Annotated in this window: 189 protein-coding genes and 2 tRNA genes (2 of these 191 running past the window's edge); 97 read left to right on the top strand and 94 right to left on the bottom strand. The window is 67.4% G+C overall.

The window, feature by feature from the left end; translation table 11 throughout:
- A protein-coding gene (locus PG878_RS01495) for a helix-turn-helix domain-containing protein (RefSeq protein WP_209030463.1) crosses the window boundary here: on the bottom strand, nt 1–37 show its 5' end (the start). Its footprint begins 863 nt before the window's first position; 37 of the gene's 900 nt are visible here — the first part of the coding sequence; it begins with the start codon at nt 35–37; the stop codon falls past the left edge of the window.
- Nucleotides 38–130: 93 nt separating this feature from the next.
- On the opposite strand from PG878_RS01495, the gene pobA reads away from it, so the two are divergent.
- On the top strand, nt 131–1,309 hold the full coding sequence (gene pobA / locus PG878_RS01500) for a 4-hydroxybenzoate 3-monooxygenase (RefSeq protein ID WP_209030464.1): 1,179 nt from the start codon (nt 131–133) through the stop codon (nt 1,307–1,309).
- 455 nt (nt 1,310–1,764) lie between these two features.
- Entirely contained in the window at nt 1,765–2,253 is a 489-nt protein-coding gene (locus PG878_RS01505; protein WP_043094152.1) for a nuclear transport factor 2 family protein, read from the top strand.
- An 87-nt stretch (nt 2,254–2,340) separates the two neighbouring features.
- On the opposite strand, the gene PG878_RS01510 is transcribed toward PG878_RS01505, so the two are convergent.
- From PG878_RS01510 to PG878_RS01520, 3 genes are read right to left on the bottom strand one after another with little or no spacing between them, the layout of a single operon-like run.
- Nucleotides 2,341–3,324 (bottom strand): PDR/VanB family oxidoreductase, encoded by a 984-nt coding sequence (locus PG878_RS01510; protein WP_209030465.1) that lies wholly within the window; start codon nt 3,322–3,324, stop codon nt 2,341–2,343.
- A gap of 49 nt (nt 3,325–3,373) precedes the next feature.
- A complete protein-coding gene (locus PG878_RS01515) occupies nt 3,374–4,123 on the bottom strand; it encodes a GntR family transcriptional regulator (RefSeq protein WP_209030466.1) in 750 nt (249 codons plus the stop codon).
- Between the two features lie 25 nt (nt 4,124–4,148).
- The gene (locus tag PG878_RS01520) at nt 4,149–5,225 is read right to left on the bottom strand and encodes an aromatic ring-hydroxylating dioxygenase subunit alpha (protein ID WP_209030467.1); all 1,077 of its coding nucleotides are present in this window, start codon (nt 5,223–5,225) and stop codon (nt 4,149–4,151) included.
- 327 nt (nt 5,226–5,552) lie between these two features.
- On the opposite strand from PG878_RS01520, the gene PG878_RS01525 reads away from it, so the two are divergent.
- From PG878_RS01525 to pcaC, 8 genes are all read left to right on the top strand, one after another.
- Nucleotides 5,553–6,242, top strand: coding sequence for a 3-oxoacid CoA-transferase subunit A (locus tag PG878_RS01525; protein WP_209030468.1), 690 nt, complete (start codon nt 5,553–5,555; stop codon nt 6,240–6,242).
- The gene (locus PG878_RS01530; RefSeq protein ID WP_017908145.1) at nt 6,230–6,901 is read left to right on the top strand and encodes a 3-oxoacid CoA-transferase subunit B; all 672 of its coding nucleotides are present in this window, start codon (nt 6,230–6,232) and stop codon (nt 6,899–6,901) included. The genes PG878_RS01525 and PG878_RS01530 overlap by 13 nt, the downstream gene beginning before the upstream one ends.
- Nucleotides 6,898–8,106 carry a 3-oxoadipyl-CoA thiolase gene (gene pcaF / locus PG878_RS01535; protein WP_209030469.1) on the top strand — a complete coding sequence of 403 codons (1,209 nt, stop codon included), beginning with the start codon at nt 6,898–6,900 and terminating at the stop codon, nt 8,104–8,106. The genes PG878_RS01530 and pcaF overlap by 4 nt, the downstream gene beginning before the upstream one ends.
- Nucleotides 8,107–8,193: 87 nt before the next feature.
- Entirely contained in the window at nt 8,194–8,913 is a 720-nt protein-coding gene (pcaH, locus tag PG878_RS01540) for a protocatechuate 3,4-dioxygenase subunit beta (protein WP_209030470.1), read from the top strand.
- 4 nt (nt 8,914–8,917) lie between these two features.
- Nucleotides 8,918–9,475, top strand: coding sequence for a protocatechuate 3,4-dioxygenase subunit alpha (pcaG, locus tag PG878_RS01545; protein ID WP_209030471.1), 558 nt, complete (start codon nt 8,918–8,920; stop codon nt 9,473–9,475).
- 63 nt (nt 9,476–9,538) lie between these two features.
- A complete protein-coding gene (locus tag PG878_RS01550) occupies nt 9,539–10,891 on the top strand; it encodes a 3-carboxy-cis,cis-muconate cycloisomerase (protein WP_209030472.1) in 1,353 nt (450 codons plus the stop codon).
- A gap of 110 nt (nt 10,892–11,001) precedes the next feature.
- Nucleotides 11,002–11,781, top strand: a complete 780-nt coding sequence (pcaD, locus tag PG878_RS01555; protein ID WP_209030473.1) for a 3-oxoadipate enol-lactonase — start codon at nt 11,002–11,004, stop codon at nt 11,779–11,781.
- Between the two features lie 39 nt (nt 11,782–11,820).
- Nucleotides 11,821–12,213: a 4-carboxymuconolactone decarboxylase gene (pcaC, locus tag PG878_RS01560; protein ID WP_152182363.1), complete on the top strand. Its 393-nt coding sequence runs from the start codon at nt 11,821–11,823 to the stop codon at nt 12,211–12,213.
- A 17-nt stretch (nt 12,214–12,230) separates the two neighbouring features.
- Here the strand turns inward: pcaC and PG878_RS01565 are convergent, their stop codons facing one another.
- Complete coding sequence (locus PG878_RS01565) at nt 12,231–12,677, bottom strand: winged helix-turn-helix transcriptional regulator (protein ID WP_209030474.1); 447 nt, start codon at nt 12,675–12,677, stop codon at nt 12,231–12,233.
- A gap of 104 nt (nt 12,678–12,781) precedes the next feature.
- Between PG878_RS01565 and PG878_RS01570 the strand changes: the two genes are divergently transcribed.
- A complete protein-coding gene (locus PG878_RS01570; protein WP_244672538.1) occupies nt 12,782–14,086 on the top strand; it encodes an MFS transporter in 1,305 nt (434 codons plus the stop codon).
- Here PG878_RS01570 and PG878_RS01575 read toward each other — a convergent pair.
- The 3 genes from PG878_RS01575 to PG878_RS01585 all read right to left on the bottom strand — a co-directional run bounded on the left by PG878_RS01575 (nt 13,980) and on the right by PG878_RS01585 (nt 17,053).
- Nucleotides 13,980–14,849 (bottom strand): IclR family transcriptional regulator domain-containing protein, encoded by an 870-nt coding sequence (locus tag PG878_RS01575; RefSeq protein ID WP_209030475.1) that lies wholly within the window; start codon nt 14,847–14,849, stop codon nt 13,980–13,982. The two genes, PG878_RS01570 and PG878_RS01575, sit on opposite strands and share 107 nt — an antisense overlap.
- 210 nt (nt 14,850–15,059) lie before the next feature.
- On the bottom strand, nt 15,060–16,097 hold the full coding sequence (locus PG878_RS01580; RefSeq protein WP_209030476.1) for an NADP-dependent oxidoreductase: 1,038 nt from the start codon (nt 16,095–16,097) through the stop codon (nt 15,060–15,062).
- A complete protein-coding gene (locus PG878_RS01585) occupies nt 16,094–17,053 on the bottom strand; it encodes an aldo/keto reductase (RefSeq protein WP_209030477.1) in 960 nt (319 codons plus the stop codon). Before PG878_RS01585 ends, PG878_RS01580 begins: the two co-directional genes overlap by 4 nt.
- A 174-nt stretch (nt 17,054–17,227) precedes the next feature.
- Between PG878_RS01585 and PG878_RS01590 the strand changes: the two genes are divergently transcribed.
- Nucleotides 17,228–18,085, top strand: coding sequence for a class I SAM-dependent methyltransferase (locus PG878_RS01590; RefSeq protein WP_209030478.1), 858 nt, complete (start codon nt 17,228–17,230; stop codon nt 18,083–18,085).
- Between the two features lie 85 nt (nt 18,086–18,170).
- Nucleotides 18,171–18,707, top strand: a complete 537-nt coding sequence (locus tag PG878_RS01595; RefSeq protein WP_209030479.1) for a pseudouridine synthase — start codon at nt 18,171–18,173, stop codon at nt 18,705–18,707.
- Nucleotides 18,708–18,904: 197 nt separating this feature from the next.
- Here PG878_RS01595 and PG878_RS01600 read toward each other — a convergent pair whose 3' ends face one another.
- Both PG878_RS01600 and hrpB read right to left on the bottom strand, forming a co-directional pair.
- A complete protein-coding gene (locus PG878_RS01600; RefSeq protein ID WP_010343704.1) occupies nt 18,905–19,315 on the bottom strand; it encodes a hypothetical protein in 411 nt (136 codons plus the stop codon).
- A gap of 113 nt (nt 19,316–19,428) precedes the next feature.
- Entirely contained in the window at nt 19,429–22,050 is a 2,622-nt protein-coding gene (gene hrpB, locus PG878_RS01605; RefSeq protein WP_244672539.1) for an ATP-dependent helicase HrpB, read from the bottom strand.
- A gap of 97 nt (nt 22,051–22,147) precedes the next feature.
- Here hrpB and PG878_RS01610 point away from each other — a divergent pair, with 97 nt between their 5' ends.
- Nucleotides 22,148–22,945 (top strand): TatD family hydrolase, encoded by a 798-nt coding sequence (locus PG878_RS01610; RefSeq protein WP_209030480.1) that lies wholly within the window; start codon nt 22,148–22,150, stop codon nt 22,943–22,945.
- Nucleotides 22,946–23,258: 313 nt separating this feature from the next.
- Here the strand turns inward: PG878_RS01610 and PG878_RS01615 are convergent, their stop codons facing one another.
- The 19 genes from PG878_RS01615 to PG878_RS01705 form a co-directional block, all read right to left on the bottom strand.
- The gene (locus tag PG878_RS01615; RefSeq protein WP_010340560.1) at nt 23,259–23,762 is read right to left on the bottom strand and encodes a hypothetical protein; all 504 of its coding nucleotides are present in this window, start codon (nt 23,760–23,762) and stop codon (nt 23,259–23,261) included.
- 177 nt (nt 23,763–23,939) lie between these two features.
- Nucleotides 23,940–24,884 (bottom strand): 2-dehydropantoate 2-reductase, encoded by a 945-nt coding sequence (gene panE / locus PG878_RS01620; RefSeq protein ID WP_209030481.1) that lies wholly within the window; start codon nt 24,882–24,884, stop codon nt 23,940–23,942.
- 169 nt (nt 24,885–25,053) lie between these two features.
- Nucleotides 25,054–26,085, bottom strand: coding sequence for an OmpA family protein (locus PG878_RS01625; RefSeq protein ID WP_311186008.1), 1,032 nt, complete (start codon nt 26,083–26,085; stop codon nt 25,054–25,056).
- A gap of 129 nt (nt 26,086–26,214) precedes the next feature.
- Nucleotides 26,215–26,823 (bottom strand): hypothetical protein, encoded by a 609-nt coding sequence (locus PG878_RS01630; protein WP_209030482.1) that lies wholly within the window; start codon nt 26,821–26,823, stop codon nt 26,215–26,217.
- Complete coding sequence (locus tag PG878_RS01635; RefSeq protein ID WP_209030483.1) at nt 26,823–27,491, bottom strand: TadE family protein; 669 nt, start codon at nt 27,489–27,491, stop codon at nt 26,823–26,825. The genes PG878_RS01630 and PG878_RS01635 overlap by 1 nt, the downstream gene beginning before the upstream one ends.
- Nucleotides 27,488–27,874 (bottom strand): DUF192 domain-containing protein, encoded by a 387-nt coding sequence (locus PG878_RS01640; protein ID WP_209030484.1) that lies wholly within the window; start codon nt 27,872–27,874, stop codon nt 27,488–27,490. Before PG878_RS01640 ends, PG878_RS01635 begins: the two co-directional genes overlap by 4 nt.
- Nucleotides 27,871–28,761 carry a type II secretion system F family protein gene (locus tag PG878_RS01645; protein WP_209030485.1) on the bottom strand — a complete coding sequence of 297 codons (891 nt, stop codon included), beginning with the start codon at nt 28,759–28,761 and terminating at the stop codon, nt 27,871–27,873. The genes PG878_RS01640 and PG878_RS01645 overlap by 4 nt, the downstream gene beginning before the upstream one ends.
- Nucleotides 28,758–29,606, bottom strand: a complete 849-nt coding sequence (locus tag PG878_RS01650; protein ID WP_209030486.1) for a type II secretion system F family protein — start codon at nt 29,604–29,606, stop codon at nt 28,758–28,760. Before PG878_RS01650 ends, PG878_RS01645 begins: the two co-directional genes overlap by 4 nt.
- The gene (locus tag PG878_RS01655; RefSeq protein ID WP_209030487.1) at nt 29,606–31,324 is read right to left on the bottom strand and encodes a TadA family conjugal transfer-associated ATPase; all 1,719 of its coding nucleotides are present in this window, start codon (nt 31,322–31,324) and stop codon (nt 29,606–29,608) included. The genes PG878_RS01650 and PG878_RS01655 overlap by 1 nt, the downstream gene beginning before the upstream one ends.
- A gap of 30 nt (nt 31,325–31,354) precedes the next feature.
- Complete coding sequence (locus PG878_RS01660; RefSeq protein ID WP_244672541.1) at nt 31,355–32,959, bottom strand: type II and III secretion system protein family protein; 1,605 nt, start codon at nt 32,957–32,959, stop codon at nt 31,355–31,357.
- 2 nt (nt 32,960–32,961) lie between these two features.
- On the bottom strand, nt 32,962–33,804 hold the full coding sequence (gene cpaB, locus PG878_RS01665) for a Flp pilus assembly protein CpaB (RefSeq protein WP_209030488.1): 843 nt from the start codon (nt 33,802–33,804) through the stop codon (nt 32,962–32,964).
- Between the two features lie 37 nt (nt 33,805–33,841).
- Nucleotides 33,842–34,036: a hypothetical protein gene (locus tag PG878_RS01670; RefSeq protein WP_209030489.1), complete on the bottom strand. Its 195-nt coding sequence runs from the start codon at nt 34,034–34,036 to the stop codon at nt 33,842–33,844.
- Entirely contained in the window at nt 34,033–34,686 is a 654-nt protein-coding gene (locus PG878_RS01675; RefSeq protein WP_209030608.1) for a hypothetical protein, read from the bottom strand. Before PG878_RS01675 ends, PG878_RS01670 begins: the two co-directional genes overlap by 4 nt.
- Nucleotides 34,687–34,721: 35 nt before the next feature.
- Nucleotides 34,722–35,552 (bottom strand): pilus assembly protein, encoded by an 831-nt coding sequence (locus tag PG878_RS01680; RefSeq protein WP_244672542.1) that lies wholly within the window; start codon nt 35,550–35,552, stop codon nt 34,722–34,724.
- An 11-nt stretch (nt 35,553–35,563) separates the two neighbouring features.
- The gene (locus PG878_RS01685) at nt 35,564–36,367 is read right to left on the bottom strand and encodes a hypothetical protein (protein ID WP_209030490.1); all 804 of its coding nucleotides are present in this window, start codon (nt 36,365–36,367) and stop codon (nt 35,564–35,566) included.
- The gene (locus PG878_RS01690) at nt 36,364–37,878 is read right to left on the bottom strand and encodes a Tad domain-containing protein (protein WP_209030491.1); all 1,515 of its coding nucleotides are present in this window, start codon (nt 37,876–37,878) and stop codon (nt 36,364–36,366) included. The genes PG878_RS01685 and PG878_RS01690 overlap by 4 nt, the downstream gene beginning before the upstream one ends.
- A gap of 171 nt (nt 37,879–38,049) precedes the next feature.
- Nucleotides 38,050–38,328, bottom strand: coding sequence for a hypothetical protein (locus PG878_RS01695; protein WP_019799149.1), 279 nt, complete (start codon nt 38,326–38,328; stop codon nt 38,050–38,052).
- Nucleotides 38,329–39,011: 683 nt separating this feature from the next.
- Nucleotides 39,012–39,827 (bottom strand): ABC transporter permease, encoded by an 816-nt coding sequence (locus PG878_RS01700; RefSeq protein WP_017907701.1) that lies wholly within the window; start codon nt 39,825–39,827, stop codon nt 39,012–39,014.
- Between the two features lie 19 nt (nt 39,828–39,846).
- Nucleotides 39,847–40,848, bottom strand: coding sequence for an ABC transporter ATP-binding protein (locus PG878_RS01705; RefSeq protein WP_209030492.1), 1,002 nt, complete (start codon nt 40,846–40,848; stop codon nt 39,847–39,849).
- 137 nt (nt 40,849–40,985) lie between these two features.
- On the opposite strand from PG878_RS01705, the gene PG878_RS01710 reads away from it, so the two are divergent.
- The 7 genes from PG878_RS01710 to PG878_RS01740 all read left to right on the top strand — a co-directional run bounded on the left by PG878_RS01710 (nt 40,986) and on the right by PG878_RS01740 (nt 47,425).
- Nucleotides 40,986–41,696 carry an FAD-binding oxidoreductase gene (locus PG878_RS01710; RefSeq protein ID WP_244663792.1) on the top strand — a complete coding sequence of 237 codons (711 nt, stop codon included), beginning with the start codon at nt 40,986–40,988 and terminating at the stop codon, nt 41,694–41,696.
- A 330-nt stretch (nt 41,697–42,026) separates the two neighbouring features.
- Nucleotides 42,027–42,605, top strand: a complete 579-nt coding sequence (locus PG878_RS01715) for a hypothetical protein (protein WP_209030493.1) — start codon at nt 42,027–42,029, stop codon at nt 42,603–42,605.
- Nucleotides 42,602–42,802, top strand: a complete 201-nt coding sequence (locus PG878_RS01720; protein WP_010340539.1) for a helix-turn-helix transcriptional regulator — start codon at nt 42,602–42,604, stop codon at nt 42,800–42,802. Before PG878_RS01715 ends, PG878_RS01720 begins: the two co-directional genes overlap by 4 nt.
- A gap of 90 nt (nt 42,803–42,892) precedes the next feature.
- Nucleotides 42,893–44,407 carry an alpha/beta hydrolase gene (locus PG878_RS01725; protein WP_209030494.1) on the top strand — a complete coding sequence of 505 codons (1,515 nt, stop codon included), beginning with the start codon at nt 42,893–42,895 and terminating at the stop codon, nt 44,405–44,407.
- Nucleotides 44,408–44,438: 31 nt separating this feature from the next.
- Nucleotides 44,439–45,185, top strand: a complete 747-nt coding sequence (locus PG878_RS01730) for an ABC transporter ATP-binding protein (protein ID WP_010340635.1) — start codon at nt 44,439–44,441, stop codon at nt 45,183–45,185.
- Nucleotides 45,182–46,363, top strand: coding sequence for an ABC transporter permease (locus tag PG878_RS01735; protein ID WP_209030495.1), 1,182 nt, complete (start codon nt 45,182–45,184; stop codon nt 46,361–46,363). Before PG878_RS01730 ends, PG878_RS01735 begins: the two co-directional genes overlap by 4 nt.
- Before the next feature lie 123 nt (nt 46,364–46,486).
- A complete protein-coding gene (locus tag PG878_RS01740) occupies nt 46,487–47,425 on the top strand; it encodes a CPBP family intramembrane glutamic endopeptidase (protein WP_209030496.1) in 939 nt (312 codons plus the stop codon).
- Nucleotides 47,426–47,497: 72 nt separating this feature from the next.
- Here the strand turns inward: PG878_RS01740 and PG878_RS01745 are convergent, their stop codons facing one another.
- Nucleotides 47,498–48,508 (bottom strand): energy transducer TonB, encoded by a 1,011-nt coding sequence (locus tag PG878_RS01745; protein WP_209030497.1) that lies wholly within the window; start codon nt 48,506–48,508, stop codon nt 47,498–47,500.
- Nucleotides 48,509–48,680: 172 nt separating this feature from the next.
- Nucleotides 48,681–49,289, bottom strand: coding sequence for a TIGR00645 family protein (locus tag PG878_RS01750; protein ID WP_209030498.1), 609 nt, complete (start codon nt 49,287–49,289; stop codon nt 48,681–48,683).
- A gap of 113 nt (nt 49,290–49,402) precedes the next feature.
- On the opposite strand from PG878_RS01750, the gene PG878_RS01755 reads away from it, so the two are divergent.
- From PG878_RS01755 to PG878_RS01770, 4 genes are all read left to right on the top strand, one after another.
- Complete coding sequence (locus tag PG878_RS01755; RefSeq protein ID WP_043094212.1) at nt 49,403–50,092, top strand: glutathione binding-like protein; 690 nt, start codon at nt 49,403–49,405, stop codon at nt 50,090–50,092.
- 70 nt (nt 50,093–50,162) lie between these two features.
- Nucleotides 50,163–52,394, top strand: a complete 2,232-nt coding sequence (locus tag PG878_RS01760; RefSeq protein ID WP_209030499.1) for a S9 family peptidase — start codon at nt 50,163–50,165, stop codon at nt 52,392–52,394.
- 52 nt (nt 52,395–52,446) lie between these two features.
- A complete protein-coding gene (locus tag PG878_RS01765; RefSeq protein WP_209030500.1) occupies nt 52,447–53,034 on the top strand; it encodes a cytochrome c oxidase assembly factor Coa1 family protein in 588 nt (195 codons plus the stop codon).
- 246 nt (nt 53,035–53,280) lie between these two features.
- Complete coding sequence (locus PG878_RS01770) at nt 53,281–55,092, top strand: DUF885 domain-containing protein (protein WP_209030501.1); 1,812 nt, start codon at nt 53,281–53,283, stop codon at nt 55,090–55,092.
- An 11-nt stretch (nt 55,093–55,103) separates the two neighbouring features.
- On the opposite strand, the gene PG878_RS01775 is transcribed toward PG878_RS01770, so the two are convergent.
- Both PG878_RS01775 and PG878_RS01780 read right to left on the bottom strand, forming a co-directional pair.
- Nucleotides 55,104–55,469 (bottom strand): hypothetical protein, encoded by a 366-nt coding sequence (locus PG878_RS01775; protein WP_209030502.1) that lies wholly within the window; start codon nt 55,467–55,469, stop codon nt 55,104–55,106.
- Between the two features lie 227 nt (nt 55,470–55,696).
- Nucleotides 55,697–56,146: a hypothetical protein gene (locus tag PG878_RS01780; protein WP_209030503.1), complete on the bottom strand. Its 450-nt coding sequence runs from the start codon at nt 56,144–56,146 to the stop codon at nt 55,697–55,699.
- A gap of 172 nt (nt 56,147–56,318) precedes the next feature.
- Between PG878_RS01780 and PG878_RS01785 the strand changes: the two genes are divergently transcribed.
- Nucleotides 56,319–56,567, top strand: coding sequence for a hypothetical protein (locus tag PG878_RS01785; protein WP_010340624.1), 249 nt, complete (start codon nt 56,319–56,321; stop codon nt 56,565–56,567).
- Between the two features lie 207 nt (nt 56,568–56,774).
- Nucleotides 56,775–57,767 (top strand): porphobilinogen synthase, encoded by a 993-nt coding sequence (hemB, locus tag PG878_RS01790; RefSeq protein WP_209030504.1) that lies wholly within the window; start codon nt 56,775–56,777, stop codon nt 57,765–57,767.
- A gap of 139 nt (nt 57,768–57,906) precedes the next feature.
- Here hemB and PG878_RS01795 read toward each other — a convergent pair whose 3' ends face one another.
- Complete coding sequence (locus PG878_RS01795; RefSeq protein ID WP_209030505.1) at nt 57,907–58,896, bottom strand: NAD-dependent epimerase/dehydratase family protein; 990 nt, start codon at nt 58,894–58,896, stop codon at nt 57,907–57,909.
- 91 nt (nt 58,897–58,987) lie between these two features.
- Between PG878_RS01795 and PG878_RS01800 the strand changes: the two genes are divergently transcribed.
- Nucleotides 58,988–59,875 (top strand): LysR family transcriptional regulator, encoded by an 888-nt coding sequence (locus PG878_RS01800; protein WP_209030506.1) that lies wholly within the window; start codon nt 58,988–58,990, stop codon nt 59,873–59,875.
- A gap of 118 nt (nt 59,876–59,993) precedes the next feature.
- Here the strand turns inward: PG878_RS01800 and PG878_RS01805 are convergent, their stop codons facing one another.
- Complete coding sequence (locus tag PG878_RS01805) at nt 59,994–60,749, bottom strand: DNA/RNA non-specific endonuclease (protein ID WP_209030507.1); 756 nt, start codon at nt 60,747–60,749, stop codon at nt 59,994–59,996.
- A 203-nt stretch (nt 60,750–60,952) separates the two neighbouring features.
- Between PG878_RS01805 and PG878_RS01810 the strand changes: the two genes are divergently transcribed.
- Nucleotides 60,953–63,460, top strand: coding sequence for a PepSY domain-containing protein (locus PG878_RS01810; RefSeq protein WP_209030508.1), 2,508 nt, complete (start codon nt 60,953–60,955; stop codon nt 63,458–63,460).
- A 414-nt stretch (nt 63,461–63,874) separates the two neighbouring features.
- On the opposite strand, the gene PG878_RS01815 is transcribed toward PG878_RS01810, so the two are convergent.
- The gene (locus PG878_RS01815) at nt 63,875–64,765 is read right to left on the bottom strand and encodes a TolB family protein (protein WP_209030509.1); all 891 of its coding nucleotides are present in this window, start codon (nt 64,763–64,765) and stop codon (nt 63,875–63,877) included.
- A gap of 52 nt (nt 64,766–64,817) precedes the next feature.
- Between PG878_RS01815 and aroE the strand changes: the two genes are divergently transcribed.
- The 8 genes from aroE to PG878_RS01855 all read left to right on the top strand — a co-directional run bounded on the left by aroE (nt 64,818) and on the right by PG878_RS01855 (nt 73,523).
- A complete protein-coding gene (aroE, locus tag PG878_RS01820) occupies nt 64,818–65,666 on the top strand; it encodes a shikimate dehydrogenase (RefSeq protein ID WP_209030510.1) in 849 nt (282 codons plus the stop codon).
- A 49-nt stretch (nt 65,667–65,715) separates the two neighbouring features.
- Entirely contained in the window at nt 65,716–66,042 is a 327-nt protein-coding gene (locus PG878_RS01825) for a hypothetical protein (protein WP_209030511.1), read from the top strand.
- Between the two features lie 33 nt (nt 66,043–66,075).
- Nucleotides 66,076–66,441 (top strand): hypothetical protein, encoded by a 366-nt coding sequence (locus PG878_RS01830; RefSeq protein ID WP_209030512.1) that lies wholly within the window; start codon nt 66,076–66,078, stop codon nt 66,439–66,441.
- A 67-nt stretch (nt 66,442–66,508) separates the two neighbouring features.
- Nucleotides 66,509–68,647, top strand: a complete 2,139-nt coding sequence (gene dinG / locus PG878_RS01835) for an ATP-dependent DNA helicase DinG (RefSeq protein ID WP_209030513.1) — start codon at nt 66,509–66,511, stop codon at nt 68,645–68,647.
- A gap of 125 nt (nt 68,648–68,772) precedes the next feature.
- Nucleotides 68,773–69,270, top strand: a complete 498-nt coding sequence (locus tag PG878_RS01840; protein WP_244663778.1) for a hypothetical protein — start codon at nt 68,773–68,775, stop codon at nt 69,268–69,270.
- A 303-nt stretch (nt 69,271–69,573) separates the two neighbouring features.
- Nucleotides 69,574–71,097 carry a catalase KatB gene (gene katB / locus PG878_RS01845; protein ID WP_209030514.1) on the top strand — a complete coding sequence of 508 codons (1,524 nt, stop codon included), beginning with the start codon at nt 69,574–69,576 and terminating at the stop codon, nt 71,095–71,097.
- A gap of 64 nt (nt 71,098–71,161) precedes the next feature.
- Nucleotides 71,162–71,719, top strand: coding sequence for an ankyrin repeat domain-containing protein (locus PG878_RS01850; protein ID WP_209030515.1), 558 nt, complete (start codon nt 71,162–71,164; stop codon nt 71,717–71,719).
- 232 nt (nt 71,720–71,951) lie between these two features.
- Complete coding sequence (locus PG878_RS01855; protein ID WP_209030516.1) at nt 71,952–73,523, top strand: SDR family NAD(P)-dependent oxidoreductase; 1,572 nt, start codon at nt 71,952–71,954, stop codon at nt 73,521–73,523.
- A gap of 94 nt (nt 73,524–73,617) precedes the next feature.
- On the opposite strand, the gene PG878_RS01860 is transcribed toward PG878_RS01855, so the two are convergent.
- The 3 genes from PG878_RS01860 to PG878_RS01870 form a co-directional block, all read right to left on the bottom strand.
- Nucleotides 73,618–74,148, bottom strand: coding sequence for a hypothetical protein (locus PG878_RS01860; protein WP_244672544.1), 531 nt, complete (start codon nt 74,146–74,148; stop codon nt 73,618–73,620).
- 115 nt (nt 74,149–74,263) lie between these two features.
- Complete coding sequence (locus tag PG878_RS01865) at nt 74,264–74,686, bottom strand: hypothetical protein (protein WP_209030517.1); 423 nt, start codon at nt 74,684–74,686, stop codon at nt 74,264–74,266.
- A gap of 160 nt (nt 74,687–74,846) precedes the next feature.
- Nucleotides 74,847–75,314, bottom strand: coding sequence for a metallophosphoesterase family protein (locus PG878_RS01870; RefSeq protein WP_209030518.1), 468 nt, complete (start codon nt 75,312–75,314; stop codon nt 74,847–74,849).
- Between the two features lie 337 nt (nt 75,315–75,651).
- Between PG878_RS01870 and tcuC the strand changes: the two genes are divergently transcribed.
- Nucleotides 75,652–76,959 carry an MFS transporter gene (tcuC, locus tag PG878_RS01875; RefSeq protein ID WP_209030519.1) on the top strand — a complete coding sequence of 436 codons (1,308 nt, stop codon included), beginning with the start codon at nt 75,652–75,654 and terminating at the stop codon, nt 76,957–76,959.
- A 68-nt stretch (nt 76,960–77,027) separates the two neighbouring features.
- Here tcuC and acpA read toward each other — a convergent pair whose 3' ends face one another.
- The 19 genes from acpA to ilvD all read right to left on the bottom strand — a co-directional run bounded on the left by acpA (nt 77,028) and on the right by ilvD (nt 92,113).
- Nucleotides 77,028–78,740, bottom strand: a complete 1,713-nt coding sequence (acpA, locus tag PG878_RS01880) for an acid phosphatase (protein WP_209030520.1) — start codon at nt 78,738–78,740, stop codon at nt 77,028–77,030.
- A 4-nt stretch (nt 78,741–78,744) separates the two neighbouring features.
- Entirely contained in the window at nt 78,745–79,197 is a 453-nt protein-coding gene (locus PG878_RS01885; RefSeq protein ID WP_244672545.1) for a hypothetical protein, read from the bottom strand.
- Nucleotides 79,198–79,233: 36 nt separating this feature from the next.
- The gene (locus PG878_RS01890) at nt 79,234–80,232 is read right to left on the bottom strand and encodes an AI-2E family transporter (protein WP_017907681.1); all 999 of its coding nucleotides are present in this window, start codon (nt 80,230–80,232) and stop codon (nt 79,234–79,236) included.
- 267 nt (nt 80,233–80,499) lie between these two features.
- Nucleotides 80,500–80,889: a VOC family protein gene (locus tag PG878_RS01895; RefSeq protein WP_017907682.1), complete on the bottom strand. Its 390-nt coding sequence runs from the start codon at nt 80,887–80,889 to the stop codon at nt 80,500–80,502.
- Between the two features lie 14 nt (nt 80,890–80,903).
- Entirely contained in the window at nt 80,904–81,224 is a 321-nt protein-coding gene (locus tag PG878_RS01900; protein ID WP_209030521.1) for a hypothetical protein, read from the bottom strand.
- A 168-nt stretch (nt 81,225–81,392) separates the two neighbouring features.
- A complete protein-coding gene (locus tag PG878_RS01905) occupies nt 81,393–82,001 on the bottom strand; it encodes a hypothetical protein (RefSeq protein ID WP_209030522.1) in 609 nt (202 codons plus the stop codon).
- A 500-nt stretch (nt 82,002–82,501) separates the two neighbouring features.
- Nucleotides 82,502–82,798 (bottom strand): DUF2695 domain-containing protein, encoded by a 297-nt coding sequence (locus PG878_RS01910; RefSeq protein ID WP_244663780.1) that lies wholly within the window; start codon nt 82,796–82,798, stop codon nt 82,502–82,504.
- A gap of 91 nt (nt 82,799–82,889) precedes the next feature.
- On the bottom strand, nt 82,890–83,213 hold the full coding sequence (locus PG878_RS01915; protein ID WP_209030523.1) for a cyclic-phosphate processing receiver domain-containing protein: 324 nt from the start codon (nt 83,211–83,213) through the stop codon (nt 82,890–82,892).
- 264 nt (nt 83,214–83,477) lie between these two features.
- Nucleotides 83,478–83,804, bottom strand: coding sequence for a hypothetical protein (locus tag PG878_RS01920; protein ID WP_209231292.1), 327 nt, complete (start codon nt 83,802–83,804; stop codon nt 83,478–83,480).
- Nucleotides 83,805–83,993: 189 nt separating this feature from the next.
- Nucleotides 83,994–84,296, bottom strand: coding sequence for a hypothetical protein (locus PG878_RS01925; RefSeq protein ID WP_209030525.1), 303 nt, complete (start codon nt 84,294–84,296; stop codon nt 83,994–83,996).
- 82 nt (nt 84,297–84,378) lie between these two features.
- On the bottom strand, nt 84,379–84,618 hold the full coding sequence (locus PG878_RS01930; protein ID WP_209030526.1) for a DUF1161 domain-containing protein: 240 nt from the start codon (nt 84,616–84,618) through the stop codon (nt 84,379–84,381).
- A 210-nt stretch (nt 84,619–84,828) separates the two neighbouring features.
- Nucleotides 84,829–85,365, bottom strand: a complete 537-nt coding sequence (locus PG878_RS01935; RefSeq protein ID WP_244672546.1) for a hypothetical protein — start codon at nt 85,363–85,365, stop codon at nt 84,829–84,831.
- Nucleotides 85,366–85,456: 91 nt separating this feature from the next.
- Nucleotides 85,457–85,996, bottom strand: a complete 540-nt coding sequence (locus tag PG878_RS01940; protein WP_209030527.1) for a transglycosylase domain-containing protein — start codon at nt 85,994–85,996, stop codon at nt 85,457–85,459.
- 114 nt (nt 85,997–86,110) lie between these two features.
- On the bottom strand, nt 86,111–86,362 hold the full coding sequence (locus tag PG878_RS01945; protein WP_209030528.1) for a hypothetical protein: 252 nt from the start codon (nt 86,360–86,362) through the stop codon (nt 86,111–86,113).
- A gap of 66 nt (nt 86,363–86,428) precedes the next feature.
- Nucleotides 86,429–86,791: a hypothetical protein gene (locus PG878_RS01950; protein ID WP_209030529.1), complete on the bottom strand. Its 363-nt coding sequence runs from the start codon at nt 86,789–86,791 to the stop codon at nt 86,429–86,431.
- 530 nt (nt 86,792–87,321) lie between these two features.
- Nucleotides 87,322–87,699: a hypothetical protein gene (locus tag PG878_RS01955; RefSeq protein WP_209030530.1), complete on the bottom strand. Its 378-nt coding sequence runs from the start codon at nt 87,697–87,699 to the stop codon at nt 87,322–87,324.
- 598 nt (nt 87,700–88,297) lie between these two features.
- Nucleotides 88,298–88,966, bottom strand: coding sequence for a phytanoyl-CoA dioxygenase family protein (locus PG878_RS20805; RefSeq protein WP_209030531.1), 669 nt, complete (start codon nt 88,964–88,966; stop codon nt 88,298–88,300).
- Nucleotides 88,967–89,097: 131 nt separating this feature from the next.
- Entirely contained in the window at nt 89,098–89,313 is a 216-nt protein-coding gene (locus PG878_RS01960; protein ID WP_209030532.1) for a hypothetical protein, read from the bottom strand.
- A gap of 961 nt (nt 89,314–90,274) precedes the next feature.
- Nucleotides 90,275–92,113 (bottom strand): dihydroxy-acid dehydratase, encoded by a 1,839-nt coding sequence (gene ilvD / locus PG878_RS01965; RefSeq protein ID WP_209030533.1) that lies wholly within the window; start codon nt 92,111–92,113, stop codon nt 90,275–90,277.
- 243 nt (nt 92,114–92,356) lie between these two features.
- On the opposite strand from ilvD, the gene PG878_RS01970 reads away from it, so the two are divergent.
- The 4 genes from PG878_RS01970 to PG878_RS01985 all read left to right on the top strand — a co-directional run bounded on the left by PG878_RS01970 (nt 92,357) and on the right by PG878_RS01985 (nt 96,258).
- A complete protein-coding gene (locus PG878_RS01970; protein ID WP_244672547.1) occupies nt 92,357–93,718 on the top strand; it encodes a glycoside hydrolase family 5 protein in 1,362 nt (453 codons plus the stop codon).
- 102 nt (nt 93,719–93,820) lie between these two features.
- Complete coding sequence (locus tag PG878_RS01975; protein ID WP_209030534.1) at nt 93,821–94,375, top strand: DUF1190 domain-containing protein; 555 nt, start codon at nt 93,821–93,823, stop codon at nt 94,373–94,375.
- A 34-nt stretch (nt 94,376–94,409) separates the two neighbouring features.
- Nucleotides 94,410–95,591: a glutathionylspermidine synthase family protein gene (locus tag PG878_RS01980; RefSeq protein WP_209030535.1), complete on the top strand. Its 1,182-nt coding sequence runs from the start codon at nt 94,410–94,412 to the stop codon at nt 95,589–95,591.
- 298 nt (nt 95,592–95,889) lie between these two features.
- Nucleotides 95,890–96,258: a hypothetical protein gene (locus PG878_RS01985; protein ID WP_311186009.1), complete on the top strand. Its 369-nt coding sequence runs from the start codon at nt 95,890–95,892 to the stop codon at nt 96,256–96,258.
- A 519-nt stretch (nt 96,259–96,777) separates the two neighbouring features.
- Here PG878_RS01985 and PG878_RS01990 read toward each other — a convergent pair.
- From PG878_RS01990 to PG878_RS02025, 8 genes are all read right to left on the bottom strand, one after another.
- On the bottom strand, nt 96,778–98,076 hold the full coding sequence (locus PG878_RS01990; RefSeq protein WP_209030536.1) for a DUF58 domain-containing protein: 1,299 nt from the start codon (nt 98,074–98,076) through the stop codon (nt 96,778–96,780).
- Nucleotides 98,077–98,242: 166 nt separating this feature from the next.
- Complete coding sequence (locus tag PG878_RS01995) at nt 98,243–99,235, bottom strand: AAA family ATPase (protein WP_010340348.1); 993 nt, start codon at nt 99,233–99,235, stop codon at nt 98,243–98,245.
- Nucleotides 99,232–100,419 (bottom strand): DUF4350 domain-containing protein, encoded by a 1,188-nt coding sequence (locus PG878_RS02000; protein ID WP_209030537.1) that lies wholly within the window; start codon nt 100,417–100,419, stop codon nt 99,232–99,234. The genes PG878_RS01995 and PG878_RS02000 overlap by 4 nt, the downstream gene beginning before the upstream one ends.
- Entirely contained in the window at nt 100,416–102,113 is a 1,698-nt protein-coding gene (locus PG878_RS02005) for a DUF4129 domain-containing protein (RefSeq protein ID WP_209030538.1), read from the bottom strand. Before PG878_RS02005 ends, PG878_RS02000 begins: the two co-directional genes overlap by 4 nt.
- The gene (locus PG878_RS02010) at nt 102,103–103,158 is read right to left on the bottom strand and encodes a stage II sporulation protein M (protein ID WP_209030539.1); all 1,056 of its coding nucleotides are present in this window, start codon (nt 103,156–103,158) and stop codon (nt 102,103–102,105) included. Before PG878_RS02010 ends, PG878_RS02005 begins: the two co-directional genes overlap by 11 nt.
- On the bottom strand, nt 103,155–103,832 hold the full coding sequence (locus PG878_RS02015; protein WP_209030540.1) for an RDD family protein: 678 nt from the start codon (nt 103,830–103,832) through the stop codon (nt 103,155–103,157). Before PG878_RS02015 ends, PG878_RS02010 begins: the two co-directional genes overlap by 4 nt.
- Nucleotides 103,833–104,005: 173 nt before the next feature.
- A complete protein-coding gene (locus PG878_RS02020; RefSeq protein WP_209030541.1) occupies nt 104,006–104,929 on the bottom strand; it encodes a DUF2167 domain-containing protein in 924 nt (307 codons plus the stop codon).
- A 128-nt stretch (nt 104,930–105,057) separates the two neighbouring features.
- A complete protein-coding gene (locus tag PG878_RS02025; RefSeq protein WP_209030542.1) occupies nt 105,058–105,618 on the bottom strand; it encodes an RBBP9/YdeN family alpha/beta hydrolase in 561 nt (186 codons plus the stop codon).
- Between the two features lie 125 nt (nt 105,619–105,743).
- Between PG878_RS02025 and PG878_RS02030 the strand changes: the two genes are divergently transcribed.
- Nucleotides 105,744–106,217, top strand: coding sequence for an Lrp/AsnC family transcriptional regulator (locus tag PG878_RS02030; protein WP_160968722.1), 474 nt, complete (start codon nt 105,744–105,746; stop codon nt 106,215–106,217).
- 9 nt (nt 106,218–106,226) lie between these two features.
- Here PG878_RS02030 and PG878_RS02035 read toward each other — a convergent pair whose 3' ends face one another.
- Nucleotides 106,227–106,778 carry a gamma carbonic anhydrase family protein gene (locus PG878_RS02035; RefSeq protein ID WP_209030543.1) on the bottom strand — a complete coding sequence of 184 codons (552 nt, stop codon included), beginning with the start codon at nt 106,776–106,778 and terminating at the stop codon, nt 106,227–106,229.
- Nucleotides 106,779–107,056: 278 nt separating this feature from the next.
- Here PG878_RS02035 and PG878_RS02040 point away from each other — a divergent pair, with 278 nt between their 5' ends.
- Genes PG878_RS02040 through PG878_RS02055 form a run of 4 tightly spaced genes read left to right on the top strand, consistent with a single transcriptional unit; the run spans nt 107,057 to nt 112,191 of the window.
- A complete protein-coding gene (locus PG878_RS02040; RefSeq protein WP_209030544.1) occupies nt 107,057–108,568 on the top strand; it encodes a right-handed parallel beta-helix repeat-containing protein in 1,512 nt (503 codons plus the stop codon).
- Between the two features lie 29 nt (nt 108,569–108,597).
- The gene (locus PG878_RS02045; protein ID WP_209030617.1) at nt 108,598–109,893 is read left to right on the top strand and encodes a carbohydrate porin; all 1,296 of its coding nucleotides are present in this window, start codon (nt 108,598–108,600) and stop codon (nt 109,891–109,893) included.
- A 36-nt stretch (nt 109,894–109,929) separates the two neighbouring features.
- Nucleotides 109,930–110,835 carry a type I 3-dehydroquinate dehydratase gene (aroD, locus tag PG878_RS02050; RefSeq protein ID WP_244672548.1) on the top strand — a complete coding sequence of 302 codons (906 nt, stop codon included), beginning with the start codon at nt 109,930–109,932 and terminating at the stop codon, nt 110,833–110,835.
- A 48-nt stretch (nt 110,836–110,883) separates the two neighbouring features.
- Nucleotides 110,884–112,191, top strand: a complete 1,308-nt coding sequence (locus PG878_RS02055; protein WP_209030545.1) for an MFS transporter — start codon at nt 110,884–110,886, stop codon at nt 112,189–112,191.
- Nucleotides 112,192–112,405: 214 nt separating this feature from the next.
- On the opposite strand, the gene PG878_RS02060 is transcribed toward PG878_RS02055, so the two are convergent.
- The gene (locus tag PG878_RS02060) at nt 112,406–114,835 is read right to left on the bottom strand and encodes a membrane-bound PQQ-dependent dehydrogenase, glucose/quinate/shikimate family (protein WP_311186010.1); all 2,430 of its coding nucleotides are present in this window, start codon (nt 114,833–114,835) and stop codon (nt 112,406–112,408) included.
- A 296-nt stretch (nt 114,836–115,131) separates the two neighbouring features.
- Here PG878_RS02060 and PG878_RS02065 point away from each other — a divergent pair, with 296 nt between their 5' ends.
- The 5 genes from PG878_RS02065 to PG878_RS02085 all read left to right on the top strand — a co-directional run bounded on the left by PG878_RS02065 (nt 115,132) and on the right by PG878_RS02085 (nt 123,395).
- The gene (locus tag PG878_RS02065) at nt 115,132–116,322 is read left to right on the top strand and encodes an efflux RND transporter periplasmic adaptor subunit (protein WP_209030546.1); all 1,191 of its coding nucleotides are present in this window, start codon (nt 115,132–115,134) and stop codon (nt 116,320–116,322) included.
- Nucleotides 116,323–116,332: 10 nt separating this feature from the next.
- Nucleotides 116,333–119,461, top strand: coding sequence for an efflux RND transporter permease subunit (locus tag PG878_RS02070; protein ID WP_209030547.1), 3,129 nt, complete (start codon nt 116,333–116,335; stop codon nt 119,459–119,461).
- Nucleotides 119,458–120,906: an efflux transporter outer membrane subunit gene (locus PG878_RS02075; RefSeq protein WP_209030548.1), complete on the top strand. Its 1,449-nt coding sequence runs from the start codon at nt 119,458–119,460 to the stop codon at nt 120,904–120,906. The genes PG878_RS02070 and PG878_RS02075 overlap by 4 nt, the downstream gene beginning before the upstream one ends.
- Nucleotides 120,907–121,312: 406 nt before the next feature.
- Nucleotides 121,313–122,170 (top strand): PA4780 family RIO1-like protein kinase, encoded by an 858-nt coding sequence (locus PG878_RS02080; RefSeq protein WP_209030549.1) that lies wholly within the window; start codon nt 121,313–121,315, stop codon nt 122,168–122,170.
- A gap of 265 nt (nt 122,171–122,435) precedes the next feature.
- Complete coding sequence (locus PG878_RS02085) at nt 122,436–123,395, top strand: alpha/beta hydrolase (protein WP_209030550.1); 960 nt, start codon at nt 122,436–122,438, stop codon at nt 123,393–123,395.
- Between the two features lie 187 nt (nt 123,396–123,582).
- Here the strand turns inward: PG878_RS02085 and PG878_RS02090 are convergent, their stop codons facing one another.
- The 3 genes from PG878_RS02090 to PG878_RS02100 all read right to left on the bottom strand — a co-directional run bounded on the left by PG878_RS02090 (nt 123,583) and on the right by PG878_RS02100 (nt 127,366).
- Entirely contained in the window at nt 123,583–124,449 is an 867-nt protein-coding gene (locus PG878_RS02090) for a nucleotidyltransferase domain-containing protein (protein ID WP_244663784.1), read from the bottom strand.
- A complete protein-coding gene (gene mnmG / locus PG878_RS02095; RefSeq protein ID WP_209030552.1) occupies nt 124,449–126,338 on the bottom strand; it encodes a tRNA uridine-5-carboxymethylaminomethyl(34) synthesis enzyme MnmG in 1,890 nt (629 codons plus the stop codon). Before mnmG ends, PG878_RS02090 begins: the two co-directional genes overlap by 1 nt.
- A gap of 509 nt (nt 126,339–126,847) precedes the next feature.
- On the bottom strand, nt 126,848–127,366 hold the full coding sequence (locus PG878_RS02100) for a hypothetical protein (protein ID WP_209030553.1): 519 nt from the start codon (nt 127,364–127,366) through the stop codon (nt 126,848–126,850).
- 164 nt (nt 127,367–127,530) lie between these two features.
- On the opposite strand from PG878_RS02100, the gene PG878_RS02105 reads away from it, so the two are divergent.
- The 4 genes from PG878_RS02105 to PG878_RS02120 all read left to right on the top strand — a co-directional run bounded on the left by PG878_RS02105 (nt 127,531) and on the right by PG878_RS02120 (nt 131,201).
- Nucleotides 127,531–128,490, top strand: a complete 960-nt coding sequence (locus PG878_RS02105; protein WP_209030554.1) for a pyridoxal-phosphate dependent enzyme — start codon at nt 127,531–127,533, stop codon at nt 128,488–128,490.
- Nucleotides 128,475–129,110 carry a YdcF family protein gene (locus tag PG878_RS02110; protein ID WP_209030555.1) on the top strand — a complete coding sequence of 212 codons (636 nt, stop codon included), beginning with the start codon at nt 128,475–128,477 and terminating at the stop codon, nt 129,108–129,110. Before PG878_RS02105 ends, PG878_RS02110 begins: the two co-directional genes overlap by 16 nt.
- A gap of 31 nt (nt 129,111–129,141) precedes the next feature.
- Nucleotides 129,142–129,570: a ketosteroid isomerase-related protein gene (locus tag PG878_RS02115; RefSeq protein WP_209030556.1), complete on the top strand. Its 429-nt coding sequence runs from the start codon at nt 129,142–129,144 to the stop codon at nt 129,568–129,570.
- Between the two features lie 116 nt (nt 129,571–129,686).
- Complete coding sequence (locus PG878_RS02120) at nt 129,687–131,201, top strand: ArnT family glycosyltransferase (RefSeq protein WP_209030557.1); 1,515 nt, start codon at nt 129,687–129,689, stop codon at nt 131,199–131,201.
- Here the strand turns inward: PG878_RS02120 and bioC are convergent.
- The 7 genes from bioC to PG878_RS02155 form a co-directional block, all read right to left on the bottom strand.
- Nucleotides 131,169–132,059: a malonyl-ACP O-methyltransferase BioC gene (gene bioC / locus PG878_RS02125; RefSeq protein ID WP_209030558.1), complete on the bottom strand. Its 891-nt coding sequence runs from the start codon at nt 132,057–132,059 to the stop codon at nt 131,169–131,171. The two genes, PG878_RS02120 and bioC, sit on opposite strands and share 33 nt — an antisense overlap.
- A 251-nt stretch (nt 132,060–132,310) precedes the next feature.
- Nucleotides 132,311–133,093: an SDR family oxidoreductase gene (locus PG878_RS02130; RefSeq protein ID WP_209030559.1), complete on the bottom strand. Its 783-nt coding sequence runs from the start codon at nt 133,091–133,093 to the stop codon at nt 132,311–132,313.
- Between the two features lie 532 nt (nt 133,094–133,625).
- Nucleotides 133,626–134,387, bottom strand: a complete 762-nt coding sequence (bioH, locus tag PG878_RS02135) for a pimeloyl-ACP methyl ester esterase BioH (RefSeq protein ID WP_209030560.1) — start codon at nt 134,385–134,387, stop codon at nt 133,626–133,628.
- 49 nt (nt 134,388–134,436) lie between these two features.
- Complete coding sequence (locus PG878_RS02140) at nt 134,437–134,790, bottom strand: DUF7079 family protein (protein ID WP_209030561.1); 354 nt, start codon at nt 134,788–134,790, stop codon at nt 134,437–134,439.
- Nucleotides 134,787–135,992: an 8-amino-7-oxononanoate synthase gene (bioF, locus tag PG878_RS02145; RefSeq protein WP_209030562.1), complete on the bottom strand. Its 1,206-nt coding sequence runs from the start codon at nt 135,990–135,992 to the stop codon at nt 134,787–134,789. Before bioF ends, PG878_RS02140 begins: the two co-directional genes overlap by 4 nt.
- 117 nt (nt 135,993–136,109) lie before the next feature.
- Nucleotides 136,110–137,153 (bottom strand): biotin synthase BioB, encoded by a 1,044-nt coding sequence (gene bioB / locus PG878_RS02150; protein WP_209030563.1) that lies wholly within the window; start codon nt 137,151–137,153, stop codon nt 136,110–136,112.
- 432 nt (nt 137,154–137,585) lie between these two features.
- A complete protein-coding gene (locus PG878_RS02155) occupies nt 137,586–137,921 on the bottom strand; it encodes a hypothetical protein (protein WP_209030564.1) in 336 nt (111 codons plus the stop codon).
- A 334-nt stretch (nt 137,922–138,255) separates the two neighbouring features.
- On the opposite strand from PG878_RS02155, the gene PG878_RS02160 reads away from it, so the two are divergent.
- From PG878_RS02160 to PG878_RS02190, 6 genes are all read left to right on the top strand, one after another.
- The gene (locus tag PG878_RS02160) at nt 138,256–139,194 is read left to right on the top strand and encodes a hypothetical protein (RefSeq protein WP_311186012.1); all 939 of its coding nucleotides are present in this window, start codon (nt 138,256–138,258) and stop codon (nt 139,192–139,194) included.
- Nucleotides 139,185–141,230: a DDE-type integrase/transposase/recombinase gene (locus tag PG878_RS02165; RefSeq protein WP_209030566.1), complete on the top strand. Its 2,046-nt coding sequence runs from the start codon at nt 139,185–139,187 to the stop codon at nt 141,228–141,230. The genes PG878_RS02160 and PG878_RS02165 overlap by 10 nt, the downstream gene beginning before the upstream one ends.
- 7 nt (nt 141,231–141,237) lie before the next feature.
- Nucleotides 141,238–142,320, top strand: a complete 1,083-nt coding sequence (locus PG878_RS02170; protein WP_209030567.1) for a TniB family NTP-binding protein — start codon at nt 141,238–141,240, stop codon at nt 142,318–142,320.
- Nucleotides 142,317–143,837: a TniQ family protein gene (locus PG878_RS02175; protein WP_209030568.1), complete on the top strand. Its 1,521-nt coding sequence runs from the start codon at nt 142,317–142,319 to the stop codon at nt 143,835–143,837. The genes PG878_RS02170 and PG878_RS02175 overlap by 4 nt, the downstream gene beginning before the upstream one ends.
- Before the next feature lie 620 nt (nt 143,838–144,457).
- Nucleotides 144,458–144,862, top strand: coding sequence for an H-NS histone family protein (locus tag PG878_RS02180; RefSeq protein ID WP_209030569.1), 405 nt, complete (start codon nt 144,458–144,460; stop codon nt 144,860–144,862).
- Between the two features lie 348 nt (nt 144,863–145,210).
- Nucleotides 145,211–146,890, top strand: coding sequence for a serine/threonine protein kinase (locus PG878_RS02190; RefSeq protein ID WP_209030570.1), 1,680 nt, complete (start codon nt 145,211–145,213; stop codon nt 146,888–146,890).
- Nucleotides 146,891–147,077: 187 nt separating this feature from the next.
- Here the strand turns inward: PG878_RS02190 and PG878_RS02195 are convergent, their stop codons facing one another.
- Nucleotides 147,078–151,085 carry an nSTAND3 domain-containing NTPase gene (locus PG878_RS02195; protein WP_209030571.1) on the bottom strand — a complete coding sequence of 1,336 codons (4,008 nt, stop codon included), beginning with the start codon at nt 151,083–151,085 and terminating at the stop codon, nt 147,078–147,080.
- Nucleotides 151,086–151,424: 339 nt separating this feature from the next.
- Here PG878_RS02195 and PG878_RS02200 point away from each other — a divergent pair, with 339 nt between their 5' ends.
- The 15 genes from PG878_RS02200 to PG878_RS02275 all read left to right on the top strand — a co-directional run bounded on the left by PG878_RS02200 (nt 151,425) and on the right by PG878_RS02275 (nt 166,933).
- Complete coding sequence (locus PG878_RS02200; protein WP_209030572.1) at nt 151,425–153,353, top strand: ATP-dependent nuclease; 1,929 nt, start codon at nt 151,425–151,427, stop codon at nt 153,351–153,353.
- A complete protein-coding gene (locus tag PG878_RS02205) occupies nt 153,350–155,086 on the top strand; it encodes an ATP-dependent helicase (protein WP_209030573.1) in 1,737 nt (578 codons plus the stop codon). Before PG878_RS02200 ends, PG878_RS02205 begins: the two co-directional genes overlap by 4 nt.
- 637 nt (nt 155,087–155,723) lie before the next feature.
- The gene (locus PG878_RS02210; protein WP_244672549.1) at nt 155,724–156,068 is read left to right on the top strand and encodes a hypothetical protein; all 345 of its coding nucleotides are present in this window, start codon (nt 155,724–155,726) and stop codon (nt 156,066–156,068) included.
- 532 nt (nt 156,069–156,600) lie between these two features.
- Complete coding sequence (locus tag PG878_RS02220; RefSeq protein ID WP_209030574.1) at nt 156,601–157,893, top strand: ATP-binding protein; 1,293 nt, start codon at nt 156,601–156,603, stop codon at nt 157,891–157,893.
- Nucleotides 157,886–158,473 carry an HNH endonuclease family protein gene (locus tag PG878_RS02225; protein ID WP_209030575.1) on the top strand — a complete coding sequence of 196 codons (588 nt, stop codon included), beginning with the start codon at nt 157,886–157,888 and terminating at the stop codon, nt 158,471–158,473. Before PG878_RS02220 ends, PG878_RS02225 begins: the two co-directional genes overlap by 8 nt.
- A gap of 180 nt (nt 158,474–158,653) precedes the next feature.
- Nucleotides 158,654–159,586: a hypothetical protein gene (locus tag PG878_RS02230; protein WP_209030576.1), complete on the top strand. Its 933-nt coding sequence runs from the start codon at nt 158,654–158,656 to the stop codon at nt 159,584–159,586.
- 10 nt (nt 159,587–159,596) lie between these two features.
- Nucleotides 159,597–160,967: a hypothetical protein gene (locus PG878_RS02235; RefSeq protein WP_209030577.1), complete on the top strand. Its 1,371-nt coding sequence runs from the start codon at nt 159,597–159,599 to the stop codon at nt 160,965–160,967.
- A 20-nt stretch (nt 160,968–160,987) separates the two neighbouring features.
- A complete protein-coding gene (locus tag PG878_RS02240) occupies nt 160,988–161,761 on the top strand; it encodes a hypothetical protein (protein WP_209030578.1) in 774 nt (257 codons plus the stop codon).
- A gap of 422 nt (nt 161,762–162,183) precedes the next feature.
- Nucleotides 162,184–162,273, top strand: a tRNA-Ile gene (locus PG878_RS02245).
- Between the two features lie 133 nt (nt 162,274–162,406).
- A complete protein-coding gene (locus PG878_RS02250; RefSeq protein ID WP_343237370.1) occupies nt 162,407–162,895 on the top strand; it encodes a hypothetical protein in 489 nt (162 codons plus the stop codon).
- Between the two features lie 36 nt (nt 162,896–162,931).
- Complete coding sequence (locus PG878_RS02255; RefSeq protein WP_209030579.1) at nt 162,932–163,291, top strand: hypothetical protein; 360 nt, start codon at nt 162,932–162,934, stop codon at nt 163,289–163,291.
- 14 nt (nt 163,292–163,305) lie between these two features.
- Nucleotides 163,306–163,485 (top strand): type II toxin-antitoxin system RelB family antitoxin, encoded by a 180-nt coding sequence (gene relB, locus PG878_RS02260; RefSeq protein WP_209030580.1) that lies wholly within the window; start codon nt 163,306–163,308, stop codon nt 163,483–163,485.
- Nucleotides 163,486–164,249: 764 nt separating this feature from the next.
- Nucleotides 164,250–165,155: an Abi family protein gene (locus tag PG878_RS02265; RefSeq protein ID WP_209030581.1), complete on the top strand. Its 906-nt coding sequence runs from the start codon at nt 164,250–164,252 to the stop codon at nt 165,153–165,155.
- Nucleotides 165,156–165,541: 386 nt separating this feature from the next.
- Nucleotides 165,542–166,231, top strand: a complete 690-nt coding sequence (locus PG878_RS02270) for a ComFC family protein (RefSeq protein WP_209030582.1) — start codon at nt 165,542–165,544, stop codon at nt 166,229–166,231.
- 195 nt (nt 166,232–166,426) lie between these two features.
- Complete coding sequence (locus PG878_RS02275) at nt 166,427–166,933, top strand: SecDF P1 head subdomain-containing protein (RefSeq protein WP_209030583.1); 507 nt, start codon at nt 166,427–166,429, stop codon at nt 166,931–166,933.
- A 170-nt stretch (nt 166,934–167,103) separates the two neighbouring features.
- Here PG878_RS02275 and ubiA read toward each other — a convergent pair whose 3' ends face one another.
- Nucleotides 167,104–168,006: a 4-hydroxybenzoate octaprenyltransferase gene (ubiA, locus tag PG878_RS02280; RefSeq protein ID WP_209030584.1), complete on the bottom strand. Its 903-nt coding sequence runs from the start codon at nt 168,004–168,006 to the stop codon at nt 167,104–167,106.
- A gap of 332 nt (nt 168,007–168,338) precedes the next feature.
- Between ubiA and PG878_RS02285 the strand changes: the two genes are divergently transcribed.
- Nucleotides 168,339–168,415: transfer RNA gene (locus PG878_RS02285), tRNA-Arg, on the top strand.
- Between the two features lie 240 nt (nt 168,416–168,655).
- Nucleotides 168,656–169,501, top strand: a complete 846-nt coding sequence (locus PG878_RS02290; RefSeq protein ID WP_209030585.1) for an alpha/beta fold hydrolase — start codon at nt 168,656–168,658, stop codon at nt 169,499–169,501.
- A gap of 80 nt (nt 169,502–169,581) precedes the next feature.
- On the opposite strand, the gene PG878_RS02295 is transcribed toward PG878_RS02290, so the two are convergent.
- Together PG878_RS02295 and ubiK are read right to left on the bottom strand one after the other, a co-directional pair.
- The gene (locus PG878_RS02295) at nt 169,582–171,135 is read right to left on the bottom strand and encodes a YifB family Mg chelatase-like AAA ATPase (RefSeq protein ID WP_209030586.1); all 1,554 of its coding nucleotides are present in this window, start codon (nt 171,133–171,135) and stop codon (nt 169,582–169,584) included.
- Nucleotides 171,136–171,148: 13 nt separating this feature from the next.
- On the bottom strand, nt 171,149–171,418 hold the full coding sequence (ubiK, locus tag PG878_RS02300; protein WP_209030587.1) for a ubiquinone biosynthesis accessory factor UbiK: 270 nt from the start codon (nt 171,416–171,418) through the stop codon (nt 171,149–171,151).
- Between the two features lie 176 nt (nt 171,419–171,594).
- Here ubiK and PG878_RS02305 point away from each other — a divergent pair, with 176 nt between their 5' ends.
- Together PG878_RS02305 and PG878_RS02310 are read left to right on the top strand one after the other, a co-directional pair.
- Complete coding sequence (locus PG878_RS02305; protein WP_010341856.1) at nt 171,595–171,933, top strand: P-II family nitrogen regulator; 339 nt, start codon at nt 171,595–171,597, stop codon at nt 171,931–171,933.
- Nucleotides 171,934–172,241: 308 nt separating this feature from the next.
- Nucleotides 172,242–173,165, top strand: a complete 924-nt coding sequence (locus PG878_RS02310) for an IS110 family transposase (RefSeq protein ID WP_311185984.1) — start codon at nt 172,242–172,244, stop codon at nt 173,163–173,165.
- A 63-nt stretch (nt 173,166–173,228) separates the two neighbouring features.
- Here PG878_RS02310 and PG878_RS02315 read toward each other — a convergent pair whose 3' ends face one another.
- The gene (locus PG878_RS02315) at nt 173,229–173,966 is read right to left on the bottom strand and encodes a hypothetical protein (RefSeq protein ID WP_209032647.1); all 738 of its coding nucleotides are present in this window, start codon (nt 173,964–173,966) and stop codon (nt 173,229–173,231) included.
- Nucleotides 173,967–174,222: 256 nt separating this feature from the next.
- A complete protein-coding gene (gene speE, locus PG878_RS02320; RefSeq protein ID WP_209032646.1) occupies nt 174,223–175,074 on the bottom strand; it encodes a polyamine aminopropyltransferase in 852 nt (283 codons plus the stop codon).
- A 301-nt stretch (nt 175,075–175,375) separates the two neighbouring features.
- Here speE and speA point away from each other — a divergent pair, with 301 nt between their 5' ends.
- The 6 genes from speA to PG878_RS02350 all read left to right on the top strand — a co-directional run bounded on the left by speA (nt 175,376) and on the right by PG878_RS02350 (nt 181,744).
- Nucleotides 175,376–177,265 (top strand): arginine decarboxylase, encoded by a 1,890-nt coding sequence (gene speA, locus PG878_RS02325; RefSeq protein ID WP_209032645.1) that lies wholly within the window; start codon nt 175,376–175,378, stop codon nt 177,263–177,265.
- Between the two features lie 9 nt (nt 177,266–177,274).
- Nucleotides 177,275–177,922, top strand: coding sequence for a Cif family virulence factor (locus PG878_RS02330; RefSeq protein ID WP_209032644.1), 648 nt, complete (start codon nt 177,275–177,277; stop codon nt 177,920–177,922).
- Nucleotides 177,919–178,998, top strand: a complete 1,080-nt coding sequence (locus PG878_RS02335) for a sensor histidine kinase (protein WP_209032643.1) — start codon at nt 177,919–177,921, stop codon at nt 178,996–178,998. The genes PG878_RS02330 and PG878_RS02335 overlap by 4 nt, the downstream gene beginning before the upstream one ends.
- Nucleotides 178,995–179,744, top strand: coding sequence for a LytR/AlgR family response regulator transcription factor (locus PG878_RS02340; protein ID WP_209032642.1), 750 nt, complete (start codon nt 178,995–178,997; stop codon nt 179,742–179,744). Before PG878_RS02335 ends, PG878_RS02340 begins: the two co-directional genes overlap by 4 nt.
- Nucleotides 179,745–179,855: 111 nt before the next feature.
- Nucleotides 179,856–180,971 (top strand): acyltransferase family protein, encoded by a 1,116-nt coding sequence (locus PG878_RS02345; RefSeq protein ID WP_209032641.1) that lies wholly within the window; start codon nt 179,856–179,858, stop codon nt 180,969–180,971.
- A 92-nt stretch (nt 180,972–181,063) separates the two neighbouring features.
- The gene (locus PG878_RS02350) at nt 181,064–181,744 is read left to right on the top strand and encodes a carboxypeptidase-like regulatory domain-containing protein (protein ID WP_209032640.1); all 681 of its coding nucleotides are present in this window, start codon (nt 181,064–181,066) and stop codon (nt 181,742–181,744) included.
- Between the two features lie 340 nt (nt 181,745–182,084).
- Here the strand turns inward: PG878_RS02350 and PG878_RS02355 are convergent, their stop codons facing one another.
- Entirely contained in the window at nt 182,085–182,996 is a 912-nt protein-coding gene (locus tag PG878_RS02355; protein ID WP_209032639.1) for a LysR substrate-binding domain-containing protein, read from the bottom strand.
- A gap of 102 nt (nt 182,997–183,098) precedes the next feature.
- On the opposite strand from PG878_RS02355, the gene PG878_RS02360 reads away from it, so the two are divergent.
- From PG878_RS02360 to PG878_RS02370, 3 genes are read left to right on the top strand one after another with little or no spacing between them, the layout of a single operon-like run.
- Nucleotides 183,099–183,449: a carboxymuconolactone decarboxylase family protein gene (locus PG878_RS02360; protein ID WP_209032638.1), complete on the top strand. Its 351-nt coding sequence runs from the start codon at nt 183,099–183,101 to the stop codon at nt 183,447–183,449.
- Nucleotides 183,449–183,847: a tautomerase family protein gene (locus tag PG878_RS02365; RefSeq protein ID WP_209032637.1), complete on the top strand. Its 399-nt coding sequence runs from the start codon at nt 183,449–183,451 to the stop codon at nt 183,845–183,847. The genes PG878_RS02360 and PG878_RS02365 overlap by 1 nt, the downstream gene beginning before the upstream one ends.
- Entirely contained in the window at nt 183,844–184,398 is a 555-nt protein-coding gene (locus PG878_RS02370; protein ID WP_209032636.1) for a DUF4865 family protein, read from the top strand. Before PG878_RS02365 ends, PG878_RS02370 begins: the two co-directional genes overlap by 4 nt.
- Before the next feature lie 18 nt (nt 184,399–184,416).
- On the opposite strand, the gene PG878_RS02375 is transcribed toward PG878_RS02370, so the two are convergent.
- The 5 genes from PG878_RS02375 to radC form a co-directional block, all read right to left on the bottom strand.
- Nucleotides 184,417–185,424, bottom strand: coding sequence for a pyridoxamine 5'-phosphate oxidase family protein (locus tag PG878_RS02375; RefSeq protein WP_209032635.1), 1,008 nt, complete (start codon nt 185,422–185,424; stop codon nt 184,417–184,419).
- A gap of 401 nt (nt 185,425–185,825) precedes the next feature.
- Nucleotides 185,826–186,581, bottom strand: a complete 756-nt coding sequence (locus PG878_RS02380) for an SDR family NAD(P)-dependent oxidoreductase (protein WP_209032634.1) — start codon at nt 186,579–186,581, stop codon at nt 185,826–185,828.
- A 398-nt stretch (nt 186,582–186,979) separates the two neighbouring features.
- Nucleotides 186,980–187,816, bottom strand: a complete 837-nt coding sequence (locus PG878_RS02385; protein ID WP_209032633.1) for an SPOR domain-containing protein — start codon at nt 187,814–187,816, stop codon at nt 186,980–186,982.
- Nucleotides 187,817–187,831: 15 nt separating this feature from the next.
- The gene (gene argS / locus PG878_RS02390; protein WP_209032632.1) at nt 187,832–189,520 is read right to left on the bottom strand and encodes an arginine--tRNA ligase; all 1,689 of its coding nucleotides are present in this window, start codon (nt 189,518–189,520) and stop codon (nt 187,832–187,834) included.
- Nucleotides 189,521–189,720: 200 nt separating this feature from the next.
- A complete protein-coding gene (gene radC, locus PG878_RS02395) occupies nt 189,721–190,395 on the bottom strand; it encodes a RadC family protein (RefSeq protein WP_209032631.1) in 675 nt (224 codons plus the stop codon).
- A gap of 96 nt (nt 190,396–190,491) precedes the next feature.
- Between radC and coaBC the strand changes: the two genes are divergently transcribed.
- From coaBC to PG878_RS02410, 3 genes are read left to right on the top strand one after another with little or no spacing between them, the layout of a single operon-like run.
- Nucleotides 190,492–191,766 (top strand): bifunctional phosphopantothenoylcysteine decarboxylase/phosphopantothenate--cysteine ligase CoaBC, encoded by a 1,275-nt coding sequence (gene coaBC / locus PG878_RS02400; RefSeq protein WP_209032630.1) that lies wholly within the window; start codon nt 190,492–190,494, stop codon nt 191,764–191,766.
- Nucleotides 191,763–192,233 (top strand): dUTP diphosphatase, encoded by a 471-nt coding sequence (gene dut / locus PG878_RS02405; protein ID WP_010342059.1) that lies wholly within the window; start codon nt 191,763–191,765, stop codon nt 192,231–192,233. Before coaBC ends, dut begins: the two co-directional genes overlap by 4 nt.
- A gap of 15 nt (nt 192,234–192,248) precedes the next feature.
- A complete protein-coding gene (locus PG878_RS02410) occupies nt 192,249–194,582 on the top strand; it encodes a phosphomannomutase/phosphoglucomutase (protein WP_209032629.1) in 2,334 nt (777 codons plus the stop codon).
- Between the two features lie 49 nt (nt 194,583–194,631).
- Here PG878_RS02410 and PG878_RS02415 read toward each other — a convergent pair whose 3' ends face one another.
- Both PG878_RS02415 and pyrE read right to left on the bottom strand, forming a co-directional pair.
- Nucleotides 194,632–195,303 carry a hypothetical protein gene (locus PG878_RS02415; RefSeq protein WP_209032628.1) on the bottom strand — a complete coding sequence of 224 codons (672 nt, stop codon included), beginning with the start codon at nt 195,301–195,303 and terminating at the stop codon, nt 194,632–194,634.
- 18 nt (nt 195,304–195,321) lie between these two features.
- The gene (gene pyrE / locus PG878_RS02420; protein ID WP_019802407.1) at nt 195,322–195,981 is read right to left on the bottom strand and encodes an orotate phosphoribosyltransferase; all 660 of its coding nucleotides are present in this window, start codon (nt 195,979–195,981) and stop codon (nt 195,322–195,324) included.
- A gap of 129 nt (nt 195,982–196,110) precedes the next feature.
- Between pyrE and PG878_RS02425 the strand changes: the two genes are divergently transcribed.
- From PG878_RS02425 to PG878_RS02435, 3 genes are all read left to right on the top strand, one after another.
- Entirely contained in the window at nt 196,111–196,911 is an 801-nt protein-coding gene (locus tag PG878_RS02425) for an exodeoxyribonuclease III (RefSeq protein ID WP_209032627.1), read from the top strand.
- Entirely contained in the window at nt 196,908–198,227 is a 1,320-nt protein-coding gene (locus PG878_RS02430; RefSeq protein ID WP_209032626.1) for an AmpG family muropeptide MFS transporter, read from the top strand. Before PG878_RS02425 ends, PG878_RS02430 begins: the two co-directional genes overlap by 4 nt.
- A gap of 65 nt (nt 198,228–198,292) precedes the next feature.
- Entirely contained in the window at nt 198,293–198,520 is a 228-nt protein-coding gene (locus PG878_RS02435; protein ID WP_010342053.1) for a hypothetical protein, read from the top strand.
- 15 nt (nt 198,521–198,535) lie between these two features.
- Here PG878_RS02435 and PG878_RS02440 read toward each other — a convergent pair whose 3' ends face one another.
- Together PG878_RS02440 and PG878_RS02445 are read right to left on the bottom strand one after the other, a co-directional pair.
- A complete protein-coding gene (locus PG878_RS02440; protein WP_209032625.1) occupies nt 198,536–199,666 on the bottom strand; it encodes an anhydro-N-acetylmuramic acid kinase in 1,131 nt (376 codons plus the stop codon).
- 89 nt (nt 199,667–199,755) lie between these two features.
- Nucleotides 199,756–201,210: a peptidoglycan DD-metalloendopeptidase family protein gene (locus PG878_RS02445; protein WP_209032624.1), complete on the bottom strand. Its 1,455-nt coding sequence runs from the start codon at nt 201,208–201,210 to the stop codon at nt 199,756–199,758.
- Between the two features lie 168 nt (nt 201,211–201,378).
- Between PG878_RS02445 and tyrS the strand changes: the two genes are divergently transcribed.
- Nucleotides 201,379–202,361: the 5' portion of a tyrosine--tRNA ligase gene (tyrS, locus tag PG878_RS02450; RefSeq protein WP_209032623.1), read on the top strand. Its footprint extends 229 nt past the window's final position; 983 of the gene's 1,212 nt are visible here — the first part of the coding sequence; it begins with the start codon at nt 201,379–201,381; its stop codon lies beyond the right edge, outside the window.

The following is a 202,361-nucleotide window of genomic DNA, read 5'->3' on the forward strand; positions in this document are numbered from 1 at the left end:
CGGGCGACGCAGCGGCAGCTGAAGCGGTGCGAGGCATCGGCGAAAAGTACCGGAATCGGTCGCAATGATCCATGTCATCGGCGCGTCGCAGCCGGAACACTGTGCGTCGGTCCCATCCTTAGGAGGACGCATGCGTACCCAGGTCGCCATCGTCGGCGCCGGCCCGGCCGGGCTGCTGCTCGGGCAGCTGCTGCACGGCCACGGCATCGACACCGTCATCGTCGAGCGGCAGACGCCCGAGCACGTGCTGTCGCGCATCCGCGCCGGCGTGCTGGAGCAGGGTACCGCCGACCTGCTGTGCGCCGCCGGCGCCGGCGCGCGCATGCAACGCGAAGGCATCGTCCATCATGGCTTCGAGCTGGCGCTGGAGCAGCGCCGCGAACGCATCGAACTGAGCGCGGCGACCGGCGGCCGTGCGGTCACCGTCTACGGCCAGACCGAAGTGACCCGCGACCTGATGGACGCGCGCCGTGCCGTCGGCGCCGCCACCCTCTATTCCGTCGAGGACGTGCAGCTGCACGACCTCGACGGGCCGCAGCCGTGGCTGAGTTTCGCGCAGGACGGGGCCACGCAACGCCTGGACTGCGACTACGTGGTCGGCTGCGACGGTTTCCACGGGGTCAGCCGCCGCGCGATCCCGGCCGAGGTGCTGCGCGTGTACGAACGGGTCTATCCGTTCGGCTGGCTGGGCGTGCTGGCCGACACCCCGCCGGTGGCCGACGAACTGATCTATGCGCGCACTGCGCGCGGCTTCGCCCTGTGCAGCATGCGCTCGCCCACCCGCACCCGCTACTACGTGCAGGTGCCGGCGGACGAGCGGGTGGAGGACTGGTCGGACGATCGCTTCTGGGACGAACTGCGCCGACGCCTGCCCGACGACGTGGCACAGGCGCTGGTGACCGGCCCCTCGCTGGAGAAGAGCATCGCGCCGCTGCGCAGCTACGTCGCCGAGCCCATGCAGTACGGCCGCCTGTTCCTGGCCGGCGATGCCGCGCACATCGTGCCGCCGACCGGCGCCAAGGGGCTGAACCTGGCTGCCGGCGACGTCGGCCTGCTCGCGCATCTGTTCGCGCAGGCGCAGCAGGAGCGCAGCGACGCACCCTTGCAGCGCTATTCGGAACTTGCGCTGCAACGCGTGTGGAAGGCCGAGCGCTTCTCCTGGTGGATGACCACGATGCTGCACCGCTTCCCGGACGAGGACGCGTTCAGCCGCCGCCTGCACGATGCGGAGCTGGACTATCTGCTCGGCAGCGCCGCCGGACGCGCGACCATTGCCGAGAACTACGCGGGATTGCCGTTGGCGCTGTAAAGCTGGGAATGGGGAATGGGGAATGGGGAATGGGGGAATCGGGGAACCGCGTCCTCTGTTCTCCCGTGCGTCGTGGTGATCGCTGGTTCTGCTTTGGCCAATCCCGAATCCCGACTTTTCAATCCGGATTGAAGCGCCATCGATCGTCGCTGCCGATGACACCGATGGGAGGCATCGATGGATGTTCATGCAGACCGCCAATGCATCGCTGCGCCATGCCCTGCATACAAACATTTAGGTGCGTGGTGCCACGCCATTTCTGAGGTCGAGGTAACTGTGGCGATTCTCCCAGACCAGGAAAAAAGCCGATAAATCCGCGCGCTTTCCGCGGTTTCCTGCGTCGCGCAGGCACGGCGCGTTGCTACGCTGCAGCCGCGCCGGTGCCCTCGTTGACGCGCATCGCGGCATCGCGGCGTCATCGCGCATTCCCCTGTTCCCCCATCGGAGCGTCTTCCATGAAGATCCGTTTTCAGGCCTGTCTGCTGGCGCTGCTGCTTGCGCTTCCCGCCGCTTCCGCGTTCGCGCAGACCGCGGTCACCGCCAATCCCAATCACGAACAGTTGCTGCATGGCGAGGACTGGCGCACCACCGCCAACAAGCGCCTGGTCTACGACTTCTGGCGCATCGTGTTCGAAGCCGGGCACACCGAATATGCGCCGCTGTACATGGCCAAGGACTACATCCAGCACAACCCGAACGTGGCCAATGGCCGCGATGCGTTCCTGGCGTTCCTGACCTCCTTCGTCAAGCCGACGCCGATCCAGCCGCGGGTGCAGTTGCCGCTGGTGGCGATCCTGGCCGAGGGCGACTACGTCACCCTGGTGTCGGTGCGCACGCTGCCCGACCCCAAGGACGCCAGCAAGACCTACACCACCACCTGGTTCGACATGTTCCGCATCCAGAACGGCAAGATCCAGGAGCACTGGGACGCGGCGACCAAGTGAGATCGCGTCGCGCGCGTTGATCGCTGGCAGGCGCCGTTCCATCCGCGTGGACGGCGCCTGCATGCTGCGAAGGAATGCGCGCAGGCGTCAGAACGCGTCGGCGCGGTAGCCCGTGTCGATGCTGACGCTGCCGCCGAGCGCACGCGAGACGCAGGCGCACAGCTTGCGGTTGCTGTGGCGCTGTTCGTCGCTGAGGAACACGTCGCGATGGTCCAGCGGCGCGGCCGCCTCCAGCACCTCGACCACGCACAGGCCGCATTCGCCGCGGCGGCAGTCGGCCATGACTTCCACGCCGGCCGCGCTCAGCGCATCCAGCAGCGACTCGTTCTCGGCCACCTGCACGGTCTTGCCCAGCGCCGGCACCTGCACCACGAACGGCTGCGCCGGTGCGTTGCCGCTGTTGCCGAAGGTCTCGAAATGCAGGCGCGCGCGGGCGCGGCCGTCGTCGCGCCAGCGTTGCCGCAGTTCGTCCAGCAGCGGCAGCGGGCCGCAGGCGTAGACGTCCGCGTTGCGCGGCCACTGCGCGATCTGCGCGGCCAGCTCGAGCTGGCCCAGGTGTTCCGGGCAGAACAGTTGCAGGCGCTCGCCGAGCAGGTCCTGCAGGTGCTCCAGGTAGGCCATGCTGGCGCGGCTGCGGCCGGCGTAGAGCAGCTGGAACGGGATGCGCCCGCGCGCCAGCCGTTGCGCCATCCCCAGGATCGGGGTGATGCCGATGCCGCCGGCGACCAGCACGATGTGCTCGGCGGTCTCATCCAGCGCGAAGTGGTTGTTGGGCGAGGAAATGTCCAGTTGGTCGCCCGGTGCCAGCGCCCACATCGCACGCGAACCGCCGCGGCTGTCCGGCACCGCGCGCACCGCGATGCGGTAGTGGCCGTCGGCGGCCGGCTCGCCGACCAGCGAGTAGGAGCGCTCGTGCCAGGCATCGCCGATGCGCACGCGCACGTCGAGATGACTGCCGACGGTGAATGGGCGGCTGGCGCGGCCAGGATCGAGCACGATCTCGCGCACATCCTGGCACGGCGTGGCGACGGCGACGACGCGGGCGGTGGTCCACTGGGTGTCTTTGCGCATGGCGGGGTCCGGCAGGCGGGAAGGTGGGGCAGGCGTGTGTGTGCCGCGATCAGGCGGGCGGACGCCGCCGCAGCAGGCGGCTGCCGGGAATCTGTCCCAGCGCGTTCTGGTCGTGCAGGGCGTGGTGGGCGTTGCGTTGCGCCAGCCGCGCGTGTTCGCGCATCAGGGCTTCGGCGCGCGCACCTTCGCGACGCACGATCGCGTCCAGCACCTGGCGGTGCTGGTCCTGCGCGATCGACAGTACGGTGGCGGCCTGGCCGCGCTCGAGCACGAAGCTGCTGGGCGAGGCGAACGGCAGTTGCGCGACCCGCGCGAACTCGCGCGAGAGCAGCGCACTGCCTGCCATCTCGAACAGCAAGGCGTGCCACTGCGCGTTGCAGTCGACATAGCGGGCGAAGGCATCCTCGCTCAGCGGTCGTGTCGTCAGGACGGCGTCGATCTGCGCCAGCAGCGCCTGCGCCCGCGCCAGCAACGCCGGCTCGGCACCGCGCTCGGCGGCGCGGCGCGCGGCCAGGCCTTCCAGGGTGCCGCGCAGTTCGATGGCGTCGTCCACGTCCGCCTCGTCGAAGGCCTGCACCGCATAGCCGCCGCCACGCAGCGGCTGCACCAGGCCTTCTTCGGCCAGCCGCTGCAGGGCGGCGCGCACCGGCGTACGCGATGCACCGAGGCGTTCCACCAGCGCGACCTCGGACAGGCGCTCGCCGGCGGCAAGCTCGCCGGCCAGGATCAGTTCGCGCAGTTCCAGTAGTGCGCGGGTGGTCTGTGCGGCGCTGGAGCGGAACGGGTGCGCAGCGGGCATGGCAGGCTCCTGTGCGTGCGGCGGCTCAGCCGACCATGCGCAGCTGCAGGTCCTGGCTGCGCTGCTCGGCGGCGATCATGCGCTCGATCAGGCGCCGCGCCCACATGCCGCCGGCATCGACGTTGAGGTTGTAGAACACGTGGTCCGGATGCGCGTCGATGGCGCGCTGCTGCGCCTCCAGCACCAGCTCGTCCTCGCCGAACACGCCGGTGACGCCGTCGCGCAGGCGCGTGGTGATCGATTGCTCGTGCAGCGAGTGGTTGCGCACGAACGCCCAGAAGTAGTGACAGGTGCGGTCGGTTTCCGGGGTGATGGTGTTGAGCACGTAGCCGTTGACCCCGCGCGAGCGGTCGCCCTGCGGCGCGCCACTGCCGGCCACCGCCACGCCGACATCGATGACGATGGTGCAGGGCGCCTCGAAGCGGATGATCTGCCAGCGGTCGACCTTGCCGCGGTAGCCGTGCGCGTGCTCGATCTGCCAGGCCCAGAACGGCGGCGGGTCGATGTCCAGCATCCAGCGCGAGACGACCGTGCTGCGTTCGCCGTGGACCACGTCGAACGGCGCCTCGGCGACCTCGTCCTGGCCGATGCTGGAGCCGTGCACGAAGGTCTCGTGGGTCAGGTCCATCAGGTTGTCCAGCACCAGCCGGTAATCGCACTTGACGTGGATGGTGCGGCCGTCGCCGGCCCAAGCCGGGTCGTCGTTCCAGTGCAGGTCCGGCACCAGCGCGGGGTCGGCCAGCGCCGCATCGCCCGGCCACACCCAGACGTAGCGGTGCCGCTCCACGGTGGGGAAGCGGCGCACGCAGGCGGACGGATTGATCGTGTCCTGCGAGGGCATGTGCACGCAGCGCCCGTTCGCGTCGTAGACCAAGCCGTGGTAGCCGCAGACCACATCGTCGCCGTGCAGCCGACCCATCGACAGCGGCACCAGCCGGTGCCAGCAGGCGTCCTCGAGCGCGGCGACGCGGCCGTTGCTGGTGCGGTACAGCACGATGTCCAGATTGCACACCTTGCGCGGCAGCAGCGCGTGCTTGACCTCGTGATCCCAGGCGATGGCGTACCAGGCATTGAGCGGAAATGCCGGAGCGGACGACTGCATGGCGGCGACCTCGATTGTGTATACAACAGGCTGGGGGACGATCCTTGCGTGTTGCGGCGCACAACGGTTTGGCGGTGCCGTCGCGCCATCGCCCGATACGTGGCGATGGGCGAATGTATACAACAGGGCAGGTCCGGCACACCGTTGCCGGATCGTTAAATTGTTCGTTTATCGAACTGTGCATCCGATAATCGGATTGACCGCCCGCCGGAGCGGGCCTAACGTGGCCTCCCGAAGCGACCTGGAGGAGGATGTCGTGGCAGACCCCGTAATGCGCCTGCGCCGCCGTGCGCTGCGCCCCCGGCCGGCGACGGCGGGGCGGCGCCGATGATCGACAAGACCCTGGCCTCGTGCGCCGACGCAGTGGCCGATATCCACGATGGCGCCACGGTGATGATCGGTGGCTTCGGCACCGCGGGCATGCCCGATGCGCTGATCGATGCGTTGATCGCGCAGGGCGCGCGCGAGCTGACCATCGTCAACAACAACGCCGGCAACGGCGAGACCGGGCTGGCCGCGCTGATCAAGCACAAGCGCGTGCGCAAGATCGTGTGCTCGTTCCCGCGGCAGAGCGATTCGCAGCACTTCGACGCGGCCTACCGCGCCGGCGAACTGGAACTGGAACTGGTGCCGCAGGGCAACCTGGCCGCGCGCATCCACGCCGCCGGCAACGGCCTGGGCGCGATCTTCACCCCCACCGGCTACGGCACCGAGCTGGCCGCCGGCAAGGAAACCCGCGAGATCGACGGCCGTCATTACGTGCTGGAGTATCCGATCCGCGCCGACTTCGCGCTGATCAAGGCGCACCACGGCGACCGCTGGGGCAACCTGGTGTACCGCAAGACCGCGCGCAACTTCGGCCCGCTGATGGCGATGGCCGCGACCTGCGCGATCGTGCAGGTGGAGAAAGTGGTGGAACTCGGCGCACTGGATCCGGAAGCGGTGGTGACCCCGGGCATCTTCGTGCAACGCGTAGTGGCGGTGACCACCGCGCAGGAGGGCGCATGCACGCATTGAACGGGCGCGGCATCGACCGCAACGCGCTGGCCGCACGGGTGGCGCGCGACATCCCCGAGGGCGCCTACGTCAACCTGGGCATCGGCCTGCCGACCGCGGTGGCCAACTTCCTGCCGGCGGACAAGGAGATCTTCCTGCATAGCGAGAACGGTCTGCTCGGCATGGGGCCGGCGCCGCCGCCGGGGCAGGAGGACCTGGACCTGATCAACGCCGGCAAGCAGCCGGTGACGTTGCTGACCGGCGGCTGCTATTTCCACCACGCCGACTCGTTCGCGATGATGCGCAGCGGACGCCTGGACGTGTGCGTGCTCGGTGCGTTCCAGGTGTCGGTGCATGGCGACCTGGCCAACTGGAGCACCGGCGCGGCCGACGCCATTCCCGCGGTCGGCGGCGCGATGGACCTGGCGATCGGCGCCAAGCAGGTCTACGTGATGATGGAACTGCTGACCAAGCGCGGCGAGCCCAAGCTGGTGAACGCGTGCAGCTATCCGCTGACCGGACTGCGCTGCGTGTCGCGGGTGTACACCGACCTGGGCGTGTTCGCGCTGGGGCCGGACGGCGCGCGCGTGCTCGAACTGGTCGAGGGCGTGAGCCTGGACGACCTGCGCCAGGCCACCGGGCTGGCGCTGACCCTGGCCGATTCCACGGAGGCGGCATGAACGAGGCCTACATCATCGACGGCATTCGCACGCCGATCGGCCGCTACGGCGGCGCCCTGGCCGGGGTACGCGCGGACGATCTCGGCGCGGTGCCGCTGCAGGCGCTGTTGGCGCGTCAGCCCCAACTGGATCCGGCGCAGCTCGACGACGTCTACCTGGGCTGCGCCAACCAGGCCGGCGAGGACAACCGCAACGTCGCGCGCATGAGCCTGCTGCTGGCCGGCCTGCCGTTCGGCGTGCCGGGCAGCACGGTCAACCGATTGTGCGGTTCGGGCCTGGATGCCATCGGCACCGTCGCGCGCGGCATCCGCGCCGGCGAGCTGGGCCTGGCCATCGCCGGCGGCGTCGAGTCGATGTCGCGCGCGCCGTGGGTGATGGGCAAGGCGGAGAGCGCCTTCGCCCGCAACCAGCAACTCGAAGACACCACCATGGGCTGGCGCTTCGTCAATCCGAAGCTGCAGCAACTGTATGGCGTGGACCTGATGGGCGAGACCGCCGAGAACGTGGCCGAACGCTACGGCATCTCGCGCGAGGACCAGGATGCCTTCGCGCTGCGCAGCCAGCAGCGCACCGCCGCCGCGCAGGCCGCCGGCTTCTTCGACGGCGAGATCGTGCCGGTGACCGCGCCGGGCAGGAAGCGTGGCGAGACCGTCGAAGTCAGCGTCGACGAGCATCCGCGCGCCGACACCACGCCCGAGGCGCTGGCCAGGCTCAAGCCGATCTTCCGTCAGCCCGGCACGGTCACCGCCGGCAATGCCTCGGGCATCAACGACGGTGCCGCCGCGCTGCTGCTGGCCAGCGCCGCGCAGGTGCAGGCGCTGGGCCTGACCCCACGTGCGCGCGTACTGGGCTTCGCCAGCGCCGGCGTGGAGCCGGCCTACATGGGCATCGGCCCGGTGCCGGCCACGCGCAAGCTGCTGGCGCGGCTGGGGCTGTCGATCGGCGACTTCGATGCGATCGAACTCAACGAGGCCTTCGCCGCGCAGGGCCTGGCCTGCCTGCGCGAACTCGGCGTCGCCGACGATGCCGCGCACGTCAATGCCAACGGCGGCGCGATCGCGCTCGGTCATCCGCTGGGCATGAGCGGTGCGCGCCTCGCCCTGACCCTGCTGCGCCAGCTCGAGGCCAGCGGTGGCCGCCGCGGCCTGGCGACCATGTGCATCGGCGTCGGCCAGGGCGTGGCGCTGGCGATCGAGCGGCTGTAGCCGCGCGCCCCATCGACGCTGCGCCCCGCACGCCTGCATCATCCTTCCAGCCAACCGGCTCCGCGCGGAGCCAGCGAGACCCGCACGATGCGCGACGACACCCCCATCGATCCCCTGCTCGGCTATCGGCGCCCGTACCCCGGGACGCAGCCGGCCTACCTGCACCCGCCCTATGCCTCCACCGGCGCACGCGGCCCGACCCGCGATCCGATCGCGATCCCGCTGACGTTGTCCGAAGCGACCGGTCCGACCCTGGACCGCACCACCCTGGGCGAACACGCCGCCGATCTCACCGCCGGCTTCCCCGGTGCGCCGCTGGGCGAGCGCATCATCGTCAGCGGGCGCCTGCTCGACGAGAACGGCACGCCGGTGCGCAACAGCGTGGTCGAGGTATGGCAGTGCAACGCCGCCGGCCGCTACCTGCACGCCGGCGACCAGCACGACGCGCCGCTGGATCCCAACTTCACCGGCACCGGCCAGGTGCTGACCGACGACCACGGCCGCTACCGCTTCACCACCATCAAGCCCGGCGCGTATCCGTGGCGCAACCACTACAACGCCTGGCGCCCGGCGCACATCCATTTCTCGCTGCACGGCGACGGCATCGGCCAGCGCCTGGTCACGCAGATGTATTTCCCCGGCGATCCGTTGCTGGCGTTCGACCCGATCTTCAACTGCGTGGACGACCCCAAGGCGCGCGAGCGCATGGTCTCCGCGTTCGACTGGGAGACCACCGCCAACGAGTTCGCGCTGGGCTACCGTTTCGACATCGTCCTGCGTGGACGCAAGCAGACCCCATGGGAGTGAGGCGATGAGTTTCCAGGCAACCCCCTCGCAGACGGTCGGCCCCTACTACCGGATCGGGCTGGAACCGCTGTACCGCACCGAGATCGCGCCGGCGCAGGCGCAGGGCACCCACGTGGAGATCGCCGGCAGCGTGTTCGACGGCAACGGCGTGCCGGTCGGCGATGCGCTGCTGGAGATCTGGCAGGCCGATGCCGCCGGCATCTACGACCATGCCGCCGACCCGCGCCGCGGCGACCACGATCCGGCCTTCCATGGCTGGGGCCGGGTGCCGACCGACGCGCAGGGCCGCTTCGCCTTCCGCACGGTCAAGCCCGGCCGCGTCGCCGGGCCCAAGGGCCCGCAGGCGCCGCACCTGGTGGTGCTGGTGTTCATGCGCGGCCTGCTGCGCGCCGCGCCGACCCGGCTGTACTTCGGCGACGACGACCTGGACGGCGACACGATCCTGGCGCAGGTGCCGGCCGAGCGCCGCGCCACCCTGATCGCGCAGCCGCTGGCGCCCAACCGCTACCAGTGGGACGTGCGCATGCAGGGCGAGCACGAGACCGTGTTCTTCCGCTACTGAGCGCGACATCCCGCACAGGCCGCAGCGGTTACGCTGCGCGATCCCTCCACCGCATACGAACCGATGAGCGTCTCCGAGTCCCTGTTGCGTCCGCTGTTCGGCGATCCGGCCGTCGATGCGCTGTTCGACGACCGCGCCCGCCTGCAGGCCATGCTCGACGTGGAAGCGGCGTTGGCGCGCGCGCAGGCGCGCTGCGGCGTGATCCCGGCCGACGCCGCGGTGCCGATCGCCGCCGCCTGCGATGCCGCGCGCTACGACCTGCCGGCGCTCGCCGCCGCCACCGCATTGGCCGGCAATCCGGCGATCCCCTTGGTCAAGGCGCTCACCGCCCAGGTCGCCGCCACCGACGAAGCGGCCGCGCGCTGGGTGCACTGGGGCGCGACCAGCCAGGACATCATCGACAGCGGCGCGGTGCTGCAGTTGCGCGCCGCGCTCGACCATGTGGAAACGCAACTGGACGCGCTGTGCGCAGCACTGGCGGCGCTGGCGCAGCGTGAGCGCGACACCGGCCTGCCCGGGCGCACCCTGCTGCAGCAGGCGGTACCGGTGACCTTCGGGCTGAAGGCCGCGGGCTGGCTGGATGCGCTGCAGCGCAGCCGCCGGCGCCTGCAGGCGCTGCGCGAGGATGCCCTGGTGCTGCAGTTCGGCGGCGCCGCCGGCACCCTGGCCGCGCTGCAGTCGCAGGGCCTGGCCGTGGCCGAGGCGCTGGCGGCAGAGCTGCGCCTGCCGTTGCCGGCGCTGCCCTGGCATGCGGCGCGCGACCGCATCGGCGAGATCGGCGCGGCGTTCGCGTTGCTCGCCGGCAGCCTCGGCAAGATCGGCCGCGACGTCGCGTTGCTGATGCAGTCGGAAGTGGCCGAGGCGTTCGAGCCGGCGGCGGCGGGCAAGGGCGGCTCCTCGGCGATGCCGCACAAGCGCAATCCGGTCGGCTGCGTGGTCGCGATCGCCGCCGCCACGCGCGCCCCCGGCCTGCTGGCGACGCTGTTCGCGGCGCTGCCGCAGGAACACGAGCGCGCGGTCGGCGGTTGGCATGCCGAATGGGAGACCCTGCCGGAACTGGTGCGTCTGAGCGCCGGCAGCCTGGCGCAGGTGCGGGTGCTGGTCGAGGGCGTGGAACTGGACCGCACGCGCATGGCCGCGCATCTGGACAGCCACGGCGGCCTGCTCTACGCCGAGGCCGTGGCGGTTACCCTGGCCACGCACCTGGGCAAGGCCGCTGCGCACGCGTTGGTGGAAACCGCGGTGCGTCGTGCGCTGGCCACGCAGCAGCACCTGCGCGCAGTGCTGGCCGAGGAGCCGCAGGTGACCGCGGTCCTGCCACCGGCGAAACTGGATGCGCTGTTCGCCAGCGACAGTTGGCGCGGCATGGCCACGGTGTGGATCGAGCGCGTGCTCGCCGCGCAGGCGCGCGGGTGAGGCGCAGCACCGTGCCGGTCTGCCGCAGCGTCGGCGACACGTTCTAGACTTGCCGGTGCCGCACGTTTCGTACCGCGGCGCCCATTCCATCTTCCAAGCGAGCGCCGCCCATGCCGATCCTCGACCTGCCCACGCATCGTCTGCACTACCGCATCGACGGCAGCGAAGGCCGTCCGTGGCTGACCCTGTGCAACTCGCTCGGCACCGACCTGCACATGTGGGACGCGCAGATCGCCGCGCTGTCGCCGCATTTTCGCGTGCTGCGCTACGACCGCCGCGGCCACGGCGCGTCCACCACCCCGCCGGCGCCCTATGCCATGGCCGACCTCGGCGGCGACGTGGTGGCGCTCTGGGACGCGCTGTCGATCGAGCGCAGCCATTTCTGCGGCCTGTCGATCGGTGGGCTGACCGGGCAGTGGCTGGGCCTGCACGCGGGCGAGCGCCTGCTCAGCCTCACCCTGTGCGCCACCGCGGCCAGGATCGGCAGCGCCGAGAGCTGGCAGGCGCGCATCGACCAGGTGCGCGCCGAGGGCCTGGCGCCGCTGTGCGAAGGCACGCGTACGCGCTGGTTCACCCCGGCCTTCGCCGAGGCGCAGCCGGCCACGGTCGAGGCGATCCTGGACAGCTTCCGTGCCACCGACGCACAGGCCTACATCGGTTGCTGCCAGGCGCTGGCCGAGGCCGACTTCCGCGAGCGTCTGGGCGAGATCGGCGTACCGGTGCTGGCCGTGGCCGGGCACGACGATCCGGTGTGCCCGCCGGCCGATCTGCAGGCCATCGCTGCGCAGGTGGCGCAGGGCGAGGATGCCGAGGTGCATGGCCGCCACCTGTGCAACGTCGAGTCGCCGCACGCCTTCAACGACGCGGTGCTGCGCTTCCTGCTGCAGTAGCCAGCGCCCGCTTTTCCCCACGTTTCAGGAGTTGCCCCGATGGACGAGAACGAACGTTACGCCGCCGGCCTGCAGGTGCGCCGTGCGGTGCTCGGCGATGCCCACGTCGACCGCTCGCTGGCCGCGCGCACGCCGTTCACCGAGGAATTCCAGGAGTTCATCACCCGCACCGCCTGGGGCACTGTGTGGACCCGCGAGGGACTGCCGCGGCACACGCGCTCGCTGCTGACCCTGGCGATGATGGTCGCGCGCGGCCACGACGAGGAGTTCAAGCTGCACGTGCGCGCCGCGCGCAACAACGGCGTCAGCGCCGACGAGATCAAGGAAGTGCTGCTGCAGGCGGCGATCTACTGCGGCGTGCCCGCAGCCAACCACGCCTTCGCCCTGGCTGCGCCGATCCTGGCCGAGCAGGCGGCCGAAGGCGCCGCCTAGAAAGTTCGGCGCTCCGCTCAGCGCACCTTGCGCACTTCGGTGACTGCCGGGCTCAGCCGCGTGCCATCGGCGGCGCGCGGCTGCATGCGTGCGACCGGCTTGCCGCTGCGCGTGTCGATCAGTACCGAATGGCGCTCGCCATGGTCGAACAGATGCCGTTCGCCCCATTGCCGCAGCGCCAGCACCACCGCGAACAGGTCCTCGCCCTTGGCGCTCAGCGCGTACTCGCGGTAGGCGCTGCCGTCGGAGGCCTCGCGCGTCTCCAGGATGCCGGCCTCGACCAGCTTGCGCAGCCGGTCGGCGAGGATGTTGCGGGCTATGCCCAGGCTGCGCTGGAAGTCGCCGAAGCGGCGTACCCCATCGAAGGCATCGCGCACGATCAGCAGCGACCAGCGGTCGCCGATCAGGTCGGCGCTGCGCGCCACCGGGCAGGGCGACGCGGGCAGGGCAGGGCGGGACGGCATCGGCGTTCCTGGAGGCGCTCGGCGGCAGTGGTTGCATTTTAAAACCTATCGACCTAGCCTGAGACAAGTTTCGTTTTGAAACTTGAATGGGCGAGTCTCCGATCATGCAATCCGTCACCGCTGCGTCCTCCATGCCGCGCCGCCTGGTCTGGCTGTTCGCCATCGCCAGCGGCCTGAGCGTGGCCAACGTCTATTACGCGCAGCCGCTGCTGGATGCGCTGGCAGCGGATTTCCGCATCGGCCCGGCCGCGGTGGGCGGCGTGGTCAGCGCCGCCCAGGTCGGCTGCGCGCTGGCCCTGCTGTTGCTGGTGCCGCTGGGCGACCTGGTGGAGCGTCGGCGTCTGATGGCAGTGCAGGCGCTGGGACTGGTCGCGGCGCTGGTCGCGGTGAGCGTGGCGCGGTCGGCGCCGGTGTTGCTGGCCGGCATGCTCGCCGTCGGTATGCTGGGCACGGCGATGACCCAGGGGCTGATCGCCTATGCCGCCAGCGCCGCGGCGCCGCAGGAGCAGGGGCGGGTGGTCGGTGCGGCGCAGGGCGGTGTGTTCATCGGCCTGTTGCTGGCGCGGGTGTTCGCCGGCGGGGTCAGCGATCTGGCCGGCTGGCGCGCGGTCTATGCCGGCGCCGCGGCGCTGATGCTGGCGCTCGCGCTGCCGTTGTGGCGCTGGTTGCCGGCGCTCCCGGTGCCGTCGCAGCCACTGCGCTATCTGCGGCTGATCGCGTCCATGCTGACGCTGCTGCGCCAGGAGCGTGTGTTGCAGGTGCGCGGCGTGCTGGCGCTGTTGATGTTCGCGGCGTTCAACATCTTCTGGAGCGCGCTGGTGCTGCCGTTGCGCGCACCGCCGTACGCGTTCTCGCACACCGCCATCGGCGCCTTCGGTCTGGTCGGCGCGGTCGGTGCGCTGGCGGCAGCGCGCGCCGGACACTGGGCCGACCGCGGCCATGCCCAGCGCACCAGCGCCGCGGCACTGGTGGTGCTGGTGCTGGCCTGGTGGCCGCTGTCGTGGCTGCCGCACTCGCTGGCCGCGCTGCTGCTCGGCATCGTCCTGCTCGACCTGGCCGGGCAGGCGTTGCACGTCACCAGCCAGAGCATGATCCTGCGTGGCCGGCCGCAGGCGCACGGCCGGCTGATCGGCCTGTACATGCTGTTCTACGCGGTGGGCAGCGGACTGGGCGCGATCGGCACGACCGCGACCTACGCGCAGGCCGGCTGGGCGGGCGTGTGTCGTCTGGGGGCGGCGGTCAGTCTGCTGGCGTTGCTGTTCTGGTGGGCGACGCGGCGGGTCGGCGCGGCGTCGGTTGCGCTCAGTCCAGCACCCGACTCAACTGCTGCGCCGCATGCCGCAGCGCCGGCAGCACCGTGCTCTGCAGGCTGCCCAGGGTCATCCGCGCCACCGAGCTGCCGACGTTGAGCGCGGCGACCACGCGGTCCTGGCGGTTGCGCACCGGCACCGCCACCGAGCGCAGGCCGATCTCCAGTTCCTGGTCCACCACCGCATAGCCGTCGCGCTGCACGCGCTCGAGCAGGGCCTGGAACTGCGCGCGGTCGGTGACGGTACGCTCGGTGCGCGGGCGCAGCGGATTGCGTTCCAGATAGCTGTTCAAGGTGTCGCCCGGCTGCGCCGCCAGCAGCACCCGGCCCATCGAAGTGCAGTACGCCGGCAGGCGGCTGCCGGCGCGCAGGCCGATCGACATGATCCGCACGGTTTCCGCACGCGCCACGTACAGCAGGTCGTCGCCGTCGAGCACGCCCAGCGAGCAGGACTCGTGCAGATCGTCGCGCAACGCATCGAGCACCGGTTGCGCCGCCACCGACAGTGCGGCGGTGGACAGGTAGCCGCTGCCGATGCCCAGCGCGCGCGGCAGCAGCACGTAGCCGCGGCCGTGGGTGCCGGCGTAGCCGAGCTTTTCCAGCGTGTACAGCACGCGCCGCACCGCCGCGCGCGGGATGCCGGTGTCGGCGCTGAGCTGGGCCATGCTGACGTCGCGGCTGTGCTGGCCGAAGGCGCTGAGCACGGCCAGGCCGCGCGCCAGCGAGGTCATGAAGTTCGGGTCGCCTTCGCATTCGCCGATGCGCCGCATCAGCTCCGCGGCCAGGCCGCGCTCGGGCGGGGTGGGGGCGGTGGCGGCACGCGCGGCGCGGCGTGCGCGAGGGGGACGCGGGGACTCGGACATGGAAGCGGCGGCGGCGGCGATGCGTCCGATGGTAGTGGCTGTATCCGCGGGCGTCGATGCTGGGGCGTGCATGCGCACCACACCCTAGCGTGCCGCGCCATCTGTCGCGCTGTCCGTAGGAGCGGCTTCAGCCGCGACCGCACGTTTCCGGGAACGCCCGGTCGCGGCTGAAGCCGCTCCTACGAGGGGTTCGAGTTTCGGTCCCCGGCCTCAGTCGCCCAGCCGCACCACCAGCTTGCCGAAGTTGCCGCCGCTCAGCATGTCGATGAAGGCCTGCGGCGCGTTCTCCAGGCCGTCCACCACGTGTTCGCGGTAGCGCACGCGGCCGTCGGTCAGCCAGGCGCCCATTTCGCGCAGGAATTCCGGATACAGCTTGACGAAGTCGCCGACGATGAAGCCGCGCAGGGTCAGGCGCTGGCGCAGTACCTGGCCCATCAGCGCCGGCAGCCGGTCCGGCCCCGGCGGCAAGGCGCCGTTGGCGTTGTAGGTGGCGATGGTGCCGCACACCGGCACGCGGGCGAAGTCGTTGAGCAGCGGCAGCACCGCGTCGAACACGTGGCCGCCGACGTTCTCGAAGTACACGTCGATGCCGTCGGTCGCGGCGGCGCGCAACTGCGCGGCGAAGTCCTTGGCGCGGTGGTCCAGGGCCACGTCCACGCCCAGTTCCTCGCGCAGGTAGCGGCACTTCTCTGCGCCGCCGGCGATGGCGATCACCTTGGCCCCGCGCAGTCTGGCGATCTGCGCCACGGTGGCGCCGACCGGGCCGGTGGCAGCGGCCACCGCCACGGTCTCGCCCGGCTGCGGCTTGCCGATCTCGTGCAGGCCGGCGTAGGCGGTGAAGCCGGGCATGCCGTACACGCCGAGCGCGGTGCTCGGCGGCAGCGGCGAGTTGGGGTCGAGCTTGCGCCGCAGGCTGGCGCCGTCGACCACCAGATGGGTCTGCCAGCCGCCGTTCTGCACCAGCACCAGATCGCCCGGCGCATGGTCGGGGGAATTGGAGTGCAGCACCTCGGCCACGGTGCTGCCGACCATGGTCTCGCCCAGTTGCACCGGCGGCGCATAGGACGGCGCATCGCTCATGCGCCCGCGCATGTACGGGTCCAGCGACAGCCAGCGGTTGCGCAGCAGCACCTGGCCGGGGCCGGGCGCCTCGAGCGGGGCCTGTTCGGTACGGAAGTTGTCGGTGCCCGGCGCGCCCTGCGGGCGCGAGGCGAGCACGATGCGGGTGGTCTGGGTGGGGGCGGTCATGCTGTTTCCTCACTTGCGGTATTCAACTGCGCGATGTCCTCGGCCGACAGCTGCAGGCGTGCGGCGGCGAGCAGATCCTGCAATTGGTCCAGGCTGGTCGCGCTGGCGATCGGCGCGACGATGCCCGGCCGCGCCATCAGCCAGGCCAGCGCCACCTGCGTGGGCGTGGCGGCATGCTTGCCGGCGATGTCGTCGAGCGCGGCAAGAATGCGCAGGCCGCGCGCATTGAGATACCGCGCGACCACGCTGGCGCCGCGTGCCTGACTCTTGCCGGCGTCTTCCGCACGCCGGTACTTGCCGCTGAGGAAGCCGCTGGCCAGGGCGTAGTAGCACAGCACGCCCAGGCCCTGTTCGCGCACCAGCGGTTCCAGCTCGGCCTCGTAGCCGGCACGGTCGTACAGGTTGTACTCCGGCTGCAGCGTCTCGTAGCGCGGCAGGCCGTACTGCGCAGAGACGTTCAGGGCTTCGCGCAGGCGCGCGGCGCTGTAGTTGGAGGCGCCGATCGCGCGGACCTTGCCCTGCTCGATCAAGCGCCCGAACGCGGCCAGCGTCGCTTCCAGCGGCACCGAATCGTCGTCCTCATGCGCCTGGTACAGATCGATGACGTCGGTCTGCAGGCGCCTCAGCGAGTCCTCTGCGGCAGCGGCGATGTTGTCGGCCGACAGGCCCGGGCGTTCGGCCCACTTGCCGACCTTGGTCGCGATCAGCACCTTGTCGCGCTTGCCGCTGTGCTTGAGCCACTGCCCGATCAGCGTTTCCGATTCGCCGCCGTGGTTGCCGGGCACCCAGGCCGAGTAGATGTCGGCCGTGTCGATGAGATTGCAGCCGGCCTCGACGAAGGCATCGAGCAAGGCAACGGAGGTCTTGGCGTCGGCGCTCCAGCCGAACACGTTGCCGCCGAACGCCAGCGGTGCCGCATGCAGGCCGGAGCGGCCGAGTTCGCGCGTGTGCAGCATGGAAAACGTTCCACTGTGGGGGGAGGCGACAGGATAGTCGCCAGGGGTTGGGCGGTCGTCAAATGCTCGCGAAAACATCGTTCTGTAGACGTGATTCGCGCTAACGGAAGCGCAACATTCGTCGGTATCGGGCCGCGTGCTAGGCTCGCGGCACCTCTCTTGCGGATGCCTGCCATGACGCTTCGAACCTCGCTCGCCTGCGCCTGCACCCTGGCGGTCGCCACTGCCTTGCTCGCTCCCGCGGCGCAGGCGATCAAGCCCGCCGACACCGCCACGCTGCCAGCGCCGGACGCGGCGCTGCAGACGGCGATCGACGGCAGCTGGCGCGACCGCGCCAACGTCGCCCGCGACGCCTACCGTCATCCCGGCCAGACCCTGGCGTTCTTCGGCATCAAGCCGACGCAGACGGTGATCGAGATCACCCCGGGCAGCGGCTGGTACTCCGAGATCCTGGCGCCGTACCTGCGCGAGCGCGGCCAGTACATCGCCGCGGTGGTCGATCCGGCGGCCGTGCCGGAAGGCCGCGGCCGCGATTACCAGCAGAAGGCGCGCGCCGGCCTGGAGCAGAAGTTCGCCGCGGCGCCGGCGCAGTACGACCGCGCGCGCATCGTGGCGTATGCGCCGAACGCGCCGGTGTTCGGCCCGCCCGGCTCGGCGGACCTGGTGCTGACCTTCCGCAACGTGCACAACTGGCGCATGGCCGGCCAGGCCGAGGGCATGTTCAAGGGCTTCTACAACGTGCTCAAGCCCGGCGGCGTGCTTGGTGTGGTCGAGCACCGTGCCAAGGCCGACGTGCCGGCCGACGACAAGAGCGGCTATGTCGGCCAGGCGCAGGTGATCGCCATGGCCGAGGCGGCCGGCTTCAAGCTCGCCGGCAAGAGCGAGGTCAACGCCAATCCGCGCGACACGAAGGATTATCCGGGTGGCGTGTGGACGTTGCCGCCGAGCAACCAGCACGAGGCCGCCGACGATGCCAAGTACCAGGCGATCGGCGAGAGCGACCGGATGACCCTGAAGTTCGTCAAGCGCTGAGCCGGCGCACCGGCGACGCGGCGCGGACGCATGGGACAATACCTGCGCCGCGCCGTGCGGCGCAGGCCTGCCGCCGTTCCCGCCGATGCTGATCGCCTTCAACAAGCCCTTCAACGTGCTGTGCCAGTTCACCGACCGCAGCACGCCGCCGCGGCGCACCCTGGCCGAGTTCGGCCTGCCCGCGGACGTGTACGCGGCCGGACGCCTGGACTACGACAGCGAGGGCCTGCTGCTGCTGACCGATGACGGCGCGCTGGCGCACCGTCTTACCGATCCGCGGCACAAGCAGCCCAAGACCTACTGGGTGCAGGTGGAAGGCGCGCCGCAACCGGAGCAGGTGCAGCGCCTGCGCGACGGCGTGCTGTTGAACGACGGCCCGACCGCACGGGCCGAGGTGACGTTGCTGGACGCGCCGCCACCGCTGTGGCCGCGCGACCCGCCGGTGCGTTTCCGCAAGAGCGTGCCCGATGCCTGGTTGCAGGTGGTGCTGCGCGAAGGACGCAATCGCCAGGTGCGGCGGATGACCGCAGCGGTCGGCCTGCCGACGCTGCGCCTGGTACGCGCGGCGATGGGCGCACACCGCTTGGACGGACTGGCACCGGGCGCCTGGCGCGCGCTGTGATGCGTGCGGTGCCTGGCGACGCGTAGGAGCGGCCTCAGCCGCGACCGAGGCGTTACCGATGTGTTCCGGTCGCGGCTGAAGCCGCTCCTACGTTAGAAAGCAGCGCAGAGTCGCAGCGAATCCATAAAAAAAGCGACCGGGATCTCTCCCGGTCGCTGCGGATGGCACTGCGGCGACCGTCAGGCCGCGCGCGCAACTCACTCTTCGGTAGCGTCCTGCGCGGCCGCGGCACGGCGCGTACCACGGGTGCTGGCGGCGCTGCGGCGCGCACCGACATTGCCGCGCTTGTTGGCCGCTTCGATGCGCTGGGCATTGCCCTCGATCGGCGCGCCCTTGTCGCGCTGGCGCTTGCGGTAGATGGCGTAACCCAGCAGGCCCACGCCCACCGCGGCAGCGGCGATGGCCACGGCCGGATTGCGGCGCACCGCGGTGCGCGCGACCTTGGTGCCGGTCTTCACCGCACCCAGCGCAGCGCCCGCCTTGAGCGCGCCCACCGCCTTGCCCGACTGCAGCCACTTGTTCGCCTGCGGGCCGAAGTGCTTGAGGCTGTCGCCGGCGTGGCTGGCGAGATCCAGGGCGCGATCGGTGATGATGGTCAGCTTGCTCATGGGCGTCCCCTACTGGCAGGAATGAAGGGCTGCAGTGTCGCCCTCGTACCGTATACGGGGTGTTAGCGCAGCGCCGCGGATTCGTCTGCCCGCTGAATGCGGCGCGAGTGGCCCTAGGTGCCGCGCGGCTTGGCGCGGTGGCTGGCGGTGGCGGTCCAGGGATCGTCCGGCCACGGGTGGCGCGGGTAGCGACCCTTCATTTCCTTCTTCACTTCCGGATAGGTGCTGGACCAGAAATTGCGCAGGTCCTGCGTGACCTGCAGCGGCCGTCCGCCGGGCGAGAGCAGGTGCAGCAGCAGCGGCACGCGGCCGTCGGCGACGCGCGGGGTGTCGGCCAGGCCGAACAGTTCCTGCAGCTTGACCGCCAGCACCGGAGGCTGCGGTTGCCCGGCATGGTCCAGGCTGTAGTCGATGCGCCGTTCCATGCCCGACGGCACCGCGATGCGCACCGGCGCGTGGCGGTCGATGGCCTGGCGGCGGTCCCACGGCAGCCGCGCCTTCAGTGCCTCGCCCAGTTCGTCCTCGCTCAGCGCATCGAGCCGGGTCTTGCCGGCGAAGGCCGGGCGCAGCCAGTCGTCGAGGCTGGCCAGCAGCGCGGCATCGCCCAGGTGCGGCAGGTCCAGTTCCGGCATCCACTGGCGCAGCCCGGCCACCCGCGCGCGCCACTGCGTCAGACCCTCGCTCCAGGGCAACGCCTGCAGTCCCAGTTCGCGCACCGCCTCGGTCAATGCCGCGGCCGCCTGCGCCGGTTCGACGCGGCCGGCGGGGCGGCTGTCGAGCACGATGCGATCGAAGCGGGTCTCGCGCAACGCGCTCAGCGCGCGCCGCTCGGGATCCCAGCGCACCGTGTCCTCTTGCGAGAAGCGCTGCGGAAACTGCGCTCGCAGGTAGCGCTCGTCCACCGGCGCGGCGCGCAGCAACAGCGCGTCCTTGGCCTCGTGGCGCAACTCGGTGGCGACCAGCCAGGGCTCGCCGCGCAGGTCGCTGTTGTCGAACAGACGCACGCTGCGGCCGTTGGCCAGCAGGTAGCGCAGCGGATCGCTGGGATGGCGGGTGCCGATGCGGTCGGGAAAGGCGTGGGCCAGCAGATCGCCGAGTTCATGCGCCTCCACGCTGTCCGGCGCTGCGGCGTCGCTGCGCAGGCGCCGCCGCCACTGCTTGGCCGCCGCGTCGATCGCCGCCAGCGCGCCGCGGTTGGCGTCGTGCGGCACGCGGCCGCGGCGGAACGCGGCCAGGGCACGCCAGCGCGCGGCCAGTGCGTCGCCGCCCTGGCGCAGCGGATCGCGCGCTTCGATCAGGGCGGCGAGGTCGCAGGCCAGCGCCTGCGCGCGCGCATCGTTCGCCGCCAGCAGCATCGCCGCTAGACGCGGATGCGTGCCCAGCGCGAGCATGCGCCGGCCGCTGGCGGTGATGGCGCCACCGTCGGCGAGCGCGCCGAGCCGCTGCAGCAGCTCGCGTGCGGCGGCCAATGCGCCGGGCGGCGGTGGATCGACGAAACGCAGCCCATCGCTGCCCCAGGCGGCCAGTTCCAGCGCCAGCCCGGCCAGTTCCACCTGCAGGATCTCGGCGCGGCGTTGCGCTTCCAGGCGTTGCGACTGCGGCCACAGGCGGTAGGCCCAGCCGCTGGCGACGCGGCCGGCACGGCCGGCGCGCTGGTCGGCCGAGGCCTGGGCGATGGCGGTCACGTCCAGCCGCGAGAAGCCGCTGTTGGGATCGTAGTGCGGCTCGCGCGCCAGCCCGGCGTCGATCACCACGCGCACCCCGGGCAGCGTCACCGAGGATTCGGCGACGTTGGTCGCCAGCACCACGCGCCGCCGCCCCTGCGGATCGGGCTGCAGCACCTTGCTCTGCTGTTCCACCGGCAACTCGCCATGCAACGGCAGGACCTCGACGCCTCCTCCTTCTCCCCCCGGGAGAAGGTGGCGCGCAGCGCCGGATGAGGGTACGGCCGAGGCGGTGCCGGCTGGGATAGCGCCGGACGCGGCACCTGCTGGAGCAACACCCGCCGCTCCACCCCCAACCCCCGCCGCCTCCAGCGCCGCCTGCACCCGCCCGATCTCGCGCTGCCCGGGCAGGAACACCAGCACGTCGCCCGGGTGCTGCTGCAGCGCGTGCTCGACCGCGCGCCGCGCCTGCGCCTCCAGCGACTCCTCGCGTCGCGCCGGGAAATGCGCGATCTCCACCGGGAAACTACGGCCGGCGCTGGACAGCCGCGGCGCGTCGAGGAACTGCGCCAGGCGCTCGCCGTCCAGTGTGGCCGACATCACCACGATGCGCAGGTCCTCGCGCACCTGCGCCTGCACGTCCAGGGCCAGCGCCAGGCCCAGGTCCGCTGCCAGGTGGCGCTCGTGGAATTCGTCGAACAGCAGCGCGCCGACCCCATCGAGCATCGGGTCGTCCTGCAGCATGCGGGTCAGGATGCCCTCGGTGACCACCTCGATGCGGGTGCGCGCGGACACCTTGTTCTCGAAGCGGATGCGGTAGCCGACCGTCTCGCCCGGCGCTTCGCCGCGCTGCCGGGCCATGAAGGTGGCGGCACTGCGCGCGGCGACCCGGCGCGGCTCCAGCATCACGATGCGCCGGCCCTGCAGCCACGGCGCGTCGAGCAGCGCCGGCGGCACCTGGGTGGTCTTGCCGGCGCCGGGCGGGGCTTCCAGCACCAGGCGCGGATGGGCGGCGAGGCTGTCGCGGATCTGCGGCAGCAGCGGATCGATCGGAAACACGGAGGACGTCATCGGCAAAGGATACGGGGCCGCCGCGCCGCCGTGGAGCGGCGGCGGCCACGTGGCCCGTACAATCAGCCGCTTTCCCGGCAGATTCCCGCGCAACCGCATGACCCTGATCGACATCGGCGCCAACCTCACCCACGAGTCCTTCGACCGCGACCGCGACGCGGTATTGGAGCGCGCCCGCGCCGCCGGCGTCGCGCAACTGGTGGTCACCGGCGCCAGCCGCGAGCACTCGCCGCTGGCGCTGCAACTGGCGCAGCAGCATCCGGGTCTGCTGTACGCCACTGCCGGCGTGCATCCGCACCACGCGGTGGAATACACCGCCGAATGCGACGCCGAACTGCGCGCGCTGCATGCGCACGCCGAGGTGGTGGCGGTGGGCGAGTGCGGCCTGGACTACTTCCGCGACTTCTCGCCGCGGCCGGCGCAGCACCGCGCCTTCGAGCGGCAGCTGCAGCTGGCGGTGGACACCGGCAAGCCGCTGTTCCTGCACCAGCGCGAGGCCCATGCCGACTTCATGGCGCTGATGCGCCAGTTCGACGGCAAGCTCGGCCCGGCGGTGGTGCATTGCTTCACCGGCAGCCGCGAGGAACTGTTCGACTACCTGGACCGCGACTGGTACATCGGCATCACCGGTTGGCTGTGCGACGAGCGCCGCGGCGCGCACTTGCGCGAGCTGGTGAAGCACATCCCTGCCGGCCGGCTGATGATCGAGACCGACGCGCCGTACCTGCTGCCGCGCACGCTCAAGCCGACGCCGAAGGACCGCCGCAACGAACCGGCGTTCCTCGCGCACATCGTCGAGGAGCTGGCACGCGACCGTGGCGAAGACGTGGCGACGGTCGCTGCTTCCAGCACTGCTGCCGCGCGGACCTTCTTCCGGCTGCCGACGCCGGCCTGAGCGAGCTGGTGCCTGGGATCGTGATTGGGGATTGGGGATTCGTGGAACCGCGCGCTGCACGCGTCTTTTGTAGGAGCGGCTTCAGCCGCGACCGGGCAACCGTCACGGCTGACAGCCCGGCGGCCATGCCGATCCTCTGCGCGAACGTGCCGGCCGATGCGCCGGTGGAGATCCTGGACGGAGGGCGTTGGGATTTTCTTGTGGGAGGGACTTCAGTCCCGACGCATGATGGTGTCAGCCGGCTTTGGTCTGCATCGGTCGCCGATGAAGCCGCTCCTGCGCGGGTAGCGCGATCGGCGGCACTACCGCCCCCTCAATCGACTTGCGCGTCCTCGCGCTTGGCCTCGGCCATCGCTTCTGGCTCCAGCTCTTCGGCGCTGCGGTTGAGCTTGACGAACACGCCCCAGGCGACCAGCAGCAGCGCCGCGCACAGGCCCACAGCAGACGCGTAGGGCAGCTTGGACGGATCGTCGTGCATCAGTTCGAAGATCGACACCAGGGTCTCGATCGCCAGGGCGATGACGATGACCACGAAGAACCGCGACAGGTAGCGACGCACCCGGGTCGGTCCGCTGACCTTGACGTCGCGCTGCACTTCTTCCTCGTAGATGGTCTGGCCCAGTTCCAGGGTCACCAGCGCCACGGTGAGCAGCCCGATCGCTTCCAGCACCACGTTGAAGCGGTCGCGCACCACCAGTTCGCCGCCCGGCGTCAGGCCGTGCCATAGCTCCAGCACGGCCATGCAGATCAGTCCGGCCGCGCACAGCAGGAACAGCAGGATGATGAGGAAATGCCCGCCGCGGAACAGTTTTTCCATGTGCGTGCCCGCTCGCCCCTGTGTGGTGGGCGAGCATAGGCGCCAGAGGCGTCAGCGGCGCGCGAAGACGCAGGGCCGCCCTCGGGGCGGCTTGAGTACGACATTGCCTGGAAGACCGTGGCTGGCCTGCGCAGGGCAGGGACGGCCGCGCGCGGCACCGGCTTCCCGCGGCAAACCTCAGCGCGCGGGCAGACCGGCCTGGTAGGCCTGCAGGTGGCAGTACGCGGCCATCAGCAGCGGTGCCTCGTGCCCGGCGGTACGGGCGCGGGCCAACATGTCGCCGACGATCTGCTGTGCCTCCACCTGCTGCCCGGCTTCCAGGTCGCGCAGCATCGACGCCTTCATCGGCGAGCCTGGCTGTGTCAGCAGGTGCAATGCGCTGGCTTGCGCCGCCTCCGGCACCGGTTCGCCGGCCGCCGCGGCCACCGCCGTGCATTCGGCATACAGGCCGCGCACCAGCGTCACGCCATCGTCGCTGGCGACGATACGCCCGATCGGCGCACGCATCAGGCAGGTGGCGGAGGCCAGCGCGGTGAGGAAGGTGTACTTGATCCATTGCTCCTGCGCGATCCGCGGCGTCGCCAGATGGTCCACGTCGGCCTGCGTGCAGGCCTCGGCCAGGGCACGCACACGCGCGCTGTCGGCGCCGCGGCCGTCGCGCTCGCCGAAGGTGAGCGAGGCCGGCTTGGCCAGGTGCTGGATCGCGCCGTCGGCATCCAGCACCGCGCTGATGAAGCACAGCCCGCCGACGACCCGCTCCGCACCGAAGCGCGCATCCAGCGCCGGGTAGTGGCGCAGGCCATTGAGGATCGGCAGCACGCTGGTGCCCGCGTGGACCGCAGGCGCCACCGCGTCCAGCGCGCTCTGCAGGTCGTAGGCCTTGCAACTGAGCAACACCAGATCGAACGGCCGCGCCTGCGCGGCGCCGGGCAGCGTTTCGGCGGTGAGCGTGCTCACCGCGATCGCCGCATCGCCGCGCGGGCTGCGGATGCGCAGGCCGTCGCGCTGGAGGCGTGCGGCCCGCGGCGGCCGCACCAGGAAGCTGACATCGACGCCGGCCTGGGCCAGGCGTCCACCGAAGTAACCGCCGGTCGCGCCGGCACCGAGAATCAGGATACGCATGAGACGTGGATCGCCATGGAGTGGGAGGCGTCCGACTGCGGGAACGCATGCCGGCAAACGAGCGCACGTGCGGTCCTGCCGACGATGCGGCGCCATCGGCCATGCCGATGCGCCGCATCGCGACCCGCACGCAGCGGGGGAACCGCATGCAGCGGTGCCCCCGTGTGGGTCAGCTCTTCTTGACCAGCTCGACGCGGCGGTTCTGCGACTTGCCTTGCTCGGTGGCATTGTCGGCCACCGGATCGGCATCGCCGAAGCCGGCCGCGGTCAGTCGCGACGCCTCGATACCCTGCGCGACGAGCGCGGCGACCACCGCCTTGGCGCGTCCCTCGGACAGCGTCTTGTTGTGCGCGGCATCGCCGGTGCCGTCGGTGTAGCCGTTGACGGCCAGCTTCAACGCGGCGTCCTGCTTGAGCAATTGCACGACCTGCGCGATCTGCGGCTGCGAATCGGGCAGGATGTCGGTCTTGTCGGTGGCGAAGTTGACGTGCAGGGCCACCTTGCCGGTCTTGTCGATCTGCGTCTTCAGTTCGCTGGCCGGCAGCAGGCTGGCGGTGACCTGCAGCGGCTTGGTCTCGGCGATCAGCAGGCCGGCGCCGAACTGGTCGGTGCACAAGTGGATCCAGATGATGCGATCGGCGCGATGTACGACATATACCTGCGTGACACCATTCCAGACGTCGCCCAAGCCACTGTTGTACTTGGTGGCGAAGTCGCGTGGCCATTCATTGATTTTCTTCCCTGCTGTTTCCGGAAGCTTGCCGTCGAAGATCTTCTTGCCGCCCATGGCGGACACGACGGCTTCGATATTGCGTTCAAGTTCCAGATCCGAGAACGTCTTCCCTGCCTCGGATCGGATATGCGCGGACCACACCCTGCCTTCCACCGGCTCCAGACGATCACCTGTCCAGAAAGGCACTTGATCGAAGTCAGCAATGTCTGGTTTCGTTCCGGCTACGTATCCGCTGGGGAGGGCGATGTAAGGAAAGTCTCCCAATGGGACGTCGGACACCGGCAGGCTGGCCGGATCGAATGCCGTGCTGGCGGCAGCGTGCTGCGTGGACGCGTCCTGCGTCGCGCTGGCGGTCGCCGCGGGGGGCGTCGCCTGATCGTCGGGATGCGCGGACTGCTCGTGCTTCTTGCAGGCGCTCAGACTTGCGATGACGGCCAGGGCCAACGTCGCCGCTACTGCTTTTTTCACGGAGATACTCCTTGTCGGGGGACGAACCCATCTAGTGTAACGGCGCGATCGACCGATCTTGCTGCAGAACCGTGAACCCGCGTCGACCAGGTGCGGGCGACGTGCGCATGGATTGCAGGGGACGCGGGATCAGTGCGCGAGGTCGGGCGGCTGGAACAAGGCGTCCGGCTGCGGGCCGTAGTCGACGCGCTGGATGTCCCAGTGCTGTTGCTGTTCCAGCCCGGTCTTGCCGCGATAGGCGAGCACCAGGCCGGTCTCACGGTCCAGCCACATCGTGCCTTGCCGGGTTCTACCGGGTCCGTCCGGATTGGCCAGGCGGTACCGCCATTGCACCGCGTCGCGGCCCGCGCGCAGGCCGCTGTCGCCACGCTGGCAGTCGGCGAACATCCCGAGTCCCGCGCAGGGTTGCTCCGGATCGAAGCGTAGCGGCCAGCGCATGCCGGGAACGGGCATCGCGCCGCCCTGCTGGCCGACGATCCAGCCGGTGGGCGCACCCTTTGCCAGGATCAGCGCATACGACCGACCGCTGGCATCCTGGAACTGGATGCGCAACGCGTCGTCGCGAAAGAACACCGTCGCCGGCTGCGCCGCGCCGCGCGGCTGGATCCGGCTCAGGCCGCCAAGCTCGTTGGTGCTGACCTGGGCGACGCCGGAGAATGCGGCGTCCTCGGCGCATGCCGAGCCGGCAATGATCTGGCACAGCAGTGCTATGCAGGCCAGCAGCGCGAGGCGGGGCATCACTTGTCCAGGTTGCCTTGCGTGTAGATCGGCGACTGCATGCGCACGATCGCATAGCTCTCGATGGGCAGGCGTCGGGTGAACGTTTGGAGAGGGGAGGACTCAAACGTGCCCGGCTTCAGATACTGAGACTTTCCCCCCAACACCCAATCGACGAACGGAACGTCAAGCTTTGCGTTGTAGACCACCTTGATCTTGAGGATATTGGCGTCCTGGACATTGACGCCGCTGCTGCCGATCGCCGTGCTGCGGTAAGCGAGCGTGTCGTTGGGCAGCGCATAGCTGCCGTCGTACTGGCGCTCCTTGAAATTGTTCCATGCGGCGCGGGTGGGACTGATGACGGTGATCTGGCTGTTTACCCTGAGATCGTAGTACGCAGCCCAGAACCCTTGTTCGACCGCCGCCTGGCCAGTTTCGTGGACATGTAGCGGCATCATGCCCTTGGCCAAACCTTTGCGCATTTCCTCCCGGTCCACCCCGCTGACCGCGCCGGCCCTAGCGGCCATCAGCGTGGCGTAATCGAGCGTGGACTTCATGCGGTACAGCAGCACCGCCTGGATGACGGCGAGCAGCAGGAACAGCAGCACCGGCGTGATGATCACCAGTTCCACCATGGATTGGCCGCGCATCGACGTGCGACTGCGGAGGGTGCGGACGCGTGCATTCATGACCGGGCTCCCGGAGAGGAAGGCGCCGGCGCGGTGGCGCGCCAGTGCCAGTGTTCGCCGCGCTGCGGCTGCAGGCGGTCCAGCGCACCGCCATGGAACTCGATGGTGGTCGCGGCGCGCCGGCACATCGCCGTGCGATACGGCCTGACGTTCTCGCGCCACTCCAGCACCACATCGTCGCGGCCCAGGAACACCAGATCCAGCGGGTAGCCCATGCCGATGGTATGCACGCTGGCGCAGGGGCGGATCAGCAGGGCTTCCGAGCCGTCCGTGGCCAGTGCCGGGCGCGCCAGCAGGCCACGCGCACGCGACCACCAGGTATCCGCCGCCCACACCCGCGGGATCGGGGCGCCGGCGCTGCGCTCGATGCATCCACGTTTCACAGGATGCCCTCCTGCAGCATCTTCAAGTAGATGAAGTAAGCGAGGAACAGGAAGATCAGCGGGAAGAAGAACATCACCAGCGGCAGCATCATCTTCACCGGTGCCTCCAGCGCCAGCTTCTCGGCGCGCAGGAAGCGTTCCTCGCGGCGCTGGTTGGCCTGTGCGCGCAGCGTGTCGCTGAGGTTGGCGCCGACCTTGTCGGCCTGGATCAGCGCGCTGGTGAAGCTGGTAATCTGCTGGATGTCCATGCGCTCGGCCATGCGCCGCAGCGCCTCGGCGCGGGGCAGGCCGGCGCGCAGGTCGCGCAGCATGCGCGAGAACTCCTGCGACAGCGCGCCGGACGGTCCCTTGGCCACCGCCTGTTCGATGCCGCCGGTGACGTTCAGGCCGGCCTCGACCGACATGGTGATGAAATCCAGGTAGACCGGCAGGTCGCGCACCACGGTCTTCTGCCGCGCCTTGCGCCGCTCGCCCAGCCACAGTGCGGGATACAGCCAGCCCAGCACGCCGCCGAACAGCAGGCACATCAGGCCCGAGCCGATGCCCAGGTGGCCGAGCATACCGGTGCACAGCAGGAAGAAGGCGATCACCACCAGCGCGCTGGCCATGCGCAAGCCGTAGAACTCTTCCGGCGTCAGCGTGTAGTCCTGGCCGGCGGCCTGCAACTGGCGGTGGGTCTGCTCCAGTTGCGCCACGCTCAGGCGCGGCGCGATACGCCGGGTCAGCACCGTGACCAGCGGCCACATCAGCTGCATCAGTCGCGGCAGCGGATCGTAGTAGGTGCGGTCTTCCAGTTCGACTTCGCGGATCACGCCGCGCGTGCCGATGACCACCAGGGCGACGGCGCCGGCGGCAAGAAGCGCGACGAGGGCGAGCATCCAGGTCATACGTCGATCGTCATGATCTTCTTGCAGAGACGGTAGCCCAGGTATTCCATGACCAGGCAGATGGTGATCACCACCCAGCCGTGCCAGCTGTGGAACATCGGCTGCATGGTTTCGCTGTACATCACGCTGAGGTAGCCGATCAGGAACACCGGGAGCATCGCCATGACGATGCCCTGCAGGCGGCCCTGCGCCGTCAGCGACTTCACCTTCTTCTCCATGGTCAGGCGGCGGCGCAGCGTTTCGGCCAGGGTCGCCAGGGTCTCGGCCAGGTTGCCGCCGACCTCGCGCGAAATATTGACTGCCGAAACGAACAGTTCGGCATCGGTGATGGGCACGCGCTTGCTGAAGTTCTCCATCGCTTCTTCGGCGCGGATGCCCATGTGCTGCTCGCGCAGCACCAGCGCCAGTTCCTGGGCCAGAGGCGGTTGACCGTCGTGAACCAGCACTTCCATCGCCGGCGCGAAGCCGACGCCGGCGCGCAGGCTGCTGGCAAGCATCTGCAGTGCGTCCGGGAGCTGCTCCTGGATCTGCTCCAGTCGACGCTTGCGCAGAAACGCGTAGATCTTGCGCGGCGCGAAGATCAGGAAGATGCCGATCAGCACCGCGATGACCAGGCTGCCGGTCAGCATCCAGACCAGCAGCGGCACGATCACCATCACCACGGCGCTGATCATGTAGACCTGGGCCGGATCCAGGAACAGGAACATATCCGTCAGGTTCATGCGGGCCTGGTCCATGAAGCTTTCGCGGTAGCGCTTCAGGAACTGCTCGCTGGAGCGCGCGATCAGCAGGATGGCCATCGCGGTTCCGGCAAACACCAGCAGGGCGATCAGCCACAGGCCCATCAGCGCGCGCCTCCCTGGTTGCGGAAGATGCCAAGATCCACCGACACGCCGCGCTCGGCGAGCTCTTCGTAGAACTCGGGTACCGCACCGGTCGCCACGAAGTTGCCGGCGACCTTGCCGTCGGGACCGTGGTAAGTGGTGGGCTTGAACAGGAACAGGTCCTGCATCTGGATGGTGCCGCTTTCGATGCCGGTGATTTCGGTGATGTGGCTGACCTTGCGCGAGCCGCAGGGATAGCGGCGCTGGTGCACGATCAGGTTGACCGCCGACGCGATCTGCTCGCGCACCACCGTCATTGGCAGCTCCATGCCGGCCATCATCACCATCACCTCCAGGCGCGAGAGCGTCTCGCGCGGATTGTTGGCATGCGCGGTGGTCAGCGAGCCTTCGTGGCCGGTGTTCATCGCCTGCAGCATGTCCAGACACTCGCCGCCGCGGCACTCGCCGACGACGATACGGTCCGGGCGCATGCGCAGCGCGTTCTTGACCAGGTCGCGGATGGTGATCTGGCCCTTGCCCTCCATGTTGGGCGGGCGCGCTTCCAGCGCCACCAGGTTGGGCTGGACCAGTTTCAGTTCCGCCGCATCTTCGATGGTGACCACGCGGTCCCCGTCCGGGATGAAGTTGGACAGGATGTTCAGCAGGGTGGTCTTGCCCGAGCCGGTACCGCCGGACACCACGATGTTGCGGCGCTCGCGCACGGCCATGATCAGGAAGTCCAGCATCGGCTGGTTCAGCGAGCCGAACTTGAGCAGGTCCTCGCCCATCAGCCGGCGCGTGGCGAACTTGCGGATGCTGATGCTGGGACCGCGCAGCGCGACCGGCGGGATCACCGCATTGACGCGCGAACCGTCCTTCAGGCGCGCGTCGACCAGCGGAGAACTTTCGTCGATACGCCGCCCCAGTGGCGTAACGATGCGCTCGATCGCGGCCAGGCAGGCACGTTCGTTGGAAAACACCACCTCGGACTTCTGGATGCGCCCGGCGCGCTCGATGAAGATGTCATCGTGCGAATTGACCATGATTTCGGTGACGGTCGGATCGTCGATCAGGTCTTCCAGTGGCCCCAGTCCGATCGCCTCGTCCAGCACCTGCTTGGCCAGTCTGCGCGGGCTGATGTCCGCCGGCAGATCGCTGAACTCGCGTTTGAGGATGTCGTCGATCAGGTTGATGGTGCTGTCGCGCAGTGCGCTGTCGTCCATGCTGCGCACGTCCATGCGCCGCAGGTCCATCTGCCGCACCAGCGCCATGTGCAGCTTGGTGCGCCAGGTGGCGATATCGGAAGGCGGCGCCCCGGCCACCACCATGTCCGTCGCGGCGGGCGCCGTTTGGTCGGGCGCGGCGTCGGTGGCTGCCGCAGGCGCTTCCGTGGCCCTGACCGCCGCGCCGTCATTGGCGGCGGGCGTCTGCCTGACGATGCGTGCATCGTCGCCGCTGACCTTCAGCATGTACTGGCCGATGCGGATCTCGTCCTTGCCGTCGATCGGCCCCTGCTTGGCCAGCACCACCTTGCCGTTGAGCGTGATCGGCTCGCGCCCGCCCAGGGGCAGGATGAAGACGCCCTCGTCCTCGCGCAGCAGGGTGGCGTGCTTGCCGGCGATGTTCCAGCCCTGCAGCATCACCAGATTGGCATCGGCGCGGCCGATGCCGCACTCGCGGTGCATGCACTTGACCTGACGCGTGTCGCCTCCTGGCGTATTGATCAGCACTGTGAACATGGTGGTGAACCTTGCGCTCCGTGGGGTGGATTACTTGATCAACTTGTCTTGGCGGGGGCTGATTTCGTCCTGCAACTCCTTCTCGATCCCCTGGGCGCGCTGCAGATCCTGCAGGTTCTCCGGCGAGGTCGGGCTGACGATGCGCGGGGTCACGAAGATCACCAGTTCGGTCTTGTTGCCGCGGAAGCCATCGGAGCGGAACAGCTTGCCCAGGATCGGGATGTCGCCCAGCAGTGGCAGCTTGTCCACGGCCTTGGAGGCTTCCCGATCGAGCAGCCCGGAAATGACGATGGTCTGACCGGCATCAACGTTGATCTCGGTCTCGACGCGCCGCGTCAGGAAGCCGGGCACACCCTGCACCGACACCGACGGATCGATCCGGCTGACCTCGGCCATGATCGAGGTATTCACCTGATTGGACGAGTTGACCGACGGGTTGATGTTCAGGCGGATGCCGTATTCCTTGTACTCGATCTGGGTCTGGCCGAGGATCGACGGCACCACGATCGGCACTTCGCCACCGACCAGGAAGGTCGCGTTGCTGCCGCTCTTGGCGCTCAGCTTGGGCTGCGCCAGCACCCAGGCCTTGCCGCGGCTCATCAGCAGGTTGATCTTCGAGGCGATCGTGGTGGCGATGCCGAAGTAGCCCTGCGGCCCGGATAGCCGGGTCGGAAGACGGTCCTTGACATCATTGAACGTCTCATTGTCCTTCGGAAGAACGCGGAAGTAGTTGTTGGTAGTGACATCACGAATCAAACCTCCGATGGGACCGTCAATCGTGCTGTCCCAGCGAATGCCAAGATCCTCGACCGCGTTTTTGTTGAACTCCATGATGGAGACATCCATTTGCACCATCGGACGCATACCCACCGGATCCGGTCCCGCAAAGTTCAGAATCTGCGGATAGACATTACGCAATGCTTGGATCTTGGCGGTGGTTGCGGCATCGACGTCGTTGCCGGAGATCACCACGTTGGCACCGATGGCTCTGACCGTGATTCCGGGAGTATCGCCAAGCAATTCGCGTACGGTCTCTGCCACCCCGTCGGACTTGCTCCCTGTAACAGTGACGCTGACATCGCGCTGACTGCCGTCGGCCATCCACAGGTGCACATTGGTATTGCCGGGCTTGGTGCCGATCATGACCAGTTCGGATTTGCCGACCGAGAAGACGCTCAAGACCTCGCCGTCGCCGACCGCGATGCGCCGCAGCGCCCCGGGAACCCGCCGCACCACGGCCTCGCCGGCATAGATGCTTTGCGACGGCTGGATCAATGGGGCGACAGACGGCTTCTTGTCGCCGGCCAGGGCGACGCCACCACCGCCCGACGAGGATCCGCTGCTGCCCAGTTCCTGGATCTGGGATTCCATCGTCTGCTTGAGCTGGTCGACCTGGCGTCCCTGCGCCATCAGTCGCGCCTGCTCAGCCGACGGCGTGTCCGCTGCCTGGCCAGCCGCCGGTGCTGCCTGCGCTGCAGGCATCGCTGCAGCCCGCGCAGCGGGCCGTGCCGCCGGTGCAGAGCTTGCGGCCTGTTGTGCCGATGCATTCCATCCCCCGATGCCCGCCAGCAACACGCCAGCCAACCATGGCGCCGATGCTCCGGCCTTGCTCCTGCGACGTGTTGCCTGCGTCATGCTTAACCCTTTCCGCCAATGATGAACTCAACGCGGCTGCTTCCGCTGCCCGTGTTTGCCGGATCGCCCGATCCGAGCGATCGCAACAACTGACTCTCGCTCATGCCCGTTGCCGCGCCGGGCGAGGTGTCCTGCACTTCGCGCAGCAGCACGCGCACCGCGCCCACCTTGGAGGCGACGGCCAGCTGCTTGGCCTGGTACTGATCCAACTCCAGGGTGACGCTGGAGAAACCAGTGGATGTGTTGGATTCCTCGCCTTCCTTCGGCGCCGGCGTTTCGCCGATGCGGCTGCCGGTGGCCAGGACCTTGATCTTCTGCAGCAGCGGGAACACCTGCGCACCCGATGCCTGGCTGCCAGCGGCGCCATTGCTGTCGGTGGAGGCGTCCTTGACGAAGAAGATGTCGATCAGGTCGCCCGGTGCGATCATGCCCGAGATCGAATTGTTCTCGTCCACGCTCATCGTGTAGGCGACCTTTCCCTTGGGAATCAGCCGCGAGAACTGGTCGTAGAGCGGAACAAGGGCGCTGGCACTCAACGGCGCACCGCCACGTGCCGGTGCACGCAGCATCCTGCCTTCGAACTGGGTGTGGTTGTCAGGAGTGACCGCGTCGGCGGGCGCGAATTCGGCCGGGATGGTGCGCAGGGCCAGATCGCTGCCTTGCAGGATCGCCCCCTGCGGTAGATCGTTCACCGGGACCGCGACGTCGACCATCGGTCGATTGTCCTGGGTGCGTTCGGCGACGGTGGCGCGGATGTAGCTGACCGCAATGAAGGCGGCAAGGCCAGCCATGACCACCGCGATCAGGATGAAAAATACGTTCTTGCTGAGTTTGGGTTTCTGCATTGAAGAGGCGCCGTCGGCGAATTAGCTCGAGAGGGATTCAGGCCGACAGCACGTCGGAGACCGAAATGGCATAGACGAAGGCGGAATAGAGCTCTTTCAGGGCCGTGACCACTTCTGTGATCAAATCGGGCTTGGCGATCAGCACGATCACCAGCGCCATCACCACCACCGTGTACTCGATCGTGGACTGGCCACGCTGCCGGCGCCGGCAGGACAGCGCGCGCGCGTTCACTCGATCACCGCCACGATCACGGTGCCGGTCTGCCCGCGGCTCGAGGTCACGGTGACGCGATCGTCCTGCCGGGTGAAGCGGGAGACGCAGTGCGGACTGCTTGTGGTGCAGACCGAGGAAGAGCCATCGCGCGCATAGCCCTGCCCGGCGAAATACCGTGTGTAGTACTGCTGGTTCTGCAGCGGCGTGTAGCGGTTGAGCATGCTCAATGTCCTGACGTGACGCGGCGTGTCCATGTAGACGATGTCCTCGGCGACCTGCGTGTCCGGTAGCCGACCGAAGCCTTTGCCGACGCCGTCGGCCGGTAGATCCTTCTTCGGAAGTTCCATGACGCCGATCTGCCCTTGCGTGTAGGTGGCGTCGCCGCTCAGTTCCACCGTAATGTAGTAGCCATCCTTCGTCATATGCCCGAGAACGGTCTTGCTACCCATCGGCGTAGTCACGACAGTGCTTCCCCACTCCTTGCGATAGAACTGCTCGACCTGCTGCGGCGATTGCGCAAGACGGAAACGGCTGGCGCGCATTGCAATGCCGTTATAGAGCATGTGCTCCGAGACGATCTCGCCCGAAGCCTGGTCGGGGACAGGAACCTCTGGCCAGTCCAATGCGAGGGCGGGCTGCGCTGCCAAGGCGGAAAGGAGCAAGACCATTCCGCTTGCGAACAAGTGGTGGGGGACGTGCGGAGTCACGGCTTACCCGGCTTGATCGGATAATTGGCGAGCTTGTCGGCAGGAACGATATCCGGCTCGATCGTACCCAACTCCAGATCGCCAAGAGAGCCCACCATCGGCAAGATTGGCTTCAATGGCTTCATCAAATCGAAGACACCATCAAGTCCCTCGAAGTACGAGACAGGAGCCAATGGCCGCACGGTAGCGATGACGCTACGCGCACCAGTTCGCGGGCCGGAGGCGTTCCATGCATCGGTGAGCAGAGTTTGATGCCGCTTTTCGACCAAGTTGAGATTGTCCAGCGGTTCGAGAAAACGGGCGGGCCGGCCATCTGCGGTCTTCAAGTCGCGATAGTTCAGCATCACTTCTGCAGTGACGTAGCCGCTCTTGTTAGGGGGGAATGCCTTGTCGAAGTAGTTCTTCGGTAGCAGTGTGGCCGCTTCATCGACATAACCCGGCGAGCCAGTGTTGGAGGTGCGGGTGATCGACAGGTCGCGCTTCTCCAGCAGCTTCCGATTCGAAAAGGTATTGAGCATCTGATCGGAGAACACGCCACTGTTGCTGTTGGAAGCGCGACTGGTGATGGGCGCATCGGCATCGGCGAAATTGCGATCCAATGCTTTGCTCTGTAGCACGGCGCGGCCTGGTGGCTGATAGTTTCCGGCCACACTGGCTTCCCACGCGGCATTACGTGCCGCCTGCATCGCCATCTGCTTGCTGTGCCCGAACTTGGCGATGACTGGAATCAACAGGAACAGCGGCACCAGCACGGCGGCGCACACCGCCAACTCCACCATCCCCTGTCCGCGCATCCTACGCGCGCTCGAAAAGAACGTCGTCTTCATCCTGCGTCCTCCTAGTTTTCTTCCTTCTCACCCGCCACGTTGGAAGGAATCAGGCCGTTGCCAAGGCTGAACGAACGCACCTGCAATACGCAGCCGTTGCCGCCCTGTAACGGCTTGGCGTCAAGCGGAATTGCCTGCAGGTACGCGCCGGCTCCATCGATTGTGCAGCTGGCGACGTCAGCGGGCGATTCAGAGAAGCCCCACCTAGTGCCGCCCGACCACATGCAGACCTCTTGCCTGCCGTTCTGCCAGCGTGTGCAGGGTTGGCCCTTGATCTGACCGTCGCCGGCCAGCGTCCATCCCGTCGCTTGGACGGTTTGGCGATCCTGTGCGCGTGTGTCGCTGTCGATTGCCATATACATTCCGTCGGCGTTATCGATCGCGTCCTTGTCGATGTGTTCTTCAAGCTTGATTAGGCACGCTGTCTGGCCGGTATCGCCGTCGGCGCCCAGGGTCCAGCTGACCTGGTGAGCAAACTGGCGGTGTGCGTCGATCATGATCTCGACCTCGCCGGTTCCCAGCTTTGCCTCTTCTGCTACCGAGAGCGCGCGTGTGGGCATTCCGGAACCACGGCACGCGTCGAGCTTGGCCTGATAGTTCTTGCGTTCGAGATTCTCGCCGTTCCTGCGGGACTCCCAGGTCAGGACAACATGGAGAGCAGGCAGCGATTTGACGCCGCTCCCGGAAGACTCGGAGGACGTGTTCCCTTCGCTGCCGTGTTCGCTCGCATCATGTGACTGGCAGCCAGCAGTGAATGCCAGCGACGCCATGCAGGCAAGTGATAGGGCACGGAATGGGTTGGTCGATAACATCATGGAGCGGCCACCAGGAGTCTTCGGTCGGAATCGGGTGTTTTCACCAAGCGCGCCTGCCAGTACGGACTGAACAGGCTACCTTTTTCGAACTTGCTGTCGCCTCTGCCCCACACCGATCGCCGGAAGGCGGAGAGTTCGTAGGGACGATTGAAGTAGACCTGTGCGCTTGCCATTGCACGCAGTTGGTCACTATGGGCCTGATCCTTAAGTTGCATACGCCCGCTTCCGATTTTCAGCGAGGAACTGGTGCGCGCCTTGTCGATCTGCGTGCCGACTTCGACGGTATAGATCGGTCCTGCTTTGTCGCCATCAGGTTGTTGCGAATAGATGTCCTTGACGTCGCGATAGCGTGGGCTGATGCCGTACTGATAAGTGTCGAGGAATGCCTTGTCGCGCTTGAAATCGGGGAGGACGGCAGGATCGCCTTCGATAAAGGCGCCGGCGATGTCGCTACGTTTCGTGCCGTTGTAGGCCCGGTAGACGCGATTGTTCTCATAGGGGGATTTCCATCCCCGGCCATTATTCATGCCAGCGAAGAAGCTCGGCTTGCGTCCTTGCACCGCCTGGGTTCCTGCCCAACCGATAGGAATCTTGATGCTGGTGAAGAGGAGAGGAATCTTCAGCTGGAAGGTATCGACGGCCGACCAGCGGTCGTACTCGACCATGTCGGTGCCGCCGTTGTTATTGAATACGCCGAAAGCCGTGCCGTCGCGGGCACGAGTAAATGTGTCCCGTGAAGCCATCACGACGTTCCTGTAGCGCTCGCCGCCAGTGTTCGTGCCGTTCAGGCCTTTGCGCCTGCCGGGATTGTAGCTTTCCAGTTGATTGCTCGCGGAAACGACGTTCTTCGCCAATACACCCTTTCCCACAAGCGTCAGTTCTGCGTCGGGAACGTTGTCCTTGACGACTTTGTTGGCCATGGCAAATACATTTGCTCCGGATGCGTACTCTCCAACTGCAGCATCGGCAGCAAGCGCATAGGGATGATCTAGCACTTGATCCAGCATGAAGATGCCGGGCTTCGCCATGGTGTCGATGAATACTCGGCGAAATGACTTGAGTGCGGTATTGATTGCGGTCATCGCACGGTCGATGGCTGCCAACACTCCATTGAGGCCTGGAACCCAGAACAGCAGGACTTCTCCAACCTCAATGACATCTTCAAAGTGCACTGACGATGAGTGCACCATGGTCAACCAGGAGTTGAGGCTGACGATCTGCGCGATCGCCACTTCGTTGGCGACGCGTCCGCGATTCAGATAGGCGGAAAAATTGCGCGCCCGTGCCTGTTCGACGGCGATGCTGTACGCCGCCGAATCGGCGGCATTGGTGAGTTCGACCTTTTTACCAACAACCTGACCAGTATTGAAAGTCACCAGCAGGCCTACACACAGCACCATCAGGAACACCAGCACCATGGGCATGGCCTGCCCCGCCATTCGGGAGCGGACGCAAGCTGGCCCAGACGCGACCGTTGCGGTCGAGGGATCGGCGGCGGCGATGGTGACCATGCGGCTTCCTTCGGGCAACACCACGCCTAGGGCACGACGCACGCGTCGGACCCGGCTGGTTCCATTGAATTGGGTTGCTGGAGTTCGTAGAAGCCTGCATTCGGCTCCTACTGCTATGACCAATAGCGGGGCCACCATCTGCCCGCTGCGGGGCAGATGGTGGCAAGGACATTACTTGTTGCCGTTATAAGCGGCCATGCCCTTGTCACTCTTGGCCTGTTCCTTGGCGTGACCGGCGTTGGTGCCGGCGCGGCCGATCATCTCACTGGCGTCTTCCTTGCCCGACAGTTCCTGCGCCATACCGGCGACCTGGCTGCGGACGGTGCCGCCGAAGAACGTGAACACGCCGATCGCCGCGATCGCGATCAGGGCCACGATGATGATGTACTCGGTCATGCCTTGGCCCTGCTGCTTGCGGCCGAAGCGGATGGGCTTGCGTTGGATCTTCATCTGATTCCTCTCCTTGGCTCGATCGCCCAATTACCGGCAACACACAAGCGTGCCAGCGGCAACGTGTGGCGACATTGGTTCATTAAGTGAAGTCGTTCACGGAGACGAAGCTGGTCTCCGGCCCGCGCTTTACGTCCAGTAAAGAGATGGTGTGTAGCGGACGTGTGCACTGTAGCGTCGGCTTATTGCCGTTACAAGAAAACTTGCGTTAATAAATTGGCGCTTGACTAGGTTTGCATCACATTATCGAGTCAAACTTTGGACGCGTGCGATCCCGTATGGAATATACAATTGTGAATTCGGTGCACTCGCGCCGTGCGCGCCGTCGGATTCGGATGTGACGCGTAGCGGATATGCCGGTGGATGACACCGACTGCAATCCGGGACACGGCGTGTATCCACCGCGACGCGGCGACCGGGGCACGGTGCACTCAGATCCCGGCACGCCGGGGGCGTCGGTTCTCGGCGCTTGCTGACGCGGTGCAAGGGCGGGATGCGCCCGGCGTCGCTTCGCCCACCAGGCACTGGCGCCGACGGCGGGAGGCGCTGTGCGCCGTCCTCGCCGTGCCGTATTGGCGCAGCCCTTGGGCGACGCAAGATGTTCTCTGTGGCGACGACGCCTGGCGTCGTGCCTCGGGTGGCGTCAGCCGCCTGGAGGGTGGGGCGCTAAGGACGCTGGCGCGTCAGCTCCGCAACCCCACCCCGCGTCGCAGCAGCCACAGCGCCAGCGCCGCCAGCACCGCGACGAAGCCCAGCATCAGGCTGTAGGCCACCCACACCGGCACGTCGCTGCTGCCGAGCAGGCCGTAGCGGAAGGCGTTGACCATGTAGAAGATCGGGTTGGCGTGGGTGGCGGCCTCGGCCCAGCCGGGCAGCAGCTTGACCGAGTAGAACACGCCGCCCAGGTAGGTCAGCGGGGTCAGGATGAAGGTCGGCACGATCGCCACGTCGTCGAACTTCTTCGCGTAGACCGCGTTGATGAAGCCGGCCAGGGAGAAGATGGTCGCGCCCAGCAGCACCGTGGTCAGGGTCACCAGCGGGTGCGGGATGCGCACCGGGGTGAAGAACATGGCGATGATCAGCACGATCACGCCGACCATCAGCCCGCGCAGCACCGCGCCGGCGACGTAGCCCCACAGGATCACCCAGTTGGGCATGGGGCTGACCAGCAGTTCCTCGACGTGGCGGCCGAACTTGGCGCCGAAGAAGCTGGAACTGATGTTGCCGTAGCTGTTCTGGATCACGCTCATCATCACCAGGCCGGGAACGATGAACTGCATGTAGCTGTAGCCGCCCATGTCGCCTACGCGCGAGCCGATCAGGCCGCCGAAAATCAGGAAGTACAGGGTCATGGTGATCGCCGGCGGCACCAGGGTCTGGCCCCAGATGCGCAGGATGCGCTTGACCTCGCGGCGCACGATGGTGCCCAGCGCGACCCAGTTGCGCTGGGCGGGGGTGGCGTCGGATACGGGGAGGGTGGAATCGGTCTGGGTGGTCATGGTCGTCGCCGTGGGGGCATCAGGGAGTGGCGGACGGCGTGGCCGTGCCGGTCGTGGCCGCCGCGGCATCGCGGTGTTCGCCGGTGAGGCGCACGAACAGTTCCTCCAGGCGATTGCTCTTGGTGCGCATGGAGCGCACGCGGATGCCGGCGTCGCCCAGCGCGGCGAACACGCGGTTGAGGTCCATCGCCCGCGGCATGTCCAGGTCCAGGGTGTGCGCGTCCTGGGCGATCAGGGTGGTGCCCTCGATCGCCGGCAACTGCGCCGGCAACTCGCCGTCGATGTCCAGCAGGAAGCCTTCCACGTCCAGCTTGGCCAGCAGGGCGCGCATCGGGCCCTGCTCGACGATGCGGCCACGGTCGATGATCGCCAGGTTGCGGCACAGGCTCTCCGCTTCCTCCAGGTAGTGGGTGGTGAGGATGATGGTGGTGCCGGCGGCGTTGATCTCACGCAGCACGCGCCACATATCGCGGCGGATCTCGATGTCCACGCCGGCGGTGGGCTCGTCCAGGATCAGCAGGCGCGGCCGGGTCATCATCGCGCGGGCGATCATCAGCCGCCGCTTCATGCCGCCGGACAGGGTGCGGCTCATCACCTGGGCCTTCTCCCACAGGTGCGCGCGCTTGAGTTCGGCTTCGGCCAGGCGCTCGGCCTCGGCGCGCGGCATGCCGTAGAAGCCGGCGTAGTTGACCAGGATGTCGAAGGGCTTCTCGAACAGGTTGAAGTTGATTTCCTGCGGCACCAGGCCGATCAGGCGCATCGCCGCGCTGCGCTGGCTGCTCAGGTCGGTGCCGAACACCTCGACCTGGCCGGCGCTGAGGTTGACCAGCGAGCTGATGATGCCGATCAGGGTGGACTTGCCGGCGCCGTTGGGGCCGAGCAGGGCGAAGAAGTCGCCGGGCAGCACGTCCAGCGACACGCCATGCAGGGCCTGCACGCCGTTGTCGTAGGTCTTGCGCAGGTCGCGCACGCGCAGCGCAGGCGCAGGGGTCTGTGAAGAAAGAGCGGATGCGGGAGTCAAGGCGGGCCTTCGCGCCGCATCGACGGCGCAGGAGAAGTGCAGCCGCTATTATAGAAGACCTCGCGGGGTCGCCCCCGGCCACAGACTGTTGCATCTCCGTGCCTGCCCAATTCCCGTTGAAACTGGTCGACCGCCACATGCTGGCCCCGGCCGTCGGCCACTACCGCTTCGTCCGCGACGACGGCCAGCCGCTGCCGTTCGTGCCGGGACAGTTCGTGCAGGTGCACTTCCACTATGCCGATGGCACGGCGACCAAGCGCAGCTATTCGCTGGCCACCCGCCACGATCCGGCGCAGCCGGCCGATGCCACGGTCGAGATCGCGGTCAGCTTCGTCGCTGGCGGTGCGGCCACCGCGCTGTTCGAAGGCCTGGAGATCGGCGGGCAGGTCTGCGCCAGCGGTCCGTACGGACGTTTCTGCCTGCAGCCGGGCGACACGAACCGTCGCTATCTGCTGATCGCCACCGGCACCGGCGTCACTCCCTATCGCTCGATGCTGCCGCTGCTGGAAGCGGCGATGGCCGAGCGCGGCGTGGAGGTGGTATTGCTGCTGGGCGCACGCACGCCAGGCGAGTTGCTGTACGGCGACGAGTTCCGCGCTTTCGCCGATGCGCATCCCGGTTTCCGTTTCGTGCCGTGCTTCTCGCGCGAGCTGCCGGAGGCGCCGCATGCCGACGTGCGGCATGGCTACGTGCAGCAGTTCCTCGCCGAGTTCGCGCCGCAGGCCGAGGGCGACATCGCCTACCTGTGCGGCAATCCGAACATGGTCGACGCCTGTTTCGACGCGCTGAAGGAGGCCGGCCTGCCGGTGCCGCACATCCGCCGCGAGAAGTACGTCAGCAGCAAGTAGCGGCGGCTGTCGGCGCCGGACATCTCGCGTAGGAGCGGCTTCAGCCGCGACCGCGACACCTGCGGTCCGTCCAGGGCGAAGCTGGGTGTTTCCGAAGCGTCGAGCGCGCTTCGCGCCCGTACCCTCACCCCAACCCCTCTCCCGGCGGGAGAGGGGCTAGTTGCGCCGGCTTGTCGGTGATTTGGTTTTGTCTGTAAAGGACGCTTGACAGCCGATCTTGGTGCGCGCATTCTCCTGTCAAGCGTGCTTGACAGGGGAAAGGTCGGCACGGCATGCGCGGCAGCCGCGAGGCTGCCGGATCGGGGATCGGCTGAGTATCGGGGACAGGTGATGGGCAACTGCAGGCGCAACGCGATCGTGGTGCTGTGCGTGAGTCTGGCGTTGCTGGCGGCCGCCGCCTGGCTGCCGCTCGGCGGCAGCGACTATCTGCGCGGGGTCTGCATGGGCGTCGGCATCGGCGGCCTGTTCATGGCGCTGCTGCTGTGGTGGTCGCGCGGCAGCCTGGCCGACAGCGCGCCGCGGGCGCTGGCACGGCGTTACTACCGCGAGTTCTTCCCGCCGATGGGCGCCTACGTGGTGGTGATGCTGTTCTGGAAGCGCCTGCTCGACAGCGTGGACGTGCTGTGGCTGCGCGTGGTGGTCGCCCTGCTGCCGGCGCTGATGCTGGCGCTGGTGATCCGGGCGGTGGCGCGCTTCGTGCGTGACTCCGACGAATTGCAGCGACGCATCGAGCTGGAATCCATCGCCATCGCCGCCGGGCTGACCTGCGGCGTCTACATGGCGGCCGGGTTCCTGCAGGCGGCGCAGGTCATCGCGCTGTCGGCCTCGAGCGCGATGCTGTGGGTGTTTCCCGCGCTGTGCATGACCTATGGGGTGGTCAAGGTCGCGAACGCGCGCCGCTACCAATGAACAGCCGCATCCGCGAACTGCGCGAGGCGCACGGCTGGTCGCAGGGCGAACTGGGCGAGCGGCTGGGCGTGTCGCGGCAGACCATCAATGCGCTGGAGACCGGCAAGTACGATCCGAGCCTGCCGCTGGCGTTCCGTATCGCGCGGCTGTTCGCGCACAGCATCGAGCAGGTGTTCCTGTTCGATGAGGCCGAGTAAGCGCGCACTCCGTTCCATGCCCCACCGGGCACCGACGACGCCATGTTCCGGCATGGCATTCTGCAAGCCATGAACTCAAGGATGCGAACCATGCGACACCCCTCCCGGCCGTTCGCCATCGCGGCGGCCACCCTCTTGCTCGCCGCCTGCCAGGCGGCCCAGGCACCGGCGCCGCAGACGTCCGAGCGCAGCTACGGCGCGCTGCGCTTCCACCCGTGCACGCTGACCAATCCGGTGGCCTCCAACAACGTGCCGGCGCAGTGCACGCGGATGGCGGTGGCGGAGAATCCGGCGGCGCCGAACGGCCGCAAGATCGAACTCAACATCGCCTGGCTGCCGATCACCGGCGAGGGCGGCAGCGACCCGGATCCGGTGTTCTTCCTCGCCGGCGGTCCCGGCCAGGCCGCCACCCAGGTCGCCAGCATCGTCGACATGGCGCTGCGCGAGACCCGCAAGCGCCGCGACGTGTTCCTGATCGACCAGCGCGGCACCGGCCAGTCCAACCCGCTGAGCTGCCTGGGACCGGACGGCAAGGAACTGCCGCTGGCCGATCCGGCGCGCGCGCCCACCGCGAACGAACTGGTCGACTACGCGCGGCGCTGCGCGCAATCGCTGCAGGGCCGCGCCGATCCGCGCTACTACACCACCACCCAGGCGATCGGCGATCTGGATGCGGTACGCGCCGCGTTGGGCGTGGACAAGATCAACCTGATCGGCGGCTCCTACGGCACCCGCGTCGCCCAGCAGTACGCGCGCCGCTACGCGCCGCACGTGCGCAGCGTGGTCATCGACGGCGTGGCGCCGAACGACCTGGTCGTCGGTGGCGAGTTCGCCACCACCTTCGAGGATGCGATCGCGCTGCAGGCCGAGCAGTGCAAGGCCGATCCGGCCTGCGCCAAGCGCTTCCCCACCGATACCCGCACGCAGTTGCGTGCGGTGGTGGAGCGGCTGCGGCAGGCGCCGGTGGAGGTGGACTACCGCGATCCGGCCAGCGGCGAGAGCCGCCACGATCGGGTCACCGCCGACACCGTCACCAGCCTGGCGTTCTCGTTCTCCTACGCGCCGCAGACCGCGTCGCTGCTGCCGCTGGTGCTGGACGAGGCCGCCAATGGCCGCTACGGGCCGCTGATGTCGCTGGCGCGGATGATGGGCGGGCAGCTGGACGGGCAGATGAACCGCGGCATGCAGTGGTCGGTGATCTGCGCCGAGGATGCCGACCGCTACCGCGCGCCGCAGACCCACGACACGCTGCTCGGCCCGGAGGTGGCGCAGATGTTCTTCGCACCGTGCCCGGTGTGGCCCACCGGCACCCGCCCGGCCGACTTCACCGCGCCGTTCACCTCCACCCTGCCGGTGCTGCTGACCTCCGGCCAGCTGGATCCGGTGACGCCGCCGCGCTACGCCGAGCGCGTGCTGAAGGGCCTGCCCAACGGCCGCCACCTGGTGGTGCGCGGCCAGGGCCACGGCACCATGACCCTGGGCTGCATGCCCAAGCTGCTCGGCCAGTTCTTCGAGACCGCCGATGCCAAGCACCTCGATGCCACCTGCCTGGACGCGATGAGCGGCGTGCCGGCCTTCACTTCATTCAACGGATGGGAACCATGAGCTGCGCAGCGTTCGACAGGGAGGGGCAGGCATGATCGTCGCCGACAATCTGCACAAGGCATTCAAGACCCGCGCCGGCGCCGTGCAGGCCGTGCAAGGGGTCAGCTTCCAGGCCGCCGACGGCCAGATCACCGGCCTGCTCGGTCCCAACGGCGCCGGCAAGACCACCACCTTGCGCATGCTCTACACGCTGATGGCGCCGGACCAGGGCCAGGTGCGCGTGGACGGCGTCGACGTGGGCCAGGATCCGATGGCGGTGCGGCGCGCGCTGGGCGTGCTGCCGGATGCGCGCGGCGTGTACAAGCGCCTGACCGCGCGCGAGAACATCGCCTACTTCGGCGAGTTGCACGGGCTGTCGGCGGCGCGCATCGCCGAGCGCACCCGGTTGCTGTCGACGGCGCTGGACATGGACGACATCCTCGACCGCCAGACCGAAGGCTTCAGTCAGGGCCAGCGCACCAAGACCGCGATCGCCCGCGCGCTGGTCCACGACCCGCGCAACGTGATCCTGGACGAACCCACCAACGGCCTGGACGTGATGACCACGCGCGCGCTGCGCGGATTCCTGCGCGAACTGCGCGAGGAAGGGCGTTGCGTGATCTTCTCCAGCCACATCATGCAGGAGGTGGCGGCGCTGTGCGATCGCATCGTCATCATCGCCAAGGGCACGGTGGTGGCCGCCGGCACCGCCGACGAACTGCGCGCCCTGACCGGCGAATCCAACCTGGAAGACGCCTTCGTCAAGGCGATCGGCAGCGACGAGGGACTGCACGCATGAGCCTGCTCCGCACTGTATTCACCGTGATGCGCAAGGAACTGCGCGATCTCTCGCGCGATCGCCGCACCCTGGCGCTGGCCTTGCTGCTGGGTCCGCTGCTGTACCCGGCGCTGATCCTGGGCATGGGCGCGCTGGCCGAGAGCCGCGTGCGCACGCAGATCGACAAGCCGCTGGACATTCCGGTGATCGGCCGCGAACGCGCGCCGAACCTGGTCGCCTTCCTCGCCGCGCAGGGCCTGAACGCGGTCGCGCCGCCGAAGGACCTGACCGGCGCGATCCGCAGCCAGGACGTGGATCTTGCGCTGAAGATCGACGAGGACTACGCCAACGCCTGGCACGAAGGACGCCCGGCGCTGGTGGAGATCATCAAGGACAGCACCCGCCGCGACGCCGACATCCCGACCCAGCGCGTGCAGGCCGCGCTGAGCATGTACGGCCAGCAGGTCGGGGCCTTGCGCCTGCTGGCGCGCGGCATCGACTCGCAGGTGTCGCGGCCGCTGGACGTGGCGTTGCAGGACCTGGCCACGCCCGAAGCCAAGCGCGGTGCGTTGCTGGCGATGCTGTTGCCGGTGCTGTTGACCATCACCTCGTTCATCGGCGGCGCCTACCTGATCCTCGACGCCACCGCCGGCGAACGCGAGCGGCAATCGCTGGAGCCGCTGCTGGCCACGCCGGCCTCGCGCAGCGCCATCGTCAGCGGCAAGATCGCCGCGGCCTGCGTGGTCGGCCTGGTGTCGCTGCTGCTGACCCTGCTCGCGTTCAAGCTCAGCGCGCAGGTGGCCAGCGGCATCGGCCGCCAGCTCAACGTCAGCTTCGTGGCGATGCTGCAGATGCTGTTCGTGCTGCTGCCGATGCTGTTCATCGGCACCTCGCTGCTGACCTATCTGGCGGCCGCGGCCAAGAGCATGAAGGAGGCGCAGAGCCACATGACCTGGCTGATGCTGCTGCCGATGCTGCCCGGCTACGCGTTGATGGTGTATCCGCTGAAGACCACGCTGTGGCAGTTCGCCGTGCCGTTCCTGGCGCAGAACCAGATGCTGATGAAGATCATCCGCCGCGAAACGATCGATCCGCAGATCTGGGCGGTGTACCTGCTCACCGGCTTCGGCCTGGCCGCGGTGCTGTGGCTGGCGGCGGTGCGCCGCTACCGGCAGGAGCAGTTGGCGATCTCGGCGTGAGCCGCCGGCAGCGCGCGGACCCGGTCCGCGCGCTGCGCAGGGACTGCGGGCGTGATGCACACTCCCTGCGCGCACGGCGGATGCGTCCGCCTTCCTGAAGCATTCTCCGCAGCGAGCCTTTGCATGTCTCCAGATCCACACGATGTCCCGGCACTGAAGGCTGCCGGCGGTGCCCGCCTGCTGGTGCTCGGCGAGGCGCGCATCCTGCAGCCGGGGATGCTGCGCTGGCTGCGCGCGCTGGCCTGGGCGATTGCCTTGCTCGCGCTGATGATCGTCGTGGCGACGGCGGTGCCGCTGCTGTGCGGCAGGCTTCTTGCGTCGGGCGCGGGTCCGCTTGCCTCGTTCGCCACGGCAGTGACGGCCGCCGTCCTCTACGCGGTGGCGGTGCGCCTGGGCGAGCGGCGCTGGCCGGCGGAACTGGCCTGGCGCGCGGCGCCCTCGCAGTTGGCCGTCGGGCTGCTGCTGGGCGCGGCGATGTTCGCGGCGGTGATGGCGCTGATGGCGGCATTGCACGTGTACGCGATCCGCTGGACCGGGCCGGCGCCGGTGTGGGGGGCGCTCGGCAAGGCGCTGCAGGCCGGCGTGGTGGAAGAACTGATGCTGCGCGCGATCCTGCTGCGGCTGCTGTGGCGCGCGTTCGGTCCCTGGCTGGCGTTCGTGCTGTCGGCGGCCCTGTTCGGGCTGGCCCACCTCGGCAATCCGAACGCGAGCGTGTTCGCCGCGCTGTGCATCGCGGTGGAGGCCGGGATCATGCTGGGCGCGTTCTACGTGCTCAGCGGCCGGCTCTGGGTCTCCATCGGCGTGCACGCGGCCTGGAACTTCACCCAGGGCTATCTGTTCGGCACGGCGGTGTCCGGCACCGACATGGGACCGGCGATCGCGCGCAGCACGGCGCAGGCCGGGGTGCCGGACTGGCTGAGCGGTGGCGCGTTCGGCCCCGAGGCTTCGCTGCCGGGTCTGCTGGTGTGCACGGTGGTGGGTGCGATCGCGACCTGGGTGGCCTGGCGCAAGGGGCGCTTCGGTACGCCTGTGCGCCGCGCGGGCGGTACGCCCGCAGCCTGAGCGCTGCTGCCCGGCACCGCCCTCGGCGATGCCGCGCGCCCGGCAGCCGCCGGGCACGCGCCAGGGGGCGGCTCAGCCGCCGGGATTGAACGCCAGCGTGCGGCGGGTGGTGATCGGCGCACTGACCGGTTCGAAGCGCCAGCGCTTGGTCGCGTTCAGCGCCTCGCGGTCGAACACCCGCGGTGGCGTGGAGCGCAGCACGCGCGCGTTGGTGACCGCGCCGTCGGTGCCGACGGTGATCTCCACCAGCACTTCGCCGGCGGTCCCCGAGCGCAGCGCTTCGGGCGGATAGCGCGGGGCCGGGGTGCTGATCGGGCGCAGGGTCTGTGCGGTGGCGGCGGATGCCGGTGCGGCCGCGGGCGTCGCCGCCGGTGCCGGCGTCGGTTGCGCGGTGGCGGCAGGCGTGGCGGGGCGCGCGGCGGCCTGGCGTTCGGCTTCCTGGCGTGCGCTCTCGCGGCGCGCGGCCTCCTGTTGCGCGGCGATCTGCTGCGCTGCCTGCGCCTCGCTGGCCTGCTGCTGCGCCTGCTTCTGCTGTTCGGCGGCCAGCTTGGCCTTCTGCTCGGCGTCCTTCTTGGCCTTGTCGGTCTCGTCCTGGCTGCGCTGGGCCACGGCCTCCATGCCCTTGCTCACGCCCTGCTTGAGCCGCGGCAGCGCCGGCGCCTGCGGATCCATCTTCTCGATCAGGCCGATCAGGCGCTGCGCTTCCGGGAAATCCTCGCGGTTGATGCTCTGTTCGGCGGCGATCAGCGTGTACGGCATCAGGTCGGTCAGCGCGCTCTTGACCCCGGCGTCGTCCGGCTGCTTGTCGCGCAACGCCAGGTAGTACTCGACCGCGTTGTTGCCGGCCGGCGCATACATGCGGTTCTCGCGCAGCGCCTGGCTGGCCGAGTCGTGCAGCTGTTCGGTGCCCATCGACTGCACCTTGGCCGACACCGGCGGCGGCGCCGGCGCGTTGGCCGCGGCGGTGGCCGGTGCGGCGTTGGGTGGCGCGGTCTCGTCCTGCTTGGAGCAGGCCGCCAGCGCGGCCAGCAAGAGGACGGGCGCGACACGGCGTGCCTTGGCGAGTGTGGTGAGTTGCGACATGCGTCCCCCTGAATCCCCGATGTTGGCAATCAACGATGCGATGGCGGTGCGTTCGCGGTGCTGCGGCCCCCCAAGCCGCCAGCGCACCCCATCGGTCAATCTAGCATCCGCGGCCGCCGCGTGCGTGGCAGCCGCTGCCCTGCGGCAAAAAGCGTGACGCTGCGCGCGTCGTTCAGTGCGCCGGCCGCGCCGGCGCGGACGCGGACATGATCCGGTCGGTCCAGGCGATGCCGATCGCCGACAGGATGAAAATGCCATGGATGATGGTCTGCCACAGCACGCCGGTGGCGGTCAGCGTCGCGCAGCTCTTCAGGTCCACCGTGCCCACGGCGCTGGCCAGCTGCTCCGGCGAGCACATCGGCATGCCGCCGAGCGCGCCGACCGCGATGAAGGTCTTGAGCAGGTGGATCGAGGAGATGCCGATGATCGACAGCGCCAGCTTGACCTTGAGCACGCTGGCGTTGACGTGGCTCAGCCACTCCGGCTGGTCCGGGTGGCCTTCCAGGCCCAGCCGCGACACGAAGGTCTCGTAGCCGCCGACGATCACCATCACCAGCAGGTTGGAGATCATCACCACGTCGATCAGGCCGAGCACGATCAGCATGATCTGCTGCTCGCCCAGGGTCGGCGCCTCGTGGATCAGGTGCCACAGCTCCTTGCCGAACAGGAACACGTACACGCCCTGGGCCACGATCAGCCCCAGGTAGAGCGGCAACTGCAGCCAGCGCGAGGCGAAGATCAGGTTGGACAGGGGATGCAGGCGGGGCCGCTCGGGAGTCATGGCGTGGTCTGGAATGCTGCGTTGCGGGAGCAGCCAGGGTACCCGGCCGGCGATGACGCTGCCAAGCCGGGGGGCCTCGCTACACTCGGGATCCCCTGTCCAGGAGCGCCGCCATGATCGATCTGTACTACTGGCCCACCCCCAACGGCCACAAGGTCACCCTGTTCCTCGAGGAAGCCGGGCTGGACTACACGCTCAAGCCGGTCAACATCGGCGCCGGCGAGCAGTTCGCGCCCGAATTCCTGGCGATCTCGCCCAACAACAAGATGCCGGCCATCGTCGACCACGCCCCGGCCGACGGCGGCGCGCCGCAGAGCGTGTTCGAGTCCGGCGCGATCCTGCTGTACCTGGCCGAGAAGACCGGCCGCTTCCTGCCGGCCGATCCGCGCGGGCGCGTGGTCGCGCTGGAATGGCTGTTCTGGCAGATGGCCGGCCTCGGCCCGATGACCGGGCAGATGGGCCATTTCAACGTGTATGCGCCGGAGAAGATCGGCTATGCGATCGAGCGCTACGGCAACGAGGTGCGGCGCCTGCACGGGGTGCTGGACAAGCGTCTGGCGCACAGCGCCTACCTGGCCGGCGACGACTACGGCATCGCCGACATGGCCAGCTACCCGTGGATCGAGGTGTACAACGGCCTGACCCCCGACTACGCCGCCTTCCCGCACCTCAAGCGCTGGCACGAGGCCATCGCCGCGCGTCCGGCCACCCAGCGCGCCTACGCCCTGAAGGAGCAGGTGAACCCGAACGCGGGCAAGCCGCTCAGCGACGCCGAGCGCAAGCACCTGTTCGGGCAGCGCTGAGCCGGCGCGCTTCTCAAATCCCGGGCGCACGCGCATCATCCGTGCGCTCGGTGCTCCATCAGGAACCTTCATGCGCTCTCTGTTCGCCGCTCTCGCCCTCATGCTCGCCACCCCCATCGTTCCCGCCCACGCCGAGAAACTGACCCTGGAGGCCATCACCGGCAGCAAGCCGCTGTCCGGGCCGACCCTGATGAAGCCCAAGGTGGCGCCGGACGGCTCGCGGGTGACCTTCCTGCGCGGCAAGGACAGCGACCGCAACCAGCTGGACCTGTGGGAGTACGACATCGCCAGCGGACAGACCCGCATGCTGGTGGATTCCAAGCTGGTGCTGCCCGGCACCGAGACCCTGAGCGACGAGGAAAAGGCGCGCCGCGAGCGCCAGCGCATCGCCGCCTACACCGGCATCGTCGAGTACCAGTGGTCGCCGGATGCGCAGGCGCTGCTGTTCCCGCTCGGCGGCGAGCTGTACCTGTACGACCTGCGCAAGACCGGCAGCGCCGCGGTGCGCAAGCTCACCCATGGCGAAGGCTTCGTCACCGATCCGAAGATCTCGCCCAAGGGCGGCTACGTCAGCTTCGTGCGCGGGCGCAACCTGTGGGTGATCGACCTGGCCAGCGGCCAGCAGCACCAGCTCACCCGCGACGGCAGCGAGACCATCGGCAACGGCGTGGCCGAGTTCGTCGCCGACGAGGAAATGGATCGCCACACCGGCTACTGGTGGGCGCCGGACGACTCGGCGATCGCCTTCGCGCGCATCGACGAAACCGAGGTGCCGGTGCAGAAGCGCCCGGAGGTCTACGCCGACCATACCGAGGTGGTGGAGCAGCGCTATCCGCAGGCCGGCCAGCCCAACGTCAAGATCCAGCTCGGCACGATCGCGCCGCGCGCAGGCGCGCAGCCGCAGTGGATCGACCTGGGCAAGAACCCGGACATCTACCTGGCACGGGTGGACTGGCGCGATCCGCAACGGCTCACCTTCCAGCGCCAGTCGCGCGACCAGAAGCGCCTGGAGCTGATCGAGGCGACCCTGGCCAACGGCAAGCAGCGCGTGCTGATCACCGAGACCAGCCCGACCTGGGTCCCGCTCACCTACGACCTGCACTTCCTCAAGGACGGGCGCTTCGTCTGGGGCTCGGAGCGCAGCGGCTACGAACACCTGTACCTGGCCTCGGAAGACGGCCGCACGCTGCGCCCGCTGACCCAGGGCGAGTGGATGGTGGACGAACTGCTGGCGGTGGACGAGGCGGCCGGCAAGGTCTATTTCTCCGCGACCAAGGAATCGCCGACCCAGACCCAGCTGTACGCGGTGCCGCTGGCCGGCGGCGCCATCGAGAAGCTGTCCAAGCCCAACGGCACGCATGCCGCCAGCTTCGCCAAGAACGCCAGCGTCTATGTCGACAGTTGGTCCAACACCACCACGCCGCCGCAGATCGAGCTGTTCCGCGCCAATGGCGAAAAGATCGCCACCCTGCTGGTCAACGACCTGGCCGATCCGCAGCATCCCTATGCCGCCTACCGCGAGGCGCAGCGTCCGATCGAGTTCGGCACCCTGACCGCCGCCGACGGCAAGACCCAACTGCACTACCGGCTGATGAAGCCGGCCGGCTTCGATCCGGGCAAGCGCTATCCGGTGGTGGTCTACGTGTACGGCGGCCCGGCCGCGCAGACCGTGGTCGACGGCTGGCCCGGCCGCGGCGATGCGCTGTTCGACCAGTACCTGGCCCAGCATGGCTATGTGGTGTTCTCGCTGGACAATCGCGGCACGCCGCGCCGCGGCCGCGATTTCGGCGGCGCGCTGTACCAGCACCAGGGCACCGTGGAAGTGGACGACCAGTTGCGCGGCGTGGCCTGGCTGAAGGCGCAGCCGTGGGTCGATGCCGCACGCATCGGCGTGTACGGCTGGTCCAACGGTGGCTACATGACCCTGATGCTGCTGGCCAAGCACAGCGAGGCCTATGCCTGCGGCGCTGCCGGCGCGCCGGTGACCGATTGGGGGCTGTACGACAGCCACTACACCGAGCGCTACATGAACCTGCCCAAGGCCAATCCCGATGGCTACCGCGACAGCCGCGTGGCCGCGCACCTGGACGGGCTGACCTCGCAGTTGCTGCTGCTGCACGGCATGGCCGACGACAACGTGCTGTTCACCAATTCCACCTCGCTGATGAGCGAACTGCAGAAGCGCGGCAAGCTGTTCGAGCTGATGACCTATCCGGGCGCCAAGCATGGCCTGTCCGGCAGCAATGCGCTGCATCGCTATCGCACCACCGAGGCGTTCCTGGCGCGCTGCCTCAAGCCCTGAGTGCGCCGCTGCGCTTCCATCTTCCCGCTTCCGCACGACAAGGAGTGACGTCATGTCGAGTCCGCCGCCGCTGCCCGGCACGCCCGGTCCCACCTCCGCCACGGCGCAGCCGCCGGCCGAACGTGGCTGGTGGGCGCGGCACTGGAAATGGGCGGTGCCGCTGATCGCGCTGGTGCTCGGCGCCCTGCTGCTGGCGTCGATCGCGGTGTTCGTGCTCGGCATCGCGCGCGTCACCAAGTCGTCCGAGCCGTACCGGGTCGGCGTGGCGGCCGCACAACACGATCCGCGCGTGGCGGCCGCGCTGGGCGCGCCGATCAAGGACGGCATCATGCCCAGCGGCAGCTTCAACAGCAGCGGCGGCGGCAGTGGCAATGCCGCCCTGAGCGTGTCGCTGCACGGCAGCCGCGCCAACGGCACTCTCTACATCGAAGCCGAGCGCCATGCGGGCGAGTGGCACTACACCACCTTGCAGGTATTGCCGGATGCGGGTGAAGCGATCCCGCTGCTCGATGCGCTCGGACAGGACGCCGACAGCGACGACGACGAAGAGGCGGACGGGATGGCGGTCGAGGCGGCGCCGGTGCCCGCAACAGACGTCGACGACAGCGCCACGCCGGCCGAGGCCGACGCGACGAAGTAAGCAGCGGCGAACGATCTGCCACCCACCGTGTCGCGTGATTGTGGGTGGCGCCATGGGACGCGCGATCGCAGCGCCTATGTTTTGTAATCATGCGCCTGTGCTGCCGGCACAGTATGTGCGCGACCGCGGCAGCGTAGTGTTCACCCGCATGCTGCACCGCGGCGCGGTGGCGGCCATGACCTCCGGCAGATGGCCGATCCGGCGATGCCGCGTACGGTCCCTGCATCGTTCTGTCGGAGCTGCGCCATGAAGCCACGTGTCCTCGCCATCGCCCTGACCCTGGCGCTGGCGGCACCTTCGCCGTTTCCTGCGCTGGCCGCAGCGGCAGCGGCCGCGCCGGCTGCCGCGTCGGCCACGCGCGCGCCCGCATGGGTGGAGCGCAGCAATGCCTTCGCGCAGATCCTGCTGCAGGCGCAGGCGCCGTTCCAGGCCGAGGAAGTGAGCTTTTTCGGCGTGCCGGGTTTCGACGACCAGGTTTCCGATTTCGGTCCCGACAACGCGCGGCGCTTCCGCGAGGCCACCAGCGCCGCGCGCCGCACGCTGCAGGAAAAACTGCAGGTGGAGCGCGATCCCAACGTGCGCCAGGATCTGGCGATCCTGATCCATGCCGCCGACCAGTCCATCGAGGGCAGCACGCTCAACGAGCGCTTCCTGCTGCCATGGACCGACGCGCCGCAGCACGTGTTCGGCGGCATCAACAACCTGTTGTCCGAACAGGTACCGGCGGCGCGCCGCGCCAAGGCGCTGCTGCGGTTGCAGCGCTACGTCGGCCTGGCGCCGGGCAGCACCTCGACCCTGCAACTGGCGCGGCAACGCTACGAAGAGAAGCGCGCCGACGGCAAGCTCCTGCAGCCGACCAGGCGCGAGGTCGAGCAGGCCTTGAGCAACGTCGACACCTACGCCAAGGGCATTCGTTCGCTGTTCGCCGAGTACAAGATCACCGGCGCGGAGGCGGCGCTGGCGGCGATGGACAAGCAGTTCCAGGATTACGCCACCTGGACGCGCACGGTGGTGTTGCCGCAGGCACGCGAGGATGCGCGTCTGCCGCCCGAGTTGTACGCATTCCAGCTCAAGCAGGTCGGCATCGACATCGCCCCGCAGGTGCTGATGCAGCGCGCGCAGCTGGAATTCATGGAAACCCGCGCGACGATGCAGCAGCTGGCGCCGCTGGTGGCCGCCGCCAAGGGCCTGCGCGGCGACGATGCCCGCGACTACCGCGCGGTGCTGCGCGCGCTCAAGCGCGACACCATCCCCGACGACAAGCTCGAGGCGCATTACCGCAGCGTCATCGACCGCATCGATCCGATCATCCGCCAGCAGCGCATCGTCGACGTGCCGCAGCGGCCGATGCAGATGCGCCTGGGCTCGCCGGCCGAAAGCGCCGCGCAACCGGCGCCGCATTTCCGCCCGGCGCCGCTGGTCGGCAACACCGGCGAGCAGGGCACCTTCGTGCTGCCGCTGGGCAACCCGGACAGCGCCGGCAAGGGTGAGCACTACGACGACTTCAACTTCGGCGCGGCGGCGTGGACGCTGAGCGCGCACGAGGGCCGGCCGGGCCACGAACTGCAGTTCACCGCCATGGTCGAGCGCGGCGTGTCGCTGGCGCGCAGCCTGTTCGCGTTCAATTCGGTCAACGTCGAAGGCTGGGCGCTGTACGCCGAGGCCGAGATGGTGCCGTACGAGCCGCTGGACGGGCAGCTGATCGCCTTGCAGTTCCGCCTGCTGCGCGCGGCGCGGGCCATGCTCGACCCGATGCTCAACCTCGGCCTGATCGACCGCGAGCGTGCGCGGCTGGTGCTGGAGAACGACGTCGGTTTGTCGCCGGCGATGGCGCGGCAGGAACTGGACCGCTACATGGTGCGCGCGCCCGGCCAGGCCGGCAGCTACTTCTACGGCTACAGCCGCATCCTGGAACTGCGCATGCGCACCGAACTGGCGCTGGGCGCCAGGTTCGACCGGCTGAAGTTCAACAACTTCCTGCTGGACCAGGGGCTGTTGCCCCCGGACCAGCTGGCTGCGGCGGTGGACGAGGAGTTCGTGCCGTCACAGCGCAAGTGAGGGCACGGCCTTCAGTGCTCGTACGGCACGCTTTCCGGGCGCCGGCTCGGATCCGTCCAGTTACCTTGTTTGGCTGCTGCCGGACAGATGTCTTCGTATTGGTCCACCGCAGCAATCGCGGTGGGCGTCCATGCACCGCAGTGCGAGCCATGCTTGCAGCAGCGGACTGGACTGGGCCTCAAGCAATAGCCTGGGTCCGCTTGCCATGACCCACTGATTGGATCGACCGGGCTCCAGTTCTTGTCGACACCCTTGCAGCCTTGGGTGCAGAACACGAAAGGATCATTGTCGCGGCACACGAGCTTTTTGTAGACCGGCGCGGCGGTGGCGTGAAACGACAGCAAACATGTAGCGAAAATCCATATCCAGCGCTTCATGGGCTCTCCTCCTGGATGAAGACGACTCAGCGGTCTTCTGCTGCTTGAAGACGATCCAACTCCCGAATTCCCTACCCGTGTGAGCGGACGGCCCTAGGTTCGCGTCCGGATGGGATCGTCCGTTCTTCCTGCGTGTGGACCATAGCGCAAGAATATTGCAGCGCTTGAGTCAGGCACGCCGCTCCGGAACTGGCTGTGCCGCTGTGCGTCGAACTCGTTGGCGTACCTCAGCGCTCCCCTGTGGCCGGCTGCGCCGGCGCCTGCGCCCCCGGCGGCACCCAGATCGCCATGCCGGCGGCGCGCTTCTGCGTGGTGGGGATGCCGATGCCCAGGCCGCCGCCGACGTGACCGCCGTAGCTGCCCGCGCCGACCGACAGGCCGCCACCGGAGCGCTGCGAGCCCACGCCCATCAGCACCACGCCGTTGGCGCCGAGCTTGGCCGCGTCGCGCTTGAGCCGGTCCACTGCCGCGTCGGTCTGGCCCTGGGTGCCGAAGCCGGCCGCGCTGGAGGCCTCGAGCTGGGCGATATCCACCGCCCCCGGCGGCGGCGCGGAGTAGATCTGCACCAGCGCCGGGTCGATCGGCGGACGCGCCGCGCCGACCATTACCTTGGAGGAACTGGCGCAGCCGGCCAGGCTCAGCAGCAGCGCCAGCGGCAACAACGGTCGGATCTTCATGGCTTTGCCCCCGTATTCGGATCTCACGCGATCATAGGCAGGCCGGGTGAATCGCGTCGAACCCGCCGCTGTCGCACCCTGGCAGGGCCGCCGTGATCCCCATGCCAAGAGTTGGGTTGCCTGGCCTGCGCCGCGCGCTATGGTGCAGGCTCACATTCGCACGGAGGCCGGCATGGGCCTGATCAGTCTGCTGTGGGGCATCGTGGCGTTGCTGTGGATGATCCTGGCCTTCATCCCGCTGCTCGGCTGGGGCAACTGGTTCCTGATCCCGTTCGCTGCGGTCGGCGCGCTGATCGCCGCGATCGGGCTGCTGTTCACCGCCGCGCCCAACCGCGGCCGCGCCAAGACCGGCCTGATGCTCAATGCGCTGGTGATCGTGGTCGGGGTGATCCGGCTGAGCCTGGGCGGCGGCGTGATCTGAGCCGCGTGCCGGGCGACCGGCATGCTGTGTTGCAGCATCCCGCACTGCGTGCCGCGCCGGCGGGAGTAACATGCGCAGCCGACGGCGGCCCGCGCGCGGGCCGCCCTGCGTTCACGCCGGTGCCGGCGGCGCGGCCTGCGGTGCCTGGCGGCACCGGCCGCGCGACTGGCACGGCCTCCCAGAATCCGCCCACCCAGGAGCCTGCACGTGGCCCATCCCCACTATCGCCCCCGGCGCATGCGCCGCGATGCTTTTTCGCGCCGTCTGATGCGCGAACACACCCTCACCGTCGACGACCTGATCTGGCCGGTATTCGTGCACGACGTGCCCGGGCGCACCCCGATCGCGTCCATGCCGGGCGTGGAACGGCTGTCGATCGAGGAACTGCTGAAGGAGGCCGAGGCGGCGCTGGAACTGGGCATCCCGGTGATCGACCTGTTCCCGGTGATCGACCCGGCCGGCAAGTCGCTGGACGCGGCCGAGGCCTGGAACCCGGATGGCCTGGCGCAGCGCGCGGTGCGGGCGCTGAAGACGCGCTTTCCGGAGCTGGGGGTGATGACCGACGTCGCGCTGGATCCGTACACCAGCCACGGCCAGGACGGCATCATCGACGACCGCGGCTACGTGCTCAACGACATCACCGTCGAGGCGCTGGTGCAGCAGTCGCTGTCGCATGCGCAGGCCGGGGTGGACATCGTCTCGCCCTCGGACATGATGGACGGGCGCATCGGCGCGATCCGCCGCGCGCTGGATGCCGACGAGCACCTGCACGTGCGCATCATGGCTTATTCGGCCAAGTACGCCTCGGCGTTCTACGGTCCGTTCCGCGAGGCGGTGGGCAGCGCCGGCAACCTCGGCAAGGCCGACAAGACCACCTACCAGATGGACCCGGCCAACGGCGACGAGGCCCTGCGCGAGATCGCCCTGGACCTGGAAGAAGGCGCGGACATGGTGATGGTCAAGCCCGGCATGCCCTACCTGGACGTGGTGCGGCGGGTGAAGGACGAATTCCGTGTGCCGACCTTCGCCTACCAGGTCAGCGGCGAGTACGCGATGCTCAAGGCGGCGATCGGCAACGGCTGGCTGGACGAGCGCGCCTGCGTGCTGGAGTCGCTGATGGCGTTCAAGCGCGCCGGCGCCGACGGCGTGCTGACCTACTTCGCGCCGCAGGTGGCGCGCTGGCTGCGCGAGGCGCGCTGAGCCGGCGTCCGTCTGTGCGAGCGGCTGCAGCGCACGCCCGATCACGATGGTCGGCGTGCTGTAGGAGCGGCTTCAGCCGCGACCGGGCGTTCCCGTTGAAGCCCGGTCGCGGCTGAAGCCGCTCCCACGCATGTCGGCGCTAGGCCGCCGGCGTCGCCGCCGGCAGACAACCCAGCCCCTGCAGCGTCGCCTCCACCGCCACGTCCAGCGGCGTGTGCGGTTCTTCGCCCAGCAGTTCCAGCAGCCGCGCGTTGCGCATGCGCAGCGGCTGCCGCCACAGCGGGCGCATCTCGTGCAGTTCGCGCGCCAGCGGCCAGAACGGCACGGCCAGGGTCAGCAGCGGCCACGGGAAGCGGCGCGTGCGTGGCGGCGCCAGGCCATGGCGCTGCGCGGCCCGTGCGATCGCCGCGGCCATCTGCGTGCCATCGGCGTCCCAGTGCCCGTCCATGTGCAGGCGGGCGAAGGCCGGCAGGCGCGTGCGCTGCTGCAGCAGCGCCAGCATGGTCCGCGCCACGTCGGGCACGTACGCCCATTGATGGCCCACGCCCGGGTCGCCTGGCAGGGTCACCGTCGCGACCGGTCGCCCGGGCCGCACCAGCCCCTGCGCGAACCAGCTGTTTCCCACGCGCGGGCCGAAGAAGTCGCCGGCGCGCACCACGATCGCCCGCGCACCTTGCGTGGTCGCCGCCTGCAGGCGCTGCTCCAATGCCACGCGGATCGCGCCCTTGCGCGTGACCGGAGCCTGCGGCGCGTCTTCGTCCGGCGCCGGATAGGCGTCCGGGCCGTAGTTGTAGACCGTGCCCGGCAGGACCACGGTGGCGCGCTCGGCGATGGCGGCGGCGATGGTGTTGTCGATCATCGGCAGCACCAGCTCCGACCAGCGCCGGTAACCGGGCGGGTTCACCGCATGCACGATCACCGCGCAGCCCCGGGCCGCCTGCAGCACGTCCGCGCGTTGCAGCGCATCGCCGCGGTGCCAGTGGATGCCGTCGCGCGCCTGGCTGGGGTGGGGGAGGCCGCGCTGCAGGGCGCGCACCTGCCACCCGGCGTCGCGCAACTGCCGCGCCAGTTCGCCGCCGATGCCGCCGCTGGCGCCCAGCACCAGTGCCGTGGAAGAAGAAGGGGACATGACAGCGCTCCGTTGGGGTCGGCGCTCAGTGTCGGTGCGGGTGCGGCACAAGAAAATTGGCGAAGACCACCAGTCAGCTATACATTTCTGTATGGACAACACGATCGGTTGGGAACTCTATCGGTCCTTCCTGGCGGTGCTGGAGGAAGGGTCGCTGTCGGCGGCGGCACGCGCGCTGGGCCTGACCCAGCCCACCGTCGGCCGGCACGTGGCGGCGCTGGAACAGGCGCTGGCGGTGCCGCTGTTCGTGCGTTCGCAGACCGGCCTGCTGCCCACCGATGCCGCGCTGGCCTTGCGCGGGCATGCGCAGGCGATGGGCAGCCTGGCCGCGTCGCTGCAGCGCGCGGCGGGCCGCCACGGCGATGCGGTGCGCGGTACGGTGCGCATCGCCGCCAGCGAGGTGATCGGTGCGGAACTGCTGCCGCCGGTGCTGGCGGCCCTGCGTCGCGCGCATCCGCACCTGCGGCTGGAACTGGTGCTGAGCAACCGGGTGCAGGACCTGCTGCATCGCGAGGCCGACGTGGCGGTGCGCATGACCCGGCCCACGCAGGACGTGCTGATCGCACGTCATGTCGGCGAGGTGGCGGTGGCGCTGTTCGCGCACCAGGACTACGTGGACCGGCACGGCCTGCCGCAGGCGCTGGAGGAATTGCCGCAGCACGCGCTGATCGGCTTCGATACGGAAACGCCGTTCCTGCGCGCCGCCCGCAGTGCGCTGCCGCCGTGGCGGCGCGAGGCGTTCGCGTTGCGCGCCGACAGCGACCTGGCACAACTGGCCTTGCTGCGCGCCGGCTGCGGCATCGGCTTCTGCCAGGTCGCCCTGGCGCGACGCACGCCGGCGTTGGTGCCGGTGCTGCCGCAGCAGGTGCGCGTCGGCCTGGACAGCTGGATCGTGATGCACCAGGACGTCCGCGGCAGCGTCGCCTGCAGTGCGGTGTTCGCGGCCCTGGTCGAGGCGATGACCGCGCACACCGCCTGAGGTGCGCGCGCTTGCGGTGGCGGCCGGCTGGCGCACACGCGCCTCCGGCCGCCCCCAATCCGGGCAGGGAATCAGGGCGCTTCTACGAATCCCGAATCCCCACTCCCGAATCCCTGCCTTACGGCAACGTCAGCGCGATCGGATTGGCCTTCATGCTGGCGCTGATCGCCGGGAACGGATCCACGCCGGACATGGTGATGACGTCGTTGATCGACACCACGTCGCAGTTGATGGTGCTGTCGTTGACGCACATGTAGGCGGCCGCGCCGTTGCCCGGCTCGTACACCGCCTTCCACACGTAGTTCGGGACCTGCACGTTGTCGGCGCCGATGCTGCTGCGCGTGCCGCTGTCGAAGGCCGGGCCGGTGACCACGTAGACCTCGCCGCGCTGCTTGGCCAGCTGGCGCACCTGCTCTTCGATCCGCGCCCACTCGCCGGTGTTGAGCTTGTGGTCCTGCGGGACCACGTTGGCCATCGAGAAGGTTTCCTTCTCCGAGTTGGTGGTCGAGGCGTCGCCGGCCGGGGTCATGTGGCCGCGGTCGTAGCCGGAGTTGGTGTAGTCGGAGGTGTGCGAGCGGTCGGCGGCGGGGATGCCGGTCTCGTCGTGGAAGGAGCCGACGCGGCCGATCGATTCGGCGCCGGCGACCTGCTGATCGGTGATGTGCTCGGCCGAGTACAGCGGACCCTTGGTCACGCCCGAGGCCATCAGCACGTATTCGGTATGGCAGACCTCGGTGGTGCGGCTGGTGATCGACGCATCGAGCGTCGGCGCCTTGCCGCCGGCGTAGAGCGTGGGGCAGCTGGTGGCGGCGCTGGCCGCCTGGGCGGCGAACAGCGCAAGCAGGGCAAGACAACCGCGCAGGGAGACGGACATTGCAGGAACCTCGGGGGTGGTCGATGGAGGTGAAGAAACTGGCCAGGTTCGATGTCGGTCAGGTGACCGCTGGATGTGCTGCCAATGGCAACTGCGCCGCGGGTCACGCTTGGCGGTAGACGCCGCGCGGCGACGGATCAATCGCATGCGATAAGCGTTCTCATTTACAATGCGCGACCGCCCCCGTCCCGCACCGCGCCGCCGTGATCAAGTCGCTGTTGTTCCAGTTGCATTGGCTGCTCGGCATCAGCGCCGGTCTGGTGCTGTCGGTGATGGGGCTGAGCGGGGCCACGCTCGCCTTCGAGGACGAGATCGTGCGCCTGGCCAATCCGCCGCTGGCGGCCATCGCCGCGCGCCATGCCGCCGGCGAGCAGCCCTTGCCGCTGGCCGAGCTGGCGCGGCGCCTGGACCTGGACGGCGCGCACCGCAGCAACCGCCTGTTGATCGATCCCACCGGCACGCGGCCGTCCGCGGTGCGCCTGCCGGGCCGCGACGGCGGCCGCCTGTACTTCGACCCCTACACCGGCGCGGTGCTGCCGGCGCCGCGCCTGGACGGCTTCTTCTCCTTCGTCGAGGACCTGCACCGGCGCCTGGCCGCCGGCGAGCGCGGCAAGGCGGTCACCGGGGCTTGCGCCTTCGTGCTGATCTTCTTCTGCCTGTCCGGTCTGTACCTGCGCTGGCCGCGGCGCTGGTGGAGCTGGCGCGCCTGGTGGGCGGTGGAGTGGAACCGGCAGGGACGCAGCTTCCTGTGGAGCCTGCATTCGGTGATCGGCACCTGGTGCCTGCTGGTGTACCTGCTGATCGCCGCGACCGGCCTCTACTGGTCCTACGACTGGTACCGGCAGGGGCTGGTGACGATGCTCGGCGGCGATGCCGCGCCCAAGGAGAAGGAGGGCGGTCGCGGCGGCAAGCCGCCGGCGGTGGACTACGCGCGGCTGCAGGCGGCCCTGGCGACCGTGCCGGCCGCGCAGCGCGCCTACCTGGACCTGCGCCTGCCCGGGCGCAGCGGCCAACCGATCGTGGCCCGTTACCTGCCGCCCGATCCGGCGCACGACCGCGCCTACGACAGCGTGGAGGTCGATCCGGCCAGCGGCCGCGTCCTGCGCCACCTGGCGTATCGGCAGCAGCCGCTGGGCCGGCGCCTGCTGACCAGCATGTTCGCGCTGCACAGCGGCAGCTTCTTCGGCCTGCCCGGGCGCGTGGCGATGCTGTTGGCGAGCCTGTGCATGTCGCTGTTCTTCGTCACCGGCTGGATGCTGTACCTGGATCGCCGGCGCAAGAAGCGCGCCTTGCGCGCGGCGCGGCGCGCGCTGCCGGGACTGGTCGGCGATGCCGCCGGCGCCTGGCTGGTCGGCTTCGCCAGCCAGAGCGGCCTGGCCGAGCGCCTGGCCTGGCAGACCGCCGCGCACCTGCAGGCCGTCGGCCTGGCGGTGGAGGTGCGTTCGCTGGCGCAACTGGAGCTGGCGCACCTGCGCGGCGCGCAGCGCGTGCTGTTCGTGGTCAGCACCTTCGGCGACGGCGAACCGCCGGACGCGGCGCGCGGTTTCGTCCGGCGCGTGCTGCGCCAGGCGCAGGCCCTGCCGGAGCTGCGCTACGCCATGCTCGGTCTGGGCGACCGGCAGTATCCGCAGTTCTGCGGCTTCTCCCGCGAGGTGCAGCGCTGGCTGGATGCGCAGGGCGCGCAGGCGCTGTTCCCGCCACTGGAAGTGGACAACGCCGATCCGCAGGCGCTGGCGCAGTGGCAATGGCAACTGTCCGCGCTTACCGGCGTGGCGGCGTCGGCGCCGGTGCTGCAGGCGCCGGAACCGCTGGACTGGCGCCTGGCCGGCCGCGTCCTGCTCAATCCCGGCAGCGCCGGCGCGCCGGTGTGGCGCATCGATCTGGTGCCGCCGCCGCAGGCGCACTGGCATGCCGGCGACATCCTGGAAGTGCAGCCCTGCCACGCCGCCGCCGCGATCCGCGCCTGGCTCGCCGCGCAGGCGCTGGACGCCGAGCAGACCGTGCAGGCCGATGGCGTGCGGCAGCCGCTGTGGCAGGCGCTGGCATCGCGCGCGCTGACGCCGCCGGTGCAGGGCGAGGACCTGCAGGCTTGGGTGGATACGCTGCCGACCCTGCCGCTGCGCGAGTACTCGATCGCCTCGGTGCCAACCGACGGCCTGCTGCACCTGGTCGTGCGCCTGATGCTGCGCGACGACGGCAGTCCCGGGCTCGGCGCCGGCTGGCTGTGCCAGCACGCGCCGCTGGGCGCGGTACTGCGCGCACAGGTGCGCGCCAACCCGGGGTTCCGCCGGCATGGCGCTGCGCCGATGCTGCTGATCGGCAACGGCACCGGCATCGCCGGCCTGCGCAGCCTGCTGCGCGAGGCCGAGCAGGCCGGCGTGCAGGGACACTGGTTGCTGTTCGGCGAGCGCAATGCGGCGCACGATGCGCTGTTCGGCGACGAACTGCAGGCGTGGCAGGCCGCCGGCCATCTGCAGCGCCTGGATCTGCTGTTCTCGCGCGACCAGGCGCACAAGCGCTACGTGCAGGACGGGCTGCGCGAATCCGCCGACGCGGTGCGCGACTGGGTCGCGCGCGGGGCTACCGTGTACGTGTGCGGCAGCCTGCAGGGCATGGCGCGCGGCGTGGATACCGCATTGCGCGAGATCCTCGGCGAGGACGCGCTGGATGCACTCAGCGCCGAGGGGCGCTATCGGCGCGATGTGTATTGAGGGGATGCGCCGATCGCGGCGCGATCAGGGGATCCTGCGTGCTTCCGTCGATCGCCGCAGCACATCATGTGCCGGCCGCAGATCCACGACGTCTGGGCGCCTCCTGTCCATGGATCAACCGGACGCGCCGTGCCTCGTAGGAGCGGCTTCAGCCGCGACCGCCACCCGGCAAGGCACGTTGCGGCTGTTCCTGCAAAAGGGCGAGACGCGCTCCTGCACGACAACGGCGTGTCCCGCTGAAGTGCGGTAGAGCGAGCTATCAGAGGAAACCTTCGGTCGCGGCAGGCGAACAGACGGTGCGTCCAGGTGCCATGCGTCGGGACTGAAGTCCCTCCCACAACGGCTTTCTGGTCCCACTGCTGTGTGTCGGCATGGCAGCGGACCGGACCTGTCTCGCGTGGCCGCGCAACCCGCCTACAGGCAGTCGCTGCTTCCGGTCGCCGCCGGCGCCTTGATCCGGTACAGGTCGCGCTTGCCGGCCCTGGGCGCGCGGGCGCTGCCGGACAGCAGCAGTTCGCTGGGCTTGGATGCGTCCAGCACGGCACCGGCGGTGTGGCCGTCGCGGCTGTTGAACGACAGCGGCAGCGGCTGCGGGTCCGCGTAGCGGCCGCCGGCGCATTGCGCCAGCAGCACCTGGCTGCTCGCACTGCCATGCGCACGCGCGAACAGCAGCGCGCGGCCGTCGCCCAGCCATGCCGCATCGGTCTCGTCGTCGGCGCTGTTGACCGCGGCCAGCGCCTCTGGCTGCGCGAACGCCTGATCCTGCAGGCGGGCCACGAACAGGTCCAGGCCGCCGGCGCCGCCATGGCCGTCGCTGGCGAACAGCAGCCGCGTGCCGTCCAGCGACAGCGCCGGCGCGCGCTCGTTGCCCGGCGAATTCACTGACGCGCCCAGGTTCTGCGGTGTGCCGTAGCCGCCATCGGCCAGCACCGGCGCGCGGTACAGGTCGCTGCCGCCGTGGCCGCCGGGACGATCGGAGGCGAAGTACAGCCAGCGTCCGTCGGCGCTGAAGAACGGGTCGCTGTCCAGGTTCGGCGAGTTCAGCGGCGCCGGCAGCGGCTGCGGATCGCTCCAGCGGCCGTCGCGCAGCAGCGCCTGCCAGAGATCGCCGCCGCCGGGCCCGCCGGCGCGGTCGGGACTGGCCCAGACGATGCGCTGGCCGTCTGCCGACACGCTGGCGCGGGTCTCGTCGGCAGCGGTCGACACCACGCCCATGCCCTCGATGCCGAATTCGGAAAGCGCGAACGCACACGGCGCGCAGAGTAAACTCGCGGCCAGCGCGAGCGGCAGGGCAGGGGTCCGCATGAGGGATTCCATGGAATGTCGCCGCCAGTCTAAAACAACCAACGAGCGCTCCATGCCCAACTCCCGTTTTGCCGTGTTCGGCCATCCCGTCGCCCATTCGCTGTCGCCGCGCATCCACGCCGCCTTCGCCAAGCAGGCCGGAATCGCCCTGCAGTACGAGGCCATCGACGTCCAGGCCGACGGGTTCGCCGCGGCGCTGGCCGCCTTCGCCGCCGACGGTGGTGTCGGCGCCAACGTGACCCTGCCGCTGAAGGAAGCCGCGTTCGCACTCAGCGTGGTGCACAGCGCACGCGCGCAGTCGGCCGGTGCGGTCAACACGCTCAGCTACCGCGACGGCCAGTGGCACGGCGACAACACCGACGGTGCCGGCCTGGTGCGCGACCTGACCGACCGCAACGGCCTGGACCTGCGCGGCCGCCGCGCGCTGCTGCTGGGCGCCGGCGGCGCCGCGCGCGGCGTGGCGCCGGCGCTGCTGGACGCCGGCGTGCAGCAATTGGTGGTGGTCAACCGGGCGCCGGAACGCGCCGATGCGCTGGTCGATGCACTGGGCGAGCCGGCACGCGCGATCTCGCGCTACTGGGAGGACCTGCGCGAGCTGGGCGATTTCGAACTGATCGTCAACGCCACCACCATCGGCCGCGATCCGGCAGCGAGCTTCACGTTGCCGCTGTCGCTGATCAACAGCATGACCCTGGCGGTGGACCTGAACTACGGCGAGGTGGCGATCGCGTTCCTGGCCTGGGCGCGCGCGGCGCACTGCCGCGACACCGTGGACGGCCTGGGCATGCTGGTGGAACAGGCCGCCGAGAGCTTCGAGGCATGGCATGGCGTGCGCCCGGACACCGGTCCGGTGTATGCCGCGCTGCGCGAGCGCGATGCGGTCCTGGTCAGCGCCGACTGACGCCTGCGTCTTCATCGAGAGGAATGACTGCGTGGACACTGGACTTGCGATGCAATTGTTGACGACCCTGCTGTTCCAGCTGCCAGTCGTGGTGGTGTACGTGGTGGGCATGGCGCTGCTGGCCTCGCGGCGCCCCGGCCGGCCGCGCACGCTGGGCCTGTGCGGGTTGAGCCTCATGCTGGTGGTGATGCTGCTGGGCACCGCGCTGTCGATGTTGCCGATGTGGGTGATGTCGCGCGGCGCCAGCCTGTCCCAGTTCACCATGTGGCTGGGCGTGCTGCGCGCGGTTCTCAGCCTGATGCTGACGGTGGGCGTGCTGCTGGTGGTCCTGGCGCTGCGCTTCGCCCTGCCGCCGCGCGTGGCGCCGCCGCACTGACCACGCCAACGGGCCTGGCCCAGGGAGGACGCGATGCTGGCGGTGGAATTTCACCCGCTTCTGGACGTAAGCGCGCTGACCGGCGCGCTCGGCCTGCTGGCGCGCCTGTTGCTGCCGCTGATCGCCTTGCTGCTGCTCCCGCGGCTGGCGCCTGGCCAAGCGCGCACGCTGGCCCGGCTCGGGCTGACGGTGTTGCTGATGGACGCGATCCTGCCGCGGCTGTTGAACGGGATCCTGGGCTCGGTGGCGCTGCTGTCTCCGCAGTTCCGCGGCGTCCATCCGGATGCCTCCGCGCTGGTGCATCTGCTGGACGACGCGCTGTACGTGGCCGGCCTGGCGTTGCTGCTGCGCGCGCTGTGGCTGGCGCTGCCGCGCAAGGCCGCGCCGCAGCCGCCGTAACGCGGCGCGCAGCACCGTTCAGTTCCCGCGTTTCAGTCCCTGCGACGGGACGTGAGAAAATGCCGGGATGACCGATTCCGCTTCGCCGTCGACGCCGCCCGCGTCCGGCCCGTCCCCGCGTCAGCTCACCGAACCGGTCAAGCTGGCGATCCGCGATGCCTACGCCAAGCTGCAGGCCAACACGCCGGGCTTCCGCGTGCGCCGTGCGCAGAGCCAGATGATCGGCGTGGTCTCGCGTGCGCTGGGCACGTCCGGCGGCGTGGGCGTGGCCGAAGCCCCTACCGGCGTCGGCAAGAGCCTGGGCTATCTGACCGCCGGCGTGCCGATCGCCCTGGCCAGCAAGAAGAAGCTGGTGATCAGCACCGGCACGGTGGCGCTGCAGTCGCAGCTGGTCGAGCGCGACATCCCGGCCTTCCTCAAGGCCACCGGGCTGGAGGCCACGGTGGCGCTGGCCAAGGGCCGCACCCGTTATCTGTGTACGCGCAACGTCGCCGAGCTGCATGGCGAGGCCGCGCAGGACAGCATGTTCGAGGACGAGGCGCCGCTGTATGACCGTCCGCTGAGCCCGGCCGAGGCCGAGCAGGCGCGGGCGCTGGCCAAGGCCTACGCCGACAGGACCTGGAACGGCGACCTGGATGCGGCGCCGGAGCCGGTGCCGCCGTCGCTGCGCGCGCGCATCACCACCAATGCCGCCGGCTGCGCCGGGCGCCGCTGTTCGTTCGCGGTGCAGTGCCCGGTGCTGAAGGCGCGCAGCGAGGTGCGCGACGCGCAGATCGTGGTCACCAACCATGCCCTGCTGCTGTCGGCGCTGTCGCTGGGCGACAGCGACAACGGTCAGCCGCTGATCGCGCCGCCGTCGGACATGCTGCTGGTGCTCGACGAGGGCCACCACATCGCCGGCGTGGCCATCGACCAGGGCGCGGCGAACCTGCCGCTGGACGAGATGGCGCGGCGCACCGGCCGCCTGCAGGCGCTGGTCGGCGCCGCCTACCGGCTCGCCGACAAGGACCGCATCGGCAATCAGTTGCCCAACGAGGCGGTCGAACTGGCCGCGCGGGTGGCCAAGGGCCTGAAGGCGTTCCGCGCCGAGATCGAACGGGTGTGGGTGCCGGAGCCGGGCCAGGACGAACCGATGTGGCGCGCGCCCAATGGCCGCCTGCCCGAGGACTGGAGGCCGCTGATCGATGCGCAGGCGCAGGACACCGGGGCGCTGCTGAACTGGGTGCAGGCCGCGCACCAGATGGCGGCCAAGTCCAAGCAGGAGGATGCGGCCAAGGAGCGCCTGCAGCGCAACCTGGGCATGGCCCTGGAGATGGTCGAGCAGCAGTACGCGCTGTGGCTGGGCTGGCGCCGCGAGGACCAGGACGGGCAGCCGCCGATGGCGCGCTGGATCACTGCCTCGCGCGATGCCGATCTGATCTGCCATTGCTCGCCGGTGTCGGCCGCGCAGGTGCTGCGCTCGCTGCTGTGGAGCGAAGTGGACGCGGCGGTGCTGACCTCGGCCACGCTCACCGGCGGCGGCGATTTCCAGGCGCTGGCGATCGACAACGGCCTGCCCGCGCATGCGGAGATGGTGTCGCTGTCCTCGCCGTTCGATCTGCCCAACCAGGCCGAGCTGATCGTGCCGGCATTCCCGGTGGCGCCGGACGACCGCGAGGGCCATCCGCGCGAAGTGGCGCGCTACCTGGTGCGCGAACTGGACTGGGGCAAGGGCTCGATCGTGCTGTTCACTTCGCGCTGGAAGATGCTCAAGGTGGCCGACCTGCTGCCGATCGCGCAGCGCAACCGCGTGCTGGTGCAGGGCGACGGTTCCAAGTCGCAGATGATCGGCGAGCACATGCGCCGCATCGCCGCCGGCGAAGGCTCGGTGCTGTTCGGCCTCAACTCCTTCGGCGAGGGCCTGGACCTGCCGGGCGAGGCCTGCACCACCGTGGTCATCACCCAGGTGCCGTTCGCGGTGCCCACCGATCCGCAGACCGCCACGCTCGGCGAATGGTTCGAAAGCCGCGGCCTCAACGCCTTCAACCTGATCGCGGTGCCGCACGCGCTGCGCACCCTGACCCAGTTCGCCGGCCGCCTGATCCGCACCGCCGACGACCACGGCCGCGTGATCATTCTCGATTCGCGGCTGCTGACCAAGCGCTACGGCAAGCGCATCATCGACGCGCTGCCGCCGTTCAAGCGGGTGATCGGCCAGCGGGTGTGACGTCCGTTGGGCTGCCGATGTGACGCCGTGCGCCAAGCTGGCATCGCATGGGGGGGAACCCGTCTGCGCGCGGACACGCCGTTCGCGCTGGTCTAGTATCGCGGGCGACAGGGGGAAACATCATCATGCGAATCGCCACACGCTGGGCGTTCGGAGCGGCGTTGTGCGTGCTGACCAGCATCGCCGCGGCGGGTCCGATCGGTGCACCGACAGACGACGCTGCCGCGGCAGCGCCGGCCAATCCGGCCTATCGCACGCAACTGCTGCAGTTGATCAGCGACGACGCGCAGGCACGCGCCGATCTCAAGCGGGACTACTCGCCGCAGCGGCTGCAGCACGACACCGTATCGCTGCGCGCGTATGCACGCGAGGTGCGCATGGCGCAGAAGCAAAGCCAGGAGCGCCTGACCGATCTGATCCGGCGCCAGGGCTTTCCCGATGCGCAGGCGGTCGGCGCCGAGACGGCGCACGCGGTGTTCCTGATCGCCCAGCGCATCAACGCGCCTGACTTTCGCGCCGACTTCCAGCGCGGCATCGATGCGGCCGTGCAGCGCGCCGCCTACAGCCAGGCCGATCAGGCACTGTTCGCCGATCGCAGCCGCGCGCTGAGCGCCAAGCGCTAGCGTCCGCCATCACGGCGATACGCGCGGTGCATCGAGCCGCGCTGCGCTTGCGTCCGCATCGTCAGGTGTCGCTGCTGCCGATGGCACGCGCGCGTCTACATTTTGCGGCCGATCTGCAGCTGCATCGTCGTCGAGTGACGCAGCGACGACGCTGCAGCTGCAACGGAGTGCGCGCTCCACCAGCGGTCGCGATCACAGTGCATGGGCGCGATTGGCCGCGTCGATGGCATCGATCGCAAGGAACGAATGTTCTGCGCGTCGCACTGCCGCCATGCTTCAGCTCCCTTCACACGAGCCGACGCCATGCGCCCTGGATCCCTGTTGTTGCTTGCCCTGTTGTCGCCTTCCCTGATCCTGTCGGCCAGCGCCGCGCAGTCCACGCTCACCCGCGACAACGGTGCACCGGTGGGCGACAACCAGAACTCGCAGACCGCCGGACCCAACGGCCCGACGCTGTTGCAGGACGTGCAACTGATCCAGAAGCTGCAGCGCTTCGACCGCGAGCGCATTCCCGAGCGCGTGGTGCACGCGCGCGGCACCGGCGTGCATGGCGAGTTCACCGCCACCGCCGACATCTCCGAGCTGAGCAAGGCCAAGGTGTTCGCGCCGGGCACCACCACGCCGGTGTTCGTGCGCTTTTCCTCGGTGGTGCACGGCAACCATTCGCCGGAGACGCTGCGCGACCCGCACGGCTTCGCCACCAAGTTCTACACCAGCGAAGGCAACTGGGACTTGGTGGGCAACAATTTCCCGACCTTCTTCATCCGCGATGCGATCAAGTTCCCGGACATGGTGCACGCGTTCAAGCCGGACCCGCGCACCAACCTGGATGACGATGCGCGCCGCTTCGACTTCTTCTCGCACGTGCCCGAGGCCACCCGCACGCTGACCCTGCTGTACTCCAACGAAGGCACGCCGGCCGGCTACCGCTTCATGGACGGCAATGGCGTGCATGCCTACAAGCTGGTCAACGCGCAGGGCCAGGTGCACTACGTCAAGTTCCACTGGAAGAGCCTGCAGGGCCTCAAGAACCTGGATCCGCAGCAGGTGGTGGCGGTGCAGGGCAAGGACTACAGCCACCTGACCAACGACCTGGTCGGCGCGATCAAGCGCGGCGACTATCCGAAGTGGGATCTGTACATCCAGGTGCTCGCCCCCGAGGATCTGGCCAAGTTCGACTTCGATCCGCTGGATGCCACCAAGATCTGGCCGGGCGTGCCCGAGCGCAAGATCGGGCAGATGGTGCTGAACAAGAACGTGGACAACTTCTTCCAGGAAACCGAACAGGTGGCGATGGCGCCGGCCAATCTGGTGCCGGGCATCGAGCCGTCGGAAGACCGCCTGCTGCAGGGGCGCATCTTTTCCTACGCCGACACCCAGCTGTACCGCGTCGGCACCAACGGCCTGAGCCTGCCGGTGAACCGGCCGCGCGTGGCGGTGAACAACGGCAACCAGGACGGCGCGATGAATGCCGGCAGCACCAGCAGCGGCGTGAACTACGAGCCGAGCCGGCTCAGCCCGCGGCCGCAGGATCCGAACGCGCGCTACAGCCAGTTGCTGCTTTCCGGCACCACCCAGCAGGCCAGGATCGCACGCGAGCAGAACTTCAAGCAGGCCGGCGAACTGTTCCGCAGCTACAGCAAGAAGGAGCAGCAGGACCTGATCCAGAGCTTCGGCGAATCGCTGGCCGGCACCGACGACGCGAGCAAGCACATCATGCTCTCGTTCCTGTACAAGGCCGATCCGGCCTACGGCAGCGGCGTGGCGCGGGTGGCCAAGGGCGACCTGGCGCGGGTCAAGCAACTGGCTGCGCAACTGCAGGATTGATGCGTCCCACGCGCGGCCCGGCGGCGCTGTCGCCGCGCCGCGCACTTTCTTGCGGAGATTTCCTATGCGTCGTGTTGTTCTCTTTCTTCTCGGCCTCGCGGTCAGCGCCACCGCCGTCGCCGCACCGGCCGCACCTGCGGCGCCCGATCCGGCCGCGGTGCAGGCGCAGTTGCGCACCTATTTCTTCGATGCCGCGCGGCAGGGCCGCCAGGACATGCTGGCCGAGTTCATCCGTGCCCATTACGACCTCGATACCCGCGACGACAAGGGCTACACCGCGCTGATCCTGGCCGCCTACCACGGCCAGCAGGCGGCGGTGGAACAGTTGCTGCGCGCCGGTGCCGACCCCTGCGCGCAGGACAAGCGGGGCAACACCGCGCTGATGGGCGCGATCTTCAAGGGCGAACTGAGCATCGCCAAGCGGCTGATGCAGGCCGATTGCGCGCCGGACCAGCGCAACAACGCCGGGCAGACCGCGGCGATGTACGCGGCGCTGTTCCAGCGCACCGAGGTGCTGAAGGACCTCGCCGCCAAGGGCGCCGACCTGCAGGCCAGGGATGCGCAGGGCAACGACGTGGCCCGGCTGCAGCGCGGCGAGTTCGCGACCGCACCGGCGCGCTGAGCGGCCCGGCCTGCCTCCGGGGCGGCCGCCGGGCACCGCCATCGCACGGTGCGTGGATCGCAGGCCCCGGATCGGCGAAAATGCCCGGGTGGCCGGTCCCTCCGGCCCGCCGTGGCCCGTGCCGCTGCCGTTTCCGCTTCGGCGGGCGGTGGCGCATCCGGGCCGCGTGCTGCCCTGTCGGCATCGTGCCGGCGCTCTGCCGCGGCTCGCCGTCGCCCATCCCGGATCTGTCTTGAACGCCACTGCCCCCGTTTCTCCCGACGACCTGCCCCAGGCCGAGCGCCTGCGCATCGCCCTGGACCTGCTCGAGACCATCGCCGCCGATCGGCGCGTGCTCGATACCTTGCCGGAGGCCGAGCGGGTGCGCCTGCTGCAGGTGGTCGCCCAGGTCTTCAACCCCGAACCCAAGGCGCGGCGCAAGCTGCTCAAGGAGCAGGCGCGCGAGCGCCACCAGGAGAAGGTGCGCAAGGCCGAGGCACTGCTGGCGCAGACCGGTATCCGCGCGCTGCGGCGCAAGCCGGTGTTCAGCACGCCCAACTATTTCCCGCCGCACACGCCGGAAGCGCTGATCCACGCGCAGGCCGCGGCAGCCGAGCCGGCGGCGCACTCGCCCGAACTGCGCCACTGCTACGTGTGCAAGCAGAAGTACACCGAGCTGCATCACTTCTACGACCAGATGTGCCCGCCCTGCGCGGAGTTGAACTACTTCAAGCGCACCGAGACCGCCGACCTGCGCGGCCGCGTGGCGCTGCTCACCGGCGGCCGGGTCAAGATCGGCTACCAGGCCGGGCTCAAGCTGCTGCGCGCCGGCGCCGAACTGATCGTGACTACGCGCTTCCCGCGCGATTCGGCGGCGCGCTACGCGCAGGAGCCGGATTTCGCCGAGTGGGGCCACCGCCTGCAGGTGTACGGGCTGGACCTGCGCCACACGCCGAGCGTCGAGGCGTTCTGCAGCGAACTGCTGGCGACCCGCACGCGCCTGGATTTCATCGTCAACAACGCCTGCCAGACCGTGCGCCGGCCGCCGCAGTTCTACGCGCACATGCTGGCCGGCGAGACCGTCGCGCTGCACGACCTGCCCGAGCACGTGCGCCGGCTGGTGGGCCAGTACGAAGGCCTGCGCGGCCCCGACCTGCTGCCGGCTGGCGGCAACACGCTGACCGCGGGGGCGGGCCAGGGGCGCAACGGTGCCGATGGCCTGCTGCGCGCCGCGGAGCTGTCGCAGGTGCCGCTGCTGGCCGACGATCTGCTCGCCCAGCAGCACCTGTTCCCGGAAGGGCGCCTGGACCAGGACCTGCAGCAGGTGGACCTGCGCGGGCGCAACTCCTGGCGCCTGTTGCTGGACGAAGTGTCCTCGGTGGAACTGCTGGAGACGCAACTGGTCAACGCGGTCGCGCCGTTCGTGCTCAACGCGCGGCTCAAGCCGCTGATGCTGCGCACGCCCGAGCGCGACAAGCACATCGTCAACGTGTCGGCGATGGAGGGGCAGTTCTACCGCAACTTCAAGACCACCCGGCATCCGCACACCAACATGGCCAAGGCCGCGTTGAACATGATGACCCGCACCTCGGCGGCCGACTACCAGAACGACGGCATCCACATGAACAGCGTGGACACCGGCTGGGTCACCGACGAGGATCCGGCCGAGATCGCCGCGCGCAAGGTGGAGGAGGAGCGCTTCCATCCGCCGCTGGACATCGTCGACGGCGCCGCGCGCATCGTCGATCCGATCATCCACGGCTTCAACACCGGCGAGCACGTGTGGGGCCAGTTCCTGAAGGACTACGCGCCGACGGACTGGTGAGAGGTGGCGCGGGAGTGGACTGCACCAACGCGTCCGCTTCCATGTTCCGACGATCGCCGCGGCCATGCCGGCGTCGTCGTCGTGCGTGCGGATGTCAGTCGCCGACGACCGCACGCTGCATGGTACCGCTGTAACCCCAGGCGAATTGATGCCACTGATCGGTCGGGGGAACGTCAAGATTGTTCACCGTGCGCTGCCAGTAGACGATCATCTCGTCATTGGAGGTCCGTGCCAGCGTGAACGACGACGACTCGACCCAGACGCCATCCTCATCGCGTCCCGAGGTGGTGCTGTAAATGAGCGCGTGTGGGCCGGAATTGCGCATGCGGAACTGCCCCGGCTTCATTTCCTGCCACGCTCCCCTGACCAGGTTGTAGACGCGCACGTGCCAGCGCGAAACCACGAAGCGAAAACGCATGGGGAAGCCTGCGCTCTCCACGTAGTGCGGCGCGTTGAATCCGTCGAGTACGCCTTCCCACCTGCCTTGAAAGTCGAATCTGGCATCGATCGCGTGGTCCAGGACGGGGCGTGGCCGATATGTGTAGAGCGGCGCGGTCAGGGTGGCGCAGGAGGTCGTCAGCAGGCACAACGCAAGCGCAACGGTCCAGGGTTTGCAGGCTTTCATGGCACATGGCATCCGATTCGATCGGCCAGCAGCCGGTTCGACATGGTTGGTAGGTAAGAGACGCATCCGGATCGGGAAGATCGGGCGATGCGCTAGAGGTGTTGCTCGACGGCGCTCAACGGGATGGATCGGAGGCGGCGGTCGCTTCGCCTTGGTCGCGTTCGCGGCCCCAGAACTCCACCAGGATGGTCATCATGGTCCACACGATCAGCGTCGGCTGCACCTTGTCCGGCAGCAGGTCGTGACCCTTGAGCATCGCGTCGATCATCTTCGGCAGCAGCAGCGCCACCGCCAGGGTGTAGATCGCGTAAGCCACCCGGTGCCGGCTGCTGGAAATGAACAGGATCGAGATGACCAGGCTGGCGAGCACGCCCAGGACCACACCGAACTGCCAGGTGTCGAGGCGTTCGGTGCCGGTGAGCACCAGGCCCAGGACGGCGCCGAAGAACATGTTCAGGCCGTTGAGATTGGCCTGGTACTCGTCCTTGGTCATGCGGCCGAGGCCGACCTTGCCGAACACGTTCCATCCCTTGCGCATGCTCGCTCCCCTTCGTAGTGCCGCATCCTGGCGTCGCCCCGCCTTCCGCTGGCCGCACGCCTCCCCGGGTCCACTTTAGCGAAGATCGCGCGTGTTCGCCGCCTGCCTGTCCGTGTCGCACGCCGCTTGGCGCTGCGCCACGGCGCGGGAACCGCGTCCGCTAGCCCAGGGTCTGCAATTCGCCGCGCGGGCCGTCTGGCGTCAGATACAGATGCCCGACGCCGATCGGCAGGCGGAAGCGGCGCGGCCCGGCGCTGCCCGGGTTAAGGTAGAGCACGCCGTCGCGGATCTCCAGCAAGGGCATGTGCGAGTGGCCGCTGATCACCACGTCCACGCCGTCGGCGGCGTGGTCCAGTGTCTTCAGGTCGTGGCGCACGTGCAGGCGCACGCCCTCGATGTCCAGGTCCAGGGTCTCGGGCAGCGCCTGCGCCCACGGTGCGGTGTCGATGTTGCCGCGGATCGCGTGCAGCGGCGCCAGTTCCCGCAGTGCGTCGAGCACGTCCGGTTTGCCGATGTCGCCGGCATGCACGATCGCAGCGCAGCCGCGCAAGGCCGCCAGCGCTTCGGGGCGCAGCAGGCCATGGGTGTCGGCGATCACGCCGAGATGCAGCGGTCGAACGGGACGCATCGGTGGCGCTTCCTGGTGCGTGACAGCGTGCAGGCTACCCGCTCGGCAGTGGTGGTGCCGTCGCGACCGGCGCGTGCGTGCCATGGTCCTTGCAGGCGATGGCGCCAGCGTGCCGAGTGCGGAGACATGATCGGCGTGCATCGCGCTGCAGCCGATCTTGCGCTGGCGACCGTGTCGAGCGCGACAGTGGCCGACCGAGCATTAACCCGCACGTAGCGACGCGCAGTCCCGAAGCGTCATGCGCACGCGTCGTGTTGTACCGTTGCCACGCGCGCTGCCCACGCTGTCGCACCGCATCGCAAGGCGGCGCCGTTTCTTCTCCAGCAGACTTCGACCGATGACCGCTCCCGCACCAACCCAAGCCGCCGCCGATGCCGCGCCGCACGGCGCCGCCGCCGTGTTCCGCGTGGTCACCGGCAACTTCCTGGAGATGTACGACTTCATGGTCTACGGCTTCTATGCCACGGCCATCGGCCATGCGTTCTTCCCGGCGAAAAGCGCGTTCGCCTCGCTGATGCTGTCGCTGGCCACGTTCGGCGCCGGCTTCCTGATGCGGCCGATCGGCGCGCTGGTGCTGGGCGGCTACATCGACCGGCACGGGCGCCGCAAGGGCCTGATCTTGACCCTTGGGCTGATGTCGGCCGGCGTGCTGCTGATCGCCTTCGTCCCCGGCTACGGCACCATCGGCGTGCTGGCGCCGGTGCTGGTGCTGCTCGGTCGCCTGTTGCAGGGCTTCTCCGCCGGTGCCGAGCTGGGCGGCGTGTCGGTGTACCTGGCCGAAATCGCCACGCCGGGCCGGCGCGGTTTCTACGTGGCCTGGCAGTCGGCCAGCCAGCAGGTGGCGGTGGTGTTCGCCGCCGCGCTCGGCGTCGCCCTGCATGCGCTGCTTTCCGACAGCACGATGGACAGCTGGGGCTGGCGCGTGCCGTTCGCCATCGGCAGCCTGATCGTGCCGCTGATCTTCCTGATCCGCCGCTCGCTGCAGGAAACCCCCGAGTTCGCCGCGCGCCAGGCGCCGGACCTGGCCGGCATCGCGCGCTCGCTGCGCGCCAATGTCGGCTTGATCCTGGCCGGCGTGGGCATGGTGATGATGACCACCGTGTCGTTCTACCTGATCACCGCCTACATGCCGACCTACGGCCGGACCGAACTGCACCTGAGCGAGCTGGACAGCCTGGTGGTGACCGGCTGCATCGGCCTGTCCAACTTCGTGTGGCTGCCGGTGATGGGCGCGCTGAGCGACCGCATCGGCCGCAAGCCGCTGCTGGTGTTCGCCAGCGTGGCGATGCTGCTGACGGTGTGGCCGGCGCTGCAGTGGCTGGTCGACGCGCCCTCGTTCGGGCGGCTGTTGCTGGTCGGCGAGTGGCTGTCGCTGCTGTACGGCGCCTACAACGGCGCGATGGTGGTGGCGCTGACCGAGGTGATGCCCGCCGAGGTGCGCACCACCGGCTTCTCGCTGGCCTACAGCCTGGCCACCGCCACGATGGGCGGCTTCACTCCGGCGGTGTCCACCTGGCTGATCCACACCACGCACAGCCGCGCCGCGCCGGCGCTGTGGCTGTCGCTGGCGGCGCTGATCGGCCTGGTCTGCACCTGGCTGCTGTTCCGCCGCCAGCGCGGCGCCGGCACGTTCCAGGCCGCCTGAGCGCGGCACTGCGTGGGGGCGGGGCAGGGCGGCGGCAGTCCGCCGCGCCCTGCGCAACGCGCGTCGGTCTAACCCAGATCCAGCGCGGCGGTCAGGTCGCCCGGCACCACGTCGCTGGCGGCGTGCATCGCGCGTTCGCGTTCGACCAGGCCCGGCAGCGGCTCCAGGCCGAAGCGGCGGGTGATGAAGCGCAGGATCGAGCCGGTGTCGTAGACGCTGTGGTCGACGTGGCCGCGCTTGGCGTGCGGCGACACCACCAGCGCCGGGATGCGCGAACCCGGACCCCAGCGGTCGGCCTTGGGCGGCGCCACGTGATCCCACCAGCCGCCGTTCTCGTCGAAGGTGATGAACACGACGGTCTTCTCCCACAGCGGGCTGTTGCGCAGCGCCTCCACCACCATCGCGATGTGGCGATCGCCGGCGGCCACGTCGGAGTAGCCGGCGTGCATGTTGAGGTTGCCCTGCGGCTTGTAGAACGTCACCGGCGGCAACGTGCCGGCCTGCACGTCGGCGAGGAAGCGGTTCTGCGGGGCGCTGTCGCCCAGGCCGCCGTCGCGCAGGCGGCGCGCCCGCGCCGGCGTGCCGGGGGCGAGGTTGGCGAAGTAGTTGAACGGCTGGTGGTGGATCTGGAAGTTGGGGCTGCCCGGGAACTCGCTGGTGTCGCCGGTGTCGCCCTTGCCCTGCACCGCCAGCGCCCAGCCGCCGGCGTACCAGGCCCAGTCCACGCCTTTGGCGTCGAGCGCATCGCCGATATGGCGGTGGGTCTGCGCCGGCAGCGTGTTGGGGCTGTTGGGGTCGGCGTAATCCGGGCGCGTCGGGTCTTGGCTGGTGCTGGGCTGGAACGGCGGACTCATCGTGTTGATCGCCCAGAAATCCGGGGTCAGCGCGCCGTTGCGCACGAAGCGCGGCCGGCCGTTGAGCGCGGTGCCCGGCGAATCGTCCTGCACCGCCAGGCGGATCTCGTCCGGGCGGTTGCTGGCCAGCACGCTGATCTGCGTCCGCCCCGGGCTGCTGTCGGCCTTGGGGTAATACGGCGCCTGCGCGGCGACCAGGTACTGGTGGTTGAGGAACGAGCCGCCGAACGCACCCATGAAGAAGTTGTCGCACAGCGTGTACTCGCGGGCCAGGCTCCACAGCCGCAGCGTGGCCGGCGCATCGGCGTAGTGGCCCATCACCAGGCCGCCGGCGTCGCTCCACGCGGCGAAACCGTCGTTGCGGCCGCCGTTGATCTGCATCTGGTTCTCGTAGAAGCGATGTACCAGGTCGCGGGTCACGACGCCGTGCGGCAGCAACTGGCCGTCCGGCGTGCGCAGCGCGAACGGCGCGTTGGGCAGCGGCCCGATCGCGTCCTCGCCGATCTTGTAGCGGCGGTGCGCCACCACCTGTTCGTCCGGCGCCAGCCCGCCCCAGATCGGCGGCAGGATGTCGAGCACGCTGCCGTCGCGGTCCACCTGCCGCGCCTGCGCCGGCGTCACCTTGGACAGCGGTTGCTGCAGCCCGGGGAACTCGGGAAACAAGTTGTTGAAGCTGCGGTTCTCGGCGTAGATCACCACCACGTGCTCGATCTTCTGCCGCAGTTGCCGATCCAGTTCCGTCGGCGACAGCGCACGCGCCGGCGCGCGCTTGGCGCTCTCGGCGTGGGCTTCGGCGGGGCCGCCGAGCGCCAGGGCGCTGCCGGCCAGCGCCAGGCCGCCGAGCAGGCGCCGGCGTTGCGGGTTGTCGGGGGTGGTGTCGGTGTCGGCAGGCGTGGTGGACGCGGGATCCTGGGGCGGCTTCTTCACGGGGTCATCGGGGCGAGGGAAAGGCACCCGCCAGTGTGGGCCGCGTGAATGACAAGTCAAAGCCAGCCGGTCCCGGTGCCGGGTAGGCGTTCAGCGGCCGTATCGCAGGCCGCGCTCCGGTGACGCTGGATGACGCTGCGTCAGGCGGTGAACGAGGCCGGGCCGACTTCAGCGGCGTACCCGCGCTGCCGAATACCTGTTCGCACAGCACCACATAGTCGCCCGAGCCGTCGCGCGCGGCCGCACCGCTGGCGATGGCGGCGCTCAGCGCCGGGCCGAGCCGCGCCTCGCCCAGGCGCGCGGCCAGTTCCGTCAGTTGCGTCTGGAACCGCTGCTGCATGTCGGCGATCTGCTGGGCATCGTGCCCGAGCCAGGCATAGCCCTTGTCGTTGTAGGCGGCGGCACCGTGCAAGGTGTCGGCCAAGTCGCGCTGCGGGTCCTGCGGATCGGTGGGCATCGTGGCGTGAGGGATCGGGGTGGATGGCGCCGCAGATCAGGCAGCGGGCTTTCCGGCGCCATCCGCGCCCTCGGCATCGCCCAGCGCGTGCTGCACGTACAGGCGCTTGACCAGCACGTACAGCACCACGGTGAGCGGCGCCGCCAGCACCACGCCCATCGGCCCGAACAGCACGCCGATGCCGAACAGCGAGAACAGCAGCAGCGCGGGCGGCAGGTCCACCGCGCGCGCCTGGATCAGCGGCTGCAGCACATGGCCCTCCAACTGCTGAAGCACCACGAACAGCAACAGCGCGCCCAGCGCCACCTGCGGGCTGACCGTGAAGCCCAGCAGGATCGCCGGCACCGCGGCCACGATCGGGCCGACGATGGGAATGAAGTCCAGCAGCGCGGTCAGCAGGCCGATGCCCAGCGCCACCGGCACGCCCAGCAGCCACAGGCCGATGCCGGTCAGGGTGCCGATCACCGCCATCGCCAGCAACTGGCCGGTCAACCACGCGCGCAGCGCCTGGCCGCTGGCGGTCAGCGCCTCGTCGGCGACGCCGCGCCGGTCGCGCGGCAGCAGGTGCAGCAGCCCCTGCCGATACAGCCGCGGCTGCGCGGCCAGGTACAGCCCGCCGACCATCATCAACACCGCATCGGTGACGCCGCCACCGGCCGACAGCACGATGGCGCCGGCATGCGTGGCCAGGGTCGAGGCGCCGTCGCGCAACTGGTCGGGGATGCGCTCGATCTGCGGCCCCAGCGGGCCGGACTGCAGCCAGGCATGGAACTTGTTCCAGGCCGCCGGCAGGGTGGCGCGGAAAGTGTCGATCTGCGCGGCGACCTCGGCGCCGAACAGCAGCACGATCGCCGACAGCGCCAGCACCAGTACCAGGATCACCAGTGCCAGCGCCGCCCACTCCGGCAGCGGCAACCACTTGCGCAACAGCGTGGCCAGCCCGTGCAGCAGCACGCCCACCACCACTGCGCCGAACACGATCAGCAGCAGTTCCGACAACTGCCAGGCCAGCAGCGCCAGCGCACCCAGCGCCATGACGACCAGGACCCGCGCCGTGAACGCGCGCAGGGGCGAGGGGGAACCAGGGACGGAGGCATTCATCGGTGGCGCGGTTCCCGAGCAGGACAATGAGCGCGGACAGTAGTGGCAGGGCGGTGCAGGGCGGGCGAAGATCGTGCGCCGCCCGTCGGGGGTGCATATCCACCTGTCGGTAAGCGTGGGCGATGCCGGCGCGCGCCCGCACGCGTGGCGGGTCTTGATGCGTGTTGGTCGGGTTCAAGCGGCAACGGCCAACGCCGGGCGCTACTGCCCGGCGGGCGGCTGCCAGAGTTCCACCTTGTTGCCTTCCGGGTCGATGACCCAGGCGAAGGCGCCGTATTCGGATTCGTCGATGCGGTCCAGCACGTGGCAGCCTTCCTCGCGTAGCGCCGCGACCAGCGCGTGCAGATCGTGCACCCGGTAATTGATCATGAAAGGCGCCGTGCCGGGGGAGAAGTGCGGCTCCTGCGCCGCCGCACCGATCGACCAGACGGTGGAGCCGGTCACCGGTGCGCCGCTGCCGTCGTTCCAGGCGAAGGCGGTGCCGCCCCAGGCCTGCACGTCGATGCCGAGATGCCGCTGGTACCAGGCCTGCAGCGCGGCCGGATCCTGTGCCTTGAAGAAGATGCCGCCAATCCCGGTGACGCGTTTCATGGAGCCTCCGCTGGTCAGATGGTGGGCTGGCCGGGCAGCGGCTCGTACCCGTCGCCGCGGCCGCTCAGCCAGCGCAGTCTACGCTTGCCGGCCTCGCCCAGGTACGCGGCGGCGGCCAGGAGCAGGGGATGCCGCAGGTCCGCGTCGGTCATCCTCCGCGCGTGCCCGTCCACCTCGATATTCAGGAAATGCGCCTGGTCCGCCTCGTCGTCGTAGCTGCGTGCCAGCACCCGATCGCGGCCGTCGCTGAAGCGATAGAGGGTGTAGGCGTAGTAGTAACCGTTCTCGTCGTCGGGTTCGCTGGCGTCTACGTGGTGGGTGATGTCGACGTGCATGCGTTTCGTTTCGTTGGGCCGCGTCAGCGCAATAGGGTTCTGTCCGTTTTTAGCGGCGCAGAAGCGGGGCTGGGATCAGCCAATGCGGATGTCGGCGGTGCGTAGGGATCTTCGGGATGCATAGGACTGCCGTGTCAAAGGTGATTCAAGTTTCGCCGAATTAAGCCGTCAGCTGGCGAGCGGCATTGCCATCTGCTTAGGCGCCTTCGAGGGAGCATCCAGCTTCGACATCCACATGCCGCATCGCTTGTCGCTGACGGCCCAGTCGTCCCCCTTCCTGGTGAGTACGACGATGCCGCCATTCCCGCACAGCATTCCACATTGGAAGGAGTAGGCGAACGCCGCCGTCTGGTGGCTGGCATCGAAGGTCACGGCGGTCAGCGTCATCAATCCGGCAGCCATGCCTTGTTCCACCGCCTGCTCCACAGGATGTCCCTGGCTGATCAGCTCCCCGGGGTCCTGCGGTGTCCAGCGCTTTGGATCGACCAGGCGCACGTATGGCAGTTCGCCGATCGCCGGGCCGAGATCGGCGACGGGCGTGGTCGCACTCCATGTGGACCCACCGTCGGTACATCCCTTCAACGCGTCCAGTTGTTCGGCATTGATCGCCTCAGCCTCGCGGCTGACGTTGATGGGCGGTCCGTCCTTGCCGGCATAGACATCCAGAAACGCCCGGTACGGCGCAGCCGCTTCATTTTCTTCGGCGCGGACAGCGCCGGGGGCGGCTGCGACAATCGTGCTCATCATGCCGACGAGCATGGCGACTCGCGTTTTCATCACCACTTCTATGTCCTGGATCCCCGTCCTGGGTGGATCATGCCAGAGCGAAACGGCATGCGATACCGCGTGGTGCGTATGGCTGGCAGCCAGCCAGTGGCTTGACTGTCATGTACAAGGGAGCAACAAAGTGTGGCGCCTTGCCTTCGGCCCCCAGGCGGTGAGCCTGGTTGTCAGTCTCCCTCACGCAGGCCCTTGATGGCCTGGGTGACGCGCTGACCGGTTTTCCTATCCACATTGCGTCCGAGAGACGGCAACCGCCTGTTGAGCAGGCCCGGGGCGGTCCACCGCACCTGTTCGGCGAGCTGCGCGATGAAATCGCGCCCTTGCCCGCGATAATGAGCGGTTTCCTCTTCGTCCAAAGACGGTGTAGGCGTCGCAATGCCGTCCGCGTCGTCGGGCTCGCTGGCGTCCAGGTGGTGGGTGATGTCGACGTGCCTGTGGCGAGCTTCGTAGGGACTGAAATGTGTGTCAGGCCGTACGGGAGACCACGTCCACTTTCACTGCTTGCCCCAGCGCTCCTCGACATTGAAAAGCACTTCGCAATCGCAGAAGCCGCCGTACGCACCGAGCCAGGGGATGACCAGCTCCGGAGCGACATCGTGGGAGGCGAGGAACTGCGTGGTGAGTCGCAAGGAATGATCGCAGCCATCGGCGAGCGCGTCATTCAAGTAATCGAACAAGGCCCAGAGCGTTTCCTTGGGGAGGGGAAGGGTGGCTTCTTCACGTAGACGCTGCTCGTGCTCTGCCGCCTTGCGGAGAGCTTTGCGACGTTGGGCTTCCGGATCCTTTGTCATGGTTGCTGTCGCTGGTAGAAAACGAGGATGTGGCGTGGAAAATCAGCCAGTGCGAAGCGCGCCGCGCAATATGCAGGCGGTCAGTGGCGTCTCAGTCGCATCGCGATGGAGCCACGCATCCACGCTCCGCCGCCATCCGTTCGATCGTCTCGATGCCACGACGCATCTTATCCCCCGCCGAGGTGTTTGCAGAATGGACGTGCATCCTGGGCGGAACGAAGGACCGAAGCGCTACCGCTTCCTCGATCCAGAGCATGACGTCATAACCGGTTCCGCGCGCATCGTCGCCGAGATCATGGTCCAGGCTGAGTTCCGCTACCTTCCCGGTTTGGAGCAGCGCGATGACGTCATCCGGCCAATAGGCCCTTGTCCATCCAGCGGGTGTCTCCCGCTCGTCGTCCAGAAATACACGCATGGCAATTGGCACCTGCTTTCGGGTCGGGGGGGCTGCCCATCGACCCGTACGCGACGAACCTACTACAGTCCGAGGATCGGCGCGATTTCGCAATGACGCGAGAAAAGGGCGAAGCGGCGCGCCGCATCAGCCGATGCATCGTCACGAAATTCAGCACATCCGCAGCAGCGTGCGTTGGAACACTAGGTCTTCCGGCGGGGATTGGCGCCAGCGTACCGCATCGTGTGCCGTAGACGTCGGCAGTTCGGTTCGCGATCGGTTACATCAGAACTTCAGAGTAGCAAGGGCGATGATGTGCCCGGCCTTGTCGTCACCAAGCGCGCCGACTTCCACTTCCTGAATGATGCCCCGACGCAAAAGGCCGGCGAAGACGAGGATGAGTTGAGAATAGCGGTAGTCGTATGTCTGAGCGATTTCGCGCTGCTTTTTTACGGCCTGGTCGACCAGGGGCCATAGCGCGTCCGGCGTGTCGATGCTCGCGGCACTGCGTTTGAACTCTTGGAGATAGGCCTGGAGCTCGCGTTGCAGCGCGGTGTCGAACAGTGCCCTGGCTGCCTTTTTCTCGGAAGCGCTCCAGGTCATGTCATGCATGGCGGCGTTCTCTTTCCGGATACCCGGCGTGTCATGGATCACGCCAGAGCGGGGCTGGATGCGATAAGGGGTGGCTTGCGCTGGCGATGCCGGTCGGGTGCATCAGCCGACTGCCGGGTGTGGCTTGCGCAATGCAGTCGGCACGAGCAGCAACGCTGCGTCGATTTCCAGGCAGGAAACCCAGGACAGTCAGTTGCTCTGGTTCCAGGCCTTGATGGCCAGGGTGACGCGCTGGCGAGTCTCGGCATCCACTTTGCGGCCGAGATACGGCGACCGGCTGCCCAGTACCCCTGGCGCGGTCCATTGCACCTGTTCGGCGAGCTGCACGATGACATCGCGCCCCAGCGCGTGGTACTGCGCCGCTTCTTCCTCGTTCAACGCCATGGTCCACGCGTAGCCGACCGGCCCATGGCTGCAGTTGACGTCGAGCAGGAGCGTGTCGTCGTCGCGCAGCAGAAACCAGGCCTGCGGCGAATGATCCACTACCTGCATGAGGTGCCCATCCGTTGCGCAAGGACGATACGTCGCGTCCCGTCGCTCCAGGCGACTCGCATGAGGTGACCGCTCATGTCGATCAGGTCGACGGCTTATTCTTGCTGTAGACGATCTTCTTGCTCCCCGCCGCGCAACTGCCAATGACCTTGCGGTCCGCTTTGATATCGGCGTTGTCGAGGATCTCCAGCGTGTAGTCCTTGACCCCGCGGGCATCGAGTTTCGCGGTGAGCTCGGCCTTCAACTCCTCGCAGGATCTGCCGGCCGCGAAAGCGGACGAGGAGGCGAAGGCGAGCAGGAGAAGCGCGATGGCCTGTTTCATGGTTGCACCGATAGTCGATGAGGGAGAAAGAGGTTGTGGAAAAAACACGTAAGGTGTGGCGGCTTTGGCATGGCGGTCGACCTGGTGCTCGCGGGAGCCAGGCCGTCGCGCCGAGTGTAGCAAGCGCAGATTGCGTCGACCGCTACCGCCACTGCAATCGGTCGGCGGCCGTCCGAAGGAGCGGGACGCCGACATCGCGAGTCAGCGCATTCAGGGATCGACCCAGACGCCTGCGTCGTACATCAGCCGCATCGTGTAGTTGAGTTGCAGCGTCTGGTTCGGGCCGCAGGCGATCTGCGTGGTCTTGTCCCTCGCTCCAGGTCCGGAAACGGAAATGGACGAGGCGGATCGGAGTGGATCGAACAGGCTGTACCGGTAGCCGCCGTTGGTGAACTCGATCGATGCGTTTCCGTTGGGAAACGTGTTGTAAGTGAAAAGACCCGTCGGCGGCTTCTTCTCTGCGGGGTACTGCAGCACCAGCTTGCCGCTCTCCGACGCCCGGTACTGCAGGTAGCCCGAGGTCCGGTTGACCGCCTTCGACGAGCACAGCGAGAACACACGCTTGCGCGTCTGGCACGTCCACAGGGTGAGCTCGTCCTTGCCGCAGAGCGGGCTGTGTTGGTACTCGCTCTCGGAGTCCTGCAGTGTCGCCTGGGTGATGGATGGCACTGGCTCAGACGCCGGTGCTGCGAGCGGCAGGCTCATCAAGGTCGCTGTCACTATGAGGCACGCCAGGGTCTTGTTCATTCGTGTGTCAAGTCTGTTGGAAAGGATCCTGTCAGAGCGGTGTCGGCGCGGTTAACCGATGGCGTGGCCTTCCTGTGGCATGCGTGGAGGGCTAACGCGGATACTGGGACCTCACCAGGAGCGTCCGAGCGCGCTGGGCCAGCCTGTTGCGGTCTCTCAAGTAGAGCGTAGGGGCATGGGTGATTGCAACGGTCGTCGCTGCCTGCATTGGTGAGAGCTGACTGAGCGGCTTGCCGAACGCTCGATTGGCAAAGCTGCTCAGTCCCTGGTCCACGCCATTGTAAGAAAGGCTGCAGTAAATGCCGTACATCTGCGACTTGTCGATGTGCATCGGCAACAGCATGCGCCAAAGCGTTTCGCGTATCTGCGATTGTCCTTGCGTCAGATCCGATGGAACGCGGGATGTCACCAGGCGGACCGCCTGCGGAGACAGCGAGCCCACATTCGCGTCGATCAGTCTGCGGATCGCTTCGGGAGGAGAAGCGTCTTCTGGATCGGCCTGGGCGAGCAGAGCGCGAATTCGAGCCAGATGTGGGCGGACGGCGAGCACATCGTAGGCGATCAGTGCCAGGAACATTGCCAGGAACAGGATCGCTATCCCTTTTGCAATGTGGTGCATGATCTTAATCATGAGCCACAACATGCCATCGAGTGAAATTGGAAATGGATTCGTGCTCTGCATGAAACACAACAAACGGCGAACGAGGTGTAGTGTCGCGCAAAGGGTTGTATCCGTCCAAAGGCGTTAAACCAACTGCTGGTCAATATAAGCGGCCGCTTGCTCCGAGAGTACCATCGGCTCTGGGCCACCACCTTTGATGAAATCTGTCATCCGGCCAGGGCAGGGCAGGTTTTTGCCATTGGCGAATTCGATGCCATGGTCGTCGCCGCGATAATCATGCCAGTACCGGGCGACGAGTTGAATGCCGTCATAGATACGGTAGCGGTAGTTCCCGAAGGCATCACGCTTAGGCTCCTGTTCGATTCGGTATCGCACGAGTGACTCCTAAATGCCTGGTTGTGGAATCTAGCCGATCGAAGCAAGTTTGGCTTGGCTGAACTGCTAGTCGGCCTTGTGTCTGAATTCCTCGAAGGGTAGTTCGATTGGAGATAAGATGAATGACACGCCATCTTCCTGCTGCTTCACGTGCCAAAGCACAATGCCTTCGGGCGGAATGCCAAGTGCCAGTGGAAAAGCGAAAGAGGGCAGCCACATCAGGCGAATGTCTCCATTACCGGCCCATCCGGCCTCGGCGAACATCTCATTGGCGACTTGTATGAACGCTTCTACCCCATCAGCAATGAAATCTGTCGGATCAGCAAGAAAGTGAAGATTGTCGATCCACTCAAAACCGTAGACGCTGAATGACCGGAGTGCTTCGGGCGCATACGAGAGCACCTGGTGTTTTGGGATGGTATAAGCCAACGACTATCCTCCTGTATGCCCTAACGCTTGACTTGGATCGCACCGTGAATCGGCGTCGGCTTTAATGAATTGCTAGGCCTATAACGAGTAATCGAAGTAGGCGTCGCTACCGTAGTCATAAAGAGAGGTGAACGTGCCATCTGCCGTCCCGTTGAAATGACTGGATGATCCGTAGTCGAATCTCTCGTACTCGCTGCCGTTTATTTACAGATCGACGTGATGAGAGTGCCATAGTCAAACAGACTGAACTGCCCAATGAACCCATCGCGTCCGAAGTGAGCGCCCCGACTGTAATCGAACACATCAGCATTCGTTGCATTGATTTGCCCATCAATGCTGATGTGCTTTGACGTCGAGTAATCGTAGACGGAAGATGCGGTGCGATCAAAGATGAGCCGCAGAGCTACGTACGCCACGCAAGCTCTTACATCAGGCTTCATGAAAATTTCCTCGTTGACCTAAAGCCTGAGTTAACTTCTGCCGAAGGCGTCGGCTTGAGTGATTGGTTAGGTTGCACCTGCGGCAAGATCTTACGCAAATGTCTTTCTGGCGACCACTTTAATGCCGCTGATACTCTCGGTCTGCTGGCTGCCCTGGGACTGCCACACAGTGCGCGCGCCGGTCCATTGATGCATTACTTCCGATGAATCCCATACTAGTGTCTCCAAAAGGCTCTCGTAGGCCACTATCCATTCTTCATCTAGATCCCAAAATTCTTTGTAGTAGGCGGCGAAGTGGATGAGATGGCCGTAGTAACTATGTCCGCGATGGTTTGGTAGCAACGAGAACATGGGCCTGACTAGCAAAGATCCTGTATCGCCAAGACCTTCAAGCACCCTTCTGTTATGGGCCTCGACGTCAGTCTCCGAGCGGAAGCAGTGGATGTAGCCGTTCACAATGCTGGACATTGGGGTGCAACCTTACGCCTAAGTTAAGACGCACCGCGGAGCGGGGTCGGCTTGAATGAATAGTTAGACGGTCGTGCCAGGAGGTGGTGAGGAAGAAGCGTGCTCCCCAGCACTGCGCCAAGAGCCGAGCATGCCACAAATAGCGGTATTGGTGCTCGCCCGAGATGCTGGCCGCTGGATGTGACCGGAACCATAGGCAATGAGCGCAGCAGAGCAACGAAGCTGGATGACCAAGTAGAGGGCGATCCGATGGCGGTAGACGTGAGGATTGCGAACCGAAGCCGACCGCTGAAGCGCTATCGCTGTCGCCGATGGCGCAAGTCGCGCCGCACGCACTCGACACCGAATATCTTGAAGCTGCGACGCTCGCCACTCGACAGAATTAACATAAAGATTTGACTAACAAGCGGCCGGGCATCCGAGTCTTTGCTGCACCCAGTAATCACCGTGCCTCCCCGGGCAAGTCAAAGCTGTCATGAGTGGCGGGAAGTTCATCATAATGCCTAACACCAGAGTTCAGCCGCATTGCAGCGGGCAGGGAGCCTGGTGGCAAGCTCCTGGGTCACCAGGCCGATGCAACGTCGGTCGCAACGAGTCGTTAGGCCGCATGACTCCATTGCAGCCCATACGGAAGAAGCGGTGGGCCGAAGAGTACGTGCAGCACACGACGTCTACTCTGGCCGGAGGCCTTCGAGGATGCATGCAGGAGCAGTGGCCGCATCACCAGCAGCGCGCCTTGCTGTACGACGCAGATGGTCTCTCCGAGGGTCTTGCGTGCTTCGATTGCAGAAGCGGTACTAAGGCGACCTAAGCGATGCGAACCAGGAACGACGCGTAGTGGGCCATCCGACTCACCGCACGTGTCCAAGTGGACTCTCAGCGCGACCAGTTCATGCAATACTTGAATTGGCGGCTGTACGTACCACACGCCTTCTTTCTGCGACCAGCCTGTCAGGCCCGGATGCTCCACTCTGTGCTGGACAGGAATGCTTAGGTCCTGATGGACTGCAACTAGCCAGTTCGTAGATGCGGACTTCTCGAAGTACGTGCACTGGACTGGAATGTGGCTTTGAGGAACAAGATCGCGTACGTCCGCACGCTCGTGCAGCTCTCTTGCAAGGTTCTTGCACCAGCCTGCATGTAATAGGTTCCGACTTCCGGGATCGCCTTCGGTACGAAGGCGATCGCAGGTCTGCAGACACGTTTCAGCATTCAGAGGATCTCCGAGGATCGTGAATCCGTCCTCTGCGAATCTACGACGATGCATGAAGCGACCTCGTACCAGAATTCAGCAGCGTTGTAGCGGTGATTGGATCATCTACCTGCCACTTGGGACAAGCGCCGATGCAGCGTCAGTTGCACCGACTCCTAAGGCCGCGAAGCAAAGAGCGCGGTGGCTCAGTCTCGACTTCTGGGCAGCATGCATGACGGATTGCGGCGGTAGCGCACGTACCCGATTCCGGCAAAGAGCACCGAGAACACAGCGCCCCAAGTGGCCCCGAATTGAGCTGCCTCACTCAGCGGCGATCCCTTCAAGTACTGCACGGCTGAGAGCACCGACGATGCCGCGACCAGCGAAACCAAGAGCCTCTTGATCCAGAACAACGCACCCATCCTACTCTCCGTACTAGTAGTCTAGCGCCTGAAGCAAGCCGACTTGCGAAGCAAGTTCCGCTTGAATGAATGGTTGGGTGCCCGCCTACCTTTTGGTAGTTGGCATCATGAGGAGAAGTGTACAGAGCACAAGAGTGAAGGCACTGGCCCCAAAGGTATGCGAGCCAAGTGGAACCGGACCCCCGAGTGCGAGATAGGTGATATAGGCAACAACGCAAGTCGCAGAAGCTAGGGCGGCCCAATGCGAAACACCCCAGTACCTGTTGCATTTGCTGCAACGATGCTCGAAGGCTGGTCCGGATAGGAGCTTCTTAACCAGGCTGACTCCCTTCTCTCTGCAGTGAGGGCACTTGAGCATTCGGAATTCCCTCTTGGCAGCCAACGTTTGAGTTAAGCGGCGGCGAAGCCGTTCGCCTTGAACGCGCTGTTGGCGCTGACGCATATCTTGCTAACCCGCAATGCGGACATTTTCTACCCAGAGATAGGCTGAGAACTTTAGTGATATGGAATCTCTTGCCAAAGTAGGGACACCGAAACAGGATGAACCATGATCAGGCAGCAAAGCTGCCGCCGTCCCATGCCACAGCAGAAACTATCGAAAGCGCCTCATTGCTTGTCGTAGAGCCGATCGCTAATGCGATTGGCGCCAGAAACACAGGAACTAAGACAGCCAGCCATTGACGACGATCGGCTGACCAGTTGCCCCATAGTCCCGCATGATGTTTGAAGCCTAGCTGCTATTGGGCTGCCTAGAAGCGGTGATACGCCCAGTATCCGCCAATGCCAGGCATCTGCGCGGATGGGGCGGGCCGCGCAGGTCCATACGCAGGTGCCGTGGTGTCCAAGAAAGTGGCCCAGTCGTGGGCGTTTGCGATCACGCGTCGGGACTGAAGTCCCTCCCACAGTGCGATGCCAGAGCGCCATGGAGACCGTGGAACCCCGCGGTCCCCATGACAACGCCTCACCCGTCCAGCATCGCCTTGTTCCGCACCGCGCCCTTGTCCGCACTGGTCGCCAGCAGCGCATATGCCTTCAACGCCGTAGTGACCTTGCGCGGGCGCGGTTCCGCTGGCTTCCAGCCGCGGGCGTCCTGTTCGGCGCGGCGCGTGGCCAGTTCCGCATCGGAGACCAGCAGGTCGATGCGGCGCTGGGGAATGTCGATGCGGATGCGGTCGCCGTCGCGGACCAGGCCGATGGCACCGCCCGCCGCTGCTTCGGGCGAGGCGTGGCCGATCGACAGGCCGGAGGTGCCGCCGGAGAAGCGGCCGTCGGTGAGCAGGGCGCATTGCTTGCCCAGGCCCTTGGACTTCAGGTACGAGGTGGGGTACAGCATTTCCTGCATGCCGGGGCCGCCCTTGGGGCCTTCGTAGCGGATCACCACGACGTCGCCGGCCTGGACGTCGTCGGCGAGGATGCCCTTGACCGCGGCGTCCTGGCTTTCGAACACCTTGGCGTTGCCTTCGAACACGTGGATGGATTCGTCCACGCCCGCGGTCTTCACCACGCAGCCGTCCTCGGCGATGTTGCCGTACAGCACCGCCAGGCCGCCTTCCTGCGAGTAGGCGTGGGCGACGTCGCGGATGCAGCCGCTGGCACGGTCGGCGTCCAGGCTGGGCCAGCGCGTGGCCTGGCTGAAGGCGACCTGGGTGGGGATACCGGCCGGCCCGGCCTGGTAGAAGGTCTGCACCGCGGGGTCGTCGCTCTGGGTGATGTCCCACTGCGCGATGGCGTCGGCCAGGCTGCGGCTGTGCACGGTGGCCTGGTCGGTGTGCAGCAGGCCGCCGCGGGCCAGTTCGCCGAGGATGGCGACGATGCCGCCGGCGCGGTGCACGTCCTCGATGTGGTACTTCTGCGTGTTCGGCGCCACCTTGCACAGCTGCGGCACGCGCTTGGACAGGCGGTCGATGTCGCGCAGGGTGAACGGCACCTCGGCTTCCTGCGCGGCGGCGAGCAGGTGCAGGATGGTGTTGGTGGAGCCGCCCATGGCGATGTCCAGGGTCATCGCGTTCTCGAAGGCTTCGAAGGTGGCGATGCCGCGCGGCAGCGCGCGCGGATCCTCGGCGCCGTACCAGCGGTGGCACAGTTCCACCGCAGTGCGGCCGGCTTTGAGGAAAAGTTGCTCGCGGTCGGCGTGGGTGGCCACCACGGTGCCGTTGCCGGGCAGGGCCAGGCCCAGCGCTTCGGTCAGGCAGTTCATCGAGTTGGCGGTGAACATGCCCGAGCACGAGCCGCAGGTGGGGCAGGCGCTGCGCTCGAAGGCGGCGACCTTCTCGTCGGAGGCGGTGGGATCGGCGGCGATCACCATCGCGTCGATCAGATCCAGGTTGTGGTCGGCGAGCTTGGTCTTGCCTGCTTCCATCGGCCCGCCGGAGACGAACACGGTGGGGATGTTGAGGCGCAGCGCGGCCATCAGCATGCCGGGGGTGATCTTGTCGCAGTTGGAGATGCACACCAGCGCGTCGGCGCAGTGCGCGTTGACCATGTACTCGACCGAGTCGGCGATGATCTCGCGGCTGGGCAGCGAGTACAGCATGCCGTCGTGGCCCATGGCGATGCCGTCGTCCACGGCGATGGTGTCGAACTCCTTGGCCACGCCGCCGACGCGCTCGATCTCGCGCGCGACCAGTTGCCCGAGATCCTTCAGGTGTACGTGGCCGGGCACGAACTGGGTGAAGGAATTGGCGATGGCGATGATCGGCTTGTGGAAGTCGGCGTCCTGCATGCCGGTGGCGCGCCACAGCGCGCGGGCGCCGGCCATGTTGCGGCCGTGGGTGGAGGTCTTGGAGCGATAGTCGGGCATGGGAGCAGCGAACGAGCGGGCGGGGAGGCTGGCGATGGTGGCGCGATCGGATCGTTGCTGCTGCAACCGTCCCGGCGCCCACCGGTGGGCCGACCACGTTAGCACGCACGCTGGCGCCGCCGCGCGCCGGGCAGGAGTGAGAAGCGGTTCGCAGACCTGCCCGCACACGCTTGGCAGACTGCGGTGGCCGGTGCGTCAGGGGGCGTAGGCCCGGCTCGCCCATCATGACCACAGGAGGTGTCCATGCTTCGGCATGTGCGTTCGTCGTCTTCCGCTGTTTCCTCCCCCACCCCGTCCCTCGCCTCCACCCCGGCCGATCCGGGCCGCCGCAGCGTGCTGCGCGCCGGTGTCGGCATCGCCGCCGGCGCCGCGCTGTGGGGCCTGGGCGGCCAGGCCCGCGCTGCGGGCACCCTGCCGTTCGCCGGCCTCAACCTGTCCGGGCTGGCGTCCAACAACTTCGTGGACAACGCCATCATCGACAGGAATTACCGCGACATCAGCGATCAGCACATCGCCGCCGCCGGTGCCTGCCCGCTGTTCCGCCTGCCCACCACCGCCGCGCGCTTCAGTACCGGCCAGGGCATGCCGCTCAACAGCACGTACTGCGACCAGGTCGAGAAGGTGCTGGATCGGCTCGCGGAGCGCGGCAAGGTGGCGATCCTGGAATTGCACGACTACATGCGCCTGCCGATCAAGGTGGCGAGCAAGTCCGGTTACCGGCGCGATGGGTCCGGCCAGCTGATTGGGCCGGATGGCCGCGCGGTCACCGATCCCGCCGACCAAGCGGTGTGGAACGGGACCTACCGCAAGGGCAATTTCCTGTACCTGGCCTACTTCGACCCGGCCGACAACCTGCTCAAGCTCTACGAGTACCGCGTGATCGGTACGCCGGGCTGCACGCTGTACAACGCCGCGGGCCTGCCGGATCTGTGGAGCCGCATCGTGCAGCGCTTCCGCGCGCATCCGGCGATCTTCGGCTGGGGCCTGATGAACGAGCCCTACGAGGGGCCGGAGTACAACGCCGACGGCAGCAAGCTGGTGATGGCCGATCACTGGCTGCGCACCGCCACCGCCACTGCGGCGCGCATCTTCGATTTCGACCGGTCGCATTACGTGTTCGTCTGCGGCAACGAATATGCCAGCGCCCGCCGATGGAAAGAGGTGTCCAACAACCTGGACACGATCCCCGACCCGTACGACCGCATCGTCTACGAGGCGCACAACTACCTGGACAACGAGGGCAAAGGCGGCGGCAACTGGGCCAATCCCAGCGAAACCGTCGCGCCGGATACCGGCATCGAGATGGTCACGCCCTTCATCGACTGGCTGGCCCACAGAGGCAAGCGCGGCTTTCTCGGCGAGCACGGCTATCCGGCCGGCAATGCCAGCGCGGAACTGGCGACCACGCGCATGCTCGCGCACCTGCAGGCCAACAACATTCCCAGCACGCAGTGGTGCTTCGGTCCCGGTTGGCCGGACAACGACGTGTTGGGCATGAGCCGCGACGTCGGCATGGATATCCAGGTGAAGTCCAACATCGCCGCGGTGCAGCCGTATTTCGGTGCGCGCCTGTCCAGCTACGTACCGCCGCCGCCGAAGAGCTGACGCGTCGCGCGTGCGTCCGCCGTGACGCCCAACCGCCGGCCGCGGGTTTCCGCGGCCGGCGGAACCGGGCATCATCGTGCCTGGACTCAGGAAGACGTTGCCATGAAAAGGTCAAAGACGACCGCGTTGTTGCTGATGAGCGCGGCACCATTGCTGTTCACCGCCTGCGGGCGCGAGCCGGAAGCCAAGGCGCAGGAAGGCCTGTACACCTCGGTGGATGCCTGCGTGGCGCAGACCCACGACATCGCCACCTGCCGCGAGGCCTTCGCGCAGGCGCAGAAGCAGGCGGCCGAGCAGGGCCCCAAGTACGCCAGCCGCGAGCAGTGTGCGCAGGACTATGCGCAGGATCGCTGCGTGGAGCAGCGCGACAGCCACGGCCATTCCTTCATCGGGCCGATGATGACCGGCTTCTTCCTGTCGCAGATGCTCAACAACAACCGCGCCGCCGGGTTCAATGCGGCGCCCGCCTACCAGGACCGGCAGAACCAGTGGCAGCGGCCGGCGTCCTATTCCGGCGGCGCCGGTGCGGCGGCCAGCGGCACGATGCTGCGCGGCAACCAGACCATGAGCCAGATCGGCGCCACGCCGAACCGGGCGGTCACCGTCAGCCGCGGCGGCTTCGGCGAATCCGCCGGTGGGCGCGGCTTCGGCAGCTGAGTCCGGCTTCTCTTTTCACCGCACGAGACCCCGCATGAAACGCATCGCGATCGTCGAGCGCGGCGACTGGCGCGCCCAGGCCGCGGAGTACGGCTTCCGTTTCCACACCATCGACGGCCAGCGCTACTGGGACGAACGTGCCTACTACGCGTTCAGCCTGCGCCAGATCGAGCGCGACCTGGAAGATCCCAGCGCCGAGCTGCACGCGATGGCGATGAGCCTGCTCGACGAGATCGTCGCCAGCGAGGCGCTGATGCAGCGGCTGGCCATCCCGCCGGCGTTCCGCGACTGGATCGCCGACAGCTGGCGGCGCCGCGAACCGCATCTGTACGGGCGCCTGGACCTGGCCTACGACGGCCGCGGCCCGGCCAAGCTGTACGAACTGAACTACGACACGCCGACCTCGCTGTTCGAGTCGGCGTTCTTCCAGTGGCAGTGGCTGGAGGACCAGCGCGCGCAGGGCCGCCTGCCGGACGACGCCGACCAGTTCAACTCCATCCACGAAGCCTTGCTGGAGCGCTTCGCCGCGCTCGCCGGCGGGCTGCCGCCGCCGCTGTACTTCGCCGCGGTGCGCGATTCGGAAGAGGACCAGGGCACGGTCGCCTACCTGCGCGATTGCGCCGCGCAGGCCGGCGTCGGCGGCGAGCTGATCGCGCTCGAGGACATCGGCCTGTCCAGCGACGGCCGCTACACCGACCTGGACGACACGGTGATCGGCGCGCTGTTCAAGCTGTATCCGCTGGAGGACATGTTCGCCGAGCGCTTCGGCCAGGCGTTGCCGGGTTCGGGCCTGCGCCTGCTGGAGCCGCCGTGGAAGGCGCTGCTCAGCAACAAGGGCATCCTGCCGCTGCTGTGGGAGCGCCATCGCGGCCATCCCAACCTGCTGCCGGCCGCGTTCGACGACGGCAGCGCATTGCCGCCGGGCTGGGTACGCAAGCCGCTGCATTCGCGTGAGGGCGCCAACATCGTGCTGCACCTGGACGATGGCCGCGTGCTGGAGAGCGATGGTCCCTACGCCGGGCCCTACATCCGCCAGCAGGCGCATCCGCTGCCGGCGTTCGAGGGCCGCTATCCGATGGTGGGCAGTTGGATCGTCGGCGACCGCGCCTGTGGCATCGGCATCCGCGAGGACGATGGCCCGATCACCCGCGACAGCGCGCGGTTCCTGCCGCATGCGATTGTCGAGGACGCGCGGCCGGATGTGTTGTATGCGTGAGTCGCTGTCGCGCGCCGACGCGGCGTCGCTTGATGCGCCGCGTCGGCATCGCAACGACGGAACGCCGTTGGCCGCCTATGCGGACCAGGTGGCGGTGCGCTGCCATCGCTGCGGCGCGCCGGGGTGGGTGCTGGCGCAGTGGGAGCCTTATCGGTGGCAGGCCCGGTTCCGGTGTGGCCAGTGCGCTGCGGGGCTGGACAGCGCCAATGGCGACTGGGCTGGAGCGGTGCAACTGGTCGGTCGTCGCGCGTGCGGTCATTGTGGGCACCAGTGGGTGCAGGTCTGCGTGACATCGACAATGGCAGTGCCTCCACCCAAGACCGTGCCCGCGCGTTGCGCGCATTGCCGCAAGGACAGCGCGGTTGCCGTGGAACTGCGGCGCCTGCGCGATGGCTCGCCCTGCGACCCCCATTTCGGCATGCCGCTTGCGCTGGTGGCACCGACCCGCGCCGGCGTGCTGTGGGCCTACAACCCGCGCCATCTGCAGGAATTGCAGGACTACGTGGCGGCCACGCTGCGCGAACGCCGCGGCCTGTTCGGGCGCTCGATGGTGGCGCGGTTGCCGGCGTGGATGAAGCTGGCGCGGCATCGGCCGCTGATGCTGCGGACCCTGCAGCGCCTGCGGCAGGCCAGTGCGCAATTGCCGTCGTTGCCCGCGGCGACGTGAGCGGCCGCGGGGTGAGCGGTGCAGCAGCCGGCGCCGTGCTGGCGCAGGGCGTGGAGGTGATCGATGCGACGCGCTTGGTGGGCCTTGCGAAAGCGACGGCACGGTGTTGGTTGGAACAATTATCGGTAAGGCGATACAGACCCGCGTGCAGCCCTGCACGCGCGATCATGGCCTGTTGCCGTCTTCCTGGTATTCGCTGCGCCTTGCCGACATGGGGGCCGCTTCGGCAACGACGCGCGGTGGCGTGAGCGTCGGTCGTCTTCGGACGCTGTCGGGACTGAAGTCCCTCCCACAGTGCACCGATCATGTTTTGCCGCGTCTTTGTGGGAGCGGCTTCAGCCGCGACGCGCGGTGGCCGTGCGCGTTGGTTGTCTTCGGGGGCGTCGGGATTGAAGTCCCCCTATAGTGCACCCACCGTGCCGGCCATGTTCTTGTCAGCAAAGGCGGGGGCGATGCAACCGCCAGTTGTTGGCCACGCCACGTACGGCCCGCCGCCGCACCACCATCGACAGCGTCGCGCTACAGCAAGCCGTCGCGCTTCACCGCCAGGTAGCGCTCGATCAGGGCGGCGGGCAGCTCCTCGCCGGTGACGTCGAGCACCATCACCCCGTGGCTGCGCAGCGCCTCGTGCGCGGCGCTGCGTTGTTGCAGGTAGCGCGCCACCGCGCCGGCCTGCACGGCCTGCGGCAGGTCGTGGACCTCTTCGTTCAGCGCCTGGTCCAGTTCGCGCTCGCGCAGGCTGGCCACGCACACCAGGTGGCGGCGCTGCAGCAGGCGCACCGCGGCCAGCAGGTCTTCGATGTCTTCGTCGCGCACGTTGCTGACCAGCATCACCAGCGCGCGGCGGCGCTGGCGCAGCGACAGTTCGGTGGCCGCGGCCAGGTAGTCGGTGGCCACCGGCTGCGGCTGCAGGTCGTAGCTGGCGCGCAGCAGTACGTCGACCGTGGCCATGCCGCGCTGCGGCGCCACCCAGCGCGCGTCGCCGCCGCTGGCCATCATGCCCACCGCATCGCCCTGGCGCAGCGCCAGGTACGACACCACCAGCGCCGCGTTGAGCACATGGTCGAAGTGCGACAGGCCGGATTCGCTGGCCAGCATCCGCCGCCCGGTGTCGATCAGCATCAGCAACTGCTGGTTCTTCTCGTCCTGGTACTCGCGCGAGATCAGCTTGCGCGCGCGCGAGGTGGCCTTCCAGTCGATCTGGCGCAGGCTGTCGCCGACCCGGTATTCGCGCATCTGGTGGAAGTCGGTGCCTTCGCCGCGGCGCCGCTTCAGGTGCGCGCCGACCAGGCGCGAGGCCTGTTCGGCGCTGAACAGGGCGAAGCGGGTCAGCGGCGCGAAGTTCGGGTACACGCGCACGGTCTGTGCTGTCCCCGCCACGCGCTGTTGCCGCCACAGGCGCCAGGGCGCATGCAGGCGCAGGTGGGTGCCGTCGAAGACGAAGCGGCCGCGCGCGGTCGGGCGCAGTTGGTAGCGCACCTGGGTCTGATGCGCGGCGGGCAGGGTCATGCGCTGCGGCAGGCCCTGCAGCTCCCAGCCGCTGGGCACCAGGTCGAACAGGTCCACGCGCTGGCGCTGCGCGCTGTCCAGGTGCAGCACGACCTCGCGCTGCACGCCCAGCGGCAGCGCTTCGGGCAGCTCGCGGCGCACCTGCGGCGTCGGCCGCCGCCACAACCGCCACGCATCGAGCGCCGCGGCCAGCGCGATGCCCGCCGCGACCGCCTGCCAGCTCCACAGCGGCAGCCAGCCCAGCGCCACGGCCAGGCCGCACAGCGCCCACAGCGCGAGCAAGGCCAGCAGGAGCGGGGCGGGTCTCATTGCTTGGGGGCCGGGAGTGGGGAATGGGGAATGGGGAATTGGAAAAGCGGCAGGGCTGCAGCGCCACGCATCGCTGCGTTCGTCGCTTCATCGCAATCGGGAATGACTGGAAACGCCGAGAACCCCGGCTTTTCCCATTCCCGATTCCCCATTCCCGACTCCCGGCTCATTTCCTGGGCGCCTCCACCTTGGCCAGCAGCGCACTGAGGGCGTCGTCCGCGCTCTGGCCTTCGATCTGCAGTTCCGGGGCCAGGGCGATGCGGTGGCGCAGGGCCGGCTTGGCCACGTCGCGGATGTCGTCGGGGATGACGAAGTCGCGGCCGGACAGCACCGCCTGCGCGCGCGCCGCGCGGACCAGGGCGATGCTGCCGCGCGGGCCGGCGCCGAGCGCAATGCCGGGCCAGCGGCGGGTGGCGGCGACGATGCGCACGGCGTAGTCGATCACCTGCGGGTCGACCGCGATGGCCGCGGTGCCGGCCTGCATCGCCACCACATCCTCGGCGCCAAGCACGCGCGGCACCTGCGACAGGTCGAAGTCGCCGGCGCTGCGGCCGCTGGTGACTGCGGCGACCATGCGCGCCTCGTCCTCCAGTTGCGGGTAGTCGATCAGGATCTTCAGCAGGAAGCGGTCCAACTGCGCTTCCGGCAACGGATAGGTGCCTTCCTGCTCCACCGGGTTCTGCGTGGCCAGCGCCAGGAACGGCGGCGCCAGCGGGAAGGCCGTGCCTTCGATGGTGACCTGGCCTTCCTGCATCACTTCCAGCAACGCCGACTGGGTCTTGGCCGGGGCGCGGTTGATCTCGTCGGCCAGCAGCAGGTGGGTGAACACCGGGCCGCGGCGGATCTTGAAGCTCTCGGTCTTGGGGTCGTACACGGCATGGCCGCTGACGTCGCTGGGCATCAGGTCCGGGGTGAACTGCACGCGTGCGTAGTTCAGTTCCAGCGCCTGCGCCAGCGCGCGCACCAGCAGGGTCTTGCCGAGGCCGGGCACGCCCTCGATCAGCACGTGGCCGCCGGCCAGCAGCGCGATCAGGATCTGCTCCAGCACCTCCGGCTGGCCGATGAAGGCGTGGCCGACCGCGGCGCGGATCGCCTCGGCGCGTTCGATCAGGGCAGGGCCGGCAAGCGGCGCGACGGCGTCGGAGGGGGCGGTGGTCATAACTGGTTTCTCATCTGGACGAGGAGGCGGATGCGCTCGCGCAAGGCGGCGGGTTGATTGGGCGGCGGCGGCTGCAGCGCCTGTTCGACCTGCGCCACCGGCAGTTGCAGACGGTCGGCGATGGCGGCGGCCTGGGCCGGGCCTTCCAGCGCGGCGGCGAGCGGCGCGCGCCGCCGCAGCCGCGCCAGGAACGCCTCGCGCACCGCCGCGTGCAGCAGGTCGGCGCGGCCGAAGCGCAGCAGGTGCTCGCCGCTGGCACGCACGTGTTCCAGCAACGAGCGGCGATCCTCGGCCGGCGCGGCGCGCAGCGGCCCGAAGCGCTGCATGCGCGACCACAGCCAGGCCAGCAGGATCAGCAGCGCCGGCAGCCAGGCCGGCCAGCCGCGGGTGAACAGGGTGCGCCACAGCGACGGCAGTTCGGCCGAGTAGATCAGGTGGATGGTGCCCTGGCCGTAGTTCGGCCCCAGCACCTGCCGCGCCAGCAGGCGGTTGCCGGCCTCGCGCAGCCCGCCGCTGCGCAGCATCGGGTCGTTCTCCATCGGCGAACCCTCGAACATCCTGCCGAGCCGGTTGTCCTGATTCTCGAGGAAATCCAGCTCCGACAGCACGTCCACGCTGCCGTCGCCGTAGGGCACGCGCGCAAACACGAAGTCGTCGTCCTCGCCGCTCCACCAGTTGTCGGGCGTATCGGGATCGATGTGGAAGCGGCGGCCGCCGCAGAACACCTTCTGCGGCGCCGCGCCCGGTACCGCCATCACCAGGCAGTCGTCCGGGCTGCTTGCCTCGACGGTGATGTCCAGCGCTTCCAGGATCGGCACGTCGCCGGGCTTGACCTCGACGGTGGGCGTGCGCAGCACCAGATGTCCGCCGTGCTCCACCCAGTGCAGCAGGGCATCGCTATCGGCCTTGCCGAGCATGCGCGGGTCGCCGTACAGCACCACGCTGTCGTGCGGGCGCAGGCGCATCGCCGCCAGGTCCAGGCGTTGCCGCGATTCGGCGCGCACGCCGTCGGCGCGCAGGGTCTGGCGCAGCGCGTACAACGGGTTGTAGGCGGCCTCGCCGCGCGGCGGCAGCACGATCTCCCGCTCGGCGCGTTCGTAGCGGCCGAAGAACCAGGCTGCGGCCACGCTGGCCAGGACCAGGCCGGCCAGGAAGATCAGCGCATTGCGCGTACCGCTGTTCATGCCTGCCACCGGAACTGGCGCTGCAGGTCGTCGACCAGCGCGTCGAAGGCGTCATCCTCCGGCAGCCGGCCGGCATAGGCGGCGTGCTGCCAGACCCGCACCATGCGCGCGAACAGGCTGCGGTCGACATCATCGGGCAGGCGTTGCGCGGCGCGCAGGCACTGCGCCTCGGTGGCGCTGGGCGGCAACACCACCGAGGCGCGTTCGCACAGCGTCGCCACGCTGGCCCGGTACAGCAGCGCCAGCGCATCGCGATGGCGACCCTCGCGCCAGGCACGTCGTGCCACCGTCGCCACGTCGTCCGGCAGCGGTTGCGGCGCCAGCACCGGCATGTGCTCCGGTGCCGCCGGCACCGTCGCGCGGCGGCGCCCGGTGCCGCGCATCCACGGCAGCCAGTGCCTGGCGGTGAGCAGCAGCACCAGCAGCAGGATCCCCGCCAGCAGCCACATGCCCCACCTGCCGACGAAGGCGATGGCCTGGGCCGCGGCCTTGATCCATTTGCCGAACGCGGTGAGGTCTTGCTGCTTGTCGTCCGGCTTGGGCGGTTCGTCGGGATTGCGCTTCTTCCAGTAGCCGATGGTGCGCTTGGCGGTCAGCAGCGGATCGGCGTAGGCGCGGTCGGCGGCGCGGGCGAAGCGCGCATCGGCGGCGGGCTCGGTGTCGAACACTTCGTCCAGCGGGACCGGATGCGCGGCGTTGTGGTGGTGGCTGTCGGCGGCGTGCGCGGCAGCGGCCTTGCCGTCGGTGTCGGTGTCGGTGTGGGTGTCGGTGTCCGTCGCGGTGTCGGTCTCGCCATCGCCATCGCGCGTGTCGTCGGCGGGCGCCTCCTGCGCCGCCGCGGTCTGCGTTGCCGCGGCCTCGGCCACCGGTTGCGCACGCAGCGCCGCGGCCGGCGCGGCGAGCAGGGCCACACACAGCAGCGCCAGCGGCGCGGCGCCGCGCAGGCGCGCGGCCATCCGGCGCAGCGCCATCTCCAGGTCCCAGGCTTCGAGCTGGGTCCGCCGGTTGAGGTACAGGCCGAACCCGGCGCCGACGAAGAACGGTTCGATCAGGGTCATCGCCAGCCAGCCGATGACGTTGAAGCCGATGTCGGCCCATGCCGGCGTCTGGTCGCCGATCAGCGCCCAGGCCGCGCGCGCGGTTTCCGGCAGCAGGTCGATGGGCACGAACATGAAGATCGTGGCGATGCAGGCCAGACACAGCATCGCCTCGAAATGCCAGCACACGCTGGCCAGCAGCAGCGCGTGACCGTAAATGGCCCCGCCCAGGGTGCGGCGACGCTCGCGCTGCTGGTCGGCGCTGGCGCCTTCCAGCAACTCCAGCGGCATGAACACGCTGCGTGCCGGGCTCAGCCGACGCCAGGTCAGGTAGCCGAGCAGCGTGCGCCAGCCCCAGGTGCCCTGCGCGCGCACGGTGTCGCGCACGCGCGGCACGTCGCCGAACACCGCGCGCGAGATCACGAACAGCGGGATCCGGTCCAGCACCGGCTTCAGCCACCACAGCAGCAGCGGCGCCAGCCACAACTGGTCGATCACCCAGGCGCCCAGGTTGAGCACGACGCACAGCGGCAGGGTGACCAGCACCCACGGCTTCCAGATCGCCCCGGCGTGGCGGCGGACCAGCGCGGTGCCCAGTTCCATCGCTTCCCAGGCCGAGCGTGCGCGCAGCACCACGTCCAGGCGCTCAATCCGCATCGATGGCCTCCACCCGGCCGCGGCCGCCGCGCCACAGCCACGTCAGCACCAGCGTCCACAGCAGCGCCGACACGCTGTACTTGATCCACGCCGGCACGGTCGCGATGGACGACCAGAACGCCTCGATGAAGGCGGCCACCAGCAGCATCGCGGCCACGCCCAGGCACAGCCGTGCGCCGATCTTGCCGCCTTCGACCAGCGCATCGATGCGCCGCCGCCGTCCCGGCGCCAGCACCTTCAGGCCGAGCTGCAGGCCGGCGCCGCCTGCGATCACGATCGCGGTCAGTTCGAATGGCGCATGCCCGGCGACGAAGCGCCAGAAAGTGACGCCGTAGCCGATCTTATGCAGGTGCCCGGCCACCGCGCCGATGGTGATGCCGTTGAACAGCAGCACCAGCACCGTGCCCAGCCCCGCCAGCAGGCCGCTGGCGAAGGTACGCAGGCCGATGCTGATGTTGTTCATGATGTAGTGGCCGAACATCTGCCAATCGGTGCCGCTGTCGCGGCCGAGCTTCTGCGCGCTGGCGGCCGGGTCGTACATGCGCTCGATCTGGCTGACCTGCATCGGATCCATCAGCCCGTGGATCAGTTCCGGCCGGAACTGCAGCAGCACGAAGATGGTCACCAGCGGCACCACGAACAGCGCGGTGGCCGCGGCCATGTAGCCGGCCTGGCTGCGCACCACCTGCGGGAATTCGGCGAACAGGAATTCCGCCGCGCGCCGCCAGCGCGGACGCGGCGCCCGGTACAGGACGGTGTGGCCCTGCTGCATCAGGTGCTGCAGGCGCGCGGTGACCTGCGGGCTGTAGCCGCGCTTGCACGCCAGCGCCTGCTGCTGGCACAGGCGCCGGTAGCGCGCCGGCACGTCCTCGTCGGCGAGCGGCGGCGGCGGCTGCGGATGCGGCGGCGCGACCGCGGCCGTGGCAGCGCTGGGCGTGTCGGCGCTGTCCGGCGCCGGCTTGCGCGCGCTGCCGCTGCGCTGCAGCCAGGCCTCGAACGCCTGCCACTCGTGCTGATGGCGGAGGACGAACTGTTCCTGTTTCATCGGCGGCCCAGCAACCAGTTGGCCATCGCGTACAGGCGCAGCACCCCGGCCTGGCCCGGCGTGTCGGTCAGTGGCTGCGCCAGGGCGGCCAGTTCCAGCTGCCGCTCCGGGGTGAGCCGCGGCGCGCGCTCGGCGAAGGCGATCAGCGCGGCCTGTTCGGCCGGCAGCAGTGGCCGTGGCGGGGCGAGGGCGCTGGCGATCGGCGGCAATGCCTCGTCCTCGCGCGGCGGTTGGTGCACCACCAGCGTGCCGGCGACCAGATCGCCCAGGCGCCGCGAATGGGCATCGAACAGGCAGGCGATCAGGCCGACGGCGTAGCCGAACGGCAGCATGTCCACCGTGCGCAACAGGTTGCGGGTGATCGCGGCCATCCATCCCACCGGCGCGCCGTTGCGCGCCACCACGCGCAGGCCCAGCGCCTGCTTGCCCAGGGTCTGGCCGCGCCAGCCCTCCAGCACGATCGGGTAGGCCCAGAACACCAGGAACATCGCCACCAGGTACAGGCCCTGGCCGAGGCCGCCGAGCAGGCCGAGGAGCGTGCCCATGGTGGCGAGCAGGGCGAAGCGCAGCGCCAGGTCGATCAGCCAGGCCAGCGCGCGCGGCACCGCGCCGGCGGCCGGCAGATGCAGCGGCACGCCTTCGGGCGTGATGACCTCGCGGTAGGTATCGAGCATGCGTGTCACCGCCGCCGCGCGGCGCGGCGGACAAGGGCGCCTGCGATGTGGGGGGGCCGTCCTTCCGTTCGGCCGGCTGCCTGTGGCGGCATGCTGCTCTCGACTGCGTCCTGCTTCCGAAGCGGCACTTTAGCCGGCGTGAGGTGAATTGCCCAGCATGCCGGCAGTGCCGATCAGCGCACCGTGCCGCCGTCGCGCTGGCGTCCGCCGAACAGCTTGCGCACGCCGGCGACCAGGCCCATCAGGCCGACCAGCACCAGCTTCCAGGCCTTGGCCAGCAGCAGGCCGAGTTTGGCGAACAGGCCGGCCTTGGCCGCCAGGCCGCCGCCGATCAGGGTGGCCAGGCCGTAGCTGGCGATCTTGTCGGTGGACGGGTTGTGGTCGGCATAGCGGGCGCCGCTGTCGAACTCGGCCATCGGCAGCAACTGCTGCATGCCCGCGCGCACCTGCGCCAGTTCGCCCATGCCCGAGACCGCATTGAGGCTGAGGTAGCCATGCCGGCCGAGCACGCGGATGTCGTAGTTGAGGGTGTGCTCGCGCTCGCCTGCGAACGCCAGCTCGCGCGCCCAGTACAGCTTCTTGCTGCCGGTGTCGTAGCGCGGCGGCACCGCCCAGCCGACCAGGTCGACCTGCTCGTAGCCTGCCTTCTTGCGCTGGGCGTTCTCCTCGCGGGTGGCCTCCTGCATGTCCTTGAGCATGGACTGGTAGTCGATCTTGCTGGCGTCCTCGTCGGACACGTAGCCTTCGTCGGAATAGGTGACCACCACCGCCCAGCTGCCTTTCTCGTCGAGCGCGGGCCGGCGCGGCACGATCAGGCCCAGCACGTCGTCGTCGGGCGGGTTGCCCCAGTAGCTCTCCAGCACCCGCCGCGCATCGGTCTTGTCCAGATAGCGGAATTCCGGGCCCAGGTCGAAATGCACCTTGGCCTGCGGGACCTCGATGTGGCCGTCGCGGAAATGCAGCGTGCCGACGAACTGCTCGGCGGTCATGTCCGGGCCGCTGTCCTGGGCCAGCGCCGGGACGGCGCCGATGCACAGCGCACAGCAAAAAGCGGCCAGCAGGCCGCGCAGTGAGATCGTGAGCATCTGCGATTCCATTCGTTCGGTGGCGTCCCCACGCCAGAGGCGCATAGTGTCGCGCAGGCGCGGGGAGCGCGCCAGTCGCGCGCGCGCGCTTCCCGTTCCACGGCGCCACGCGGCGTCCTGCCGGGGAGGCGTGACCGCGCTCAGGCGGGCGAGGCCGGTGCGGGTCCGAGGCCGGCGTCGAAGGCGGCCAGCAAGTGCGCGCCGTGCGGCCATGCGCCCAGCCCGCTGGCTGCATTGATGTGTCCCAGGCGGTCGAGTGCGACCAGGCCGCTGCCCCAGTCGGAAGCGCAGCGACGGCTGTAGGACGGTGCCGCGTAGGGATCGTCGCTGCTGGCCACGATCAGGCTGGGGAACGGCAGTTGCGCCATCGGTACCGGGACGAAACTGGCCGCGTGCGCATGCGGGAACGCGGCGCTGTCCGGGTCGGGCACTGCGACCAGGAAGGCGCCGCGCGGCAGGCGTTCGGCACGCGCGGCCCAATGCGCGACCAGCAGGCAGCCCAGGCTGTGCGCGACCAGCAGCGGCGGCGTGGCGCAGTGCTGCACGCAGCGGTCGAGCGCGCCCAGCCAGTCGTGCAGGTGCGGATGCGCGAACGACGCCGGTTGCAGCCGGCGCATGCGTGGGTCGTGCCGCTGCCAGAGGGTTTGCCAGTGCTCTGGTCCCGAGTCGCCGATGCCCGGCACGATCACCACGTCCTGCATGCGCTACGCTCCGTCGGAAGAAGGCGTGAGTGTCGCGCTGCCTGCCTGGCATCGCCATGGCGATGCATCGGCGCAAGCGACGGTTTTCCGATGAATCCAAGGCGCATGGCGAAGGGACGAGGCGAGTGGCGGCGAAGACCTGGCGGGGCGATGCCCTGGATTACGCGATCCTGGAGGCGCTGCAGTGCGACGGCCGCATCGCCCTGGCGGCGCTGGGGCGGCGCATCGGGCTGTCGCAGCCGGCGATGTCCGAGCGCGTGCGCCGGCTCGAGGAGCAGGGCGTGATCACCGGCTATACCGCCCGGGTCGATCCGCGCGCGCTGGGCCTGGCGACCTCGGCCATCGTTCGCCTGCGCACCACGCATGCGCAGATCGGCGCATGCCTGGAACTGTTCGCGCAGATGCCGCAGGTGCTGGACGTGCATCGGGTCACCGGCGAGGACTGCTTCGTGCTGCGCGTGCTGGTGCCCGCGCCGGCGCAGCTGGAGCCGGTCATCGACGCCCTGGCGCGGTTCGGCGCGGTGACCACCAGCGTGGTGCTGCGCAGCGAGACGCCGCGTCCGATCGGCCGTGCCTTGCTGGCGTTGGCGGCCGAATAGCGGCGCAGGCTACTGCGGCTCTGCCGCGGCCGCGGCCAGGTAGCGGTCCTTCAGCCGCACATAGTGCTGCGCCGAGTAGTGCAGGCTCTCGATCTCCTTGTCGCTGAGCATGCGCGCCTTGCGCGCCGGATTGCCCAGCCACAGCTCGCCCTCGCCGACGGTCTTGCCGGGCCCGACCACTGCGCCGGCGCCGACGAAGCCGTGCTTCTTCACCGTGGCGCCGTCCAGGATGCACGCGCCCATGCCGATCAGGCACAGGTCCTCGATGGTGCAGGCATGGATGATGGTGCCGTGGCCGACGGTCACGTCCGCGCCGATCAGGGTCGGGTAGCCGGCCGCGTTGTAGGGGCTGTGGTGGCTGACGTGGATGATGGTGCCGTCCTGGATGTTGCTGCGCGCGCCGATGCGCACGTAATTGACGTCGCCGCGGATCACCGTGCCCGGCCATACCGACACGTCGTCTTCCAGCACCACGTCGCCGATCAGGGTGCAGGCGGGGTCCACGTAGACGCGCGCGCCCAACTGAGGGGTCTTGTCGAGGTAGGGGCGGATCGGGGACATGGCGCTCTCCGGCGGTGGGCGGCCGGCGGCCACGCGGGCGCCGATGATAGCGCGGCGCCCCGTGTCGGCTGCCCGCCTGCGGAGCGCGTGGGAGGGACGCGGCTGCGGTCGATTGTGCGATAAACGCACCGCGAATCGATATTCGCACTTGAATGGTGCAGTGCGATAAAACTAGCGTTGCCGCTGTCCCGGTGCCTGGCAGCGCGCGACGCGTGCGCCGCTGGCGGCCGCGGCGCCGTCCGCCGCCGGCGCGGTCCCGATTCTGTTGGAGATGGTGCATGTCCTGTGCGTTTTCCCGCGGCCTGGCCCTGTTGGCGGCGGCCCTGCTTCCCGGTGCCGTGCGCGCCTACCAGGCCGAGCCGGCGCCGCCGGAGCGCAGCGTGCTCACCGTGGACCGCTACGCCGACGACGACGCCCCGGGCTCGCTGCGCTGGGCGATCTCCACCGCCAACCAGGCGCCCGGCCGCTACCGCATCGAGATCGCCGCGGTCGGCGCGCCGCCCTACGTGATCCACCCGCGCGCGCCGTTGCCGGCGTTGCAGGGGCCGCTGCAGGTGGTGGGCCTGGCGCGGGCGCACGACGGCCAGTACATCGCCATCGACGGCGCCGGCTACATCCGCGGCAAGGGCACCGCCGCCTGCCCGGGTGCGGAGAAGGGCCAGTTCGGCACCAACGTGCGCAGCACCACGCTGCCGGGCCTGGTGCTGCGCGACACCCATGGCGTGGAACTGAGCGGCCTGGAGATCCGCAACTTCTGCATCGGCGTGCTGCTCAACCGCGCCAGCGACAATGTGCTGCGCGACAATCGCATCGTCGCCAACCACGGCGGCGCCGGGGTGATGCTGACCGGCGACGACGGCAACGGCCAGTCCACCGCCACCACCACGGTACGCAACCGCATCGAGCGCAATACCTTCCTCGACAACGGCGACGGCCTGGAACTGACCCGCGGCGCGGCCTGGAACCTGGTGGCCGACAACGTGTTCCGCTCCACCGACGCCAACCCCGAGCCCTCGCAGGGCATCGAGATCCTGTGGGGCAACGACAACACCGTGCTGCGCAACCGCTTCGAGCGCTACTCCGACGGGCTGCAGATCAACTGGGGCAACCGCAACACCATCGCCGACAACGACTTCGCCGGCAATTCGATCGGGGTCAGCGTCACCGGCCGCGACAACCTCATCGAGGGCAACCGCCTGACCGGCAACGGCATCGGCATCGCGGTACGCCCGCAGCCGCGCAGCGAGCCCAACTGGTTCAGCGCCAACCTGCTGTCCGGCAACGGCCTGAAGATCGAGCGCTGTTTCGCCGGCGGCGCCTGCGTCCCGGGCCAGCCGCGCGGCGCCATCGTGTTCGGCGTACCCGGCCTGGAGCATGCGCCCTTCGTCGGCTCGCGCGGCATCGGCGTCGATCCGGACCCGCGCAAGCGCGCGGCGATCTGCGGCGCTGCTGCGCCCGACGGTTGCCAACCGCCGCCGAACTTCGGCCAGGGCGCTCCGCAACTGCGCGCGATCGAACGCGACGCCGGCGTGTCGCGGGTGCAGGGCAGCTTCGTCGGCCGCCCCGGTCACCTCTACACGGTGGAGTTGTTCGGCAATCGCCGCCCCGGCGACGACGAGGCCGAACGCTATCTCGGCCGTGTCGAGGCGTCGGTGGATGCACAGGGACAGGGCCGCTTTGCGCTGCCGCTGGACGGCGACGGCGCGGCGTTGGCCACGCTCACCGCCACCGTCACCAGCGACGACGGCGCGACCTCGCCGCTGAGCGCACCGCTGGCGGTGGCGCCGTGAGCCGCGCTGCATCCGCTGGCGCTCGCACGGTGCGACGCGTGCCGGCGTTGCCGGTCTGGTCGCTGCTGGCCGCGGCCATCGCGTTGGTCCCGGCCGTCGCCGCCGCGCAGGACGCCACCGACCTGGTGCACAGCACCTTCAGCGGCGACTGGGACGGCGTGCGCAGCGACTGGCTACAGCGCGGCGTCAACGTGCGCGGCGACTACGTCGGCGAAGCCATGGGCCTGGTCGACGGCGGCCGCGGCGAGCGCGGTGCGCGCTATGCGCAGCAGGTGCGGCTGGGCGTGGACCTGGACCTGGCGAAACTGGCCGGCTGGGACGGCGGCACGCTGCATCTGACGGTCAACGATCGCCGCGGCCGCAGCACCTCGGCCGATCTGCTCGGCAACCGCTTCCCGATCCAGGAAGCCTACGGCGGCCAGTTCACCCGGCTGACCGAACTGAGCTACGACCGCCGCTTCAACGACGGGCGCAGCTACATCAAGGCCGGCTTCTACGCGATGGGCAACCAGTTCGGCGCGCACACGCTGCTGACCAACTTCGTCAACGCGGCGTTCTGCGCGCATCCGCTGGCGATGTCCGGCAACAGCGGCTGGTACAACTATCCCAACGCACGCTGGGGCGCGGAAGTGGCGCAGCAACTGACGCCGGCGGCGAACCTGCGGGTGGGCTGGTTCCAGGTCAACCCCAGCACCAACAACAACGCGCACACCGCGTTCGACCTGAACGCGCGCGGCACCACCGGCTCGTTGTTCCCCGTCGAACTCACCTGGACGCCGGGCGCCGGCGGCGCCTACCCGGGCACCTACAAGTTCGGCGGTTATTACGACTCCTCGCGGGTGCCGCGCAAGGGCCTGGATCCGCGCGCCACCACCGGCCGCGACGGCGCCTACCTGCTGGTGGAACAGAAACTGTATTCGCCCGGCGGCGAGCGCGGCCGCGGCCTCACCGGCTTCGCCCAGTACATGGTGTCCGACCATGCCACCGCGCAGATCACCCGCTGGTACGCCGTGGGCGGCGTCTACCAGGGCATCGGCCGGCGCAGCCAGGACCGTATCGCCCTGGGCTATGTCGGCGCCGACATCAACCACCGTCTGCTCGACGCGCGGCGTGCGGCGCTGCTCGATGCCGGCGTGCCGCCGGACGCGCCGGTGTTCGCGCTCGACACCGCCGAGGAACTCTACGAACTGTCCTACAGCGCGCAGCTGACGCCATGGCTGATGCTGCGGCCGGATGTGCAGTACATCGTCAACCCCGGCACCTTCGCCTATGCGCGCACCGACAACGCGCTGGCGGTGGGGCTGCAGGTCAAGCTCACCTTCTGAGCGCGCGCTGCGCGCCTCCTGCCCAGGCCGATCCCGATGCCCCTGTTGCCTTCACGACTGACCTTCCTGTGCTGCGCCGGCCTGCTGCTGGCGTCGCCGCTGCAGGCCGCACCCGCGGCGCCTACGGCAGCGGCGCCCGCCGCGCCATCCGCGGCCGCGCCGCTGCCGCCGCCGCGCGTGCTGCAGATCCGTGGCCTCGACATCGGCGCCGGCCTGCCCAAGATCATCGTGCCGATCACCGCGAAAGACGCCGAGCAGGCGCTGGCGCAGGCGCAGCGCATCGCCGCCTCGCCCGATGCGGATCTTGCCGAGTGGCGCATCGACCTGATGGACGGCGCCACCGACGCGGCGGCGCTGGCGGTTCTGGGGCCGCGCCTGGCGCAGGCGCTGCACGGCAAGCCGCTGCTGCTGACCTTCCGCACCAAGGCCGAAGGCGGCGCGGTGGCGATCGACGATGCCGCCTACGGCGCGCTGTATGCGCGCCTGCTGGATGCGCGCTTCGCCGACCTGCTCGATGTGGAGATGGACCGCGACCCGGCGGTGGTGCGGCAGGTGGTCGAGCGCGCACACCGGCAGGGCGTGTCCGTGGTGATGTCCAGCCACGACTTCCACGCCACCCCGCCGGTGGCGGAGATCGTGGCGCGGCTGCAGCGGCAGCAGGCGCTGGGCGCCGACGTGCTGAAGATCGCGGTGATGCCGCGCGATCCGGGCGACGTGCTGCGCCTGCTCGATGCGACCTGGCAGATGCGCCAGCGCAGCGGGCAGCCGCTGCTGACCATGGCGATGGGGCCGCTGGGCGCGGTGTCGCGGCTGTCCGGCGGCACCTTCGGGCAGAGCCTGACCTTCGGCATGCTCGGCAGCGCTTCCGCACCGGGCCAGATCGACGCGGCACGCCTGCGCCAGGCGCTCGATGCGCTGCACGCGGCCGCGCCCGCGCAGTGACGCCGCATCGCCGCGGTTCTCGTTCGCCGTTCCTGCAGGAGTGATCCCATGAGCCATGCCGCCGCCCCGCCCACCGCGCTCGTCCTGGACCGCATGAGCGGTTTCCAGTGGACGGCCATTGCCGTCTGCGTGCTGTTAAACATGCTGGACGGGTTCGACGTGATGGTGATGGCGTTCATCGCCCCGCACGTGTCGGAGGCCTGGCACCTGTCCGGCAAGCTGCTGGGGATCGCGCTCAGTGCCGGCCTGGTGGGCATGGCGCTGGGCTCGCTGCTGCTGGCACCGCTGGCCGACCGCTGGGGCCGGCGCAGCATGATCCTGTGCTGCCTGGCGATCCTGACCGTGGGCATGGCCGCCTCGGCGCTGGCGCAGGACATCTGGCAACTGGCCGCGCTGCGCGTGTTCACCGGCATCGGCATCGGCGGCATGCTCGCCGGCGTCGGCGTGATCACCGCCGAATACGCCAGCCCGAAGTGGCGCAGCACCGCGGTGGCGCTGCAGGCCACCGGCTATCCCATCGGCGCCACGCTGGGCGGGTTGATCGCCGCTGTGTTGCTGGAACGCTGGGGCTGGCATGCGGCCTTCCTGTTCGGCGCACTCGCCTCGCTGCTGTGCATCCCGGTGGTGCTGGCGCTGCTGCCCGAGTCGCTGGATTTCCTGCTCAGCCGGCGCCCGCCGGATGCGCTGGCACGGCTCAACGCGCTGCTGGCGCGCATGCGCGCACCGACCCTGGACGCCCTGCCGCCGCGCCCACCGGTGCAGGAGAAGGCCGGCTACGCGGCGCTGTTCACCCCGCGCCTGCGCCGCAACAGCGTGCTGATCGCGTTGGGCTTCTTCATGCACATGTTCGCCTTCTATTTCGTGCTGAGCTGGACGCCGAAACTGCTGGTGCAAGCCGGGCTGTCGGCCGAACAGGGCGTCACCGGCGGGGTGCTGCTGAACCTGGGCGGCATCGTGGGCGGCGCGTTGTTCGGCGGCCTGGCCGCACGCTTCTTGCTGCCGCGGTTGACCGCGGCCAGCTTCCTGATCGCCGCACTGGGGATGGCGGCGTTCGCCACGCTCGGCACGCAGTTGCAGCTGGCCTTCCCGGTGGCCTTCGTGATCGGCGCGGCGCTGTTCGGCTCGATGGCCGGCCTGTATGCGCTGGCGCCGATCGTGTTCGCGCCGACCGTGCGCACCACCGGCCTGGGCTGGGCGATCGGCATCGGCCGCGTCGGCGCGATCCTCTCGCCGATGACCGTCGGCGTGCTGGTCGACGCCGGCTGGCAGCCGGCCAATCTGTACTACGTCCTGGCGTTGCCGCTGCTGGTGGCCATTGCCGCGGTGTTGACGATGCGGCTGCAGCCGGCGCGTTGAGGGCAGGGCGGCGCGGGCGCGGGTCTGCTCCGGTCTTCGGGGACAACCCGCTTTGTGGCGCGGCCTGGTCCGCGTCACCCGATCGGCGCCGAGCATGGCGCCGTACCTCATGGGTAGGCCAACACGCGGCGCCGCGGTCGAGGCGCTGTGAGGTCTCACGAACGCGGCGCCATCCATTGCCACCGCGTGCAGGTGGCAATGGCGCGCCGGATTCCTACTTGGCGTTCGGCAAGGCGTAGGCGATCACGTAGTCGCCGCGGTCCGGCGACTGCCGCGCGCCGCCGGCGGTGATCACGATGTACTGCTTGCCGGTCTTGGTCGACACGTAGGTCATCGGCCCGCCCTGGCTGCCCACCGGCAGCCGCGCCTTCCACAGTTCCTTGCCGGTGCCGCTGTCGAACGCACGCAGGTAGTAGTCCTGGGTGCCGGCGATGAACACCAGGCCGCTCTGCGTGGCCAGGGTGCCGCCCAGCGTCGGCATGCCGACCGGGATCGGCAGGTGCATCTTGAAGCCGAGCGGGCCGGTGTCCTGCACGGTGCCCACCGGCACCTGCCAGGCGATGCTGCGGGTCTTCAGGTCGATCGCGCTGAGCGTGCCGAACGGCGGCGCCTGGCAGGGGATGCCCAGCGCCGACAGGAAGCGGTTCTTGTTGACCGCGTACGGCGTGCCCTTCAGCGGCACCGCGCCCATGCCGGTGTTGACCGCCTCGCCGCCGCTGGAGGCGGCCGCCTTCTGAGCCTTCTGCGGAATCATCTGCACCCACAGGCCCAGGCGCATGTCGTTGGCGAACACCACGTCGTGCACCGGATCGACCGACAGCCCGCCCCAGTTCATGCCGCCCAGCGAGCCGGGGAAGCTCAGCGACACGTCGGTGCCGGGCGCGGTGTACAGGCCTTCGTAGCGCATCTTCTTGAAGGCGATGCGGCACAGCATCTGGTCCAGCAGGGTGGCGCCCCACATGTCCGCTTCGCTCAGGTGCTTGGTGCCGATCTGCGGCATGCCCACCGACAACGGCTGGGTCAGCGCATACGGTTCGTGCGGGATGTCGGCGGCCTTCACCGGCACCTCGCGGACCTCGGTCAGCGGCGTGCCGGTGGCACGGTCGAGCACGTACAGCTGCCCGGCCTTGGTGCCGATGATCAGCGCCGGCACGCGGCGGCCGTCGGCCATCGGGAAGTCGATCAGGCTCGGCTGCATCGGCAGGTCGAAGTCCCACAGATCGTTGTGCACGGTCTGGTAGACCCACTTGACCTGGCCGGTGCTCGCATCCAGCGCGGTGATCGAGGCGCCGAAGCGGTGGTCCAGCGCGCTGCGCTCGGCACCGTACAGGTCGGTGGAGGGGCTGCCCATCGGCAGGAACACGGTGTTGGAGGCGGCGTCGTAGGACATCGGCGCCCACACGTTCGGCGTGCTGCGCACGTAGGTCTTGCCCGGCGCCGGCGGCTGCGTGTCCTGCGGGTTGCCCGGGTCGAAGGCCCAGCGCTGCGCGCCGGTGATCACGTCGAAGCCGCGGATCACGCCGCCGGGCATGTCGGCCTGCACGTTGTCGGCGACGCGGCCGCCCACCACCACCGTGGTCCCGGCCACGGTCGGCGCCGAGGTCAACTGGTAGAACGGATCGGGTGCGGCGCCGAGGCCGGCCTTCAGGTCGACCTGGCCGTTCTGGCCGAAGCCGCTGCAGAACGCGCCGGTGTCCGCGTCCAGCGCGATCAGCCGTGCGTCGATGGTGTTGGTCAGCACGCGGCGCCGGCAGTTCGCGCCGGCCGGCAGCGCTGCCGGCGCCACCGGCGAGGCATTGGCGGCGCTGGGCTGGGTCAGCCCCGCGTCGGCATCGAAATAGGCCAGGCCGCGGCAGCGCTGCCAGACCGAGGACTGCGCGTTGATCTCGCGCTTCCACAGCTGCCGGCCGCTGCTGGCGTCCAGCGCGATGACGTTGTTGTGCGGGGTGCACACATACAGCGTCTCGCCGATCTGCAGCGGCGTGGTCTGGTCCTCGGCGCCGTTGCCGTCGCTGAGGGCGATGTCGCCGGTGCGGTAGGTCCAGGCCACCTGCAACTGGTCGACGTTGCCGCGGCCGATCTGGTCCAGCGCGGCGAAGCGGCTGCCGCCGGCGGTGTTGCCGTAGTGGCTCCAGTCGCGCTGCGCCTGCGCCGGGGTCACCGGCACCGGTGCCGGGCCGGGGCCGCTGGCGGCCACCGGCGGATGCGGCACGAACATGCCGGCCAGGCCGCCGGCGCAGGCCAGCGCCAGGACTGCCGCCAGCGCATAGGCGCCGCGGCCGCCGGGCAGGCCGCGGGCGCGGCGCAGGGTCGGGTAGACGAGGGCGACCAGCAGCGCCAGCACCGCCGGCATCATCAGCCGCGACACCAGCGGCCAGAACGCCAGGCCGGCGTCCCAGTACGCCCAGGCCACGCTGAGCACGAAGGCCAGCGCGTACAGCCACGCACCGGCCGGATGCCGGCGCAGCAACAGCACGGCCGAGACCACGCAGGCCGCGCCCATCGCCAGGAAGTAGAGGCTGCCGCCGAGGGTGGCCAGGCGGATGCCGCCGACCAGGAGCGCCAGTCCGATCAGCGCCAGCAGCAGGCCGACGCTCCACAGCACGATCCGGCCGCCGGCCGACACATCCGATTGGGTTTGCACGTTTTCGATCCTCTGCAGGGGAGACGCACGGCGTCCGCGGCCGGCCACGAGGGCGGCGAAGGCGGGCGTGCGCACGATGACCTGGCGCGTCTGGAAAGGACGTCGCCACATTGGGCGATTATCGCATTTGTGTTCGGTAATAGAACGAACGGGGCCGTCCGCCAATGCGACGCTGCGTGCCGGTTCCGACGTTTCTCCGACCTTGGTGAAGCCCGTACAACGCACCGTTACAAGGATGGTGCGATGCGACACATCGGTGGAGTAGCGTTGCGCGTCTTCTACCAGCCGCACTCCCCATGTCCGACCTCTTCCTGGCGCCCCGTCGCCCCCTTCGCTGTGCCCTCGTGCTGGTCGTCGCCGTGGCCGGAGGCTGCTCCGGCGACAAGCCGGCGGCTGCGCCACCGCCGCGGGTGGGGGTGCTGACCCTGGGTGCGCGCACGCTGCCGGTGGAGCGCACCCTGGCCGGCCGCACCGTGGCCTACGAGACCGCCGACGTGCGCCCGCAGGTCGGCGGGCTGCTGCGCCAGCGCCTGTTCCAGGAGGGCCAGGAGGTCAAGGCCGGGCAGGCGCTGTACGTGATCGATCCGGCGCCGTACCAGGCCGCCTACGACATCGCCCGCGGCAACCTGGTGCAGGCCGAGGCGGCACTGGCCAGCGCGCGGCCCAAGGCCGAGCGCACCCGCAGCCTCACCGACATGGATGCGGCCAGCAAGCAGGATGCCGACGACGCGGTGTCCGCGCTGCGCCAGGACGAGGCGGCGGTGGTCGCGGCCAAGGCGGCGTTGCAGGCGGCGCGCATCAACCTCGACTACACCCGCATCACCGCACCGATCTCCGGCACTATCGGCACCTCCGCCTACACCGTCGGCGCGCTGCTCACCGCTGCGCAGGACGCGGCGCTGACCACCATCCAGCGCCTGGATCCGATCTACCTGGACGTCACCCAGTCCAGCACGCAGATGCTGGCGCTGCGCCGCCAGCTCGACGCCGGGCAGATCCACGCCATCGACGGCAAGGCGCAGGTGCAGGTGCGGCTGGAGGACGGCAGCACCTATCCGCACGCCGGCACGCTGGAGTTCGTCGGCACCCAGGTCAACGCCGGCACCGGCAACGTCACCCTGCGCGCGGTGGTGCCCAACCCCGAGCACCTGCTGTTGCCGGGCATGTACCTGCGCGCGGTGCTGCCGATGGCCACCGACCAGGGCGCGGTGCTGGTGCCGCAGCAGGCGGTGACCCGCGACAGCAAGGGCGAGCCGGTGGTGAAGCTGCTGGATGCGCACGACAAGGTGGTGGAGCGGCACATCCGCACCGGCGAGGCCATCGGCCACGACTGGCTGGTGGAGTCCGGGCTCAAGCCGGGCGAGCGCCTGATCGTGGTCAACGGCAGCCGCGCCGACCTCGGCAAGCCGGCGCAGCCGTATCCGGTCACCGCCGCCCAGCTCGATGCCGCGCCGGCGCTGCCGGGCGACGACGCCCAGGCCGACTGAGGACTCCCGCATGTCGCGCTTCTTCGTCAACCACCCGGTGGTGGCCTGGGTCATGGCCATCGTCATCGTCCTGATCGGCATGCTGGCCATTCATGGCCTGCCGGTCGAACGCTATCCGCACATGGCGCCGCCCACCATCACCGTGCGCGCCACCTACACCGGCGCCTCGGCGCAGACGGTGGAGAACACCGTCACCCAGCTGATCGAGCAGTCGCAGCAGAGTCTGGACCACCTGCTGTACATGACCTCCACCAGCGCCTCGGACGGCACCGCGCAGGTCAACCTGGTGTTCGAGACCGGCACCAATGCCGACACCGCGCAGGTGCAGGTGCAGAACCAGTTGCAGTCGGTGATGTCGGTGTTGCCGCAGGCGGTGCAGCAGAACGGCCTGGTCATCACCAAGTCCAGCGGCTCGCTGTTCGAGGTGGTGGCGTTCACCTCCGACGACGGCAGCATGGACAACTTCGATGTCGCCAACTACATGGAATCGAACATCGACGACCAGATCAGCCGCGTCAGCGGCGTCGGCAACATCCAGCCGATGGGCTCGGAATACGCCATGCGCATCTGGCTGGACCCGGAGAAGCTGCGCAAGTACGCGCTGATGCCCTCGGACGTGGAGAACGCGCTGCAGTCGCAGAACACCGACGTGTCGGCCGGCGAGATCGGCGGCCAGCCGGCGCTGCGCGGGCAGCGCCTGGACGCCACCGTGACCACCCGCAGCCGCCTGCAGACCCCGGCGCAGTTCGGCGCGATCGTACTCAAGAGCGATGCCAGCGGCGCCGCCGTGCACCTGTCGGACGTGGCCAGGATCGGCCTGGGCCCGGAGACCTACGACAGCATCACCCGCTTCAACGGCAAGCCGTCGGCCTCGCTGGGCATCGAGCTGAACTCCGACGCCAACGCGGTGGAGACCTCCAAGGCCATCGACCAGCGCCTGCAGGAACTCAAGCAGTACTGGCCGCACGGCTTCAACTACCACATCGCCTTCAGCACCACGCCGTTCGTCACCACCTCGATCAAGGAAGTGGTGATCACCCTGATCGAGGCGGTGCTGCTGGTGGTGGCGGTGATGTACCTGTTCCTGCAGAACTGGCGCGCCACGCTGATCCCGACCATCGCCGTGCCGGTGGTGCTGATGGGCACCTTCGGCGTGCTCGCCGCGTTCGGCTACTCGATCAACACCCTGACGATGTTCGCGATGGTGCTGGCGATCGGCCTGCTGGTCGACGACGCCATCGTGGTGGTGGAGAACGTGGAGCGGGTGATGGGCCAGGAAGGCCTGCCGCCGAAGGAAGCCACGCTGCGCTCGATGCAGCAGATCGGCGGCGCCCTGGTCGGCATCGTGCTGGTGCTGACCGCGGTGTTCGTGCCGATGGCGTTCTTCAACGGCGTCACCGGCGTGATCTACCGGCAGTTCTCCATCACCATCGCCGCCTCGATGATCCTGTCGGTGCTGGTGGCGATGACCCTGACCCCGGCGCTGTGCGTGACCATCCTCAAGCCGCTGCACCAGGGCGAGGCGCCGATCGGCTCGCACGGGCGCCTGGGCTGGTTCTTCATCTGGTTCAACACCCGCTTCCGGCACCTGTCCGAGCGCTACCGCACGCTGGTCGAACGGGTGCTGGGCCGGCGCGCGCTGGGCCTGGTCGCCTACGCGCTGCTGATCGCGGTCACCGGCCTGCTGCTGTGGCGCCTGCCCGGTGCGTTCCTGCCCGACGAGGACGAGGGCATGCTCAACGTGCTGGTCAAGCTGCCGGCCGGCTCCACCCTGGAGCAGACCCTGGCGGTGACCGACCGGCTGACCAAGGCCGCGCTGAAGGATCCGGGCGTGCGCTCGGTGCTGTCCTCGGCCGGCTTCAGCGTCACCGGCGCCGGCCAGAACGTCGGCATGGCCTTCGTGCGGCTGAAGGACTGGGACGACCGCGACGACGACGCGGCGACCATCGCCGACCATCTGAACAAGGCGCTGGCCGACGTGCCCGATGCGGAACTGTTCGTGACCTCGCCGCCGGCGATCACCGGCCTGGGCGACGCCTCCGGTTTCACCTTCGAGTTGATGGACTACGAGGGCGCGGGCCATACCGCCCTGGTCGCCGCGCGCGACAAGCTGCTGCGCCTGGCCCAACACGACCCCAAGCTGATGAACGTGCGCTACGCCAGCCTGGAAGACGCGCCGGTGTACGCGGTCAAGATCGACGACGCCAAGGCGCAGGCGCTGGGGGTGGATCCGGGCGACATCAACGCCACGCTCAACAGCGCGCTCGGCGGCGACTTCGTCAACAACTTCATCTACAAGGGCCGCATCAAGAAGGTCTATGTGCAGGGCGATGCCGATGCGCGCATGGCGCCGCAGGACCTGGACCGCTGGACGGTGCGCAACGGCGGCGGCGACATGGTGCCGATGTCCGCGTTCACCCGCTCGCACTGGACCAGCGCGCCGGCGGCGCTGGAACGCTACAACGGCGTGTCGGCGATGGAGCTGACCGGTCAGGCGGTGCCAGGGGTCAGCTCCGGCGCGGCGATGGATGCGATGGCCGAACTCAGCAAGCAGTTGCCGCACGGCTTCGGCTACGCGTGGTCGGACATGGCCTACCAGGAGAAGCTGTCGGCCAACCAGGCGCCGGCGCTGTACGCGATTTCGCTGCTGTTCGTGTTCCTGTGCCTGGTGGCGCTGTACGAGAGCTGGTCGATCCCGTTCGCGGTGATGCTGGCGGTGCCGGTGGGCGTGTTCGGTGCGGTGCTGCTGATGACCTTGCGCGGCCTGGAGAACGACGTGTACTTCCAGGTCGGCCTGCTGACCACGGTCGGCCTGGCGGCGAAGAACGGCATCCTCATCGTCGAGTTCGCGCGCGACCTCGAACATCGCGGCGAAAGCCTGCTCGCCGCCACCCTGCACGCGGTGCAGATGCGCCTGCGGCCGATCCTGATGACTTCGCTGGCGTTCCTGCTCGGCGTGCTGCCGCTGGTGTTCAGCAAGGGCGCCGGCTCGGCCGCGCGTCACTCGCTGGGTACCGGCGTCACCGGCGGCACCCTGGCCTCGATCACCCTGGGCCTGTTCTTCGTGCCGCTGTTCTACGTGATCGTGCGGCGCCTGTTCCCCGGACCGGCGGTCGCCAAGTCGGAGGCGCAGGCATGAGTGCGATCTCTCGCATGAGCGTGGCGGTGGCCACGCTGCTGGCCCTGTCCGGCTGCACCCTGGCGCCCACCTACGTGCGCCCGGCGGCACCGGTACCAGCCGACCTGGCGGCGGTCGATGCGGCACCCGCCGCGGGCGCCGCCACCGACACGCTGGCGATGCCGGACTGGCAGCAGGTGTTCCTGGATCCGCGGCTGCGCCAGACCATCGCGCTGGCCTTGCAGAACAACCGCGACCTGCGCGTGGCCGTGCTGTCCATCGACAAGGCGCGTGCGCAGTACCGCCTCCAGCGCGCCGCGCAGTTGCCCTCGTTCGACGCCAACGCCAGCATGAGCCGCGGCCGCAGCAGCGCCGCCAGCAACGACGACGGCGTCTCCCAGGTCAGCACCAGCGACACCCTGCAGGTCGGGCTCAGCAGCTGGCAACTGGATCTGTTCGGCCAACTGCGCAGCCTCAGGCAGGAGGCCTTGCAGAACTGGCTGTCCAGCGCCGAGAACCAGCGCAACGTGCGCCTGAGCCTGGTCGCCCAGGTCGCCGCGGCGTGGCTGACCGTGGGCGCGGACCAGGAACAACTGGATCTGGCGCAGCAGACCCTGGACAGCCAGACCCAGACCCTGCAACTGACCGAGCGCCGGCACAGCATCGGCAGCGCGTCCGGGCTGGACCTGGCGCAGCAGCAGACCAGCGTGGAGTCGGCACGCGTCGCCGTCGCCAGCGCCGCCACCCAGTTGGCGCAGGCGCGCGATGCGCTGCAGCTGCTGGTCGGCGCACCGGTCGATGCGACGCTGCTGCCGACCGCGCAGACGATGCAGGGCAGCGTCGCGCTGGCGCCGCTGCCGGCGCATCTGTCCTCGACGGTGTTGCTGCAGCGTCCGGACGTGCTCGCCGCCGAGCACAGCCTGCAGGCGGCCAACGCCGACATCGGCGCCGCGCGCGCGGCGTTCTTCCCGTCGCTGAGCCTCACCGCCTCCACCGGGCGCAGCAGCGATGCGCTGTCCACGCTGTTCTCCGCCGGCAGCCGCACCTGGTCGTTCGTGCCCAGCATCACCGCGCCGATCTTCCATGCCGGCGCATTGAAGGCCTCGCTGGATGCCTCCAAGCTCGGCAAGGACATCGCCGTGGCGCAATACGAGAAGGCGATCCAGTCGGCCTTCGCCGAAGTGGCCGACGCCCTGGCCACGCGCGACCACCTGCAGGCGCAGCTGACCGCGCAGCAGGCCCTGGTCGACGCCAGCCAGCGCAGCTACACCCTGGCCGACGCGCGCTACCGTGCCGGCCTGGACGGCCACCTGCCGGTGCTGGACGCGCAGCGCGCGCTGTTCGCCGCGCAGCAGGCGCTGATCGCGCTGCGCCTGCAGGACGCCAGCAACCGCGTCACCCTGTACCAGGTGCTCGGCGGCGGCGCCGATGCCCAGGCCGCGGCTCAGGCCGCTGCCGTCCCCTGAGCTGGAATCGAGGCCTGCCTGAGGCGAGCCTCAGGCAGGCCCGAGCGGGCAGAAGCCTCGCCACGCGCGATGCCTCCTGTGGGAGGGACTTCAGTCCCGACGCGACAGCAGTCGAACGCCTATCCAACCATCCACCAGGCAACGCCTCGCGCGCGCCCTCGCCGCACACAACACGACAGCCCCGCGCCAACGTCTCGATAGCTGAACGCGGCGGTACACCTCGGCGGACGTCGTAGACAAATGCCGGACGCCGCCGCGCCGCCGATCGTTCGTCGCACACGCCGCAGGCCGCGCCGGATGCCGCTTCAGCGTGTTGGCGATACCCTCGACGCCACAGCGGCCTGTCGGGCACTGCACCAGGCTTGCGCCATAATCGCGGCGACTCACTCCAGGTATGCCGCACCCGATGAAGATCCCCCCGAGCCTGCAGCCGCTGATCGACGATGGCGTCATCGACGGCGTGCTGCGCCCGCTCAAGAGCGGCAAGGAGGCCGCGGTGTACGTGGTCCAGGCCGGCGACGACGTGCTCTGCGCCAAGGTCTACAAGGACATGGCGCAGCGCAGCTTCCAGGCCCGCGTGCAGTACCAGGAAGGGCGCAAGGTGCGCGGCAGCCGCCAGGCGCGGGCGATCGGCAAGGCCAGCAAGTTCGGCCGCCGCGAGCAGGAAGCGGCGTGGAAGGACACCGAGGCCAACACCCTGTACCAGTTGGTGGACGCCGGCGTGCACGTGCCGCAGCCGCGCGGCTACTTCCACGGCGTGCTGCTGATGGACCTGGTCACCGACGCCGACGGGCAGAGCGCGCCGCGTCTGAGCGAAGTGGAGCTGGAACCAGCGCAGGCGCACGCCTTCCACATCCAGTTGGTCGGCGACGTGGTGAAGATGCTGTGTCTGGGCCTGGTCCACGGCGACCTGTCCGAATACAACGTGCTGGTCGGCGCCAACGGCCCGGTGGTGATCGACTTCCCGCAGGTGGTCAGCGCCGCCGGCAACAACGCCGCCCGCACCATGCTGCTGCGCGACGTGCACAACCTGCGCGATTGCCTGGGCCGCTTCGCCCCCGAACTCAACGCCACCCACTACGGCGAGGAGATGTGGGCGCTGTACGAGAAGGGCACGCTGCGCCCGGACAGCGCGCTCACCGGCCGCTTCGCCTTCGACACCCGCCGCGCCGACGTGCGCGCCGTGCGCGCCTCGATCGAGGACGCACGGCAGGAGGCGATCATCCGCCAGCAGGGGCGCGAGGCCGCCGCGCAGGACGACTGAGCCGCGTTGCGGCAGTGCGCAAGTCCATGCTGCGGCGCAGTGTGACGGCGCCGCGTGTCCGCCCGCCGCCAGGGCGGGCCGCAAGCTGCGCGATGCCACGCCACGCCTGCATTGCACGCGCCTCTGCGCGGCGACGATTGGCTGCCTGCGGCTGATCCGCCGGATGCCGCGCACGGTCGTTCCGGTTCGCTTATTTGCGAAAATGGTTATCGAACATAACAATCTGGCCGACGCCGCTTGTGCAGCCGCCCCGGGAGGGCCACCCATGTATTTCGATCCAGACGTCGTCCGTTTCTTCGCCCAGGCACAGCAGTCCGGGCAGCCGCCGATGGAGGAACTGCCCTTGCCCCAGGCACGGGCGATGATGCGCGGCGTCGCCGCGCAATTCGGTTTCCCGCGCGTGGAGATGGCCGGGGTCCGCGACCTGCAGGCGCCGGGTCCGGCCGCGCCGATTCCGCTGCGCCTGTACCGCCCGCACGGGCTCGACGCCGGTCCGGCGCCGACCTGCCTGTATGCGCACGGCGGCGGCGGCGTGGTCGGTGACCTGGATTCGCACGACGACGTGTGCCGGCAACTGGCCGCGCGCGCCGGCTGCCAGGTGCTGGCGGTGGATTACCGGCTGGCGCCCGAGCATCCGGCGCCGGCCGGCATCGAGGACGTGATCGCGGTGGTGCACTGGGTGGCCGCGCATCCGGGCGAGGTCGGCGCCGATCCGCAGCGCCTGGCCATCGCCGGCGACAGCATGGGCGGCGCCCTGGCGGCGAGCGCCGCGCTGGCCGCGCGCGATGCCGGCATCGCCCTGCGCTGCCAGATCCTGATCTATCCGCTGACCAACCTGCGTGCGGACAATCCCTTCCCCTCGCGCGTGCACAACGCCGGCATCCCGCCGCTGACCGAGGCGGCGATGCGCTTCTTCGACCGTCAGTACCTGCCCGACCCGTCGCTTGGGTCGGACTGGCGCATCTCGCCGGTGGTCGCACCGGACGTGGCCGGCGTCGCCCCGGCGCTGGTGGTGCTCGCCGACCGCGACGCGCTGCACGACGAAGGCCTGCACTACGCGCAGCGCCTGCGCAAAGCGGGCGTGGAAACCCTGGTGCGCGTCCACCCCGGCATGATCCACGGCTTCATCAACATGGGCCGCGTGATGCGCGTGGCCGGCGAAACCCTGGACCTGGCCGCGCTGCTGCTGCGCCAGCGGCTGCTGCCGGTGGCCGCGCAGGACTGAGTCCCATCGCAGCGCGTCCCCACTCCCGGCAATCCCGCTGGTCGCCGCCTCGCCAGAACAATGGGTGCGTCGCATCCGTAGGAGCGGCTTCAGCCGCGACGGGGCACCGCCGATGTGCGCCCGGGTCGCGGCTACGTGGGGCGGCGTTGGGTGGCGTCCCCTACACGCTGCAGTTGCCGCGCCGCGCTCAGCGCGAGGCGCTGCGCAGCAGTTGCCGGAACGCCTCGTCCAATTCAAGCTGATCGCCGCTGCCAGCGGGCAGTTGCGGGGCACTTGCCTCCATCCTGCTCAGCTCCGCGTCCAGGAAATCGCTGATCGCCGGAATCCGCGGGCCGTCTTCGACCTCGGCCGATGCCCGCTTCTTGTCCAGCAAGGCATCGATCGCCTCGCGCAGGGCGCCGGAGGGCACCAGGGCATCCAGCAGCGACGCGAAGGCCATCGGCGGCATGCCGTGCCCGCGTTCGATCCATCGGCAGGCCAGCACCGGCCGCAACACGTACAGGTACTTCTTGGTGCGGATGCGCTCGCCGCGCAGGTAGCCGCGGTAGTTGCCCTTGGCCATGCTGAAGTAGTGCCACCAGGTCGCCAGCGGCGAATAGAAGCGCTCGGCCAGCTCCCGCAGCGCCGCCACGGCCGCGGCGTCCTGCCGGTACACCACCGGCGACTGCAGCCACTCCAGCAGGGTCGGGTTGGATTTGGACACCAAGCGCAAGGCCTTGCGCAGATCCCAGCCGCTGACGTCCAGGTCGCTGTCGATCGGCAGCTCGATCACGTCGCGCTGCGGTTCGCCCGGCCCGGTCCGTTCGTTGACGGTGAGGTACCAGTCCGGCCGATGCACATAGACGAAGCGCGCGTCGTAGTCGCTGTCGGGCGAGGAAAACCCCCAGCCGCGGCTGCCGGACTCGCAGGCCAGCAGGATGCGCACGTCGTGGCGCTGTTCGATGTCCTGCAGTGCGGCGAGCACGGCGGCGCGCTTGTCGGCGGCGATCGGGTGGATCGCCATGTCGGGCGAGGCGGACTGCGCAATCGCGGCAACGTCGACCGAAGGCTCCATCACGCCACCCGGCTGCGCCGCGCGCGTTCCAGGTGCACCAGCAGCAGCGAGATCGCCGCCGGGGTCATGCCGGGGATGCGCTGCGCCTGGCCCACGGTCTGCGGGCGCACCCGCTCGAGCTTCTGCTGCACTTCGGCCGACAGGCCGCGCACCTGCGCGTAGTCGAAGGCGGCCGGGATCGGGGTGTCCTCGTGGCGCTGCTGGCGCGCGATCTCCTCGCGCTGGCGGTCCAGGTAGCCGGCGTACTTGATGCCGATCTCCACCTGTTCGGCCACCTGCGCGTCGGCCACGCCCGGGCCTAGCGACGGCACCCGCATCAGCGCGGCGTAGTCCAGCTCCGGGCGCTTGATCAGGTCCAGCACGGTGGTCTCGCGGCTCACCGCCACGCCCAGCGTGGCCGCGACCTCGCGGCCCAGCGCGTTGCCCGGGGTGGCCCACAGCGCGCGCAGGCGCTCGTTCTCGCGCGCCACCGCGTCCTGCTTGGCCTGGAACCGCGCCCAGCGGGTTTCGTCGACGATGCCCAGGTCGTGGCCGATGCCGGTCAGGCGCGCGTCGGCATTGTCCTCGCGCAGCTGCAGCCGGTACTCGGCGCGGCTGGTGAACATGCGGTACGGCTCGCTGGTGCCGTGGGTGATCAGGTCGTCGATCAGCACGCCGATGTAGGCCTGGTCGCGGCGCGGCGACCACGGCTCCAGCCCGCGCACCTGGCGCGCGGCATTGAGGCCGGCGATCAGGCCCTGCGCGGCCGCTTCCTCGTAGCCGGTGGTGCCGTTGATCTGGCCGGCGAAGAACAGCCCGGGCATGGCCTTGGTCTCCAGCGAGGCCTTGAGCCCGCGCGGATCGAAGAAGTCGTACTCGATGGCGTAGCCGGGGCGGGTGATGTGCGCGCGCTCGAAGCCGCGGATCGAGCGCACCAGTTCCAGCTGCACATCGAACGGCAGCGAGGTGGAGATGCCGTTGGGGTAGATCTCGACCACGTCCAGGCCTTCCGGCTCGACGAAGATCTGGTGGCTGGCCTTCTCGGCGAAGCGCACCACCTTGTCCTCGATCGAGGGGCAGTAGCGCGGGCCGATGCCCTCGATCTGGCCGGTGTACAGCGGCGAGCGGTCCAGCGCGCCGCGGATGATGGCGTGGGTGCGCTCGGTGGTGTGGGTGATCCAGCACGAGACCTGGCGCGGGTGCTGGGCGACCTCGCCCAGGAACGACATCACCGGCAGCGGATCGTCGCCGGGCTGTTCCTCCATCGCCGCGTAGTCCAGGCTGCGCCCGTCGATGCGCGGCGGGGTGCCGGTCTTGAGCCGGTCCACGCCGAAGCGGCCGTCGCGCAGCGCCTGCGCCAGCGCGGTGGCCGGCGGATCGCCGGCGCGGCCGCCGGCGTATTGGGTCTGGCCGATGTGGATCTTGCCGGCCAGGAAGGTGCCGGCGGTCAGCACCACCGCGGCCGCCTCGAAACGCAGCCCGGTCTGGGTCAGCACGCCGCGCACCCGCTCGCCGTCCATCACCAGGTCGTCCACCGCGGCCTGGAACACGGTCAGGTTCGGCTGCGCCTCGACCAGGCGGCGGATCGCGCTGCGGTACAGGCTGCGGTCGGCCTGGCAGCGGGTCGCGCGCACCGCCGGACCCTTGGACGCGTTGAGGGTGCGCCACTGGATGCCGGCCAGGTCGGCGGCCTGGGCCATCGCCCCGCCCAGCGCATCGATCTCCTTGACCAGATGGCCCTTGCCGATGCCGCCGATGGCCGGGTTGCAGCTCATCGCCCCCACCGTCTCCACGTTGTGGGTCAGCAGCAGGGTGCGGGCGCCGGCACGCGCGGACGCCAGCGCCGCCTCGGTGCCGGCATGGCCGCCGCCGATCACGATCACGTCATGGCGGTAGAAGGAGTCGCTCATCGGGGTCTCGTCGGCCGGCGCGGGGCCGGCGGCAGGGGGCGGCACGTCAGGTCGCCCAGGGTGTGAACAGGAATTTTAGCGGTTGCATCACAAATTGCAGATCCGGGCCTCAAGTTGGCACGCAATCTGCAGATATTCCCACTGCACCCAACGTGGCAATGCGTCAGGGGCGTACGACTGGAATTGGAACAGGGGCCAGTCACGCGCACGTTGGGGGAGCTGGGGGCCGGTAGTCGGGGGACTACCGGCCCTTTTTTATGCCCGTTTGTCACCGGTCGCCGGCGCCGCGCCAGCAACGGCAAGGCCCCAACGCGAAAAGCCCCGGCGGACCGGGGCTTTTCGTTGTGAGGCGCCGACGCCCGACAGGGCCGGAACAGGGGGGATCCAGATTTCCCTGTCGGACATCGACATAGACGGTGGGGTCAACCCCTTCGGGTCATAAAGCGACGCAGGCGGTCACCCCGTAGGACGTAGAGTGCGTGCTGGGACAGGCGAACGCAAGCCCTTTCTCAGGGTTCGAGTGTGCGACGTGTCCCATTGCTGCGTCCCATATTGCCGGGCCGCGGTGCGGGTGGCCGCTGAACCCCCTCGGGACGCTGCATCGCCGGGCGCGGCGGCTGCATCGACTGCGGCCGCGGCGCCGAATTGAGCGCGTCCGGACGGCGCAGGCGGTCCATGTCGCGCCAGGGCGACGGCACCCGACCGCCTACGCTGGGCGGCGGCGGTGGGCGCGATCCGCCATCGTCCGGCCGCGGGCGCGGCGGCGGGCGGTGTCGCGGGCCGTCGTAGCCGCGATAGTAGTAGTACGGCACCCCATACCCGTAGTAGCCGTAGTAGGCCGGGCCGTAACCGTAGTAGGGCACCGCGCCGTACGGCGAGTAGTACTCGGAGTAACCGGGCGGATAGCGGTATTCGACCGAGGGCGCGCCACGGTAGTAGCCACCCTCGCCGCCTCCTGCGTAGTCGTAGGTGGCACAGCCGCCCAGTGCGGCCAGCAGTCCAGCGGCGCAGATCAGGCGCAGTTTCATGGCGTTTGCCCTCCAGCAGGCTGGCTGACAGGTTCGGTCCGTTGCATTGAATCCCCCCTTAACTTCCCGCGATGCACTTGAACGCTTAAGTCGCGCGCAACGGCGGCGAACCTGCGCCGGTTGCGGACGCTGCAGTTTGGCGACGATACGCTACCCTTTCGCGCATGGTCTCACGTTTTCTGCCCGAGTTCGGCGACGTCCTGGCGGCCGCCGCACGCATTGCCGCGCACGCGCGGCCGACCCCGGTCCTGCGTTCGCGGGCGCTGGATGCCGCCACCGGCGCGCAGCTGTACTTCAAGGCCGAACACCTGCAGCGCGGCGGCGCATTCAAGTTCCGCGGCGCCTGCAATGCGGTGTGGGCGCTGGACCCGGCCCAGGCGGCCTGTGGGGTGGTCACCCACTCCTCGGGCAACCACGGCGCGGCCCTGGCGCTGGCCGCGCGCACCCGCGGCATCGGCTGCCATGTGGTGGTGCCGGAAGGCGCGGTCGCCGCCAAGCTCGCCAACATCGCCCGCCACGGCGCCACCCTGTGGCGTTGCCCGCCGACCATCGCCGCACGCGAGGCGCTGTGCGCGCAGGTGCAGCGCGACACCGGCGCGACCCTGGTGCATCCCTATGCCGATCCGGCGGTGATCGCCGGGCAGGGCACCGCCGCGCTGGAACTGCTGGACGCCAGCGGCGGGCTGGACCTGCTGGTGGTGCCGGTCGGCGGTGGCGGCCTGGCCGCGGGCAGCCGCCTGGCGCTGTCGGCGCGGGCGCCGCAGGCGCAGCTGCTGCTGGCCGAGCCGGCCGGCGCCGCCGATACCGCGCGCTCGCTGGCCGCCGGCGAGCGCCGCGTGGACATGGTCCCGGACACCGTCTGCGACGGCCTGCGCGGCAGCCTGGGCGAGCCGAACTTCGCCCTGCTGCACGGCCATGCCGAGGTGCTGGTGGTGGAGGACGCGGCCACCGTGGCGGCGATGCGGCTGCTGTGGCAGGTGCTCAAGCAGGTGGTGGAGCCGTCCTCGGCGATCGCCCTGGCGGCGGTGCTGGCGCAGCCGGCGCGTTTCGCCGGGCGTCGGGTGGGGGTGATCCTGTCCGGCGGCAACGTCGACCTGGACGCCCTGCCGTGGGGCGCGGCATGAGCGCGCGGCGCGGCTTCCGCTGGCTGCGCTGGCTGGTCCGCCTGGCGGCGCTGCTGGGGCTGTGGCTGCTGGGCGTGGCGATCTACATCGTCTGGGTCGGCGACCGCGACCAGGCGGCGCCGGCGGACGCGATCATCGTGCTCGGCGCGGCGGCCTACGACGCCAAGCCGTCGCCGGTGTTCGAGGAGCGCATCCGCCACGGCCTGGACCTGTACCAGCGCGGCTACGCGCCGACCCTGATCTTCACCGGCGGCTTCGGCAACGGCGCGCGCTTCGCCGAGTCGCAGGTGGCCCGGCGCTATGCGCTGCGCCACGACGTGCCGGCCGACGCGATCCTGATCGAAACGGTGTCGCGCACCACCCGGCAGAACCTGATCGAGGCGCGCCGGCTGATGCGCGAACACGGCCTGCACCGGGCCATCGTGGTCAGCGATCCGCTGCACATGGCGCGGGCGCTGCGGCTGTGCGAGGAACTGCAGATCGACGCGCTGGCCTCGTCGACGCCGAGCAGCCGCTTCCGCAGCTTCCAGACCCGCTGGCGCTTCCTGCTGCAGGAGCTGTACTTCTTCCATCGCGACCTGCTGGAGCGGGGCGTTGAGCACGGCGGCGAGACCGTATGATGGGCCTTTCCACGGGCGGAGGGCGGCAGCCATGAGCAACCACGAAGTTCCTGCGCAGGATCAGGCCATCGCCCTGGTCCAGGCCTATTACGCGGCGTTCAACCGCGGCGACTGGGACGGCATGCTGGGCATGCTCACCGACGATGTCGCCCACGATCTCAACCAGGGCGCGCGCGAGACCGGCAAGGACGCGTTCGCCGCCTTCCTGCAGCGCATGAACGCCAGTTACCGCGAGCAGCTGCACGACATCGTGGTGCTGGCCGCGCAGGACGGCCGCCGCGCCGCCGCCGAGTACGTGGTGCACGGCGAGTACCACCACACCGACACCGGCCTGCCGGAGGCGCGCGGCCAGCGCTACGTGCTGCCGGGCGGGGCGTTCTTCGACATCCGCGACGGCAGGATCGCCCGCGTCAGCAACTACTACAACCTCGAAGACTGGATCGCGCAGGTCTCCGCCTGAGCCGCGCGCCGGCCTCAGGCCGGCGCGTTCGCGCTGTCGCAAAACTGTCCGCCGGCCGTCATCTGCGGCCGCAGGCGCGGTGACTATGGTCGCCGCGTCGACCGAGAGGATTGCCGATGCGCGCGCTGCTTCGTTCCCCGGCCGTCGCGGTGGCGCTGCTGGCCTGCGCGCTCGCGCTGGCCCTGCTCGGCGCCCGCGGCATCTGGGATGCCGACGAGGGCCGCTACTCCAATGTCGCGCTGAACATGCTGCACAGCGGCGACTGGCTCACGCCCCGCCGCAGCGAGGACGTGGCGCACTGGACCAAGCCGCCGCTGACCTACTGGGCGATCGCCGCCAGCGTCGCCGTGTTCGGGCCGTCGCCGTGGGCGGCGCGGTTGCCGTCGGCGCTGTCCTACCTGCTGTGCGTGCTGCTGGTCTGGCGCCTGGCCGCGCGGCTGTTTCCCGAACGGCCCGAGCTGTCGGCGCAGGCGGCGCTGCTGTACGCGACCATGCTGGCGCCGTTCGGCGCGGCACAATGGATTTCCACCGACTTCCTGCTCGCCGCCTGCGAGACCCTGGCGGTGTGGGCCTTCGTCGAAGCGCGCGCGCATCCGCCCGGCCAGGGCAAGCGCTGGATCGCGGCGATGTGGGCCGGCTTCGCCCTGGCGTTCATGACCAAGGGTCCGCCTGGCCTGCTGCCGTTGCCGGCGCTGCTGCTGTTCAACGCGGTGACGCCGGGGCCGCCGCGGCGCGCGTTGCAACTGTCCGGCATCGTCCTGTTCGTGGTGCTGGCGCTGCCCTGGTACCTGGCGGTGATCCATGGCCATCCCGGATTGCTGCAGTACTTCGTCGGCGACGAAGTGGTCAAGCGCGTGGCCAGCGACGCGTTCGGGCGCAACGCGCAGTGGTACGGCTGGGCGGTGGCGTATGCGCCGATCCTGGTCCTGGGCACGCTGCCGTGGACGCCGGCGCTGGCGCGCTGGGCCTGGCAACTGCCGCGGCAACTGCGGCAGTGGTGGCGCACGCCGGCGCTGCGTCTGCAGCAGGCGGCGCCGCTGCTGCTGACGCTGTGGTTGCTGCTGCCGCTGCTGGTGCTGTGCCTGTCGCGCTCGCGGCTGCCGCTGTACGTGCTGCCGCTGTTCGTGCCGCTGGCGTTGCTGGCGGCGTGGCAGCGCGCGCAGGAGGGGCGCGCGCCGTGGCGCTGGCCGTGGCTGCTGGGCTGGTGCGGGCTGCTGCTGGCGCTCGAACTGGCAGTGGCCTTGCTGCCCACGCACAAGGATGCCGGCGCCTGGGCGCAGGCGATCGCCCAGCGTGCCGATGCGCCGGTGCGCGAGGTGGTGTTCGTCGAGGACATGGCGCGCTACGGCCTGCGCCTGGAGCTGGGCGCGCAGGTACGCAAGATCCGCCTGGATCTGTTGTCGGACACGCCGCGCTTCGGTCCCGAATACGACGCCGATCTGCTCACGGTGTTGCGGCAACCGCGCGCCGGGCGCGTGTGGGTGTGCAAGCAGGAGGCCTGGCCGCAGGTCGCTGCGCGCATCGCCGCGCAGGGCGCGCAGGCGCAGGCGCTGGGTGCGCCCTACCAGGGCCGGGTGCTGTTTCGGGTGCGGCCCGGCTCAGCCGCCGCGGCGGCGGATCGGGATCGCTGACAGCGGCACCGCAGCGATCTCGCCGCCGCCCTCGCGGATCGGCGCACCCGGCGGCGGCGCCCAGGCGTGTGCGTAGATCACTTCCCAGGTGCTGGGCAGGGTGCCGTCGGCGCCCCGCAGCGGCTCGTAGGCGGCGCTGGCGGCGGCGAACCGGCCGCGCCCGGTGAGGGTGTGGCGGCGCGCCTGCAGCGCATTGGTGGCGCCGATCGCGCGCAGTTCGCGCATCAGCGCGGCGAGGTCCGGATAGGTCAGGTTGAACACGTCGCGGTCCAGCACCGGATCGCGGAAGCCCGACAGCATCAGCGCATCGCCGAACTGCGCGATCGGTGCGAAGCGGCTCACGTGCGGCGTGGTGCGGTCGGCCTGTGCAAAGGCCTCGCGCAGTTCGACCAGGGTGTCCGGGCCGAAGCTGGAGCACAGCAGCAGGCCGCCCGGGCGCAGCACGCGGCGGAACCCGGCGAACACCGCCGGCAGGTCCTCGACCCACTGCAGGCACAGATTGCTGAAGATCACATCGACGCTGTGCTCGGCCAGCGGCAGCGCGCGCGCGTCGGCGCAGACGCGGCCGAACGGCTTCCACCAGCCGGCCTGGCGCTTGGCCTGCTGCAGCATCGGCAGCGCCTGGTCGAGCGCGATCACCTGCGCGCGCGGCCAGCGCTTCTTCATCGCCGCGGCGGCATGCGCCGGGCCGCTGCCCACGTCCAGCACCACCTGCGGCACGCGGTCGCCGAGGTAGTCCAGCGATTCCAGCAAGCGCCCCTGCACCTCGCGCTGCAGCGCCGCGGCGGCGTCGTAACTGGCGGCGGCACGCGCGAACGCGCGGCGGATATGCTGGGAGTCGAACGCGGAAGGATCCATTTGCGCATTATCGCCGTCCGCGTCGTGCTGCGGCCAGCGGTGGCACGGATCACCGCGTTGCGCACTTCGCGCTGATCAAGCGGCGCGATCGCCGCGATGTACTCCCAATCCCGAATCCAGCCGGTTCCTTATCGCCGCCTTTCCCTGGCGGCCAGCGTGGTTCGCAGATCATCATGTCCAGCGCCTCGCCCCGACCAAGCGGCGCGCCCGCGGCTGTGCATCCCCACTCCCGAATCCCCAATCCCGGCTCCTCAGAACGTCCCTGGATAGCTGCCGCCATCCAGCAACAGGTTCTGCCCGCTCAGATAGCCGGCCTGCGCGCTGCACAGGAAGGCGCAGGCCGCGCCGAACTCCTCCGCGGTGCCGAAACGTCCGGCCGGGATCTGTCGGCGCTTGCGTTCGGCCAGGTCGGCGGGGTCGATGCCCTCGCGCTGTGCGGCGTGGGCGATGTTGCCGCGCAGGCGGTCGGTGTCGAACTGCCCTGGCAGCAGGTTGTTGATGGTGACGTTGTGCGCCACCGTGCGCCGCGCCAGCCCGGCGACGAAGCCGGTGAGGCCCGCCCGCGCGCCATTAGACAGGCCCAGGCTGTCGATCGGCGCCTTCACCGCGGCGGAGGTGATGTTGACGATGCGGCCGAAGCCGCGCGCCTGCATCGCATCGACGGTGGCGCGGATCAGCGCGATCGGCGCCAGCATGTTGGCATCGAGCGCGCGCAGCCAGTCCTCGCGCTCCCACTCGCGGAAATCGCCGGGCGGCGGCCCGCCGGCGTTGTTGATCAGGATGTCGACCTGCGGGCAGGCGGCCAGTGCGGCGGCGCGTCCGGCCTCGGTGGCGATGTCCGCGGCCACGGCGACCACTTCGCCACCGCCGTCGAGCGCGCGCAGCTGCGCCGCGGCCGCCTCCAGCCCGGCCTGGCCGCGCGCTACGATCACCACGTGCACGCCTTCGCGGGCCAACGCCTGCGCGCAACCCAGTCCCAGCCCTTTGCTCGCGGCGCACACCAGCGCCCATTTGCCGGCGATTCCCAGGTCCATGCTTGCACTCCGGTTCGATGGAGTCGCGATGATCGGACATCGGCGCGATGCCGGCCAGCTTCACGCCGCGACGTTGAGGACACTGAGCACGCACGGCAGGTGCAGGAGCGGCTTCGCTGCGCAGCGTTTTGCTGCCATGCGTCGCGACTGAAGTCGCTCCACAGGGGGAGCCGGCATCCTTGTGGGAGGGACTTCAGTCCCGACGACGGAGGCTGTCAGTCGGCTTTCGGCGTCACTTGTCGCTGCTGCATGACAGTTGAGTTCCACGGTGCAGCCGCTTGCGTCTTCCTGACGTCGTTGCGGGTCGCGTGATGCACTGTGGGAGTCAACTGTCATGCAGCGCGCGACGCGCGAGGTGGTGTGCGCTTTCCGATGGCGCAATGCGTCGGGACTGAAGTCCCTCCCACAGTGCACCCGGCGGGCGCGCCGCAAGCGCCTGTAGCAGCGGCTTCAGCCGCGACCCGATGCAGCAGGCGTGTCGCGGCTGAAGCCGCTCCTACGACAGCATCGTGGAACGCACGGCGCGACGCCGCTAGTCCAGCGCCGCCAGAAATCCGCGCAGCGCTTCGGCGACGGCGTCGGCATGGCCGAGGAACGGGGCGTGGCCGCCGCCGGCGATGGTCAGTGCGCGCGCGTTCGGCGCCAGTGCCGCGGCGGCCTCCACGCCCGCGGGCGGGACCAGGCGGTCGCGCTGGCCGCCGATCCACAGGCTGGGCACGCGCAGGCCGGGCAGGGCGCGGCGCAGGTCGGTGCGTTCCAGCAGAGTCAGGCCTTCCTGCAGCACGTGCGGGTCGGGCGCGCCGCGGGCGTCGAGCGCGTCGCGCAGCGTGCGCAGTTCGGCGCGCGCGTGCGCCGAGCCGAGCGTATCCAGTGCCAGGAAGCGCTCGAGGGTGCCGCGATAGTCCTCGGCCAGATCGTGACCGAACTGTGCGAACACCTGTGGCTCCACCGCGTGCGGCCAATCGCTGCCGCGCACGAAGCGCGGCGTCGCCGCGAGCATCGCCAGCCCGCGCACCTGTGGTTGCGTGGCGGCGGCGTGCAGCGCGAACAGCCCGCCCAGCGACCAGCCCAGCCACACCGCCGGCGGCGTGGCCGCCGCGATCGCGCTGACCACGTGCGGCAGCGCCAGCGGCGTGTCGTCGCCGCGGCTGTGGCCGTGCCCGGGCAGGTCCACCAGATGCAGGCGGTACTGCGCCGACATGCGCTCGACCAATGGCGCGAAGATGCCGCCGTTCAGTGCCCAGCCGTGCAGCAGGACCAGGTCGGGGCCTTGTCCCAGGGTGTCGATATGCATCGTCGTCCGTCGTCGCGAAGGAACAGGAAAGACCGCTTCGGCTGCCGCGTCAGTGCGCCGCGCGCTGCGCCAGCACCTGCGGCAGCAGCAGGCGCCACTGTCGGCGCGGATAGTCGCGGGTGCGCCAGGCGGACACGCGGTGCGCACCGCGGCGCTGCTGGATCGCCGCGCTCAGCCAGTCGCCGTCGATGCCCTGCCAGGCGCCGGCCGGCGTCAGCAGGTTCGGCGCCAGCCGCGGATGCACGTCGTCGCGCAGCATCTGCCACAGCGCGTCGGTGGCGAACGGCGAGGCGGCGAGTACGGCGGCGATGTGCGGATGTTGTGCCTCGACCGCAGCGTCCAGGTACAGCTCGGCCAGCGCGTCCCACACCGCGCGTCGCGCGGCGAGGTCGGTTGCGCTCACGCCGGCACGCCGGGCGGGTGTGCGGCGACGCGGTCGCGGGCCAGCGCCAGCGCGTCCAATAGCGACTCCACCTGCGCCGGCGTGTGCAGCGCCGACAGGGTCACGCGCAGCCGCGACTTGCCTTCCGGCACGGTCGGCGGGCGGATCGCCGAGACCAGGTAGCCGGCCTGTTCCAGCGCGGCCGACCACGCCAGCGCGGTGCGCTCCTCGCCGCACAGCAGCGGCTGGATCGGTGTGTCCGAGGCCATCAGTTCCAGCCCATGGCGGCGCGCGCCGCCGCGGAACAGGGCGATCAGTTCGACCAGGCGTTCGCGCCGCCACTGGTCGCGCCGTGCCAGCTTGACCGCCGCCAGCGACGCGGCGGCCTGCGCCGGCGGCAGCGCGGTGGTGTACAGATACGGCCGCGCGGTCTCGGCCAGGTGCCGGATCAGCGTGGCATCGCCGACCACCGCCGCGCCGTAGCCGCCGAGCGCCTTGCCCAGGGTCACCAGTTGCAGCGGCACGTCGTCCACGCCCAGCCCGGCCTCGGCGACGCTGCCGCGTCCCTGCGGGCCAACCACGCCGACGCCGTGCGCGTCGTCCACGTACAGCAGTGCCTGTTGCGTACGCGCCACCAGCGCCAGCGAGCGCAGCGGGGCGACGTCGCCGTCCATGCTGAACACGCCATCGGTGGCCAGCATCGCCGCGCCGTCGGCGGCGTGCTTGAGCTGGCGCATCGCGCCCTCGGCATCCAGGTGCGGATAGCGGCGCAGGCGGCAGCCGGCCAGGCGGCTGGCGTCGAGCAGGCTGGCGTGGTTGAGCCGGTCCTGCACGCACACGTCTTCTTCCTCGCTCAGCAGCGCCTGCTGTACCGCCAGGTTGGCGATGAAGCCGCTGCCGAACAGCAGCGCCTGCGGATAGCCGAGCCAGTCGGCGATCTCGCGTTCCAGCGCCTCGTGCAGCGCGTGGTGGCCGCACACCAGGTGCGAGGCGGTGGCGCCGGCGCCCTCGCGCGCGGCGGCGTCCTGCAGGGCGGCGACCACTTCGAACTGCTGCGCCAGGCCCAGGTAGTCGTTGCTGCAGAAGCCGGTCAGCCAGCGGCCGTCCACTTCCAGGCGCACGCCGTCGCGGCGGCCGACGCTGCGGCGCACGCGCAGGCGCCCCTGCGCTTCGCGCAAGGCGCGCGCGGACTGGATGCGGTCGTGCAGGTCGGGACGGGCCATGGGCGCGGGACGGGCATCTGGCGGGCTAGCGTAGCGCGTCCCCGGCCAGGCCGGGCGCCGCCGGCGATGGACGGCCGGATCGGCGGACGGACGCGCGGCCCGGGCTCAGACCAGGGTTCAGACCAGGGCCGCGGCGATCGCCGAAGTGGGCTGGGCGGTGATGTCGGCATGCACGGTGCCGGGATGGTCGTGCGCGTCGGCGTCCACCATCACCTGCATCGGCCGCAGCCCCAGCCGCGCGAACAGCGCCTGGTCGCGCTCGGTGTCCGGGTTGCCGGTGGTCAGCAGCTTCTCGCCGTAGAAGATCGAGTTGGCACCGGCGCAGAAGCACAGCGCCTGCAACTCGTCGCTCATGCTCTCGCGCCCGGCCGACAGCCGCACCATCGCCCGCGGCATCGCGATGCGGGCCACGGCGATCGTGCGCACGAACTCGAACGGGTCCAGTTCGACCGTGCCGTGCAGCGGGGTGCCGGCGACCTGCACCAGGCGGTTGATCGGCACCGAATCCGGATGCACCGGCAGGTTGGCCAGCGCCTGCAGCAGGCCGGCGCGCTGGTCGCGCGACTCGCCCATGCCGACGATGCCGCCGCAGCAGGTCTTCAGCCCGGCGTCGCGCACGTGGGTCAGCGTGTCCAGGCGGTCCTGATACTGGCGGGTGTGGATGATCGAATCGTAGAAATCCGGCGCGGTGTCCAGATTGTGGTTGTAGTAGTCCAGCCCGGCCGCCTTCAGCGCCTGCGCCTGGGTGCCGTCGAGCATGCCCAGGGTGGCGCAGGTCTCCAGGCCCAGCGCCTTCACCTCGCGGATCATCTCCGCCACCTTCGGGATGTCGCGGTCCTTGGGCGAGCGCCAGGCCGCGCCCATGCAGAACCGCGACGCGCCGGCGGCCTTGGCCTGGCGCGCCTTGTCCAGCACCGCCTCGGTGCTCATCAGCTTCTGCGCCTCCACGCCGGTGGCGTAGCGCTGCGCCTGCGGGCAGTACGCGCAGTCTTCCGGGCAACCGCCGGTCTTCACCGACAGCAGCGTGGACACCTGCACCTGCGCCGGATCGAAGTGTTCGCGGTGCACGGCGCCGGCGCGGTGCAGCAGTTCCGGGAACGGCAGATCGAACAGGGCGAGCAATTCCTGGCGTTGCCAGTCGTGTCGGACGACAGCGGACATGGGGGTTTCCTGACGGTCAGCGGCTGGGAAAGCGGGCAGTCTGGTGAGCATGCAAAGTCCTGTCAACTTCATAAAGACGGTTTGGGTTGACGGCGGCGGGCACTGGCTGCAGCGCCGCCTGCTGCCGGAACTGTAGGTTTTGGGAAAAGGCGAGAACAGGTGGGGCAAAAAGCGAGAACAATTGCTTCAAAAGACAAGATTTTTCCACCGGAACAGTGGGCGCCGAAAATCATCAAATTCGGCCATCTACTTCGAATTTCGTTTATATTCCGCTTTTTCATACGAACTAGCCGCCGTGTTTTGGCGCCAAGCTGAAGGCTGTCACAATGAGCCTCTTTGTTTGAAACCGTCTGATCAGATGGTTGCGCTGACGAGGGTCGTCGCACCCAGTTTTGCACCTCTAAACCTGCACAAGCTTTGATGTTACGTCCGTCATCGTGCATCAATCGAAGCATAGGTTCGACTTTCATTGTAGAAGAAAGCGCTGAATTCTATTAAATGACGATCGCCACTTTCATTGGTATAAAATTCAATCAAAACATACGCTTGCGTGAATATTTGCGCTGTGGCAAGCTCGCCAGAACCGATCATCGCAGACAGTCGTGGACCAGCTGCCCCGCATCCCCAAAAGTCTTCAGGCTTGGCTTGCTCAGGAGTATGGGCTAGCCATTGATTCGGCCACCACTGCAAGGATTCTCGGATACCGGAGTGCGGGGAGCCTAACCAAGGCGCGCCGGCGTGGCCATCTATCCTTGGATATGTTTTCAATGCCTTTCCGAAAGGGGCTCTATACATCTCCCAAGCACCTCGCTGCTACCTGCAAGCGACTTTCCCCCCGCAGCACTTGCCCGGCCCGTTGAATCAGGCAGCGCTAGACGTATGACTCTTCCAATCGCTGAGAAAGGGAAGTTCTAATTCGGGGCCATGGCTTCCTAAGTTCGCCAGTCCTTGCCATCAACTAGTGGGCTCATCTCAGTTTGGTGAGCGAGAAGTGGTGGCCTGGATCAAAAGCAACGAAACGACTTCCCCGGTGGATTTGCCTGAGGTCAATCTTCCACAAACCCTACAGAACAGGAGTGAGTCATGAGATAAGCCGAGCGCTGTGTGTAATCCCGGGCCAGAAAAGCAGAAAGCCAGACTTTTGTCTGGCTTTCTGGAGTTTTTACAAAAGCTTTGGCGGGCTTTGTATCAACTCTACCTGCGTGGTCGTTCCCTGTCAAGTATGGGGCGGTCCCTGCTGCCCGGATCCTTTTCCTTTTTCTGTGTTGCCCCTGGCGACGCAAAGGACGATCCGATGACTCAGTTCATCCTTGACTTGGGCATGAGCAGCCCGGGCTTCCCTGTGGCGTTGCCCAGGTGGCCAGCACCTTCCAATGCCCTCATTACCTGGCGCTGGCCTGCCGAAGACCAGGTGCGCGTGCGCAATTTGGTTAGCCGCGGCGCCATGCGCCCGATCTACCACTTTACTAGTTGGAAGCTTGGACGCAGCGTCCAACTTGAATCTGGCCTGGAAGCGCAAGTGGCCCAGCAGCTGGATGCTTGCCCCACTGTAAGCGCCTACGCCGAACAGCCGGTAGTAATGGAGTTTTCTACGCCCGAAGGTGTGTGGTCCCGGCATGTGCCGGACTTCGCCATGCTGCAACGTGGCGTACCAATTTTTCTGGAGGTCAAATTCACCCGCGATGTCGATGAGCATGTCCTGCAACGAACCCAACTGCTGAAGGGCCTCTTGGCGCCTCTGGGCATCGACTACCGCTTAGTAACCGAGGAGGACCTGCCCGAGCCGGTGCGACTGGAAAATTCTTGGTCTTTACTCTCGCGCGGCCGTGCGCGTATCCCTGAGGTGCAAGCTCTGCTTATCCATGAACAAGCTAGGGCCAATATGACCTTAGGAATGCTGGGCTGGGGCCGGCCGACCATCGCGCGACAACTGGCGCGGCTGATTCTAGAAGGGCGCCTGTCTGTGGACATGTCGCAGCGCCTAGGACCCGACACCTTAGCCTTCACCATGCAGCAGGGAGGAGGTTGGCTATGGGCGTAGGAACAATCAAAGTTGGTCAGCGCTTCGATCTGGAAGGTAAACGACATCAGATAACACGTCTGCTGGGCGATCAACGCATCGAGTTTGAAGATGCAGAATCGGCCAGACGAAAGGAGATGACCCAAGAACAGTTTCTGGAACAGTACAAGGCCGGGAAAATAATCTTCCGGCCACTCATTGAAATCGAGGCAGACAAACGAGCGCGAGCACGCGTGATGAGTAACGTGCTGTTGGCCTCAGTGCCACCGAAGCAGCGAAATCTTGCAACATTACGGTTGCACTTCATCGTGAAGTTGCAAGGGGTACCCACAACGCGCGCTCATCTCAGTCCATTGATTGTCGAGATATGGAAAGAGCTCAAGCCATCCACTCGGGAACTGATGCCAGCTTGCCCACATGCCAGCACAGTCAGTCGCTGGATGCAGCAGTACCGCGACGCAAACTTTAACATCGTAGCGCTTCTTGACCAGCATGCGCTCAAGGGAAATCGTGACCGCATTCCTCCCCAAGTTCAAGATCTCATGGAGGACTGCATTCGTGACGGCTATCTTACCCCTCAGCGTCGTAGCATCACCTCTGTATTAGCTGATATCAATAGCCTGATAAATGACACGAACCTGCAGCTAATCGAGTCCGAGCATCTGTCATATGTTAGCTATGAGCAGCTACGCAAGTTCATCACACGCTTGCCCGCTTATGAGGTATACGCCGCCAGGAACGGACGACGCGCGGCTGATGTGAAGTTCCGTACTAGTGGTAAAGGGGTCGATACACCAGAGCCACTGAAGCGCGCTTCCATGGATCATTGTCGGCTGGATCTGTTCGTTGTGGACGCCGAAACAGGTCTTCCACTGGGGCGGCCGTGGCTGACGGTTATTCTTGATGAATGCACCCGTATGATTCTGGGTTTCTCGCTCAGTTTCGACGAACCGAGCGCTTTGACAGTCATGCGAGCATTGCGGCACGCCATAATGCCAAAGACGGAGTTAGGCGACGTAACAAATCCCTGGCCAACATGGGGCGCCGTGCGCACGCTCGTGGTCGATAATGGCTTGGAATTCCACGGTGACTCTGTGAAGTATGCGGTAGGTCAATTCGGGACAATTATCCAGACCTGCCCCCGCCGCCGGCCTTGGTACAAGGGAAAGATTGAGCGCTTCTTTCGCTCAATACAAACAAGCCTTATCTCGCTAGTTCCAGGTCGAACCTTTTCCTCAATTTTTGATCGTGGCGACTACGACAGCTCAAAAAATGCGGTCATCACGCTAGATACGCTCAATCGTGTTATCCACATGTGGATCGTAGACATCTATCACCAAACTACCCACTCCGTTTTGGGCCAGAGTCCGATAGCTAAGTGGGAATCATTGATCGATAAGGTAGACCGCTCGCTGCCCGATTCGGCAGAGTGGGTAGATGCTTCATTTGGAAAGCCTGGTCGGCGCGTGCTGGGGCACGAAGGCATCCTGTTTGACTCTCTGGCCTATAACAGCTGTGAAGCCGGGGAATTGCGTCGCAGGGTGGGTGATCGAATCACAGTTGATATTATTACAAATGACGAAAACGTAGGCTACCTTTATGCAGTATGTCCGGAGACAGGTAGCTATATCAAGATACCGGCGGTGGATCTCGACTATGCCAATAACTTGACGCGATGGCAACACACAAAATGCCGAGAGTACGCCAGGGCACTTCGTGAGGAAACCCGCTCTGACGTTAGTTTCAGTGACGCCAAGCGTCGCATTATCGAACTAATAGATAATGATATGCACGTGAACAATCGTAAATCACGTCAGGCACAGGCGCGCGCCAGATCAATGTCCCAGAAAGGCAGGCTAGGCGAATCCGCAACGACGGCATCAAATCCTGCCTCAATAACTACAGTGCCGGCGCCGTCACGCGCCAACGTGGCTTCGCAATCAACTACATCGAAATCATTTCAAGCCCCTCCCAATAGGTCTTTTGCAGCCACTGACACCCAGGATAGCGAATTCTTGGACTTTGCTGTCGGCACTGCTGTTCAATATTCTAGGTGATCGCTACATGGACCTCGCATCTACTACTGCTCTATCCGACGATTTCAAACTAATTTCTGAACTGGATAAGATTAAGAAGCTATCTATCCCAACGCCCTCCTTCTCCGAAATTCACAACTGCCTGCTCCAGACGCTTAGGGAATTTGGCACTACCAGTACACCAGCCTGCAAGCACATCGTGGGCCACTCACGAACCGGTAAGTCTTTTGCCGTTAGGGAGTTTGAAGCGAAATTTCCTCCGGTACGTACAACAGCTGGATTGAAGAAGGAGGTGATCTACGTCCAGGCGCCTGTTCAGGGCACTATCAAAGGCGTAATGGAGGCATTGTTGGAGGCGCTCGGAGACCCGCATTGGATGGTCGGTTCCTACTCCAGCATGCTCGCCAGACTTCTTCAGCTGCTTAGGCAGGTGGGGTGCAAGATGATCATACTCGATGAGTTTCAGCATCTAGCAGACAAAGGTCAGCGCGCCATCCTCAAACGTACAACCGACTGGCTGAAAGTCTTGGTAGAACGCAATTCCTTCAGCCTCGTGTGCGTTGGATTGCCAGCTTCCTTACGCATCATTCGAAGTACCGAGCAGCTACGTACGCGCTTTGATGCCACTATCGAGGTGCCGGTCTATGACTGGACCAATGAACAATCCAGAAAGGTATTCCGTTCTGTGGTCCATAGTATCCAGAAGGACATGTTTCCTTTCGAGGTGCCCGACCTAGGATCTGAACAGTTGTCGCTGCGGATGTTTATCGCGTGTGCCGGACGCATTGGTCTACTATCCAAGATCTTAGATCGTGCAGTGAAGAGCGCAATTTGGGAGAACCGCACCGCCATACGCCTAGAACACCTAGATAGTGCTTTCCGAAACGCTATCTGGTTCGCTGAAGAGATTCCAGTTCCGGGCGGACCCTTCTTTGGCGCTCTGAGCTTGGACTCCGCGCCGGAATTGTATAAGCAGGCGATGTTGTTGGCGGAACACGTTCCCGCGGAGGAAGAGGACAAAAAAACTCACTTGGGTTCGATGCAAAGTGTAGGGGGCAAGAAGCAGTCTAGGAAAAAGATCAAGAATGAACTAACGAGGATCTTTGGATGAGCGTGCTCGTCGTCTCGCCACCTGTCACGCCACTCAGTCCACTTGTGATGACGCCTCAGCCCGACTCTAGAGAAACCGCGATTGGCTACTCACTGCGCTTATGTGCCGCCAATGGATACCGAAGTCCGTTTGATTTTATTCCACCGAACAAATATCGATCCGTCGCACTTGTTGAACGAGGAGGCGATGCAATAACACTGTCCCAGATTGCGCTATTGGACCGCTCCGTGGCGAATAGACTCCAAATTTCTAGCGACGGTCAGCACCGCTACACCATACTTGGGTATCAGGTTATGGCGACTGACCTGAAAATATATCATCAAAGGATCTGTCCCATTTGCATCTGCATCGACGATATATATGATGCTAGCTGGCATTTAAGTCTCGTAACACATTGTCCCGTTCATCATATTCGTCTAGTCGATAGCTGTGACAAGTGTGGGAAAGGACTTCGTATGAGTCGAGGCGGTCCAGGCGTATGCAGCTGTGGTCACCGTGTACAGGTTTCCAGTGATGATTTAAATTGTTCGCCCGAAGTGGCTAAACTTCTCCAGATAATCCGCGCTCGCTTGATTGATGATGAGCGTACCGCTCCACTTCCGGCGCGATCTAATAATTTCAGTAAACTATCTTTACCAGTCATGCTTTTGCTAGTAAATCGTATGTGTAACTTTGTGCGCAAGAATATGTGTAAAGATAATAATTCATGCAAGTACGATATGGTTGATGCACTTCCTATAGTTGCGAGAGCGCTAAATTGCTGGGACAAAGGCATCGTTAAAGTGCAGTCGTTGCTTGTAGGAAAGGAGGCCAGCGAAGACGGATATACATGTAGTATTAGTGAATTTTCTTGGTACTTTTGTGGATCTCGTATCCTAAGCCTAAGCCGCATTTCAGAATTGGATTTCATAGGTAGGTCAGTTATAGACGGCGTTGAGTCAGGACATATTTCTGCACGGAAACCGGATTGTCACAAGCTACTTGCTTCTGATGGCGAATGGGTCGACAGCAGATTAGTGCTCCATTTAACGAAATGTGACAAAGATCGCGTGATGGATCTTATAAGAATCAAAATTATAAATCGTCGAACTGTCGGCCACGGCCTAGGTAGATTCCTAGTCCAGTCAAAGCAGATTAGGATGCTACTGCCCTCGGCGTTCGTTGGGTTAAAAGCTGACGAAGCCGCGGGAATAGCGGGTATGCGACCAGTGCTGTTCTCCAGACTCGCTCGATCTCCAATTTATAGGGTTGGGCATGTCGCAACCACTGGTGGTCCTTATGCACGAGAGGACGTCAAGCGCTTCATTGAAATGCTGAATCAACTCGGTGATGTAGTATTGAGTACTCGAGACGCCGTGACATTGCGCCAGGCACTTCAGGTCAAGCGGGAGTATCAATTGAATTATTCAGCAGCGATAATCAGGGCTGTTTTGGATGCGACGCAGTTGAGGGACGAGCATCTTCGAATCGATTCGTGTGGCAATCCCGAGATCTTGATGCAATTGGTCGGCAGATAGTTTAATTAATTGCGTTAACTGAGGCATTTATTAATCATGCGGCCTATCTCCAAGGCCGCAGCCATACGAGGATCTTGGACGTCGCAGATGTGGCTTTCGGTTTCATACTCATAAAAGACAGTTCCATACTTGCTAGTTTTAAAGTTTCGAAGGGGACATGGTCGTTCCGTCGCTGGTGAAGGCCCTATCCCGCACTGCATTAAAGAACGTCTGCCATTGGTTAGGAGTCTCTGAGCCGCGTCCAAAGTCAGCGACTGACAAACGATGCTCCAGCTGTAACGGCCTTAGTATAGCTTTAACAAAGTCGTATAGACATGCAGGGTTTATGCAGCAATGGAAATTCCGCTGAGAGTGTCCAAGTCGAGCAGTGAGCCGCTCTGGATCCGCTCGTAGTCACGCCTCGGTCGTCGTGGTGGATCCAGCGACCAGGCCGACAGGATTTTAGCGTAGGTGTGCTGTTCGACGTGTTGATCAAGAAGTCTGCCTGCAGCGAAGACGACACCTGCGAATGCTCAATTCTAGCCAAGATGAAGCATCGCCATGTAGGGTTAGGAGTTAATTCCATTACACTCTGAGAGTTGCAGGATAAAACCCTTGTCCCCAAAAAGAGAGTTAGCTGAATGAGTAAGAAAGCCCTGGAATCGATTGTTTCCGCTAAAGCAAAAATCCAAGAGGAGCTCCGCAAGCTTGAAGAGCAGGAAGCGACTCTCCTCCGGGAAAGGGCCGCTTCAGCTGTAACAGAAATCATTGGCCTTCTGTCCCAATACCGCGAGCACTTCACCCCGAAGCAGAAGGCCGAGCTGGTGGTTGCCATTGGGGTCAGCAACCCTGGTCGCGGCGCCAAGGCAGTTCCTACCCAGGCCAAGAAGGAAGTCGCCCCTAAGTATTGGTTGCCTCATACCCATGAGACTTGGAGCGGCCGAGGCCGTCCTCCACGCGCCTTCACGGCTTGGGAGGGCACCGCTGCCTACAACCACTGGAAGGCCAGTCACCCGGAGGAGAGGTTCCCAAAGTATCCCGGCTAAGTGCCGGTCCCTTTGTAGGAAGCCAATTCTGGGTAGAGCAACAGGCTCATAGGCCATCTTTGGGCCTAGCGGAGCTGTGGGCGTCGCTATGGGGCGGTGGCTCAGATGTCGCGCTCATTGGTCCCCGACGCTGCTGCGCGCTCCCGCCGAGATCGAACGTTGGCCCCCCCCTGGACACAACGAGGAACGGCCCAAGAAGGCCATCGACGGCATGATATCCGCCGACAACGCCAAACGCCTGATCAACACCGATATCATCAACCCAGGCGCTAAGCCCCGCTGCTATTCAAAGAAGTGATGATGTGGTGCAGGGGATGCAGCTCGTTAACCATGAGGTAGAGGCCTAGTATGACCGAGACACAATCTGCATGGGTCGACGACCAGACGTGGAAGGCCCGTTGGGAGAAAATCAACCAGTTGGATGGCGGCGGGCAAGGTGAAGCTTATCGTGCACGACGCCGGTCCGACGGAAAAATCGGATTCCTCAAGATCATAAAATCGAAGAAAGTTGCCGAGCGTCGGGCTCGCTTCTTCCGTGAGGCGGCCGCCTATGACAGCTTCGGCGTCGACGGCATTCCAAGGCTCATAGAGAGCAACGCACATCGACACGCAGACGACAGTGTCACTCCTTTCATCGTGATTGAATTTATTGAGGGGGCCACGCTTAGGTCGTGGCGCGAATCGCAAGCGTCGGTATCGATCGAGACCGCAGTGACGATCACATCGCGCCTACTCGATATCCTTAAGGCCTGCCATGCACAGGGGTGCGTCCATCGCGACGTAAAGCCCGACAACATCATCCTCAAAGGCGGCTCCTCGGCATGTGTCTGGTTACTTGATTTCGGCATCAGCTATCACGATCTCACCGACATCGACTTCCAGACCGAACATTGGCAGGAGGTCGGAAACCGGTTCCTGAGGCTTCCCGAGTTATCGGCAGGAAGCCTGTCGAAGCAGGATCCGAGGTCGGACGTTTGCTTTGCTGCGGGCATCCTCTTCTATCTGCTGACGGGCGACCCTCCCGATGTGCTTCAAGACAGCGAGGGGCGACTACCGCACCAGCGAACGGCCGCGGTGACAAAGCTCCAGCAAGGCGTCGCGTCGCCTAGGCTAGCGCTGCTCCTCGCGCTCTTTGATGATGCTTTTGCTACCCGCATGGTGAATCGCTTCGCCACTGTGCAAGCGATGTACGAACGAATGAATAGAATGATGCAGGATCAACCACCCGTCTCATCGGCGGACGAGAACCTAGCCGCGCTCCGCGAAATACTCGACACGTCTGCCAACCGCCAGCTGGCAGCGAATATTAATAAGCTTGGCGACGCGCTGACGAGAGTACAGCGCGTCTTCAACCAAGTGCAGAATTCTATCGGCGGCAATCTTTCGATCAGTCAGACAGGCTGGGTCGTCACTGGTGAAGGCGGTAAGAACACGTTGTTCTGGTCTCGTCAGGGATCGAACGATCGCATTTTTTCGGTAACCTATGAGTCCTTGCTCGCTGGCGAGGAGCTTCTTCTGCGTATGTCGGGCGAGACCGTGTATCGCACCGACCTTACCGAGCCAAGCTATGGTGATAATTTTCAGGCCGCCATCCAGACTTGGCTGGCGGACCGGCTCCTCGCCGCTCTAAGCGAACCCAATGCTCTTCCGCCCGAAGCGGATATTTTCAGGGAGATAATCCCTTTCGGGTCACTCGAAGCGGCAGCGCTCGAAGCCCGCCGTAGCAATCGCGTGATCCTAGCCTTCGTCTATGATCCGACGCAGCCGGAACGCGGCAAGTTGCGATGGGCGCTCGGTCATTTCCTGCAAAACCAGCGCACCCGCAAAATCATGAGCGACACCTTCGTCACCGCTATCGTGCCGCTTTCTGCTATCTCTGCAGTCTCTGATATCTTGAACCAGCAATCGATGGAGGAGTCCAGGTGGGTGGTGCTAAACCAGCAACTCCGCCCGCTAGAGCAGCAGGTCATCCACGCCAATCCGCGGGAGGCGGAGCGGATCGTCGGCGAACTGGCTCAGCGCTACTAGGTAGGCTCCGAACCGTCGGCATGATCATCAGCGGTCGTTCTACCGATGAACGCGAACACTTCCATGTAGACCGATGCTCGACAACACGCTTTAGCAAGTAAGTTCTAGGAATTGGGCGAATGAATAGTGGGTTCTTTGTCCGACCATGCTGTCTCTCGAAGGCTTCAGAAGCGTGTATGTCAGTATTTCAGGAGGACTTTTGTTTCTCTTTACCAATGAAGAACAGAACTTCCGCCGTGACGAGGGGGTCTCCAAGATCGGCAAGGGCTGCATCATCTAACGCGTCTCCATGCGCGCCCAGCACCTTAGCGACTCCGATATGTCTAGCGGGTAGCAGGGCTGCAATTTGCTCTGCAACCGATGGGTTGCGCTCATGCATCAACCACACTGCCAGCAAGAGAAATGCCCGTTTGCCTTGGTGGCCTGCCAGATTGCGACATGTATCGACTGCTTGACTAGCTTCGCCGCGCAGCGCGAGGATCAATATCAATCGAGCGGCCACGTAAGGGTCTGTTCGGGATAGCAGATCAGCTGTTATCCGGGTAGTGAAGGTAGGAGTAGCTTGTTGCCAGTTGGACAGTAGCGCGTTCGCCGCGGCACGGCAGACCGGACGCGGTGCCGAAGCGGCGAGATCTAACAGTCGGGTCCTGAACGCTTCCTCAGCCTGACAGGCAACGATATTCAACAGAGCGATTCGCAGGCCAGCATCGCTGGTTTCCAAGGCGACAACGTGCAAGGCTTCGGTGAGATCTACGGATAGTGGCCCTAGCTTGGCTAGCGCCGCCGCTGCGGCTCGCGCTATTGGGAAGTGCCGATTGTCACTGTCGTACATGGAGTCTGAGGACCACGTGTCGCTCACCAGCCGGAGCAACGTTAGCAGATGCTCCGGATGAGGCTTTGCATCGAGTACATCCACCAGTGCTTTGCGGACGTAATGTCCTTTGTCGCCGGCCATTGCCAGGATGGAGTTGGGCAGCGGCTCTGGTAGAGCACCGGCTATCGCGGTGAGCGCATGTGCGCGAGCCATGGAAAACCTGTGTTGGAGCGCGGCTTGAACTTGATCCGTCAAGCCACGGCGGTCAGCCGCGTCCACTGCGGCGGAGGCATCGATGTCTTCGTCCGCGTTGGCCAACATCCAGCGGATGTCGTCTTCGATAGGCAAGCGGATGTGGCGGTCTACAGCGAGGAGGAATCGGCGAAACACCACACTGCCGCCAGTGATTCCGGCTAGCAGTTTCAAAGCCTCCCGCGATAATGTGGGAGGCTGCTCAACCTTGACGGCGGCCGAAGCCAGAGCGATTTCAGCAAGCGGTGCTGGAAGTATTGCTAGATCAGTTTCGACCAGGGCCAATCGAGCGTCGCTGTCTATGCGTTTGGCCTGGCGATGTAGCAACTCGCCCAGCTCAAGCGCGATGCCAGTCGTGCGTTGGTGATCCTCTGCATCTTGGAGCATCCGGACAAGGTCGGGGAGAGCATGCGGCGCGCGTTCGATCAAACAGGTCAGTGCGGCGCAGCGAACGTCGTATTCAGCGTCACCGTAGCGGACACGCTCGATCAGTCGCGGAAGATAGGCCGGATCCCAGTGTTGCAGGACGAGTCGCCAGAGCAGATCTTCGTGCTCGTGGCCCCACGCGGCGTCGAACACGGCGGCTAGCTCATCGACGTTCTTTAGTGAGTCGTCGGGCTCGTTTAAGATTTCACGCAACCAGTAGAATAGCATTCGCTGGCGATGGCGGTGTACAGATAGCCTGCGCCAATCACCCGTGAGTCGAGCCTGTCTCACGTAAGCGACGATCAATTCACCCGCGGTGAAACCGTCATCGTCGTTGCTCAGATACTCAACGAAGTCCTCGCTGTACTCGCCGTTGATGATAGCTAAGCGCTGTTCTTCGTCGCGCTCCCGTTCTTCCTCGGTGGGTGTTCGAATAGCGATTGCGGTATCGATGATCGTTTCAAATGCATCCATATCGTCCAGCGCGCCTGCCGCGATGGCGTCGTCGGTGTCCACAACGCCGTAGTGCACAATTTTCTTGGCGGCATCGAGGAAGGCCCCTGTCAGACCCGGCGCGATAGCCAGCAGATGGCGGTGGAGATCGGCTCTATAGCGGATACGGATGCTGGGCAAGACGTTCCGCACGAACGCCTCAAGGATCGGCCTGGTTTCCGCTGCCGAGCGCATGCGCGCATACCAGTCCTCTTTATGCTCGGGCGGGCTCCAGAGCATCAGCCCATCGAAGCTGTCGTCCGGTCGATGGAAGAGGTATCTAGCCAGTTCGGCAATGATGCTGTTCGGTGATCCAGCGGCCTCGGCGAGGCGCAGATGGGCTTCCAGCTCCTTGCCGGCTTCTTGGAATTCGCTTATCAGCCAGGCGTCGATGCCTGCCTGGGCGCCAGCCGAGGGCGACGGACGCAAGTCGCTAGGCAATCGCTGCATTCCTGCCAGGATACGGGCTGCCGTACCGGCACCCCAGCTGGGATTCGGACCGTCGAGCGCCACCAATGCATCGATCAAGTAAGACAGGGTGTCACGGACGACCGCAGCTGGCTCTTGCTTGAGTACCTGCTCGATACCGGATTCGACCCGAGGGTGATAGTAGGTCACGGTATCTTCGACTTGACGCAGGTTCCGCGCAGCAACGAAGAAGCCGATTAGTGGCGAAAGCCCTTCAGCCTGAGAGCGGTCGCGCTGCATGAGGGCATCCTCGACCGGCCGCAATCCGCGCAGGGAGACTTTGCCGTTGGCCTTGAGCAACGCCCAGAGAGCGGCCGCGGCGCGCACACCCTGGCGTTGCCCGATCTGCTCGATGACAGTCCTTTCGATGGAGTCTTTGTGCGCCCGCTCGATGGCCAGTGTGATGAAGTGGTCCGGGTAGCGCATCAACTGGCGATCGAGAATGGACAGGGCGTCGAAGAACTTCTGGATTTCCAGCGGAGTCGCGAGCTTCGACAGTACCCTGTCTTCGGCTCGGGTGGCGATCCCATGAAGCTCCCGGGGTAGGACCCGGATGCGCGAGCGATACAGGCGCACACGCTCCTGGGGACCGTAGTGCTCGGCCTCCAGTTCGACGACCCAGGGGCGAACGCTGTCGAGTGCACGGCTCTCTTGGGCGACATCCCGCCGGGACGCCGCGACGATCAGCTTGTTGGCATTGGCGCTCCTCAGGTACTTGGCGAGATCTTCGTTCCACGGACGGCTTTTGGCATCAAAGTCGTAGCGGCCCCAAGGGTCCTCAATGTCATAGAACACGGGGAGATGGGTTTGGTCGCTGGCGAGCTGCTGGGGACCTTGGGTAATGGGGACGTACGCCAGCCCGGGAGTGGTCTCGCGCAGTGTTTCGTACAGCCTCCGCGCAGCCATAGTTTTGCCGGTTCCGGACTGGCCGACAATGAGCACGGCATAGCGCTCGGCCATGGCGGTTACGAGTTGCCTCCACTGGCTGGGATAGACGTAGTCGTCAAGCTCGGGCGAGCTGGCGATGTAACCCTGATGGGCGCGAATGACCGCTTCTAGGTCTGCCCGGTGCCAACGTCCTCCCGCCACGCCACAAATGCGCTGGCGAGCCTGTTCGCGTAGATCCAAGTGGCATTGGCGCCAACGAGCGTTCGGGACGCGGAAAGCATCCGTTAGCAGCTCTCGGATGCGTGCATCTAGCCGCTCGCGATCTACGTTGTCTATCACCGCGACCCGGCCTGCGCCCCCAGTGGGGAGCTCCTTGCGGATCAACTCGGGGGTACTCGCAGGGGCAGGCCAGGCGCCCGCACGGTGCACTCTCAAACCACGGGCCTTTCCGTTGAGGGCTGCACTGGTGACCAGCAGGTAGCGGACCTTGGGACTTGTTAGCCGTTCGATAGCAGGTGTGCGTCGTTCGCCACCGTGCTTGAGCAGCGCGAGCACGCCTTTGACGGTCCAGGCATCTCCTGTCCTAAGCTTGGCCTGGACGACTAGTAGATCGCCGTCCATCGCCATCGTACCGGCCACGCTTCCAGGGTCGTGCGCTGCCAAGTCGGCTTCCATGTCCTCCTGGCTGCTGGGCTCCAGAACGATTTCCTGGGTGAGCTTGCTGGCGAGCACCAGGTCAAGCGCCAACCAAACCGAGGCGTCGATTTGATACTCGTATCCGGCCAGCGAGTCCGTGCCCGCGCCGCATGACTTTTGCGGACTATCCGGGGACTCCTGTGCGGAAGGTTCGCTCATGCTTTCTTTGTCTGCCAAGTTTGATTTCGAATATTCATGAGACTATAACGCGCTAGAGGGCAAGAGCGTCTATCGGGAAGCGTGAGACGGTGTCTGAAAGCGTTCATCGTTGCTTAAATTTGCGTGCTTCCCATTGAGGGAGAGTAGGAAGTGAAGCGAACCACGTTCATTGCCCCGTAGACCCGAGGAGATATCGATCTTGATTGGGATCGCTTCTGGCCGACCTGCCCGTTCTCGCCCGCGCCCCTTCATAGCCCGGATCCGGTAGCGTTTAGGTCAGGGCAAGCTCATTATGTAATCTTGCTTGAGGCACATGGGAAAGTCCTCAAAGGAGCCGTGATGTATTTGGAAAAGCTGGTGCTGAGCGGATTTCGCTCGTTTGAGAAGGCCGAGATCCCGCTTTGCAAAGACTTGACGCTGTTTGTCGGTGAGAACAATGGTGGCAAAAGCAATGCGATCGACGCCATCAGGTTGCTGACTGCGCCCCTGAGTGGAAGGCGCGAAGTCTATTGCGAGTCGACCGACATCCGCTTCGGTAGCGCGTCCAGATCATTTGAGATCGCGGCTTCATTTACCCAACTCAGTTCTGGCCAGAAGGGCAGGCTCATCACTGCTGCTATTGATGCTCATATCACTGGGTGCGCGTTTGGTCTTCGCTATGAGGAGGTGGCTGGTCGAGTCCCGGGCAAGGCGAGCGTCTGGGCCGGTCAGCATAAAGGCATTGCCGAGCCAGGTGCGCACGAGATGGTGCGGCATGTGTATCTACCTGCCTTGCGTGACGCTAAACGGGTGCTAGCCTCCGGCAACTCCACACGTATTTACGCCTTGCTAAAGCACTTCCTAGGCGAAATGAGCCAAGAAGAGCTTGCTGTGAAGTTACGCAGGAGCCAGAACGTTCCCGTCCTAGATCTGGTGGGTAAGGCAGTGGGGTCTGGCCTAGGCATGCTGACGAGCGGCGTGCGCAGGCAAGGTGCTTCCCTCGGGTTCTCGTCCGAAGAGAAGTTGATCGACATTGCGCGCGAGCTTCGCTTCAAAATGGCCGATCACGACATCGAGCCTGAGGACCTGCGCTACTCCGGCCATGGCTACGCAAACTTGCTCTACATGGCGACAATCGCCGTTGAGCTGGAAAAAGTCGATGAGGCCGATCTCACGCTGTTCTTGGTGGAAGAGCCAGAGGCACATCTTCATCCTCAGCTTCAGGCGGCCGTTCTGAATTTCCTGGAAGAACAAGCGGCCAAGTCACACACCAAAATACGCGATTCAAACCAATGCGCCGGAGAGCTACAAGTCATAGTGGCAACGCACTCGCCCAACCTGTCTGCCTGGGTGGAAAATAAGCATGTGGTCTTCTTCCGCTCCGTTATTTCTGAAGCTGCCAAGGTGGAAACGACGGGCGAGGAAGGAGGAGCGATCAATGCTCGCAGTGAATCTCGCGCGCCCCCGCCAAGCGAAGTGGGCGAAGAGGAGGGCGCTGACCTGGAGACGATGGCTGGGCTTCCCGCGACAGTCTTGTCGGAGATTGAGCCTAACCCTGTGCTTTCTCCTTCTAGGCCAAGGCGACAAACCCGAGTCATCCCCTTGGCCAAGCTTGCGCTTGTGGATGAAGAGCGGCGCAAGGTTGACCGTTATCTAGATGTTACCAAGTCCGCACTGCTCTTCGGTGGGCGCGTGTTCCTGGTGGAGGGCATCGCCGAAGCCTTGTTGCTTCCTGTGATAGCTAAACGCTTCGTGCTTAAGAATGAGCCTGAGCGATTGCGTCTGTTCCGCTCTGCGGTCTTCGTTCCAATCGATGGTGTCGACTTCGCCCCATATATCAAACTTCTTCTTACGGCCTATCAAGGTATTCGGATTGCCGATCGTGTTGTGGTGATCACCGATGGCGACAAGGGCAAGGCGGAGCCTGGCGAGGTGTCGCCGGGCATGTCGCGAAAGCGTGATTTGGAGGAGATGGCCCAAAATCTTGATGCAAAAGCTCAACTCAGTGTTCAGATCAACGAGTTCTCTTTGGAGCCTGCGCTTGCGGTGTCAGAGAACGATGAGCTGATGCGCAAGATATTCCTCACGCTGCGCCCCAATTCTGCGAAGAAGTGGGACGATGCAATGGCAAAATCTGGGGACGAGCGCGCCAGGGATATTCAGATAATCTTCGAGAGCGTGCGTAAAGGGGATTACGCGCAGTTGTTGGCCGAGGCGCTCTGGAAAGAGCAGCAAAATTTCCAGGTTCCTGCTTATCTGAAGGACGCGATCTGGCAGCTGACCGAATGAACGTGTCACTCTTCGTTCCGACGCAAGAGCAAGAAGCGATTATCATGCACGAAGGCTCGGCGTTTATCGCAGCGTGTCCTGGGGCTGGAAAGACCCGGGTCATGGTAGAGCGCGCGCGTCGGGTCATTGCACAGCAATCTTGCGGCTATGGTCGTGGGCTGGCATTTCTGTCCTTTACAGGGGCTGCGGTCTCGGAGCTTGAAGCGCGGCTGTATCGCGAAGGTGTCGTTCAAAAACCTGCTTTCCCTCACTTTATAGGGACCTTTGATGGCTTCCTGTGGAGGTTCCTCATCGCACCATTTGGTGCCCCGAGCGAAACTCGTCCGGCACGCCTTATTCCAGATAAGAATTTCCTGGATGTTGTTCCTTTTCCGGGAGCCAGAGCGCTTCCGTTAGGGTGCATTGACCGCACAACTGGTCTTGCGATTCAGAAGGAACTTGAGGAGCGCAGGTTCGCCGGCAACATCAGAGTGTATGAAGTCGCGGCTCGAAGATTGAGAGCTACTCTGCTTGAGGAGGGGCAGTTGGACTTTGAGGATGCGCGACAACTAGCGCTGGATCGCTTGAAAGACCCCGCGCGATCGCAGTTCCTAGTTGACGCGTTTGCGGCGCGCTTCACAGAGGTCATCGTTGACGAGGCGCAGGACTGCAATGCATTAGATTTAAGCATCATCAGTTTGCTCAGATCGCACGGTATTACAGTAAAAGTTATTTGTGATCCCAACCAAGCGATCTATGGATTTCGTGGCGGCGTTGGCCAAGAGCTTGCTCGATTCGCAAGTACATTTTCCGATGAGGAGCGCCTTCCAATGACAGGCAACTTCCGCTCGGGTAAGAATATTGCAAAATGCATCTGGACGCTGCGGACGCCTGCGATGCGTAGAGTTGCCGATGAGGCGTTAGGACCTTTCAAAGACGAGACCAGCCCCGTGCATGTGCTGGCGTATGGTGGCAATAGTGTGCCTCGATCAGTCGGTATCAAGTTCGCAGAACTTGTGCGAGATCTGGGGTTCCCCCCCGCCAGCAACCCAATCGTTGCATCAACGCTGGCTTCTGCAAGCAAGGCAGCTGGTGTGCCGTGCGTAGAGAAGGAGGGGGGGCTGAGCATTACTCTGGCAACGACGGTTCACACTTACCACAGCACTTCGGATATGAGAGCCAAGCGGGATGCGCTCGTTGAGTTCCACAAGATTCAACTTGAGATTGGGGAGGCGCTGGCTGGTAGGACCTATCAGCAATACATCAGCGAGAACAAGATAGAGCCGAATCAATGGAGGCCCAGCGCAATTGAGATGCTTGAGGCGATGCGGTTTGATAGCAGTCAACATGGTTCGGCAAGTCAGTGGCTCAAGCACACAAAGGGTCTTCTCGATCCACTCCGAAGGATCGGGTCGAGCAAGTCAATCAATCAGTGGCTTCCGAATAGATCTGAGTTGGAAAAAGTATTTGCGGTCAGCGCGGGCCCTCGTCAGCTTGCACAGACTATCCACGCCGTGAAGGGGCTAGAGTTCGATGCGATCTGCGTCGTGATGACGTCAAAGCACACCAAGACAATTATAGATTTGCTGTCTTCTGCGCCTGGCGATGAGGATAGCGAGAACGCGCGTAAGATCTACGTCGGGGCGTCACGCGCCCGTCGCCTTCTTGCCATCGCCATCCCCAAAAGTCAGGGCGAGCGTCTGAAGGATCTTCTGACAACAAGTGGGGCGGAAGTGAAGTTGTCTCAGGTCTAGATTGGACAGAAGGCGGACGCGGTCCTGTGTCAGGAGAAGAAAGCGGTCGAACCTTTGATGTCGCCTCCAGTCGGATAAAGCTGAGGGTGGAGACCTCTCAGCAATAAGGGGAATGCGAGATTGCTACTTGATTGCATCCTGCATAACAACCGCAATGAGGAATTGCGCTGGGGCAAAGTTGGCTGCTGAGAAGGGCGATGACCTAGATAGGGAAACCTACCAGAGCCTCAAGATGATATTTGTTCCAAAGAAGTAGCTTGGACAGGCATTGCTCATGGCTAAGTGGGCGCTATGGTATGTGGGGGTTTTCTGACATCGAAGCGGGCATCACGCTGATTGTCCTTTCGTTCCCTTGATGGCAACCTGTCTCTGTCGTCCAGGCCACTTCACCCACCATGGCTGGGGGATGGAGACCAGAACCTCCACTCAAGCGCCGACGACCAGAGGCCTCGCGTGCGAGGCCTTTGCTCTTTGCGCACAGGGCTTCTTGGTCAGGCGAGGACTAGTCATGAGAAGGCCGCCAGTCAGAGACATTTGTCTATCTTCGTAGACGTTTGGGGCAGCACTCGGGCTAGCGCTTGCACGCTCATATGGTCAGCAGTAGCGTTTTCGCAATGCGCCCGTCAAGAAACGAACGATGAAAGGCCTCTCCGGAGCACTCTTCGGGCTAACCATACTTGCCGCTGGCATCTTTTCGGTCGCCAGGGCGGCGGACCAAGTGACGAACCCAGCCGATGTCATCGAGGGTATGGGAGAGCGGGCGCCTAATGGCAAGAAGAACATCAGCCTATCCCCCCTGTTCAAGGTCTACACCTTTGAAAAGTCGGGGCTCAAACTCGTTCAAATCAATTCGCTACAGGACGAGGTCATCACGGTCATCGTCGTGACGCCAGGCGCCGAATCCCGCCTTCCGATCGGCACTGCGGCGGGCCAGCCCCTGCTCTTGGCCAACGACGAAGCCACAAACTTGGGGGCTTGGTAACCAGCAATGAAGAAGCGCCCTGGCTCGGCGCTCCTGATCATCGCCGTCTGGACGTCCCGCCCAAAAGTGGAAAGCCCATGTTGGGCTGCTGGACTTGGATAGGAGCCGTCCGCCGCCGCTGCCTGTTGGCTAAAGTCGCAGTTGCTCGGCAGTGCCCACGCCTTGCTTGGTAGCATGTTCTTCACTCTGGAGAGGAAGGGGCGTTCGACGCGTGGCTGAAGTCACGCCGCCGTGGACCTTGACCGGCTTGACGTCCGGATTGCGGTACCACTCGTCCACGTTCTCCGCCTTCCCCCAGATGCCCCGGTTGAACTCGGACACTTGAGGAGGATGTTCGCCAAGTAGTGCGCTCGCCGGCTCTAGGTCGAGTTGTAGTTGTGGTTGGACGTAACCTAGCGTCTGCGCTCAAGGAGAGGACTTTTGCGTCCAAGCTTAAAACGATGGATCCAATAGTGAATTTCAACAATAGTAAAAGACCAAATCTATGATCCGCTTCTTATCCATCGGACACGGCGACAAAGAAATACCGCTAATGAGCGATGAAATATACCGCAGTCGAATGAATGCATTCACGGTAGTGGTTGGGAAGAATGGGCTTGGAAAGAGCAGGCTGTTGGCAGAAGTAGCGAAAGCGGGAATAGCTTCCGCTAATGAGTATGAAGATGGAGGTGAGGGGGAGTTTCCATATAAGAGCCCTCAAGGAAACCCAGTGGTGATCGCTGTTTCAACTAGCCCCTTCGACAGATTTCCTGCGCCTCCGAGGCAGGGAAGTACAAGAAGAAACTACAGATACGTAGGTATGCGGGGACAGGGGATGTATGCCGCATCCTCATCCATATCTCTTCTGTCTTCTGTCACACGGGGATTGCTTAGCAAGCTATTGTTTAAGACGAATCGAGCTGATCTACTTGGGGTTTTCCATTCATTGTCATTTAGCTCCACCTTTGAATTCACGCTGAAACCGATGTTTTCTCATTACAGCAATTCGTCTCATTCGCGTAGAACTAGAGCTGTCGAAAGCGCGAGTGGGTACTATATCGATGATCGATTTAGCTCAATTTTTTCGCGCCTCTCCACGGAGGAACGGTCTGATATTGAGTACGCCATTGATAATGTTGGAAATCTGTTCGAGAAAATAAAGGCTTTTAGTTTGAAAGTCGACTTTTCATCGGGTCGTTCAAGCTTTGATCGTCGCCACGTCGAGCCCCAACAAATAAGGTCCATTCTTATACTCATGGAGATTGGTTTAATTCGTTTGATGGACATAAGAGCCGAAAAGATAGGATTTGGCGAATTTAGTCTTCGGATGGCAAGTTCGGGAGAGCAATGCATTCTTGTTCTGATGCTAGGAATTGCCAGTTATATTGAGAACGGCTCGCTCATATTGATCGATGAGCCGGAAATTAGTCTGCATCCTGAGTGGCAAGAAAGTTTCATGGGTCTCCTTGGCTCAGCATTTTCAAAATACCATAGCTGTCAGTTCATCATTGCTACCCATTCCCCTCAAATCACGGCCAGGCTTAGTGGCAAGAACTCATTTGTATATTCATTTGGGGCGGATAAGCTAATTCACTCGTCAGAGTTCTCGAACAAGTCTGCAGACTTTCAATTGACAGAGTTGTTTGATTCCCCAGGAAGAATGAACGAATATATATCCCGGGTTAGTTTTAACTTGGTAGCCTTGATAAGGTCGGGCAGAGCTGCAGATGATGAGACCAGGGAAGGAATTTTAAAACTAATTGAGTTCAAGGCTAAAATAGATAGAGTTGATCCTATTAGTAAACTTATCGACTCTGTGACGGAGCTCTATTTCCAGCATGTCTAACATAAAAAATCCCATCGTTTTTAGCGCGAACGCGTCAGCTAAAATTGCGGGCCTTATTGGTAAGCCAGAATATAACCATCGGGACTGGGATCTGCAGGATTTGCAGGAGTTAAGACACGAAGTGCGCAAACACTACCGCGCCGAACAGAAAATGACTTGTGCCTATTGCAGACAACCGGTGGCAGAGATAAGCGCAGCTGGATCCCCAATTGATCATATTGCCTGCAAATCGTCTTATTTGCAGTTTATGTTTGAACCAAGAAATTTGTGTGTAACCTGCCCTGACTGTAATTCTTTCAAAAGAAATAGAGAGGTTATGGTTGATCCTGTATTAAAAGGATCGGCAAAGAAAAAATATCCAACTGACACGAATAGATTTCGAATCTTTCATCCTCACTATGACAACTATGGCGATCACATAAAGCGTGCGGGCATTCTCTATTTTTCCTGTAGCCAGAAAGGGGCCTATACAGTTTATATATGCAATTTAGCTAGATATGTGAACTCCTTCGGTATTTCTAATGAGTTGCTGCATGATTTCGCTGCAGTGCTCCAGCGGCATCAATTCCATGAGGGATAGGGATTTATAAATGCCGCAGCTAAATTTTTTAAATCTAATAGACGAGCGTTTTAGCCAGGCCCAACCGCTCGAATGAGCTGGCTCGGGAGCTTTAACGTCCCTACTTCGTGGTGCCGAAATTATGTCCAGATCGGATCTGGCTACAGAAGTTTCAATGATCTCAAAGGGAGGGCGGCTCAAATGAAGGAACTAAGCGCTAGCGGGTCGCCGTTGCCGATGTTGGCGGTGCGTGCCTTCCATCTCGCACCAAATTTTGTCGCTGCGCTGGACAAAAATAAGGTTGCGCATCCGGCCACTCGGATTTCAGAATCGTTCTGGAGTGTGGCAGAGCAATTGCATGAGATGCTCATCGCACTTGACTTTGACGGATTGGACGGGCAGGCCGAGGCGCGTCGTAAGCGAAATATTTTGGGTAGCACGGAGTTGTTGATGCACCGCTGCGCTGCGTTGAACGACTATCTCGGTGTCCTGATGCGGACTTTGCTGCCAAGCGTCCCAGAGCGCAAAATGGGCGCCGATGCCAATGCAGCGAAGCGTCGGCTCGATGCACACATCAATCGCCTCTATAAAATACCGATCAACTTTATCAAGCACGAAGGATTCGGTCTGAGCTGGATCGAAATGAGTTTTAAAGACCTGGTGACGCATGGCTACATGGTTACGGGTCCTATCGGCGACGGGGTGCAGGGATCCGTCAAGTTCCTGCGGCCGGGGCGGGATGATCCTGAAGGCTATTCCTTCGCGTTGACGCTACGCGAGGTGCTACCCGCTATGTACCAGATGTGCGCAATCGCTGAGGAAGTCCTTGCGGATGCGGGAATCTTGCCGACCGCTATGATTCCGCTTTCAGCCGCCTATGATGCCAGTGACGCCCGCGGCATCCTGCTGGTCGAGATGCTTGAATTGTTGAATCGATTACCGCTCCGCGGTTTCCCCGATGAGCATCGCGTCAGGGTGCCGATCTTCAGTCTACAAGGCGGTTCCGTCACGGCAAGGACGGCACCGCTGCGCAAGCTGCCCGGTACATTCAAGATTCAGAGTGAACTGCGTTCAGTCCGAAAGGGCGGCACCTATAAACTCCCTTATTGGAAGAGCGCGGAGCCAGGTCCTTAGGGGTTTCACCATGACGATGTTCGTATTCTCCCGGCGCGCCATCCAAGACAGGCTAGGTCAGCTTGAGGCCGTGCTGTCCGCGGACCAGCATGCAAAACTTGTCGGTCGCCTAAACCAGCCGGGCCGCGACCGGCTGGCCGCCATGTGGGAAGTGGTGTTTCTACAGGCCTTGAACCATGTCGCCCGAATTCGTCACGAGGTCGCGCTATCCAACCGACGCCAACCCGACTTCGGATTCGAACTCGCTCACAAGGGCAAGCTTCTATCGATCGTTGGTGACATAACCTGCGTGTCGGACGTAGGCTTGGACAGGCAGAACCTATTCAGAGAGCTCGGGGACGAAGTCAGCCGGCTAGCACGCAAGTATCGACTGGATCCAGATCATTTCCGTTATGACGTCGCCGGCGAACGGACCGGAGAATGGCCGAAACAACGGGTGAGGCTTTTGCTTCCGACAGGCGAGGCATTTACGCGGCTGATCAAGGACATCGTCGAGCCGTTCGTACGCGAGCTTGCGTCGTCGCCTCGTGCGACGGCAGAGTTTGGTCACGAAGCCCCTGGCATTCGTTTCAGCCTGCGATACGATCAGTCCCAATGGTCATCGGGTGGTAGTCATCCTTGCTACGACCTGGCGACTTCATTGACTGAGAACGTGGTGTACCGAGCGCTGAAGGCCAAAGCGCAGCAGCTAAGTGCGGCACCGCAGGACGCCATTCGCTTAGTCATCCTGTGCGATGGTGACTGTGCAGCGATGAGGAAGTCGAGTCTCGGCGGGTCGGGTGGGAACTATACGTCAACGCAGATCGCCACCGAATTTCTGCGCAAGTCCCGCACCGTGGACCTCGTGCTTCTGGTGGCCGTCGAAAAACGGAACCCGTACGATGCGTTCTTACGCGGCTATGTCATGCACTACGAGTTGATTGCCGCGCCGGCGCGTGGACCGACGCCTAGAGTGGACAAGGATGTCTTTGAAGTGGTTCATGAACTACTGGAACGCTCGGTTCAGGTCGTTCCTACGCCGATGGCCGACGTCTGCAATGCGGCAATTCGTTGTCAGGAGGGGGGCTATGGACTGGGAACACATGGGGGTTATCAAATGAGTGGCAACACGATCCGGATTTCGGCGCGATTGGTGCAGGAGCTCCTCGCCGGCAAGGCTACCCCGGAACAATTTTCGGATTTCCATCGATGGGGAAGTCAACCGGGTAACGAACTAAACCCGTTCGCGCAAGCACTGTCGCGCGGCGAGCTGATCTCGGCTATCAAGCTTATTGACTGTGGCGACGAGGACGACAATCAGTTCGAGTTCCGTTTTGGGCCGGCGGATCCTGCAGTCTCGCCGTTCCGGCGGATAGGTTCCGGAAGGGCTAGTAAGATTTAATCTGGAAGGTAGGTGGAAAAATGACGAAGCGCGTCCGAGGGCTTGCCTATCGTATCTCCAGCCACGCGGATACCCGGTATGAAATCGCGGCTGCCGAAGAGTTCACGAATCCGCACGGGAAGTTCCGGCTGGAGCAGGATCGCCTGACGATCTGGCCGAGCGAGGACTTCGAGAGCAGCGCGGCAGCGGTGGAAGGGCTTGCGTCGTACCTGAAGGCCTGGGAAATGCAGGCAGACTTGGATTGCGGGCCTGAATCGCTCAGATTTCATTTCGAGTCGGCGGAGCTGGAGGAAACGCCAGAGATTGAAATGCCGGGTCTGGCGCCCCGGGCAGCAGAACTCCATTCAACGGTAGTCTTGTCCGATCATATCCAGGCTCATCTCACTCGCATACGGTATCCGAAAAGACCGGAATCCTTTGCCGTATCGGAGTACGTTGAACTCGCGCACCGTCGCTGGCTTGGCTACCAAATGGGAAAAGAGCCATTGCCATCGGCGGCGTACTTCATCTACACGGTCCTTGGTGGCTTGGGAGGGCGATCAAAGAAGGACATCGCAGCGATGTTACAGATAGACAAAGCCGTATTGCATAAGCTGTCTGAGCTATCAACGAAAGCTGGGGGGGCGGATACCGTACGCAAGTTCCAGGGGGTGCTCCCGCCAGCCCGGATGCTGGACGCAGAGCGGACATGGCTGGAGGCTATGGTCTCGCGTCTCGTCCGTCGACTCGGCGAGTACACTGCAGGGGCCGAATTGGAGCGTCTCACGATGGCTGATCTACCGGAGTTGCCATAGCGGTCGGACAAGTGTGTCTCCCCACGAGTGTGGAGTTAGATACCGACCACCGGTGTGCAATTGAAGATTGGACACATGCGGAGATTGATCAGGCACGAAAAGAACTGCAGATGCTGCTACGCGGCTTGGAGTGCAGCGGGAGCGTCAGGCGTATGAACAGCACGCTCGTTAGCAAGAGCCTCCGTCAAGCGGCGGCTGAAGCTCTACGAGAAGCTGTCTTTGGAACGTGCCCAAGGCGATACTCTGGCAGCAGAGTTGCAACGTATGACGGCCTCAGCGCGCCCTAAGTCACGCCAAAAGTCGGCCGCAACACCGGCACCCGAGCCGCCGTTAGACAACAAACGCATGCTATGCTCAACCCATGACTGCCCGCCACTGCCACGAGACAGGCTTCCGAATACCGGCGTGATCGCAACGATCACGCCCCTGTAGCTCAATTGGTAGAGCAGCGGATTTATATCCCGTCAGCGCCAGATAAGCGGCAAGTGCCGGTTCGAGCCCGGCCAGGGGCACCGCCTGTTTAAGTCTTCGCAGATCACGCGTTGAACTCTGCCTTGCTTCCGTCTGGGCCCTTCATTGATACGCTTCTTTCTCGATACCGAATGGGCCGACACTCTAGGCTCTGAGCTCGTTAGCATTGCTCTCGTGGCTGAGAACGGCATTGATTACCTCTACGCCGAACGAGAAGTCTTGCCTGCGCATCCAACGGACTTCGTTCGTAGCGTCGTCTATCCACTGCTGGACCGCGGCAAGGCGATATTGCCGGATCAAGCGATGACCACGCGCATACGCGATGTTCTTTACTCGGCAAAGGCTCCCATGATCTGTGCGGACTACGCCAACGATGTTCAGCTTCTGCACTACGTGCTCGCAGGCTTCGAGCTACCTGATACCGAAGTCTCTCTATGCGGCCCGGCACCTCGGGTAGTGGATGTGCAGATCATTCACGACAGGTCGACGGCGATGTTGGTGGAAGCCTACTTTGAGGCTCATCCTGCAGCTCGGGCCAGACGGCACCATGCCTTGGTCGATGCCGAGGCACTACGAGTGGCATGGCATGTCTCTACCGGCCGCATGCCATGCCCCTCATGGGGCGTTGATGCTATGGCACGAGTAAGCGCACACCCTAGCTAACCATCGCAAGCAGAACCGTGTGGAGAGAGAAGCGGCATGAATGACCTCGCAGACGAACTGGATCCGCGGTACCGATCATGGCTGTTGTCTCAGGCTGTGCCTCAGGTATGGGCTGCAACGTTTTCCCTCCATCTTGATAAAGGCGAAGGCACAGCAATCGCGACAGCAGATGCTGCGGCTGGCGTGGTGAAAAGGCTAAAGGATGAACCTGCGCTTCCTCCAGAGGACGTTGTTGCCAAGTCGGGCTTCGTCTTTTCGTTCGACGATTTTCGGGGCTGGTACCGTGTCACTCATCGATTGCAACAGCCCAGTGGCTCGATCTACCGAGATCCCACTGATACTGAGATCGAGCAAGCCTTCGAGAGCTACCAACAAAGCCGCAGTGACTTCTACTAAGGTCTGGGAACACCATGCCGATCAAGCTCGATCCTCATGTTTCCGAATTTAAGTCCACCGAAGCCGCCGAGAACTATGACCGGTGGTTCCGGGCGAAGATCAAGCGCGCCGTGGCCGACACGCGGCCGACGATTTCGCACGACCAAGTGATGGCGCGCGCACACGCTGCGATCGAAGCCGCCGCGAAGGGATAGAAGCTCGCTTGAGCCTGCTGTAGAAAACGGCCGCACGGGACACCGCGGCAGTGCGAGCATAGATGTCCCACAGGACTGGGTGCGCCGGGCTTCAGGAACGCTGTTCCGACGTCAATCAGGCCGCTGTTCTTCCGGATCGCCGGCAGGTGCTTTCCTGGCTGCAGGTACCACGAGCTGGCGCGTTCGGACTAGATGCGCACTTCCCGGCTGGTCAGGTGTCGGCCGGTTTCTTGGTAGGACACACAGGACGCCAAGCCCTCTTGTTTCAAGCTCTCACGCGCTTCTTCGCGTTGCACGTACTCGCGTTGCACGTACTGTTCAATCGCTTCCAACATGATCCAGTGTGCTGACCCTCGCGCTGGTGGGCCAGCTGCTGAACGCGGCCTTTCAAGCCGTCGTCGACCTTGCGGGGTGCTGCCATAGCGCGAACCCATGACGCCAAGTGGTACCTTCGTGACACTGGTTCTTCCAAATCCTGTTGCCCAGCCGTCGTTCCGCCAAAGGGCCGCAGAGTCATCTGAGGCCGCACCCCGTCGCCGTTCACATTGCTAAATTTGGGCCTGGCTTGCTCCCGAATTCATCCGAGATTGCGGAAGTGCTTTACGAACAATAGCTTACGCCTGTCGGAAGCTGCCTGGAATTACTTGCAGGTAAGTAACGTTGTAGTTACACTGAGCCCAACACACCCGCCACGCCTCTGACGCGACACGTTCGCGCCATGCTCAAATCGGCGGGTTTTTTATTGGCCGCTGTTTGGTGCCAGGATGACTAAGTACGGCAAGCCACCGCTGTTGATCCAAGCCCAGCTGGAACAACTTCAACAACGCGGGCTTGCCATTGGCGACGCCGGCAATGCTGAGCGCTATCTTCAACGGGTGGGCTACTACCGCCTCATGGGCTATCTGTACACCCAGCGCTTGGCGGGCAGTGACAATTATCGTGAGCAAGCGACGTTTGAGGAAGCGGTCGATCTCTACGAGTTCGACAGGGTGCTACGAGATCTGGTGATGGAGGCGGTCGGCCACATCGAGGTGGCCACCCGGACATTGCTTACCTACCACTTTGCGCATGCCTACGGTGCTTTTGGGCACCTGGACGCGGCAAATCTGATGTTCACGGGCTCCCAGCATGGGGAGTGGCTTGATGGTGTCTTCAAGGAAGTAACGCGATCCAAGGAGACGTTTATCCGACACTACAGGGACAAGTACACCATCCCGGCCTTTCCCATGGTACCGATCTGGATGGCAACTGAGGTCATGTCATTAGGATCGCTCTCCCGCTTCTACAAGGCGCTGCGCACCAACGAACAGAAGGCAATTGCCCGCGAGGTGCAATTGGCACCGCCGGTCTTCGCTAACTGGCTGCACGTGACGACCGTCGCGCGAAACGTCGTCGCGCACCACGGCAGGTTGTGGAACAAGGAGCTGGGCGTAAGCGCGATGCGCCCCCGCGCGGCAGGATGGTCCGAAAGCGAAGCGCCATTTCCGGCAAATCGTTCCTTCTTCTTGTTACTTCTGCTTAGTAGGCTGCTGGAAGCCACAACGGCCGATCGGGACGGCTGGCGTGACCGCGTCGATGCCCATCTGAAGGGTGGCCTGACCAACAGTGCCCGAGTGACGAGCCTAGGGGCAGCGGACGGGTGGCTGTCCCACCGCCTTTGGCGGGCTTGACCTGCAAGAATTCTGGTCTCCGTCAGCAGTCTGCTGGTGATTGAGTTCTGCAGATATCGGGCGAGCGATGCGTATCTGCTTAGGGAATCTGAGAGCCAGAAGAATGGAACGCGCTACTGCCCGCTGAAACAACGGTCGCGCTCTGCCGGCCTGCCCCTCGACCCATCATCTCTCCAGGCCGGTCTCGGGAATCAATGTTGAGTCTCGCGAATTAGTGTGGATGACACCGTACAAGAGAACCTTCGTCATGAAGCCGTCGGACTCTATGTCGGAGAGACATGACGAAATACTCGCTTTTTGGACCCCGCATCATCGAAATTCTCACCTTTTGCCGCCACTTTGAGCTCATCTTGGCGGGTTAATATCTCGCAACGTATTGATTTAAAGTGGGAAGTGTTCTCGGCATCTGTCGAGTCCTACAGGAACGCTGCCTGGTCTGTGGCGAGCCTGGCGTGTCGGGTCTGGACCTGTGTGCGGCCTGTGGTGCCGGGGTGCCCTGGAATGCGGCGGCCTGCTGCCGCTGCGCGCTGCCGTTGCCGGCGCTGGATGCTGAGCAGGTCTGCGGCGCGTGCCAACGCCGGCCGCCGTTGCTGGAGCGGGTCGCCAGCGCCTGCGTGTACGCGGCGCCGGTCGATGGCCTGTTGCGCCGCTTCAAGTTCCACCAGGATCTGGCCGCCGGACGCCTGCTCGCCGCACTGCTGCAGACACGCTGCGCGGCCTTGCCGCGGCCGCAGGCGCTGCTGCCGGTGCCGCTGCATCCGGCCCGGCTGCGCCAGCGCGGCTACGACCAGGCGCTGGAACTGGCGCGACCACTGGCGCGCGCGCTGGCGCTGCCGCTGTGCCTGGACCTGCAGCGCGTGCGGGCGACCGCGGCGCAATCCGAACTGGACGCCCGCGCGCGCCGGCGCAACCTGCGCGGCGCGTTCGCGGTGCCGGCCTCGGCGGCGCTGCCGGCGCACGTGGCCCTGATCGACGACGTGATGACGACCGGCGCGACCCTGCATGCCGCGGCAAAGGCGCTACGCCGTGCCGGCGTGGAACGGGTCGATGCCTGGGTGGTGGCGCGGGTGCCGTGACGGGGTGCGTCTAGCGCACGCAGGTGGTGGGGTGCTTCCCCTGCCGTGAGAGACAATCTGCAAGCGCGCTGCGTGCGAATCGGCTGACGTGCCGAAGCGGCGATCTCCGCAAGGCGCCTGCGCGTGTGCGCATGCACGTTCGGCAGATGCGTACGGCTTTACGATCGTGGTAGGCAACAACCAAAGGAGCTTGCGATGCGCTGGAAGGCGTTGGGTCTGTCGATGGCGCTGTGTGTCTTCGGTGCCGCGGGGTGTGAGGGAGGCAAGGTGCCGGACGCCGCCGACGCCAGGCCTGTCAAGGCGAAGATCGAATGGCGCCTGGCCAGCCATGCGCCCACTCCCGACTACGTCCAGGCCGACGACCACGGTCAGCCGGTGTATCTGGCGCCGCAGGCGCTGCTGGTCGTCGAGGAGGCGGCGACCGTGGTGCCCGCCGACAACGGCGATGGCCAGCCAGCGCTGGATCTCCGCTTTCCTGGACACGGCCAACGTCTGACCCGGGCCACCGAGCAGCACGTCGGCAAGCCGATCGCGCTGCTCGCCGATGGCCGGGTGCTGACCGTGGCTACGATCATGGCGCCGTTGCCGGGCGACAGCCTGCGGATCAGCGGACTGCAGGACGTGCAGGAACAGCAGCGGGTGTTGGCGCTGCTGACCCATGCGCCGGCCACGGCTGCGCCAGCGCAGGACGCCAAGCGCTAGAACGCATCGGTGCGATGAGGGGCGGCGGATGCCGCCTCCGCGTCAGGCCATGCGCGGGTCGAGTCGGGGTGGCCTGGCCGACGGCGGGCGCGCCTGAGCATCAGTCTGTTGCGAGGGCCTTGGGGCAAGGTCCAGGCACGACGTGCGTTGCACGTGATCGCTGACAGACCCTAGGCCGTGCGCAACGCCAGCGCTGCGGCGATGCCGGCGAAGATCGCCAGGCCGACCCAGTTGTTGTGCAGGAAGGCGCGGAAGCACGCCGCGCGGTCGCGGTGGCGGGCCATGCGGAACTCGGCGGCCACCAGCAACGCCGCCACGCCCAGGCCGGCCCAGTACCACACGCCCAGGGTTGCGCGCTGGCCGACGAAGGCGAGGGCGACGAACATCAGCGCGTACAGCACGCCCTGGATGACCAGGTCGAGTTCGCCGAACAGGATCGCGGTGGACTTGGAGCCGGCGCGCAGGTCGTCCTCACGATCCACCATCGCATACCAGGTGTCGTAGGCGGTGGCCCACAGGATATTGACCGCGTACAGCAACCAGCCCAGCGCCGGCACCTCGCCGCGGATCGCCGCGAACGCCATCGGGATGCCCCAGCCGAAGGCCATGCCCAGGTAGACCTGCGGCAGGTAGGTGTAGCGCTTCAGGTAGGGATAGCTGGCGGCCAGGAACAGCCCGACCACGCTCAGGCCGATGGTCAGCGCGTTCATCGTCAGCACCAGCGCGAACGCGACCAGCATCAGCACCGCGAACACCGCCAGCGCTTCGCGGCCGCTCACCGCGCCGGTGGCCAGCGGCCGGCTGCGGGTGCGCTCGACCTGCGGGTCCAGCCAGCGGTCGGCGTAGTCGTTGATCACGCAGCCGGCCGAGCGGGTCAGCCAGACCCCGGCGGTGAACACGAACAGGGTCCACAGCGGCGGCACCCCATCGGCGGCCAGCCACAGCGCCCACCAGGTCGGCCACAGCAGCAGCAGCACGCCGATCGGCCGGTCGCCGCGCAACAGTTTCCAGTACTGGCCCAGGCGCGCGCGCGGCGGCAGCGCGGCAGGCGTTTCGTAGCGTTCGTAACCCATCGCGCAAGGGTAGCAGCCGCGTCGTGCGGGCGGCAGCACGCGGTGTCGTGCGCTTGGCCCGCGCTCCACGCGCTGGCTGCGGGAGCGCGTGGCGTCGGCGGCGCCGCTGGAGCTGCGGATGCGCGCTGGTGTCCTGCCCAGCGGCAGACGGACGACGCGCCGGCGCGCCTGCGACGCCCGGCGTTCCATCGGCCCCGTCGTCATCCGCGTGCCACGCACCGCTTGCCTGGACAGTGGCGCAGCCTGATCGGAACGGCCGTGGCACCGCTGCCGCAGCGAGTTGCGGCCGGGGGAGACGCGGCCGACGAATGTCGTTAGAATGCGCGTCCGTTGCGCCCGTAGCTCAGCCGGATAGAGTAGTGGCTTCCGAAGCCATTGGTCGGGGGTTCGAATCCCTCCGGGCGCGCCATCCAGTCCTGCCCCCTGCTTCCTCCGCATCGTCTTTCCGACGAGCGCGGGCGTGGCAAACAGGCCCGCAGGCGTCGCAGCGCGCATGTCGGCGACGTGGCTATCGTATGCGCATGCCAGCGCTCATCTTCTTCAGTCCTGCTCTTGTGTCTGACCATCCTGCTACCTGCCGTGCCGCAGACGCCGGCATCGTCCGCCCGTGCCTGCGCATCCGGCGCGCTGCGCAGATTGGCGCTCGGGCATGACCATTCCGCGCACGGTCAGCCCACGCACCGCGTTGCCCAAGCCCGCCGTGCGCCGGCTCGGCGCGGACGACGCGCTGGCCTATCTGCGGGTAGGCGAGGGCGCCTCGGTGCTGCTCGTCCATGGGGCGCTGTGCGACTACCGCTACTGGGCACCGCAGGTGCGCGGCCTGGCCGATCGTTTCCAACTCAGCGCGCTGAGCCTGGGCCAGTACTACCCACGGCTGCCGTCGGCGTCGCGGCATGCCTTCGGCTGGCGCTGGCATGCGCAGCAGCTCGCCGCCTTCATCGCCGAGGAAGCACGGCCGGTGCATCTGGTCGGCCATTCCCGCGGCGCCGCCGTGGCCTGGCAGGCGGCGCTGCTGCGGCCGGATGCCATCGCCAGCCTGACCCTGTTCGATCCGGGCGGCCCGCAGCCGCAGGGCCTGCCGGCCGAGGTGCAGGCGGTCCGCGCGCAGGCGATCGCGCTGCTGCAGGGCGGCCAGGTCGAGGCCGGCCTGGAATGCTTCGTCGATTCGGTCAGCCAGCCCGGCGCCTGGGCGCGCAGCAGCGTGAGCTTCCGGCAGATGGTCCGCGACAACGCGCAGACCCTGGTGCCTCAGATCGCGGATGCACTACCGGCGTACCGGCCCGAGCAGGCCGCCACGCTGACGATGCCGGTGTTGCTGGTCGCCGGCGAACGCAGCCCGGCCCAGTACCGCGACAACGCTGCCGCGCTGGCAGCCTGGTTGCCGCAGGCGCGCCACGAGGTGCTGGCCGGGGCGTCGCACGGCATGACCTTTACCCATGCGAGGCGATGCAATGCCTTGATCGCCGATTGGGTGGACGCTGCGGCGAGAAGCTGAGCGCGTACGGCAGCGTGCTGCGCTCAGCGGGCGCGACTGGGTGCAGACTGGATGCGGCGCACGCCGGCTGCGGCCTGGCGTCACCCTGCCAGGCGGCGTGCCCCAGGTGGCGTCGGACCCACGGCGTTCGCCGTCGCCTCCCCACGATCCAGTTGCCGGTAAGCGATGGCCTCGGTCAGGTGCGCAGTGGCGATGGTGTCGCTGGCGTCCAAGTCGGCGATGGTGCGGGCTACACGCAGGATCCGATGCAGCGAGCGCGCCGACAGCCGCAGGCGTTCGATGGCCTGTTCCAGCAGTGCCTCGTCGCGCGGCTGCAGGCGGCAGTCGCGCAGGGTCTCGCTGTGGCCGAGCTGGCCGTTGGGCCGGCCGGCACGTGCCTGCTGGCGTTGCCGCGCCTGTTCCACGCGCTCGCGCACGGCGGCGCTGGATTCGCCGGGCGGCGCATCGGCGCGTAGCGCCTGTGGCGGCAGCCGCGGCACTTCCACGTGCAGGTCGATGCGGTCTAGCAGCGGACCGGAGATGCGCGCGCGGTAACGTCTCACCGCGTCCTCGCTGCAGCGGCAGCGGCCGCTGGGGTCGCCGGCCCAGCCGCAGGGGCAGGGATTCATCGCCGCCACCAACTGGAAGCGCGCGGGGAACTCGGCGCTGCGCGCCGCACGCGACACGGTCACCTGGCCCGACTCCAGCGGCTCGCGCAGCACTTCCAGCGCATGCCGGTTCCACTCGGGCAGCTCGTCCAGGAACAGCACGCCATGGTGTGCCAGCGAGATCTCGCCGGGACGCGGATGGCTGCCGCCGCCGACCAGCGACACCGCGCTGGCGGTGTGGTGCGGTGCGCGGTAGGGGCGTTGCCGCCAGCGCGCCGGATCCACGCCGCGGCCGCTGACCGAGGCGATGGCTGCGCTCTCCAGCGCCTCGGCTTCGCTGGCCTCGGGCAGGATCCCGGGCAGGCGCGAGGCTAGCAGGGTCTTGCCGCAGCCGGGGCTGCCAATCAGCAACAGATGGTGATGCCCGGCCGCGGCGATCTCCAGGGCGCGGCGCGCCTGCGCCTGGCCGCGCACGTCGCTCAGGTCGGGAAAGGGGGCGGCGACCGCCGGCGGCGCCGTCGCCGCGGGCAGGGTCTTGCTGCCGTTGAGCAAGCCGCAGACCTCCAGCAGGGTGCGCGCGGTGAAGGCCTGCACGTGTTGCGCCAGTGCCGCCTCGGCGCCGTTGTCGGCCGGGACGATCAGGGTGCGCCCGGCCTCGGCGGCGGCCAGCGCCGCCGGCAGGACGCCGTCGACCGGGCGCAGTTCGCCGGTCAGCGCCAGCTCGCCGAGGAATTCGTACTGGCCGAGCACCTGCGGGTCGAGCTGGCCGGCGGCGGCAAGGATGCCCAGCGCGATCGGCAGGTCGAAGCGGCCGCCCTCCTTGGGCAGGTCGGCCGGGGCCAGGTTGACGGTGATCCGCCGCGCCGGGAATTCGTACTGCGCGCAGAGCAAGGCGGCGCGGACGCGGTCGCGCGATTCGCGTACCGCCGCCTCGGGCAGGCCGACGATCTGGGTAGCCGGCAGGCCGCCGGAGAGATGGACTTCGACCCGAACCGGAGGCGCAAGCACCCCCGCGCGGGCACGGCTGTGCACCAGCGCCAGGCTCATGGTGGCGGGTGGATCAGGCGTTGGGGCTGGGCGTGGGCCCGCTGCGTTCCGCTTCCAGCGCCGCGACGCTGCGCTCCAGCGCTTCGAGCTTCTCGCGCGTGCGCAGCAGCACCGCACGCTGCACTTCGAATTCCTCGCGGGTGACCAGGTCGAGCTTGCCCAGCCCGGCCTGCAGCGCGCTCTTGAAGGTGCTCTGCAGTTCGTCGCGGGATTGGCGCAGGCCCGGCGGCACCAGGTCGCTGAGGCGGCGGGCGAGGTCGTCGAGATGGTTGAGGTCGATCATGGCTGTGCTCCGGCAGGTGGCGTCAGAGTGCGGCACCGGAAAGATCGGGACCATCGGGATCGGACGCGGCGCGCTGTCGGAAAATTCCGGCGTTGGGGGCGCGCGGCCATTGAACCCGACGGCCGGGAATCGCGCAACCGCGCTATCCTGAGGCCATTGTGATTGGAGAACGCCGCATGAAGATGATCATGGCCGTGATCAAGCCGTTCAAGCTCGACGACGTGCGCGAAGCGCTCGCCGCGCAGGGCGTGGCCGGCATCACCGTCACCGAGGTCAAGGGCTTCGGCCGGCAGAAGGGCCACACCGAGCTGTACCGCGGTGCCGAGTACGTGGTCGATTTCCTGCCGAAGGTGAAGCTGGAAGTGGCGGTCAGCGAGGACCAGGTCGAGCGCGTGGTCGAGGCCATCGTCAAGGCCGCCGCCACCGGCAAGATCGGCGACGGCAAGGTGTTCGTCTACGACCTGGGCACGGTGGTGCGGATCCGCACCGGCGAACTGGACGCGGACGCGCTGTAACGCGGTCACCGCGCCTGCAGCGGCGTGGCATGGATGGTGTCGCTTCGGCGGCGATGGGCGTTCCCGATAAAACCTGTCGCGGCTGAAGCCGCTTGTGTCAAATGAGGGTCTATCGTTGCAGGTGAGAGCGGAGTGCGGCAGGCCGTTTAGCCGCAGTGCCAGCAAGCACGAGTAGGAGTCAGCGCCGCCGCACCCCGTATCTCCTGCCTCATCAGCCCGAACAGTTGCCCGAGTCGCGAGCTCGAACTCCACAAGCATGGGCGTCGGCAGGAGTGCTCTCGTGCCTGAGTCTACTGCGGAGAACGTCTATGCGACGCTATGTCGGGATCGATGTATCCAAGGCCGAACTGGTCATTCATGTCCTGCCGGACGAGCAGACCTGGACCCAAGCCAATACGCCACAGGGGCAGCGTGCGCTGGCCCAACGCCTGGCCGAGCTGGGCTGCGAGCGGATCGTGCTGGAAGCCAGTGGCGGCTACGAACATGCCGTGCTGCAGGTGCTCCGAGAGGCGGACCTGCCGGCAGTGCGGATGGCCGCTGATCGTCCGCGCAAGCTAGCCCAGGCCTTGGGCCTGCATGCCAAAACCGATGTCCTGGACGCGCGCCTGCTGGCCATCGCCGCCCAGCACATCCCGACCACCCCCACGCCCGTGGTGCCCGGGCACCAGCAGTCTCTTCGCGAACTGCTGGACCTGCGTGCCACCCTGGTGGGCCAGCGCGATGCCCATCGGCGGCGCCTGGAGCACATCACCCGCCCTGAGGTGCAACGCCACTGCCGAGAGGTGATCGCCCTGCTGAACCAGCAGATCCAGACGTTGACGCAGGAGATCGGGCAGCAGGGCAAGACCTGCTCGAGCCTCCCTAAGGTGCCTGGGCTCGGCACGATCCTGCGCGCGGTTCTGGCCGCGCGGTTGCCAGAGCTGGGCACGCTGCCGCCACGCAAGCTCGCTGCCCTGGTCGGGCTGGCCCCGTTCAATCACGACAGCGGCTGCTGGAAAGGCCAACGCCGCATCAAAGGCGGACGTGCCGACGTGCGGCGCGTGCTGTACATGGCCACCTGGGCCAGCATCCGCGCCGAATCCCCCTTGGCCAACACTTACGCGCGCATGCGCGCAGGCGGCAAACCGGCCAAGGTCGCCATCGTCGCCTGCATGCACAAGTTCCTGCGCTGGCTCAACGCCATCGCGCGCGATCAGGCCCCGTACGCTCCTCCTGCCATCGCAGGTGCATGACAGTTGACTCCTACAGGCATGGCGGGCAGCCGGATGTGCCGCCACTCTGCGCCAGACGCCGACTCAGACGCCGCCGTAGCCACGGCCGAGGGTGAGCCAGAACGTCGCCACCACCAGCACCGCCATGACGACCGTGGCGCGGCTGGACGGTAGCGGTAGCGGCAGCGGCGCGCGCGACCGGTGCGACAGCGCGATGACCACCAGGCCGATCGGCGCCAACAGGCCTTCCTGCGCCGCCTCGCGCAATGCCGGCAGCACCGGCCCGGCATGCAACAGCACGCTCACGCAGGCCACCGCGCCGGCAGTGGCGTAGGCCACCAGCATTGGCCTGCCTTTCGGCAGCCACGGGGCGATGGCGCGCAGCACCTGCAGATACAGCCAGGCGCCGGCCAGTCCCATCCCGAGCCGCCAGGCCCAGGCCGGCTGCAGGGCGAGATCGCGCAGGACGAAAGCGAGGTCGCCGTCATCGGTGACCGCGGAGAACAGCAGGTAGCCGGCGCCCCACATTCCGTTGAAGGCGGCGATCAGCGCGAGCGCCAGGCGCGGCATGTCCGCGCGACGGCGGTGTGCCGCCAAAATGCAGATTGCGGCCACGCACAGATTCGCCAGCGGCCCGGCGGCATCGACGAAGGGGCGCCCAGGCTGGCAGCGGAAGTACACCGAGGTGAGCCAGCGCACGGTGCCGCCGCTGCCCAGGCAGGCCAGGCCATGGCCCACCGCTTCGTGGGCGACGCAGGCGACCACGAAGCCGATCGCGGCCAGCGCGCACAGGGTCCACGGCGAGGTCGTCTGGGAGCGCATGGGAGGCTCGCGGTGTGGTGCGATGGAGGCCGGCGCATCGTCGCACGCGCGGGCCATGGCGTGCGGCATCGTTGGCGTTGGCGGCTGTGCAGCGCGCGATCGTGGCAGCCGGCTGCGATGCCATGTGCCATGCAACGCGCCCGTCGATACGGATACGCCCGCGTTGGGGCAGGCCTTGCCAAGGATCCGACAGCGCCGGCGATCCGCGGCATCGGCGCATGTCAGGTGCGCGCCGATGCCGACGGAGGACGGCGCCTTAGCCGCCCAGTGCCTCGGCCACGAACGGCGGCAGCACCTGGGTGCCGGTATGCAGATGCGCGCTGTAGTAGCGGGTGGCGAACGGCTTGGCCGCGGCGTCGTTCTGGCGGAAGTCGAAGCCGCCCTGCTTGCGCGCCATGGTCACGCTCCACCAGCCGGTCGGGTAGCACGGCTGCGGGAACGGCACGGTGTGGAAGCTGGCGAAGCCGGCCTTGCCCATTTCCGCGCGCATTTCCTTGATCAGGTCCAGCAGCGCCAGCGGCGATTCGGACTGCTGCACCAGGATGCCGTCGTCCTTCAGCGCCTTGAAGCAGCTCTCGTAGAAGGCCTTGTTGAACAGGCCTTCGGCCGGGCCGACCGGGTCGGTGGAGTCGACGATGACGATGTCCACGCTGCCGGCCGGGCAGTTGGCCATGTAGGCCACGCCGTCGTCGAACAGCAACTCGGCGCGCGGGTCGTTGTTGGACTCGCACAGCTCCGGGAAATACTTCTCGGCCATGCGCGTGACCTGCTCGTCGATGTCGCACTGGGTGGCGCTTTCCACGCCCGGGTGCTTGAGCACTTCGCGCAGGGTGCCGCAGTCGCCGCCGCCGATGATCACCACGCGCTTGGGCGCGGCGTGGGTGAACAGCGCCGGGTGGCTGATCATCTCGTGGTAGAAGAAGTTGTCGCGCGTGGTCAGCATCACCGCGCCGTCGATCACCATCAGCTTGCCCCAGTCGGTGGTGTCGTAGATCTCGATCTTCTGGAACGGCGACTGCACCTCGTCCAGCTTGCCGGTGATGCGATAGCCGATGGCCGAGCCGGTGGGCTGGAAGTGTTCGATGTACCAGTTGTCGTTGGCGCTCATGGAATGTCCTAGGAAAGCAAAAAGAAGCGGCGAATCCTTCTCCCGCCGGGAGAAGCTGGCGCGAAACGCCGGATGAGGGTCGGGCGCAGCCTCGCGCAGCTGAGCCACGCGAGGCCGTTACCGCATCCTCTCCGGATGAGTGGCGGACACAGCTCTGCGCATCCAGCCCGCATCATGCACCCGCGCACCCGGCCCGGCTCCGCCAGGAGCCGAGGGCGTCGGAACGGCGCGGATTGTAACGGACCCCACGCGTAGCAGGGGTTACAATCCACGCCCTTTTTCCGTCAGCCGAGCCGCCACGATGAGCGATTGGTCCCTCGACCAAGCCCGCAAGACCTACTCGATCCCGCACTGGGCCGACGGGTACTTCGACGTGGACGCGGCCGGCCGGGTGGTGGTGCGGCCGCAGGGCGCCGACGGCGTGGCGATCGCGCTGCCGGAGGTGGTGGACGCCGCACGCGCGGCCGGGGCCAAGCTGCCGATGCTGGTGCGCTTCCCCGACATCCTCGGCGAGCGCCTGGGCAAGCTGCAGGCCGCCTTCGCCCAGGCCCAGGCCGATTGGGACTACACCGGTGGCTACACCGCGGTGTACCCGATCAAGGTCAACCAGCACCGCGGCGTGGCCGGCACCCTGGCCAGCCACCAGGGCGAGGGCTTCGGCCTGGAGGCCGGCAGCAAGCCGGAGCTGATGGCGGTGCTGGCGCTGTCGCGGCCGGGCGGGCTGATCGTGTGCAACGGCTATAAGGACCGCGAGTACATCCGCCTGGCGCTGATTGGGCGCAAGCTGGGGCTGCAGACCTTCATCGTCATCGAGAAGCCGTCGGAGCTGAAGCTGGTGCTGGAGGAGGCGCGCGCGCTGGACGTGAAGCCGGGCCTGGGCGTGCGCATGCGCCTGGCCTCGCTGGGCGCGGGCAAGTGGCAGAACAGCGGCGGCGACAAGGCCAAGTTCGGGCTGTCGCCGCGGCAGGTGCTGGACCTGTGGAAGACCCTGCGCGACACCGAGTACGCCGACGCGCTGAACCTGCTGCACTTCCACATGGGCTCGCAGATCTCCAACGTGCGCGACATCGCCAACGGCATGCGCGAAGCCACCCGCTACTTCGTCGAGCTGTCCAAGCTGGGCGCGAAGATCAGTCACGTCGACGTCGGCGGCGGCCTGGGCATCGACTACGAAGGCACCCGCTCGCGCAGCTACTGCTCGATCAACTACGGCCTGCATTCCTACGCCAGCAACATCGTGCAGCCGCTGGCCAGCGCCTGCGAGGAGCACGGCCTGCCGCCGCCGCGCATCGTCACCGAGTGCGGGCGCGCGATGACCGCGCACCACGCGGTGCTGATCGCCAACGTGTCCGAGGTGGAGCAGGCGCCGGAAGGCCGCGTGCCGGATGCGCACGACGACGAACCGGCGGCGATCCGCCACCTGCGCGAGATTCATGCCGAACTGGACCAGCGCCCGGCGGTGGAACTGTTCCAGGAGGCGCAGCATTTCCACGCCGAAGGCCTCAGCGGCTACGCCCTGGGCCAGATCGACCTGACCCATCGCGCGCGCATCGACGACCTGTTCTACGCCATCGCCCACGGCGTGCGCGCGCGGCTGAGCCATGAGGAAAAGAGCCACCGTCCGGTGCTGGACGAACTCAACGAGCGGCTGGTCGACAAGTACTTCGTCAACTTCAGCGTGTTCGAATCGATTCCCGACGTGTGGGCGATCGACCAGGTGTTCCCGATCGTGCCGATCGAGCGCCTGAACGAGGCGCCGGCGCGGCGCGGCGTGGTCTGCGACATGACCTGCGATTCCGACGGCATGGTCAAGACCTACGTCGAGAACGAAAGCCTGGACAGCTCGCTGCCGCTGCACGCGCTGCGTCCGGGCGAGAGCTACCGCATCGGCTTCTTCCTGGTCGGCGCCTACCAGGAAATCCTCGGCGACATCCACAACCTGTTCGGCGACACGGACGCGGTGGAAGTGGCGGTGGACGGCGACGGCTACCGCATCGCCCAGCAACGCCGCGGCGACACCACCGACGTGATGCTGGACTACGTCGGCTACCGCCTGGACGACCTGCGCGCCGCCTACGCCGAGCGCGTGGCCGCCGCGCAGTTGCCGGCCGCGCAGGCGACGGAGCTGGCCGACGCGCTCGAGGCCGGCCTGACCGGCTACACCTACCTGTCCGACGAACCGCTGGGCTGAGCGCGCGCGATGGCCGCGATGGCGGTCCGCCGCGCCGACTGCACGGCCTATCGCGAGCCCGCGCCGGCACACTGGCGGGCCGCGGCGGGCTGGGGCATGAATGGCGAACATGTTGTTCGGATCGATACCATGCGCCGCCGCTTCTTGCCGCTGTCCGTCCTGTTCGGGGCTTGCCCTTCCGCCATGGCTGCTGCCACCGCAGACGCCTCTACAGACAGCCACGCCATCGCGCAGGTCGTACAGGCTTTCGGCCAGGCGATTCGCACGCGCGACGCGGATGGGTTCCGCGCGCTGTTCCTGCCTGATGCGGTTACCTGGCGTCAGGTGTACGCAGACGAGAGCCTGCGCCGCCTGCGCCAACGGCGGGCGCTGGAGAAAGTGCCTCAGATGGACGGCGATTCGCCCGGGGCGATGATCGATGGCATCGTCCGCGCAGGCGGGGCGGTCGATGAACCGGTCGCCGGCCTGCAGATCCTCAGCGATGGCGACGTGGCCACTGTGTTCTTCCGCTATAGCTACTGCGTCGACGGTGCGGCGACCAACGCCGGCAGCGAGTCCTGGCAGCTGCTGCGCACCGAGGCCGGCTGGCGGATCGCCTCGGTGGTCTGGTCGGTGCGGTTGCCACCCCTGCCGGGGACGGCGCCGGCGTGTCGATGAAGTTGTCGCCGCCGCCTGCCGAGCCCGTGCAGGCGCCGGAATGGCGCCTGGCTCTGGTGGCCGGCATACCGGTGGCGATCTGCCTGCTGGTGATGGGCGCGCCGGCGCTGGCATCGCCCAGCCACGCGCTGGCGATGCGCACCTTCTATTTCCTGGCCTGTGCGCTGTGGTTGCCGTGCCTGGTGCTGCTGCAGCGCTGGCTGTGGCGCCGCCGCGCCGGGCCGCTGGCGACCGCTTCGGTGCTGCTGCTGGCCACCTACGCGATGGCCGTGGTCAACAACGGGCTCGGCGCGTTGCTGGCCGCGCGGATGGGATGGTCGGCCGGCGAGCGGTTCCATTGGGCGAACCTGGTGTCCGGACTGGACGGATGTTGGCTCGCTTTGATCGCCTACTGCACGGCGCACGCCGCGCTGGCGCATGCGTTGTCGCTGCGCGACGAGCGGCAGCGGCGCCATGCGGCGGTGCTGCTCGCACGTCAGGCCGAACTGCGCGCGTTGCGCTATCAGCTGCAGCCGCACTTTCTGTTCAATACGCTCAACGGCATTTCCACCCTGGTCGGCGAAGGACGGAGCGAGCAGGCACGCAGCATGATCGTGCAACTCGCCCAATTGCTGCGCGCGATCCTGGAAACCCCCTCGCACGAAGTCGCGTTGGCAGAGGAGCTGGCGCTGACCGAAACCTATCTGGCGATCGAGCAGCTGCGCCTGGATGCTCGGCTGCGCGTGCATTGGCAGATAGGCCCGGGCACGCTGGACGCGCAGGTGCCTTTCCTGCTGCTGCAGCCGCTGGCCGAGAACGCCATCCGTCATGGCATCGCCTTGCGCAGCGATCCTGGGCTGCTGCGCATCTCGGCACAGCGGCGCGGCGAACGTCTGTGCCTGCAGGTGGTCAACGACGTGGCGGCAGTGGGCACGCGCTACCGCGCTGGCCAGCGGATGGGTCAGCACAACGTCGCCGAGCGCCTGGCGACGCTGTATCCCGGCCAGGCCACGTTCGCCGCGGGCATCGCCGGCGATGGAACCTATGCGGTGGCGATGGAACTGCCGTTTCGTCGCGCGGCCGGAGCCGGCGCGTGATCCGCGTGGCGATCATCGACGACGAGCCGCTCGCGCGGCGCGGCCTGGCGGCACGGCTGGCCGCGCATGCAGACCTGCAGGTGGTGGGCGACTACGCCGACCCCGCGGCCGCGGCGCAAGGGCTGTCGCGGCATCCAGCCGATCTGGTGTTGCTGGACGTGCAGATGCCGGGCATGTCCGGCCTGGACCTGTTGCGCAGCCTGGCTGGCGAGCGGCCGCCGCTGGCGATCCTATTCACCGCGCATGCGCACTACGCGGTGGAGGCCTTCGCGCTGGATGTCGTCGATTACCTGCTCAAGCCCCTGGACGACGCGCGCCTGGATGCGGCGTTGCGGCGCGCCCGTCAGCGGCTGCGCGCGCTGGCGCCGCCGTCCGGAAAGGATGCTTGGTTCGCTCCCGCCCCGGCCTGGGCACGCTGCTTCGAGGTCCGGGTCGGGCGCTGCACACGCCTGGTGCGGGTCGAGGAACTGCAATGGCTGCAGGCCGAGGGCGACTATGTCGCGCTGCATACCCGCACCGGCAGCCACCTGCTGCGTCAGACGCTGGCGCGCATGCAGGAGCAACTGGACCCGGCGCTGTTCCTACGCGTGCACCGCTCCTCGATCGTGCGCCTGGAGGCGGTGGCCGAACTGCGCGCGCTTTCCAACCGCGACGCCCTCCTGCGCCTGCACGGCGGCACGCTGGTCCGGGCAAGCCGCGGCTACGTGGATGCGCTTCGCGCGCACCTGCGCGGTACCGGCCAGTAGCGGCCCAGCGCCGACGACCGCAGCCCCTGCACGGCTGGGCGCGCGGTGCTCGCGTGGGGCGACGGTCCGGCGCATCATGCCCTCCCGACGTCCAGCCCGATCCTCCTGCGCATGCGCTATCCCGGCCTCGACCTGCTGCGCGCCATCGCCATCGTCTGGGTGATGCTGTTCCATTCCTTCGTGGTCGGTGGACTGGGTCCGGACTGGGACTGGCTCTCGCGTTACGGCTGGATGGGCGTGGATCTGTTCTTCGTGCTCAGCGGCTTTTTGATCGGCGGCCAGGTGCTGGCGCCGCTGGCCCGCGGCGAGCCGCTGCGCTACGGCGAGTTCTACCGCCGCCGCGCCTACCGCATCCTGCCGGCGTACGTGGTGGTGCTGGCGTTGTACCTGGCCTGGCCCGGCTTTCGCGAAGCGCCGGGGATCGCACCGTGGTGGCTGTTCGCCAGCTTCACCCTCAACCTGGGCATCGACTACGCCAGCCAGCAGGCGTTCTCGCATGCCTGGTCGCTGTGCGTGGAAGAGCACTTCTACCTGGTGTTCCCGCTGCTGGCGACGTGGATGCTGCGGCGGCCGTCGGCGCCGCGGTTCGTGGCGCTGTGCGTGGCCGTGGTGCTGGCCGGCATCGCCCTGCGCAGCGCCATCTGGCTGCACGACAGCGCGCTGGATCGGGTCGGCGCCGGGGTGCAGCGCAACTGGTTCATCGAGGATCTCTACTACCCGACCTGGAACCGTCTGGACGGCCTGCTGGCCGGCGTGGTGCTGGCGGTGCTGAAGACCTTCCGGCCGCAGCACTGGCAGCGGCTGCAGCGCCACGCCACCGCCGTGGCGCTTGGGGGCATCGCGGTCTGCGCGCTGGCGATGTGGCTGTTCCGCGACCGCACCGGCCTGCTCGGCAACGCGATCGGCTGGCCGGTGCTGTCGTTGGGGCTGGCGCTGCTGGTCTGCGCCGGCGCCTCCACGCAGGGATGGCTCGGGCGTTGCCGGGTGCCGGGTGCGGCCTGGCTGGCCGCGGTGTCCTACAGCCTGTACCTGAGCCACAAGGCCGCGTTCCATCTGACCCAGGTGTGGTTCGGTGCGCTGCTGGACGGGCGCGGACCGCTCGCCTTCGCCGTCTACGCCGGAATGGCGCTGCTGTTCGCGGCTGTCCTGCACTACGCGGTGGAGCGGCTGTTCCTGCGCCTGCGCGAGCAGCGCAGCGCGCCGGCCGCGGCGGCCGCGCGTGGCTAAGGGGTGCTGGCCGGCCCGGGCGGCACACCTCTATGGCGCCGCAACGGATCGTGCTAGCGTGCGCGCCTTCAGGGACGAATAGGGGGAATGCAATGCCGACGATCACACGCCGTGGCTGGGTCCTGTTGCTGAGCTGCGGACTGGCCGCCGCCGGCCAGGGCGCCGCGCAGGTGCGCACCTCACCGACCGTGGACAACACGCCGAAGATCCGTGAGGTCATGCCGAGCCAGCCGTTTGACAAGCAAGCCGCAGAGGCCGCTTTGGCCAAGGGTCATGCGACTATCACCGGCGTGGCCTGCGCCTATCACGACAACCGCGTGTTTCTGGCCAACAACCGCAAGGTCATGCTGTTTCCGGCGACGCCCTACTACGAGCAGTGGGTCGCCATGCGCAAGAAGGCCGACCCCAGTAAGGAAGCGGTAAAGATGTCCGACCAGGCTTACAACGCGCGTGTGGAGACGGAGACCGATGCCAAGGGCGCGTTCCAGTTCACCGACATGCTGCCCGGTCGTTACATTCTGGCCCTGCAGTTCCAGTTCGATCAGGCCAAGTCACGCGATGTGTATGCGGGCAGCAGCTACGGCGATTCCATGCAGGTGGATCATTACGAGCGTCAGGATTACACGGTTGCGCGCGCCGACGAGCTCTTCAAGGAAGTGGAAATCAAGACCGATGGCAGCAAGGTCAAGACCGCACTTTCTGGAGGCGCCGGCATGCTCAATGGCGGTGGGGGGTTGTGGAGCAAAATGCTGCCATGCAAGACCAACCTGTGATCGGCATGCGCAGCGCCGGTTCCGGGACGTGATCGGTGTTTTGCCTTGGCGGCGCCTATATCGCCGGGTGCGGGCTGGCAGGAGTGGACGTCAGGTCTCGGCATTGTCCGGCGGGAATGACCATCCACAGGTTTTCGCCGGCAGCCTAGGTTCGAGACCTTGATAGGCTAAGCGACCCGGGGCGGCGGAGCGCCGTTCGGTCTTTGTCGCCCGACGGTTTTTCCTGCGTCTGTGCGAACCGTCTGCAGCGCTCGCTGGCGTGCCGCTGGTGGCCTGGATCGCCCTGTCGGAACGCGCTTGGCGTGTGGGCCGGTCGTATGTGGCGCCGCACGTGGCGATCTCATTCCGGATCGCCATACGCTACGCGTGCCTCGTGCAAGCGCTGTTGCACGATCTCCGCCAGCCGCGTCACCGCCGGCGGCGGCGTGGCGACCGCGCGGTGCAGGGCCAGCCCCAGCGCCGGCAGCGTCGGCAGGCCGCCGGCGCCGGGCGCCAGCAGGGTCAGTCCGGCCGGCACGCCGGCCGGGGTGCGCAGGGTGATGCCCAATCCAGCGCGGACCGCCGCCCACACCCCGCCGAGGCTGGCGCTGGTGAAGGCGATCCGCCACGGGATGCCGGCGCGGTCCAAGGCGGTGGTCGCGGCCGTACGCAGCAGACACGGTGCTTCCAGCATCACCAGCGGCAGCGGCGCGTCGCCGCTCCAGGTGGCCGTCGTGGACAGGCTGCTTCTGTCGCCTGCGGCGATCCAGCGCAGCGGCCACGCCGCTTGCGCCTGCCGATGCGCCGAGGCCGCGCCGGAGTCCCAGGCCAAGGCCAGATCCAGCTGCCCGGCCTCCACCCGCGCCAGCAGTTCCTGGTGGCGGGCGATGCGCGCTTCGATCCGCACCTGCGGGTGGGCGCGGGCGAAGCGCCCGAGGACGTCCGGCAGCATGTGCTCGCCGAAGTCCTCCTGCAGCCCCAGCCGCACCCAGCCCTGCAGCGCCGTGTCCTGCAGCGCCACGACCGCCTCGTCGTTGAGCTCGAGCAGCCGCCGCGCATAGCCCAGCAAGGCTTCGCCGGCCTCGGTCAGGGCCAGGCCGCGGCCCTGGCGGCGCAGCACCGGCTGCCCGGCCTGCTCCTCCAGTTTCTTCAGCTGTGCGCTGATCGCCGAGGTGGAGCGCCCGCGGCGGTCGGCCGCCTTGGCGAAACTGCCCAACTCCACGCCGGTGACGAAGCTGCGCAGCGCGTCGAGGTCGAAGGTGATGGGGCGCATCGGTCGATCCTGATTTTTCGGATGGTCGTTTCGATATTTTCCGATTTTTCGGAAGGTCGTGCGTGACTAGGCTGTGCCCGTTCCCCATGCGAGGTCTGCCCGATGTCCGATCCAGCCACCCCGTTCCCTTCCGCGCAGGCCGCGTTCGGCGACATCGCGCCGGCGTTCGTCCGCCTGACCGATGAGGTGCTGTTCGCCGAGGTGTGGCAGCGCCCGGGCCTGTCGCCGCGCGAACGCAGCCTGATCACGGTGGCGGCGCTGGTGGCGCTGTGTCGCCCGGAGCAACTGCCGTTTCACCTGGCGCGCGCGCTGGACAACGGCCTGGACCGCGACGCCCTGGCCGAAGCCATCACCCATCTGGCGTTCTACGCCGGCTGGCCGTGTGCGGCATCGGCGCTGCCCTTGCTGCGTGCCGCCGGCGCGGCGAAGTCGACCACGACGGAGGCGCGCTGATGCCGTACGCCCGCATCTCGCTACTGCGCGGTCATCCGCCTGCCTATCTGCGCGCGCTGTCGGCCAGCCTCTACCAGGCCATGCACGAGGCCTTCGAGGTGCCGGCCGGCGACTGTTTCCAGGTGATCCACCAGCACGATCCGGACGAACTGGTGTTCGACCGCCACTACCTGGGCGGGCCGCGCTCGGATGGCTTCGTGCTGATCGCCATCACCGCCGGCCGCGAACGCAGCGACGCCTGCAAGCAGGCGTTCTACCAGCGCCTGGTCGAACTGCTGGCGATCGCGCCGGGGATCGCCCCGGAGGACGTGATGGTCACCATCGTCACCACCGCGACGCAGGACTGGTCCTTCGGCGGCGGCCGTGCCGGCATCACCGCCAGCGGAGCGCCGGCATGATCGCCATGCAGTACAGCATCGCGCTGCCGGCGTACTACGACATGGCCATCATCCGCCGCCGCATCGCCGACAAGGGGCCGTTGCTCGACACGCTGCCGGGGCTGCAGTTCAAGGCTTACCTGGTCGCCGATCGCGGTGATCCGCTCCTGCACGCGCGGCAGAACCTGTATGCGCCGTTCTATCTGTGGCGCGATGCGGCGGCGATGCACGGCTTCCTCGCCGGCCCCGCGTTTGCGGCGTTGTGCGAGGCCTTCGGCCGCCCGCCAGTGCAGTCGTGGATGGTCGGCACGGCGTGGACGTCCGCGGCGCTGCGCACGGCGCGCTACGCCACGCGGGTGCTGCAAGCGCCGTCGCCGGCCTTGGAGAACGACACCGACACTGTGCATGCGCCTGACGAACGCATGCTGGCCTCGGTGTACGGTTACGAACCGCAGGGATGGACGCGGCTGCGGTTCCGCCTGTGGCGCGACCTGCCGCCGGCAGATGACGATGCGCAGTGCTATGCGGTGCATCACCTCAGCGTACCCGGCGCGATCGACGCAGACGGGTAGACCGGCCGCGTTGCGCGCTCAGTACATGTTCTTCTTGTAGTCGGCCTGCAGTCCTTTGCGGACCATGCCGGGCACCGAGACCGTCGCGCGCAGCAGCGTGGCCTGGGCGCCGCGCGCGCCGCTGCGCCTGACGTGGTCGCGGAAGATTGTCGGCGGGTCCAGATCGTGTGCGATGGCGGTGGGCGGCCAGTGGTCGAAGCGGCCCAGCGCAGTGCTGTGGATGTGTTCGAGCACTGCCGGCAGCACCCGCACCGCCAGATGCGGAATGCGTCCATCGACCGCGAGCGCGCTGCGGATCGCCGCATCGGTGCTGGGACGGGCGAGCCCTTCGATGCGCACGCAGCGCGCGCTGCCGGGGCGCAGCGCCAGCAGCGCGATCTGCGGCCGCGCCAGCAGATTGCCCAGGCTGTCGACGCGGCGATTGCCGGGGCGGTCGGCGAACCACCAGGCGTCGCGGTGGGCTTGCAGCAAGGCGCCGGCGCGATCGCCGCGCGGGCTGACATCGACGCGGCCTTCGGCATCGGCGGTGGCCAGGATCAGCAGCCGGCAACTTCCCAGAAATCCATCCGGCCTCTGCAGCGACGCTTCGTCGGTGGAGTCCGCGGCCTGCCACCAGTCGGCGCGGAGCAGGGCCTTGGCGCAGTGCAGATAGCATTCCTCGACGGCAACGAACACGCGCGTGCCGTCGTCGCCGGCGATGTGGCCATTGATGCGCAGGGTCTCGCCCATGCCGGGCACCAGGAACAGCGAACCGAAGCCGGCGCCGACATGCGTGTGGGCCGCATCCAGCGCCTGCAGCGGCAGCGACAGCAGATGCGGTGTGTCGCCGCGCGCGAAGCCGGGCGGACCGCTGCCCACGCTCAGCGCCAGGCGCTGAGCGGCGACGCCGGCGAACAGCAGCGGGCTGGCGGCCAGCCAGCGCAGCGCGTGCGCGTCCAGATGGTCGATCACCTTCATGTCGCGCGGGCCAGGCAGACGGCCCACGCAATCCTGCAGCTGTGCCGCGTCTGTAATGAAGTCGGTCATCGCCGCGGCCCCCGCGAGGAAAGGACGGCGCGGTCGAGCGGAGAGGAAGAGGACATCGCAAAGCGCTCCTGTGAACGGGCGGGAGGCTTGCGCGATGGCTGGCGACGCCTGGAACCGTACCACAACGCGGCGGACGTCGAGTCCACCGACTGCATGGTCGTGATGGGCCAGGCAAATGCCGCTACCCCCCCTTTCATCACCCGGGATGGGTCATGCAGGAGCGGCTTCAGCCGCGATGGGGGCGTTCCCGGTGACGCCGTCGAGGCTGGAGCCGCTCCCACGCAGCAAGCCGCATGCGGCTCAAGTGGAGACGCCTGTCCTCTGCCGTATGGCGGCACAGGGGCTTCGCCGCGCTGGGTGAGAAAGGAATGCGAGGCCGCGCGTGGCGGCCCCGCGGCCGTTCAGGCCGGTTGCCGCGCGACCTGGAAGCCGGCAAAGGACTGCGTCACCGGCATGATCTCCAGCCGATTGATGTTCAGATGCGGCGGCAGCGTCGCCACCCAGAAGATCTGTTCGGCGATGTCCTCGGCGGTCATCGGCTGCGCGCCCTGGTAGAGCGTGTCCGAGGCCTTCTGGTCGCCGTGGGTGCGGACCAGGGTGAACTCGGTCTCGGCCATGCCCGGTTCGATCGCGGTCACGCGCACGCCGGTGCCATGCAGGTCCGAGCGCAGGCCCAGCGAGAACTGGCTGACGAAGGCCTTGGTGCCGCCGTAGGTGTTGCCGCCCGGATAGGGATACAGCGCGGCGACCGAACTGATGTTGATGATCGCGCCGCGGCGCTGGATCAGCGTCGGCAGCAGGCGATGGGTCAGCGTCACCAGCGCGGTGACGTTGGTGTCGATCATCGTGCGCCAGTCGTCCAGTTGCGCGGCCTGCGCCGGCGCGGTGCCCTGGGCCAGGCCGGCATTGTTGACCAGCAGGTCGATGCCGCGGAACGCCTCGGGCAGCGCCGCCAGCATCGCGTCCAGGGCATCGGCGTCGCGGATGTCGAAGGCGGCGATGTGCACGCGTTCGGCACCGAAGGCGTCCAGCAGCGGCTGCAGGCGCTCGGCGCGGCGGCCGGTGGCGATCACGCGCCAGCCGGCGTCGACGAAGCGGCGCACGGCGGCGGCGCCGAAACCGGAGGTGGCACCGGTGATCAGGGCAGTCTGGGTCATTGGGGGGCCGGGAATGGGGAGTGGGGAATCGGGAATGGTAAAAGCAAATGCGCTGGCAGGGCGTCGACAGCGTCGTCTGCCCGTAGGGGTCACCGCATGCGCGCGATCAAGGCCGCTGCCGCGGCGTCGCACACAACCCAGCACTCAGTCCCACACCCGCAAGTCTCAGGGAACGGGTGAGCACTCGCTCTTCCCATTCCCGATTCCCCGATCCCGATTCTCGGCACTATTGCGCCTTGCTCACGCTCACGGGCAGCGCAGTGCCGGTGACTTGCCGCGCCGTGGCAGGGTCGGGGCAGCGCAACGTCAGTGGCGACGACGCATGAACCGACACGAAGACGGGAACGGCAAGGAAACGGCTTCCCCCATTCCCGAATCCCGATTCCCCAATCCCGGCTCTACTGCGCCTTGATCGCGATCGCCGACAGCCCGCTGCCGTTCAACTTCTGCTTGGCCTCGGCCAGTTCGCTGGCGGTGCCGTAGGGCCCCATGCGCACGCGGTACACGGTCTTGCCGCTGATCTGCGCCGATTCCACGCGCGCCGACAGGCCGAGCATCGCCAGCTTGGCCTTGGTCGACTCGGCATCGCCGGAGGCGCCGAACGAGCCGGCTTGCAGGATGTAGCGCGCGGTATCGGGAGCCGCAGTCGCCGCGGCCGCCGCCGGTGCGGTGGTCGCGGCCGGCGTTGCCGCCGCGGCCGCTGGCCTGGAGGCGGCCGGGGTGGCGCTGGCCGCAGTGCTGGGCGTTTCCGGCAGCGGGGTCGGATTGGCGGCCGTCGCGGTCGGCGCAGTGGCGGCCGCGGCCGGGGTGGTGCCGGCGGCCGCCGTGCCTGCGGCGGCCTGCGCCTTGGCCTGGCGAATGGCCTCGGCGCGCGCGCTGGCAGCCAGTTCGGCGTCGGACATCTGCACTTCCTTGCCGGGCAGCAGGGTGTAGAAGTCGTACTGGGTCTGCGCGTCCTTCTTCGCCTCCGGCTTGGTGCTGCCGGCCGCGTTGGCGGCGGGCTTGGGCAGGTCCGGGGCCGCATCGACGTCGGCATCGGCCACCGGTGCGGGCTGCGCATCCGGATTGGCGCGCGGGCTGCCGACCCGCAGGAAGTCGCCGTCCTTCTTGAACAGGCCCGGCGCGCCGAGGAACACCACCGCGGCGATCGCCGCGCCGGCGATCAGCCACACCCATCCGGGCGTGCCGTTGCCGGTGTTGCGTCGGGCCTGGGTCTTACCGCGTCGTGCTGCCATTTACCGCTTCTCCACTCACATTTTTTCCGGGGCCGAGACGCCCAGGAGATTCAGACCGTTCGCCAGCACCTGCTGCGCCGCCACCGCCAGGGTCAGCTTGGCGTTGCGTTCGCCGGCGTCGTCCACCAGCACCGGGGTGCCGTGGTACCAGGTGTGGAAGGCCGTGGCCAGTTCGCGCAGGTATTGCGCGATCAGGTGCGGCTCCAGCGCGTGCCCCGCATTCTCCACCACTTCCGGGTAGCGCGAGAGTTCCTGCATCAGTTCCAGCGAGGTCGCGTCGCTGAGCCGGTTCAGTTGCGCCTGGCCGTCGGCCTGGTCGTAGTCCAGCTTCTTCTCCTGCGCCTGGCGCAGCAGGCTGCACACGCGGGCATGCGCGTACTGCACGTAGAACACCGGGTTGTCGTTGCTCTGCTGGCGGGCCAGGTCGATGTCGAAGGTGAGCTGCGAATCCGGCTTGCGCGCGATCAGGAACCAGCGCGTGGCATCGCGGCCGGCTTCCTCGATCAGGTCGCGCAGGGTCAGGTAGCTGCCGGCGCGCTTGGACAGCTTCACTTCCTCGCCGCCGCGCATCACCGTGACCATCTGGTGCAGCACGTATTCCGGCCAGCCCTTGGGGATGCCCAGGTCCATCGCCTGCAGGCCGGCGCGCACGCGCGCCAGCGAGCCGTGGTGGTCGGCGCCCAGTTCGGTGATGGCGCGCACGTAGCCGCGCTGCCACTTGCTCAGGTGGTAGGCCACGTCCGGCACGAAATAGGTGTAGGTGCCGTCGGACTTGCGCATCACGCGGTCCTTGTCGTCGCCGAAATCGGTGGATTTCAGCCACAGCGCGCCACCCTCTTCGTAGGTATGGCCGGACGTGATCAGCTTCTGCACCGCCTCCTCGACCTTGCCGTCGCGGTACAGCGAGCTTTCCAGGAAGTAGATGTCGAAATCCACGCCGAACGCGGCCAGGTCGTGGTTCTGCTCGTTGCGCAGATAGGCCACGGCGAAGCGGCGGATCGCGTCCAGGTCCTGCGGATCCTTGGCGCCGGTGACCACGTGGCCCTCCAGGTCCACCGCAGCGCCGGCCATGTAGGCGTCGGCCACGTCCTGGATGTAGTCGCCGCGGTAGCCTTCTTCCGGCCAGTCCGGGCTGTCCGGGGTCTTGCCCAACGCGCGCGCCTGCACCGAGCGCGCCAGGTTCTCGATCTGGTTACCGCCGTCGTTGTAGTAGAACTCGCGCTTGGCGTTCCAGCCGTTGGCCTCGAGCAGGCGCGCCAGGCAGTCGCCGATGGCCGCGGCGCGGCCGTGGCCGACGTGCAGCGGCCCGGTCGGGTTGGCCGAAACGTATTCCACGCCCACGGTGCGGCCGTTGCCGACCAGGCTGCGGCCGTAGTCCTCGCCCTGCTTGAGCACCGCCAGCACCTCGCGCTGGTAGGCGCCGGGGCCGAGGTGGAAATTGATGAAGCCGGGGCCGGCGATCTCGACCTTGCTGACATCGTCGTTGGCCGGCAGCGCGTCCACCAACTGCTGGGCGAGGGCGCGCGGATTGGTGCGCGCGGCCTTGGCCAGCAGCATTGCCGCGTTGGTGGCGAAGTCGCCGTGCTCGCGGGTCTTGGGGCGCTCGACCACGAAGTCCGGCGGCAGGGTGTCGGCCGGCAGGGTGCCATTGGCGCGCAAGGCTTCGATGCCTTGACCGATCAGGGCGCGGAGTTGGGATTTCACGAGATCTCTGCTTGAAGCGCGGAACCGGCGATTTTACCCGACCCGCCGCCTCCCGGCCCGTCCCGGGTTCAGCCCGACCTCAGCCGTGGCGCGGCGACCAGGCGCAGGCCCGCGCCCCGGGGCCGCTGCGCGCCCGTGCGGCCGGGTGTGGCCCTGTCAGGGCACGCGCCACCCCGGCATCGCCGGCCACGCGCATCGGTTCAGGCCCAGCCGCGCGAGGCCATCGAGACCGGGATGCCGTCGCCGACGATGAAGTGGTCGAGCAGGCGCACGTCGATCAGGTCCAGCGCCTGTTTCAGCCGGTCGGTGACGGCGCGGTCGGCGGGCGAGGGTTCCGGGTTCCCGGACGGGTGGTTGTGGCCGATGATCACCGCGGCGGCATTGAGCGTGAGCGCACGCCGGACCACCTCGCGCGGGTGCACCTCGGCGCCGTCCACGGTGCCCTGGAACAGTTCCTCGAAGGCCAGCCAGCGGTGCCGGGTATCCAGGAACAGTGCGGCGAAGACTTCGTACGGCCGCGCCCGCAGGCGTTGCGCGAAGTAGCGGCCGGCGGTGACCGGGTTGCTGAGGGTGTCGCCGCGCTGCAGTTCCGCGGCCAGGTGGCGCTGGCCCAGTTCCAGCGCCGCCGACAGCTGGCAGGCCCGCGCCGGACCCAGCCCGGGCAGGCGCACCAGGTCGCCGGGCGACCGGTCCAGCAGCGTGCGCAACGGCCCGTGCCGGTGCAGCAGGTCGCGCGAGGTGCGCACCGCGTCGCTGCCGGGCAGGCCGGAGCCGAGAAAGATCGCCAGCAGTTCGGCGTCGGAAAGGGCCCGGGGACCGCGCGCCAGCAGCTTTTCCCGGGGACGTTCTTCGCAGGGCCAGTCGGAGATGTGCATATCGCCAGGGTGCCGGCCGACATGTCGCAACGGTATCAGGCCGCCAAAAGCCATCGGGTAAGCTAATCGTCCTTGTATGGGTAGGACATTCCCGACGTGACCGCGATTTTCGAGAGGCCCCTGCCGGGGCGACGTGTGCTGTTGTGCGTCGGTGGGGGAATCGCCGCCTACAAGGCGCTGGAGCTGGTGCGGCGGCTGCGCGACGCCGGCGCCGAGGTCCAGGTGGCGATGACCGCCGGTGCGCAGCAGTTCGTCACCCCGCTGAGCTTCCAGGCGCTGTCCGGCCATCTCACCCGCACCACGTTGTGGGACAGCGGCGCGGAGCAGGCGATGGGCCATCTGGAACTGGCCCGCTGGGCCGAGCACATCGTGGTGGCACCGGCCACCGCCGACCTGCTGGCGCGCCTGGCGCACGGCGTGGCCGACGACCTGGTCGGCACGCTGTGCCTGGCCAGCACCGCCCCGCTGACCGTGTGCCCGGCGATGAACCACCGCATGTGGCTGCACCCGGCGACCCAGGCCAACATCGCCACCCTGCGCGCGCGCGGCGCACAGGTGGTCGGCCCCAACGATGGCCCGCTGGCCGAAGGCGAGTCGGGCCCCGGCCGCCTGGCCGAGCCCGAGCAGATCGTCGCCGCGCTGGCTGGGCGCACGGACCAGGGCGCCGCGTCGGCCACGCCGGCCGCCACCGCCGTCCCGTCGCGTTCCGGCACTGGCATCGCTGGCGCCCTGCGCGGCCTGCGCCTGCTGATCAGCGCCGGTCCCACCTACGAAGACCTGGATCCGGTGCGCTACCTGGGCAACCGCAGCAGCGGCAAGATGGGCTACGCGCTGGCCGCGGCCGCGGCCCGGCAGGGCGCCGAGGTGGTGCTGGTCAGCGGTCCGGTACATTTGTCTACGCCCGATGGCGTGCAGCGCATCGACGTGCGCTCGGCCGCGCAGATGCGCGAGGCGGTACTGGGCGCATTGCCCGCGGACATCTACATCGGCACGGCCGCCGTCGCCGATTACACGCCAAAACAGGTGGCGGCGCAGAAGATCAAGAAGAGCGGCGAGATCCTGACCCTGGAGCTGATCCGGACCCCGGACATCCTGGCCGAGGTCGCCGCGCAGACCCAGGCGCTGAAGCTGGTGGTCGGTTTCGCCGCCGAGACCCACGACATCGAGCGCTATGCCCGTGGCAAACTCGCCGACAAGCACCTGGACCTGATCGTGGCCAACCGGGTGGGGGTGGCCGGCAACGGCTTCGAGAGCGACCAGAACGCGGCCACCGCCTATTGGCAGGACGGCGAACGCGACTTCCCGGCGGTCTCCAAGACGCAACTGGCCGAACAACTGCTGGACCTTATCGCGCAGAGGCTGCACGCATGAGCACTCCCACGCCCCATCCGCTGCAGGTGAAGCTGCTGGATCCGCGCTTCGGCGACAGCTGGCCGCTGCCCGACTACGCCACCGAAGCCAGCGCCGGGCTCGACCTGCGCGCGGCCACCGAAGCGCCGCTGACCCTGGCCCCGGGCGACACCGCGCTGATTCCCAGCGGCCTGTCCATCTACATCGCCGATCCGCAGCTGTGCGCGGTGGTGCTGCCGCGCTCGGGCCTGGGCCACCGCCACGGCATCGTGCTCGGCAACGGCACCGGCCTGATCGATGCCGACTACCAGGGACCGCTGCTGATCAGCGTCTGGAACCGCGGCCGCGAGGACTTCACCATCGCCCCCGGCGACCGCATCGCGCAACTGGTGGTGATGCCGGTCGTGCGTGTTGCCCTGCAGGTGGTGGATACTTTCGCCGACAGCGCCAGGGGAACGGGTGGATTCGGCCATACCGGAGTGCGCTGACAGGGGATCGTCTGCATGAGCGAGGCAACACAAGCGCGGCCGGTGCCGCAGGGTTTGCGCAAGGTGGCGCCTCTGCTGACGGTGCTGCTGGTGCTGATGGTCTTCTGGTTCGGCTGGAGCGGGGTCGAGCAATGGCGCGCCGAACAGGCCGCCACCGCCCTGGAGCAGGCGCGCGATGCCGCGGTGACGCAGACCCAGCAGGCGCTGGCGGGGGCGGGCAAACGCCTGTCCGAGCGCCTGCAGAAGCCGGCCGTGCAGGCGGCCCTGAGCCGCGGCGACGCCGCGGCCGCGGCCCAGGCGCTGCGCGCGGACTGGGCGCAGGCCGAGGACGCGCAGGTGTTGCCGGCCGACCTGGAACCGGGCTACGCCGATGCGGCGCGCTTCGGCTACGGCCGCCTGGCGCTGCTGGAAAAGACCTTGTTGAACGGCAAGCTCGCCAGCGCGGTGATTCGCGACGGCGGCGGCCCACGCCTCGGGCTGGCCGCGCCGGTGTCGCTGGGCGGCAACGCCGCGGTGGTCTACCTGCGCCTGCCGCTGGCGCTGTTGACCGACCCGGTCGCGCAGGCGCCGGTGCCGGGCAGCGGCTATCTGGCGCTGCGCCAGGGCAACTACGACGTGATTGCCGCTGGCAACAATGCGCTGCACGACCGTGCCGACGCGCTGTCGCGCCCGGTCGGCGACAGCGGCCTGCGCATGGTCGCCTCGCTGCCGGATAGCGAAGCCGGCCCGCTGGGGCTGGGTGCGCTGCCCTGCCTGCTGGTCGCCGGCCTCTGCCTGGTGCTGGGCGCACTGCTGTTGCTGGCCGCGCGCGGGCGCCTGCCGCAGCCGCGGGTACGCCGCGCCGACGCCGCGGCCACCGAGGAACACACCCTGCAGCAGAGCCTGCAGCGCCAGGAGCCGCCCCCGCCGCCGCCGGCCGTCGAGGAGGCCGCGCCGGCCAAGCCGGTGCCGGCGTTCGCGGTGGCGCCGGAGATCTTCCGTGCCTACGACATCCGCGGCGTGGTCGGCCGCGACCTCAGCCCGCAGGTCGCGGCGCTGATCGGCCAGGCGATCGGCGCGGTGATGCAGGAGCAGGGACTCAACGAGGTGGTGGTCGGCCGCGATGGCCGCCTGTCCGGGCCGGAACTGTCGGCCGCGCTGATCGAAGGCCTGCGCCGCGCCGGTTGCCATGTCACCGACATCGGCCTGGCGCCGACCCCGGTGGTCTACTTCGCCGCCTACCACCTGCGCGCCGGCAGCTGCGTCGCGGTGACCGGCAGCCACAACCCGGCCGACTACAACGGCTTCAAGATCGTGGTCGGCGGCGAGACCCTGTCCGGCGCGGCCATCGCCGACCTGTATGCGCGGATCAGCGCCGGTCGCCTGCCCACGGCCGAGGAGCCGGGCCGGCTGCAGCAGCGCGACGTCGGCGACGACTACATCCAGCGCATCGCCGACGACGTGCAGTTGGACCGCCCGCTCAAGGTCGTGGCCGATGCCGGCAACGGCGTCGGCGGCGAACTGGCGCCGCGGCTGCTGGAAGCGATCGGCGCCGAGGTGGTGCCGCTGTACTGCGACGTCGACGGCACCTTCCCCAACCACCATCCCGACCCCAGCGAGCCGCACAACCTCGAGGACCTGGTGCAGACCGTGCGGCGCTTCGACGCCGACCTGGGCGTGGCCTTCGACGGCGACGCCGACCGCCTTGGCGTGGTCACCAAGGAAGGCACGGTGATCTACCCGGACCGCCTGCTGATGCTGTTCGCGGCCGACGTGCTGCAACGCAATCCCGGCGCGCTGGTGATCTACGACGTCAAGTGCACCGGCAAGCTGTCCGACTACGTGCTGCGCAACGGCGGCAGCCCGCTGGTGTGGAAGACCGGGCACTCGCTGATCAAGGCCAAGATGCGCGAGACCGACGCCGAACTGGCCGGCGAGATGAGCGGCCATTTCTTCTTCAAGGAGCGCTGGTACGGCTTCGACGACGGCCTGTACGCGGCGGCGCGGCTGCTGGAGATCCTGGCCCAGCGCGAGGAATCGCCGTCGGAGGTGCTGGCCGAACTGCCCGACAGCGTGGCCACGCCGGAGATCAAGCTGCCGGTGGACGGGCAGGACGCGCACGCGCTGGTCGCCGACCTGGTCGCCCAGGCGCAGCAGGAGGGTTCGCCGTTCGCCGGCGCGCGGTTGCTGACCATCGACGGCCTGCGCGTCGACTTCCCGGATGGCTGGGGGCTGGTGCGCGCGTCCAACACCACGCCGGTGCTGGTGCTGCGCTTCGAGGCCGACAACGCGGCGGCGCTGGAGCGGATCAAGGCGCTGTTCCGCGCCCAGGTGCAGGCGGTGCTGCCGGGCCTGGCGCCGACCTTCTGAGCCAGCGGCACGCGCCCGGCCTGGTCCGGGCGCCGGGCGCCGCCGCGGCTCAGCCGCCGGCGGTGGTCGGGGCCGCTGCCGGGCCGCCGCCGCGGGCCGCGCGATAACGTTGCAGCACGTCCTCGATTTCCTGGTCCAGGCCGAGCCGCTGCTGTTCGAAGTTCTTCTGCATGCGCAACTGCCACAGCAAGGCGCGGTGCCGTTGCTGCACGTCGTCGGCGATCTTGGCGGGCACGCTCTGCCCGGCCAGTTCGCGCGCGCCGGCGCCGGACAGCAGGCCGATCAGGCCCTGGCGCAGGCTGTCGACGTTGTAGCGGGCGGTGTTGATGTTGTTGTCGACGATGCCGATGCGCTCGGCGAACACCCGGCGCAGTTCGTCCTCGGTCTGGTACGACAGCAGCATCGCCTGGTCGGTCCGCTTGCGCGTCTCCAGCGCGGCCTGGTCGGCGCGCTGCTGCGCCGCATCGGCCGCAGCCGCGGCGCGTTCGTCGGCGTTGAGCGCACGCCCGACCTCGGCGCTGCGCATGCCGCTGGTGGCGTTGAACTCGTCGCGCGCCTGGTTCACCGCTTCCGGCGGCAGCGCATCGCTGCAGGTGCGTTGCCCGCCCTGGTTCCAGCAGTACAGCTTCTTGGACGGTGCCGACGCCTGTTGCGCGGCGGCCGGCAAGGCCAGCAGCGCCAGCACGGCCGGCAGGACGCGATTGCGTGGTCGGATCGGCATCGTGGCAGCCCCCTGCTGTCAGCCAGACGAAGCGCAACCGTAGCGGGCCCGGTAGGCCAGCAGCGGTTCGCGGAAGCCGACAAGGTCTGCGTTTCCGTCGATGAATGCAAGCAGGTCGCCCAGATGCGCGACCGACACCACAGGAACGCCGGCCTCGGCGGCCACCGCCTGCGCCGCCGAGCGGCGGTCGTCCTCGGCGGCGATCTCCTGACGGTCCAGCGCGACCAGGATCGCGGCCGGCTCGCCGCCGGCGGCACGGATGATGCCCAGCGCTTCGCGGATCGCGGTACCGGCGGTGATCACATCGTCCACGATCAGCACCCGGCGGCCGGCCAGCGGCGCGCCGATCAGGCTGCCGCCTTCGCCGTGCGCCTTGGCTTCCTTGCGGTTGAACGCCAGCGGCAGGTCGCGCCCGCGCCGCGCGTACTCGCAGGCCACCGCCGTCGCCAGGGGGATGCCCTTGTAGGCCGGGCCGAACAGCAGATCGAAGTCGAGCCCGGCGGCGTCGGCCGCATCGGCGTAGCACGCCGCCAGCCGCGCCATGCTGGCGCCGGAGTCGAACCGCCCGGCATTGAAGAAATACGGACTGAGGCGCCCGGACTTCAGCGTGAACTCGCCGAAGCGCAGCGCCTCCGCGTCCAGGGCCAGTTGCAGGAAACGGTGCCGGTAGTCGGTCATTTGGGGGCCGGGAATGGGGAAAGGGGAATAGGGAATGGTGAAAAGCATAGCGGTTGTTCCGTCTTCGCGGCCCTGCTGGGGTACGCTTTATCGATTCCCTATTCCCGTTTCCCCATTCCCGGCTCTTCCATGCGCATCATCAGCTTCAACGCCAACGGCCTGCGGTCGGCCGCCACCAAGGGCTTTTTCGAGTGGTTCGCCACCCAGCAGGCGGATGTGCTGTGCGTGCAGGAGACCAAGGCGCAGGAACATCAGTTGGCCGGGCCGGCGTTCCTGCCGGACGGTTACCGGGTCTGGTTCCGCGACGCCAGCACCAAGAAGGGCTACAGCGGCGTGGCCATCTACAGCAAGCGTGAACCCGACGAGGTGCGCACCGCGCTGGGCTGGCCGGAGTTCGACGAAGAGGGGCGCTACCTCGAGGCGCGCTTCGGCAACCTGAGCGTGGTGTCCTTCTACATTCCCTCCGGTTCCTCCGGCGAACTGCGCCAGGGCTACAAGTTCCAGGTCATGGACTGGCTGCGGCCGATCCTGGTGGAGTGGCTGCACAGCGGCCGCGACTACGTGCTGTGCGGGGACTGGAACATCGTGCGTTCGGCGCTGGACATCAAGAACTGGAAGTCGAACCAGAAGAACTCCGGCTGCCTGCCGGCCGAGCGCGACTGGCTCAACGGCCTGTGCGCCGACCGTGCCGAGGAGGCCGATGCGGCCAGCGGCCGCGGCTGGGTGGACGCCTACCGCGCGCTGCATCCGGACGGCCAGGACTACACCTGGTGGAGCAATCGCGGCGCGGCGCGCGCCAACGACGTGGGTTGGCGCATCGACTACCAGTTCGTCACCCCGACCCTGCGCGAGCGCCTGCAAGGCTGTTCCATCCATACCGCGCAGCGCTTCTCCGACCATGCGCCGTTCACGGTGGACTACCGCGAATGAGCGGCGGCACTTCCGCGGCGCCGGTGTCCTACAAGGGCTGGGCCGGGATCAAGCGCGCCTTCGCCACGCCGTCGGCGGCGACGATGGCGCTGCTGGGCTTCGGCAGCGGCCTGCCGTTCCTGCTGATCGCCTCGCAGACCCTGTCCACGCGCCTGCGCGACGTCGGCCTGGACCTGGGCAGCATCGGCCTGATCAGCCTGGCCAGCTTCTTCTACCTGCTCAAGTTCCTGTGGGCGCCGCTGCTGGACCGCTACCGCTTCCCGCTGTTCGGCTTCCTCGGCCGGCGCCGTTCCTGGCTGCTGGTCGCGCAGCTGGGCGTGGCCATCGGCCTGGTGGCGCTGGCCTTCACCCGCCCGGAACTGAGCGTGGCCGCGCTGGTGCTGTGGGTGCTGGTCGCCTCCTTCGCCGGCGCCACCCAGGACTCGGTGGTGGACGCCTACCGCATCGAGATCGCGCCGCCGTCGGCGCAGGCCGCGCTCGCCGCGACCTACACCTTCGGCTACCGCATCGGCCTGATCCTGTCCGGCGCCGGTGCGCTGTATCTGGCGCAGTTCGGCAACTGGACCTTGGCCTATCTGGTCATGGCCGGGCTGATGCTGCTGCCGATCGTCACCACCCTGGTGTGCCGCGAGCCGGAGATGCCGGCGTCGACCGTGGTGCGCAAGATCGACGTGGTCGGTGCGTTCTGGCAGCCGATCTCCAGCTTCTTCTCCAGCAACGGCCTGGCGCTGGGGTTGGCCCTGCTGCTGTTCGTGGGCCTGTTCAAGTTCCCCGACCAGGTGATCGGGGTGATGTCCGGCCCGTTCTACCTGGACTCGGGCTTCGACAAGGCCGACATCGCCACCGTCTCCAAGCTGTTCGGGGTGTGGATGGGAATCGCTGGCGCCTTTGCCGGCGGCCTGGCGGTGGCCGCCTTCGGCTTCCGGCGCATGTTGCTCCTCGCCGCGCTGGGCGTGGCGCTGTCCAACCTGGCGTTCCTGCTGATGGCGCACAACCCCGGCCAGCTCTGGTCGTTCTACGCCGCGCTCAGCGCCGACAACCTGTTCCAGGGCTTCGCCGGCACCGTGCTGGTCGCCTTCATGTCCTCGCTGACCGACCGCAACTTCACCGCCACCCAGTACGCGCTGCTGGTGTCGCTGGCCAACCTGCCGGGCAAGTTCGTCGGCGGCGTCTCCGGCTACATCGTCGAAGCCACCTCCTACAGCACCTTCTTCGTGCTCAGCGCCTTCACCGTGATCCCGACCCTGTTGCTGCTGGCCTGGCTGTGGCCGCGGATCCGCGAACAGACGCCACAGGCGGCCGCCGCCAGCGATTGAAAGGTCGTCCCCGGGCAGGGATGATGGGCAGCGGCGCACGCGTGCGCCGCCGTCCGGGAGTCCGCATGAGCGACCTTGTGTTGCGCGATATCGACCCGTTCCTGCTCGAACGCATCCGCCGCATCGCCGTCGCGCGCGGCTGGACCCAGCGCCAGGCGGTGCTGGCGCTGATCGAGCAGGGCCTGTTTTCCAGCGAGTACGACGTGCGCAGCGGGTTCGAGCACCGCGAAGTGGATGCACTGTCGGAGGCGATCGCGGCGTTGCGGGCGCTGCCCGCCGGCAGCGGTTTCTGAATCCCGACGCCCCGCTTACGCGGGGTGGATCGCGCCGAGGATGCGCGGCCCGCGCGCGCCGCTGACCGACGGCAGGTTGCCCGGCAGCCCGGCCAGGGTCTGTCGCGCCAGCCAGGCGAAGCCCATCGCTTCGATGTAGTCCGGGTCCAGGCCCTGCGCCTGGGTCGACTGCACCTGCACCCCCGGCAGCCGCGCCTGCAACCGCGTCAGCAACAGCGGGTTGTGCACGCCGCCGCCGCACACCAGCAACTGCCGGGTCGCCGGCTGCTGCGTCAGCAACGCATCGGCGACGGTGGCTGCGGTGAGTTCCAGCAGCGTCGCCTGCACCGCGGCCGGCGCAGGCACCGGCGTGTCCAGGCAGGCCTCCAGCCAGCGCAGGTGGAACTGTTCGCGCCCGGTGCTCTTGGGCGGCGGCAGCGCGAACCACGGGTCGGCCAGCAAGCGCTGCAGCAGGTCGGCGTCGACCGTGCCGCTGGCGGCGAACGCGCCGCCGGCATCGTAGGGCTGGCCGCGATGGCGCTGGCACCAGGCATCGAGCAGCGCGTTGGCCGGGCCGGTGTCGAAACCGCGCACGGCGCCATGCGCCGGCAGCAGGGTCAGGTTGCCGATGCCGCCGAGATTGAGCACCGCCCGGTCCTCGTGCGCCGCGCCCAGCATCGCCGCATGGAAGGCCGGCATCAGCGGTGCACCGTGGCCCCCGGCGGCGACGTCGCGGCGGCGGAAATCGCAGACCGTGGCGATGCCGGTCAGTTCGGCGATGCGGTTGCCGTCCCCGAGTTGCCAGGTGAACGCGGGGTCCGCCAGCGGGCGATGGCGCACGGTCTGCCCGTGCGATCCGATCGCGCGCACCGCGGCCGGCGCCACCCCGGCGTCGTCGAGCAGGCGCAGCGCCGCCTCGGCGAAGGCGATCGCCACCTCGGCATCGAGCTGCCCCAGCGCGTCCAGCGAAGCGATGTCGCCGCCTTCGCCCAGCGCGATCAACGCCGCGCGCTGCTGCGGCGCCCAGGCATAGGTGCGGCCAAGCTGCAGATGCGGGTTTCCGTCGTGGCCGAAGCGCACCAGCGCGGCATCGATGCCGTCGGCGCTGGTGCCGGACATCAGGCCCAGGAACAGGGCGTCGTCGGGAACGGCGGAAGGAGAAGACATGCTAGGCACCAGGCGGCGGTCGGCGCCGCAGCGTGTGCCAGGCGCCGCCGCCCGTCAATGCGCGGCGCGGCGGAAGCGGACGCCAGTGCTCAGCCGGCGTCGTGCGAGGCGGCGGCCTTGGACGAGGCGACGACCTTCTTCTTCTTCGCCCCCGGCTCGTCGGCATCGGCGTAGATCAGCTTCTCCACGCGCTGGATGCGCGCCAGCGCCGGCGAGGTCTGCGCACGGAACGCGGCCAGTTCGGCGCCGGCCAGCGGGGTCGGCGGCGGCATCGTCACCGAGGCCGGATTGCGCTGCACGCCGTCCACGCGGAATTCGTAGTGCAGGTGCGGACCGGTGGCCATGCCGGTCATGCCGACGTAGCCGATCACCGTGCCCTGGTTGATGCGCTGGCCGACCTTGATCCCGCCGAAGCGCGACATGTGCCCGTACAGCGTGCTGTAGCCCTTGCCGTGGTCCAGGATCACCACATTGCCGTAGCCGCGCTGGGTGCCGACGAACTGCACCCGCGCATCGCCGGCGGCCATGATCGGGGTGCCGGTCGGCGCCGCGTAGTCGATGCCCTTGTGCATGCGCATGGTGCCCAGCACCGGATGCTTGCGCGCGCCGAAGGTGGAGCTGATGCGGCTGTAGGACACCGGCATGCGGATGAAGCTCTTCTTCAGCGGCCGCCCGGTCACGTCGAAATACTCGGCCGGCTTGCCGCCGCGCTCGAAGCGGAAACCGCTGTAGGTCTTGCCGCGGGTGGTGAAGGTCGCCGCCAGGATCTTGCTGGTGTCGATGCGCTCGCCTTCGCGCCAGGTCTCGTCCATGACCACGCTGAAGCGGTCGCCCGGCTGCAGGTCCTTGTCGAAGTCGATGTCGTACTTGAAGATCTCGTCGGTCATCGTCGCGATCGCCGACGGCGACAGCCCGGCCTTGCGCGCGGCCACATACAGCGAGCTGGTGATCTCGCCGCTGGTGACCACGGTGCGCGTACTGGTCTCGCGCTCGACCACCTTTTCCTTGATGTCGTCGTCCAGCAGCGACAGCTCCACCCGGTGGGTGGCATCGCGGTCGAAGCGCAGGGCGCGCAGATCGCCCGTCGTCGCCAGGTCGAAGCCGATCTCGGCGCCAGGACGCAGCTTGGTCAGCGCGTCGTGGGTGCCCGGATGGTCCAGCACCCGCTGCATCACCGTGGCGGGGATGCCGAGCTTCTCGAACACCGAGCCCAGGGTCTGCCCGGACTCGATCCGCACCACCTGCCAGTTGTCGGTGATCGCCGCCTGCTGTTGCTGGGCAAGCGAGATCGGCGGCAACGGCAGCGCCAGCGTCGCCTGCGTGGTCTGCAGCGGCACGTCGATGGCGTTGGAGAAGCCCGGGACGATCGTGGCGACCATCGCACCGATGGTGGCGAACAGGCTGGCGTGGATCCAGTGGCGGCGCGTCCAGCGGCCGGCGGGAAGATGTTCCTTCAACTTGCGATGCAGCGCAGTGTCGTGGAGAACGTGAAGGCGTTGCTGGAACCGCTGCCGGCGCGCGCGTTCCTGATCACTGTTGGGCATCAAGGCTTCCTCACGAGCCCGAAGCGCGAGCTCAAAACTCGGCTACCATAAACATCGTTCCACAGCGCGTCAAACCATTGAGCCGGCTCGGATTTTCACCTGCCTGCACGGTTAACTCGCTCTTAACGCCATTCACGTTTGTTGACGCCATTCGCCGGAGTTCCTGTTTTGTCCACGATCGAAGAGTCCCTTGCCCTGATCGGCCGCGGTGCCGACGAAATCCTCAAGCGCGAAGAACTGGAGGCCCGCCTGCGCAGCGGCCGCCCGCTGCGGATCAAGGCCGGCTTCGATCCCACCGCGCCGGACCTGCACATCGGCCACACCGTGCTGTTGAACAAGATGCGCCAGTTCCAGGACCTGGGTCACCAGGTGATCTTCCTGATCGGCGACTTCACCGGAATGATCGGCGATCCCACCGGCAAGAACGTCACCCGCAAGCCGCTGACCCGCGAGGACGTGCTGGCCAATGCGCGCACCTATGAGGAGCAGGTGTTCAAGGTGCTGGACCGCACGCGCACCGAGGTGCGCTTCAACTCCGAATGGTTCGGGCAGATGAGCGCGGCCGACATGATCCGCCTGGCCGGCCAGCACACCGTGGCGCGCATGCTCGAGCGCGACGACTTCGCCAAGCGCTACGCGGCGCAGCAGTCCATCGCCATCCACGAGTTCCTGTACCCGCTGGTGCAGGGCTACGACTCGGTGGCGCTGAAGGCCGACGTCGAACTGGGCGGCACCGACCAGAAGTTCAACCTGCTGATGGGCCGTGGCCTGCAGGAGCACTACGGGCAGCCGGCGCAGATCGTGCTGACCATGCCGCTGCTGGAGGGCCTGGACGGGGTCAACAAGATGTCCAAGTCGCTGGGCAACTACATCGGCATCAGCGAGCCGGCCATCGACATCGTCACCAAGACCATGAAGATCGGCGACGAGCTGATGTGGCGCTGGATCGAGCTGCTGTCCTTCGACATCGGCGTGAACGAGGCGCAGGCGCTGCGCCAGCAGGTGCAGGCCGGCAGCCTGCATCCGCGTGAGGTGAAGCTGCGCCTGGCGCGCGAATTGACCACCCGCTTCCACGATGCCGCCGCCGCCGAGCAGGCCATCGTCGGCTGGCACGCGGTGGTGACCGGGCAGGGCGACACCAGCGCCTTGCC

The sequence above is a fragment of the Xanthomonas hawaiiensis genome, assembly GCF_031834635.1.
GTDB classification, from domain to species: domain Bacteria; phylum Pseudomonadota; class Gammaproteobacteria; order Xanthomonadales; family Xanthomonadaceae; genus Xanthomonas_A; species Xanthomonas_A sacchari.

Bases quoted from the DNA above. Each gene is read 5' to 3' on its own strand.
- PG878_RS01570 (WP_244672538.1), top strand. From the start codon at position 12,782: ATGCAATCCGTCACCGCTGCGTCCTCCATGCCGCGCCGCCTGGTCTGG.
- PG878_RS01735 (WP_209030495.1), top strand. From the start codon at position 45,182: ATGAGCCTGCTCCGCACTGTATTCACCGTGATGCGCAAGGAACTGCGC.
- pcaD (WP_209030473.1), top strand. From the start codon at position 11,002: ATGCCGATCCTCGACCTGCCCACGCATCGTCTGCACTACCGCATCGAC.
- PG878_RS01935 (WP_244672546.1), bottom strand. From the start codon at position 85,365: ATGAACAAGACCCTGGCGTGCCTCATAGTGACAGCGACCTTGATGAGC.
- PG878_RS01600 (WP_010343704.1), bottom strand. From the start codon at position 19,315: ATGAGCAAGCTGACCATCATCACCGATCGCGCCCTGGATCTCGCCAGC.
- PG878_RS01800 (WP_209030506.1), top strand. From the start codon at position 58,988: ATGGACAACACGATCGGTTGGGAACTCTATCGGTCCTTCCTGGCGGTG.
- PG878_RS01525 (WP_209030468.1), top strand. From the start codon at position 5,553: ATGATCGACAAGACCCTGGCCTCGTGCGCCGACGCAGTGGCCGATATC.
- PG878_RS01615 (WP_010340560.1), bottom strand. From the start codon at position 23,762: ATGGAAAAACTGTTCCGCGGCGGGCATTTCCTCATCATCCTGCTGTTC.
- PG878_RS01865 (WP_209030517.1), bottom strand. From the start codon at position 74,686: ATGCGCAAGGGATGGAACGTGTTCGGCAAGGTCGGCCTCGGCCGCATG.
- PG878_RS01610 (WP_209030480.1), top strand. From the start codon at position 22,148: ATGACCCTGATCGACATCGGCGCCAACCTCACCCACGAGTCCTTCGAC.
- hrpB (WP_244672539.1), bottom strand. From the start codon at position 22,050: ATGACGTCCTCCGTGTTTCCGATCGATCCGCTGCTGCCGCAGATCCGC.
- PG878_RS02360 (WP_209032638.1), top strand. From the start codon at position 183,099: ATGTCCGATCCAGCCACCCCGTTCCCTTCCGCGCAGGCCGCGTTCGGC.
- PG878_RS02190 (WP_209030570.1), top strand. From the start codon at position 145,211: ATGACCGAGACACAATCTGCATGGGTCGACGACCAGACGTGGAAGGCC.
- PG878_RS02310 (WP_311185984.1), top strand. From the start codon at position 172,242: ATGCGACGCTATGTCGGGATCGATGTATCCAAGGCCGAACTGGTCATT.
- relB (WP_209030580.1), top strand. From the start codon at position 163,306: ATGCCGATCAAGCTCGATCCTCATGTTTCCGAATTTAAGTCCACCGAA.
- aroE (WP_209030510.1), top strand. From the start codon at position 64,818: ATGCCCAACTCCCGTTTTGCCGTGTTCGGCCATCCCGTCGCCCATTCG.
- PG878_RS01580 (WP_209030476.1), bottom strand. From the start codon at position 16,097: ATGACCGCCCCCACCCAGACCACCCGCATCGTGCTCGCCTCGCGCCCG.
- bioF (WP_209030562.1), bottom strand. From the start codon at position 135,992: ATGGCCCGTCCCGACCTGCACGACCGCATCCAGTCCGCGCGCGCCTTG.
- PG878_RS02265 (WP_209030581.1), top strand. From the start codon at position 164,250: ATGACTAAGTACGGCAAGCCACCGCTGTTGATCCAAGCCCAGCTGGAA.
- PG878_RS01775 (WP_209030502.1), bottom strand. From the start codon at position 55,469: ATGAAGCGCTGGATATGGATTTTCGCTACATGTTTGCTGTCGTTTCAC.
- PG878_RS01515 (WP_209030466.1), bottom strand. From the start codon at position 4,123: ATGCCCGCTGCGCACCCGTTCCGCTCCAGCGCCGCACAGACCACCCGC.
- PG878_RS02345 (WP_209032641.1), top strand. From the start codon at position 179,856: ATGCGCTATCCCGGCCTCGACCTGCTGCGCGCCATCGCCATCGTCTGG.
- PG878_RS02380 (WP_209032634.1), bottom strand. From the start codon at position 186,581: ATGACCCAGACTGCCCTGATCACCGGTGCCACCTCCGGTTTCGGCGCC.
- PG878_RS02415 (WP_209032628.1), bottom strand. From the start codon at position 195,303: ATGCCGATCCGACCACGCAATCGCGTCCTGCCGGCCGTGCTGGCGCTG.
- PG878_RS01850 (WP_209030515.1), top strand. From the start codon at position 71,162: ATGCGTCGTGTTGTTCTCTTTCTTCTCGGCCTCGCGGTCAGCGCCACC.
- PG878_RS01740 (WP_209030496.1), top strand. From the start codon at position 46,487: ATGTCTCCAGATCCACACGATGTCCCGGCACTGAAGGCTGCCGGCGGT.
- PG878_RS02445 (WP_209032624.1), bottom strand. From the start codon at position 201,210: ATGCCCAACAGTGATCAGGAACGCGCGCGCCGGCAGCGGTTCCAGCAA.
- PG878_RS02370 (WP_209032636.1), top strand. From the start codon at position 183,844: ATGATCGCCATGCAGTACAGCATCGCGCTGCCGGCGTACTACGACATG.
- PG878_RS02000 (WP_209030537.1), bottom strand. From the start codon at position 100,419: ATGAACAGCGGTACGCGCAATGCGCTGATCTTCCTGGCCGGCCTGGTC.
- PG878_RS01715 (WP_209030493.1), top strand. From the start codon at position 42,027: ATGGGCAACTGCAGGCGCAACGCGATCGTGGTGCTGTGCGTGAGTCTG.
- PG878_RS02435 (WP_010342053.1), top strand. From the start codon at position 198,293: ATGAGCGACCTTGTGTTGCGCGATATCGACCCGTTCCTGCTCGAACGC.
- PG878_RS01770 (WP_209030501.1), top strand. From the start codon at position 53,281: ATGAAGCCACGTGTCCTCGCCATCGCCCTGACCCTGGCGCTGGCGGCA.
- PG878_RS02025 (WP_209030542.1), bottom strand. From the start codon at position 105,618: ATGCAGGACGTGGTGATCGTGCCGGGCATCGGCGACTCGGGACCAGAG.
- PG878_RS02005 (WP_209030538.1), bottom strand. From the start codon at position 102,113: ATGCGGATTGAGCGCCTGGACGTGGTGCTGCGCGCACGCTCGGCCTGG.
- PG878_RS02220 (WP_209030574.1), top strand. From the start codon at position 156,601: ATGAGCGATGAAATATACCGCAGTCGAATGAATGCATTCACGGTAGTG.
- PG878_RS01915 (WP_209030523.1), bottom strand. From the start codon at position 83,213: ATGCGTGTATTTCTGGACGACGAGCGGGAGACACCCGCTGGATGGACA.
- pobA (WP_209030464.1), top strand. From the start codon at position 131: ATGCGTACCCAGGTCGCCATCGTCGGCGCCGGCCCGGCCGGGCTGCTG.
- pcaC (WP_152182363.1), top strand. From the start codon at position 11,821: ATGGACGAGAACGAACGTTACGCCGCCGGCCTGCAGGTGCGCCGTGCG.
- PG878_RS01930 (WP_209030526.1), bottom strand. From the start codon at position 84,618: ATGAAACAGGCCATCGCGCTTCTCCTGCTCGCCTTCGCCTCCTCGTCC.
- PG878_RS01710 (WP_244663792.1), top strand. From the start codon at position 40,986: ATGCTGGCCCCGGCCGTCGGCCACTACCGCTTCGTCCGCGACGACGGC.
- PG878_RS01795 (WP_209030505.1), bottom strand. From the start codon at position 58,896: ATGTCCCCTTCTTCTTCCACGGCACTGGTGCTGGGCGCCAGCGGCGGC.
- PG878_RS01830 (WP_209030512.1), top strand. From the start codon at position 66,076: ATGCTGGCGGTGGAATTTCACCCGCTTCTGGACGTAAGCGCGCTGACC.
- PG878_RS02335 (WP_209032643.1), top strand. From the start codon at position 177,919: ATGAAGTTGTCGCCGCCGCCTGCCGAGCCCGTGCAGGCGCCGGAATGG.
- PG878_RS01900 (WP_209030521.1), bottom strand. From the start codon at position 81,224: ATGCACGTCGACATCACCCACCACGTAGACGCCAGCGAACCCGACGAC.
- PG878_RS01730 (WP_010340635.1), top strand. From the start codon at position 44,439: ATGATCGTCGCCGACAATCTGCACAAGGCATTCAAGACCCGCGCCGGC.
- PG878_RS02055 (WP_209030545.1), top strand. From the start codon at position 110,884: ATGAGCCATGCCGCCGCCCCGCCCACCGCGCTCGTCCTGGACCGCATG.
- PG878_RS01840 (WP_244663778.1), top strand. From the start codon at position 68,773: ATGCGAATCGCCACACGCTGGGCGTTCGGAGCGGCGTTGTGCGTGCTG.
- PG878_RS01565 (WP_209030474.1), bottom strand. From the start codon at position 12,677: ATGCCGTCCCGCCCTGCCCTGCCCGCGTCGCCCTGCCCGGTGGCGCGC.
- PG878_RS01910 (WP_244663780.1), bottom strand. From the start codon at position 82,798: ATGACAAAGGATCCGGAAGCCCAACGTCGCAAAGCTCTCCGCAAGGCG.
- bioB (WP_209030563.1), bottom strand. From the start codon at position 137,153: ATGTCCGCTGTCGTCCGACACGACTGGCAACGCCAGGAATTGCTCGCC.
- PG878_RS02205 (WP_209030573.1), top strand. From the start codon at position 153,350: ATGAACGTGTCACTCTTCGTTCCGACGCAAGAGCAAGAAGCGATTATC.
- PG878_RS02165 (WP_209030566.1), top strand. From the start codon at position 139,185: ATGGGCGTAGGAACAATCAAAGTTGGTCAGCGCTTCGATCTGGAAGGT.
- tcuC (WP_209030519.1), top strand. From the start codon at position 75,652: ATGACCGCTCCCGCACCAACCCAAGCCGCCGCCGATGCCGCGCCGCAC.
- PG878_RS01990 (WP_209030536.1), bottom strand. From the start codon at position 98,076: ATGAGACCCGCCCCGCTCCTGCTGGCCTTGCTCGCGCTGTGGGCGCTG.
- PG878_RS01980 (WP_209030535.1), top strand. From the start codon at position 94,410: ATGAAACGCATCGCGATCGTCGAGCGCGGCGACTGGCGCGCCCAGGCC.
- PG878_RS01720 (WP_010340539.1), top strand. From the start codon at position 42,602: ATGAACAGCCGCATCCGCGAACTGCGCGAGGCGCACGGCTGGTCGCAG.
- PG878_RS01660 (WP_244672541.1), bottom strand. From the start codon at position 32,959: ATGACGCAGGCAACACGTCGCAGGAGCAAGGCCGGAGCATCGGCGCCA.
- dinG (WP_209030513.1), top strand. From the start codon at position 66,509: ATGACCGATTCCGCTTCGCCGTCGACGCCGCCCGCGTCCGGCCCGTCC.
- pcaF (WP_209030469.1), top strand. From the start codon at position 6,898: ATGAACGAGGCCTACATCATCGACGGCATTCGCACGCCGATCGGCCGC.
- PG878_RS01635 (WP_209030483.1), bottom strand. From the start codon at position 27,491: ATGAATGCACGCGTCCGCACCCTCCGCAGTCGCACGTCGATGCGCGGC.
- PG878_RS02225 (WP_209030575.1), top strand. From the start codon at position 157,886: ATGTCTAACATAAAAAATCCCATCGTTTTTAGCGCGAACGCGTCAGCT.
- PG878_RS02105 (WP_209030554.1), top strand. From the start codon at position 127,531: ATGGTCTCACGTTTTCTGCCCGAGTTCGGCGACGTCCTGGCGGCCGCC.
- PG878_RS02440 (WP_209032625.1), bottom strand. From the start codon at position 199,666: ATGTCTTCTCCTTCCGCCGTTCCCGACGACGCCCTGTTCCTGGGCCTG.
- PG878_RS02065 (WP_209030546.1), top strand. From the start codon at position 115,132: ATGTCCGACCTCTTCCTGGCGCCCCGTCGCCCCCTTCGCTGTGCCCTC.
- PG878_RS01585 (WP_209030477.1), bottom strand. From the start codon at position 17,053: ATGCTGCACACGCGCGAACTCGGCCGCTCCGGCCTGCATGCGGCACCG.
- radC (WP_209032631.1), bottom strand. From the start codon at position 190,395: ATGCACATCTCCGACTGGCCCTGCGAAGAACGTCCCCGGGAAAAGCTG.
- PG878_RS01550 (WP_209030472.1), top strand. From the start codon at position 9,539: ATGAGCGTCTCCGAGTCCCTGTTGCGTCCGCTGTTCGGCGATCCGGCC.
- PG878_RS01680 (WP_244672542.1), bottom strand. From the start codon at position 35,552: ATGAAGACGACGTTCTTTTCGAGCGCGCGTAGGATGCGCGGACAGGGG.
- PG878_RS01700 (WP_017907701.1), bottom strand. From the start codon at position 39,827: ATGACCACCCAGACCGATTCCACCCTCCCCGTATCCGACGCCACCCCC.
- PG878_RS01920 (WP_209231292.1), bottom strand. From the start codon at position 83,804: ATGCATGACATGACCTGGAGCGCTTCCGAGAAAAAGGCAGCCAGGGCA.
- PG878_RS02410 (WP_209032629.1), top strand. From the start codon at position 192,249: ATGAGCGAGGCAACACAAGCGCGGCCGGTGCCGCAGGGTTTGCGCAAG.
- PG878_RS02305 (WP_010341856.1), top strand. From the start codon at position 171,595: ATGAAGATGATCATGGCCGTGATCAAGCCGTTCAAGCTCGACGACGTG.
- PG878_RS02230 (WP_209030576.1), top strand. From the start codon at position 158,654: ATGAAGGAACTAAGCGCTAGCGGGTCGCCGTTGCCGATGTTGGCGGTG.
- PG878_RS01780 (WP_209030503.1), bottom strand. From the start codon at position 56,146: ATGAAGATCCGACCGTTGTTGCCGCTGGCGCTGCTGCTGAGCCTGGCC.
- PG878_RS01505 (WP_043094152.1), top strand. From the start codon at position 1,765: ATGAAGATCCGTTTTCAGGCCTGTCTGCTGGCGCTGCTGCTTGCGCTT.
- PG878_RS01595 (WP_209030479.1), top strand. From the start codon at position 18,171: ATGCTGATCGCCTTCAACAAGCCCTTCAACGTGCTGTGCCAGTTCACC.
- PG878_RS01575 (WP_209030475.1), bottom strand. From the start codon at position 14,849: ATGTCCGAGTCCCCGCGTCCCCCTCGCGCACGCCGCGCCGCGCGTGCC.
- PG878_RS01755 (WP_043094212.1), top strand. From the start codon at position 49,403: ATGATCGATCTGTACTACTGGCCCACCCCCAACGGCCACAAGGTCACC.
- dut (WP_010342059.1), top strand. From the start codon at position 191,763: ATGAGCACTCCCACGCCCCATCCGCTGCAGGTGAAGCTGCTGGATCCG.
- PG878_RS01745 (WP_209030497.1), bottom strand. From the start codon at position 48,508: ATGTCGCAACTCACCACACTCGCCAAGGCACGCCGTGTCGCGCCCGTC.
- PG878_RS02015 (WP_209030540.1), bottom strand. From the start codon at position 103,832: ATGCTCGATACCTACCGCGAGGTCATCACGCCCGAAGGCGTGCCGCTG.
- PG878_RS02430 (WP_209032626.1), top strand. From the start codon at position 196,908: ATGAGCGGCGGCACTTCCGCGGCGCCGGTGTCCTACAAGGGCTGGGCC.
- PG878_RS20805 (WP_209030531.1), bottom strand. From the start codon at position 88,966: ATGCATCGTCGTAGATTCGCAGAGGACGGATTCACGATCCTCGGAGAT.
- PG878_RS01630 (WP_209030482.1), bottom strand. From the start codon at position 26,823: ATGCCCCGCCTCGCGCTGCTGGCCTGCATAGCACTGCTGTGCCAGATC.
- PG878_RS02085 (WP_209030550.1), top strand. From the start codon at position 122,436: ATGTATTTCGATCCAGACGTCGTCCGTTTCTTCGCCCAGGCACAGCAG.
- PG878_RS02355 (WP_209032639.1), bottom strand. From the start codon at position 182,996: ATGCGCCCCATCACCTTCGACCTCGACGCGCTGCGCAGCTTCGTCACC.
- PG878_RS01690 (WP_209030491.1), bottom strand. From the start codon at position 37,878: ATGGTCACCATCGCCGCCGCCGATCCCTCGACCGCAACGGTCGCGTCT.
- pcaG (WP_209030471.1), top strand. From the start codon at position 8,918: ATGAGTTTCCAGGCAACCCCCTCGCAGACGGTCGGCCCCTACTACCGG.
- PG878_RS01940 (WP_209030527.1), bottom strand. From the start codon at position 85,996: ATGATTAAGATCATGCACCACATTGCAAAAGGGATAGCGATCCTGTTC.
- PG878_RS02090 (WP_244663784.1), bottom strand. From the start codon at position 124,449: ATGGAGCCTTCGGTCGACGTTGCCGCGATTGCGCAGTCCGCCTCGCCC.
- bioH (WP_209030560.1), bottom strand. From the start codon at position 134,387: ATGCATATCGACACCCTGGGACAAGGCCCCGACCTGGTCCTGCTGCAC.
- PG878_RS01805 (WP_209030507.1), bottom strand. From the start codon at position 60,749: ATGTCCGTCTCCCTGCGCGGTTGTCTTGCCCTGCTTGCGCTGTTCGCC.
- PG878_RS02010 (WP_209030539.1), bottom strand. From the start codon at position 103,158: ATGAAACAGGAACAGTTCGTCCTCCGCCATCAGCACGAGTGGCAGGCG.
- PG878_RS02425 (WP_209032627.1), top strand. From the start codon at position 196,111: ATGCGCATCATCAGCTTCAACGCCAACGGCCTGCGGTCGGCCGCCACC.
- katB (WP_209030514.1), top strand. From the start codon at position 69,574: ATGCGCCCTGGATCCCTGTTGTTGCTTGCCCTGTTGTCGCCTTCCCTG.
- PG878_RS01785 (WP_010340624.1), top strand. From the start codon at position 56,319: ATGGGCCTGATCAGTCTGCTGTGGGGCATCGTGGCGTTGCTGTGGATG.
- PG878_RS01895 (WP_017907682.1), bottom strand. From the start codon at position 80,889: ATGAAACGCGTCACCGGGATTGGCGGCATCTTCTTCAAGGCACAGGAT.
- panE (WP_209030481.1), bottom strand. From the start codon at position 24,884: ATGCGTATCCTGATTCTCGGTGCCGGCGCGACCGGCGGTTACTTCGGT.
- PG878_RS01870 (WP_209030518.1), bottom strand. From the start codon at position 75,314: ATGCGTCCCGTTCGACCGCTGCATCTCGGCGTGATCGCCGACACCCAT.
- PG878_RS02375 (WP_209032635.1), bottom strand. From the start codon at position 185,424: ATGACCGACTTCATTACAGACGCGGCACAGCTGCAGGATTGCGTGGGC.
- PG878_RS01655 (WP_209030487.1), bottom strand. From the start codon at position 31,324: ATGTTCACAGTGCTGATCAATACGCCAGGAGGCGACACGCGTCAGGTC.
- PG878_RS01765 (WP_209030500.1), top strand. From the start codon at position 52,447: ATGTCGAGTCCGCCGCCGCTGCCCGGCACGCCCGGTCCCACCTCCGCC.
- PG878_RS02130 (WP_209030559.1), bottom strand. From the start codon at position 133,093: ATGGACCTGGGAATCGCCGGCAAATGGGCGCTGGTGTGCGCCGCGAGC.
- PG878_RS01760 (WP_209030499.1), top strand. From the start codon at position 50,163: ATGCGCTCTCTGTTCGCCGCTCTCGCCCTCATGCTCGCCACCCCCATC.
- PG878_RS02255 (WP_209030579.1), top strand. From the start codon at position 162,932: ATGAATGACCTCGCAGACGAACTGGATCCGCGGTACCGATCATGGCTG.
- PG878_RS01995 (WP_010340348.1), bottom strand. From the start codon at position 99,235: ATGACCACCGCCCCCTCCGACGCCGTCGCGCCGCTTGCCGGCCCTGCC.
- aroD (WP_244672548.1), top strand. From the start codon at position 109,930: ATGCCCCTGTTGCCTTCACGACTGACCTTCCTGTGCTGCGCCGGCCTG.
- PG878_RS01695 (WP_019799149.1), bottom strand. From the start codon at position 38,328: ATGAAGATCCAACGCAAGCCCATCCGCTTCGGCCGCAAGCAGCAGGGC.
- PG878_RS02075 (WP_209030548.1), top strand. From the start codon at position 119,458: ATGAGTGCGATCTCTCGCATGAGCGTGGCGGTGGCCACGCTGCTGGCC.
- PG878_RS02385 (WP_209032633.1), bottom strand. From the start codon at position 187,816: ATGGCAGCACGACGCGGTAAGACCCAGGCCCGACGCAACACCGGCAAC.
- PG878_RS02040 (WP_209030544.1), top strand. From the start codon at position 107,057: ATGTCCTGTGCGTTTTCCCGCGGCCTGGCCCTGTTGGCGGCGGCCCTG.
- PG878_RS02170 (WP_209030567.1), top strand. From the start codon at position 141,238: ATGGACCTCGCATCTACTACTGCTCTATCCGACGATTTCAAACTAATT.
- PG878_RS01815 (WP_209030509.1), bottom strand. From the start codon at position 64,765: ATGCGGACCCCTGCCCTGCCGCTCGCGCTGGCCGCGAGTTTACTCTGC.
- PG878_RS01860 (WP_244672544.1), bottom strand. From the start codon at position 74,148: ATGAAAGCCTGCAAACCCTGGACCGTTGCGCTTGCGTTGTGCCTGCTG.
- PG878_RS01675 (WP_209030608.1), bottom strand. From the start codon at position 34,686: ATGGTCTTGCTCCTTTCCGCCTTGGCAGCGCAGCCCGCCCTCGCATTG.
- speE (WP_209032646.1), bottom strand. From the start codon at position 175,074: ATGAGCGCCAACGACAACTGGTACATCGAACACTTCCAGCCCACCGGC.
- ubiA (WP_209030584.1), bottom strand. From the start codon at position 168,006: ATGGGTTACGAACGCTACGAAACGCCTGCCGCGCTGCCGCCGCGCGCG.
- PG878_RS02275 (WP_209030583.1), top strand. From the start codon at position 166,427: ATGCGCTGGAAGGCGTTGGGTCTGTCGATGGCGCTGTGTGTCTTCGGT.
- PG878_RS02115 (WP_209030556.1), top strand. From the start codon at position 129,142: ATGAGCAACCACGAAGTTCCTGCGCAGGATCAGGCCATCGCCCTGGTC.
- PG878_RS01725 (WP_209030494.1), top strand. From the start codon at position 42,893: ATGCGACACCCCTCCCGGCCGTTCGCCATCGCGGCGGCCACCCTCTTG.
- PG878_RS02180 (WP_209030569.1), top strand. From the start codon at position 144,458: ATGAGTAAGAAAGCCCTGGAATCGATTGTTTCCGCTAAAGCAAAAATC.
- PG878_RS02020 (WP_209030541.1), bottom strand. From the start codon at position 104,929: ATGGAATCGCAGATGCTCACGATCTCACTGCGCGGCCTGCTGGCCGCT.
- speA (WP_209032645.1), top strand. From the start codon at position 175,376: ATGAGCGATTGGTCCCTCGACCAAGCCCGCAAGACCTACTCGATCCCG.
- PG878_RS02315 (WP_209032647.1), bottom strand. From the start codon at position 173,966: ATGCGCTCCCAGACGACCTCGCCGTGGACCCTGTGCGCGCTGGCCGCG.
- PG878_RS02330 (WP_209032644.1), top strand. From the start codon at position 177,275: ATGGCCGCGATGGCGGTCCGCCGCGCCGACTGCACGGCCTATCGCGAG.
- PG878_RS01590 (WP_209030478.1), top strand. From the start codon at position 17,228: ATGACGCTTCGAACCTCGCTCGCCTGCGCCTGCACCCTGGCGGTCGCC.
- ubiK (WP_209030587.1), bottom strand. From the start codon at position 171,418: ATGATCGACCTCAACCATCTCGACGACCTCGCCCGCCGCCTCAGCGAC.
- PG878_RS02035 (WP_209030543.1), bottom strand. From the start codon at position 106,778: ATGTCCCCGATCCGCCCCTACCTCGACAAGACCCCTCAGTTGGGCGCG.
- PG878_RS01960 (WP_209030532.1), bottom strand. From the start codon at position 89,313: ATGGGTGCGTTGTTCTGGATCAAGAGGCTCTTGGTTTCGCTGGTCGCG.
- bioC (WP_209030558.1), bottom strand. From the start codon at position 132,059: ATGGATCCTTCCGCGTTCGACTCCCAGCATATCCGCCGCGCGTTCGCG.
- PG878_RS02100 (WP_209030553.1), bottom strand. From the start codon at position 127,366: ATGAAACTGCGCCTGATCTGCGCCGCTGGACTGCTGGCCGCACTGGGC.
- PG878_RS01645 (WP_209030485.1), bottom strand. From the start codon at position 28,761: ATGACCTGGATGCTCGCCCTCGTCGCGCTTCTTGCCGCCGGCGCCGTC.
- PG878_RS01825 (WP_209030511.1), top strand. From the start codon at position 65,716: ATGCAATTGTTGACGACCCTGCTGTTCCAGCTGCCAGTCGTGGTGGTG.
- PG878_RS02235 (WP_209030577.1), top strand. From the start codon at position 159,597: ATGACGATGTTCGTATTCTCCCGGCGCGCCATCCAAGACAGGCTAGGT.
- mnmG (WP_209030552.1), bottom strand. From the start codon at position 126,338: ATGAGCGACTCCTTCTACCGCCATGACGTGATCGTGATCGGCGGCGGC.
- PG878_RS01510 (WP_209030465.1), bottom strand. From the start codon at position 3,324: ATGCGCAAAGACACCCAGTGGACCACCGCCCGCGTCGTCGCCGTCGCC.
- PG878_RS02290 (WP_209030585.1), top strand. From the start codon at position 168,656: ATGACCATTCCGCGCACGGTCAGCCCACGCACCGCGTTGCCCAAGCCC.
- PG878_RS02120 (WP_209030557.1), top strand. From the start codon at position 129,687: ATGCGCGCGCTGCTTCGTTCCCCGGCCGTCGCGGTGGCGCTGCTGGCC.
- pyrE (WP_019802407.1), bottom strand. From the start codon at position 195,981: ATGACCGACTACCGGCACCGTTTCCTGCAACTGGCCCTGGACGCGGAG.
- PG878_RS01905 (WP_209030522.1), bottom strand. From the start codon at position 82,001: ATGAAAACGCGAGTCGCCATGCTCGTCGGCATGATGAGCACGATTGTC.
- PG878_RS01530 (WP_017908145.1), top strand. From the start codon at position 6,230: ATGCACGCATTGAACGGGCGCGGCATCGACCGCAACGCGCTGGCCGCA.
- PG878_RS02210 (WP_244672549.1), top strand. From the start codon at position 155,724: ATGAAAGGCCTCTCCGGAGCACTCTTCGGGCTAACCATACTTGCCGCT.
- PG878_RS01685 (WP_209030490.1), bottom strand. From the start codon at position 36,367: ATGATGTTATCGACCAACCCATTCCGTGCCCTATCACTTGCCTGCATG.
- PG878_RS01975 (WP_209030534.1), top strand. From the start codon at position 93,821: ATGAAAAGGTCAAAGACGACCGCGTTGTTGCTGATGAGCGCGGCACCA.
- PG878_RS02240 (WP_209030578.1), top strand. From the start codon at position 160,988: ATGACGAAGCGCGTCCGAGGGCTTGCCTATCGTATCTCCAGCCACGCG.
- PG878_RS02080 (WP_209030549.1), top strand. From the start codon at position 121,313: ATGAAGATCCCCCCGAGCCTGCAGCCGCTGATCGACGATGGCGTCATC.
- PG878_RS01750 (WP_209030498.1), bottom strand. From the start codon at position 49,289: ATGACTCCCGAGCGGCCCCGCCTGCATCCCCTGTCCAACCTGATCTTC.
- PG878_RS02350 (WP_209032640.1), top strand. From the start codon at position 181,064: ATGCCGACGATCACACGCCGTGGCTGGGTCCTGTTGCTGAGCTGCGGA.
- PG878_RS01970 (WP_244672547.1), top strand. From the start codon at position 92,357: ATGCTTCGGCATGTGCGTTCGTCGTCTTCCGCTGTTTCCTCCCCCACC.
- pcaH (WP_209030470.1), top strand. From the start codon at position 8,194: ATGCGCGACGACACCCCCATCGATCCCCTGCTCGGCTATCGGCGCCCG.
- PG878_RS02195 (WP_209030571.1), bottom strand. From the start codon at position 151,085: ATGAGCGAACCTTCCGCACAGGAGTCCCCGGATAGTCCGCAAAAGTCA.
- PG878_RS01985 (WP_311186009.1), top strand. From the start codon at position 95,890: ATGGCAGTGCCTCCACCCAAGACCGTGCCCGCGCGTTGCGCGCATTGC.
- cpaB (WP_209030488.1), bottom strand. From the start codon at position 33,804: ATGCAGAAACCCAAACTCAGCAAGAACGTATTTTTCATCCTGATCGCG.
- PG878_RS01925 (WP_209030525.1), bottom strand. From the start codon at position 84,296: ATGCAGGTAGTGGATCATTCGCCGCAGGCCTGGTTTCTGCTGCGCGAC.
- PG878_RS02070 (WP_209030547.1), top strand. From the start codon at position 116,333: ATGTCGCGCTTCTTCGTCAACCACCCGGTGGTGGCCTGGGTCATGGCC.
- PG878_RS01885 (WP_244672545.1), bottom strand. From the start codon at position 79,197: ATGCCCACCGATCCGCAGGACCCGCAGCGCGACTTGGCCGACACCTTG.
- PG878_RS02175 (WP_209030568.1), top strand. From the start codon at position 142,317: ATGAGCGTGCTCGTCGTCTCGCCACCTGTCACGCCACTCAGTCCACTT.
- PG878_RS01520 (WP_209030467.1), bottom strand. From the start codon at position 5,225: ATGCAGTCGTCCGCTCCGGCATTTCCGCTCAATGCCTGGTACGCCATC.
- PG878_RS02200 (WP_209030572.1), top strand. From the start codon at position 151,425: ATGTATTTGGAAAAGCTGGTGCTGAGCGGATTTCGCTCGTTTGAGAAG.
- PG878_RS01650 (WP_209030486.1), bottom strand. From the start codon at position 29,606: ATGGGCCTGTGGCTGATCGCCCTGCTGGTGTTTGCCGGAACCGCGATG.
- ilvD (WP_209030533.1), bottom strand. From the start codon at position 92,113: ATGCCCGACTATCGCTCCAAGACCTCCACCCACGGCCGCAACATGGCC.
- PG878_RS02365 (WP_209032637.1), top strand. From the start codon at position 183,449: ATGCCGTACGCCCGCATCTCGCTACTGCGCGGTCATCCGCCTGCCTAT.
- PG878_RS01955 (WP_209030530.1), bottom strand. From the start codon at position 87,699: ATGTCCAGCATTGTGAACGGCTACATCCACTGCTTCCGCTCGGAGACT.
- PG878_RS02295 (WP_209030586.1), bottom strand. From the start codon at position 171,135: ATGAGCCTGGCGCTGGTGCACAGCCGTGCCCGCGCGGGGGTGCTTGCG.
- PG878_RS01890 (WP_017907681.1), bottom strand. From the start codon at position 80,232: ATGGCGCTGGGTGCGCTGGCGCTGCTGGCCTGGCAGTTGTCGGAACTG.